Genomic DNA, 224588 nt, shown 5'->3' with positions numbered 1-224588 from the left:
CTTTCCAAGCTCCCTCATGAGGGCCTTGATGTTCTTGCCGCCCTTGCCTATGGTTATCGGAACGTCTCCCTCGCCAACCACGATGACTATTATGTCGCCGGCCTCAACGGCCCTCTTAAACTCCATGTCAGCGTCCCCGATGAGCCTGTAAAGGAGTCTCGCAACCTTAACATCAAGCTCCGAGATGACCCCGTCCTGGAGCTTTTTCTCGTCAGCCGGGCACAGAATGTCGTCGGTCTTCAAACACACCTCACAGATTGGCGCCTTCATATCCTCACCTCCTCACCTAAGAATGACCTTAAACGGGCTAACCCTTAATTCTGGAAGTCCTTTAAAAACCTTATTATGGAAGAAAAAGCCGAAAGGAGGTTCAGATTTCGCCCTCTATCTCGCGCCTTATGCGCTCGATGAATTCCTCGGTGAAGCGATGCCTCTCCTCGGCCATTCTCCTCGCGGTTTCGGTGTACATCAAATCCTTCAGCTTCAGTATCTTTTCCTCGAAGTGCTCCAGGGAATCCTCTATGCTCCTTCCGTGCTCGCCGGAGTACATGAAGACCCTTGCAATCCCTATGGCACCGATGGCGTCGAGCTTGTCGGCGTCGCTGAGTATCTTGGCTTCAAGAGTTTCTGGCTCCGGACCGCGGGAGAAGCGGTGGGCCTCAATGGCGTGGGCAACCGCCTCCACCCTATCCTCGGGGTACCCGAGGCTTCTGAGGTAGTGCCTTGCTATCCTGGATCCCTCTACGGCGTGGTCTTCAACCCTTCCCTCGCTCTCAAGTGGCCTTGCCACGTCGTGGAGGAGGGCCGCAAGGGCCAGGATCTCCAGGTCCGCACCCTCCTCCCTCCCGATGTGGAGGCAGAGGTTGAGCACCCGCTCCACGTGGCTGAAGCCGTGGGTTCCCTCCCGTTCAAAGAAGTGCCTGGCGTAATCGCGGGTCCGTTCTATGAGTCTGATTGAATCCCCATCGCCGATGAACTCCTCAAGCCTCATCACATCACCTTAGGGCCTCCTTTACAACGGCGTTTAAAAGCTCAACGATTTTCTCGTGGACGTCGAGGCTTATCCCATCAACCGTCGGCGTCCGGGTTTTGGAGACCCCGTCTATCAGGCCGAGCTTTGAGATTACCCTAACTATCGTCTTCTCATCCCATCCCGGGAGGAGCTCCCGCCCAAACTCTATTGACGCCTGGGCCACGAGCCCGTAGGCCCCCCAGTTTGAGACGGCAGATAGGATCAGCTCATCAGTTTCAACAGTGCTCGCTATCCTCTCCCCGTGTGGCATGTATTTAGAGACGAGATCCCGTATGTTCCCCATGCCCGCCTCGTTGCCTCCATCGCCTATACCAATCGTCGGAACTCCGATGTCTCTTGCCCTGAGAACCGCCCAGTCAAAAGCTTCTCTCGTGATCTCCATGGCGCTCATTGAGTAGTACCTTCCATCCGCGGCCCCGCCGGGTGTCTCGACCGCTATCACGAGGGAGTAGTCTTCTATCTCCGGTTCGTCTGTGAACCTGATGCCGAAGGGTTCCAGGGCGGTCTTTACCCCAGGATAAGTAAGCACCTCTGCGGTGCCTCCCAGGGTCTCAACTGCCTTCGCCAGGGCCAGTGTTCCCGGCGGCCCGTCGGTCTCGGCGCGCATGGTGGGGGGTATGGGAAAGCCCGTGACGATGAGAACGCGTTCATAATTATCCAAAAACAGTTTTGCAGAATTATGTAAAAAATTGGGGTTCTCCCTGCGGTAGTCGAGGTATACCCCCAGAACCCCCCGGTTCCCAACGTCCGTGTTTATTAGATGTGCGATCATGCCTCATTCCTCGAGTTCGTAGACAACTATCCTAACCTTTCTGCCCTTTATCGCTTCTTTAAGCTTCCACCAGAGTTCCGTCGGCTCCTCACTCCTGTGGGTCAGTTCGTGGCCGTTCTCCAGCTTCACCATGCTCTCCCTGTACCTGACAAAAACTCCCTCGGCGTTGAATACCTCCCTCATTCCAATCCCCCCAGCACTTTTCTCAGCTCGTGAAGCGTTCTAATCTCGTAGTCCGCCATGTTGTAATCCTCGTCGCCATCCCGGTTTATCCAGACCGCCACCATACCCACGTTCTTGGCCCCGTAAACGTCCTGGCTCAGGGAATCACCCACCATAACGGCTTCCCCGGGCTCGACGCCCAGCTTCTCCAGGGCATAGAGGAATATTTTGGGCTCGGGCTTTATTGCCTTGACGTCCTCCCGAGTAACGACAGCGTCGAAGTAGTCCAGCAGACCGGTGAGCCTCAGCTTGAGCCGCTGGTACTCGGGTCCGCTGGTAACGGCCCCAAGCTTATAACCGCTCTCCCGCAGCCACTCAAGCACGGGGATCGTATCAGGATAGACGTGGAGCTTGTGAGGGTACCTTTCCATGAGTTCCTCGTAGTGGAGGTCGAGGTCAAAGAGCCTGAAGAAGAAGTTCCAGTCGTGCCAGTCATAGGTGTCTCTCCTCTCGAATATCTCACTCAGGAACCGCTCCCTGGCTTCATCCTTGCTGATTCCAAACCGTCTCGAGAGCGTGTCATAAACCTGCGGGAGGAACAGTTGAATCAGCGGCATTTCGGTCAGCAGAGTTCCGTCGATGTCGAAAAGAACCGCCCTCATTTTACCACCTACCACTTTTTGACGAGCAGGGAGAGTATCTCGACCCTGCCGGTGAGGTTCTCGTCCGTTATCACGCCCCAGATCACATCCTTCTCGGAGAGTATCTCCTGGAAACTGTGCAGTATGCTGTGGGCCCCCTTGAGGGGGAAGTCGTTCCCAACAAGGATGCCTATCAGCCCGCGCTCCCAGATGCCCCAGTGCCAGGTGAAGTCCACCTCACGGAGGAGGCGCAGGATTCCTACGTTGCCGCCGCGGATCATGTTGAACAGGTCGGCGTAGTCGATGTTCACCAGCATCTGGCTCTCCAGATAGTAGTAGAGCCGCGAGAACATCTCCGCTATGCCCGCGGAGGCCCCCTGGAACGCATCCTGGAGGGAGACACTCTCGTCGGTAAAGAAATCCCAGAGGGAATCGTAAAAAACTGTCTCAAAATCGCGTGCCCAAGGGGGTTTTTTCTCATCCACAAGCTCTTTTCTGGGGGTGAGAACGTAAGCGAGCCTTATTGTGTCCCGGGGTGCGCTCTCTACTATAATCTCCCTCAGTTCGTGATTTACGTCCTTATCCTCAAACACCAGCCAAAGGAACGTGTCCTTTGGAAGCCGGGAAAAGAAGTTCCGGAGCCTCTCCTCGTACATCTCGGAGTTCGAGAGAAGATAGTAAGCGGGGTTAACGGTCACCTTAACTATCCCATCCGCGGTTATGCTGTTGACTATCCGCGCGCCCGTGCCGCCTATTCCAACGAAAAGATGGGTAAAGGACTGCATGACGACCCCTAAAAAGGGAATAGGAAAGGCCGTTCATATCCTTTTCGGTCAGCCCTCACTCAAGGGTCGCGTGCTTCTTCTTCATGTCCTTCTCAGTCTTCTGGAAGGTGGCCATGAGGAGAGCTATGACTCCGTCGAGGAATATCATAGTTGAATCCTCGAAGAGCGTTCCCATCGGGGCTATCCACTTGTATTTGGTGAGCATCTGGCGCGCTATGTAGTCCGTCGGGATGTCGGTCTTGGCCCTTCCGGGTATCTCAACGACCACATCGGCGAGCTTTCCGAGGGTCGAGTTGGCGTAGGAGGTTATCGCGACCACTTTGCCCCCCTGCTTCTTGGCTATCTCAGCCGCATCGACGATGCTGTTGGTCTCACCGGAACCGCTGATGGCTATGAGCAGGTCCCCCTGGCCGAAGGCTGGGGTTATGGTCTCGCCGACGACGTAAACGTTGAAATCGAGGTGCATGAGCCTCATCGCGAAGGCCTTACCGACGAGGCCGCTCCTTCCAGCGCCGTAGATGAATATCTTGTTCGCCCCGATCATGGCATCGACGAAGCCGCGAACCTGCTCCAGCTTGAGGCTCTCCGAGACGTTGTGGATGTGGTCGATTATATCATCCATAGCTTTCTGTATGGTCATCATGTACTCGCCCCAGAAGAGGTCGATTATCTTTCTCGTAACTTCATCCGGCTTCTCGGCCTTGGTTATCGCGCCTCCAACGATTATTATCGTAGCTCCCAGTTCAATGACCTTCGGTATGGTCTGGAGGTTCAGTCCGCCGGCGACGGCAACGGGAACGCTGACGGCCTTGACAACCTTCTCAAGGTCCTCCAGCGGGCTCTTGCCCTGGACCTGCTCGTCTATGCCCGTGTGGACGAGTATGTAGTGAACGCCCATCTTTTCGAGTTCCTTGGCGCGCTTGACCTTGTCCTTAACGCCTATGAGGTCAACCATGACCCTGATTCCATAGCGCCTTGCAACATCAACCGCGTCCTTTATTGTCTTGTCATCGGCGACGCCGAGGATAGAAACGACATCGGCACCGTGTCGAGCAGCCATTTCGACCTCCAGGGCGCCGGTGTCCATGGTCTTGAGGTCGGCGACGATCTTCCTGTCCGGAAAGCGCCTCTTGAGAAGCTCCACAGCGCGCATGCCTTCCTTCTTGATGAGAGGAGTTCCAACCTCGAGCCAGTGGGCACCGCCGCGGGCGGCCTTCTCTGCGATAGAAATAGCCTGCTCAATGTCAGTCAGATCAAGGGCAACCTGAAGTATCATCTCCTCGCCTCCGAAGAGTTTTCGATTTAACCTCAGAATGCTACTTTTTAAACTTTGGCGTCGCGAATTAACATTTAAATGTCCAAACACATCGCCAAGGTTTAAAAGCCCGAGCGCCAACACGGGTCGGTGGAATCAAATGGTGACGTTTATCCCCTTCGGCGAAAAGCCCAACCGCGACGGTGTTCTCTACGTTCTTCAGCTCCTCAAAAGGAACAAACTCATCGAGGATTACATGATAGTCGAATCGAGCAGGGTCGAGCTTTTGGCCGAGAGGATTCCCCAGGACAGCGCGTACATAATAGGGGAGCACCTTGCCACGTACGGAATAGTTGAAAAGCTCAGGCCCCAGTCACTCATCAGCGTCGATGCCCACACCGACCTTATGCACGACTACCTCGACCACGGCTCGTGGCTGGCCTATACCCTTGAGGAGCGCCTCGTAAACCGGGCCGTCGTCCTCGCCCCAGTTCTGATGATACCAACCACCGAGCGGACGCAGCTCTGGACGCGGCGCGTCAAGATATTTCCCGCCCTCCTGAGGAGCAGAAAAGTCCGCGGTAAGTGGAGAGCTTATAAGAACCTCCAGACAAACGACCTGCTCGAGATACTCGACGAGGCGAAGAAGTACCTCGGTGACGAGGTTTACCTCACCGTGGACATGGATGTCCTCAGACCGGAATACAAAATCGCCCGCTTCCAGCACGGCGAGCTGACCCTCGATGAGCTCACAGAGGTGCTTGAAGAGGTGAAAAGGAATTTCAGGATAGCGGCTTTTGACATAGCAGAGGTGTCGGATAGAATAAGGCGTTCGAGACTCGGGAAGAAGGCCTTCGTCGAGGTGTTCCAGCTCCTGACGGGGTGATTGAATGAGCGCCAGGGGGCCCACGGAGGAGGAGATACGGAATATAATAATGCCCCTCATGCTCTCAGGGGCCAAGATGCTCGACAGGCACTGTCCCCAGTGCGGTTCACCGCTCTTTGAGAAGGATGGCAAGGTATTCTGCCCGGTCTGCGAGCACAGGAAGAAGCAGCAGAAGGCCGAAATGAAGGGCGTTGAAGAAAGGCTGATAGAAAAGCTGAACGAGCTCGCCAACTCCCTCCCAGAGGACATAGACGAACTGGAGAAACATTTAAGGGCAATGGAGAAGATAATAGAACTGTTGGGAAGATACCGGAAACTGGAGGGAGGAGAATGAAAAATGTAAAGGTTCTGGAGGCCCTCGGCGACGGCCCCAAGACCATCGAGGAGATAGCAGGAAAAACCGGCATCTCCTCAATGGAGGTGCGCCGCTACCTGCTCCGCTTCGTTGAACAGGGCAAGGTCGAGAGCTACCAGAAGGATGGAAAGATCTACTGGAAGCTGAAGGAGAAGGACGAGCTTGAGGATGAGTTCAAGTACGTTTGAGCCCCTGATTTTTGCTCTTTAGATTGGAGCCCGAGTAATCGTTTTTTACTCCCTATTTTTTGACTCATAATGTTGCAATTTTGACAGGTAAAAATTCAAATAGTCTTTTATGCATCCAAGCAGTATCATGATGCGAGAGAAAGAACCCAAACAAGGTGAGAACCATATGTCCCGACTGGTAACCCCTCTCTTTATTGCCCTCCTTTTCCTCACCCTTCAGGTTTCTGCAACGTACTACGTAAAAGAGCCCAGTTCCCTTTACGAGGTAAAATACTCGGTTCTCTCGAACGGAACCAATGCCTTAATTCATCTGGAAGTCCTTTAGTGGGGGATCAGCTGTGGCATGACCGACTGCTGGCCTGAGGTCTTTTACGGCCACGAGTACCTCCTGTTCTTCGATGGCGGCAGGCTTTACCTGCTGAACTTTACTCCCGCAGTAGGAGTTCCCACGGAGGGGATAATCTACAGGAGAGCAACGTTCATCAACGGGAGCTGGTACGTGGAGATGGAGTACTACCTCCCAGATTATTCTCAGGTCGATATGGCTTACAGGTTTGACACTCGGAACTTCTGCGTTGAGCCGGTAAACGTCAGCAGTTGGTTCTGGCTCCATCGAGGAAAAATTAGCAACGAGATTAACGGCTGGAAGATTGAACTGCAATCCTGGGGTCCTGGCGAGTGGGGCCATGCTAATGTGAGCGACCTCTGGATAGCTTCCAGCAAAAGCGCGAGTAGCTGGTCTCCAGGTCCGGCCATCGTTGTGAATTCGAGCGTTTTCCCGGTTTATTTCATTATCAAAAAAGACGAATTGGTCAGAAACGTCACCCTCATTTACCTGAACACAACTGGAAACAACAGTCTGATACAGGGTTTCTGGTTTCCAGGCAATGTTAAAATCGCCAACGTAACAGTCTGCAAGAAAACAAGCGCAGACACCTCAACCGGCACGCCCGCTGAAGTCAACCTCACATCCCCCACAGCAGAGACGCAGTCAAACAAAGCGGGAACAGCAGCCAACACGGAGAACACCGAAACGAGCATCTGCGGACCTGGATTTATCCTCTTGGCCGCTGCAATACCTGTCCTGCTGAGAAGAGCAAAGCGGTGAAAATGGATAAGAGAAAGAAAAATCAGGCCTTCTTGGCCTGCTCCCAGTACTCGTTGAACTTGCCCTCGAAGAGGGCCTTGACGCGGAAGTCCTTGATCCATATCTGGGTCTCGTAGTTGAAGTAGCGGGCGGCCATGTCCTCAAGGGCGAAGAAGACCTCGTCGTCGCAGATGAGCATCGGAAGCTCGAGCTTGTCGATGACCTTGAGCTCGAGCTTGCCGGCCTTGTAGTAGTCCATTATCTTCGAAGTGCCGAGCCTGTGGAGGACGTTCTCGGTGACGATTATCTTGGCCTTGGCTCCGTTGTCGATAGCCTTTATGATGTCGCTCTCGAGGTTGATGGCGATGTAGCCGTCGTCAGCCAGGAGGATCTGCTCCTTGACCTCCTCGAACATCTCCTTGGTCTTGAGGGTGGCATTCCTGATTCCCCTGACGACCCAGACCTTCTCAACGCCGTACTTCGGAATCTCGGTCTCGATGAGCGGGCTCATGAGCTCGAGGAGCTCCTCCTTCGCCTTCTTCTTGAGTTCAAGCTCTTCAGCAACCCTCTCCTGCCACTCCTCGATGAACTTCTCGAGGATGTTCTGCGGGTGGACGGGCCTGTACTTGTTCACCTTGCCGGGCTGGCTGATGGCGAAGCCCTTCTTCTCAAGGCTCCTGAGGACGTCGTAGGTCCTCGGCGCCGGAACCTCGGAGACGCTGGCCAGCTCCGCCGGGGTGAGGACGCCAAAACCGACTAATGCCACGTACGCCCTGGCCTCGTAGAGGTTCAACTCAAAGTGCTCCTGAAGGAGCTCAACCATCCTGTCCTTAACCATTCTTACCACCACATTTTCTATTCTGTCTTTCGATTTCATCACATATAAGTTTTTTCCAAATGTTGTTAGTGTCTTCGGTTATGTCCCGAAGATTACCCCGGGATGACTTCCCGGGATATTACTGCCGTTGCGTATGCATGCAAACTCATTACTACATCGGGATTTTAAAATTTTTGGTTTTACTTGGGAGCAAAATCACCCTGAAACCGTTTGTCGCCATGGGGCGCCCAAAATTTCGGAAAACCTGACCCCCTGTACCGGTGCGGTCCAAAATTGATATCACCAAAAGTGTTAGGACACAGAGTATCAAAAAGTAGTAAACAACCAACTGAAAGAAACATTATTGGGGCTTCCCATTCCCCAGATATCCCTGCAGCTCCCTGTAAAGTGTGTTTAGAACCTCCTGATAATCGATGCTGCCCTCCTCGATGCGGTCCATCAGTTCCTCGAGCCCCCGCGTCTTGTCCTCATTGACGAGATCCCTATACTTACTAATGAGATAGTGATAAACCTTGATGCCCTGATCCGTCGGCACCAGCTTCTTCCTGCCGCGGGTCTCGATGGCGTAGTAGCGCTGGAGGAGCGTCTGAACGATCTTCGCGTAGGTTGAGGGTCTTCCTATCTTGCGCTCCTTCATCAGGGCTATTATGTCTCCCTGGGTGTAGAGCGACACCTTCGGTGCCTTCCACTTCTTGGCCTCCACGACCTTCAGCCTGGCCCCCTCCTCCAGCCTCGGGAGCTGCCGCATCGGCGGGCTCCTCAGCCGCGTCCAGCCCTCCTCAACGACCTCGACATAGCCCTCTACCTCGGTCTTTCCGATGCCCGCGTCGATGACGGCCCTTTCATGGATTATCCTTGCAGCCTTCATCTGGCTCGTCATGAACTTCTTGAATATCATGTCGTAGAGCCTGTAGTGGTTGCGGGTGAGGTTCTTCGGAAGCTGAAGGATTCCATCGCGGATCAACTGCATCAGCCTGCCCGTGTCTATCGGCCTCGTCGGCCTTATGGCCTCGTGGGTCCCCTCCTCACCCCAGGGCCTGGGCTTGAAGTACTCCTCACCGAGTTCCTGGGTGATGTACTCTTTAGCGATCTCTATTCCCGTGTTGCTGACATGAGTGCTGTCGGAACGGTGATAGGTGATCAGTCCGAGCTCGAAAAGATCCTGGGCTAAGCGCATCGTTTCAGGTGCCGACAGCTTGAGGAAAGTTGAAGCGTCCTTGAGCATGGCATCGGTCGTGTACGGCGGCGAGGGCTTCAGCTCCCTTTCCTCAAGCTCGACCTTCTCAACCGTTACGAACTCCGGAGGCTCAACGCTTTTGCCGTCCTTTCCGAGTTCTATCGTGACCCGGAGGTCGTTCTCGAGGGTCAGCCCCATGAAGTATGTCTCGCTCTCGGTGAACTCCTTGTAGCGCTCAATTACCCAGCCGAGAACCGGCGTCTGGACCCTTCCTGCTGAGAGGTTGCGGTTCTCAAAGACGCGCTGGAGTTCCTGGCTGAGTTCAAAACCAATCCACCTGTCCTCTATGCGCCTCACTATCTGGGCATTGACGCGGCCCTCGTTCACATCCCTCGCCTCTTCGATGGCCCTCATTATAGCCGGCCTCGTCACCTCGTGGAACTCTATGCGCTTGATGTTCGGGGTGTACGGACTCAGGACGTTCATGATGTCCCAGGCTATCTTCTCACCCTCCGTATCGGGGTCGGTTGCTATGAGTATCTCATCGACCTCCTGGGCTAGCTCGCGCATCGCCTTGACGTTCTGAAGGGCGTCGCGGACGTTGGTCGAGCCGCAGCGCGGACAAATTCCTTTCTCCTCCCAGTCAACGAACTGATGACCGCAGTCGCGGCAGCGCTTTATGGTGTCGTAGACGGGGATGAACTTCAGCATGCCGTCCTTCTCCTCAACCAGAACGCCGTGGTAGCCCTCGTTCGTCACTAGGTCGAACATGTGCCCGCCGCTGGCAAGGATGGTCAGCATCATGTTCCCTATGCTCACCTCGTAGGCAACGAGGTCACCTATCCTCGTCTTGCTCGGCTGGCCGAAGAAGTTGGCTATCGTGCGCGCCTTGTTGGGGCTCTCCACTATCATAAGGGCGGATTTGACGAGGTCCTTGACCTTGGCGCTTATCTTGCCCTCCATCACGAGGCGGACCTTCTCCCTGTCCTCGTCTATCTGCCTCAGAACATCATCGAGGTCCAGCTCTTCGAAGGGCACCATCTTGAACTCGGTGAAGCGCCAGCGCATCTGTCTTAACAAGCCGTTGAAGACCTTCTCGTTGTCAACTATAAGCACGCTCAGTCCCTTGGTGATTCCACCGGCGAAGAGTCTGCTCGTTCTTCCAGTGGCCTGGATGTACGTTCTAACGTCGGGAATCTCGATGTACCACTTGCCACCTTCCTCCTTCAGGCTGATGAATGGATCCTCCGCGAGCCTCCTGAGAACCTCCTCATCCCTGAGAACCCGCCTCAGGAACTCCACCAGCTCTCGGAAAACACCAAGGACGTGGTTGTGGAAGCCGTTCTCTATTGGAAGTCCCTCAGCGAGGGCTTCTTCGATCTTGAGCAGTTCAAACTGAGGGATGTTCCTGATGAGCCTCCTCAGCCTTGCGTGCATTCTTTCGGCCTGCTTTCTGTCCTCATCGCTCAGGAACTCCATTATCTCACTGAGCAGGCCGAGGGCACGGTAGATGGTCGGCCTCTCAAGGTCTATTGAAAACCGGAACTTGGGAACGCCGGTAAAGACCGCGTAGCGGATGAGGTGGGGCATGTCGAGGCCCCTAACCAAGGAACCGTAGTAGGTTGCCGAACCTATGAGGTAGTCGGCCTCGCCGTTCTCAAAGCGTTCGAGGGCCTTCCTGTTCTTAGAGCTGACGAGCTCTATCCTGAAGCCCCTTTCACGGAGATAGTTGGCGAGCTCCTCGGCGTAGCCCAGACCCTGATCGATAGGGGTGAATATTATACCGCCCTTTCCGAGCATCGTTAAAAGGTCCTCGACGTGCTCCCTGATGTCCTTGCTCGGCTTTAGGTAGGTATCAGCGACGTTCCTGAGGGCGCTTCTCCCGCTTCCAACCTCGAAACCCAAGAGCTCGCGGTAAAGTTTTATCCTGTCTCCCCTTGCCGAGCCCGTGGCCGAGGCGATTATCATGATTCCGATCGGGTTTTCGCGCTTGAACTTCTCTATATCGCGCTGGAGCTCCGCTATCTGAGCGTTCAGCTCCTTAAGCCTCTCCTCCCTGTCCCTGGCGCGTCCGTTCAGGTATTTGGACATCTGCTTTTTCAGGCGGATTATCTCCCAGGCCTTTCCGATTACCTCGTCGTTGAAACCGAGGAGGTAAAGGGAGCGGTCTATGTTCTTGCTGGCCTTGAGAAACGCATCAACGTCATCGACGAATATGAAATCGAAGTGCCTGCCCTTCAGAACCTCATCGAACTTCCTGGCCATCCACTGGGCACTGGTAACGAGTATCCCGTAGTCCTCGTTCTCAATCTTGGCCAGCATCTCCTCCTTCTCCTTCTTCCGGAGGTTGCCGTGGTAGTAGGCGAGGTTGACCTCAACGCCCGCATTCTCCGCTATCTTCCGAATCTTTCTGACGGTCTGAACCACCAGCGGGGTTGTCGGGACGACTATGTAGCTCTTCTTCCCCCTCGTGGCATGCCACACGGCCATGAACGCACCGAAGGTGCTCTTACCCATTCCGGTCGGGGCTATGATCGAGAAGCTCCTGCCCTTCAGGAGTCTCTTTACCCAGGTTCTTTGCGCGCTCCAGAAGGTAAAGCCGGTGGCCTTTTCAAAGAACTCCTCAACTTCACGCAGCCCGTTCTCAAGGGAGTATATTCTTTCCCATTCCTTCAACGTGCCTCTGAGCTTCAGGGCACTTCTAACCGCGGTGATGAGGTCAAAATAAGAATCGGCGGTGACGTTTTTATCGAGACACTCGCTGCACGGGTTCTTATTGATCAGCCTCTCATCGGAGATTCTACCGAGGCAGTTCGGGCACATCTCCCGATAGATCGCCTTCATTTTCTCACCCTCTAAGTTTCTATTTGGTGCATGGGGGATTTATAAGGCTTTTTTAGAGGGCCGTCTCAAGCTCCCTCAGTTCGTTCTCGAGCCTCAGCGCCAGCTCATAGTCGCTGAAAACGTGCCGGTATTCCTCAATAACCTCTTCAAGGAAGTGCAGGGCTTCTCTTTTCCCGGTCATGCCCACAAGCTTAAGTGCCCGTCTGAAAAGTCTCGCGACTTCACTCCCGCTCTCGTCGGTGCTGAGGGCAAAGCGGAGTTCCTTAATGGTGACGTCGAGGGCCAGCTCCGGAACCTCAGCTAAGAACTCCATGGCGACCGCTTCAGGAAAGAGATCGGCGTGACGATCGAAGGCCTCAAAGTAGAACCCGTTCTCGTGGGCCTTCATAACGGCCGCAACGTGCTTGCAGTCACCGCCCAGAGGGCAGGTGCAGGTGTTTTCTCCCGTCGAAAGGTTCAGCTCCACGTAGTACGGGTAAGTGCCCAGGACCTTGGAAAAGAGCATGTCACCATACTTGACGACCCATAGGACCTTTCCCGCTCTGTAGTAGCGCTCGCCCTTCCGGAGGGTCTTCTCATCCATGGCTCTCACTCTCACCGCTTGGCCGGGATTGCTTTAAGCCTTTCGGACGAAAGCGTTTTATCCTCCGGGAGCATACTATAACCGGTGGTGACCATGGATGTTTTTGAGCTGGCCAGGCGCTATCACGACGAGCTGGGCGTAAAGGAGCCGAGCATGGCCACGATGGCGGCGGAGTTCTTCGGCGACCTGGGTCTAAAGATGGCGGAGTTCCTCAAGGAGGAGGGCTACGCAGTCGTGAACACCAAGTTCGTCGACTACGACAAGAGCCTCGTGCTGGACATAACAAAAGGAGAAAACATATTTGAGATAACCCTGCGGAAGAGCTAGTCTCAATACCGGTTCTCGTAGTCGAAGACTATCTCCTTCTTTTCTCCGGGCTTCAGGGTCACCCTGAAGTCGATGTAGTTGGCGGTCTCTTCGATCGGCTGGATGCTCGAGGTTAGGAGTTTCCCCCACTTGTGGTGCCTGACCACGACGGTCTTGGTCTCGTTTCCGAAGTTCTCGAGGGTTATCTTTATCTTGTAGTATGTGTAGCCCTCGCCGTTCCTCTGATCGAGCACGGTAGTTGTGCCTTTGAGGTCGTAGTCCCTGCCGATGCCTATCCTCAGCATCTCCCCCTTGGGGGTATGCTCGATGGCCCTCTCGCCCACGAGAAGGTTACCGTCACCGGTCTCCCTGTATATTTCAACGATTCCCGCCGGGAGAACCTTCTCCGTCCTGAATGATATCGACTCGTAGACTGGACCTTCCTTGGAATACGGCCAACTCTCGTAGAGATACTCCCTCTCGAAGGGGGCTTCGAAGTTGATGTACGGATACATCATCTTGCTCGCAGGGTTCAGGTCAACGACGCCGAGCTTGTAGAGGTAGAACGCCTCTATCTTCTCCGGCTGGCCGACCTCGATCTGGTCGGTTCCCTTCTCAGCCAGGGTGTAGAGAACCCTCGGCTGAGTAGCCTGATACAGCTGGACGTCACCCGCGACCAGGAGGACCTTCGCGTCCTTGAACTCCTGGGCAGTCGGGTTGTTGAGGACCATGTAGCCGTAGAGTCTGGCTTTATCGCCGATGTAGAGCTTGTACCTGCTCTCCCAGCTCATGTTGGAGACGCGGTAGACGATGCTTACGTTGTACTTTCCGGCTTCCTCCGCCTGAAGAACCGCGTAGACGCTCGCCTTCCCCTCAAGGTTTTTGGCCTTGAAGTACACGACCTCACTAGGGTTTATGAGGTAGTAGCCGTCGCCCTCGATGGCTATCTTCCCGTTCTTGAATCCAAGGAATTTACCAGTAACGGTGTCGCCGCTCCTCAGCTTGACCTCAACCTCGCTTCCGACGTTGGCGCTGTAAACGTCCCCGGTTGAGCCTTTGCTGAAGACCCCGAGAACCTTAACGCCCTCGTCGAGCGGCCTTATCGTGACTTCGGCTATGTCGAGGCCGGCCAGCTCCTCCAGAGGCACGTCGTTCATTCCCCCATCCAGCTCGACCTCCATGACCTTCTCCACAACCCCGATCTTCGCGGAGTTGTAGAGAACGACAGTGGTGTCACTCATGGAAGCCTTCTCCCCCTGGAACGAGAAAACCGCCAGGATTATAAGTGCAATTCCACCCACTGCAGCTATCGCCTTCTTTCTCATAAAAATCACCTGTGCTATATTCGGCGGCGGAGTATTTATACTCTCTCATCGCTTCAAACCGAGCCGAAACGAAAGAAACGATTGGTTGACGAATGGAAACCCTTTTAACCCCCCGGCCGGATTGAGAACTGTCAGGCTTATGAGGTGATTGGTATGGACAGGATCGAGAAGGCTAGGGCAATCATCGAGAAGGCCAAGGCCGAAAACAGGCCGCTCGTCGAGCCTGAGGCAAAGGAGATACTCAAGCTCTACGGCGTCCCCGTTCCGGACTTCAAAGTTGCAACCAACGAAGAGGAAGCCGTTCAGTTCGCCAGGGAGATCGGCTACCCGGTCGTTATGAAGATCGTTTCTCCGCAGATCATCCACAAGAGCGACGCCGGTGGTGTTAAGGTCAACATCAAGAGCGATGATGAGGCCAGGCAGGCCTTCAGGACCATCATGGAGAACGCCAGGAACTACAAGCCGGACGCCGACCTCTGGGGCGTTATCATCTACCGCATGCTCCCGCTCGGCAAAGAGGTCATAGTCGGTATGATCCGCGACCCGCAGTTCGGTCCGGCTATAATGTTCGGTCTCGGTGGAATCTTCGTCGAGATACTCAAGGACGTCTCCTTCCGCGTCGCCCCGATAACCAAGGACGAGGCCCTCGACATGATCAAGGAGATCAAGGCCTACCCGATTTTGGCGGGAGCCCGCGGTGAGAAGCCCGTTAACATCGAGGCCCTCGCCGAGATAATCACCAAGGTCGGCGAGCTCGCTCTTGAGCTTCCTGAGATCAAGGAGCTCGACATCAACCCGATCTTCGCCTACGAGGACAGCGCCGTTGCCGTCGACGCGAGGATGCTTCTCTGAGGGCTTTTGGCCCTTTTTCTCTCTTCTGCACTTAGGGCAGATTTCAAGTATAATTGTGGTTATTATAATGGCAGTTATACATCTTGATGCGCTGTAGACGCATGGGGAGCTGGGTTGTGTAGTTCTCGTAGGAATAAGTTACTACTGCATTACCATTGGATAGAACATAATGCTCATTTCATTCCATACTTTGGAGCATGGAAAGCCTTATAAAGTCCAAAGACGTACCATTTCCACCATATGTGCACAATGGGGTGGTACCTTGAGGTTTGCAATAAGACTCCGGCCGGAGAATGAGCCGTTCAAGGTTCCCTTCAACCACCAGCACAAACTCCAGGGGCTGATTTACCGAAGGATTCAGAGGGTTAACCCGGAGCTGAGCCTTCGCCTCCACAGCCCAAAGGTGCCGAAGCTCTTCACTTTCTCGCTATTCATGGCAGAAAGGCGGGACTTCGAAAAGGGACGGCCGTATTTCCTGGGATACGGAAGGGGCTTCTTCTACTTCTCAACGGCCGTTCCAGAGGTGGCGGAGGCCTTCATCACCGGCCTGCTCCAGAAACCGGAGGTCGAGCTCTGGGGGGAGATGTTTACCGTTGAGGGGGTAAAAGCTTTGGCAGAACCCGAGAGGCTGAGCGGGAGGAAGTTCGTGACGCTCTCGCCGATAGCGGTGACGACCAGGAGGCTTCAGTTTGGAAAGCCGAGGAGCTACGACCTAAGCCCATCGGAGCCGGAGTTCTACGGGCTTATCCGGGAGAACCTGAGGGAGAAGTACCTCCACATCTACGGAACCAATCCGCCGGAGGACTTCGAGATGAAAGTCCTCAACGCCAAGCCCAAGCGCTTCGAGGTGAAGCCGGGTATATTCCAGGTGGCGTGGCACCTTGTCTTCCGCGCCAAGGGCGCTGAGGGACTCCTAAGGGCGGGCTACTTGGCGGGCTTCGGGGAGAAGAACTCGATAGGCTTCGGGATGGTGAAGGTTGATGGGAGGAAAATGATATGGAAAAAGAAACCCGAAGGGAGGTGTGGATAATCGGAAGGATAAAACCACTTGACACGTTTCTGAGGGAACAACCCCAAAAGGATCCGTCACTCCACAAATCTTCAAATGAAAGCAACGGGAAAGTTTCCCTCTTTAACTGGACTGGGCACCCCTTCGTCGATGCCGGTCTCGCCGCGCTACTGCTACTGAGAAAGAAGCGTTTGCCCGAGGAGCTCACCGAGGAAGACGTCAAGGATGCGATAGACTTCGTCTCGAAGCTCTACGCGCGTAAGGAGTGGAGTTTAGGTTACATTCACGCTATGATAATGCCTAATAACGGTATAGTCCTTGCCAATCCTGGAACAACGGCACCTATAAGCAACACTCTCAAAAAGGCCATCAAGAAAGAGAAGGAGATTCCCTCCACGGCCAAAACCCTAGAAGAAGTAAAAACAAAGCTTGCAGAGAAATTCGACGAACAATTAGGAGAAGACATCGTGTGGTTTATACGTTCTACCCACTTTGAAGCCGATACTCTTGAAGAGCTAACTAAAAAAGTGATTTCCTCGGTTCTGAGCCAGGAATTCGTTGTGCAAGCATTAGAGAGAAGAATACAGAGAAATCTCTGGGAACTTTTCGAAGAAGCACAACAGGACAGCAACTCTACAAGTTTCTCCGAACCAATTTGTGTAATATGTGGCAAACATAGAGCATATTCCAAGAAAGAAAGGTATCGTTCAGTCTTTCCTCTGTTGGGTACAGGTGACGTTCCTAATTACTTCCCAGCAGGAAACCCGATGGGAGAATACATATGCTCCCACTGCCTCTTCCTCGTGCAGTTCCTCCCGCTGGTTGCTTACAAAGTCGGAGGAAGGGTTCTGGTGATGCACACCTATCCCTATGAGCTTATGCTCGAACTCCACGACGAGGCCATAAACGACGTCAGGAAGAGCTTCCTTGCCTCGAACGCGAGGGATTTCAAGAGGCCGGAGAACTTCCTCTTCCGCCTTCTCGGGGAGCTGACGAGAAAAACGGGGCGCGACGACCTCTGGGGTAAAGCATCTATAACGCTCTACCACTTCGTGAACAACAACCAGGGACAGGATCTCCAGATAATCCATGTTCCAACGCCCGTTCTTCGTTTCATCACCCACGCCAGCAGGGAGGATCCGAAGGGCTGGAAGAGAATCGTGGCGATGGGATGGAGAAAGAAGCCAAGCGAGGAGGAGTTTGAAAAGTACGAGCGGAGCTATGCCAACGAGGTTTACGCCAAGCTTTTGGCGGAGGAAAGCATCTTGCCCTACTTCATCGACATAAAAAACCGCCGTGCGAACGCGAAGTGGTCACTTTTATCTTTCTACTGCTCGGAGGTGTTGGGTTTGGATAAGAAGGCTTTGGAGTTTATTAAAGATGTGGGCGATAGGATTGTCGAAACGCTGGAGAAGCTCCCGGACAACCAGCTTTCAAGGCGCGTCAGGGAGCTTGAAAGAGCTGAAAAACTCTACCAGTTCGAGGCCTTCTTCGTGAACCTCGAAAAGCTCCGCCAGAGGCTCGGGATAGAGAAGCCTCTCATGACATTCGACGAGTTCGCGACGGTTCTCACCTCCTACGGGGAAGACCTGAACGTCTCGTGGAGGACGGTAAAGCACCTGCTTCTCTTCAGGGTCTATGAAAGGCTCCACGACCGCCTGATGAAGGCCTCTGAAGAGGAGGAAGAGGTTGAGGAGAATGAAGAAGTTGGAATCTTCGGAATGGGGGTGGAAGAATGAGGTTTGCGACCGGTATTGTGTTAATTGACGCACCGCACTCTGCCTTGAACATGCTGGGTATAGATGAGAGCTTAGCTGATAGGAACGTTACCCGTGTCAAGACCTTCAGGAGGGGTGGAAAGCGCTACCCATACGTCTCACCGCAGGCCTGGCGCTACTGGTGGCGCTTTACCCTGAAGGAGCACTTCAGCTGGGAGCTTTCCCCGCTCTACCGCGAGCAGAAGCAGGTCTTTACGGCAGCAAATCCCCTCAAATACCCTGACGACGACGTCTTTGGCTACATGAGGGCCTTCAAGAAGGGTGGCGTGAACGTCACCGTTACGAGGGTCTCTCCTCTTAAGAACACCCCGCTGATTTCTGTACTCCCCGATAGAAGCTCCATAACCGTTGATGAGGGCTACGCCTCAAGGCACGAAGGTGATCCAGTCCCCTACAGCCAGGAGTTCTACTCGACGGTTTTCAAAGGCGCTTTTTCCCTTGACCTCGACTCCGTTGGAAGGTTCACAATTATCAGCAAGGCAGGCTTCAAGAACCTCCTCACCTGGGACGACGTTCCAAGAGACAAAAAGGGCAACCCCAAGAAAGGCGCAGAGGACGTCGTTAATGAAATCAATGAAATGGAGCGCATAGCTGAGGAACTCGGCGTCCAGAGGACTGAAAAGGAGTGGCTCATGCCCCCAGAAATCAGAAAGAAGCGTGCCACTGAGACTATTAAGGCCCTCCGCTTCCTCACAGGAGGTGCCAAGCAGAGTCAGTACCACACCGACGTGACCCCGAAGTTCGTCCTGCTCCTCAATGTAGATGCCGGCATAAACCCCTTCATAAGCGACCTCGTCTTCGAGGAGAAGGGCGAAATTCGCTTCGACGCCGAGGCTCTTGCAAAGAGGCTCAAGGACCTCAAGGAGGTAATCCCCGAGGGCACAAAGCTCTACATTGGCTACGATGCTGGCTTCGTCCGCTCCCTTGGCTGGGACGTCGATGAAATAGCCGAGAGAGTGAAAGAAGCAGGCATCGCGGTCTTTACGGGTACCGTCGGAGAGGCGGTAGAAGAGTTCGCCAAGGAAATCGAGGCTTACTACGGGTGAGCCCATGATCAGGGTCAAACTGAGGGCGTGGACAGCTTCATTCCGCTATCCAACTTTCCAGTCGGGTTATCAGCCAACCTTACCAGTTCCACCGCCCTCAACGATTCAGGGAATCCTCTCGGCGGCGAAGGGCGAGCCTGTATATCTGACCGAGCTTCCATACGTCGGCTACGTCTTCAGGAGCGAAGGTAAAGGACTTGACCTCGAAAAAATCTACGCCCTCGGAAAGGTCGAGACCGACATAATGAGGCGAGAGTTCCTCTACAATGTTGAGCTTTACCTCTACCTCCCTGATGAGTGGGAAGAGCACTTCAGAAGACCCAGATACCAGCTCCTCCTTGGCCGTTCAAACGACGTGGCGACAGTTGAGGAGATAAAACGGGTTGAGCTAAAGAAGTCCGAAGCTCCCGTCGGTGGGACTGTAGTTCCCGTTAAGCTCGGGATTCCCGGCGTTGTTCACGCCTTGGTGGTTGAATACGACTATTCAGTAACTCCGAGGAAGGCAAGGCTCGTCAGGCCCTTTGTGGTTTTGCCGTTTCCAAAGGGCAAAGCACCGAAACTGAGGCTTCCTTACGACGATGAACTCGGTGTCGGAGTCTACCTCCACAGGTGGAGTCAATGAAGGTCTGCTACGCCAAGTTCATTCCGCACGATTTCCTTGAGTGCCACATCAACGACGCCATAAACGTGCTGAAGAGCATGAAAACCTCCTTCAAATGGCTTGAGGAGCTCTTCCCACGCGTCTGGGAACTTTCTTTTTATTCAGTTCTCCTTCACGACCTTGGCAAGTGCGCGAGTGGATTCCAGAGAGACCCTCGAAAGTGGGGCTATCGGCACGAGGTACTCTCGACACCGTTTACGGCTTTCCTCGACCTTCCCGAGGACGAGAGAAACCTCATTGCACTCTCAATCCTCACCCACCATCGAACCCTCGACGAGCTTGAAGAGATACTGCCCAGCGGGGAACACCGCGGGGAGTTCGAGGAGAAAGTTGAGGAACTCTTTCAGAACAGGGATTACATCGAGGAGATTTTCTTCGAGCGAGTTCCCTACTGGGAGCTGTATTTCTTCGGAAGGCGGAAGGATCTTTTTAATCCTCCCAACGATTGGGCCGAGCTAGTTGAAGGCTACGACTTCGACCCTCTGCTCAGCTGGTACGAGCGAAACGCTGGGAAGTACTGGAGCGAGCTTGTTTTCCTCCGAGGAATCCTCAACGCCTCTGATCATCTCGCTTCGGCGGGTGAGCTCGGAGTTCGCCTGCTGTCGGATATAAAGGCCGCCGTTGAGTCCCGGGTTCCGCCCGAGCGCTGGAGGCTCTTACAGAGACAGGCAGGCGAAATGGAGGGCAACCTAATCCTCCGCGCGCCGACCGGTTACGGCAAGACAGAGGCCTCCCTCCTCTGGGCCAACAGGAACGCGTCCCTAACCAAAAAGGGGGTGGCCAGCAGGATATTCTACGTTCTCCCCTACAAGGCCAGCATAAACGCCATGCACTCACGCCTTTTAGCTCTCTTCCGCGAGCCGGAGCTCGTGGGCGTTTTGCATAGCTCTTCCAGTTTTTACCTTTACTCTTCGGAGCTCGAATACAAACGTCTATCCTCCCTTTACAGGAAGATTTACACACCCCTCAAGGTCACGACACCTTTCCAGCTTATGAAGCCCTTCTTCGGCGTTGGCTTTCCAGAGATGGGACTCACCGAGCTAACTGGTTCGCTTCTCATCTTCGACGAAATCCACGCCTACGAGCCCAACGTTTTGGGCATAATCCTTGCCATGCTAGAACTGCTGATGAGAAAAAAGGCCAAAACCCTCGTAATGAGCGCGACTATGCCCGAATTCCTTGAGGAACTCCTGCGCGAGGTTCTTAAGCCCCACCTGCTGAGCACTCCGTCTGAAGAGGCTGACCGCTTTACGAGGCATAGGGTGAACGTCATAGACGGCTCGATGGATAGTATTGAGGAACTGCTCGCGGAAGTCAATGCCCACGGCCCCGTTCTGGTGGCCTGCAACACGGTATCAAGGGCGATGGAGGTCTACTCACACTTGCGCGATAGATACAACTCCATGCTCCTCCACAGTCGCTTTACCTACGGCGACAGGGAGGAAAAGGAGAAGAAGCTCCTTGCAAGTTTGGGGGACTACGACGTTGTCGTTGCTACCCAGGTGGTTGAGGTTTCGCTCGATATAAGCTTCTCGACGATAATAACGGAGCCAGCACCACTAGATGCTCTGATTCAGCGCTTCGGCAGGGTAAACAGACGGGGTTTCGGAAATCCAAGGGACGTTTACATCTTAACTACTGGTGGGGAGGGAGACAGAAGAATATACCCAATGGAAGTTATGAGGGAGAGCCTCAAGCTCCTGGAAGAACTCAACGGAAAGCCCCTCCTCGAATCGAGGGTTCCGGAACTCGTCACCCGTGCGTATGAACCCATAGCGGATAAGCTAACCGATGAAGTTCTGACCTACCGCGAGCAGGCCCTTGAGCTGTTCAATAGTTTAAAGCCGTTGAAAGGCAGTGAGAGCGAGAGAAGATTCCACGAGATGTTCCAAAGTCTTGAAGTGGTTCCAGGGGCCTATCAGGACAAGGTTCTGGAGCTGATTAACCGTGGAAGGGCAATCGAGATCCACCGCTATCTCGTTCCGGTTCCGCTGTGGCTCTTCAGGAGCGAAAGCGACGCCTTCCACAGGCTCTCAGACAGGGGGTCAGGAAAGTACGTACTGGTCGCAGAGCTTGAGTACAGCCCTGAGCTGGGCCTTCTGCGTGAGCCGGCAAGTGGAGGAGAGGTGCTGTGAGTTCTGAAGATTATCCCCTCGACCATATCCTCATCACCGGCACGGAAATCAACTACCTCTTCATCTGCTCCACCAAGCTCTGGTACTTTGCCAAGGGCATCACCATGGAGCAGGAAAGCGAGTGGGTTGACCTCGGCAGATTCCTCCACGAGCGGCGCTACGGCAGCGAGGAAAAGGAAGTGCAGGTCGGGAGAATAAAGATCGACTTCATCCGCAAGGGGGACATCATAGAGGTCCACGAGGTTAAAAAGAGCAAGTCCATGGAGAAGGCTCACGAGATGCAGGCTTTGTATTACCTTTACTACCTCAAAAAGCTCGGCATCAACGCCAAAGCGGTCCTCCATTATCCAAAGCTCAACGAGACGAAGGAGATAACGCTCGACGGCAGAGAGAATGAAATCAAGAAGGCTATAGCAGAAGTCAAGCGGATAAAATCCCTTCCAGTGCCGCCAGAGCCCGTTAAATCAAAGAAGTGCCTCAAATGCGCCTACTACGAACTCTGCTGGGTGTAAAAGATGAGGAAGCGCTCCATAACCCTGCTCTCGGACGGGACGCTTTTCCGGAGGGAGAACACACTCTACTTTGAAAACGAGCGGGGAAAGAAGCCGCTCGCGGTGGAGGGAATCTACGACATCTACATCTACGGCCACGTGAACATAAGCTCTCAAGCCCTCCACTTCCTCGCCCAGAAGGGTGTAGCGGTGCACTTCTTCAACCACTACGGCTACTACGACGGGAGCTTTTATCCAAGGGAAAGCCTCAACTCGGGGGATTTGGTCATCAGGCAGGCCGAGCACTACCTCGACTTGGAGAAAAGACTTGAACTGGCAAGGCTCTTCGTTAAAGGCTCAGCTCTCAACATGGAGAAGAACCTGAAACGCTGGAAAGTTAATGATGGCTTCTCAGGCCTGCTGGAGGAGCTGTTTGAAGAGCTTGAAGAGGCTCATAGAATAACCGAGGTCATGAACGTCGAGGCGAGGATAAGGCAGGAGTACTATTCGAGATGGGACGAGCACCTGCCAGAGGGCTTCAAGATAGTGAAGCGCTCAAGAAGACCCCCGGAGAACGAGATGAACGCCCTGATAAGCTTTCTCAACTCAAGGCTCTACGCGACGATAGTTTCCGAGCTCTACAACACCCAGCTCGTGCCAACTGTCAGCTACCTCCACGAGCCCGCTGAAAGGCGCTTTTCCCTGGCTTTAGATTTAAGCGAGATTTTCAAGCCGGTCATAGTGGACAGGCTCGCTACGAGGCTGGTCAAGAGAAGAGTTATAACGCGGGAAGACTTCAGGAGAGAACTCAACGGCGTTCTTTTGAGCAATGAAGGGATTAGGAAAGTCGTGAAGGAATACGAGAACGAGCTTACGAAGAGCGTCAGGCACCAGGAGCTTAAGAAGAACGTGACGAAGAAGAGGCTTATCCGCCTTGAGGCCTACAAGCTCATCAAGCACCTCTTTGGGGTGATGGAGTACGAGCCGCTGGTGGCGTGGTTCTGAGGTGGGGGAGGATGGAATATCCGGACGAGATTTCAGAATTTAACGAGCGTATAAAGAGCGCCGTCTCGGGGAAACCACTGCTGGAGAGAAGGATATGGGTGACATCTCTGAGCCACTGTCTGAGAAAGACGGCCCTCTCAATATACCTCAACACGTACAACCCCTCAAAGAGCTGGGAGGCCAGGATAGGTTCAGCGCTCCACGGATGGCTCGGCGAGGTCGTTAAGGGGGCGGAGTTTGAGGTTCCCGTGGAGTACAAACTCGGAAACGGCTGGACCCTCGTCGGAAAGGCGGACGCCGTTAAGGGCGACTATGTTCTGGAGTTCAAGTTCAAGGGCTTCGAGAAGAAGGGAGGCACCGAAAGCGAGTCAAGGAACAAGAAAAACCGAGACCTGGATCACGCAGAGCCCTCAAAGGAATGGGTGGAGCAGCTCAATGCGTATCTTGGAATGCTGGGGAAGGAGAGGGGATACATATACATCTTCGACAGGAACGGCCTTGAATTCAGAATATTCCCAGTGGATTTCGACGAGAGACTGTTCAGGAGGTTCATAAAACGGGCCGAGCGAGTCATCGAGTCCGTGGAGGAGCTTGAGGAGGGGAAGTTCCCGAAATGGATAGGAACCGTCGGGAACAGGAATTGGGTCTGCAACTCCTGCATTTTCAGGCCGATATGTGCCAGCATCGACCGGGAATGGCTGAAGCCTTAAATAACGTCCTCCAGCGGGTTCTTTTCCGTTCCTAAGATTTCCCTGAAGGGTCGGGAGCGGAGGCGGTAGATTACCACCGAATCCTCGTCCTCATCAATTATCTCCCTCAGCCCGGCCTTTATCCTCTCAAACTCTGCCCTCGTTACCTCCCCCTCGAAGACGCTGTTCTGCACCCAGTGAAGGTGCTGGCGCAGGAACTTTTTGACGTTATTGACGCGCCTCACGTTCACGTCGTAGACGATGACTATGTACACGCCACCACCAGCAATAAATTAGAGCACGGAAATTTAACGGTTTCGGCTCTATCACGTTCATACCCTTTTGATTGGACTTATAGTACCTATCCTCCCTTTCAATCCAAAAAACCGCCCCCCAATAGCCCGGGAAATCGATTTTTGGCCTTTTTATGTTGTTACGTCCTGTTTTATATTCTTTGTACTATTGTAACGAAATTTTTTCGAAGTTCTCAACGCTCCTGTCACCCAGCCTGGTTTACCCGGAATCCTGTTAAGAATACCCCCTCCAGGTTTTAGTCTGCTTTCAGACCTTTTTTCTGGTTTTAAAGGCTTTTTAAGTCCCGGGAAATCTTTTGTACTTTTTTGTTCATTGTGTTTTCGGGACTTTCTCGTGAGCTTTTTTGTTATGTTTTCCAATTAGAAGCCTAAAATTCGGGCTTTTCCGGAGCTTCTTTTTCAGCGGTTTCCAGAAAAGTTTAAATATTGAGGGGTTCTTAGGACTACACAGGCAAAACGGGGCAAAATCCCCGCCTGTTGCAATAAGACTCTAGGAGAATTGAAACATAATCGAAGTCAAACGCCTGGCTGTAGACGAGGTTGTTGCAATAAGACTCTAGGAGAATTGAAACAAGCTGTGGGGTCGACAGAATAGACGACGTTCAAGCGGTTGCAATAAGACTCTAGGAGAATTGAAACAGAGACGTTCTGGAAGAACTTGACAAGGCAAGAAAGTTGCAATAAGACTCTAGGAGAATTGAAACCAGTTATGGATGAGCTTGCGCTTAATAAGTCGAAATTCATGTTGCAATAAGACTCTAGGAGAATTGAAACAGTGATTATCGCGAGTTCTACCGCGTCGAAGTACCGGTTGCAATAAGACTCTAGGAGAATTGAAACTCACTCCAGTCGAAGCAACCACCCCGCCAGTCACCATAGGTTGCAATAAGACTCTAGGAGAATTGAAACACGTAAGAAAGCGCGGAAGTTCCCTCCAGTTCATTTTGAAGTTGCAATAAGACTCTAGGAGAATTGAAACCCACCTCACAGGGTCTTGGGAACGCGATATTCAATACTGTTGCAATAAGACTCTAGGAGAATTGAAACAAGACCTCCTCGACGTGCTCCATGCCTATCACTCCTGTTGCAATAAGACTCTAGGAGAATTGAAACTGGAAAATCCTCAAGCAAAATCGGCAAAACGCGTGGGAGTTGCAATAAGACTCTAGGAGAATTGAAACGAATACTCAACTCCGGGTCGCTGACGCTGAAGACCCAGTTGCAATAAGACTCTAGGAGAATTGAAACGAGCAAAAAGAAGGCACGAGAAGGCTTTTTTAGTGTACAAGTTGCAATAAGACTCTAGGAGAATTGAAACCACTCCTCGGACCCCAACTTTGGGAAATCAAGAGGGGGTTGCAATAAGACTCTAGGAGAATTGAAACTCGATATAAAAGTGTTTGACGCGGGCCGGCCTCTCGACATGTTGCAATAAGACTCCAGAGACTTCTAGAGGTTTCTCGTGCGTTTAAGTTCGAGGAGTATGGGGACAGAACGTCCCCCGGACAATAAGCTTCCGGAGAATTGAAAATAAAGGATCAGAAGCTACTCCCTCTGCGCAAGCTCCATCTCAAAGACCCTCTCGAAAACAGCCCTGTGGTTTCCGAAGGCCTCGAACATTCTGCCGGAGTAGTTCTCGGAGGCGGTTTCGAGGAACAGCCGCAGGTTTCTGCTTATCTCGTCGCTCATTGGGACGTGGAGGGGCGAAGGCTCGTAGTAGTCGAGGCCTTTCATGAGGGCCGTTGAGAAGTACCAGAGCGTTTTCCTGACCTTCCTGCCCTTTATCGTGGAGAAGCTTGCCTCCATGCAGTTGAAAGCCGCGTGAAGGAGGACTATCATGTCGATCTCGACGCCGCGCTCCAGGAGCCTCTTCCTGCCGGCGTCCTTTCTGAGGTCCGTTATCCTGTAACCGCTTCTCGTCTGCTCATCGTAGGGCACCTCAATGCCGTAGATGCCCTCCACTCGAGGGTCATAGACAAGGACCTCGGTTCCGCCGACGATGTAGAGCTTTCCGTCGCGAACCTCAACGACGGTGTTCTCCGTGCTGAGGACCGGCAGACCTTTGGCCATTGCAAGAACAGACATGGTGCTCTTCCCCGTGTGAGGATAGCCAACGAAGAGCACCGCCTTCCCGTTGGAGGCCATGACGCCCACGGAGTCAGTTATGAACATCCTGCCGGCCCTGGCCGCGGCCCTCGCGGATGCCTGGAGTATGAAGAAGATGGGCGCCTCGTTTCCGTAGGCGGACGGGACGCGTGATTCTATCTTGTATTCGTCGCGCCCCATGTGGTCATAGACCGCACTGAAGACCCTGAACTCGTCGCCCTTAAAGCGCTCCACCACGACGTGAGGCTCCCCTGAGCTCTCCCCGACATCTGGAAGATAACGCCGCGCAAAAACTACATTGAAAGCCCTCTCAAAACCATCGTCAAGTTCCCCGCTGAAATGAACGTTCACACCGCCGATTCTCATGCCCATTGGCTCCCCCGGTATGGGCTGGATGGGGGGATTTATAACTTTTCCGTGCGAAGCCGCACCCACTGAGCGACGCACATTAACACGGAGATGAAAAAACATCCCTGGAGGGATCTGGGAGGGCCAAAACGGAGAAAAGAACGGGACCCTCACTCGAGGGCCGCGAGGAGCTTCTCCATGAACATCTTCTCGGGATAGGCACCCTCGAACTGAACCTTGTCCTCACCATCAACGATTATGACGATCTTCGGCACGGCCATGACGCTGTACTTGTCGGCCCACTCGGGGTACTCGATGGCCTCGACCATGTCGCCGAGTATCTTGCCCTTGCCGGCGTTGGTGTTCTCGATGGCGAACTTGTGGGCCATCCTGACGGCGAGCGGGCAGTACGGGCAGGTCGGGGTGACGAAGACGAGTATCCTGACGTCCCTGTCAACCTTGGCCAGCTCCTCCTTACTGTCCGGCATCAGGTCGGTGGTCGCGTTGCTGACATCAACGATGCTCTCGAGGAAAGCGCCGAACTCGTGGCCGGCCGGAAGGCCGAAGAACCTGACGCCCATGTCCTTGCCGTCCTGAGTGAGTGTGATGGCCGGGGCGCGGTCGATCCTGTACTGCTCGGCTATCTTCCTGCCCTCCTCACTGTCGAAGTCGTGGAACTCGTAGGTGAGCTTGTCGCTGAGCTCGCTGAGCTCCTGAACCAGCTGCTTGAGCTGGTCGCAGTACTGGCAGTGCTCCTTGCCCGTGAATCCGATAATCTTAACGGGGTTCGTCATCTTGGAAAAGAACTCCTCCCTGATGACCTTCTTGTCAGCGTCGCTAATCAGTCCCATCTCCAAACACCTCCATAGCTAAAGGTTTATAACGTTTTGAGCACAATACCACGTGGAGTTTAATCTCCAGGTTTGCAACCTAAGGTTGAATGTTCACTATATAAGCTTTGCGTCACAGATCTGGGTGGTGTGGGTCATGACTGAACCGGACATCTTTTACATCCTGGGGAACAAGGTGAGGCGCGATCTGCTCAGCCACCTCACCTGCACTGAATGTTACTTCAGCTTCCTGAGCAGCAAGGTTAGCGTTTCTTCGACGGCCGTTGCAAAGCACCTTAAAATCATGGAGCGAGAGGGCATACTAAAGTCCTACGAGAGGGAGGGACCCTTCATCGGGCCTGCGAGGAAATACTACGACATAGCCATATCAAAGACGTACGTTGCCACCGTTACGCCGAACCTGTTCTGGTACCGGGGGCTCGATCTGGGGGGAGAATCCCCGGAGAAAACCACAATAGACCTGTCCCGCATTCCCCGGGAACACGATTCGCTCCTGGGCATGGTCTACTCCTTCCATGAACTGACTTCAGAGCTTGAAAAGGTTCTCAAGGCCCTTCAGGCAGTTGAGGGCAGACGCGAGGTGCTCATGAGGCAGATAAAGGAGCGCTACCTCAAGGAGATTGGCGATATGACCCAGCTCGCGATACTGCACTACATCCTCCTCGTCGGAGAGGCCACCGTTGACGAGCTCAGCGACAGACTCAACCTCAAGGAGAGAGAGGTCCTGGTCAAGGCCCAGGAGCTGGACAGGTTCGTACCGTTAATAATAAAAGACGGCACCATTAAAATTGACGAAGAAAGGCTCAAACAAAAACTTGGCGGTGAAAGCGATGCCAGAGAGGATTAAAGTCATCGTGAACGAGGACCGGTGCTACCTCTGCGGGGGCTGCGCCGGTGTCTGCCCCACCCTTGCAATTGAAGTGCACTCCAGCGGCTGGGAGTTCTTCCAGGACAAGTGCATAAGCTGCAGGATATGCATCAGCGCCTGCCCCGTTGGAGCGCTCAGCGCCGAACCCCTGGAGGTGAGCGAATGAGCTGGAAATACGACGTCGTCGTTGTCGGCGCCGGAATCGCCGGGCCGATAGTGGCGAGGAACGTTGCCAAATCAGGTTATTCGGTTCTGCTCATCGATAAGAAGTCCGCCATCGGCACGCCCAAGCAGTGCGCCGAGGGCATAAGCATAAAGGTCTTCGAAAAGTACGGCATCCCCTACGACAGGCGCTTCATAAACCGTGAGATTTATGGGGCAAAGCTCTACTCACCCAGCGGATACGAGCTTGAGCTCAGGTATAAAGAGGCCAGCGGCGTTATCCTTGAGAGGAAGGTCTTCGACAAGATGCTGGCCTACTACGCGGCAAAGGCCGGTGCCGACGTCTTAGCGAGAACCGAGGCTCTGGACGTCATCAGGAAGGACGGGAAGATAGCAGGCATCAAGGCCAAGCACGAGGATGAGACTGTTGAGATCCATGCAGATATCATAGTCGCGGCGGACGGCGTGGAGAGCACCATAGCCAGGAAGGCCGGCATAAACACCTATGCCCCCCCACATGAGTTCGATTCAAGCTACGAGTACGAGATGCTCATCGAGGGCTACGACCCGGACCTGATACACCTCTGGTTCGGCAACGAGATAGCGCCGAGGGGCTACGTCTGGGTCTTCCCGAAGGACGAGGACAGGGCCAACGTCGGCATAGGCATCAACTCAGACAACCCGCAGACGGCCAAGTACTACCTCGACAAGTGGTTGAGGGAGAACGAGATTCCGGCTAAGAAGATCCTCGAGGTGAACGTCGGCGTTGTCCCGGTCGGCGGCTTCGTCAAGGAGCTGGCTAAGGACAACGTGGTCGTCGTCGGTGATGCTGCCAGGCAGGTAAACCCGATGCACGGCGGTGGAATGGCCGAGGCCATGGAGGCAGGAACGATAGCGAGTAAGTGGATAGTCAAGGCCCTCGAAGAGGAGAACCTCGGACTGCTCAGGAACTACACGACCGAATGGTGGGAGACCGACGGAAAGAGGCTCGAAAAGGTTCTCAAGGTCAGGAAGGTCACGGAGAAGCTCAGCGACGAGGACCTGGACCTCTTCATCCAGGTACTCAGCGGCGCCGACGCAGAAAAGATAGCGGGAGGCGACTACGGAGAGGTTATCAGGGCACTCCTCAAGCACCCGAAGGTCATCCTCAGCCCGAGGAGAATAAAGCTCCTCAGGGAGCTTCTCTGATTACTTCTTTCCCTTCTTCCAATCCCGGCAGTTCATGTCAACGCATATCTCGTACTCACGGCCCTTCTCGCGTATCTTAACCACCGGCGCGCCGCCGCAGCAGGTCTTGTTGGTCGGGATTATCTCGCCGCGCTGGAGGAGTGGATATGTGACGTTGCATTTCGGCCAGTTGGAGCAGCCCACAAAGCGCTTACCGGTCTTTCTGTTGTAGCGCACCACGAGATCGCCGCCGCACTTGGGGCACTTGCCCAGCACGAGGTACTCCTTCCTCCTCTCTCCTTTGTCAACGGCCTTTTTAACCGCCTTCTCCTCTTCCTCGCTAAGCTCCTTCACGGCGCCAGCTTTTCTGGCGGCCGTTTTTGAGGTGGTCGCCCCAGTTCCGGTGGTCTCCATGAGCATCTTCCCTATGTCCATCTCTCTTTCCTTGAAGACCTTCAGGATTTTGATGAGCTGGCTCTTGCTCTCCTCGATGACGTTTTCTTTCTTTGCTTTCCCGGCCATTATCTCCTCCATCTTCTCCTCGAAGGCTTTCGTGAGTTCGACGCTCACTATGTCAGGCACGTTCTTCTCCAAGGCCTCAACGACGCGCATGCCGAGGGGAGTGACCTTTATCTTCCGCTTGCCCTCAATGTAACCGCGGCTGTAGAGGGTCTCCAGAATCTGGGCGCGGGTGGCCTTGGTTCCTATGCCGAGGTCCTCCATCCTCTTGATAACCGCCGCGGGCGAATAGCGGGCTGGAGGTTTCGTCTTCTTCTTCTCGCGCTTTATCTGGATGACTTTGACCGGCTCGTTCTCCTTAAACGCGGGAAGGATCACCTCGTCGAACTTGACGTACTTGCCGTAGACTTTCAACCAGCCCTCCTTAACCGTTCTTGCACCGCTCAGAATGAAGCGATGGGAGTTGGAGTTTATCACGACCTTCATAATCTCCCTCACCGCCGGCTCCATGAAGAGGGCCAGGAAGCGCCTGACAATGAGGTCGTAGAGGTTGGCCTCGTCCTTGGTAAGCTCGCCAGGCTTGGGTAGTTCACCCGTCGGGTAGATTGCCGGATGGGCGGGGTCGTCCTTCTTACCCTCAACGGGCTTGAGCTTATCCTTCCCCAAAAGCTCATGGGCGAATGGCTTGTACTCGGGTAACTTGGCGAGGTTCTGGAGAATGGAGCGGAAGTTGAGGTTCTTGGGTAGCTTCTGCGAGCTTGTCCTGGGATAGCTCGAGAGCCCGCGCTCATACAGCTTCTGTGCAAGCTCCAACGTCTTCTTCGGGCTGTATCCAAAGGCGGAGTAAGCTTCCCTCTGCAGGGTTCCAAGGTCGAAGGGAACCGGGGGATGCCTGTTCTGCTGCTTCACCTCGACATTCTCCACGAAGGCAGGGCCTTTTTTTGCCTCCTCAACGATGCGCTTCGCCTCGTTTTCATCGAGTATGCGCTCTTTCTCGTAAACGGCCGTGTACTGCCCCCCGTTCTTCTCGAGGAGCATCTTGATTACCCAGTACGGTGTGGGTTTGAAGTTCTGAATCTCCTTCTCCCTGTCAACCAGAAACTTAAGCGTCGGCCCCTGGACGCGGCCGGTGGAGAGAACCTGCCACTTGCCGCTGGCACGCTTTATGGCCGAGGTTAAAGCCCTGGAGAGGTTCACACCCCAGTACCAGTCGAGGACGTGGCGCGCTATTCCGGCATCGGCCATTCCGAAGTTTATAGTCGGTTCGAGATTGTACCAGGCTTTGAGGAGGTCCTTTTTGGTGAGGGCGGAGAACTTCATGCGCTTTGCCTTTGACGGGTCAACGCCGCAGGCGTACTTGAGGGCGGTGTAGCCAATAACTTCACCTTCGGTATCGTAGTCACATGCCACCACAAACTCGTCGGCGCGCTTGGCGAGCGTTGCCAATGCCTTGATGTAGTCCTTGGCGTAGCTTTTTCCCTTTTCGGCCACATAGACGGGAACCCACTCGATATCAAAGATTGGATAGCCGTAGATTTTAGTCTTCGGTGCGAGAGAGAAGAGGTGGCCAACTGCTGGAGCGACGATTATCCTCTTTCCGTCGCGCGTGAACTCGTAGTAGGGAACCTTGCCGATGGTCTTCCTCCCCGGCTTGCCCTCAGCTAAGGCGTAGGCTATCTTTCTGGCCACGTTAGGTTTCTCGGCTATGATGAGCGTTACCATGACGACACCTTGAGGCGATAGGCGGGTGGATTATAAAAATCCTGCGGAGCGAGCTTTTGGAAAAGCCTGACCAAAAGAGTGTAGCTCCTGTTGAAGATGCCAATTCAGGGTATGACCTCCATCCGCAACCTTGATGTGAAGTCCCTTAGGAAAAGCTTCCAGCGAAAAGCTTAATAAGGAACCTCCCCATGCACCTACCGCGGGCGGGGCCGTAGGGTAGCCTGGTCCATCCTGCGGGCTTTGGGAGCCCGTGACCCGGGTTCGAATCCCGGCGGCCCCACCATTCAAACTTCGCTTGCGCGAAGTTTGACCAAGGTTCGTAGCTCCTTTTTAAAGGTCAAATTCTGAGTGATTTTCTACCCGAACGGTGGTTTTAATGTGAAAACTTTTCAAGTTGCTCCTTGATAGGATTTAACTTTAAAATCGACGCCCGAAGGGCGTCAAAGAAGAGTAAACCCAGTGCCAAGGCCTGTTTAAGTGTGTTCTCCTGGGAAAACGAGTTTTCTGAGTGTAAAAATCTTTGTATTATGTTTCCTTTGGAGGGTGAGCTACGTGCTTTTGGTGGAGCTTTCCAAAAGCTCCAGCGCTGGCGGAAAATTAAGTGCTCTTTTAAAGTAGGCCCATTTAAGTAGGGGTTTCTTCTCAACGTGCTTTTTTTGGGAGTGTTTCACTCAAGAAGGCGTCCTTCGGACGCCAAGAGTAAAGTTGAAACTGGTTTGAAAGGCGTTATCTATGAGGTGAAACCCCTCTAAAGTTGTCGTTGGTTAGTGCACAGCTAATCACTGCTCATTTAATGAGAAGGGCACTGTTTTGGTCAAGCTTTTTCTAAAAGCTTGTTCGCCTGCGCAAAGTTTCATCAAAAAGTTCTGACTCCCCTAAGGAGAGTTTCTAAGTGCATGCACTGGTTAAGAGAGTGTTTTGCCAGGGTTTGTATTTTAATTGTCCTTTTGAGGAGGTTCCTTTCAAAAAGGCACCCTTTGGGTGCCGGAATGAATTTAGAACCCTCAAAAGAGATTATCATGGTACCAAACCCCCGTTAAGAGGCGTAGTAAGATGGCATGCAATATTTAGTGCCTGCTTAAGCCGCAATTCGAAAACTATTTGATCAAACTTTTCGCCAGAAAAGTTTGTTGTGGAGCCCCGGGCGGGGTTTGAACCCGCGGCCTGCCGCTTACCAAGCGGCCGCTCCACCAGGCTGAGCCACCGGGGCGTCGATGATACGATGCAGGTGAGGCTTTATAAATTTTTCCCTCCTCCCAGTTTGTCCACCAGACCCTCAAGGACCTCCCTGAAGTTGGCGGCGTCTATCCATTTAATACCCATCTTCTGCGCCCAGGTGAGTATGCCAACGTCGGCGGAAACTATAGTTGCGTCGAGCTCCTTTGCGAGAAGGATCAGCTCAAAGTCCTCCTTGCTGTCCACTATACCCTCGCGGAGGGCTTTGCGGTAGTTTCTGCGGAGTTTCTGGATTATCCTGTCCACGTTATCGGTCTCGATGACCCCCTCCCTTACCGCCCTCTCGGCGACGCGGAGGCCCTTGTCTATCCTCCGCCTTATGTCGTCTATCAGCTCGTAGACGACGAAGGCGGGGATTTTGATGTCGTGAACGTTCGGGGGCTTTTTGATTATGTACAGCTCGACCTCGGGAAGGAGCTCCTCCTCATCTACGAAATGCATAACCTCCCTGTAGATGCCAGGGGGCATGTAGAACTCTATTCTACCGAAGAGCTTCTCGGCATAGTCCAGAAAAGCGCGCATCGCCTCGGTCGGACTGTCGCCGAACTTTCCCCGTATCTCGGGGTTGACAAAGATGCTCGTGTCGAGGACGAACCGCATTGCCACGCTACCACCACAAGCTTATTTAAGCACGGAAGTTTAAAACGGTTAGGTGAAAGCATGAAGGTCGGAGTCGTTTTTGGAGTCAGCGAGCTTGCGAACCCGAAGGCCTTTGAGAAGAAAGCCTCGGAGTTCATAACGGGTCTCGCAAAGGAGTTTGAGGTTGTTGGAGGGTTCTTCATCTCAACACGGAAGGATTTCAGGGAAGCCAAAGAGGAGGTCAACTTCAACGAGGTTGATGCCATAGTCCTTTATCCCCTCACCGGCGGCACAGAAGGCCCGCTGAAGGAGTTTTTCGTTTACCGGCGGCCGATAGTCATCTACGGCGACCCGTTCAACAACTCCCTTGCCGCTGGAATCGAGCTCAGGGAGTACTTCAGGGACAGGCTCGTCCCTTCAACCCTGGTGAAGGACTTCAACGAGCTGAAGGCGGCGCTTCTGGGATACGAGGACATGAAGGAGACCCTCGATAAGTTCCTCCGCATGCGCATCGGCATAATCGGCAGGGTCTCGCCCTGGCTCATCAACGAGAAGTTCGAGCTCCCATACACAAAGATAAGCCTCAAGAAGTTCTACGAGTACTACGAGGCCACCACCGAGGCGGAAGGCTGGAAGGTGGTGGAGGAAATAGTCGGAAAGGCTATTGAGATAAAGGAGCCTGACAGGGAGGACCTGGTGAAGGCCGGAAGGATATACCTGGCGATAAAGAGAATACTGGAGGACTACAGGCTCGACGGCTTTACCATCGGCTGCTTCGACCTGATAGGCAAGCTCAAGGCGACGCCCTGCCTGGCTCTGGCAATGTTCAACGCGGAGGGAATTCCAGCGGCGTGCGAGGGCGAGCTGAACGCACTCATGGGCATGATGATAGCGAGGCGCTTCTTCGACAGGCCAGCGTTTATGGGCAACATCGCCGACTACGGGGAAAGCCACATAATCCTCGCCCACTGCACCGCACCGCTCATCGGAAAGTACATCATCAGGTCGCACTTTGAGAGCGGCATGGGCGTCGGCGTCGACGTCCAGCTGCCCAAAGGGAAGGCCAGCCTCCTGAAGATACGCGGAAGGAAGGCCGTCGTTGCCTCTGTGGAGGTCGTCGGCCAGGAGCACAGCAACTTTAGATGCAGAACCCAGCTGAAGCTCCGCATAGAGGACGCAATGGACTTCATAGACGGCACCCTCGGAAACCATCACCTGCTGGTCTACGTGGATAGCGAGGAGCTGGCGGACCTGCTCAGCGAGCTGGGCTTCGAGGTCATGCTCTACTGAGCTTTTTTCAATTTCCAGACTTTTTCAGAACAAGCGGCAAATGGAAAAGTAAAAACGAGAGGCTAGGAGGCGCTCTTCTCGAACCGTGCCCCGTAGAACTTCAGGCCGAGCCACGCCACGACCCCTGCCCCTATGACGATGGGGTTCAGGGTCACCCCTACCAGACCGAGGGCGCCGATTACTCCGCGCATCCAGGACTTAAGGCGGGTGCTGTAGAAGCCGGTCAGCGCTATCGCCAGGAGGTACATGACGAAGAGCGTTGCCACCAGGTAGTAGAGCACCCTCAGTATCATCGCTGGAGTCCACTCAGAGACCGTTATGAGGAACATCTCCGGGTGGGTGAAGTATATGTACGGACCTATGTAACCGGCGAGCGCGTACTTCACAGCATTCATAGCGGTCTTCCAGAAGTCGCCGCCTGCTATTGCCGAGCCGGCGTAGCTGGCAAGGGCCACCGGTGGGGTAACGTCTGCGAGGATTCCGAAGTAGAAGACGAAGAAGTGGGCCGCGAGCATGGCTATGAGGACGGTGTAGCCCGGAACCGGCTGGTTGTAGGGTTCGATGTTCCTGACCAGCATGTAAATTGCTGGAGCGGCGACGAGTGAGGTGATGATATAGTTGGCGGTCGTGGGGACACCCATTCCGAGGATGAGGCTGAAGACCATCGTGAGCAGGAGGAGAAGCCAGAGGTTTCCGTGGGTGAGGCTGATGAGGCGGTAGCCGATGTTTGTAAGCTCGCCGGTCATTGTGAGGACGCCCTGTATGAGGCCCGCGCTGGCGGCCGCGAGCATGACGCTGACGCTGGTTTTGCCGGCGTCTATCATCGCCTCGTAGGTCGCGCGGTACATCATCCTGCCGCTGTCGAGTGCCGAAGGGTAGCCGACGAGGATTGAGAAGACTATTCCAAATACGCCGGTCATGAGAACTATCTGCTCCTTGCCCATTCCAAGGTACTTGGTCAGGGCTATGAACAGCAGGAAGAGGGAGGTTATGTAGAACTTCTCGTTGAAGGTGACGCCCCTCTTCATTACCCCTAGCACGGCCAGCAGGAGGAACATGACCAGAAGAACCATGGAGGTCTGCTTTCCGACGTCCTTACCCAGGAACATCAGGAGCGTTGCCAGCAGTGCGACCGCGACGTAGAGCTTCTCATTTCCATATATCTCGTCCCTTGATATCCACGCAACCCATATGGCAACTCCGAGTGACGATATAGCAGCTATCTGCGGCGCTATTCCCCACACGAGAGCAACGGTGATGACGACTATCGGCAGGAGGATGTAGAGCTTGCGCAGGAAGTAGGCCATGGTCTTGAAGGCCTCGGCCGCCATGCCCTTAAGGCCCAGCCTCTTGGTCTCGAGGTCTATGAAGAGGTAGACCCCGCCGTAGTAGACCAGAGCAGGAAGGACGGCCGCGATGATAATCTTGTTATACGGTAAATTGAGGAACTCGGCCATGATGAAGGCCGCCGCGCCCATTATCGGTGGCATCAGCTGGCCGCCGGTTGAAGCGACCGGCTCAACGGCTCCGGCTATTTCCGGCGGATAGCCGGCCTTCTTCATGAGGGGAATCGTGAAGGTTCCCGTGGTGAGGACGTTTGCAACGCTCGAACCGCTGACCGTTCCCATGAGGGCGCTCGAGATGACCGCGGACTTCGCCGGGCCGCCGGGCCTCTTTCCGAAGAGGCTTATCATGAACTCGGTGATGTAATCGCTGACGCCTATCCTCAGCAGGAAAGCACCGAAGAATATGAAGGCGAAGACGTAGATGGTCATGACGAAGAACGGGATTCCGAAGATTCCCTCATCGAAGTAGAGCTGCTGGACGAAGCGCACCCAGTCGTAGTTGATAGCGTAGGCGCCGTAGAGAAGGAAAAGAACGACTATCATGGGCAGGACCCAACCGAGGACGCGCCGCGTCGCCTCGATGACCATTATTATGGCCAGCAGGCCGAAGATTACGTCGGTCTGGTTCAGGGAAGAGGTCAGTATGTAGCGCTGGTAGACCGCAAACAGGTAGAGCATCGAGACCACTCCGGCGGCTCCCATGACGTAGTCGTAGGAGAAAACCTTCCGGAGGTACTTCTCCCCCTTGCGTACAGGGTAGAGGAGGAAGGTTATCACCATGAGCATGGCCATGACGAAGGCCTCGCCCTGCTTGGGCTGGAAGGTTATCCTCAGGAATTCCAGCTCCACGCCGAGGCGCTGGAAGAGGTCGTAGAGCGTGTAGTTGAAGTTGAAGATGAACAGAATCTCGTACAGGCCGATGAGCACCGCCGCCACCTTGACCACGAGCTCCAGCCTCGGGGACAGGGTCCTCGTCCTCTCTATCACGACCTCCTCTATCTCAACAACGTCTATACTGGGTTCCTCTGCCACTTTACCACCTCCCAATGAGTTTCATTATGAGCGGAACACGCTTGATGCAGAAATCCACAATGATCCGCCTCCCGCCGTCGGAGTTCACGATGACGGGGGAACCGTCCACGGTGATGTTCGCGTGGTTTATCGGGATGAACCAGTATCGGAATTCCCTCCCAAGGTAATCGCGGGTCTTCTTGACGTAAAAGCCGTCCGTCAGGTTCTGAATGTCCTCGGGAAGGCCTGCCCCGAAGTCCTTCCATCTCATTTCAACGGCGTAGAAACCGGTGTCGTTGGCGACGAGCACCTCCACCACGGGGCTCCGCTCAACGCTGTGGACGTAGGATATCTCGATCGTGGAACCAAGAGGATAAATGTGGGATTCACCATCAACGGTTATCTCAACCGCTTTAACAGGAAGAAAGAGCAGGAAAAACGTGAGAACAACTGCAAAAAAAGAAAGAGTTTTCCGGCTCAAAGAGACCCTCCTCACGGCTTTAATTCGCTGGGGACTGTCTTGCCCTTCTCCTCGTAGTACTTGACTGCCCCGGGATGGAGCGGAATGCTCATACCGTCAAGGGCCGTGTCAAAGCTTATGTACTGGGCCTTGGCGTGAACCTGCCTTAGCTCGTCAACGTGGAGGAAGAGGAGCCTGGTCATGGCGTAAACAACGTCATCTGGAACGTCGGCGCTGACGACGAGGATGGCTTTAACGGCAAGGGTGGGTGTATCCTCGGTCATGCCCTTGTAGGTGTCCTTCGGGAGGGTCTGGCTGACGTAGAATATGTACCCCTTGTCCTTAAGCTTCTTGAGGATATCCTCCCCTATTGGGAGAACCCTGACAGGGGTCTGAACGGCTATCTGGTCGATGGCCGGAGTTGGGGCACCCGAGACTATAACCGCTGCGTCGATCTGACCGAGCTTGAGCTGCTGAGCAGCCTCGCTGAACTTGAGGTAGACCTTATCAACGTCGTTCCAGACCCCCGCCGCTTCCAGTATCTGCTGGGCAGCTACCGCAGTACCGCTTCCGGCGGCACCAACGGCAACCTTCTTGCCCTTGAGGTCAGCAAGGGTCTTTATGTTACTGTCCGCCTTAACAACGAACTGAATGGTCTCGGGGTAGAGCGCCGCAACACCGCGGATCTTGGTGACGGGCTTGCCTTTAAAGGCATCGAGAATAACTCCCTTGTAGGCATAAAAAGCAACGTCGTTCTGCAGTATAGCGGCCTGGGCCCTTCCTTCACCAATGGCCTGAGCGTTGGCAACGCTGGCGCCGCTGGTGACGGCCCTGGCATCAATCTTTATCCCGGTTTCCTCCCTGCTGTACTGGTTGAGGATGTTAGCGTAGGCAGAGCCGAGCGGGTAATAGACGCCGCTGGTTCCTCCGGTGTATATCTCCACCGAGTAGCTCTCGGTTGGGCCTGTGGAGGAGGTGGTTTCCCCTCCGGGGCTTATACAACCGGCAATAAAGACCGCAAAAAGCAAAACCACAACCAATCCTATTGAGACAAACTTTCTCATAGTCCTGCACACCTCCAAACTATAATGTTCGTTTATGGCCTAACGACCACATTAGGATATTGAAGCACATTGTATGTTATATAGTTTGCGTTACATTTTCGTAAATCTTTCATTGGATGCCAACGTGAAACGTAAGAATCTCGATATGAACTATACAAAGGTAGAATTTCGAACCCGGGCAAAGCCTTTTAATCAGAAGGGGGATCTCCCGTGGGGGTTGTAAAATGAAAGTTATAATGACAACCAGGATCGACCTGGCTTCCATGAACATAATGAAAAAGCTCATCGAGAACTTCGGATTCAAGGAGACGGAAGGGGAGTTCGACGGCAATCCCATCTATTCAAAGGATGACACCCTCATCCTCACGACGAACGATGAGATGATATACTACGACGGCCTCGATGGGGCCATAAAAGGGCAGCTTGGAATCACCCCGGATATCATAGTATTCGCCTCGCGTCACTCCAGCAGGCAGAAGCTTCCCTCCCTTACCACCCACGTCACCGGCAACTGGGGGAACGCGATGTACGGGGGGAAAGACGAGAGCCTCGCCATAGCCCAGCCGGCGGCCATGAAGCTTGCCCTCATGAAAATGGACGAGCTCAACGACCTCGGCTGGACCGTCTGCTACGAGGCAACGCACCACGGCCCCAGCGAGCTCGACGTGCCGAGCCTGTTTATTGAGATAGGCTCGAGTGAGGAGGAGTGGGTCAACGATAGGGCGGGGGAAATAATAGCCGAGACGATAATCCACGTGCTTGAAAACTATAAGACCACCAGGTTCCCTGTGGCCATAGGCATAGGCGGCGGACACTACGCCCCAAAGCAGACCAAGAGGGCACTTGAGACCGACATAGCTTTCAGCCACATAGCCCCGAAGTATGCACACCCAGTTAAAGAGGCGCTTCTCCTCAGCGCCATTGAGAGAACACAGGGGAGAGTCGATGCCATTTACGTTGACTGGAAGGGCAGCAGGGGTGAAACCAGGCAGCTGGCGAAGAGACTGGCCGAGGAACTGGGCTTGGAGTTCATAAGGGACTGAAGGGGCGAAATCTTTAAAGATGTTGAGCGGGATTTTAAAATCAACACTCGTCCTTAGCTAAATTTATATACTACCTGCGTACAAAGTGGAACAGATGTTAAATTGCCCGGAGGGTGAAAAGATGCTGAAGCTGATTGAAGATGCCATTGAAAGAACCTCCGCCGGCCTTAACAAGGTGCCGGAGGCCCAGGCCCCCCAGACTGACATCGATGAGGAGCTCAGGAGGATCCTTGAGCAGATTCAGGCTAAGATTAATGTCGTTGGTGTCGGCGGTGCCGGCTGTAACACCATTAACAGGATGATGCAGGTTGGTATTCAGGGCGCTAAGGTTGTCGCAATAAACACGGACGCCCAGGACCTCCTCAAGGTTCGCGCTCACAAGAAGATACTCATCGGTAAGGAACTCACCCGCGGCCTCGGAGCAGGGAACAACCCCAAGATGGGTGAGGAGGCCGCCAAGGAGAGCGAGCGCGAGATAAGGGAGGCTCTTGAAGGAGCGGACATGGTCTTCATCACCTGCGGTCTCGGTGGAGGTACCGGCACCGGTGCTGCTCCGGTCGTTGCCGAGATCGCCAAGAAGATGGGGGCCCTCACAGTCTCCGTCGTCACCCTCCCATTCACGGTTGAGGGCATCAGGAGGATAAAGAACGCCGAGTACGGCCTGGAAAGGCTCAGGAGGAACAGCGACACCGTCATAGTCATTCCGAACGACAAGCTCATGGAGGTTGCCCCGAACCTGCCGATCCACATGGCCTTCAAGGTCGCCGACGAGATACTCGTCCAGGCCGTTAAGGGCATCACCGAGCTCATCACCAAGCCCGGTCTCGTCAACCTCGATTTCAACGACGTTCGCGCCGTCATGAAGGACGGCGGCGTCGCCATGATCGGTATCGGCGAGAGCGACAGCGAGAAGAGGGCCCTCGAAGCTGCCCAGCAAGCTTTGAACAGCCCGCTCCTCGATGTTGACATAAGCGGTGCCAAGGGAGCTTTGATAAGCATCAGCGGAAGCGACGTCAAGCTCGAGGAGGCCCAGCAGATCATCGAACTCGTCACGAGCAAGCTCGACCCGGAGGCGCAGGTCATCTGGGGTATCCAGCTCGACGAGGAGCTGGAGAAGATGATCCGCATCCTCATCGTGGTCACCGGCGTCAGCTCACCCTACGCGGTGGCCGAGGAGGAACCGGGCTACTACGGTGAGGAGCAGGAGAGAAAAGTTATTAAGCTCGATCTTGAGGAGCTCTGAGTAACTTTCATTTTCAAAATTTAGCGAGGTGACGGGAGTGGCAACGACCACGGAAAAGCTTAAAAGCTTCTTCGCGGAGTCGCGGAGGGTTTTGATGGTCACTAAAAAGCCGGGAATGAAGGAATTTAAGATGGCAGCGAAGATAACCGGCATCGGAATGCTCCTGATAGGTACCATTGGCCTTATACTCCGCCTGATAGGCTACCTGATTACAGGGGCCTGAACTGTTCACGGGTGAGAGCGATGAGCGACGGCAAGATATTCACAGTGCGTGTCACGGTGGGACAGGAAGAGACCACCGCCAAGCTGATATACAGCAAGATTAAGACGTACAACCTTCCAGTTTACGCCATACTGGCGCCGTCGAAGGTTAAAGGCTACATCTTCATAGAGGCGCCGAGTAAAAGCGCCGTGGATGAGGCCATAAAGGGCATACGCCACGCCAAGGGGACCCTCCCCGGCGAGGTCAAGTTCGAGGAGATAGAGCACTTCCTCGAGGAGAAGCCCGCTGTGAGCGGCTTCGAGCCCGGCGACATCGTTGAGCTCATCTCCGGCCCGTTCAAGGGCGAGAAGGCCAAGGTCGTCAGGGTCGACGAAGCCAAGGACGAGATAGTAGTCGAACTCATAGGCTCGATCGTCCCGATTCCGGTCACGGTGAGGGGCGAATACGTTAGACTTATAAGCAAACGCCAGAAGGAGTGAACGGTCAACAGACAGAGGTGAGAAAAATGGCACAGGTTGTTGAGGTGCTCGTTGAGGGAGGAAAGGCTTCACCCGGACCCCCGCTCGGTCCTGCCATCGGTCCGCTCGGACTCAACGTCAAGCAGGTCGTTGACGAGATAAACAAGGCCACCAAGGACTTCGAGGGAATGCAGGTTCCCGTCAAGATCATCGTCACCGACCCGAAGAAGAAGACCTTCGAGATCGAGGTCGGTGTCCCACCGGTCAGCCAGCTCATCAAGAAAGAGATAGGCGCCCCGAAGGGCTCCAGTGAGGCTGGCCACAGCCCGGTCGGGAACCTGACAATGGAGCAGGTCATCAGAATAGCGAAGGCCAAGGTTGACCAGATGCTCGCGGCCGACATTAAGGCTGCGGCGAAGGAGGTCATCGGTACCGCCCTCAGCATGGGCGTTACCATCGAAGGCAAGGATCCCAGGGAAGTTCAGAGGGAGATTGACGAAGGCGTTTACGACGAGATTTTCGCCAACGCCGAGGAGTGAGGGAAAAGTTTAAAAATCCCTCTTTTTAGGCATCTTTGACTTTTTCCGGCTTAAATCAAAAACGAAAGGAGGGCTGTAAATGGCCTTTGACAGGCAGAAATTCGTGGAAGCGGTGAAGGAGGCGAAGGCCCGGGCTAAGCCGCGCAACTTCACACAGACCGTCGAAGTGGCAGTCAACCTCAAGGATATAGACCTCCGCAAGCCGGAGAACAGGTTTAAGCTTGAGGTTGTGCTGCCCCACGGTCGTGGGAAGGAGCCCAAGATCGCGGTCATCGCTGATGGTGCCGTTGCCGAGGCGGCTAAAAAGCTCGGGCTTGATGTGATTAGTGGAGAGCAGCTTGAGGAACTTGCCAAGAGCCCAAGGGAAGCCAGGAAGCTCGCGAAGAACTACGACTTCTTCCTAGCGGCGGCCCCGCTGATGCCGAAGATCGGTAGGTACCTCGGTAGGTACCTCGGTCCGAGGAACAAGATGCCGCAGGTAGTTCCGCCGACCATGACCAACCTCGAACCGATAGTTGCCAGGCTCAAGAGGACCGTCAGGCTGCAGCTCAAGAACAACCCCGTTGTGCACGCCAGGATAGGAACCGAGGACATGGACGACGAGAAGCTGGCAGAGAACGCAGAGGCCGTTCTCAACGCTATCATCAACAAGCTGGAGCGCGGCGAGAACCAAGTGAAGTCAGTGTACGTCAAGACCACCATGGGACCGGCAGTTAAGGTGGAGAGGTGAGGAAGATGGCCCACGTTGCCGAGTGGAAGAAGAAGGAAGTTGAAGAGCTCGCCAACATAATCAAGAGCTACCCAGTGATAGCGCTCGTTGACGTCGCCAACGTTCCAGCCTACCCGCTCAGCAAGATGCGTGAGAAGCTCAGGGGCAAGGCGCTCCTCAGGGTCAGCAGGAACACCCTCATAGAGCTCGCCATAAAGAGGGCCGCCCAGGAGCTCAACAACCCGGACCTCGAGAAGCTCATTGACCACATCCAGGGCGGAGCCGGAATCCTCGCCACCGAGATGAACCCGTTCAAGCTCTACAAGCTCCTTGAGGAGAGCAAGACCCCTGCCCCGGCCAAGCCGGGAGCGGTGGTTCCCAGGGACGTCGTGATCCCAGCCGGTCCGACCTCAATCTCGCCGGGCCCGCTCGTCGGTGAGATGCAGACCCTCGGAATCCCGGCGAGGATCGAGAAGGGTAAGGTCAGCATCCAGAAGGACTACACCGTCCTCAAGGCCGGTGAGGTCATAACCGACCAGCTCGCGAGAATCCTCAACGCGCTCGGAATCGAGCCGCTCGAGGTCGGTCTCAACCTGCTCGCGGCCTACGAGGACGGAATCGTCTACACTCCAGAAGTCCTGGCGATCGACGAGAGCGAGTACATCAACCTGCTCCAGCAGGCCTACATGCACGCGTTCAACCTGTCGGTCAACACCGCCTATCCGACGGGCCAGACCATCGAGGCCATCATCCAGAAGGCCTTCCTCGGAGCGAAGAACGTCGCTGTGGAGGCTGGCTACGTCACCCCAGAGACCGTCGAGGACATCTTTGGCAGGGCTCTGCGTGCAGTCCTGCTCATAGCCCAGGAACTGCCTGAAGAGTTACTCGACGAGAAGACCAAAGAGCTTTTAAACCAACAGGCACAAATAGCCGTTGCCGCTCAGCCTCAAGAGGAGAAGGTCGAGGAGGCTGAGGAAGAAGAGGAGGAAGAAGAGGAAGCCTCAGAGGAGGACGCGCTCGCAGGACTGGGCGCGCTCTTCGGCTGAACTTTCCATTTCCCTCGTATCCCTGAACAAATCCGTGTGAAATGAATGAAAAAATGAAGATGATTGGAGGTGCGAAAAATGGAGTACGTGTATGCCGCTCTGCTGCTCCACGCCGCTGGTAAGGAGATAACCGAGGAGAACCTCAAGGCCATCCTTGAGGCCGCTGGTGTCAGCCCGGACGAGGCCAGGATAAAGGCCCTCGTTGCCGCCCTTGAGGGCGTCAACATCGACGAGGTCATCGAGAAGGCCGCCATGCCGGTTGCCGCCCCGGTTGCCGTTGCCGCTGCTCCGGCTGCCGAGGCCCCGGCTGAGGCCGCTGCTGAGGAAGAGGAGGAAGAGGAAGAGGAGGCCAGCGAGGAGGAGGCCCTCGCCGGTCTCGGTGCCCTCTTCGGCTGAACTCCTTTTCCCTTTGTCCGCCCCTGGCGGACACCAACCACTTTTCTTTGAAGTTCTCAATCAAAGGGGTGATTCTTTGACTTTTTTCTTTTGCAATCAGCACCGCAAACTTTATTTTTGGGCCCCGTTACTTACCACGGGGGCCCGTGGCCTAGGGGATATGGCGCCGGCCTTCGGAGCCGGTAGTCGCGGGTTCGAATCCCGCCGGGCCCGCCATAAGAAACTTTTGCCAAGCAAAAGTTTCATCAAAGTTTGTGATTCTCGCCACAATGCGAAGTTAGGGTGCATTTCTCCTAAAAGGCCCCTCTGCATCGAACCAGTGGAAAGAGAACTATCAAAAAGATTCGCTCAAAACGGCACCCGAGGGGTGCCTGAAAAGACGAATCCCCACTAATGAACAATTTTAAAAGGGTTCACGCTCTAACGGGGCAAGCTCGCACGAAATGCCTCCGTTATAGGCTCTCCGAGAGGAATCACGACCTTTTGGTGAAGCTTCCTTTTTGCTGGCGGAATGTTGAGGACTATTCTACAGGGCTTATGTCCAGTCTGCCCTCATATCTCGCCAGTTCAAAGTGCGTTCTTCGCGATTGGGCGTCTGCTGGATACTGGCCGGATTCTTTTTATAGTTCTCACTCCAACGTTTGGCGGTGGTTGGTAATGATGCTCCCAGACTGGAAAATCAGGAAGGAAATTCTAATCGAGCCCTTCAACGAGAAGTCCCTTCAGTCAGCAGGCTACGACCTGCGCGTTGGGAGAGAGGCGTACATAAACGGAGAACTGATAGACGTTGAAGAGGCTGGTAAAGTGGTAATTCCCCCAAAGACATACGCCCTCATCCTTACCCTCGAGAGGATAGGACTCCCTGACGACGTCATGGGTGACATGAAGCTCAGGAGCAGCCTCGCCAGGGAGGGTTTACTCGGCTCCTTCGCATGGGTTGATCCCGGCTGGGACGGCAATCTTACCCTCGGAATCTACAACGCCTCCGATGAACCGGTCGAGCTCTCCTACGGAGAGCGCTTCGTGCAGATAGCCTTCATAAGGCTGGAGGGACCGGCCAAAGACCCCTACAGGGGCAACTACCAGGGAAGCCAGCACTTAGCGCTCTCAAAGAGAAAGAAGTGATTTCCCCTAGATGAGGGTTTTCCCCTTTCTTCTCCCTCTCGCCGCCCACGTTTGAATAATTTTCCGGTGCCGTTAGCAGTATCGACCAGTACCTTTTTCCAATCGTGCCCACGGCCGTTAAAAGGCTCCACCTGGGTGGACCCTCCAATGGGCCGTAGTGTCATGACGGCAGAACCGGAAGGAAAGCAGGTGTCAATGAACACCTAACTGGCCAAGTTAAATTTATTTAAGGGTGTATCCGGCGTTAAACCGGCGGAAAAGCCCCCTTTTACCGAAAGGTTTATATATCTCCAATTCCCTAAAGAATACCGAAGAACCCGTTAAGGAGGTGTTGCGAATGGCCGAGCTTCCGATTGCCCCGATTGACAGGCTTATAAGGAAGGCCGGCGCTGAGAGGGTCAGCGAGGACGCTGCCAAGGTTCTTGCCGAGTACCTCGAGGAGTACGCCATCGAGCTTGCCAGAAAGTCCGCCGACTTTGCTAGGCACGCCGGCAGGAAGACCGTCAAGGCCGAGGACATCAAGCTTGCCATCAAGGCCTGAAGGCCTTTCTGGCTTCTTTTACTTCTCCTTCCACAACCGTTAGCGTTTTAAGTTAATTCTCCAGGCTTCAAACATGCCAGAGATAGCGGTGAGGATGACAAAGCGCAATCACAACGCCTTTGTTCATCTGCTCGGAGCCCTGGAGAGCCAGGGATTTGACCTCAGTGAGCTGATAATAACCAAGGATTTCAGGGAGATACTGAAAGCCAGACCGAAGGTTGTTCTCTACTCCTTCTTCACCGAGGAGATATGGGGGCCCCTGACCGAGGAGGTACGCCTTCTGAAGGAGAAAGGGGCCCTCCTCGTTGCCGGAGGCTACCACGCGATAGCCATGCCGAAGCACACCCTGAACCAGCTCGGTTTTGACATCGCCGTTATAGGCGAAGGGGAGGAGGTTCTCTACAGGCTCCTCACCGTGCTGAAAAAGACTGGGTACCGGATCACAAAGGAGCTCCTCGACATAAGGGGGCTGGCATTCTACCTCAATGGTGAGTTCACCTTCACCGGTTTTGCAAAGGTGGAGGATTTCTGGCGCTTTCCGCCGTATCCCGAGAGCGTTCGCTTGATATCCCCCATCGAGATAACGAGGGGCTGCCCCTTCGGCTGCTACTACTGCCAGACGCCGTACATCAAGGGGCTCCGGATGAGACACAGGCCGATAGACCAGATCGTAAAGTACTCCCGCAGGATGAGGGACATGCGCTACATAACCCCCAACGCCTTCGCCTACGGCTCACCGGGGGCAATACTCAGGCTCAACAAGCTCGAGGCCCTTCTCAGGGCACTTCAGCCCCTCCGGAAAGAGAGTAGGAGACTCTACTACGGGACATTTCCGAGCGAGGTCAGGCCCGAGTTCGTCCTCCCGGAGACACTGGAGCTCCTCATTGACTATGCAGACAACAGGAGGTTGGCCATAGGCGCCCAGAGCGGGGACGATGCCATGCTCAGAGCCATGCACAGGATTCACAGGGTCGAGCACGTCCAGCGGGCGGTGGAATACATGCTTGAGTACGGCTTCGAGCCGGTCGTTGACTTCATCGTCGGCCTGCCGAACGAGAGTGAAGAAAGCCAGCGCAGAAGCATCGAGCTGATGAAATGGATAATGCGTAAGGGTGGCAAGGTCAGGGCCCACTACTTCATGCCGCTCCCCGGAACGCCGTGGGCAAAATGTAAACCTTCCCCGCTGAGCGATGAGATGAAAAAGTTCCTGGGGAGGATGGCAGCGAAGGGTAAGGTAGAGGGCTCGTGGGGCAACCAGATTGAGCTCTCCAGAAAACTCCAGAGGCTTATGGAGGAGTTCTATGAGGAGCCCATGAGCCACACGGTGCCCGTGCGTAACGTCTGCTGATTACCATTCACATGGACATGTCAAAGAGCCACCCAATAAGCTTATAACCTCATTCTTTCGTTATCCAACCGACGGCGAAATGTACGCCGAAAACTATAAAAGATTCCTGGAGCTTATAGATAAACTGCGAGAGTTTGAGGGTGCCCTCATAGTGGAGGGCATGCGAGACGAGGTGGCTCTGAGGAATCTGGGGGTCAGGGCGGAGATAATAAGGCTCTCCCGCCTGCCTTTAACGGAAGTTGCGCTCATCGCCTCATTGCATAAAGAGGTCATGATACTTACGGACTTCGACAGGAAGGGCGAGGAACTCGCAAGGAAGCTCCTCCGTTATCTGGAGGGCTATCCCTGCAGGGTCGATGCAGAGACGCGCAGGGAGCTCAGGAGAATCGCAAAGAAGGACATTAAAGGTATCGAGGATCTCTACGGCCTTTACCTTAAGGTCGTCTCCGTTTCTGACCCCCTGGCGGAGGGGATTCGATGAAGAGGAAGAAGACAGTGCTTCACCACATTTTGGCTGAAAAGCAGAAGTTTGAAAAACGGAAAGAGGGTGATGGTATGTCAGCCAAGGACGAATTCGGAACGACCAAGTATGTAATATACGCGGAGTTTGAAGCAAGCGGAATTGTTGAAAGGCCGGACGTTGTTGGTGCTATTTTTGGACAGACTGAGGGTCTTCTCGGTGACGATCTTGACCTCAGGGAGCTTCAGAAAACCGGAAGGATTGGAAGGATAAGGGTTGAAGTTCACACCAAGGCCGGAAAGACTTACGGAACGATAACCGTCCCTTCAAGCCTCGACAGGGTTGAGACCGCGATTCTGGCGGCAGCCCTCGAGACCATCGACCGCGTTGGCCCGGCGGAGGCCAACATAAAGGTCCTCCGCATCGAGGACGTCCGTGCAACCAAGAGGAAGTACATCATAGAGAGGGCCAAGGAGATACTCGAGGGGCTCATGGAGCAAGAGATACCGGAAACCCAGGAACTCACCGAGGAGGTTAAGAAAGCTGTCCGTGCCAAGGAGCTCATAGAGTACGGCCCCGAGAAGCTCCCAGCCGGACCCCACGTTCCGTTCTCTGACTCGATTATCGTCGTCGAGGGAAGGGCCGACGTCCTCAACCTGCTCAAGCACGGGATAAAGAACGCCATAGCAGTAGAGGGTACTTCGGTTCCCGAGACGATAATAAAACTCAGCAGGGAGCGCATCGTTACCGCCTTCACCGACGGCGACCGCGGCGGCGAGCTCATCCTGAAGGAGCTCCTTCAGGTTGCCGATGTGGACTACGTGGCAAGGGCACCGGAGGGCAAAGAAGTTGAAGAGCTTACCAAGAAGGAGATAGTCAAGTCCCTCAGGAGCAAGGTCCCGGCGGAGCAGGTTATAACCGAGATATTCTACAAGGGCAGGAACTTCTACGACGTCATCAAGGAAAAGGAGAAGGCAAAGGCAAGGGAAGAGAGGACGGAGGAGCGGAAACCCCCTGCCCACGCCCCCGGCCAGGTGCAGAAGAAGCCGGAAAAGCCCGAAAGGGCCGAGCCCAAGAGGGAGGAGAGGATAATAAAACCCATCCAGCAGCCGAAGCCAAGCGAGCTCGATGAGTTCGGCGAGCTCATAGAGAAGGTCAAGGCCTCCAAGGAGTCGATGGCGCTCCTCCTTGACAAGGACAAAAACGTCCTCGCGGAGATACCCGTCAGGGAGATGACCGGGCGGCTCAAGGAGCGCAAGGACGTCTACGCCGTCGTCTTTAACGGCGTCATCACCCAGAGGCTCATCGACACGGTGAGCGAGAGCGGCGTCAAATACCTCGTCGGCGCGAGGAAGTACAACGTCGTCAGGCGCCCGATAAACCTCAAGATAGTCACCTTCGCGGAGTGAGCTCCGCACCCCTTTTCTCCCAATTTCTGAGGACTAACTTTATAACCGCTCCCTCCATTCTCCCACCGGTGAGGAGAATGAACGTGGAGGAACTCATACTGAAGTACGCGCTCATCAATGCCTACACCCACAAGGGAAAGGCAAACCCGAAGGCGGTTATAGGAAAGGTTCTCGGCGAGAACCCTGAGCTCAGGCCAAAAGCAAAGGAGATAATCCCGCTCGTGAACGAGATAGTTGAAAAGGTGAACACACTCCAGCTCGAGGAGCAGGAGGCAAAGCTGAGGGAGCTTTACCCCGAGTTCTTTGAGGCAAAGAAGGAGAAAAAGGAGGAGAAAAAAGGCCTCCCGCCCCTGCCAAAGGCCGAGAGGGGGAAGGTAGTTACCCGCTTCGCCCCCAATCCGGACGGCGCGTTCCACCTCGGAAACGCGAGGGCCGCTATTCTGAGCCACGAGTACGCGAGGCTCTACGGCGGCAGGTTCATACTCCGCTTCGACGACACAGACCCCAAGGTCAAGAGGCCCGAACCGAAGTTCTATGAGTGGATCAAGGAGGACCTCGAGTGGCTTGGCTTCAAGGTCGATGAGGTTCACATCGCCAGCGACAGGCTGGAGATATACTACAGGTACGCGGAGGAGCTCATAAAGGGCGGAAAGGCCTACGTCTGCACCTGCCCGCCTGAGAAGTTCCGCGAGCTTCGTGACAAGGGCATCGCCTGTCCGCACAGAGAGGAGCCGCCGGAGGTCCAGCTCGAGCGCTGGAAGAAGATGCTGAACGGAGAGTACAGGGAAGGCGAAGCCGTCGTCAGGATAAAGACTGACCTTAAGCACCCCAACCCCGCCGTCCGAGACTGGCCGGCGCTGAGAATAATCGATAACGCGGACCACCCGCGCGTCGGCGACAGGTACCGCGTCTGGCCGCTCTACAACTTTGCCTCGGCCATAGACGACCACGAACTTGGCGTCACCCACATCTTCCGCGGACAGGAGCACGCGGAGAACGAGACAAGACAGCGCTACCTCTACGACTACTTCGGCTGGGAATACCCGCAGACGGTTCACCACGGAAGGCTCAGCATCGAGGGGGTCATCCTCAGCAAGTCCAAAACCAGAAAAGGAATAGAGGAGGGCAAGTACCTCGGCTGGGACGACCCCAGGCTCGGCACCATAAGGGCCCTCAGGAGGCGCGGCATAAGGCCGGAGGCAATAAGAGAGCTCATCATCGAGGTCGGCCTCAAGAGGAGCGACACCACGATAAGCTGGGACAATTTAGCCGCGATAAACAGGAGGATAATCGAGCCGATAGCAAACCGCTACTTCTTCGTCGCTGACCCGATTCCGATGTACATCGAGGGCTATGACGAGGAATTCATTGCCGAGATTCCGCTCCACCCGGATCACCCGGAGAGGGGCGTTAGAAGGCTCAAGTTCGTGCCCGGAAAACCCATCTACGTCTCGAAGGATGACATGGAGCTGTTCAAGCCAGGCAACTTCGTCCGCCTGAAGGACCTCTTCAACGTCGAGATAGCCGAGGTCTCAGAGGGGAGCATAAAAGCGAGGTTCCACAGCGTCGACTACGAAGTCGCCAGGGAGAACCGCTGGAGGATGGTGCACTGGGTCACAGAGGGGAAGCCCTGTGAGGTCCTTGTCCCGGAGGGGGACGAACTCGTGGTAAGGAAGGGCCTCCTGGAGAGCGATGCCAGGGTCAGCGTGGACGACGTTGTTCAGTTCGAGCGCTTTGGGTTCGTCAGAATAGACGAGGTTGGGGAGAAGGTCGTTGCGATATTCGCCCACAGATGATCCCGTTCTTACTACATTTTTCTTCTGAAAGCCTTATCCTACCGGCAGGGAATAGGACAGATCCAGGATAAAAGAGAGAAAGAATCAGGCGCTCCTCTGTGGGACCAGGCTGTCCCCAAAGAAGCCGAAGAGCACGACTATCGCCGCCAGGATTCCGGAAGCAATGTACACCCCACCCATCCTGAAGACTCCAAAGAAGGCGTAAAGGCCACCAACTGCCAGTATAATAGCGCTTATTGCAACCACTGCCATTGCCGGGGTCGAGAGCTTCTCCTTTGAGGACACCACTGGATACAGCTCGTATATGGCCGTGAAGAACGTCGCAGCGACGACGGCCTTAAGTACCATGTCCGCTATCGTCGGGGGGGAGTCAAAGATTCCTATGAGCAGCGATGTTCCGATCAGGTAGGTGGCGGCCCTGCTTCTGCCGACTCCGAATAGGGACTCGACTATCTGGAGGCCAACCTCCGCCGTCGGGAGCAGGCTGGTTACTCCCGCGAAGAACGCCGATACTCCTATCAGAATCAACAGAGTCTGGTAATCCACCAGTATGTCCGGGAGGTCCCCGAGCATCTGGATGGCTCCCTCTTCACCACCGTAGACGTACTGGAGAAGCCTGTCGGGGGTCGTGGGTGCGATGGCGTAGACGACTATCACCGTGGAGAAAATTCCGATTAGCAGCTGAATCAGGATTCCAGTTCCGATGATGACCTTGGCGTTGAAGCGCTCGTTGATGAAGCTGCCGAGCATCAGGTAGAAGGCAAACCCAAGGCCGACTCCATAGATGGCCCTCTCCGCGGCAGCCTTTATCATAGCGAGGCTTATTCCGTGCCTGGCAAACACCATGTGCTTGGCCATGCCAAGGAACGCGGCGTTCTCAGGTATCTGGGTCTTGAAAGCAATAGCGGTGATGAAAACCGCGACGACGAAGATTATCGAACCGAAGGCCATTATCGCAAAGGTCTTCTCCTTGGCCCTGGTGAGTATCAGAAAGATTATGGCGAACATTATTATCTTCGCTATGAGCCTTGCAACGGTTCCGGTGCCGAGAACCGGCGACAGTATGGAGAGCATAGTATTGGCGGTGTAGTATGACAGGAACATTGCCACAACCACGAAGATCGACAGCACCATCGCGGGTCTGCTGGAAACCTTGTTGTACAGCTCAACGAAGTAGTAGCCGGACTTCATTACAGTTTCCGCTTCAAGTATGGCGACATAGGTCAGTATCGTTAGGAACACTATGTACACTGCCATTCCGGTTATACCATACTGGAGCCAGAACTGCGGAAACAGTCCTATGCTGCCGATGCCTGTGGCAAATCCTGCAACCAGGAATATCAGATACAGGGTCCACTTCTTCACCTCATCCATTGATTTCACCCCCATGGGTTGTTCAGCTTTTACAATGAACGCTTCAGGTTAAAAAGATGTCCCTCCACTAAGAAAGTCTAAAAGTTCCAACTTGTATTCTAAGGCACAGTACCGCACAGGTATGAAACAAAAAGGAAAGTTCAGGCGTCGAGGTTCTTCCACTTCACCAGACCGAGGAGGAAGCGGTGGGGCAGCTTCTCGTGGTGCGGATAAACGCGGAGTGCGTAGTGCCAGCAGGGGTCGCCCAGATGCCTGAGAGCGTTGCCCTCGTAGGTGTAGAGCCACCTGCCGCCTTCGAGTTTCCTCGGATGTCTGAGCTCTATTATGTGGGCCCTCTCGACGCTGTAGCCCTCCGCCTTAACCCCATAGTAGAGCTCCACGCGGACGTCTTCCGGCTCAAGCCCGTCTAGGACGACCTCCACCTCCAGACCGGTTCCGTCTTCGCGAACCTTCGGATCGCAGAGCCGCACTTTGTCCCACGAGGCGGTGACGCGGTCCTTCCACGCGGCAATGTCCTTCGCACCGCGGTATCCGTCGCGGGTGAGCCAGATGTGGTTGCTCATGGCCTTGGAGTAAAAGCGGTCCATGTACTCCTTGACCATTCTGTGTGTGCTGAAGCGGGGGGCTATGCCCTTGATGCTCTCCTTCATCATGTAAATCCAGCGCTCGCGGTTGTCGTAGTAGGTCGGGATTATCTCCCTCTCAAGGAGTTCGTAGAGAGCCTGTGCATCCTTGAGGTCGTCAGCCTCAGTTTCAGGCTCCGTGCTCTCCTCGCCGATCACCCAGCCGTTCTTGCCATTGTAGCCTTCAACCCACCAACCGTCGAAGATGCTCGCGTTTAAGACACCGTTCAGGCCAGCCTTCATGCCGCTCGTTCCGCTCGCCTCCAGCGGTCTGCGCGGGTTGTTGAGCCAGACGTCAACGCCGGCAACCATTAGTCTGGCGCTTCCCATGTCGTAGTTCTCCATCACGAATATCTTGCCCCTGAACCCGGGCATCTGGCTGACCTCGTAAACGCGCTTAAGGAATTCCTTGCCCGCCTCGTCCATCGGGTGGGCCTTTCCACCGAAGACCAGGTACACCGGCCGCTCGGGGTCGTTGAGGATCCTCTTCAGCCGCTCGAGGTCAGTGAACAGGAGCGTCGCCCGCTTGTAGGTTGCAAAGCGTCTGGCGAAGCCGATTATGAGTGCGTTCTCGTCGATGTTCGGGAGGGGGTCGTCCGTACCGAGGCGCCCGTTCCTCTGCATTACCTTCCGCCTGAGCAGTTCAATGAACTGCCTCTTGGCTTCGAGGTGCGCCTCCCAGAGCTCCTCGTCGGGGATCCTTTCAACGGCGTACCAGATTCCCTCCAGGTTCGTGTGTTCACGCCAGACTTTTCCAATATAGCGGTCGAAGAGCTTCCTCATCTCGTTGTGGACCCACGTCATGGTGTGGATTCCGTTCGTGATGCCCTCTATCGGTATCTCGTCTATGGGGACGTCGGGCCACAGGTCCTTCCACATGCGCTTGCTGACCTCCGCGTGGAGCTGGCTCACGCCGTTGACGTAGCTCGACGTCCTTATGGCAAGAAGGGTCATGTTAAGCTGGTCACCTTCCCTGCCGAGCTCCAGAAGCTCTTCCCTGCCATCGAGGAACTTTGCCAGTCTCTTCCTGACCTCCTCTATCGGGAACCTGTCGTGGCCGGCCGGAACCGGGGTGTGCGTGGTGAAAACCGTCGTGCCTCTAACTATGCTGAGCGCCTCCGTGAAGGTAAGGCCCTCCTCCATGTACCAGGCCATCCTCTGGAGGTTCGCAAAGGCAGGATGCCCCTCGTTGAGGTGAACGACACCGGGTTCTATTCCGAGCCTTTTCAGGAGCCTCATCCCGCCGATTCCAAGGAGTATCTCCTGCTTTATGCGCTTGTCCATCTCAGCGTTGTAGAGGTAGTCGCATATCTTCCTATCGTCTTCGCTATTCTCGGGCACATCCGTGTCGAGGAGGTATATCCTGACCCTGCCGACCCTCACCTCGAAGGCCCTAGCGTGGACGATGCCATCCCCAATAGGAACCTCGACCAGGAGCGGTTTTCCATCGCTACCGAGAACCGGTGTGATCGGCATCTCTTCCGGCCGATACTCTGGGAATATTTCCCTCTGCCTGCCATCCCTGTCAATCTCCTGCCTGAAGTAGCCGTGCTTGTAGAGAAGGCCAACCGCTATGAACGGAAGCCCGAGGTCGCTCGCGGTCTTCACGTGGTCGCCGGCGAGAATTCCCAGACCACCGGAATAGATGGGCAGGCTTCTGCTTATGCCGTACTCCATGCACAGGTACACTATCGGCTTGTCCCACTTGGGATAGTTGGTCGAGAACCAGGTGCTCTCAGGATTCATATAAGCCTCAAACTGATCCATCACCAGCTCGTAGAGGTTCATGAAATCATCGTCACGGAGGAGCTCCCTGAAGCGGTCTTCCGGTGTGTCCAGCAGGAGCTTAACGGGGTTCTTGTGCTCGCGCCAGAGTTCCGGGTCTATCCGTTCCCAGAGCTTGGTAGCGCGTCTGTTCCAGCTCCACCAGTAGTTGTAGGCCAGGTCGGCCAGGCCCTTAAGCGGATGGGGAAGCTTCTCCCTGATTGTATCACACGTGCACGTATCTAACTCCGCCATGGCAACCACCCGTATATCATCCTGGGTGATACTTAGTCATTGATGTCCTTAAAAAGCCTTGCCGCTCGACGTTTGACGAAGGCTCACAAAAGGAGAAAACGGGAAGAAGTTCACTCTCCCTCAAAGGCAGAGGGACTGATGTAGTCCCCGTACTTCTCTCTGGCCTCAAGGAGGCGCTTCCTTTCCTCCTCAAGAACCTGGAAGAGCTCCTCCGGGACTTCCCCAACCTTCTCGCGGTAGATTGTCTCGATGCGCTCTATCTTGGCGAGAAGCTCCGGAACGCGGATGGTGAACTGCTTCTCGTAGTCCTCCCTGGTATAATCCTTGTCGAGAACTTCCCTGAAAAGCCTCGCCAGGTCCTCGTACTTCGGGATGTAGCCTATTGGCGTCTCAATGGCATCGACGTCGCCGTGAACCCTCAGCTCCATCCACTTGAGCCATACCGCTTTGTCGAGCTTGTGGTTGAGCCAGTTGCCGTTCTCGTCGCGGAGGAAGTAGTTCACTGCGAATATCTTTGGAGCCTTTCTGAGCTTCTTCTCGAAGTCCAGGTAGTTCCTGATGTACTCCCCGAGCGGGACGCTCATGAAGTCGAGTATGGCCATCGGGTTGAAGGCCCTGACACCCTCCTTGCCGAGGGTTGCCGCGGTGGTCTCGCTCTCAAGTGAGGCACCCATCGTTATGACACCGTGCTTCCAGTCGAAGGCCTCCCTGACCGGCGGCCAGGTGTCCTTGTCGCGGCCGCCGAATATCATTCCGCCGACCTCAACGCCGCATGGGTTCTCGAGAGCTTCAAGGTCAACGTTCGGGAAGTGCTCGAGCGAAACGGTGAAGCGCGCGTTCTTGTGGCTCGGGGGTATCTCGTTTCCTTCCTTGTCCTTCTTCCCGCGCCACCACCTTCCGCTGTGGTTCTCACCTTCCTCTGGAATCTCTATGCCCATCTCGTTCCAGTAGGGCTTTCCGTCCTTGACGAGGACGTTGGAGAAGATTATCTCGACCGGCGAGTGCAGGACCTTCCAGATAATCGGGTCGTCCTCGGGATTGACGCCCTGGATGATGCCGAAGACACCCTTCTCGACGTTCGCTCCCCTGGCGACGCCATTGACGGGCACTATGAAGCTGAGGTCATCTCCAACTATGTTCTCCCAGGGTATCATGGCCGTTGAGGTCTTTCCGCACATGCTCGGGTAGGCGCCGGTGAAGTAGGTCTTCCTTCCGTTCGGGCCGTTAACGCGCATAAGGAACATGTGCTCGCTGAGCCAGCCTTCCTTAACAGCCTTCTGGATGGTAAGGCGGAAGGCGAGTTTTTTCAGACCGATTGTGTTCCCTCCGTACTGGGTATTCACGGAGTAGACGGTATCGTCGAGAAGGTCTATATAGATACGCCTCTTATCGAGGTTCTTGCTCGTCTTCCTCTCGTCGAGCTCCCCAGCCGAGTGAACGAAGCGGAAGAATTTAGCATTCCTCCCGAGTCTCTTAAACTCCTCGTAGCCCTTCCTGTAGAGGATGAACTCCGAGTGGGCAACGTAGGCTGAATCTGTGAGCTGGACGGCGGGAATCGTGAAGACCGAGTTCCTGGGTCCGAGAGCAAAGAAGCACACAAAGAGCTCCTTGCCTTTCATAACGCCCTTCATGAGCTCGCGTATCTCCTTCAGCCCCTCATCCCTGTCCTTGGTATTCAGGAAGGGAATCTCCTTCCCGCCGGGAACGAGGAGCTTCGTGTTGGCCTTGTCGCGGGCCTGGTCGTAGTAATTATCGTAGTGAACCGTGTGATTCGGGGTCTCGAGCATCCTTTCTTCGCCGTAGTAGAGGGCCTTCCATTTGACATAGGCCTCGTCCTCGGGGCTGTCCGTGCAGACGAAGACCTTATCTGGCTCAAGCCACTCAATCCACTCCGCCAGAAACTCGTGGAGTTCGGGGTTGTTCAGAGCCTTGATTTTCTCAAACTGCTCTCTATCAAGGAGCTTTTCAAGCTTCTCAAGGGCGTTCATAATATCGCCTCCGTTGGGAGTTGGATTCAGGCTTAAAAATTCTTCGTCGTTGTGACCAGCAGATGGGGCAATTCCAGGGCGTGTTTTGGTTATTATCCAGAAAAGGGAGGACAGCTTGTCACAACGACAGGTACCCGATGTCCATATCCATCGACCGGTGTTCATCTGTCGGCATCAGGCGCAAAGTATATTAACTCGCGGTGATATAGACTATCGGTGCTTGTAATGAAAGCCGTGATTCTGGCCGGCGGTAGAGGCACGAGGTTGCTTCCACTAACGGTGTACCGGCCAAAGCCGATGATCCCGTTCTTCAACAGACCGCTTATGGAGTACGCCGTTCAAAACCTGGTGAAGGCTGGCGTGAACGAGATATACGTCCTGGTCGGATACCTCAAAGAGCGCATAATCGACTACTTTGGGGACGGAAGCAGCTGGGGCGTCAGGATGAGGTATTCCAACGGCGATAACATCAAGCTCGGAACGGCGGGGGCGACGAAGAAGGTGGTAAAGAACATGGCCGAAACGTTTTTCGTCGTCTCCAGCGACGTGCTGACGAACCTTGACCTGAAGGCGCTCTACGAGTACCACCGCAGGAAAAAAGCCCTCGCCACGATAGCCCTGTCAAGGGTCGAGGACCCCACCCAGTACGGCATAGCCGTGATCAACGACGATGGCAGGATACTCCGCTTCAAGGAGAAGCCGAAGCCAGAGGAAGCGTTCAGCAACCTCGTCAACGCCGGCATTTACGTCTTCGAGCCGGAGGCGTTCGACCTGGTTCCCAAGGGGAAGAACTTCGACTTTTCCAAGGATCTCTTTCCCAGGATGCTCGAAAACGATCTGGCCCTCTACGGTTTCCCGTTCAATGAGTACTGGAACGACGTGGGCAGACCCTCCAGCTACCTTCAGGCTACGGAGGACGTGTTTCACGGGCGGCTCCTGCTGCCCGAGCTGCGGACGGAGGGCCTCAAGGGAAACCTCGAACACGGGGGGGCGCTCGTCACGGGAAGGCGGTGCGTGCTGAGGCGGCCCGGGATAAGGGGGTTCGCGGTGCTTGGAGACGACGTTGAAATTGGCAGAAACGTTAAAATAGAGCGTTCGGTGATATTTTCAGGTGCCGTAATAGAGGACGGTGCCGAGATTCGGGAGGCCATAATAGGCGAAAACGTCCGCATCGGGAAGGGCGTTGTGATACAGCCCGGAAGCGTAATCGGCGACAACACGCTCATCGAAGACTTCAGCAAGATCGGCTCCAACGTTAAGATCTGGGTGGAGTCCCGGATTGGAAAGGAGAGTATAATACTGCCCGATTGAGGTGATGAAAGTGGAGGTGTATTATTCCCCCAGGTTCAACCCTGAGGAGCTCGCCCTCCTCGGAAGGGCAATAGGAACGATATCCCACGGCACGATAATAGTCGGAAGGGACGGAAGGGCCATCTCAAGGTACGGGAAGCGCGCCATGGTAGTCGGAATCGTCAGTACCGGCTCGACCATCATGGACGTCAGACTCATCCCCCTCATAGCCCTCAAGGACTTCGCAATGAGGAAGGGCCTGCCCCTGGCCTACGTGTACTACTACGGCGGCGTCCGCGTTTACGTCAGCGGCATCGATGGCGACGAAATAGGGGCCATACTGGAGAGCAGGAGCTTCATAGAGGCCCACCCCAACGACATCGGGGCGACGGTGTATTATCCCAACGCCCTCGACGACTTCCTTCATGAGGTCTTCAAGCACTACAACTTCCACATCGATGGAAAAGCCCTCGTCGATGCCATGAACACCCCCGCGGTGCTCTTCTTCCCGCGCATGAGCGACCACTTCGGCTTCGAGATCGAGCTGATCAACGATATGATGACCAGTTACCTCCCCCCGAAGCCCAAGGAGGTCTTCCTCCACAAGCTCGGGAAGGGTGACTACGACTTCGGACTGCGCTTCAGGCCCGAGGGGGTCGTCGAGTTCTACAGGGACGGGGAGGAGCTGGAGTTCGGCAGCATCTGGAAGCTGCTCGACCACATGAAAAAGAACCTTTGAATTTTTGGACTCTTTTTAAACCCCTCTCAAAAATTTTCACGGAAAAGCGTTAAAAAGGCCCGCGCCGTTATAATCCTCCGTTCATTTTGGGGGTGACCTCTGTGGGAATGTTCATTGTTATCGAAGGCATCGATGGTGCGGGAAAATCAACTCAGACAAAACTTCTGGCTGAGTGGTTTGAGGAGAAGGGCCACGAGGTCGTTCTCACAAAGGAGCCAACAGACACCGCTTTCGGGAAGCTCATCAGGAAGCTCGTGCTCACAGGCGGAAAGGAGGGCATCATAGACGGGGCGAGGATAAGCCACGAAGCGGAAGCGCTCCTGTTTGCCGCCGACAGGGCAGAACACGTCAGCAAGCTGATAAAACCTTCGATAGAGGCGGGTAAAATCGTCATATCCGACCGCTACTTCTACTCGTCACTCGCCTATCAGTGGGCGAGAGGGCTTGACCTTGAGTGGCTCATTGACCTCAACAGATTCGCCGTGAGGCCCGACCTCGTGATACTCCTTGACCTGCCCGTTAAGGAGAGCATGAAGCGTATAAACGGACGGAGCATAAAGACCGAGTTTGACAAGATAGTCGAGCTCCAGAAGAAGGTGCGCGAGAACTACCTCAAGTTAGCCGAGCGCTTCCCCGAGATAAGGATAGTCAATGCCCTGGCGAGCGTTGAGGACATCCACAACGACATAGTCGCGCTCGTGGAGCACGAGCTCTTCAAGAAGTGATGGGGTCTGCCAGTGCCAGTCTCATCATTCGGTAGCGAATCAGACCGGTAAACGCTCTTCATCCCCCTTCCCTTCTCGGCGGTTGCTTTTTAAAAGGTTCCCCCAAAATTCTCCCGGCCGATGACGAGCGTTAGCCACGCTGAGCGGTGAGGAGAAGAGGGTTAGCCGAGGCCGTTTCATGGATTCCGTTTTTCATGGGCCTTCAGAAAACCCAGGAACTCCCTGAGGAACTCCATCCCGGCATCGTTGTTCACCGCCCCGGGGTGGATGGACAGGAAAAAAGTTCCCCGGGTGTGGGCGTACGAGGCCCTGGCGCTCACCAGCTGGTAGTCGAGGAAGGGGCTGGGAAGATACCACGTGTACTCCCGGTTGCAGACGGGTTCAACGGTTCCATTGGGGAAGTACACGAAATCCTCCCCGATGACGGTTATGTTGCGGGACAGGAGAACCGCCAGTGCATCCTCCGAGAGAGAGTAGCGCGGGGCTATGAAGTATTCCGGCGTGACGTTGAGGAGTTTCAAGGCCCTCAGGCCGAGCTCAAGCTTTTCCTCGGCAGCCGTTGAGTTGCAGTCGAACTCGTCCCCGATGTGGGTGTAGCCGTGAAGCTCCACGTGATAGCCCTCTGCCTTCAGCCTCCCGAGGAAAGCCACGAAAGCGGGGTAATCCTCAAGCGGCATTCCTCCGCCGTGGTTCGGAATCACGAAGAGGTAAGTCACGTTCTGGAGGGAGTAGGCATCTATAAGGGCTGTTATCTCCTTCAGCTGCTCAAAGTATCCGGGGCCGACATCGTGTATGAGAATGGCGAAGTCCCCGAACCGGGGGATGTAGGCGGGCGCGGATATGGAGGACGACGCCGCGAAGACGAGGACGATGATGATAATGGCCGAGACTTCCGCTTTCATGCTCTCACAGGAAAAAATGGAAACCCGAGGCTAAAAGCCTAACCCATGCACCTTCTCAGGAACTCCCCGACCCGGGCTTTCCATTCCCCGGGATGGAACTTGAGCGTCCTCACGTGGGGGGCGTCGGTAACCCAGAGCTCAATGTCATCGTTCACGGCCCTGTTCCTCTCATAGAACTCCCTGATTTCCTCGACCGTGACCAGGGGGTCTTTTTCACCGGCTATAATTAGGAGCGGTTTTCTGACGTCATCGGCGTACTCTATGGGGTGAACCTCCTTCCCGCCACTGAAGAGCCTCGTGAAGGGTTTGACGAAGATGTGCAGCCACTCTGGTAGTTTGGCGAAATATTTCAGCCCCCTCGCGCCTGTCTTATCGAGGTCCATCGGCGGTGAATCTGCGACGCCGCAGCAGACTTCAGGAATCTCGGCGAGCGAGCGTATGGTCAGCATGGCACCCATCGAGAAACCTATCAACCCGATTCTACTGCTGCTCTCGGGGTGCTTCTCCCTCAGCCACCTTACGGCGGCCCTCACGTCGGCTATCTCCCTATCGCCGACTGTCGTGTACTTCCCTTCGCTCTTCCCGTGGGCCCTGAAGTCAAAGACAAGGACGTTGTAGCCCTCCCTGAGAAGGAACTCGATCGTGGGCTTTATGTAGAGGTCGTTCCACCTGCTCGCCGTGTAGCCGTGCAGCGGAACGACAGTTCTGTCGCTCCCGTTCGGAATCCACCAGCCGCTCAGCTTGATCCCGTCCTCCGTTTCGATGGTGACATCCTCGTAGTCGTAGCCGAGATCCCTGGGCGTCCAGTCCCCAATGAGGCGCGGCGGCTTCACCATTTTGTAACCCACGAAGGCCGAAAAGGCCAGAAAAGCCACTGCAATGAGGAGAATCAAAACGCCTATCATTTTCCATCACCCATCTCGTCTAAAATCAACTTCAGCTTTTCTTTTAGTGGTGGCAAGTCCCTAACGACGGTAATCCACACGATTTCGGGGTTAACTCCGAAGTAGCCATGTATTAGCCTGTCCCTCATTCCGGCCATTGCTCTCCAGGGAACCTCCGGATACTTCTCGCGAATTTCCGTTGGAATAGCCTTTGCAGCCTCGCCGATTACCTCTATGCACCTTATCACAGCATAGACGGTTTTTTCGTCCTCCAGAAAGTTTTCAAAGCTCATTCCCTCCACAAATCGTTGGGCCTTTTCAATATGCTCAATGATATCCTTCAGGTACATGTCATACCGTCTCATACTTTAACTGCCTCCCTGCTGACGTCGTCCCAGAGCTCCTTCCGGAGGGAATTCTTTGGGATAACGTCGACTTCGATTCCGAGAAGTTCTGATAGATAAATTTGGAGCATGGAGATGGTTAGAAGTCCTACCGGTTTTTCAAACTCTACAAGGATGTCAAGGTCACTGTTTTCACTCTGTTCTCCCCTCGCGTAGGAACCGAAAATTTCAACTTCCCGAACACAGTAGTTCCGCTGTAGTTCTCCCATGTGTGCTCTGAGGATTTCTCTAATTTCCTCCAAAGACTTCACGCTCTCACCTGCAAAAAATTGTAGGGTGGGAATATTTAACTTTTCTCAACATCAAGCTCCTTCATGCTCCATATAAGGGGCATCGCAAGGAATACGAGGATGGCCCCTATCGGGAAGAGAATGCGGTAGTTGCCGCCCGCTAGGTCAACGATGGCCCCGCCCACGGTGCCCGCGAGCAGTACAGGGATCGACTTGGTGGCCTCGTAGACACCGTAGTAGCGCCCCGTGAAGGCCTCCTTCTCGAACTTGGTGAGAAGGTCTCCGACCACGGGGTAGGATGCCGCTATGAGCGCCCCCCACCCGATTCCTGCCAGGAACAGTGCCATGTAAATCTGGGTCTCCGTGTGGATGAACCACCCCCACAGGAGCGGCAGGGCGAAGATAAAGCCCCCCATGATTATACTGAGCCTTCTGCCAACCCTGTCGTAGATGTAGCCACCCGGGAGAGAGCCAACGAGCACGGCAACGTTGAAGAGCGCCATCAGGTAGAGGCCCATCGAGGTCACCGCATCGATGTTCTCGGGTGTCGCACTGCCCTTGAGTATGAACGCTATGATGCCGTACAGGAATATGGCTATGAACTCGAAGCTCATCCACCAGAGAATCTGGGCCGTGTAGAACTTCAGAAAGTCCCTCGTGGCAAATATGCTCTTCACATATCCCGAAAGACTCTCGTTTTCCTCTATCTCCGGAGCCTCCGGCTCCCTGACCTTGTGGTAGACAAAAGCCGCCGCGATGAAGAGGAAAAGTGCAGTGAGCCCGAACGGACCGATGTAGCCCTTCCCGTACTTTGCAACCAGGAAGCCCCCAAGGCCGAATAGGAAGAGGTTGCCGGCCCACTCGAGGAGCGTTATAACTCCGCTCGCCTTTCCTCGCTGGCCGCTCTCAACCGTGTCCGGCATCAAAGCCCTGAACTGGGCGGTGTAGAGGTGAAGTGAGAAGTACAGGAAGCCCAGCGTGAGGGCAAAGGCCCAGAGGGGCGCGCCCATCCTGTAGGCAGTCCATATCATGAGTGTCGCCAGCGCCGCGAGGATGCCTCCTATGAATATGAAGGGTCTCCTCCTCCCATGCCTTGACCTAAGGGTGTCGCTGTAATAGCCGAGGAGCGGCGGGATTATTAAGCCTATAAACCCCTCGAGCGCCAGAATGCTTCCCTTCACAAAGGCGGAACTGGTGTAATCGGAGAGCAGGGGAAAAGAGAACCCCTTGTTGAGGGCCCATCCCATGCTCCTGCTGAATCCCAGGAGAGCCAGACCGAGAACAACACCCCAGTTGAACTTCCGTTCCATGGTACCACCCCCTTATCTCTGCCAGTCCATAACAATCCAAGCGGGATTTAAAGATTAAAATTGGGAAAACTGAACTCAATCCATATCCGGGACGTAGTCGAGGGCGTCGCCCTTCCTCCGAACGATGTCGCCCCTCCGGACGAACTGCATCGCCACGGCCGCGAGTATGAAGAAGAGCGTCGCGAAGGGGAGCAAGGTTCTGTAGCCGATAACGTCGAGGAAGGCTCCAGCAAATGGCGGGGCAACGAGGTTTGCCGCCTGGCTGAAGAAGTAGTAGAGCCCGGTGTAGCCTCCGAGCTTCTCCTCGGTCGTCATGTCCACGACCATCGGCAGGGAATTGACGTTGACCATTGCCCATCCCATACCGCCCACGAAGAACAGGCCCATGAACGTCATGACGACGGGGTCGCTCAGGGAGCTGGATTCGGGTTTCGAGCCCTCGCCGACGAGATACGCAGCGAGCATTATCCCAATCACTATTATGAGACCCAGGGTTATCGTCCTCCGCCTTCCGAAGCGACCGCCGATGAACCCGGCAGGGATTGCGAAGAGCATGAAGCTCAGGCTGAAGACGCCGAGCATGAAGGCTCCCGTGCTCTCATCTATCCCAAGGTAGTACTTGGCGTAGCTGGTGAAGAAAGTCTCCAGCGAGTTGAAGGCTACGAACCAGAGGAATATCGCGAGGAGGACCGCCAGGAGGCTCCTCTCGTGACTCGTGAACACGTCCCTGAGGTTGTCCTTCAGCTCACCGAAGCTCCTGTGGGATGTCTCAGAGAGCAGCTTTCTTACGCTTATCTTCTTCCCGGGAACGCGGTACTCTTCGGGCTCCGGAACAACGAGAACGACGAGTATGTTGGCGAGGAGCATTATCGCGGCACCAAAGTAGAAGGGATACGCATAGTTCATGTCGTAGAGCGCCTTGCCCCCGAAGTACGCCAGCAGGGCGCCAAGGCCACCCATGAAGTTAATTATTCCGTTGGCCTGGCTCCTCTTTTCGCTTGGCGTTATATCCGGCATGAACGCAACGACCGGGGAGCGGAACAGCGCCATAAAGAAGTTCATCAGGATAATCGTTCCCATGAAGAGGGCCAGATTTTCGTGGGTCCTCGCCACCGGGATGAGCGCGAACATCAGGGCCGCCGACGGTGCACCCAGAAGGATGTACGGCTTACGCCGCCCGATCCGCGTTCTCGTCATGTCACTGAGTGCGCCCAGGAACGGGAGCAGGAGAACCGCGAAGAGATTGTCGATGGTCATGATGAAGCCCGTCACTGTCTTGCTGAGGTGGAACGTATCCTGGAGAAAAATCGGAATGTATGCGTTGTAGAGGGCCCAGATGATACTTATTCCGAAAAATCCAAAACCGAGTATGAATATCCTGCTGTACTTAAACTCCAATCCGTACACCCCCTAGATTATATGGTTTTAATTAACGGGGAAAATACATGGATGAAACTTTTAAGACTTGTGAGCCCATTTTTGAGCGGTTGGAGAGGTGACAACTATGGACAGTGAGAGACCCCTCATCCTTGGACACAGAGGGGTCAGGGGGAGGCTCGAGAACACACTCCCATCCTTCGAGAGGGTGCTTAAATACGCGGATGGAGTGGAGTTCGATGTGAGGCTGACCCGCGACGGAAAGCTCCTGACCTCCTCCCCCGCCCTGAAGGGCGAGCTTTCAGAAGAAAAATGTAACCCACCACGACGCGGGCTTTTATTCCAACGGGGCTTTCTACTCCCTCAAAAATCTAACCTTCGTCGAGCTGAGAAGGCTGCACCCAATGGGGAGGATAATACCACGGGTGGGGGATGTTTTCACACGGCTTAACGGTGCGGTATTCAACGCCGACGTTAAAGAAGCCAGGGCCGTTGAACCCCTGCTAAGGGAGGCGGAGCTGGAGGCCCTCGAGAGAACCGTCTTTTCCTCGGAGAGACCGGAGATAGTGGAGGCCGTTCTGAAGGCATGCCCGAACTGCAGGGTGGGTTTTTCCATAGTGGGCTACTCCTCCCTCATGTGGGTTCCGCGGTTGAAGGGCATCTACTCCCTCCACGTGCCAATAGATGCCGTTTCGTACGTTGGATACGGGGCGTTCAGGAGCCTTCTCCAATCCTTCAGAAAGCGTGGACTTAAAATCTACCTCTGGAACCACGGTATGGACGAACTCCACTGGATTCCAAGGCTGCTCTCCCTCGCGGACGCGGTCATCTCCGACGACCCTGCCAGGTTGAGGAAAGGTTTTTACGGGGAGGGGGTATTTTCATGGGGCGATTCCAATGTGGGAAAGGGATAAGGTTATAGTGCTCGGCCACAGGGGTTACTCCGCCAGGTACCCAGAGAACACGCTTCTTGCTTTCAAAAAGGCGGTTGAAGCAGGTGCCAATGGAATTGAGCTGGACGTGTGGCTGACAAAGGACGGGGAGGTCGTGGTGATCCACGACGATACGGTTGACAGGACGAGCAACGGGAGCGGTAAGGTCAAGGACATGACGCTGAACGAGCTGAAGTCCCTGGACTTCGGGAACGGAGAGATGATTCCAACACTCGAAGAGACCTTTGAAGCCCTCCCGGAGGATATTTTAATCAACGTGGAGATAAAGGATGTAGAAGCGGTTAAAAAGACGGCCGCAATAATCGGGGCAAACAACCCGTCGAGGGTTATGGTGTCCTCGTTCCTAATCGATGCCCTCAGGGAGTACAGGAAATACGACAGGGAGACAAGGATGGGGCTCCTCGTGGATAGGGAAGAGACGCTCGCACGGCTCCCCGCCCTCATCGGCGAGCTATCCTTGTGGTCAATAAATCCCCCGGTGGAGGCGCTTGAATTCATCGGTGTGGAAAAAACAGTGGGTGCCCTCCAGATGGCCAGGGGAACGGGTCTTAAGGTCGTTCTGTGGTCCCTCAAAGACGAGACATACTACACCAACGATAACCTCGTCCGCCTCGGCGGACTCTTCGATGGAGTCATAGTCAACGATGTTGAGAAAATGGTTGAGTACCTGTCCCGGTTAGGGTTGAAGTAAAGACCGAATCCCTAATATACCTCCTTGCTCTTTCTTCCTCTTTGGTGGGCATCAATGGAAAGGTTCATCCTCTCCCTCGACGAGGGAACTACCTCGGCTAGAGCAATAATCTTTGACAGAGAGAGCAACGTTCTAAGCGTCGGCCAGTACGAGTTTCCCCAGCACTATCCCAAACCGGGCTGGGTCGAGCACAACCCGGAAGAAATCTGGGACGCCCAGTTCAGGGCGATAAAGACCGCCCTGGAGAGGGCCAGGGTCGAGCCAAGCCAAATAGCAGCGATAGGTGTTACCAACCAGCGCGAAACGACGATAGTCTGGGACAGGAGCGGAAGACCGCTCTACAACGCGATAGTCTGGCAGTGCCGGAGAACGGCTGAGATGGTGGAGGAGATAAAGAGGGAATACGGCAATGTAATCAAGGAGAAGACGGGCCTCGTGCCGGATGCCTACTTCTCGGCCAGCAAGCTGAAGTGGCTCCTCGACAACGTTCCCGGTTTGAGGGAGAAGGCCGAGAGGGGGGAGGTTCTCTTCGGAACGGTCGATACGTTCCTAATCTACCGCCTGACCGGGGAGCACGTCACAGACTACTCCAACGCCTCAAGAACGATGCTTTTCAACATCAGGAGGCTCGAATGGGATGATGAGCTGCTCGAAATCTTCAACATCCCCGAGGAGGTTCTGCCCGAGGTCAGGGAATCGAGCGGGGTCTACGGCCACACTAAGAGGGAACTCCTCGGTGCAGAGATACCCGTCAGCGGCGACGCGGGTGACCAGCAAGCTGCTTTGTTCGGCCAGGCGGGATTCGAGGCAGGAATGGTGAAGGCCACCTACGGAACGGGAAGCTTTATACTGGCCAACACGGGCAAGACCGTCCGCTACTCCAACAACCTGCTCACGACGATAGCCTGGGGGCTCAACGGAAGGGTCACCTATGCCTTAGAAGGGAGCGTCTTCATAACCGGGGCCGCTGTGCAGTGGCTCCGCGACGGAATCAGGATAATACAGAGCGCGCCCGAGACCGAGGAACTCGCAAGGAAGCTTGAGAGCAACGAGGGCCTTTACTTCGTCCCGGCCTTCGTTGGACTCGGTTCCCCTTACTGGGACCAGTTCGCAAGGGGACTGATAATTGGTATAACGCGCGGAACCGGCAGGGAGCACCTCGCGAGGGCGACTTTAGAGGCCATAGCATATCTGACGCGCGACGTGGTCGAGGAGATGGAGAGGCTCGTCGGAATAAAGGAGCTCCGCGTCGATGGGGGAGCAACGGCGAACGACTTCCTGATGCAGTTCCAGGCGGACATACTCAACAGGAGGGTCGTCAGGCCCGTCGTGAAGGAGACCACAGCTTTGGGAGCGGCCTATCTGGCGGGACTGGCCGTCGATTACTGGGAGAGCCTCGAGGAGATAAAGAACCTGTGGAGGGCAGAGAGGGTCTTCGAGCCAAAGATGGACGAAGAAACGAGGGAGAGGCTCTACCGCGGCTGGAAGGAAGCTGTAAAGAGGGCGATGGGCTGGGCGAAGATCGTTGGGGTCTGACAAACTCACGACTCCGGCCCATCTCTTTCTTTAACGTACATGCAAAACCTGAAGTTGCCTGCAGGGCGAACGCCATATCTGTTCATTCTATGAGTGTCCACCCATGTCCTTCCCCTTCATGCCCAGAACTGTTCTCTCCTCCCTTTTCAGGCAAACTTAAGGTTAAGGAAAGCTTTAAAACGATGAAAGTCCTTTCTCAAGTTAAATCGGAGGGAGAAAAGATGAAGACCAAGGTCGCCATAATAGGCGCGGGGATTAGTGGGGCCAGCATAGCGAGGATTTTAAGCAAATACGAGAACCTTGAAGTTCACCTAATCGAGAAAGCTCCAGACGTCGGCTGGGGGGTGAGCAAGGCCAACACGGCTTTGATTCACGGCGGTTACGATGACGACCCTGACTGGTATCCGACGAGGGCCAGGCTGTGCATAAGGGGAAACAGGCTCTGGCACCAGTGGGTGAAAGAGCTCCAGATTCCCCACATCTGGAACGGGGCCCTGATAGTCGCAACCAGGGAGGAAGACTTTGACGAGCTTGAAAAACTGTTGGAGCGCGGAAGGAGGAACAACGTGCCAGAGATGAGGCTCGTTGATAGGGAAGAGCTCTTCCACCTCGAACCGAACCTGACTCAGGAAGCGATAGGTGCCCTGTGGGTTCCGATAGTGGGGCAGATTGGGCCGATTCCAGCCGTCATAGCAATAACAGAGAACGCGGTGGCGAACGGCGTCAAAACTCACCTCGAGACGGAAGTTAGGGGCATAAAGGTTGAGAACGGCGAGGTAAAAGGAGTTGAGACAAACAACGGCTTCATCGAGGCGGATATAATAATCAACGCCGCCGGTCTCTACGCCGACAGGATAGCGAGAATGGCCGGGATAGACTACTTCGAGATACACCCGAGGAAAGGCGAGTACTGGATTTTTGACGACGACGTTCCAGGGCCGAGGAGAGTCCTCTTCCCGACTCCAACTCCGATAAGCAAGGGAATAGTCGTGACCACAGAGATTTCCGGGCACTTGATGATAGGGCCAAACGCCCAGGATCTGCCGCAGGAGGAGAAGGATAACCTCGCCACAACCAGAGAGGGGCTTGAAGAAGTCTGGGAAGGGGCAAAGAAGCTCTGGCCGCAGCTACCGCCGAGGAGCAAAGTCATCAGAACCTTCGCCGGCTTAAGGCCCGAACCAACGGGAGGGGACTTCATAATTAAGGCCGAAGAAGAAGTCTGGGGCTTCATCAACGTCGCTGGCATTCGCTCGCCCGGGCTGACAAGCGCTCCGGCCATTGCGGAGGAAGTGGCGGAGTTAATCCAGCGCGACCTCGGGATAAAACTGGTCGAGAAGTCCAAGTGGAACCCATACCGGAAAGAGATAAGCCACTTCTTCATGATGAGTCCAGAGCAGATTAACGAGGCGGTCAAGAGGAACCCCTCCTACGGAAAGATCGTCTGCAGGTGCAACAACGTCAGCGAGGGGGACGTGCTTGAAGCCATCGAGAGAATGAAGTTCATAGGCGTTAAAACGCCGAGCGTTGACTCTGTCAAGTTCAGGACGAAGGCCACAACCGGAACATGCCAGGGGAGCTTCTGCAGGCCGAGGATAGTCCAGCTTTTGGCGAGGGAGTACGGCGTTGAGCCGTGGAAGGTTACCCTGAAAGGTAGGGGAAGCGAGATTGGAGTGGGCGACGTCAAGGCCCTTCTCAGGGGTGATGCCTGATGTTCCCAAGGATTCCGATGCTGAACTACGACGTCGTCGTCATCGGCGGTGGGCCTGCTGGAATGGCCGCCGCCATAAGGGCGAAGGAGCTCGGACTAAAGGTTTTGCTCCTCGACGAGAACGACTACCTCGGTGGAATCCTTCCACAGTGCATTCACCCGGGCTTCGGGCTTCACTACTTCAGGGAAGAGCTGACCGGCCCGGAGTTCGCGTCGAGGCTCGCGAAGAGGCTGGTTGAGCTTGGGGTGGAATACAGAACCGCCGCGAGGGTTATGGAAATCAGAAACTACTCCGACCTGGAGAAGGTCGTAATCTTCACCTCCCCGAGCGGTGCCTACGGGGTCTGGACTAAGGCTATTATCTACGCCGCCGGCGCTCGCGAGAGGCACGCCTTCGAGATAGGAATAGTCGGCGACAGAGTCGCCGGAGTCTACACCGCCGGAGAGGCCCAGACGCTGATGGACATCTACGGAGTCCTGCCCGGGAAGGAAGTCGTCATCGTTGGTTCCGGTGACGTTGGCCTGATAATGGCGCGCCGCTTCGCCCTTGAAGGAGCGAAGGTGAAGGCCGTCATCGAGCTGATGCCCTATCCGGGTGGCCTGGCAAGGAACGTCATGATTCTGAGGGACTTCGACATACCGCTCTACCTGGGCCACAAGGTCGTGGAAGTCCGTGGTAAGGGACGGGTCGAGAGGGTGAAGGTCGTAAAGGTGGACGAGAACCTCAACGAAATCCCTGGAAGTGAGTTCTGGATTGAGGCAGACACACTGATTGTTTCCGCTGGATTAGTGCCGAGCGTCAAGAAGCTGAAAGCCATAGGCGTTGAGATCGACCCGTCCACCGGCGGGCCGGTTGTCAACGACAGGCTTGAGACGAGCGTTCCGGGGATTTTCGTTGCCGGAAACGCGCTCCTCATCAACGACCTCGTTGACTACGTTGCCGAGCAGGGTGAGTTAGCGGCGGAGAGCGCAAAGGAGTTCATCGAGAAGGGCGGAATAGAGAGCAGGAAGTGGATTAAGGTTGAGAAGGGCCAAAACGTCCGCATCCTCGCTCCCCACTACCTCAGCGGTGACAGAGACGTTTACCTCTACCTCAGGGTCGCGAGACCGATGGAGGAAGTGGAGCTTAGAATTCCCGAAATCGGCAAGAGGATAAAGCTCCCGGTTGTTAAGCCAGCCGAGATGCTCAGGGTGAAGCTGAAGGCGGAGGAGATCAGGGATGCAGAGAAGCTCACCGTAGAGGTGGTGAGAGAATGACGAAGACGTACCGCTTCACGTGCATCGTCTGTCCCCTTGGGTGCTCCATCGAGGTAAGGATTGAGGACGGAAAGGTCCTAGGCGTCACCGGGCACACCTGCCCCAGGGGGCAGGAATGGGCGGTGGAGGAGGCCACCAGCCCAAAAAGGGTCGTCATGAGCGTCGTTCCCGTGGAAGGCGGCGCACTGCCAACGGTGAGCGTTAAAACCGCGGAACCGGTGCCGAAGGAGCTGATTCCGGAGCTGATGAAATTCCTGACGGAGCTGAAGCTCGAGGCACCCGTTGAGATTGAGGAAGTCGTTGCCGAGTGGAACGGAATAAAAATAGTGGCTACGAGGGGGGCTTAGGCCCCTCACCAGAATATTTCCTCGAAGTCTCCAGCGTTCTCTATCCCCTCAGGGGCCTTTATCTCAACGGGCTCGTTGATGTTGGAGAGGGCAACGGTTTCGTGGAGGGTCATGTGGATATCGGTCGTCTCCCCGCTGTAGTTCTTTATCGTAATTATGAGGTCCATGTGGGTTTCAATGAATGTTGGCATTCCGTCCTTCGTCAGGTGAACCTCCACCCAGCCCGTGTTGGTCGTGACGTTCACCCGCCTCTCGCCATCGACGCTCCAAAGCTCGTTGAGGTATCCGCTCTGGTTTGTGGCGTTCGCGAACTCCCAGAATGTCACGTTCACGCGGAAGGAGTAGCCGTCGGAGAGCTTCTTTATGGTAACGTTCTTGGTCCTGAGGAGGTTTCTGATGTAGTCCACGTTGAGCGAGCCCTTGGCCTGGGAATAAAAGTCATCGTCGGGGGAGACGTTGTACCACTTCCCATCGACCATGAAGTAGACGCTGGAGTTATTGACGAAGTAGGGCCAGTTCATGTTGACGTCCATTCCCATCATGTGCATCGTTATGCTCATGTTACCTCTCTCCAGTCCGGCCGTGTTGTTGAAGACGCCAAGGACGCGACCCGACATCGTGAAGTTTATCGTCTTGTTGCCCTCCGGATCGGTGAAGTGCATGCTCATTGAAAAGTTCTGGTCGTAGCTGGCCGTTTCTATGCTCTGAAGGGCCTCGAGAACCTTCTCCTCGGTGAGGCCAACGCTGTTCCCGATGCATCCGCTTGCCAGCACCACAACTGCCATCAGAAGGAGGGCTATCGCCCGCTTCATCGTACTACCCCCAGTTGTTCTCATCTGTAGAGAGCAGGGCAGGTTTAAATACTTTTTCTATTCAAATTTTGCACACTACTGACAAAAGTTCGCAAAAAGTGGAAACGATCACCAGGGTTCCCGCTCCCAGGGCTTTGGGTAGGGTATCTCCCCAAGCTGGTCGCGTAGGTACCTCTTGAGTAGGGGCTTCAACCAGCCTATGAGAACCTGCCAGCAGCGGGTCTCCTCAATTTCGTAGGTCTCGTAGGTATCCACGTAATCCACCAGAACGCTGCTGTTCCTCGGGTCGTAGTTGAGGGAGTGGGTGAGGTTGAAGGAGACCCACCTCAGAGCGTCTCCCTCATAAACCGCCTTAAGCCGGAGGTGGGTATTCAACGGCCACCCTTTCGCGTCCCTGGAGAGCACCAGGGTTGAGTACTCGTCTTTACTGACGAGCCGCCTCGACCGGGCCTTTTTCTCGAACTCGTCTATTATTGCGTGGGGGTCGTTGAACCTCTTGGTGTTTTCCTCCGATGGAAGATAGGAGCTAATGAACCTCACCCTCCATTCGTCGTCCACCTGGTAGTAGGCCCTGAAGACGCCCGGGCACGCTACCCCGTAGCCCATCTCCGAGAACGACATGAAACCCCGGCTTTCAAGCTCGTAGCGGTAGGTGTAGCCCTCCAGGGACATCGGGACGAGGAGCAGAATTGAGAGCAGAAGAAGGATAACAACGAGCACCTTTCTCCGCCTTGACATGCAGACCACCCGGGTCAGTTATTCCACGGCCCAAGCATCTCAAAGCTCCCGCGGATTTCCATGACCTCATCCCTGCTCCAATCAGTGTAGTGCATCTCACGCCTCCATGTGAAGTGTCCACCCTTAAGCTTGCCCTCTCCGTCCACCCTGAGAAAGGCGATTATCTCGTGCCTCTCCTCGACCCTGCTCCCGTTCTCGAGGGTCCCAACGGCGTAGCTATCGGTCCCCCTGAGAACGACGCGGATTTCGTATTCATCCCTCCCGACCTTCTCGATTCCTTCAGCCGTGCCTTCCTTTAGAACCCAGCTCGCGAAGTTCATGACGTTCCACTCAACACCTTTGCTATGGAGCGCAAGGTCCCAGTTGAGGTCGTAGAAATCCTCGCCGGGAAAAGCCCTGGTCAGAGAGGTTCCATTCCCTGAAGTCACCTTCCAGAAGGCACTCCCGTTGTTATAGTTCACGCAGGCAAAGATTTCTTCCTTCGTGAGATTGTCAGTAAGCTCCGCCCTCCAGCAGAAGGAGCTCTGGCCCCCAATGGCATCGAGAACGTCCTCCGCAGATGGTCCCCCCAGCGTTGCATTTACCACGGCCCAGACCGCCAGCACTACGAGAACAGCCACCGCGGCCGCAACAGCCGTTTTTCTCATCACGTCCACCGAAAAAAGTTTGAAATGGAAGGCTATAAAGGTTACCATCAAGGATGGAATCTCATAGCGCCTCAAACTTCTGCAGGAATATCCTGAGGTCCGTTCTGAAGGGTTCCTCGGCCCGCTCCAGCTCCTCGTTCAGCAGCTGGAGGAAGTTCTCCCTGTCGGTAGCCTCCTCCCAGAGGCGCTTTACCAGATTCTCCAGCCGATCATAATACTCCACGTAAGGCCTGGCCTCAAATAGGGCCTTCTCTAGCTCATTCACAGTCCGTCCCTCCTCTTGAACCAGTAGTACCACAGCCTGCTCCTGTCCTCCGCCTGTCCCAGGAGGAGGAAGTAGCGGAGCAGGGCAAGGCTCAGGATTATGAAGAATATCAGCAGGATGTTGTACGCCGGAACCGCGGCACTCATGAACGCGTAGTAGTCCCAGATGAAGTGCAGAAACATCGCCAGCAGGAAGTACGGGGCAGGGGAGGTCATTTTGCCCTCCGCCTTCATGCCGTAGGCCACTCCTATCACAGCACTCCACGTGGCATGGGCGAGGGGGGTGAGGAACGCGCGCATCACCGTTACCCCAAGACCCCAGCCGAGGCCGTAGAGGAAGTTCTCCGTCGCGGCGAAACCGAGGCCAGCAGCCACGCCGTAGACGAGGCCGTCCATTATTCCGTCCATCTGACCGGCATTGAATGGCCAGCGTATGGCCAGCGCCTTGGCGGGTTCTTCCACTATTCCGGCCACGAGGGCGACGTAGAATGCAGACGCGGGCAGGAGGGGCTGAATGGCTCCGCCGAGAGTCAGAAAGCTCTCCAGAATGAAAGCTATGCCAACCGAGAGCGTCCCTCCCAGGATGAACGTGCCCAGGACGTACCTCCTCGGCTCGGGCTCGTACCTGTCGGCGTGATAGAAGTACCAGAGTATCGCCAGTGCTGGCCCGTACGCAAAGAATACCAGACCGCTGAACGCATCCACCGCAGATCCACCAAAAGAAAATGGGGGAAGTGGGATTTAAAGGTTTAGCATCCACTCAGGAAGTCCTCCAGGTCGATACCCTGTGCCTTGAGGTACCCGACGAGCTCCTTGGGCGGCTTCACCACGGCGGCGTTGGGGTTCCTGACGTCTATTGTGATCACGTCAACCCACTTGGAACCACCCTTCTCGTAATAGACGGTTTTCTTTATCTCCACCGGAATCAGATCCCTGGTGAGCCTGACTTCGATCCTGGTCTTGTATGCGTTCGTCACGTTGGGCCCAATAGCGGTGCCGCCGGTCTCGTTGGCGTAGATAACGTAGTAATCTCCATCCTCGACGACCCTGACGTTATCGATGTTAAGGACCTCCCAGAGCCCGCTGAGGATCGTGGAGTTGAAATCCGGCCCTTCGCCCGGTCCGTAGCACGAGGCCTCCCATGTCACGGTGCCGTTCCGGTCGAAATAGCTTGCGTAGCCGCTGGAGGTGGTGTAGTAGTAGCTCTTATAATACGAGCCACCCCCTACGGTGCTGTTCGAGAATGTGGAGACGGATTTGAGCTTCCTTTCAAAGTCTATCGCACCCTCGTTCGAGAGCTGGGCCACGAGTTTTGTTCCGTTGTAGCTGTCCACGTGCATGGTGTACTCGTAGCTCTTGAGGGATTTTATGGCGTTCTCCATATCATCGGGGGTAAAAGGAAGGTTCGCGGTGGTTGTCGTGGTTGGAGCCGGGGTCGTCCCGCCACCGGAGATGCAGCCCGCGGCAAAGACCACCAGAACAATGAACAGGCCAATGTAAAGCTTCCTCATTCCATCACCCGAGATAACTCTCCCACGGGGTATTAAAAGGTTAGCATCGCCTCCCGGGGTGTTCCGGTGCCAGTGAAGTTTCTTCTTCGCAGCTCAAATTTTGTTAGGGAAACCGAAAAGGTTTTAAATCCGTCCACCAATGGAACATCGGTGAGTAGAAATGCCCTACATTGGTTTCGCCAAGAGCCCCCACGGCCCCGGAAGAACCTACGAAATGGTGCTCGAAGAGCTGGGGAAGATGGGCTTCAGAGTAGAGTTCGCAAAGCACCACTGGGCGGGAGACCTTCCCTTCGGCCTCATCGTCGCCGAGACCGATCGGGGGCCCGTTGCCGTGAGATGGTCACTCGGAAGGGAATTCTCGCTCCGGCTGGAAGAAGTCGATAGGGAAAACTACGACGAGTTTGTGGAGGACACGATAGAGTACACCAACGCGGACTCAGGCTGATTAAATCATGCCCCTCTCCTGCTTTACTCGCTCAATGACGTCGAATATGCTCCACAGGTCCCTTATGACGTGGAGGTGAGGTATCAGGGCCAGTTTTTCGGGGTTCTTCTCCACGAACTTTGCTGTGAACGGGAAGTAGTACCAGACGTACTCGGTGTTCTCGTCGCCGTGACCGATGAAGCGCCAGGGCTTGTCGTCCACCCAGATGAAAGTCTCGTTCCCGTACTTCTCGCGAACCAGCTTAAAGGCCTCGTCTATGGTCATGTCGTGGCCAAAGACGATGACGTCGTCGAAGAGGTCGTAGATGCCCATTCTCCTCAACCTCTTCACCTTCATGCCATCGATGAAATCCTCCGCCGAGAAGGAGAGGACCACGTGGCCGTCCTCCCTGAGCTTCTTCAGCAGTTCAATGGAGTCGTCGATGGGCTTCGTGAGCTCTGCCCGCTCCTCGAACCATGCCTCAAAGAACTTTGTGCGGAGGAAGAAAGGTGGCCTGCTCTTCTTCCTGTGCTTTCCAAAGGTAGGCCTCTCAAACTGGAGCTCGATTTTAGTCAGGAGCTTCGCCCAGATGGCCTTTCCGGGAAGCCATCGGTAGCGCCTCTCGAGCGCACGCTGAAACGCCTCCTCGATGCACGAGTAGGTGTCCGCTAGAGTTCCATCGAAGTCGAAAGCGATTATCATGACGACCCCCTAACTGGGGAGGAAGATGGGCATTTAAGCGTTGTCCCGGGTGACTTTTTCCATGTCGGATGATACGGCATGACCTGGAGGGCTCCAAAAGCCATAACCCCAGTAACTCGAAAAAGTTTTAACCCCGCGTCACCTCACAAGCCACGCATACACCTGGGGTGATAAAATGAAGAGGGCTGGAGCCATAGTTCTCGTCCTTATAGTCCTCGGCGGCCTGGGCTTCGTGAGCGCCTGGCCGACCGACGGGCCGACCCTCAGCAATCCCATGAACGTCCACCAGAAGCTGACCTACAAGGCCATACAGGCGGTGTACAAGGACAACCCGACCCTTGGCTCGATACTCATGCAGTACCAGGACAAGCTCCTCTATGGAGCCTACGACGAGGACTGGCGCGGCGGGAGCATCGAGTTCAACGGGAAGACCTACACCCTCCAGAGCCAGTACCACTTCCTCGACCCGATGGACCACTCCGAGCTTATAACCGTCGATCTCTTCGGAGACCGTGACAGCTCCGGCGCAGACATGGCCCAGAAGCTCTACGAGCAGGCGGTTCAGCTCTGGAAGCAGGGCAACAGGGAGGAGGCCATGCTCTACCTCGGCAGGGCCGTTCACATACTCGAGGACATGAGCATGCTGATCGCTCACACCACCCCGGCGCTCTTCGAGGATCTTGAGCAGTTCAGCTACATCGAAGATGCCCACGACTTCGTTGAGAACGATATCTCCCCCACCGTCGCCGACGACATACTCAACGACCGCGTCCCCCTCGACCTCACTCCGATAAAGTGGTGGCAGATTCCGCAGGAGAAGCAGAGGTTCATCTACGGCTACGACATCTACATAGCCGACAACGAGAACGGCCACATGAGCCTTGCCAACGGCGTCGCCTGGGCCTACGCCGACCTAATCGCCCACAACTCCTGGCGCTACATGCTCTACTCGACCGGCAAGGACATCAACCTCTGGAGCGAGCGCGGCCACCTTGGAAGCTACTTCTGGACGAGAACCCTCAAGAAGGGAGACTGGAGCGTACTCAAGCTCGAGTTCAAGGGGGCAAGCTCAATAACCCTCGTCTTTAAGGACATCGACATGCAGAACGCATACTTCAGGACCCTCGGATACGTTGAGGTCTATGATAAGAACTGGAACCTTATAGCTCGCTATGACCAGGACCCGAACCCGCTCGTCGATACCAGCGTCACCGTTCCGGGCGACACGGTCTACATCTACACCCACGTCGATAAGGATGACTGGCTCGACGATGATGTGGACGGCTGGGCGGTAAGGAACATCGAGCTCCACGCCAACTTCGACGTGAACGCCCCTAGCGGCTTCAAGACCCTCGACGGCAGGACCTACAGCAAGGTTCAGTGGGCGGTCTACGAGACCATGCAGTACGACATAAGGGCCGTTGCTGGCCTGATGGAGAAGTTCTTCGAGGACGTCGGCGTTACCGGCTGAGGCCTTTTATCCCCCTATTTTTTCCTCCGGCATTTTCACCCGCGGCACAAAACATATATTCTCAGCCCCCAACTTTCAACGAGCATCTTAAAGCTCAGAAGGTGATAGGCATGGGAAGGCACTACCTCCCGAACCTGGCGCACAGGGATGAAATGCTGAAAGAGATCGGGTTCAATTCGATTGACGACCTCTTCTCCGATGTCCCGAAGGGCATGGTCCAGAAGTTCAACCTGGCTGAGGGGAAGAGCGAGTATGAGGTCTTCATGGAGCTTAACGAAGTCCTGGGTCAGAACAGGACCGCCCTTGAGATGCCCAGCTTCCTCGGCGCTGGAACCTACTTCCACTACGTTCCCGCGCACGTGAAGTACCTCATCGAAAGGAGCGAATTTTTGACGGCTTACACGCCATACCAGCCGGAGGTAAGCCAGGGGATGCTCCAGGCCCTCTTCGAGTACCAGAGCATGATAGCCGAGCTCGTGGGTCTCCCAATAGTCAATTCATCGATGTACGACTGGGGCACGGCGATGGCAGAGGCGGCGCTGATGAGCGCCCGCGTTACCAGAAGGAAGAAGTTCGTCATCCCCAGGGCCCTGAGCCCCGAGAAGAAGGCAGTCCTCAGAACCTATACCGCGGGCCCGGGTATGGAGATAACCGAGGTGCCCTGGGACGAGAGGGGACAGGTCGATATGGAGAAGCTCAAGGAAGCCGCCGACGGTGCGGCAGGTGTTTACGTTGAGGTACCCAACTTCCTCGGGCTGATCGAGGAGAACCTCAGGGAAATCGGCGAAATAGCTCACGAGGCAGGGGCGCTCTTCGTGGTGGGTGTGGACCCAACGATCCTCGGCATAGTGGAGGCGCCGGGAGAGCTCGGGGCCGACATAGCAGTTGGTGAGGCCGCTTACTTTGGAAACCCGATGAACTTCGGAGGCCCGAGGGCGGGAATCTTTGCGGTCAGGAACGACAAAAAGCTCATCCGCCAGATGCCCGGAAGGATAATCGGAATGAGCAGAGACTCGGACGGAAAGAGGGCCTTCGTGATGACGCTCCAGACCAGGGAGCAGCACATAAGGCGCGCAAAGGCAACCTCAAACATATGCTCAAACGAGGCCCTGGTGGCTGTTGCCTCGGCAATACACCTCGCAACCCTCGGGCCGAAGGGTTTAACGGAGCTCGGAGAGGTCATCCTCAAGAACACCGCCTACCTCAAGAAAAGGCTCTCGGAGGTGGCGGAGGTTCCGTTCGATGGCGTGAACTTCAAGGACGTACTCGTCCGCTTTGAGAAACCCTACAGCGAGGTACACGAGATGCTCCTGGCAAGAAACATCCACGGCGGCTACTACATAGGGCAGCACTTCCCGGAGCTGGGAGAGAGCTCTCTCTTCGCCGCAACTGAGACCACGCGAAAAGAATGGGTCGATGCACTAATAGAGGCCCTCAAGGAGGTGGCCTGAATGTTCCGTCAGGCTAAATGGAGCGAACCTCTCATCTTTGAGCTCTCAAGGCCGGGAAGGGTTGGCTACACGATGCCGGCCCCCATAGAGGACGTGGCAGTTGAAATTCCAGAGAAGATCAAAAGAAAAAGCCCATTGAACCTTCCGGAGCTGAGCGAGCCGGAGGTTGTGAAGCACTACACCCGCCTCAGCGAGATGAACTACGGCGTCGATTCCGGCATCTATCCGCTCGGCTCGTGCACCATGAAGTACAACCCCAAGATAAACGAGGAGATTGCCGCCCATCCGGGTGTCGCCTACATCCATCCGTACCAGGACGAGAGGACCGTTCAAGGCGCGCTGAGGATAATGTGGGAGCTTGAGCAGTGGCTCAAGGAGATAACCGGCATGGACCGCTTCACACTCCAGCCGGCGGCCGGAGCCAACGGCGAGTTCACAGGCGTTTCGATAATTCGCGCCTACCACCTCGATAACGGTGAACCGCAGAGGGACGAGATGCTGGTAGCTGATTCTGCCCACGGAACCAATCCCGCCTCTGCAGCAATGGCCGGCTTTAAGGTCATTGAAATCCCCTCGACCGAGGAGGGAACGATGGACCTTGAGGCCCTTGAGAACGCCGTCGGTGAAAGGACCGCCGGTTTAATGCTCACCAACCCCAACACCCTCGGCATCTTCGAGGACGAGATACTCGAGATAGCGAAAATAGTCCACAAAGCCGGTGGCCTGCTCTACTACGACGGCGCCAACCTCAACGCCGTTCTCGGAAAGATAAGGCCCGGCGATATGGGCTTCGACGTCGTCCACCTCAACCTGCACAAGACTTTCTCAACCCCGCACGGCGGCGGCGGACCGGGAAGCGGGCCGGTCGGCGTTAAGGACTTCCTCAGGGACTACCTGCCGGTTCCGCTCGTGGGCTACGACGAGGAGAACGATCGCTATTACCTCGACTACAACGTGCCCAAGAGCATCGGCAAAGTCAAGGAGCTCTACGGCAACTTCGCGGTGATGGTCAGGGCCCTGACCTATCTCAAGATAATGGGCAGGGAAGGCCTCAGGGAGGTCAGCGAAATAGCGGTTCTCAACGCCAACTACCTCACCCAGAAGCTGAAGGGAACGAGGGGCTACGAGCTGCCCCACAAGGAGCTCAGGAAGCATGAGGTGGTGTTCAGCGCCGAGCCCATGAAGAAGGAAACGGGAGTTAAGGCCCTTGACGTGGCGAAGAGGCTCCTCGACTTCGGACTGCACGCTCCGACCATATACTTCCCGCTGATAGTCCATGAGGCTCTAATGATAGAGCCCACCGAGACCGTCAGCAAAGAGGAACTCGACGCGTACGTCGAGGCTCTGAAGAAGATAAGTGAGGAAGCCTACAGCAACCCGGAGGTCGTCAAGAACGCACCCCACAACACAGCGGTGAAGAGGGTGGACGACGTTCTGGCGGCGAAGAGGCCGATCATCACCTGGAGAATGTACAGGGAGCTGAAGGAGAAGGGAGAGGTCGATATTTAGGCCCGCTCCCTTTAATTTTCAAAAAGGAAGTGCCGTTTGGGGACGTTTCTCAACTCCGGCCCATGTTCAAGGCTAAGAACGTTTCTGTTGGGGCTTCAAAAAACGTCCCGTTGTGCAGGTATTTTATGGCTGCCCGTGTTAAACGCCCCGATAATGAGAAACCACTTGAAGAATCATAAACTTTTGATCAAACTTTTGCCAGAAAAGTTTGTAGTGGAGCCCCGGGCGGGATTTGAACCCGCGACCGGCGGATTACAAGTCCGCCGCCCCGCCAGGCTAGGCTACCGGGGCACGGTTTAAAGACTCCCAGGGGAAAATATAAAGTTTTCGCAGCCGGTTCTCGTACCATGTTTCGCAAAAATGACTGACATTCCCCCATCGGGAGGCACCGTAAGATTTATAAATCCACTCCATATTCCCTACATTGGGTCGTGCCGCCGTAGCTTAGTCGGTAGAGCGCCGGACTGTTAATCCGGCGGTCCCCGGTTCGAGTCCGGGCGGCGGCGCCATCCCGTGGGCCCGTAGCTCAGCCTGGTCAGAGCGCGCGGCTCATAACCGCGTGGTCGGGGGTTCAAAGCCCCCCGGGCCCACCACAAGAAACTTTGCCTGCGCAAAGTTTCATCAAAGTTGGTAGCTCCTTCTTAGAGTGCAAGTTCTTGAGGGAGTTTTCTTATATGTGCGCTGGGGATGAGGAATCTTTGTAAGTTAGTCTTTTGTGAGGGTTTAACTTTAGAATCGACGCCCGAAGGGCGTCACCAGAGAATAAACCCCTCTCAAAGGACTTGCCATAACGCATTCCACGTTTGAAGGGGGATATCTGAGTACGAAACCCAACTTGTGAGCATTCTTTTGGAGGAGAGCTACTAACTCTTTGATGAAACTTTTCCAAAAGCTTCTTAAGAGCGCAAACATTCCCCAAGTTGCATTTTGAAAGGAATCACGAACTTTGATGAAACTTTTCGCCAGAAAAGTTTCTTGGTGAGGCTTTTCCAAAAGCTTCCCTCACAAACAAAACACCTGTTTCTCAAGCGGTTCGCATGGTTGAGCGGTAAAAACATTCTGATCCAAACTACTGAGCCTTTCAAGGTCGTATTGGACATTTAAAAGCGTCAGTGGGCATTGTTTCGCACAAAAAACTGACCAAATTTTACCCGTATTTTGGCCAGATATGACAGATGAACCCGTTAATCAGCCACGTTATGCCATTATTCTGGCATAAATCATGTCAAAATTACAGCAGATTTCGAGCACATGGCCGCTTTTTAGAAAGTTCGAACATCGAACCGACGGCAGACATTTATAAGTCTTTCCCCATACTGATGGACATAGAAGTGCATCATAGTAGCTTTTCGGCATGGAAAACGGTTCTTAAACTTTGCGCAACCGATATAAACCCCTACGAGCCAGATACCACTCGAAAAGCTTATATACCGAAACCCGCAGGTGTGAGGTAGTGATAATCGTTCTTAAAAAATGTTAAAGGGGGCAATTCTCGGTGGCGACGAAAAAAGAGTTTGATATATTCACGCATGAGCTGGTTCCCGAGCACAGAATACTGAGCGAAGAGGAGAAGGAGGAGCTCCTCAGGAAGTACAGGATCAGAATCTCCCAGCTTCCGCAGATCAAGGCTTCAGACCCCGCTGTTGTGGCCCTTGGGGCAAAGCCTGGCGATATCCTTGAGATCAAAAGAAAAAGCCCGACGGCGGGTTACTACAACTACTACCGCCTTGTGGTGGAGGACTGATTCTGCGAGGTGAGATTATGGCATCGAGAGGACCAACCGTTGTGGATGTTACCCCTGACGACCTCTGGCTTGTTATGGACGCCTACTGGAAGGAGAGGGGACTCGTAAGGCAGCACCTTGATTCTTACAACGCTTTCATTGAGGGCGGCATGCAGCAGGTCATATACGAGTTCGGCGGACTGAAGCCGGATATCCCGGACTTCGAGGTTAAGTTCGGTAAAATACGCCTGGGTGAACCCGAATTCCAGGAGGCCCAGGGACAGAGGAAGCCGCTCTACCCGATGGACGCCAGGATAAGGAACCTGACCTACTCTGCCCCGCTCTACCTCGAGCTCATCCCCATCATCAAGGGCATCGAGCAGGAACCAGTCGAGGTCCGCATCGGCGAGCTCCCGATAATGCTCAAGTCCAAGGCCTGCAGACTTTACGGCCTCAGCGACGAGGAGCTCATCAAGCTCGGCGAGGATCCAAAGGACCCGGGAGGATACTTCATCATAAACGGTTCCGAGAGGGTTATAGTCTCTATCGAGGATCTCGCCCCGAACAAGACTCTCGTTGAGCGTGACGAGAGACAGAACAGGATAATCGCCAAGGTCTTCTCCTACAGACACGGTTACAGGGCGCTGATAACCGTCGAGAGGAGGAAGGACGGCATCCTCTACGTGAACATACCAAACGTCCCCAGGCCGGTTAAGTTCGTCTACGTCATGCGCGCCCTTGGTCTTCTGAGTGATAAAGAGATCGTCGAGGCCGTGAGCGACGATCCGAGGATACAGCAGGTTCTCTTCGACAACCTCGAAGATGCGAGCGACATAATGAACCAGGAGGACGCACTCGACTACATAGGAAAGCTCTCCCTGCCCGGCCAGCCGAAGGAGTACAGGCTCAGGAGGGCCGAGCACATAATAGACAACAACCTCCTTCCGCACATGGGTGTCGAGCCCGAGAGGAGAAAGGCCAAGGCCTACTACCTCGGCATGATGGCCCTTAAGGTTCTCGAGCTTTCCCTCGGCCTCCGCGGTGAGGACGACAAGGACCACTACGCCAACAAGAGACTCAAGTTAGCGGGAGACCTCCTCAGGGACCTCTTCCGCGTCGCCTTCGGCCAGCTAGTCAAGGACATGCAGTACCAGATGACCAAGACCTACCAGAGGAAGGGCGAGCGCTACACCTTCGAGAACATCCAGAGGTTTGTGAGAAACTCCATAAGACCCGATGTCCTCAGCGAGAGGATCGAGCATGCTTTAGCGACCGGTGCCTGGCCCGGCGGAAGGACCGGTGTGAGCCAGCTTCTCGATAGAACGAACTACATGAGCACTCTTTCACACCTCAGGCGCGTCACTTCTCCGCTCAGCAGGGATCAGCCCCATTTCGAGGCGCGTGATCTTCACGGAACCCACTGGGGAAGAATCTGCCCGACGGAGACTCCGGAAGGTCCGAACTGTGGTCTCGTTAAGAACCTGTCCCTGATGTCCCAGATAACCACCGGCATTCCCGAGGAGGAGGTCAGGGAGTACCTGAACAAGCTCGGCGTCGTTTCCATCGAGGAGCGCCGCCCGAGCCCCGAACTCTGGCGCCTCTACCTCAACGGAGTTCTCATCGGGACCATAGAGGATGGAGAGTCCCTCGTCCGCAGGATAAGGAGCGACAGGAGAAGCGGAAAGATAAGCGACGTCATCAACGTGGCTATATACCAGGACGAGGAGGTTCGGGAGGTATACGTCAACAGCGACGACGGCAGGGTTAGAAGACCGCTCATCATCGTCGAGAACGGCAAGCCGAAGCTCACCAAGGAGCACGTCGATGCGATAAAGAACGGAACCCTCACCTGGAACGATCTGGTGAAGATGGGCATCATAGAGTACCTCGACGCGGAAGAGGAGGAGAACGCCTACGTTGCCACCTGGCCGTGGGAGGTCACGGAGGAGCACACCCACCTCGAGCTCATGCCGGCCGCGATACTCGGTATTCCTGCTTCGCTCGTTCCGTATCCGGAGCACAACGCCGCCCCGCGTAACACCTACGGAGCGGGTATGGCCAAGCAGAGCCTCGGCTTTGGTGCCGCCAACTTCAGGATAAGGGTGGACACGCGCGGGCATCTCATGCACTACCCGCAGGTTCCGCTCGTCAACTCACGCATCATGAAGGCCGTCGGTTTCGAGGAGAGGCCAGCAGGCCAGAACTTCGTGGTCGCGGTTCTCAGCTACTCGGGATACAACATGGAGGACGCAATCATCATGAACAAGGCCTCCATCGAGCGCGGTCTCGGAAGGAGCACGTTCTTCAGGACCTATGAGGCCGAGGAGAAGCGCTACCTCGGCGGTCAGACCGACCGCTTTGAGGTCCCCGACCCGACTATACAGGGCTATCTCGGCGAGAAGTACTACAGGCACCTCGATGAGGACGGCATAATCTTCCCGGAGTCAAAGGTCACGGGTAAGGACGTTCTCGTCGGCAGGACCTCACCGCCGAGGTTCCTTGAGGAGCAGAGCGGCCTCGGAGGAATAATACTCCAGGAGAGAAGGGAGACGAGCGTCACCGTCAGGCCGAGCGAGAGGGGCATAGTTGACAAGGTCATCATTACCGAGACCGGCGACGGAACCAAGCTCGTCAAGGTGACCACCAGGGACCTCCGCATCCCGGAGTTCGGAGACAAGTTCGCATCGAGGCATGGTCAGAAGGGTGTCGTGGGCCTCATCGTTCCGCAGGAGGACATGCCCTGGACCGAGAGTGGAATCGTTCCCGACCTCATCGTCAACCCACACGGTATCCCGAGCCGTATGACCGTCGGACAGCTCATTGAGGCCATAGGCGGAAAGGTCGCCGCCCTCACCGGAAGGAGGGTCGATGGAACCGCGTTCATTGGTGAGCCAGAGGAGAAGCTCAGGAAGGAGCTCGAGGAGCTTGGATTCAAGCACAGCGGCAGGGAAGTCATGTACGACGGCATAACCGGAAGAAGACTGGAGGCCGACATATTCGTGGGCGTCATCTACTACCAGAGGCTCCACCACATGGTCGCCGACAAGATGCACGCGAGGAGCAGGGGTCCGGTGCAGGTACTCACCAAGCAGCCAACCGAGGGTAGGGCCAGGGAAGGCGGTCTCAGGTTCGGTGAGATGGAGCGTGACGTTCTCATCGGACACGGCGCCGCGATGCTGCTCATTGAGCGTCTCCTCGAGGAGAGCGACAAGACAGAGGTATGGGTCTGCGAGAGCTGTGGGCATCTGGCACTCGAGGACAAGCGCAGAGGAAAGGTCTACTGCCCGGTCTGTGGAGAGGAAGAGAAGATCAGCAAAGTGGAGATGAGCTACGCCTTCAAGCTGCTGCTCGACGAGCTGAAGGCTATGGGAATAAGGCCGTCCCTCAAGATAACGGATAGGGTGTGATAGCATGCAGTCGATGAAGAAGATCATCGGGAGTATTGAATTCGGTATCCTCTCACCCCAGGAAATCAGAAAGATGAGCGCGGCCGAGATAACCGTCCCCGACACCTACGACGACGACGGCTACCCAATCGAAGGCGGTCTCATGGACAAAAGACTGGGTGTTGTTGACCCTGGACTTCGCTGTGAGACCTGCGGAGCGAGAGCTGGAGACTGTCCGGGTCACTTCGGCCACGTTGAGCTCGCCAGACCTATAGTCCACGTCGGCTTCGCCAAGACCATTCACAGGGTCCTCGAGAGCACCTGCCGCGAGTGCGGAAGGATAAAGCTCACCGACGAGGAGATAGAGGAGTACACCCACAAGTTCACCGTTATGGGCGACAGGAAGAAGGCCAAGGACAGGCTCATCAAGGAGATCCACAAGAAGGCCAAGGAGAGAATGGTCTGCCCTCACTGTGGAGCGCCGCAGTTCCCGATCAAGTTCGAGAGGCCGACCATCTACTGGGAGCTCAGGAAGGATGAGGAGGGCAACGAGTACAGGCACAGAATGATGCCGAGTGAAGTTCGCGACAGGCTCGAGAAGATACCCGACAAGGACTTACCGCTCCTCGGACTTCACCCTGAGAAGGCCAGGCCGGAGTGGATGATACTGACGGTCCTCCCGGTTCCGCCGGTTACCATGAGGCCCTCCATCACCCTCGAGAGCGGCATCAGAGCGGAGGACGACCTCACCCACAAGCTGGTCGATATTATCCGTATCAACAACAGGCTCAAGTCCAACATCGAGGCCGGTGCACCGCAGCTCATCATAGAGGACCTCTGGGACCTCCTCCAGTACCACGTCACCACCTACATCAACAATGAGACCTCGGGCATTCCGCCGGCCAAGCACAAGAGCGGAAGGCCCCTCAAGACCCTCTCCCAGAGGCTCAAGGGTAAAGAAGGCCGCTTCCGTGGAAACCTCAGCGGTAAGCGTGTCAACTTCTCGGCAAGAACCGTCATCAGCCCCGACCCGATGATAAGCATCAACGAGGTCGGCGTTCCGATGGCTGTGGCAATGGAACTCACCGTTCCGGAGAAGGTCACTGAGTTCAACTTCGAGAAGCTCAAGAGGATGGTCCTCAACGGGCCGGAGAAGTATCCAGGAGCCAACTACGTCATCGACCCCGAGGGAAGGAGAATCCGCCTCATGGAGAACAACCTCGAGATAATAGCCGAGAAGCTCGACCTTGGCTGGACGGTCGAGAGGCACCTCATGGACGGAGACATAGTGCTCTTCAACAGGCAGCCCTCACTCCACAGGATGTCCATCATGGCCCACCGCGTTCGTGTTATGCCGTACAGAACATTCCGTCTCAACCTCTCGGTCTGCCCGCCGTACAACGCCGACTTCGACGGTGACGAGATGAACCTCCACGTGCCGCAGACCGAGGAGGCGCAGGCTGAAGCGAGGATACTCATGGAGGTCCAGAACCACATCATCTCGCCGAGGTATGGAGGCCCGCTCATCGCCGGAATCCAGGACCACATCTCCGGCGGCTACCTGCTCACCCGTGAGGGTGCCTACTTCACCCGCTCAGAGGTCGAGCAGATGCTCATGTTCGCGGGAATCGACATCCGCGAGCTTCCTGAGCCGGACAAGGTGGAGAACGGCGTCGAACTCTGGAGCGGAAAGACCATCTTCTCGCTCGTCCTGCCGGAGGACCTCACAATCTGGTACCGCAACAAGCTCTGCGACGAGCCGGAGCGCTGTGAGGCCCTGGAGAAGCTCATCGAGGAGAAGCTCGTCCCCGACCCGGAGGAAGTCAAAAAGCTCGCCTACGACGGCTTCGTCTACATTCAGAACGGGAAGCTCCTCAGCGGCGCCATAGACAAGAAGGCCTACGGAAGGGAGGATGGAAAGCTCCTCGACCTCATAGTGAGGGAGTACGGGGTCGAGAGGGCGAGGCAGTTCCTCGACCAGGTCACCAAGCTCGCCATCTGGACCATCACCCACAAGGGCTTCACCACCGCCATAGACGATGAGGACCTTCCGAGCGAGGCCCTCGACAGGATTCACGAGATAATCCGCGAGGCGGAGGAGAGGGTCAACAGGCTCATAGAGGCATATAAGAACGGTGAGCTTGAGCCGCTGCCGGGTAAGACCCTTGAGGAGACCCTCGAGAGCAACATCATGGCGGTCTTAGCTGAGGCGCGTGACAACGCCGGTAAGGTCGCTGAAAAGTACCTCGGTATGGGCAACCACGCGGTCATCATGGCCAAGACCGGAGCAAGGGGTAAGATGCTCAACATCACCCAGATGGCCGCTATGCTCGGCCAGCAGTCCATCCGTGGAAAGCGCCTCTACCGCGGCTACCGCGGAAGAGTCCTGACCCACTTCAAGCCGGAAGACCTCGGCGCGAGGGCAAAGGGATTCGTCACCAACTCCTACAAGAGCGGGCTTACGCCGCAGGAGTACTTCTTCCACGCAATGGGTGGACGTGAGGGACTGGTTGATACGGCCGTTAGAACAGCTCAGAGCGGTTACATGCAGAGAAGGCTCATCAACGCCCTCCAGGACCTCAAGGTGGACTACGACGGAACCGTGAGAGACCCGACCGGAATTATCGTCCAGTTCAAGTACGGTGAGGACGGCATCGACCCGATGAAGAGCTGGCAGGGCAAGACCGTTGATGTTGACAGGGTCATCCTTAGAACCCTCGTCAAGATGAGGGGAGGTGAGTGAAATGGTCGCAGCGAAGACCATCAAGAGCCTGGTGGACAAGGCCGACCTCCCGGAGAACCTCAGGGAGGAGCTCTACAACAAGCTGGTCGAGTACAACAAGAAGTACAAGCTCAAGAAGGCCGAGATAGAGGCCATCATCGAGGAGACTGTCCGCGAGTATCAGAGAGCCTTAGTCGAGCCAGGAGAGGCCATAGGAACCGTTGCCGCACAGTCCATAGGTGAGCCCTCAACGCAGATGACCCTCAACACCTTCCACTACGCAGGAGTTGCTGAAATCAACGTCACCCTCGGTCTGCCGAGAATCATCGAGATCGTCGATGCGAGGAAGAACCCGTCAACGCCAATCATGACCGTTTACCTCGACGAGAAGCACCGCCACGACAGGGAGAAGGCCCTTGAGGTCGCGAGGAGGATCGAAGGTACCACCCTGGAAAACCTAGCCCGCGAGATGAGCATCGACATACTCAACTACGAGTTCGTCGTTGACATAGACCTGGAGAGGCTTGAGAAGGCAGGTCTGGACATGGAGAAGGTCCAGAGGAAGCTCGAGGGCTCTTTCAAGAGCGCTGAGTTCGAGGTTGATGGATACACGCTCATAATGAGGCCCAAGAAGGTCGGCAAACTCTCAGACCTCAGGAGACTTGCCGAAAAGGTTAAAAAGCACCGCCTTAAAGGCCTCTCGGGCGTCGGGAAGACCATCATAAGGAAGGAAGGCGACGAGTACGTCATCTATACCGAGGGCTCGAACTTCAAGCAGGTGCTCAAGGTCCCGGGCGTTGACCCCACGAGAACCAGAACGAACAACATCTGGGAGATCGCTGATGTGCTCGGCATTGAAGCGGCAAGGAACGCCATCATAGAGGAAATCGTCAACACGATGCGCGAGCAGGGTCTCGAGGTTGACGTCAGGCACATCATGCTCGTCGCCGACATGATGACGCTCGACGGTGTGATACTGCCCATAGGCCGGCACGGTATAGTTGGGGAGAAGGCCAGCGTGCTTGCCAGGGCCGCCTTCGAGATAACCACCCAGCACCTCTTCGAGGCCGCTGAGAGGGGCGATGAGGACCCCCTCAACGGTGTCGTGGAGAACGTGCTGATAGGACAGCCGGTTCCAGTCGGAACCGGAATGGTCAAACTGGCAATGAATCTCCCCCTGAGACCGAAAAGGGAGTAGGGAGGTGTGATGTATGGTTGATTTCGCATTCGAACTTAGGAAGGCAGAGGACACCGGAAAGATAATCATGGGAGCGAAGAAGGCCATCCAGTACGCCAAGATGGGCGGCGCCAAGATGATTATCGTTGCCAGGAACGCGAGGCCGGACATAAAGGAGGACATACTCTACTACGCCAAGCTCAGCGGCATACCGATTTACGAGTTCGAGGGAACCAGCGTCGAGCTCGGAACCCTCCTCGGAAGGCCGCACACCGTTTCGGCCCTCGCGATAATCGACCCCGGTGAGAGCAGGATACTGGCCTTGGCTGGGGGTAAGGAGTAATGCCGCTCAAGCTCAACACCGACCAGATCAAGTTCATAGCGCTCTTCGAGAGCATGACCGGAGCGACAGTGATGGACTGCCTCATTGACACCAACAGGAACAGGCTCATATACGTCATTAAGAAGGGCGAGATGGGACTGGCCCTCGGAAAGAAGGGAGCCAACGTCAAGCGCGTCCAGAACATGCTCGGGAAAGAGATAGAGCTCATCGAGCACTCGGAGAACCCTGAGGAGTTCCTGAGGAACATTTATAAGAGCCTCGGGGTTAAGGTTAAAAAGGTCCACATCACTGAGAAGCGTGATGGTAAGAAGGTCGCCCTCCTCGACATCGGGCCCCGCGACAAGGCCAGGGCTATCGGAAAGGGCGGCCAGAACATCAACCTCGTGAAAGAGTTGATGGAGAGACACCACGGCATTCACGATGTGGTCATAATTTGAGGTGATGATCATGGCTGGAAAGAAGGCCCCGTATGGAGAGTTTGCCGGAAGGAAGCTCAAGCTCAAGAGGAAGAAGTTCCGCTGGAGCGACATCAGGTACAAGAGGAGAGTCCTCAGGCTCAAGGAGAAGAGCGACCCGCTTGGAGGTGCCCCGCAGGCCAAGGGCATCGTCCTCGAGAAGATAGCCGTCGAGGCAAAGCAGCCGAACTCGGCTATGCGTAAGGCCGTCAGGGTTCAGCTCATCAAGAACGGTAAGGTCGTTACCGCCTTCACCCCCGGTGACGGAGCTATAAACCACATCGACGAGCACGACGAGGTCATCATCGAGGGAATTGGTGGTCCAAAGGGTGGTTCCGTCGGTGATATCCCGGGAATCAGGTACAAGGTCGTCAAGGTCAACAGGGTCTCCCTCAAGGAGCTCGTCAAGGGAAGGAAGGAGAAGCCGAGGAGGTGAAGTGAATGGCCAAGGCAATCACTGAGCGCTTTTACCAGCCTAAGGAGCTCAAGGTCATGGGCAGGTGGAGCGTTGAGGACGTCGTCGTGAACGACCCGTCCCTCAGGCCCTACATCAACCTGGAGCCGAGAATCCTCCCGCACAGCCACGGAAGGCACGCCAAGAAGTCCTTCGGCAAGGCCAACGTTCACATCGTTGAGCGCTTGATTAACAAGGTCATGCGCAGCGGTGCCAGCGGCCACAAGGTCGGTGGCCACTTCATGAGGAGAGAGCACCGCTCCCTCATGAGCAAGAAGATGAAAGCTTATGAGGTCGTTAAGGAGGCCTTCATGATCATCGAGCGCAGAACCAAGCAGAACCCGATACAGGTTCTCGTCAGGGCCCTTGAGAACTCCTCCCCGAGGGAAGACACCACCACCATCGCCTTCGGTGGAATCCGCTACCACATGGCCGTTGACGTTGCCCCGCTCAGGAGGCTCGACATAGCCCTCAAGAACCTCGCCCTCGGTGCGAGCGCCAAGTGCTACCGCAACAAGACCAGCTATGCCCAGGCCCTCGCCGAGGAGATAATCGCTGCCGCCAACAGGGACCCGAAGAGCTTCGCCTACAGCAAGAAGGAAGAGATCGAGAGGATCGCCCAGTCCTCACGCTGAGGGCTGGCTGGTTTCTCCTTTCCTATTCTCCTGGCTTTTGTCCAAAAATTAAAGGTCAGTGGGCTAGCGCTTTTCCGAGCCACTTGGCGAGGGCCACTATCGTCAGTATCGGCGGCATTCCCGGAGAATGCGGCAGAACGCTGGCGTCACAGACGTGAAGGTTTCTGACCCTTGTCTCAAGGTAGCCATCAACCACGGTTCCGATGGTCGCGGTTCCACCCACGTGGGCTCCCTCTGGCTTGGAAACGACGAAGGAACTTGGATCAGCCCCTATGCCCTCGAGTATCTCCTTGGCCACAGCGACACCATCGTCGATCCTTTTCCTGTCGTCCCTTGTAATCGCCTTCGAGACCTTGCCGCTTGGGTAAACCCTCCCAGAAGGATCGTCTGAGGTCTTCACCATGATGCCGACCAGTTTGTCCGTGGGCATCATAAAGCCCCTCCTGCCGGCCTCCATGAACCTAACCGTCCTGCTCGCGTTTATGTAGGGGGAGAGTATGAAGCCTCCATCGTCGTGGAACTCGTGGTCAACGAGCGCCATGGCCGGTTCCATCACTTGGTGCATGCCCTCAGCCCTTCCGTAAACGTTCACAAAGGCATCGATGAAGAGACCCTTTCCCGCGCACTCCAGACCGGAGTTCTGGAGTATTACCGGCGTTGCCAGCGCCCCGGCTGCGAGAATGACGTGGTCTGCCCCCACCTCAACGTAGCCGTTTTTACCGCGCCCCCTGACTCCAGCAACCTTTCCATCTTCTATCACTACTTCCTCAACGGTGGTTTCGTAGATTACCTCGGTACCGTGAGAAAGGGCATCGTTCAGGTACTCAAGGGCAGTCCATTTTGCCCCCTGGGCACACCCAAATACGCAGCAGCCGCAGCGGATGCACCTCGAAAAGTCAACGAACTTCGGCATGGGCTCCATCGTATAGCCGAGGTCTGTGGAGGCCTCGAGCATGTTCAGTGATGCCTCCGAGAGAACCTCCCTGGGCGTGGGGGTGATCTTCATCTCCTCCTCCGCCTCCCGGAACTCGGTCTCCAGGTCTATTCCAAGGTCCTTGAAATCCTCCTGGAGACAGCGGGTTCCGTTTCCGCACGATACCACTGTGGAGCCCCCAGCCATTATAGTCCTCCAGAGAATGACACCCTCCCTGGACGTGCTCGGAGTCTTATAGGGGGTCATGTCAAAGTAACCAAGAGAGTCTCTGAGGGTCCCCAGGTGCTCCTCGCGTCTGCCGGCCTCAACGATCAGAACCTCCTTCCCGGCATTACTCAGCTCCCTCGCAAGGGTAGCCCCACCGGCCCCAGAACCAACAATCAAGTACTCAGAGTGCTTTTTCATAAAACCAGCTCCCGGCTTCAATTGATTGAAGAAGAGTTATTCTCACTTAACCCTACACGCCCAAAGTATATATGGCTTTGGATTCATATTTAAGCCGGTTCGATTTCAGTTTACGAGTTACGAAAGAGGGTTTGTCTACATAAAGCCGACAAGGGCAAATATCGCATCCATACCTTTTTAAAAGGCATTGGTAAGATAGATATAGGTGAGAGTAAGATGACTACTGTAAAAGTTTCCTCAAAGGGCCAGATAGTCTTACCTAAATCCATTCGAGAGAAGTTCGGCATCAAAGAGGGGGACGAGCTGGAGGTTCTCGACTTCGGGGACGAGATAGTGATAGTTCCAATAAAGAAAGGAATGAAACTTAGAGGCCTTGTGAAGTTCGAAAAACCAGCTAAGGAGATTCTAAGGGAGATTAGAGCGGAAGAGGAGCCGGAGGACTAACTATGAAAGCTGTTTTGGACAGCCACGCAATTCTTGTTTATATAAACGACGAGCCTGCGGCCGAGAAGGTTCAAGAATACCTTGACCTCGGAAAGGAAGGAAAGGTTGAGCTGTACATGAACGTTGTTAATATAGGAGAAGTTTACTACGTCCTTTCAAGGCAAAAAGGTGTTGATGTGGCCAATATTGCGATGGCCCTTTTAAAGAAGGAGCCAATAACGTTCATCATCGCAGATGAAAGGCTCGCTTTAATGGCTGGCCGGATAAAGGCCTTTCACAAGTTGAGCTATGCAGATGCCTTCGCGGTAGCTACCGCAATAGATCTTGATGCGGTTCTTTTGACTGGCGACGATGAGTTCAGGAGCGTCGAGGACAGGGTTAAGATTGAGTGGCTCTGACCTCCTCCTGGCTAAGGGCAAGTCTCTCAAAAGAAAAAGGTAATCATTCCAATTTACCTTTGCTGAACCTCACCGTGAATGAGTCCCTGTATTCGTCGATTCCCGGCAAAAAGCTGGCATAATAACTGTCGTAGGCAAAGTCACCGAAGACCATGTGGCCACCGCCTCCTACCTCCAAGATTTTTCCTTTCCCCGTAACCTCAACTCTTAGTATCCCACCATTCCCGGGCAATGGTCTGAATCCCCTGATAATGCCTTTAAAGGGCCTCACGGTGATGGCGCTCTCCCAGAAGTCCAGAAACACAGGGGAGAGCCGACCGGTTATTTCTATGTACTCACCTCGTTTAAAAGTCATTTCTTCGGTAAGCTTCTCATCAATGGGGACGTAGGCGAACGATTCCCGGCCCACTCTACAAAGCCGGCAGAGGACTGGAAAATTTATGACCACCCTGGAGAGAAGGCCGAAGTCCACCGCTAAATGCACAGTTCCCCAATAGGTCTCCTCATTCCAATCGTTGCACTGAATTTCTTGTCCTGCTTTTGGCATTATGGTTCGAGCGTAGCCGCCAAGAATCTTAGCGACTATTCTGTACGTCCCTTTGTCGTCCAAGGGTTCGATTGATGAAGTTGCGTCCTTCAGTACTTCCACCTTGTCTATAAAAGTCTCGATAACGGGTTCTACCTCAATCTCCTGCCCCACCCTGAAGATTTCGAAAGGGTCATTTCTACCACCGGAGATGATGTCCGAAAGCGTTGTATCGTCAATGCGGAGGTTCAGCTCCATTCCTTCCCACCGGAGAGCTTGTTAAACTAGACTTTTTCCCACCATATTCCCCGGCTTTTCTAAGCCAAAAAACTTCAAAACCGTCGGTGCTATATCTATGAGGCTCGGTTCGTCAAGCTTCACCCTCTCAAAGCCCCAAAGGATGAGCGGAACCTTCATTACCGGCTCGTTCATCGAACCGTGCATTCCCTTAACCCAGTGGCTTACCCCCTTTATTCCCCTGCACATCCTGTGGGAACAGAACCAGTAGCCCGGCTTGGCAGAAACTATCAGCTCGCCGCTGTTCTGAGTGTTGAGGTGCTCCAAATCCTCGCGGAAGAAAACCGCACCAACGCCGGGTGCTCTCCTCAGAACCTGAAAGGCTTCCTCGGCCTGGTTCGGATCTCTGAGATAAACGTGAACCCCACCGCCAGAGGAAACGCGGAGCGTCTCGATTCCGTGCTTTCTCAGGTAAACCCTGAGGTTCACCCACGTGTGAACCTCTTCCTGCCCGTGGTCGGCGAAAATGATGAAGGCGTACTCTTCCTTCAGCCTTTCCCAGAGGGCTCTTACTTCAGTATCGACTGTCTCGAGGGCCTTTAGAGAACCCTCACTCAGGGGGCCATGGTCATGGCTCATGCCGTCAATCGAGGCGAAATGGACGAGGAGCAGATCCGGTCTGCACTCCTCGTAGAGGTAGAGGGCAGAGTTGAGAACCCAGAGGTCTTTTCGCCAGTCCCTTCCGTGCTGGCGGTACATCTTATCATTTGCGAAGAATGGGGGAAAGATCCTCACGTCGGTTCCGCTGAAGGGTGGCATGGTGTAACCGGAGACACTGGCGGTTCTAACACCCTTCTGCCGCAACAGGTCAACGATGGTCGGGGCCTTAATGACCCTGTGGGGGTTGAAGGCCACCTCGTAGTCGTAGAAGTTAACCTTCCTGTCCGTTAAGCGGTCGTAGTAGCCGTTCTCCACCACGCCGTGGTTTTTCGGCCAGACACCCGTCATCACGCTGGTGTGGACGAGGTCGGTCAGCGTTGGAAAGATGGAGTCAACCACACTAAAACTTCCACTCTCAGCTAACTCGCTCAGGAATGGCATGTGCTTTAGGTTGTAGACTCCATTCCCGTCGAGGCTTATCAGCGAGAGCTTCTTTCTCATGGCTCAGACCCCAGAAGAGAGCATATCTTCTGGTTTATCTCATCCTAAGGTCTTTCTCCGAGTACATGTCCGGCTCGTTCTCAGGGAACTCCTTTAGTGATTCCTCCGAGAGTTTCATCGGGGCGTAGCTCTCCTCCCTTTCGAGCAACTCCCTCAAGAGTTTCTCTATGTTCTCAAGCTTTTTCTCAATCCTCATGAGCTCCCCAATAACATCAACTCCCTCCACGTTATCACCCCCAACCGGTGTCAGCCTGACGTGCACTCGTCACCGCTCAGTGGGATGGAGTGGTCATCATCCACCGTTCCTATTTCTCAACCCGGTATAAATTCTTTCCGAGCCACTCGTCTAAAGTCTTCTGCCTCGCGAGGCTTCCGAGGATGTAGCTCTTCCGCAGGTACTCCTCGAACGGGTGCTCAAGGCGACGCTTTATGGCATCGAGGGCCTCGTTGAGCGTCTCGAAGCGTCCGATTAAATTGCTCATCGCCTTCTTGACGCCAAGGCGAATCTGCCACACGCCGACTGGGGCGTAGTATTCCGGGGTGACCTCGCGGAAGACTACCGCTCTAGCCTGTCTCCGCCTTGCTCTCAGGGCCTCCAGAACGCTCAAGCGGGCGGCGTGGTAGGCTCCGGCCGTTTCCTTGACGTACTCCCTCCTCCCGCGGAAGTCCTCGTAGTCGTGGATTACACTCGGCTCACTCGCACCGAAGAGAGAGCCCTTAAGCCAGACCTCCAAAAGCTCAAAGGCGTAGCTCTCGGGCATGAGCAGAACGGCGTAGCGGTTGCCAAGGAATCGGTAGAAGTAGACCTCGTAGTCGTTTATTTCAGGGTAATGAAGGATTTCACGCCTGAGGTTTTTTCCTATCGTGTCCTGAACGGCGGTGATGCTCCACCTCGTCGGGACGAGCCTCTTGTCCAGGCCCAGAAGACCAGCGGAGAGAAGCCTTATGATATAGTACTCGTCGAAGCCCCAATTGTACAGGCGCATTATAGCTTGCTCGGCCTTCAGCTCGTCACTAACGACGTAGTCTGTCCTCCTCGGAATGCGAGGATTCTCCGTGAGTTCAAAATCTAAAAGTTCCGCCTTCGGCCCTACCGGCGGGGCGAACTCGCTCGGTAGAATCTTTAGAACGGGCTTTTTCTTCAGCAAAATCTCGCTGTCAACTGGCTTTACTGACATGGCCAGCTCCTGGACTTCTCCCAAGATTCTGCCGCTCCTCCTCACGTGAATATCAGCTTTGGTCTCACCCATAACCAAAAGCGAGCGGTAGTATAGAATATCCCGAATCGTTTTGTCCTCCCACTTCAGGGGATTATCGAGGTAGCTCGTGTTTCCCTCGATCGGTGGCACGAGCGGACCTATGCGAACCTTGGGATAGCCGTACTCACCGACGAAGATACTCGGTGGGGAAGAGCCGAAGAGATGGCGTTTGTTCAGTTTTCTTTCGACGGTGCGGGCTACACTGAAGCGCTCAAGAATAGGGCAGGTTGGCCTGCCACAGAGGAGCTTCCTGCCTTTGCATACCGCACAGAGTTTTGAGTTGAAGAGCTCGACCATCGAAGGTAGGTAAGAGGGAGGGTATTTATGGTTTGTTCCCCCAAGAAACTTTTCTTGCAAAAAGTTTCATCAAATATTCAGGCTCTTCTTTAGGAGTCGTGAATAGCTGCATGCCTTCCAAGTAGGCAAGAATTTGGGGTTTTACGTTTAAATAAACTGTTGAAAGGTGTTTTACCTCAAACCAGCGCCCGAAGGGCGCTAAAAGCAGAAAAACACAACACAAGAACAAGCAAGAATAGCAAACCATGCAAAAATTAGCCCACTTAAAGGGCATGCCCGTTTTGATGAAACTTTGCACAAGCAAAGTTTCTTTGATCAAACTTTTGCCCTGCAAAAGTTTGTTGTGGAGCCGGGAGGGGGATTTGAACCCCCGTAAAGCGGATCTGCAGTCCACCGCCTCGCCTCTAGGCTATCCCGGCATTCGACCCGGAGAAAGATTTTGGCGCCGCGGAGGGGATTTGAACCCCTGTGGCCAACGGCCACCGGCTTAGCAGGCCGGCGCCCTACCAGGCTAGGCTACCGCGGCACTCCGTGCCCAGGTTATATGAGCCGGGGAGGGTTTTTAAGTTTTTTGGCTTCCGGCGGATTTATAAAAGACTCCCTCGGAGTTCATGGGGGTGGTGAGAGATGATCAGGGTCAAGGTCCTGGGAAGGGGAATCGAGAAAGAGATTGAATGGACGAAGGGCATGAAAATCGCGGACGTTCTCCGCGGGGTCGGCTTCAACACAGAAAGCGCGATAGCAAAGCTCAACGGAAGGGTCGCACTTGAAGACGAGAACGTGAAGGATGGCGACTACGTTGAGGTTATCCCGGTAGTTTCCGGCGGCTGATCTCTCTTTTTAATGACCAGCCAGAAGGGAAAGGAAAGATGTGCCAAGAATTCACTCCGCAAGCCTCTTCCTCATGAATGCCTCGAAGTTGTCCATGGCCTCTTCGAGTATCTCGACCGGCGGTAGGAAAACTATCCTGAAGTGCCACTCGCCGGCGTAGCCGAAGCCGGAGCCGTGGACAAAGAGCACGTGGGCCTCATGGAGGGCATCCAGAACGAAGTCCTTGTCGCTCTTCCACTTCGAGCGCTCTTCAATCTTCGGGAAGATGTAGAACGCCCCCTGGGGCTTGGTAGTGCTTATCCCCGGAATCTCACTTAGGCGCTTGTAGATGTAGTCCCTCCTCCCCTTAAGCTTGGCCATGTACTCCTCAAGGTAATCCATCGGGCCCGTTAGGCCTGCTATGGCAGCGAACTGGGCCGGGGTGTTGGGGCACAGCCTTATCCTGGCCATCTTGTCTATAGCCTCTCTGACCTCGGCGAGCCTGTTCTCGGGGTCGACGTAGTAGAAGTAGCCGAGACGCCACCCTGTGGCGAAGTAAACCTTGGAGAGACCGTTCATCACTATAACCGGGACGTCCTTGGTGAGGGAGCCCGGAGAGACGTGTTTTCCTTCGTAGGTCATGAGGTCGTATATCTCATCGCTTATCACAGGCAGGTCGTATTCACCGGCAAGGTCGAGTATCGCCCTAATCGTCTTCTTCTCGTAGAGCGCTCCTGTTGGGTTGTTCGGGTTGATAACCGCTATTGCCCTAGTTCTCTCGTTGATTTTCTTCCTCATGTCGTCTATGTCGGGCTGCCAGCCGTTCTCCTCCACGGTAAGGTACTCGTTGGCAATGCCGCCGTAGAACTTGACGAGGCCAGTGTAAGGCGGATAGCTTGGACTCGGAACAAGGATGTTGTCCCCGGGGTTGAGGAGGGCCCCGAATATGAACTGCAGCGCCTCTGTAACAGCTGCGGTAACGCGAACATCCTCGGGAGTTACCTCAACGCCGTTCTTCTTCCTCTCCCTCTCAACTATAGCCTCCCTAAGCTCTGGAAGTCCCTCGCTCGGTCCATAGTAGTTGTGGCCGTCCTGAATGGCCTTACAGTAAGCGTCCCTCATGTGCTTCGGCGGTTGGAAGTCGTATTTGCCCGGATCGCCTATGTTGAGGCGGATGACCTTTATTCCCTTCTTCTCAAGCTCCCTGGCAGGGAGAACAACATCTCTGATGGCGTACTCAATTCCCATAGCCCTTTCGGATGCACGAATCATGTGAATCACCATTTGAATGGTGAGAGGTTTGTGGTAAAAAGCTTTGCCCACATAGGTTTAAAAAGAAGCGAGGATAACGGATTACGGGCGATGACGATTAGCAAGCAAACTGAAAGCTCACGGATGATGAAGTGAACACCCTCCGAGCCCCTCGATACGTTTATTAACCTTCAGAGGAAGGTTTTTACATGAACATCTTCATCCCACTCATTGCGGGTGTTATCATCGGGTACGTTCTCCGCAGGAAAGAGCGCAGGGTGAACGTTGATCTTCCAATGAGCGCCGCACTGCTGCTCCTGATATTCTTCATGGGTGTCGAGGCAGGGAAAGTAAGGATAGACGCATTCTGGCTCCTCAGCTCGTCCGTTGTCTTCGCCGCTCTGACCATAGCCGGAAGCGTTGGTATTGCTCTTCTCATGGGGGGAAGGGAATGAGGTTTCTAGTCTACGTTCTGGTAGCTTTGATTTCAGGCATACTCACAGGCCACTTCTACGCCCCGGAATTCGGCAACCTCTACGAGGTCATGCTATATCTGCTTATACTGATAATCGGAATTGACTTGGGGCAGAGCTTTCGTCTAGGGGAGATCAGGAAACTCGGAAAGCTCGCCATAAAGCTGCCCCTCGGCACACTCCTGGGCTCAATCCTGGGCGGCCTCGTCGCTTCCCTGATTCTGGGGATAGAACTCAGGTGGGGGCTGGCCGTGGCGGCCGGCTGCGGCTGGTACAGCCTCGCCGGACCGCTGATCGCCCAGTACTCAGCAGTCTACGGCACCCTCGGCTTCCTTGCCAACCTCACCAGGGAGATATTCACTGTCCTGCTGTACCCCGTTGCTATCAAAAGGGTCCGAAGGGAGCTGGCGGTCTCCATGGGTGGCGCCACAACCATGGACACGACGCTGCCAATAATGACGAAGTTTGGAGGCGGCGAGGTCGCGCTTATAGCCTTCGTTCACGGCTTCGTCCTCACCGCACTGGTGCCCTTCGTTGTCCCATTTATCCTTCAATTCTAACCAATAACTTTTTAAGTTCAAACATTTTAGGTTCTATGAACAAACTCAGAGGGTGAGGAAGATGGCAGAGGTTGAACTCGTTTTCAAAGTCCTAAAGGAAGCTGGAAAGCCCCTCAAGAGCAAGGAGATAGCCGAGCTCGCTGGAATCGATAAAAAGGAAGTGGACAAGGCCATAAAAGTGCTCAAAAAGGAGGGCAAGATAATATCTCCAAAGCGCTGCTACTATGCACCCGCCGAGTGATGCGTTCCCCGTCTCCACTAATTTATACCCACCTTCCACCCACCAAGGCAAAAACTTTTTTAAAGCCTCACCCCTACCGATGCCTGCAGGCACTATCATGCCTCACGGCTCGGGGGTGTCCGAGGCTGGGGCGAGTAGGAACCCACCGGGCCTCTGCGTGGAGGTGAGAGAATGAAGTATCCGAAGCAGATAAGGACTTACTGCCCCTACTGTAAGAAGCACACGATCCACAAGGTCGAGAAGGTCAAGAAGAGACCGAGGAGCGAGCTCAGCCAGGGTCAGAGGCGCTTCCGCAGGATCATGAAGGGTTACCGCGGTTTCCCGAGGCCGAACCCGGCCGGAAGGGAGAAGCCGGTCAAGAAGCTCGACCTCCGCTTCCGCTGCACCGTCTGCGGCAAGGCCCACACCAGGGGACAGGGCTTCCGCGTTAAGAAGTTCGAGCTGGTGGAGGTGTGAAGCATGGCGCTCCCGAAGAACCTCATCCCGATGCCCAGGAGCAGGTTCCTCCGCGTCAAGTGCATAGACTGCGGCAACGAGCAGATAGTCTTCAGCAACCCGGCCACCACCGTCAGGTGCCTCGTCTGCGGTGCAACGCTCGTCGAGCCGACCGGAGGCAAGGGCGTCATCAAGGCCAAGATACTCGAGGTTCTCGAGTGAACCTTTCCCTTTCCTTTGCCTCCGTGCCCGGAGGCTTCTGCTAAACTTTAAATACCTCTTTTCGTAACTTACCCAGGCAGAGAAAATTAGAGGTGGTTGTAATGCCGAGGAAAGCCAAAGAGTACCCCGAAGAGGGAGAGTTCGTGGTTGCTACCGTCAAGAGCATTCACCCTTACGGTGCATTTCTCAAGCTCGACGAGTACCCCGGAAAGGAGGGATTCATGCACATAAGCGAGGTCGCATCAACATGGGTCAAGAACATCAGGGACCACGTTAAAGAGGGCCAGAAGATAGTCGCCAAGGTTATACGCGTTGACCCGAGCAAGGGGCACATTGACCTTAGCCTCAAGAGGGTGAACCAGCAGCAGAGGAAGGCCAAGCTCCAGGAGTACAAGCGCGCCCAGAAAGCGGAGAACCTCCTCAAGATGGCGGCGGAGAAGATAGGAAAGGACTTCGACACTGCATGGAAAGAGGTCTGGGTCCCCCTCGAGGAGGAGTACGGAGAAGTCTATGCCGCCTTTGAAGACGCCGCCCAGAACGGCATGGACGTCCTCAAGGGCATCATCAGCGACGAGTGGGTGGAGGCCCTGAAGCCGATAATCGAGGCCTACGTCGAGATTCCGACCGTCACGATCGACGCGGAGTTCGAGATAACGGTTCCGAAGCCCGACGGCATCGAGATAATCAGGGAAGCCCTCATAAGGGCCCGCGACAGGGCCAACGAGGAGAAGGAGATAGACGTCAAGTTTTCCTATCAGGGAGCGCCGAGATACAGGATAGACATCACCGCCCCGGACTACTACAAGGCCGAGGAGGTCCTTGAGAACATAGCCGAGGAGATACTTCGCGTCATAAAGGAAGCGGGCGGCGAAGCGACGCTCATCAGGAAGGAGAAGCGCATTAAGAAGGTCAAAAAGAGGGGTTCATGATGCACTTCCGCATAAGGAAGTGCCCAGAGTGCGGGCGCTACACCCTCAAGGAAACCTGCCCCCTCTGCGGGGCTAAAACAAAGGTAGCCCACCCGCCGCGCTTCTCACCGGAGGATCCGTACGGTGAGTACAGGAGAAGGCTGAAGCGCGAGCAGCTGGGCATTACCGGGAGGGATTGAGATGAAAGAATCCGTTATCCACGTGTATGAGAGGCCCCATCTCAGGGATCCCGTATTCATCGAAGGGCTCCCCGGTATAGGCCTCGTCGGGAAATTGGCTGCCGAACACCTGATCCAGGAGCTCAACGCGGTCAAGTTCGCGGAACTCTACTCGCCGCACTTTATGCACCAGGTTCTCATCAAGAAGAACTCCGTGGTTGAGCTTATGAAGAACGAGTTCTACTGCTGGAAGAACCCAGACGAAAACGGCAGGGACATCATAATCATCACCGGCGACCAGCAGGTTCCGCCCACGGACAGTCCCGGCCACTTCGAGGTCGTCGGAAAGATGCTGGACTTCGTCAACGAGTTCGGTGTCCGCGAAATAATCACGATGGGCGGCTACCAGGTGCCCGAGCTCCAGGGGGAGCCGAGGGTTTTAGCGGCGGTAACCCACGAGGAGCTGGTAGAGTATTACCAGAGAAAGCTGGAAGGCTGTGGCATCGAGGTTATCTGGCGCGAGGACGAAGGGGGGGCAATAGTCGGCGCCGCTGGACTGCTCCTCGGCATGGGTAAGCTCCGCTCGATGTACGGGATAAGCCTTCTCGGCGAGAGCCTTGGTTACATCGTTGATGCCAAAGCCGCAAAGTCTGTCCTTCTGGCGGTAACCAAAATCCTCGGTCTTGAGCTGGACATGACTGCCCTCGAAGAGCGCGCCAAGGAGACGGAGGAAATACTCAGGAAGGTCCAGGAGATGCAGAGGGCCATGCTGGAGCAGCAGATGCCTCCCGCCCCGGAGGAGGAAGACAGGGGCTACCTCTGAGCCCATCCCATTTCTTTTCTGTAACGAGGCCGCACAATCACTGTTCTCAACCTTTGGTTGGTAATACGCGGTTTAAAAAACGCTTTTATTTCGTGTTACTCTTTATTCAATTGATAGCACAACAAAACCACCGGAGGTGTTTAGGTTGCATATCCCGGATGGACTGTTGAGTACACCCGTTATAGTCATAACCTACGCAATAACGATAGCCGGGATAGCCTACGCGGTGAGGAAGCTCAGGAACTTCCCGGAGGAGAAGATACCGCTCCTGGGCCTCTTCGCGGCCGGAATCTTCGCGGCTCAGATGGTCAACTTCCCGATAATAGGAGGAGTAAGCGGACATCTGCTAGGAGCAACGCTGGTTGCCATAATGCTCGGACCCTACGCGGCGGTAATAGTCATGACGGCAGTTCTGCTCATACAAACGCTCCTCTTCGGGGACGGAGGAATAACGGCAATCGGCGCAAACATCCTCAACATGGGGCTTATTGGAGCGTTCATAGGCTACGGGGTTTACACGAAGCTCAAGGACATCAGCGAGACCTTTGCAATGAGCTTTGCCGCATGGCTCTCCGTTGTTTTGGGGGCGAGTCTCGCCTCGCTCGAGATAGGCCTCAGCCACAGCCTTCCGTTCTTCAAAGTCCTCACCCTGATGATTGCCTATCACTCGATAATCGGAATTGGCGAGGCGATACTCACCGTCCTGATAGTCCACGCCGTAAGGGCAAAGCTTCCATCGATTGAGGGGGTGCCTGCATGAGGACGATTTTTAAAGGCCTGATAATCATAGCAGTCGTGCTGGCGGTAGTGCTGCCCCTCGCATCGAGCAACCCGGACGGGTTGGAAGCAACGATGGAAAAGGTCGGCCTTGAGGAGAAACCCGTTTATCAAGCGCCCCTTGACTACGGTGAAACCTGGGGCCAGAGCCTCATTATGGGGCTGGTCGGCATTGGACTGACCTTTGCGGTTGGCTACGGTCTGGCAAAGCTCGCCAAGGGTGCCTGAGGTGTACCTGCCCTTCATTTTCCTTTATGCAACAGGGGTTGTGACGAGAAAGAGCCTAACGGAGCTGACCTATTTCGGACTCCTTTTCCTAGTCGTTATGCTCGCCATGAGGCCAGAGAGGAGTGTTTTCAAAAAGCTCGGCTTCCTCCTCGGCTTTGAGGGGCTTCTTTTCATCATGGCGCTATTTAATCCCGGAAGACCTCTCCTGGAGACACCGATTGGCCCCATAACCCACGAGGGATTCCACTCTTTTTTCATGCTCCTCGGAAAGGCCTTCCTCTCCGCCGGAACGGCCGTCGTCGTGACAAGCTCGGTGGGCTTCTCCAGAATTCTCGCTGAGATGGAAGCCCTGAGGTTCCCCAGGATACTAACATTAACCCTGGCCTTCACCTACCGCTACCTCGACCTATTTACTGACGAGGCAACGAGAATGAAGCGCGCCCTGGACTCAAGGGCGTTTGGTGTTGGAAAGGGAGAGTACTACAGAAAGCTCGGCTCCCTCATAGGGGAGGTGTTTGTACGGGCATACCTCAGAAACGGAAGGATATACAGGGCCATGCTAGCCAGGGGTTTTGGGGAGTTTCCCAGTCTTGAAGAGCCCAGACCCAACGCGAAGACCACGATGCTGGCCCTGCTCGCGTTAGGGGGTCTGCTGGTATGATAGAACTGAAGGATATTCACTTCTCTTACTCCGGCCGAGAAGTGCTCAGGAGGATAAACCTCACGGTTGAGAGGGGGGAGCTGTTTGGCCTCCTCGGGCCGAACGGAGCGGGAAAAAGCACACTGCTCCTCCACCTCAACGGAATTCTCAGGCCAAAGAGAGGCAAAGTTCTTGTGGACGGCCTTGATCCGGCAAAACAGCCGAAGGAAGTACGGAGAAAGGTCGGGATAGTTTTTCAGGACCCCAACGACCAGCTCTTTTCTCCGACTGTGTTCGAGGATGTGGCCTTCGGCCCTTACAATTTGGGCTTGAGGGGGAAGGAGCTGAGGGAGCGCGTCCTGTGGGCGTTGGAGATGGTTGGAATGGAGGACTACGCCGAGAGGGAAACCCGGGAGCTGAGCTTCGGTGAGAAGAAGAGGACAGCGATAGCAACAGTCTTAGCTATGGAGCCGGAAGTTATAGCCTTCGACGAGCCATTCGCCAACCTCGACTTTAAAGGCAAAAAGATTATGAGGAGACTGATAACGGAGCTGAGGGCGGAGGGGAAGACAATAATACTGGCATCTCACGAGGCGGACTACTTGGCCCTGTGCGACAGAATAGCCCTGATGGACGGGGGAAGAATAGTTACCGTGGGAACGCCCGAGGAGATACTCGGGAATCCGGAGCTTCTGAGGGAGCACAACCTTGACGTACCTCCCATGGCAGAACTCTTCCTGGGCCTTGGCCTGCCGGTTCCGAGGAGTGTGGAGGAAGGGAGAAAACTGCTGGAAGAGTGGAAGGCCGGAGAGTTTAACCAGAGCTATTGACTTTTTTATGTTAAAATTAAATCTTCCAGCTGATTAGGTTGCCGCAAATTTTAAAAATACCATTGGCATAAGTTATTATGGTGACATTCAATGATAAAGCAAATAAGAACTCTTCTAGTGTTGGCAGTAATAACACTCTTGATAGCAACGTCGGTATCGGCGGAATGGATACCGCCCAAAGACGGAATGGCAATAGTTCTGACAGATGAGAAGGGAAGAACCCTCAAGGGCTTCTCTGGAGATTATGAAATTCAGGTTCAGGTTGACGTTGCCACTCCTTCCGGCATCAAAACCCTCGGCCACTACAGGATCAAACGCTCCGGATTCTGGAAGCTTGACACTACAAGGAGCATCGTGAAGGTGGCAAACCTGCGGAAACTCCTCCCAAGCATAAGCGAGGAGAAACGCTACGGAGTCAGGGTCTCCGTCTGGATTATAGACAGGGAGAACGGCGTTCTTTACAGGGGCATGGGTTCAACCCTCCTATCGGAGAAGGATTTGCAGGGAACCTCCAAGCGGGTAAAGATAGAACTCCTTGAGAAGGAATCCCTACCAAAGCCCAACCACGCGGGCTGGTACCACTATGAATGGCGCCCGGCAGAAGACTCCTGGGAAGCAGAAGACTACGTTGAGGTTCCCCTGCTGATCATCGATAACAAAGATGGAAAAGGAAAGCTACAGGGCTCAATTTCTTTAAGAGCAGATTACAGGACGGAGTTCTCGGCGACTTTAGCGTATGGAACTGACCTGGAGGCAAAGTTCAGGAGTGGCGATCCGGTTAAGGTTCTGTCATCGTCAGTGACGATATACGGAAAGAAGTGGGTTCCAGTTGAAGGCCACTATTACTTTGGAGACATCGTGGACGTTCCCAAGGGCAAGATGGGTTACATATACATCAAAGCCAAGCCGTACTACAGACACGAAAAAGAATACATCTGTGCCTGGGGGATGGGTGCTTATGGCTGCAGTGAGACTGGCAGGGAGAGAATAGACGTCGGGATATATGATGTAAAGGCAAGTAAAGGTGTCAACGGATACATAATTGACGGTGGAATCTCCCTCGGCAGTCCGGATTTTGACCGAACGTTCTTTAGATTCACTAAAGAGAGCCTACAGCATCCACTTGCAACGAACAAAGGTATAACTCTGGCGTATATGTTCCAGGCGATTGGTGGAAAGTGCGGCGTCAAGTTTGGCATTGGAATTCCTGTGGGAGCAATTGCAGTTGCCTTTGGTGCACCAGCGCCCGTCGCAGGATTAGCGGCATCGGTTCAGTATGAGAAAGCCGGAAGTGTGACAGTAGATGGAACCATAAAAGAGAACGGTCCTTCAGTGATTATTCACGCCTTCAAGAGTTCCCAGAAGTACAAGTTCAAGACGGGCTGGTTCAGCTCGTGCTCGGTGGAGATTCCAATGGGATTCTACGTGAAGAGCAGTTAGGCCGCTTTTCCCCCACCTTTCTATTCCCTCTCTTCCCCCAAATGACGAGACTTTCAGAAAAAAGTAAGGATAACCAGGAATCAGTCTCCAATCGCCCTCTCCAGAAGCCCAAGTCCCAGCTCAAGGTAATCTTTAGCTTTCTCCTCGCCCTTCGCCTCGCTGAAGACCCTGATTATCGGTTCGGTCCCGCTGGCCCTGACCAGAACCCAGCCGTCAGGGAAGAGAATCTTCGTCCCGTCCGTTGTGTCCACATCGTAGTCCTTCTCCCTGGCAAGCCCCGCAACCTTCTCGACTATCGCCTTCCTGTCGCCCTCCACCTTTCTTTTCGTTTTGAACTGGTAGTACTTTGGAAGCTCATCGATCAGCTCGCTGAACTTCTTGCCCGATTTCGCGAAGATTTCGACTATCTTTGCTGTGGTCATCGCCCCGTCCCTGCCGAGGACAAAGTCCGGGAAGATAACGCCGCCGTTCTCCTCGCCACCGATTGTTCCGTTGTGCTCAAGGAGCGCGCGAGCAACGATGAGGTCGCCGACTCTGGTTCTCATAACCTCCGCGTTGTTCCTCTTTGCTATATCGTCGAGCAGGTTGGAGGTGGCTATGGTTGTAACCAAAAGTCCACCGCCGTTCTCCCTCAGAACGGCATCGGCAACGAGCGCGAAGGTCTTGTCACCCTGAATAAAGCGTCCGTTCTCGTCTATGAACACCGCCCTGTCGGCGTCGCCGTCCTGGGCAACCCCAAAGTCTGCACCGAGGGCTTTTACAATCTTCATAAAGCCCTTAAGATTTTCCTCGTTCGGCTCGGGGTTTCTGGCCGGGAAGTGGCCGTCAGGATGGGCGTTGACGCTAACCACTTTGCACCCAAGCTCGCGCAGGAGGTATGGGAGCGTAAGTGAACCAGCGCCGTTGGATGTGTCAACGACGACGAATGGCTTCCTTTTCCTGATCGCCTCGACGTCAATCCTGGCTTTTATCGCCTCGATGTAGGGCCCGATGATGTCCTCCTCCCTGACTTCACCTATCCCGTCCCATCTTGCCCTGTCAAAGTCCTCGCTGAAGAAAACCTCCTCAACTATTGCCTCCCTCTCTTTCTTCAGCCCCATGCCGTTGGGTTCAAGCAGCTTTATGCCGTTGTACTCAGGTGGATTGTGGGAAGCTGTTATAACTGCCCCGCCATCGGCATTGAAGTGAGCAGTCGCGAACTGTATCGCGGGGGTTGGGGCTATTCCGACGTCTATGACGTCACAGCCAGTACTTAAAAGCCCGCTTATAAGGGCGTTCTTTAGCATCTCCCCGCTGATGCGGGTGTCCATGCCGACCACTACGAGGGGCTTCTCCCTTCCCTCGCGTTTGAGCATCGTTCCGAAGGCCATACCCATCCTGAGGGCAAACTCTGGGGTTATCATCTCGTTCGCTATTCCCCTGACGCCGAAGGTACCGAACAGCCTTCCCATTGCAATCACCTCACATTAGAGCACTGGCGAAGTTGATTATCATCATCACGAAGATGTAGAGCCCGTAGACGAACGCTCCGGCCTGAATCAGGGAGACGAGTATCTTCAGCGGCTTCCACTTGCCGGAAAGCAGGGGAACGGGCATGCCTATCAGTATCGCGGCAAACAGGTAAACCACCGCGTTCTTTATGGCCGAATAGTCCACGGGTATGTTTATTTGCGGATAGGTTATGGTGACCTCCTGTCCCTGGACCGTGAAGGTTATATCGGCGTTCTGCAGACCAACGACGATTATGTAGGACATTATGAGCACGAAGAGCAGCGTGGGCAGAAGGCTGAGCGAAAGGGAGGATAGGGAGCTGCTGAACCGCTCCCACCCGTCTCCGCAGTTCTTGACCTTCTCATCCTCAGCCATTATCACTCCCTCCCGAAATCGTCCTCAAAACGAACTATATCGTCCTCACCCAGGTATTCCCCTATTTGGGTCTCGATGACCTCAAGAACCACCTTTCCAGGATTCTCAAGCCTGTGAACGACGCCGGCTGGAATAAAAGTGCTCTCGCCCGGCCGGAGGAGGATTTCCTTCTCCCCGACGCGAACCTTTGCCGTGCCTCTAACCACCACCCAGTGCTCGCTCCTGTGGTAGTGCATCTGGAGGGAGAGCTTCTTGCCCGGCAGAACGGTGAGGCGCTTTATCTTGTAGCGTTCGTTCTCCTCAAGGACTGTGTAGCTTCCCCAGGGACGATATGCAGTCCTGTGGACAAAGACCCTCTCGTCGCCGCGCTCCTTGAGCAGTTTGTAAACCTCCTTAACGCGCTGGCTCTCCCCACGGTGCGCGATGAGAAGGGCGTCGTCCGTGTCTATTATTATGAGGTCCTCAACACCGACCGTCGCAGTCAGGCGCTCCGTCATCACGAGGTTGTTCCGGGAGTTCAGGGGAATGTACTCCGACTTCCTGCTGCCAATCTTTACGGCATTTCCGCTCTCGTCCTTTCCCATTACCTCGTAAATGGCGTCGAAGCTGCCCAGGTCGTTCCAGTAGACGTTGAGGGGAACAACAGCCGCTCTGTCCGTTTTCTCCATGACTCCGTAGTCTATGCTGATGTCAGGGGCGACGCGGTAGGCTTCATCCACACTCTCCGCGTTCTCAAAGGCCTCATACACGTCGGGAGCGTGTTGGCGGATCTCCTCAATGAAGACCTCAGTATCAAACATGAACATGCCGCTGTTCCAGTAGTAGCCGTTCTCAACGTAGCGCTTGGCAGTTTCGAAGTCCGGCTTCTCCTTGAACTCATCGACGCGGTAGCCGAGGAGCTCGTCACCCTCCTGCAGGGCCTCGCCCGGCTTTATGTAGCCGTAGCCGGTGTGAGGCTTGGTCGGCTTTACCCCGAAGGTAACCAGATAGTTTTTGGCGAGCCTCTCCGCGTTCCTGAAAGCCCTTTCATAGGCTTCGTTGGCCTCTATCAGGTGGTCGCTTGGAAGAACGGCGACGATTGAATCCCCAAAGGTTTCCTCAACCTGCTTTATGCCCCAGTAGATGGCCGGCAGGGTGTTCCTTCCCTCCGGTTCGAGCAGGATATTCTCCTTCGGAAGCTCCAGGCCGAGCTCCCTGATGTCGTCGAGAACCCTGAACTTGTATGCCTTATTGGTCACGACGAATATTTCATCCGGCTTTGAGAACCCGAGATTGAGCACCCTTTCCACGGTTCTCTGGAAGAGAGAACGATCGTCCAGGAACCGAACGAACTGCTTCGGCATCAGCTCCCTGCTCAGCGGCCAGAGGCGCGTTCCCTTGCCCCCCGCAAGAATAAGCGTCTTCATGGTAACCACCCCTGATTTCTGCACAATACTTGGGCCCATTTGTTTTTTAACCTTGGCGAAGGAAAAAATCAGCGGAGGGCAAACTCACCGACGAAGGCGGAGCTGGATATGGTGTCACCGATTCCGACGGTGCTCCTTGGCCTCGCCACTATCTTCGTGGGGACGAAGGAGAGCTGGTAGCCGTCGATCTCAGCGATGCCGTTCTTCATGCCGTATTCCCTGGCAAGCCTCTCCTCCACCGCTCCAGCCTTCTCGTTCACCGGGACGTCCATGGCCTTGACCACGTCATCTATCGAACGGACGTCGCCGAGCTTCGCCTTGGCTGCAGCAGCTAAAGCCGCAAAGAGCAGAGCATCTCTAACGAACTCGCCCTTGTAGTCGGTCAGTGCCAGATAGTAGCCGTAGGTGTGGAAGTGAATCCTCCTCACGCCGGTCCTCTCGGCAAGCCTTAGCATGGCCTCGGTGACCGCGATTGGGTCCACAGGGTCATCTGCGAGGAGCTTCTCGGCGAGGCCCTTCTCTTCCATGACCTCCATTATCGATGCCAGCTCGACCTCGTTGAGACCGACGCTATGGAAGGAGCCGAGAATCTCAACGAGGGCCTTTCTGACTTTCTCATCGGCCGTAAAGGCGAACTCAAGGTGAACAGGGACGTTCCTCTCGCCCAGGATTTCAAGGTGCCTCTTCATTTCCCCAAAAGGCTCACGGTAGTTTTCTCTCGTCAGGGTCTGAAGGCCGCTGATTATTGCCAGCCTCGCCCTTCCGGCTATCTCCCCGAAGTGCTCCCTGAACTCGGGCCTTATGTAGACGTTCGGGTTGTAGTCATCGGCCGCGCCGATGAAGCGGTTCTCCCTTGGAGATTCGAAGTCAAGGACCCTGAACCCGCGAGGGAACTCGTAGATGTAGTGGATGCAGTTCTCCTCGTCGGCCTGGAACTCCTTCGGGTGGACGAGCCTGAGCTTTCCGTCTTCAACTTTGGGGACGTAGATCGGCCCGTCCTTGAAGAGGTCCGCCTGAAGCCTCGAAACCTGGGGAACGTGGGCTATTACCGGAACGTTGTAAACGCCGCCGAGGAGATTGGCCATTATCCCAACCTGTCCTCCCATCCTGAGTTCGTCCCAGCCCCAGCGCCTCATGTAGAACCTAACGGTGCAGCTCTCGACGAAGAGCTCCGCCGCCTTGCCCCGCTTAACGCTCCAGAGGATTCCGCCGAGAAGCTGTTCAACGGAGGTTATCTTCTCCGGAAGCTCCTCGGAGTACCTCATGATCTCATCTTTTCTCACACTGTTTATCCGCCGCTCCAGATCTGCGGAGTCCAGGTACTTTATGGCGTCGATGTTCGTGTTGTACGCGAGGAGAACCCCACCGATTTTCCCGATGTTTCTTCGAACTTTATCGAAGGCCGATGAGTAGAGAGCGTCCCAGAGCATTATATCACCGGGAGTGATGTAACTGCTGAAAGTTAATAAGGGTTGCGGTGAGAAGAAGAAAAATCAAGGGTTCACTCCTTCCACTTCGGGTTGTCCACAACCCTGACTTCTCCGTTCTCCTCGATGACCAGTTTGGAGAAGCCCTTTTCTTTTATACTCCCGTAGTCGTGGCCGGCATCGGCCGGATATATCGCCAGGAAGATGAACGGCTCGTCGCCCGTGTTAACCGTCCTGTGGGCCCAGTATGGCGGGACGTAGACGACCGTCCCGGGCCTCATCTCTATCCATTCGGCCTTTCCTTCGGGGGTCTGGAGGAGCATTCCGCCCTTCCCCTTGATGCCGTAGTATATCTCCGCCCTGTCAGCTTTGGAGTGGTAGTGGCCCTTGGTGAAGAAGAACTCCTTTCCAACCTTGCCCGGGTAGAGAACCGTCGTGGCGAAGTTCAGGTCTCCATCCTTCTCTTCCTGCTCAATTGCGTAAACCTCGTAAACGACCGGGTTCTCCTTGAGAAGCTCTTCGTAGGCTTTTTCATCGACGAAGTATCCCTTCAGATCGCCGAGCCTTCTGACGAGCTTTTTGGCCCCGGGAATGACACCGGTTTCGAGGTCAATATCAACACCCAGCGGGTTCTTGTACTCCATTGGAATCACCGTGATAGAAGTGAGGGTGGGCCTATTTAACCTTTCCCTTCTGTATCACCGAAAGTGTTACAGCAGTCTGAAGAGGAGGTAGGCGACGCCGATGGAAACCGCCCATGCCCCGGCGTTCCAGCGAACGACCTTGGAGCCGTCCAGCGGCGGGAACGGGAGCAGGTTGAAGAAGGCCAGCCACAGATTGACCGTTGCCGTCGTCCTGAAAATCCACCAGAGGGTGGTGAATGGGTGAGTGGTTCTTAAAACAACCAGAGCTACTATGCCAACGGCTATGTTGGTAAGCGGACCCGCGAGGGCTATCTTTCCAAAGGCCTCCCTGGAATCAACGGCGTAGGGAGCGTAGACCTGAACGGCACCGAGGGCGGCGAATATCCAGGTGCTCCCCGTGAGAAGGCGCGTCGCTACACCCATGAGAAGCGCCAGAAGTATGCCGGTGTCCCATCTGCGGTAGTACGCCCTGTAGCCGTAGTGCCGCGCAATCTGCCTGTGGGCGAGCTCGTGGAAGAGGAACGCCGTCAGAACTGCCACGGCCGCGTAGGGGAGGGCGTAGGGGTCAAAGTTGGAAAACAGCAGAGCGAGGACTAGAAAAGAAATCAGCAAATCCTCGATCTCCTTTCTTCCCATGCCGCCCCTGTGAACTCCTTTCCACGGTTCGTAGCCCATCGGAACGCCCCGAGAATTTACCTGCCCTTTACTTCAATCTTCTTGCCGATTACGAGCTCGGCGGCTTTAACGGCGGCGCCACCGCTCCCAACGGCTATCCTCACCTGATCCTCCGGGACGTAAACGACTATCTTGTCCTCAAGCTCCTCGATTTCAAGGATCTTAACGTTGAGCATCTTTTCGAGTCTGTCCTTCATGGCGAATCCCCAAGAATGCTGTGGCGGTTCTAAATATAAAAGTAACGAATCAGTCAAAGTCCCAGATGGTTCTGCCCTTGTAGAACATCATGACGTAGCCGCAGTTCCTGCAGATGACTATCTTCACCTTGTGGGCGGTGAACCCCCATTTGCTGTCTATCTTCCCTCATCAACGCTGAAATCCGTCCCCCCGCAGAGCGGGCAGACCAGATGCCTCCTTTCCATCATACCGCCCCCGTAGTCCAGTAGGGCGAGAGAAACCTTCTCTCCTTCGCCCTATCGAGGAGGTGCTCTATCCCGGGCTTGTGGCCGAGGCCGACAACGGCTACAACCCTGGGCCTCTTAACCCCCCAGAGCTTGAGGTTCTCCACGATTGAGATCAAATTCCTCGCCATGACCTCGTTGCGCTCCTCGACCAAGACGCGGTAGAGGTAGGGGTATCTCCTCCGAAACTGAATCATCATGACCCTGTACTCCGCCATCGGGTCGGCTATTTCACCGGACTTAACCGGCAGGAATATTCCAAGCGCCTCCAGGGCCATGAGGAGCTTCTCCCTTCCCGGTGCGGCGAGAATCTTTGAGAGTATGAGGTTTATGTCCTCGTCTATGAGGTAGAGGGGAACGCCAAGGGTTTGAGCGGCGTTTATGGCAGCTTTCATCTCCTCTCCGGGCTTCATGCCAAACTCCTCACCGAGCTTCTCCTCGACCTTGGCTAAAACGTAGTTTATCAGCCCCTTCCTGCCGAAGCGCAGTGATTCCTCCAGAGTGAGTTTTTTCTCCTCGTTCATGGCCAGGAAGCGCGCCCTGTCGAGCTCTATAGCAACAGCATGGGGTCTCTCACTAAGTATCGTCCTGAGGACCTCCTCCCTGCTCCTCGGCGAAACATGCATCGTGCCTATGAGCCTGACGTAACGAAGGTAGCTCATCCTCTCTCCTCCAGAAGGTTTCTCACACTGAATTCGCCGGATTTAAACTCCAGGACATCAAAATCCCTCGGAACTACGAAATCCACTCCAAAATCACGGCATATTCGCGAGGCCCCGCTCGTGTATTCGTCGTAGGTGTAGCGGAAGGCCCTGTGGAATAACGCCAGAAGCTTCACCTTGGCCCTCTTAGCGACCTCACAGGCTTCCTCCACCGTTGAGTGGTAGCTGTCGCCCCTATGGGCCGGATCCAGATAGGTGGCCTCATGGATTAGAAGATCCGCCCTCTCGGCGAAGAGCCTGACCCTTTCAGCGGGCTCGGTGTCGCCGGTGTAGGCTATCTTGAGTCCCTTTCTCCTCGGCCCGGTGACGTCCTCAAGGTAAATCGTTTTTCCGTTCCACTCGATTTTACCTTCACGCTCAAGCTTCCCAAGTATCGGGCCCTCGCTCAGGCCGTATTTCCTCAGCTTCTCCGGCAGGAACTTCCCGCGCCGGTCTTTTTCCCTAAAAACGTAGCCCAAAGCCGGAATCCCATGCTCGACCTTGAATGACCAGATTTCATATCCATTGAACTTCAAGCGGGTTTCCCCAATCTCGTGGACGTGTATCTCAAAGCCCGGCCTGAAGAAGCCGCTCTGGAGGAAGTGCTGGACGAACTCGAAGGTGTATTTGGGGCCGTAGATATGGAGCGGTTTTTCCCTGTCCCACAGGTTCATCGTCTGGATCAGCGCGGCTAAACCGAGGTAGTGGTCGCCGTGGAAGTGGGTGATGAAAATCTTTTCCACCTTCATTGGGCTGAGTTTAGCGGTGTTCATCTGCCTCATAGTGCCCTCCCCGACGTCGAAGAGTATAATCTCACCATTGTAGCGGAGCGCTATGGCCGGGACGTTTCTCTCCCTGGTGGGCATTATGCCGCCCGTGCCGAGGAAAATCACTTCGAGCATGTTACATCATAGGAAGGGGGACTTAAAAAGCTCTCCCAAGAGTTATAACCGATAATCGTAACACGATGGGTGAAAAACCTTTTATATTTCAAAGTCCAATGGTATCATGAGTTTACTTAGGTCTGCTCTTTTGCAGGTCTTTGTAAACTCCTATCGAAAGGGGGCGAATTTATGAAAAAAGGAACTGCCCTTCTGGTTTGGTTATTTCTTATCATCTCCCTACTTGCCGTGCCCTCCCATTCAGTGAAGGCTGGAGAGGCCGACCTTCTCTATGGTTCCGGGGGAATGGTGATAGCGAACGAAGAGATCATCATAGGCGACAGGGGAGACTACATCTGGGGCTATGAAAACGAGACCGGTGGCTACGTCGTCCAGTTCCACACCGGCTATGAAAAGTGGGACGAGCTCGTCTCGTGCGATGTCAACGGCGACGGAAAGGCGGAGATAATCCAGGGAGACAGGAGCACCGATAAGATATACATCTACACCATGACCGGCGATGAGCTTGGGAAGCACGACGTGAACTTTGAGGAAGGGGACGATCTGGCATGCGGCGACGTTGACGGGGACGGAAAGGAGGAGATAATCTTCGCCGACAGGAACAACTGGATAAAGGTCTTTGACGGGAACTTCAACGTCCTGGGCAAGTTCAAGGTGGATGATTTTGAGATAGGCGATTCGATAGGGGCCGGCGATTTTGACGGCGACGGGAAAGCGGAGATAGTCCATGCCGACTACGACGAGGATACCGTGAGGATATACGACACAAGCGGCAACGTCATGGGGAGCTTCTCAACCGAGGACTACTTCAACCTCAAGGACAGGGACGAACTCGCAACCGGCGATGTGAACCTCGACGGACTGGACGAGATAGTCATAGCGAGCCGGGACACCCCGACGGTAGGGATACACGTTTTCTCCCTGGGCAAGAACGGCGGTCAGTACAAAGCTTCGGAGATAGCCAAGTTCACGGTCCCCTTCAAGAAGGGAGACAGGATAGCGGTTGGCGACGTCAACACCGACGGCGTTGATGAGATACTCTGGGCATCGCAAGATGGATACGTCAAGGCCTACAACATGGGGGGAGAACTGCTCAACGGACCGAAGGGCCTGAAGACGGAGTTCACCTACGGGGCCGGACTGGCGGTTGGAGATGTGAACGGCGATTCCATAATCGTCGGACCGCCAAACAAAGCAACTATGAGCGTCGTTGACGAGGTGATAGCGGTCATCAACGCACCGCCGGTGGACTTTGATGTGATAAACGATACCGGGGTTTTCTACGCGGAGTACAAGAACAAGAAGGGAGAGAAGCAGGTGGCATCGGTCAAGGCCACCCACGACGTCAAGATGACGATAGGACTCACCGTGAAGACTGGCAGCATGAAGCTCGGGGGCGGGAGTGAGTTTTCCCTAAAAACCTCCCTTGGCTTCAAGATGCAGAGGGAAACCGGGAAGTCCTATGAGACTGCGATAACCTACAAGATGCTCTCGGACATGGCCGATGGAGCGCTCTACGTGAGCACTGACTACGACATCTACGAATTCCCGATAATAAGCCCTCCCGAGCTTGCCATCATCAACGGCGAGCAGCAGTACATCCTCGTCAGCATCCCCAAGGGGCCGCCCAACGTCCACTTCGTGAACTACGACTCCCAGCTGCACGAAATAGGGGACATCAACACATACCCCACGAAGATAACCGAGCTGAAGAACTATGAGGTCGGGAACGTCCTCGGAGTTTTCACAATCGAAGCTGGAAAGGTTGGAAGCTCCTACGAGCAGTACACGAAGCAGCTGAACTGGAAGAAGAGCAAGAACACCTTCACCGTCGGTGTCTCCCTGAGCGCCAAGGGAGGCGGAGGCGTCTCGGGGATCACGACCGTCGAGGGCAGTATGGAGGGGAACTACGGATATGAGAGGGTCAGCACCCACGAAGTGACCTTCTCCGACGAAACGAGCATCCTGGTCGCGTATGAAGGCAGGATAGATGAGGGGGACAAGTGGTACAACGCCACCGGCGTTATCTACACGGACAGCGAGGACGGGCATTTAGTTCTCGACTTCTACGTGCCGAGCAAGGGAGACTACTACAAGAACCGTGAAAACAGCCCGATAGTGTTTAACTTTGGGTTCCTCCACTTCAACTACAACGTCCTCCTGGCAATGGACAATCCCCCCGAGTGCACCATGGAGGTAACTCCCACAGCCGGGAAGAGACCACTAAAGGCGAACTTCCAGCTCCACCTGAACGATCCCGACAACGACACCATGCGCTGGGAGCTCGATTTCGGGGACGGCTTCAGCGTTGAGGGCAACGGGAGTGAACTGGACCACGTCTACGACAGAGAAGGAGTTTACAACGCACTCCTCACGGTCTACGACTCATGGGGCAAGAACTCGACGTGCAGCGCAACCATCAACGTCCAGCAGAACAAAGAACCCACGGCACTCTTCAGCTACTCCCCCGCGGAGCTGAAGGTCGGTGAAGAGGTAAGATTCATAGACAGCTCTACCGACCCCGATGGAAAAGTTGCAGGCTGGAACTGGAACTTCGGAGACGGAAGCACCTCGACCGAGAGGAACCCCAGGCATACCTATTCTCAGCCGGGCAAATACACCGTCCTGCTGACGGTCGAGGATGAGAGCGGCCTTAAGAATGCCTACTTCAAGGAGATAACCGTTGAACCAAGGAACTACCTGCCCACCGCGGACTTCACATTCCTACCGAAGGAGCCGAAGGCCGGGGAGGAGGTAAGCTTTGCAGACAAGTCCCACGACAGGGATGGGGAAGTGGTGAGCTGGAGCTGGGACTTTGGAGACGGAAGCACCTCAAGCAAGGCCGAGCCTGTTCACGCCTTCGAGAAGGCCGGCAACTACACTGTAACGCTGACGGTAACGGACGACGCAGGAGGGGAGGACGTCAAGAAGATCACCATAACCGTAAAGCCTCCAGAAATCTCAACAACGACGGAAACGACTTCAACCGAGTCCCCAACTCCAACCCCGTCAGAAACGACTTCAAAAACCACCTCAAGCACTCCTGGCGGAACTGCCGGTTCCCCAGAACCCAGTTCCTCCAGTGCGAGTCCATCTCCAACCAGCCCAGGTGGTACCTGCGGCCCGGGACTGATGGCGGTTCTGGCGATCCTGGTTGCCCTCTGGAGGAGGCGCTGACTCCTCCATTTAATTTTGACCAAAGCGTTAAATACCTCCTGACGGCTAATTATTCTGAGGTGTTCTGAGATGGAGGAGATTCTGAAGGCAATCGAGGAAAAGGACTGCAAAAAGGTTGCAACCCTTCTGTACCACAGGGTTGACGAGCTGGGCGACGAGGAGCTTAAGGAAGTCCTCGAAAAGGCCGAAAAGCTCGCCCTGGAGTGTGGAGATTTCGAACTGTACAAGCTCACCGTTTACTACTTCCACGAGCTTCTGGGCATAGACAAGCTGAGCGAGTTTGAAAAGATGGCCGAGGAGAAGGACACCTTTGAGGTAAAGTTCGAGCTTGCCGACCTCTATTACCTGATAGGGGAGCTTGAAAAGGGCCTCGACCTTTACAGGGCACTGCTTGAAGAGGAGACCGAGAAGGGGAACAGGGAGAACATAGCGAAAATCTACTACGCCATGGCACTCATCCACGAGGAACTCCAGGAGTACGAGAAGGCCATAGGGCTCATGGAAAAGGCGGAGGAGATATACCGCGAGCTCGAAAACGAGGACGAGGTTCTGAGGATAGCCATCCACAAGGCGTACGTTCTCTTCGAATCCGGGGAAACCTACGAGGCAAAGGCAATGCTCGCCGGTCTTCTACCAAGGGTCTTAGACAAGAGCGACCTCCTCGTTGAGATACACCTCAGCTTCGAGGAGATATTTGAGGAGGACGAGAACTACGATGCCGCTTTGCAGGAGTGCCTCTACGCACTGATTCATGCCAGAGGAAGCGACTACGAGGATATCGCCTTCGGTTCGCTGATGGACGTCCTCTGGCAGCTGTTCCTTGAGGACGACTTCGAGACGGTTTACCTGCACATGGATATGTTCGCCAAAGCAATGCCGGAGCTGGCGGACTTCTTCGAGGCCGTGAAGGCGATAGCCCTCTACAAGGACGGCAAAATAGAGGGAGAGGAAGCAAGCAAAGCCCTGGAAAAGGTCAAGGACCAGCGCCTGCTTGACCTCCTGGAGTTCCTCGGTGAGGCGGAGCTCTGATTCCCCTTTTATCTTCTCTCAGGACAGGTGTGTGCATATGCACAAACTTTATATTTGAAGATTTTTTCATAGTATTGGTGGTTCCATGAGAATCGCGGTCCCCCTTAAGGATGATAGAGGGCTGGAGAGCGAGGTCTGTGAGCACTTTGGCAGGGCAAAATATTTCGCGTTCGTTGAGGTCGATGATGCCACCATCAAAGGTTTCGAGGTCGTCGAGGTTCCCTTCGAAGAGCACGGCCCAGGTGACATCCCAAACTTCGTGAAGGAGCACGGTGGGGAAGTTGTGCTTGCCTACGGGATGGGGGGAAAGGCCATGGCATACTTCGAGGGCCTTGGAATAACCGTCGTCACCGGGGCCTACGGGAGGGTTAAAGACGTCGTTGAGGCCTTCATACACCAGGTTCTTGAGGTCGACCCCCACTGGAGGGAGAGGATAGAGGCGACGAAGCACCAGTGAAAAAGTTTTTAAATGAAATTTTTTTCATTTAATTTGGTGGTCGTATGGGAATCAAAGACTTCGCACCGAGCTGGTTCGCGAGCGTTATGGGAACCGGTGCTCTAGCGCTCGTGAGCGAGGCATACTCGGGGAAACTCCCACCCCTCGGAAAATTCGCAGAGCTTCTGACTTACATCAACACCGTTCTGTTCTTCGTCCTGCTGGTGCCCTGGGTTCTGAGGTGGCTAAGATATAGAGAAGACGCCCTCGGTGACTTGAGGCATCCCGTCATATGCCACTTCTACGGCACAATAGCGGTGGCAATGCTCGTCCTCTCAGCGGACTACCTTTTCATCCTCCGGAGGGAATTCGTTGCAGTGGTATTCTGGGCCACAGGAACAGTTCTCACGGTGTTCTTTGCCCTGCTGATTCCATACCTGATGTTTATCGAGGGGGAAATAGACATCAGAACCGTGACCCCCGCGTGGTTTATTCCCCCGGTCGGATTGATAGTGATTCCACTCAGCGGCTCGGTGATAGCCTCAACACTCGCTGGAGCCGCCAGGGAGGCCACATATGCGATAAACTACTTTGCCTGGGGCTCCGGCTTCTTTCTCTACCTGGCGCTCTTTGCGATAGTCATGCACAGGTTCATAGCCCACGAACCCCTGCCATGCGGTATGGCGCCCGCAGTATGGATAAACCTCGGACCCATCGGAGCCGGAACTTCAACCCTCTACGCGCTAATAAAGGCGAGCGACTTCGTAACGGTAAAGGAGCCTTTCTTAGTCTTTGGACTGCTCCTCTGGGGTTTTGGAATATGGTGGCTTCTCATGGCGATTCTGATGACGCTCCACTACCTCAGGAAGCTCAACCTCCCCTACAGCCTCGCCTGGTGGGCCTTCATATTCCCGCTTGGAGCCTACGTCAGCGCGACCTTCAACGTAGGGACAACCTTCGGGATAAACGCCATCACAGACTTTGGATTCGTCCTCTACTGGCTCCTCCTGGCGATATGGCTGGTCACTGGAGGTCTTACGCTCAGAAACTTCGCCTTCAGAGGTTCAGAGCAACGAGAAGCGTCTTAAGGGCTATGAGGTACATTATGACCCCTATCATCTTTTTCACCTGGTCGGAGCTCATCTTAAAGTGCATCAGGTGCGTTCCAAGCCAGCCCCCGACTATTGCAGGAACGGAGACCCAGAGGAGCAGTTTTAAGTCCAAAGTTCCCATACCCCAGTATGTTAAGAAACCGCTGAGGGAGGAAAAGAAGACGATTAAAGCCGTTGTCGAGGCAACTTTCTTTGGCTCGTAGCCGAGAAGTATCAATGCGGGACTGATTATTCCGCCTCCCCCAACACCGAGGAGTCCACCCAGAAAGCCTGCTATTCCACCGATGAGCGAGCCTTCAATGACGTGGTTTCCCCCTCCCCTCCGCTTTCTGGGCCGGAAAAAGAGCATCATCGTGCCCGAGTAAAGCAGGAAGAGCACGAAAACGACAAGGACAATGCGATGAGGTATGAACTTCCCGGAGTATGCACCAATCGGAGACATAGCCGTGGCCATGATGAGGATTGGCAGGCCGAATCGAACGTCGAGCTTGCCATGTCTGATGTTCTTCAGCGTTGCGGAGAGCATTGAGAGTGTGTTGATGAACAGACCGGTTGGTTTCGCGGTCATGAGAGGAACCCCAAGCCAGCCCATGACCGGGACTATGGCTATTGCAGAACCAACACCCCCTATCGAGAAGACGATACTGAGGATAAAGGCAATCAGTGCGAGTTCAGGGTAGTTCGTTTTAGGTCACCCAAACAAAATGAGAAGAACCTCATTTAAAAATTTTCTCATCCAAAAAGGTGTTAAACAGGAGAGTCGAGTTCAATACATGAACCCCAAAACCAGGGTCGCTTTAGTCCTCTCGCTAATCTCGCCCTTCTTCGCAGAGGTGCTGAGCGGTTCTACCCCACCCCTAGAAGTCCTCACGAATCCCCTCTCGTTTCCGTTTCTGTGGGCCTACTACGGTGCTGGCGTTCTCCTCGTCCGCGAGGCCTGGATCAGGTGGGGGAGGAACTACGTTAGGCTCATGCTCCTCGGCTTTGTCTATGGAATCGTGGAGGAGGGGCTCGTCATAAAGTCGTGGTTCAATCCGAAATGGCCAGACCTGGACGTTTTCAGCGTTTATGGGAGGGTATGGGGAGTTAACGCAGTCTGGGCGGTGTGGCTGACGATGTTTCACTCCCTGATGAGCATAGCGATGCCGATAATGGTTGTCGATGCCCTCTATCCAGAGTTCTCCAATGAAACACTCCTTGGAACGCGGGGGATAACCGTGGCGGCACTCTCTTTCGGAGCCTCCGCTGCGGTGTTCTCAGCGTTCCTGGCCCAGTACCGCCCGCCGGCAGTTCAGTATTCCCTCACCATTCTCCTCACGGTGCTCCTGCTGATCCTTGCAAGGAAGGTAAAAAGGGAGACTCTCTTCAAGCGCGGCATTCCAAGGAGACATCCCTTCGTCTATGGCTTCACTGTCTCCTTCGCGTTGTTCTTTATCTTCACAGCCTTCCCCCATTCCTCAGTACACCCCGTTGTGCCCTCTGTCCTCGGACTTCTGGTAACCCTCCACTTCTACTCCACACCCTCCCATCTGGACGAGAGGAGAAAGTATGCCCTGGCCCTGGGCTTCCTGGCCTTCTGGCTCGTGCCCTACGATGTAATCCTAGAGCTCAACGGCGTGAGGGGTGAGGCCCTCCTAGGCGTGGTCACCTTTGCGGTTCTCGCGTGGAAGCTTAGGGGAGTGTCTGTCATCGGGCATTTTCGGTGAACGTGAACTTCAACGCTCAGAAGAACTTCCCGAACATGTACTGGGGGATAGGGCACTGAACGATCCTTCTGGCCCAAAGACAGTCGGCACAGCTCGGCTCGTTGCCCCAGCAGTCGATGTCGCTCGTTTTCACGAAGTCACAGGAGTCCTGAAGGGGACAGTCAGTACACGAGGGGTACATGTAGTTCTTCATTGTAAAGCGGAACCATGTGTATCTTTCGCTGGTCCATATCTCGGCGAGGCTCTTCTCGCGGACGTTTCCAAAAGAGTACGCGTTCACCTTCTTCTTTCTGCCAAAGATGTACTCGTAGTAGGTGTGAAGGAAGCGGTAGCAGGGGGCAACCTCCCCATCCCACCTGATAACGGCCACGTTGTTCTCGTCGAAATCACACTGCCGCTCGGTCTTCAGCTCGAAGTATGGTATCTTCACATAGAGGCCCTCGTGGGCGACCTTGTAGAGTTCGTCCACTATGGGTTCAATCTCAACGCTCCCGTCATATATGATGTCATCGACCTGCTCCTCGGTCATTGGAAGAAGGTTCGAAACAAGCAGGGCATCGACGCCAAGGTCTTTAAGGTACCTCGCAAGATCCGGCAGTTCCCTGTAGTTCTCCTTCGTCAGGACGACCTCGACGCCTATGCTAGGCCTGTGGGTTCCAGCCTCCGCCCGGTATTTCACGAGCTTTTTTATCTTATCCGCGGTAACAGCAGCCGCGATATGCCCCAGGGTTATTGCGTTCTGAACCGTTGGGACGGTGTCCATGGAGAAGTATATCAGCTCAACGCCGAGTTCGGCGAATTCCCGAAGCATGCTGTCCGTAAGGAGTGTTCCGTTGCTGCTCATGCCGAGGGCAAAGCCGCGCCTCTTGACCTCACGCACCATGTCCATGAAACGCGGATGAACCGAGGGTTCACCGATTCCACCGAAGTATATCATTCTAAGCTCAGGAAACTCCTCGGCATCGTCGAGTATCTTGATAAAAAGCTCCCAGTCCATGTCACCCTCGCTGTCCTCCCAGTACTGCTTGAAGCACATCTCGCACTTCAGATTGCATCGGCTTGTAGTCTCTATGTAGAGATACTTCATATCGAGCTTCGGCCTGACTATGACCTTTCCGTCCCACAGGGTGAAAGTGTACTCCTTATCGAGTTTTATTCCCATCTCAACCGCCTCCGGCGAGACTGCCGGACATCATGTTACCACCTTAAAGCATCATCTCAGTAGAAGGCGCTAAAAACCTTACTGGATAAAAGTGTGTAAAAGATAAAAGAATTCACAGGAATTCCTCAATGCCAAGCTCCTTCGCTTTCTCCGGTGGAACCTTTCCGTCCGGGGTCCAGCCGCGGAGAGCGTAGTAGCGCGGCAGCATCTCCTTGAGCCTGACGACGTGGCCCTTGTTCGGACCCTCTGGCATGGGCTCCTCAAGGAAGCGCTTCGGCAGGCTGTCGTCCCTCTCCGGGTCGAGACCAGCCTTGAGGTTGAATATTCTCTCGGCGTTCCAGATGCGCTCGCCTATCTTGAGGTACTCCTCCGTCGAGAAGTCCCAGCCAAGGGCCGCGTTGAGGAGGTCTCTGAAGTCATCCGCGCCGAGGCCAAAGGTCGTGAAGAGACACAGGCCGGCGGCATCGATGACCGCGCTGAGGTTCTGGAAGACTATCAGCATGTTGACCTTATCGTCACTTATGTCGTGCGGATCCATCTTGTATGGGTAGCCGAGTATCTCAGGGCTTATCATGTAGTTCTTTATGTGACAGCCGCCGCGGTTGTTGGTGGCGTAGCCAAGACCGTGTCCCTCTGCTCCCCTTGGGTCATAAGCAGGGAGCTCGAGCTTCTTAACGCCCATAAAGTACGCGGTTCCGTTGAACATCTCAGCCAGGCGGTAGCCGCCCTCGGCGAGCTTGTCGCCGAAGTCCTTCCTGTAAGCGATCTTCTCGATGTAGTAGTGAAGAACCTCCGTGTTGCCCCATCTGAAGGGCGGCGCGTCCTCCCCAACGTCCTCGGGCTTGAGAAGGCCCTTATCCCATAGCTCCATGGCCGTGGCCAGCGTTCCACCCGTCGAGATCGTGTCGAGACCGTATTCATCACAGAAGTGGTTGGCCTCGATTATGCTGGCCAGGTCGTTTATGCCCAGGTTGGCTCCCAGGGCCCAGATGCTCTCGTACTCCGGCCCCTCGGTAACACCAACGCTCGGTAGCTTGTTGACCCTGCCACATCCAATGGGGCAGGCATAGCACGGCTGGTTTCTGATCAGATACTTGGCGGTCATGCCCTCGCCGCTCTGCTCTTCCGCGTACTCAAAGACACCGGTCTGGAAGTTGCGGACGGGATAAAGGCCGTTGGAGTTTATGATGTTAACGAGAACCGCGGTTCCGTACTTTGGAAGGCCTCCGCCGGCAACGGGGTCGTTCCTCAGCTTGTTAACCTTCTCCTTAACGACCAGCATGAACTTCTGCTTGTCCGCAATGGGAACCCTCTTGCTTCCTTCCACCGCTATAGCCTTGAGGTTCTTGCTTCCCATAACGGCTCCAACACCTGCCCTTCCCGCGGCACGGTGGCCGTCATTGACGATGGCCGCGAACTTGACAAGATTCTCTCCCGCAGGCCCTATGCTGGTGATGCGGAGCCTCTTACTTCCGATTTCCTTTCTAAGCGCTTCCTCCGTCTCGCTGACAATCTTGCCCCATAGATGGCTCGCATCACGTATCTCAACGTTCTCATCTTTGATATATATGTAGACAGGCTTCTCCGCCTTGCCCTCAATGACTATGGCATCCCAGCCGGCGAACTTCAGCTCGGCGCCGAAGTAACCGCCAGAGTTTGACATCGTTATGAACCCAGTCTGAGGACTCTTGGTAACAACGTTGTACCTTCCACCCGTTGGGGCACTGGTTCCGCTCAGCGGTCCGGGTGTAATTATCAGCTTGTTCTCGGGGCTCAGGGGGTCCACCTTCGGATCCATCTCTTTCAGAAGAAGGTATATTGCCAGTCCCCTGCTGCCAAGCCACTTCTTGGCCAGTTCCTCGTCGTACTCCTCAACCTTAACCTCTCCCGTGGAGAGGTTTACACGCAGAAACTTACCCCAGTTGCCATACATGGACATCGCCAAAGAATAAATGGACATTAATGCCTATAAATATTGGCGAAAATAAAGGAGGTTGCGAAAACAAATGTGTTAAACAGGTATGTTGACATCGACGGGGAATAATGAGCAAATAACCGTTGTAAACCCTCAGATCTTCCCCGTGTTTAAACCTCCGCAGGATTCACAGAATGCGGAGAAGACATCGAGACCACGGGACAGGATCAACCTCGATGTTCACCTATGGTTTATAACGCAGCCACTTATAAATGACGAAGAGAACATTCTAGCGGTGGTGTCATGCACGAGTGGGCACTGGCAGATGGTATAGTTAGAACTGCCTTAGATTACGCTGAAAGGGAAGGCGCGTCAAAGCTCCTCGCGATCCAGGTCGTTCTCGGCGAACTCCAGGACGTCAACGCCGAGATAGTCGAGTTCGCAATGAAGGAGCTCCTCAAGGGGACGATAGGAGAGGGGGCAGAGATAGAGTTCATCGAGGAAGAGGCGGTTTTTAAGTGCCGCAACTGCGGTCACGAGTGGAAGCTGAAGGAGGTCAAAGGAAACTTCGACGAGCGCATAAAGGAGGACATACACTTCATCCCCGAAGTTGTTCACGCCTTCCTCGCCTGTCCGAAGTGCGGTAGCAGGGACTTCGAGGTCGTCCAGGGTAGGGGAGTTTACATAAGCGGCATAAAGATCGAGAAGGAGGGAGAGGCATGATAAGCATAGACCCCCGCGTCAAGGGCATAGAGGGCAGGCTTGAAAAGGTGAAGCGCATAATCCCCGTCGTCAGCGGGAAGGGCGGCGTTGGAAAGTCGCTCGTCTCAACAACCCTCGCCCTTGTTCTGGCGGAGAAGGGTTACAAGGTTGGACTGCTTGACCTCGACTTCCACGGCGCGAGCGACCACGTGATTCTCGGCTTCGAGCCCAAGGAGTTCCCCGAGGAGGAGTACGGTGTAATCCCGCCGACGGTTCACGGAATAAAGTTCATGAGCATCGTCTACTACTCCGAGGACAAACCCACACCCATGAGGGGCATGGAGATAAGCGATGCCCTCATCGAGCTCCTCGCCATAACGCGCTGGGACGAGCTGGACTACCTCATCATAGACATGCCCCCCGGCCTCGGCGACCAGTTCCTCGACGTGCTGAGGTTCCTCAAGAGGGGCGAGTTCCTCGTCGTTGCAACGCCGTCAAAGCTCTCCATGAACGTTGTTGAGAAGCTTTTGACCCTGCTCAGGGAGAGGGAGCACAGAATCATAGGAGTCGTCGAGAACATGGTTCTCCGTCCGGGGCAACTCGACGAAAAGGATGTTAAAAAGCTCGCGGAGCGCTACAACGTCCCATACCTTGCCGGAATACCCTTTTATCCGGACCTCGAATCCAAGATTGGGAACGTTGAAGAGCTCCTGAAGACCGAGTTCGCGGAGAAGATAAGGAAAGTCGCGGAGAAGATTTAGCGAAGGGTTTTTCTTTTCTTCATTGCAAAGGCTTAATGGGTGAAAGCATGGAAGTGCGAAAGCTGATTCATGACACAGTAATCAACGTCTGCAGGGAACAGGGAGTTAATGTAGTTGAGATAATACTCTTTGGGTCGAGGGCCAAGGGCACCTCCAGAGAAGGCAGCGACTGGGACATTCTGCTCGTCACGGAGAACCAAGTGAAATGGAGAAAAAGAGTGCATCTTACCGGGGAAATAAGGAAAAGACTTGCGAAGAAGGGCCTAGCCATGGACATCCTCGTTGTATCCAAGGAGGAGCTTGAAAGGCTTAGGGACTCTAAGGAGTACATATACTACTATGCCATTAGGGAGGGTATCCCAGTATGAGTTATCTCGATTGGATACGAAAGGGAGAAGACGACCTCAGGTTAGCCGAACTCGCATTGGAGAATGATATTCCTGACTATGCTGCATTTCATGCCCAACAGGCCGTTGAAAAGTTTCTAAAGGCATTCCTTCTCAAAAACAACAAACCGCTGGTAAGAACTCATGAGATAGCTTACCTTATTGAGAAATGTAAAGAGATAGACCCCTCTTTTGAAGAACTCTACAACTTAGGAGCTCATTACCTCTCGGACTTTGCCGTTGAGGTTAGATATCCTGGTTACTACCCTGTGCCAAAAGAACTAGCAGAGGAAGCAATAAAAACTGCAAAACAGGTTCTGGATTTTATCATTCGACGGCTGGGGGAATAAATTTATGAAACTCTCCGAACTCCTCAGAAAGGCGAAACGTGTCGTCGTCTGCGGAATAGGGAACGAGGTTAGGGGTGACGATGCATTCGGCGTCCTCGTTGCCGAGAGGCTGAAGGAGCTGGTGAAAAGCCCAAACGTTCTCATCCTCAACTGCGGGGAGGTTCCGGAGAGCTACACCGGGAAGATAACAAAATTCGAGCCGGATCTGGTGGTCTTCGTTGATGCAGTTGACTTCGGCGGGGAGCACGGTGAAGTCATACTCGCCGACCCAGAAGGAACGCTCGGAGAGGCGGTCTCGACCCACAGCCTGCCGCTCAAGGTTCTGGTGGGCTACCTGAAGACGCGCCTCAACGCGGAGTTCGTCCTCATCGGTTGCCAGCCGGCCGTTCTGGGCCTCTTCCAGGAGCCGAGCGAGGTAATAATCGAACGGGCGAAAACACTCGCAGAATCGCTAGCCAGGCCCCTTGGAGGTGGTTGAGTGGATTGGAGGACTCTGTATCTCATCGCGGGAGCGCTGTTTATCCTCGCCTTCCTCCTGGACATCAGGGCCGAAGAAAATCGAAGCGAGACCCTGAAGGACCTGTTTCTCGGGCTGGCGTTTCTAGCGTGGTACGCTGAGATGTCCCTTCCGGCGCTCGTATTCGTCGCTGCCTCCGTCATAGTGTACTATCCGGAGATGCGGAAGCAGTGGATCAGACGGAGGTATGGCTAACCTTCAGTCAGCGGCGTCCCACTGAGAAGCTTCCCCTTGAAAACTTTTCTCGGTGCAGCATGCTTTAGATCCGCGGTTGAAAACCAGAGGTTTAAAAAATCCCTAAAAAGGCCTGTGAGAACTAATCACAGGTGAGAGAAAATGTGCCTAGCGATTCCAGGAAGGATAATCGAAATCACAGGAAAAACCGCGGTTGTAGACTTTGGGGGCGTGAGGAGGGAGGTTCGCCTCGATCTGCTCCCTGAGGTAGGGGTCGGGGACTACGTCATAGTTCACACGGGTTTCGCAATAGAGAGGCTCGACGAGGAAAGGGCACTGGAGATACTCGAAGCATGGGCCGAAGTGGAGAGAGCCCTGGAGGGATGAACGTGGCCGACGTCCTGAACGCCTTCAAGGACAAGGAGCTGGCCCAGAAGGTCGTGAGGAAGATACGTGAGGAGGCGAAGGGCCTCGATGAGCTCCGGTTCATGCACGTCTGCGGAACGCACGAAGACACTGTAACCCGCTCCGGGATACGCTCCCTCCTTCCGGAGAACGTCAAGATAGTCAGCGGGCCGGGCTGTCCCGTCTGCATAACTCCGGTCGAGGACATCGCCAAGATGCGCGAGATTATGAAGGAGGCCTACGCGGAGGGAGACAGGATAATCCTGACCACCTTTGGGGACATGTACAAAATACCAACTCCCCTCGGGAGCTTCGCGGATTTGAGGGGCGAGGGTTACGACGTGCGCGTTGTTTACTCAATATTCGACACCTACAAGATAGCCAAAGAGAACCCGGAGAGAACCGTCGTCCACTTCAGTCCCGGTTTTGAGACGACAACGGCTCCCGCCGCTGGAATGCTGAACGCCGTCGTTGAAGAAGGCCTAGAGAACTTCAAGATATACTCCGTCCACCGCCTAACTCCCCCGGCCGTTGAGGCCCTCGTGAAGGCCGGAACGCGCTTCCACGGGCTAATAGATCCGGGTCACGTCTCAACGATAATAGGCGTCAAAGGCTGGGAGTACATAACGACCGACTACGGCATACCTCAGGTCATAGCGGGCTTTGAACCTGTGGACATGCTGATGGCCATTCTGCTCCTCATACGGATGGTTAAGAACGGCGAAGTCAGGATACTCAATGAGTACACGAGGGTTGTAAAGTACGAGGGCAACGTAACGGCTCAGAGGCTCATCGAGAAGTTCTTCGAAGTCAAGGACGCCAGGTGGCGCGCCCTTGGGATAATGCCGAAGAGCGGCCTCGAACTGAGAAAGGGGTGGAAGGAGTTCGAGATAAGGACGTACTACGATCCAGAGGTTCCGGAGCTTCCAGACCTCGAAAAGGGCTGCATCTGCGGCGCCATCCTTCGCGGTCTGGCGCTGCCCCCACAGTGCCCGCACTTCGGCAAGACCTGCACGCCGAGGAGTCCAATAGGGCCGTGCATGGTCTCCTACGAGGGAACATGCAGCATCTTCTACAAGTACGGAGCTTTGTTCTGACACCAAAGGTTGAAAACTCCTCTCCGGTTTTTAACTTTTGGTTTTAGAAACCTATAAAGGCCCGAATTACGAAGAAGAAACCGGTGAGAGGAATGAAAGCTTACAGGCTTCACGTTCAGGGCATCGTTCAGGCCGTCGGCTTCCGGCCCTTCGTCTACAGGATAGCCCACGAGCACAGCCTGAGGGGCTACGTCAAGAACCTCGGCGATGCCGGCGTTGAGATCGTCGTTGAGGGCAGGGAGGAGGACATAGAGTCTTTTCTGCGAGACCTCAGGGAGAAGCTTCCCCCACTCGCGCGGATAGAGACGATAAAGAAGAAGGAGCTCCCTCCACAGGGCTTCGACCGCTTTTACATCGAGAAGAGCTCCCTGGGCGGGGAGGGTGGGGATTCAATAATCCCGCCGGACATAGCGATATGTGACGACTGTCTGAGAGAGCTATTTGACCCAACCGACAAGCGCTACATGTACCCATTCATAGTCTGCACCAACTGCGGACCCAGGTTTACAATCATCGAAGACCTCCCCTACGATAGAATCAACACGACGATGAGAGAGTTCCCGATGTGCGACTACTGCGAGAGCGAGTACCGAGACCCGCTCAACAGGCGCTACCATGCGGAACCAGTCTGCTGTCCGGTCTGCGGGCCATCTTACAGGCTCTACACGAACGACGGAGAGGAAATCATTGGAGACCCGCTGAAGAGGGCGGCGGAGCTGATAGATAGGGGATACATCGTCGCCATCAAGGGGATAGGCGGAATCCACCTTGCCTGTGACGCCGCCAACGAGGAGGCAGTCGCGGAGCTGAGGCGGAGAACCTTTAGGAAAGCCAAGCCCTTCGCGATAATGGCGAAGGACGTCGAAACGGTTGAGGAGTTCGCCTTCTTAAGCAGGGAAGAACTTGAGGAGCTGACCTCCTACAGGAGACCGATAATAACCCTCCGCAAGAAGGAGCCGTTTCCCCTGCCTGAAAACCTCGCACCGGGACTGCACACCATAGGCGTCATGCTCCCCTACGCGGGAACTCATTACATACTCTTCCACTGGAGCAGGAGCAGGGTTTACGTCATGACTTCAGCCAACTACCCGGGCATGCCCATGGTGAAGGACAACGACCGGGCCTTCGAGGAGTTAAAGGACGTTGCCGACTACTTCCTCCTCCACAACAGGGAGATACTCAACCGCGCGGATGACAGCGTCGTCAGGTTCGTCAACGGGAGAAGGGCGGTGATAAGGCGCTCCCGCGGCTTCGTGCCGCTACCCATAGAGATACCCTTCAACTACCGCGGTTTAGCAGTGGGAGCCGAGCTTCTCAACGCCTTTGGCGTCGCCAAGAACGGGAAGGTCTACCCCAGCCAGTACATCGGGAATACCTCGAAGATCGAAGTCCTTGAGTTCATGGAGAAGGCCATAGAACACTTCAAGAGAATTCTCCGCGTGAACGAGTTCGACCTCATCGTTTCAGACCTGCACCCGAGCTACAACACCACTAAACTCGCCATGGAGATGGCAAACGAGCTAAACGTGGAGTTCCTCCAGGTGCAGCACCACTACGCACACATAGCGAGCGTTTTGGCCGAGAGGAAGCTGGACGAGATGATAGGTATAGCCGTTGACGGCGTCGGCTACGGGACGGACGGCCACACCTGGGGAGGAGAGGTTCTCTACCTGAGCTACGAGGACGTTGAAAGATTGGCCCACATAGACTACTACCCGCTCCCGGGCGGAGATCTGGCCAGCTACTACCCACTAAGGGCCCTGATGGGAATTCTGAGCAAGGTCTATAGCATAGATGAGCTCGAGGGGATAATAGAGGGATGCTGCCCAAAGGCCATCGAGAGCCTCCGCTATGGAAAGGTGGAGTTCAACGTCGTGCTGACCCAGCTGGCGAAGGAGGTCAACACGAGCTACGCGTCCTCAACCGGCAGGGTCCTCGACGCCCTCTCGGTTCTCCTCAACGTTGCCTACAGGCGCCACTACGAGGGCGAGCCGGCAATGAAGCTGGAAAGCTTCGCGATGCGCGGCAAGAACGACCTGAAGTTTGAGGTTCCGGTGGAGGGAGAGCTGATAAAGGTTGAGGAGCTATTCTCGCAGGCACTCGACGTCATTGACACCGCCAGTCCCGCGGACATAGCCTACTCGGCACATCTCGCCCTTGGAAGGGCCTTCGCTGAAACAGCTGTGAAGAGAGCAAGAGAGTTCGGTGTCAAGAACGTCGGAATAAGCGGCGGCGTTGCCTACAACGAGCTCATAGTCAAGACCGTCAGGAAAATAGTAGAGGCCGCTGGCCTGAAGTTCCACACAACACACGAGGTCCCGCGCGGCGACAACGGAATAAACGTCGGTCAAGCCTTTCTCGGGGGGCTTTACCTTGAGGGCTACCTGACGAGGGAGGATTTGATGCTGTGAGATAAGGATTTAACTAAAAAACACAACTATTTAAATGGGTGTGGTTGATGCCGGTAATCCAGAGAGACGAACTGGGAAAGATCCTCCGCGAGGTTAAGGAAAAGCTGGAGGAAATCCTCGGAGATGACCTGGTGGAGGTCATACTCTTCGGCTCATACGCGAGGGGAGAGGCAAGGGAAGACAGCGACGTTGACGTTCTGATCGTGGTGAAGAAATGGCCGGATCGGGAAAAAGAATGGAAAATCGGCGAGCTCATGACGGACTTGGTGCTAAGGTATGGAGTAGTCTTCTCACTGATCACGTATCCTGAGAAACCCGAAATGGTCTATGATCCACTGATCATAAACGCAAGGAGGGAAGGTGTGGAGATATGAGCCACAGGGAGTACAAGAGGATGCTTGAAAAGGCAGAAAAAAGCCTGCTTGCAGCGAAAAAGTTACTCGAAGAGAACATGCCTGAGTTCGCGGTGTCTCGGGCTTACTACACCATGTTCTACTGCGTGGAGGCGTTTCTCAGAACAAAGGGCATAGAGGTTTCAAAGCATTCATCGGCGATAGCACTCTTCGGCAGGGATTTCGTCAAGGGTGGAGAGGTTCCCAGAAAGTACCTCACGTACATTAACCTCGCGTTTAGAACAAGACAGGTTGCGGATTATTCCTTTGAGGTGAATGTCTCAAAGGAGGAAGCCGCCGAAGAAATAAGGCGCGCCGAGGAGTTCCTTGACTTCACAAGGGAATACCTCTTATCCAAGGGTTTTCTGGGGGAATGAGTATGGTGGAGAAGATAAAGCTCGAACACGGAGCGGGCGGGGAAATAATGGAGGAGCTCCTGAGGGACGTCATACTCAAAAATCTGAGCCTGAAATCCGCCGGTGGAATCGGACTTGACCAGCTCGACGATGGTGCAACTATACCCTTCGGCGATAAGCACCTCGTCTTTACAATAGACGGCCACACGGTCAGGCCTCTATTCTTCCCCGGCGGAGACATCGGAAGGTTAGCCGTCAGCGGAACCGTGAACGACTTGGCGGTAATGGGGGCCAGACCGCTCGCTCTGGCCAATTCCATGATAATCGGCGAAGGCTTCGACGGCGAAGACCTGAAGAAAATCCTCCGCTCAATGGACGAGACGGCTAAAGAGGTTCCGGTGCCGATAGTTACGGGCGACACCAAAGTTGTTGAGGACGGGATAGGAATCTTCGTCATAACAGCGGGGATTGGAATAGCCGAGAGGCCGATAAGCGACGCCGGGGCAAAAGTCGGCGACTTGGTTTTAATCAGTGGAACGGTAGGCGACCATGGCATCGCCTTGATGAGCCACAGGGAGGGGATAGCCTTCGAGACACAGCTGGAAAGCGACGTGGCTCCAATCTGGGAGGTGGTTGAGGCAGTTGCCAAAGCCATTGGGTGGGAGAACATCCATGCGATGAAGGATCCCACGAGGGGAGGTTTAAGCAACGCCCTCAACGAGATGGCTAAGAAGGCCAACGTGGGAATACTCATAAGGGAAGCCGATGTGCCGGTCAGGCCAGAAGTCAGGGCAGCGAGCGACATGCTGGGCATAAGCCCCTTCGACGTCGCCAACGAGGGCAAGGTCGTGATTATTGTTGCCAGAGAGCACGCGGAAGAGGCGCTGGAGGCGATGAGGAGCACAGAGAGGGGGAAGAACGCGGCGATAATCGGTGAGGTCATAGGAGACTACAGGGGCAAGGTTCTGGTCAAGACTGGCATAGGCGGAAAACGCTTTTTGGAGCCTCCTGCTGGGGATCCTGTTCCAAGGGTCTGCTGAGCCCTTTTCCCGATTCCCACTTTTGTCCTTAACCTTCGGTTTGGGAAAGTTGTATAAGGCCCTTTTTCCAATTTCGAACCGGTGAGAACATGATAATCGCAAAACCCTGCGTAACGATGAAGGGCATCGTCATAAGCGGTTACTCCTGGGAGCGCCAGGTAAAGGTCGATCTGACCAGAACAGCCCAGTGCTTGAAGGAGAAGGGTTACACCGTGAAGAAGCTCCTGCCGGGGATGATGCTGATCCTCGAGATGGAGGGCTACGAAACGAGCGTCTATCCGAGCGGCAAGATAATAATCAAGCTCCTCGAGGATCCAAAAAAAGGTGAGGAGCTCGCTCGAATCATATACGACTGCGCTGGAGTTCTGGAGGTGGTTTCATGAGGATTCCGGAGGATGTTAGGAAGGACATCCCGCTGACAGGGGAAGTCATATACTTCGACAACACGGCCACTTCGCTCACGCCGAGGCCGGTTGTAGAGGCGATGGACGAGTACTATCTTAGATACCGCGCCAACGTCCACAGGGGAATACACAGGCTCTCCCAGATGGCGACCCACAGGTACGAGGAGAGCAGGAAAATCGTTGCGGATTTTCTCAACGCGCGCTTTGAAGAGATCGTCTTCACCAAGAACACGAGCGAGAGTTTAAACCTCGTCGCCCTCGGCCTTGAGCACCTCTTCAAGCCCGGAGACAAGATAGTGACGACTCCCTACGAGCACCACTCGGATTTACTCCCCTGGCAGAGGTTGGCTAAAAAGCTCGGCCTTAAGCTGGAGTTCATTGAGGGGGACAACGAGGGCAACCTGGATTTGAGCGATGCTGAGAGGAAGATCAGGGGGGCAAAGCTCGTCGCCGTTCAGCACGTCTCCAACGCCCTGGGCGTTATCCATGAGGTCGAGGAGCTCGGGAAGATGGCAAAGGAAGAGGGGGCCATCTTCGTAGTTGATGCCGCCCAGAGTGCTGGACATATGGAGGTGGATGTCAGAAAGATGAACGCTGACTTCCTCGGGCTTTCAGGCCACAAGGGGCCGATGGGACCGACCGGAATAGGCGTCCTCTACATCAGCGAGGAGTTCTTCGATACCTTCGAGCCCCCGCTGATAGGCGGTGGAACTATAGAGGACGTTGAGCTTGACTCTTACAAGCTGACAGAGCCACCTGAGAGGTTCGAGGCGGGGACCCCAAACATAGGCGGTGCGATAGGCCTCGCCGCCGGAATAAGGTACATCGAGAGAATAGGGCTGGACAGAATCGAGAGGCAGGAGCACAAGCTGGTCAAGAGGATAACGGAAGGTCTAGATGAGCTTGGCGTCCCCTGGTACGGGCCAAGAAACCTGAAGAAGCACGCCGGTGTGGTGAGCTTCAACGTTCCTGGTCTTCACCCGCACGACGTTGCGGCAATACTCGACGAGAACAATATAATGGTCCGTTCCGGCCATCACTGCGCGTTACCGGTGATGAAGAAGCTCGGAATAAACGGCACGGTGAGGGCCTCGTTCCACGTCTACAACAGCATTGAGGAGGTCGAGACTTTCCTCGGCGTCATGGAGGAGCTGGTGAGAAGCCTGAAGTGATTTCCCTCTTTTCCCTTTGAAAGACTGCCGTTCAAGAAAAAGGTAAATCAGCGGGGCAGCTCCCCCCATTCCACGTTTATCGTCTCCGGAGTGCGGTAGATAAAGGCCGCCTCTCCCTTGTGGACGTGCTTCCTCATCGGGCCGGGTGGAACTCCGTTCGTCTCGTAGATAACGCTCTGAGTGTCGGGGTCATGGTAGAGAACAAGAGTAGGGCCGGCCAGGTTCATTATCGAGTCTATCGCGTACTGAGTTGCGAGAACCGTCACCCTTGCCCTTATGGGCCTCGTTATTAACGGTATTGCCGCACCGCCGGCTGTTGTGTAGGCCAAAACGGCCGCATCGTTGACACCTATCATGGTGTTCCTCCTGTGTCTAATCACCGCGCTCACAACCAGAAACGCTATTCCAGCAAGGGTTATGCTGTAGGTCTCCCCCAGCTCCACCAGGATGTTCTTTCCGAACTCAGGGAGCTTTCCAGAGTAGAATGCCTCGTCCAGGGGCGTGTAGCTTTCCCTTATAACCTCGGCGTATTTTCCGTCCGACTTCATGGCCTCTGGAACGCTCCTCACCTTCCCGGCAAGGAAGTCAGCGTAGAGCCTTTCCGTCAGGGTTCTGTCCAACCCATAGACGGTCTGGACTATCGTTGCAGCTGTGTAGCCGTCCAAAAGGCCCTCCCTGGCAAGGGCTATCGGGTCAAGGCCCGTTCCCTCGCCGTCCTTCACCCGGATGATAGTGTCAAACCCATCCTCCGGAAAGTCCCCCTCAGTGTCGAAGATAACTGTCCCGTAATCAATCTCCCGGTATCTATCCACCAGGTACTTAAGGGCCTTTCCCGGCCATTCGTCCATTCCGAAAACCTTGAGAGTCCTGCCGTGGTAAACGGGGTCGTAGAACGTGTCCTCCCCCTCCCTCTCAAAGAGCCTAACCGCTATACGGCTGTACTTCATACGGTTCACCGACTGAAAATAGGGAAAGGTCCTATAAACGGCTTCTGGTTTGGCTTAGATTACCCTCACCATACGCTCCATCCAGGGGCCCACGCGGACTCGGATATAGCCACGTAACTTGTCATCAACCTCCTTATTTCCTGTGTAAACCCTGACAAAGCCATTCCTGAGCTTGGAAGGCGTCGCCACGACGATTATGTTCTCCTTCGGAATCCTCCTAAGGACTTCCGCCGAGAACTGCTGGTTTCCTCTACCGAAGAGAAATCCAAGGCCCCCGATTACGGTTACAACTATCCTTGTATTCTCCCCCGCGAACCTCAGCAGGTCTTTCTCCGCGGCGTCTTTAACGAGGAGCCTGGCCTCACCGTTCTTAATCTCGACGATGTCAACGCCCAGGAGAGTTCCGTTTATCCCAAGCAGATCTTTGAGCTTCTTGAGGGTCGAGCCAGCGCCGAGGAAATATATCCCATCCTCAAGCTCCTCGGCCAGGGCCTCTATTATGGCATCCACATCCTCGGCCTCGTCCGTCTTCGTGGGCTCCTTCGCACCCTGAAGGAGGAGCTCGGCGTAGGGGGTTAGGGCCTTTCCGTAGTGCTTCGGCCTCACCTCGTCGTGCCTGAAGGCGTTCTCGTCCAAGTCCATGACGTCCCGCTCCACCAGCTCGGCGTTCCCTTTGAGGAACTCAGCAACGAGCCTTGCCGCGTCCTCGGGGGATGCCGCAAAGACCCCCGAAAACATCTTAACGCCCGTCGGAACGCCGAGTATTGGAACCTTCCTCCTGGCGACGCTGAAAACGTCCCTCGCGGTTCCGTCGCCGCCGGCAAAGACTATCAGCTCAACCTGGTCGAGCATTCTCTTCACAAGTTCCTTCGTGTCCTCGCTATCCGTATCCGGAATCCTAACGCCGAGGACTTCGCGGTAACGTACATCCCTGTGTCTGATGACCTCGTAGGGGAAATCGAACTCCGCCAGAACCTCTTCCCCCAAACCATCGGGGCCGGTTAAAAACTCGACCCCCCTTCCCTCCGCGTAGTTGTTCAGCTCGTGGAGGAAAAGCCTCGCAACGTCAGCCGCGATGGGCTTTGCACCCCTCTGTATCGCCTCCTCAACAACACCGTCAGTACCTTTGAGCGCCACTCTGCCCCCCATTCCCGCTATGGGGTTGATTATGAGCCCTATCCTCATGGTATCACCTCATGTACTTCCTCGCGAACACCGTCAGGAACACCGCCCACATGAACATGCCAAAGAGGGCCTCGACCGACGCTATAACCCTGCCGACGCCTATCGGATGGTAGTCGCCGTAGCCAAGGGTTGTGGCGGTAACAACGCTGAAGTACTCGTAGTCAAGGAAGCCCATACTTCCAGAGAGGCCTTCAACGCTTTTCGTCAGGAAAAAGAGAACCGGGAAGAAGACGTTCACCGCCCCAAGCCATATCAGTATCGGCCTCTTCCAGTCGGTACCGTACTTGCAGGTCAAATCCGCGAAGAGCCACTCAAAGGCAGACTCCATTCTCATGAAGAGCCTTTTGACTCCCTTTCTCCTGCCGCTCAGCCGGGAGTTCCTCTTGGCCACCATCTCCAGGTAGTAGTAGCGGTCGGCCCTCTCGAAGTCCCCGTTCCGCTCCCAGCTTATTCTTGCCAGGCGGTAGAGAACCTCCGCCGCGCGGTGGCTGTTGAACTTACAGTCCTCGACTTCAACGAAGCCTTCAACGCTTAGTTCCACCGGGATGTTGGGCAGAACCGTGGAGTTCCAAGCGAAGTCGCCGTGGAAAGACACCTTCCGGAATATCAGGTTGCCCATGACCCTCGTGTGCACGAACTCGGGATTCCTGAGCCAGCTTCCCAGGACCTCGGCGTGGCCGAAGACGTTGAGGTTCTCAAGGACGAGGTTGCCGTGGAACCGCCTTATGCTGAGCCTGACCTGTCTCTTGAAGCGCGCCGACTGGTCGAAGTCTATGTCCCGGAGAACAAGGGCCGTGGCCTTAACGGCCCTCTCACGCGATTCAGATGGTTTTACCCCATGCTCCTCAAGGATTTTCCGCAGAAGGGGATAACGGACGTTTATTCCAATCCTGCGGACTTCATTCAGGCCGCTCAGCTCTATCCTCCCCGTGGCGGTTCTTTTTTCTCCGTACTCCCTCTCCCCCTCCTCCCCTTTGCCGGTGTACTCGGTCGAGTTTATCATGACGTAGCGAACGCTCGAATTCCTGATGTAGACCGAGTTAGAGAAGCTAACGCGAAGCAGGTTCAGGCCGAAAACGCGGGAGCCGTGAACCGTGAATGTCCCCATCCTGCTCTCAAAGACGACCAGCCTGCCCACGGTGGAGTTGTAGACGGTCACACCCGGCACGTTAAGGCCGTCGAAGAGCACCGTCCTGATCTGCGAGTTTTTAAAGACTATCGGCTTCTCGGCTTTGAAATCGCTTATTTTGACATCGTAAAGGTAGACTCCCTCAAAATAGGTCTGGCCGGCCTTGAGCCTTTTGAGAAAGGTCTCTTCCTTCACCCTCTTTATTTCATTCCCCAAAAGCTTCTCGCCCTCGTCGTAGGGGATATGGAGGGGACAGTAGGCGGAGCCCTCGATGGGCTTCAGTCTGCACCTCTGCCCGTTCTCGTAGGTGTACTCGCACATGGCTCTCCCCGCTAAACTAGTTTCCCAAATAATTAAGGTTTTCTCCTGCTCGGTAGGGCGCGCATGTAGAAGCGCCTTCCCCTGTATTCGAGTTCGATCAGCTTTCCGTCCCGGAGGAGTCTCTCCACCACGTCCCAGTCGGCCCCGGCTTTTCTCAGAAGCTCCCTAACCGCTTCTTCCCTCATCGGGTGAACTGCAGTAATGCTCAGCAGATCCTCCTCAACGTTCCCGGTTGAGGCGAAGGCGTTTCCCTCGTAACCTATGAGGTACTCGACCCTCCCACCGAGCCTCTCCGAGAACAGCTGGTAGGCGAGGTGTATCGTCTCCTCCGAAGGGGGTTCCACCCACGGCTCGGCAGGAGGCCTGGTGGGAACGGCTATGTAGGCTTTCTCCGGTTTGAGCTCACCCAGGAAGTCGGCGATCTTTTCAAGCTCCCCGCCGTAATCAACGTTTACCAGCATGGTCTCTGTGATGAGCCTTCCCCCGAAACCTTCCGCGAAGGCCAGCATGCCGTCGAGGATTTTCTCAAGCGAGAGGCTCTTGTGGGGTCTGTCAATTCTTCTCCAGAGGGGCTCGCTGACCGCGTCGAGCTTCAGGGAGACAAAGTCGAACTCAAACAGGTCTACCCTGACGTCCTCCCTCCAGATCAGGGAGGAGTTCGTGAGTATCGCCAAGGGTATTCCGAGGGTTTTCAGCATCTCAACCTCTCTGGACAGGTTCACGTCGAGCGTCGGCTCCCCGTCGGGAACGAATGTGATGTAGTCTATCCTCTCCCCGGCAGCTTCAGCCTCCTCGACCTTCTTCGAAACCTCCTCAAAGATCAGTTCTGGCTCGTAAAAAGCCCTCCTCTCAACCTCCATCTTTAACGTTCTGCCTATCTGACAGTAAAGACAGGCGTAGGAGCAGACCTTGTCGGGTATGTTGTTTATCCCAAGACTCCTACCGAGTCTCCTCGACGGAACCGGACCGAAGGCTATCATATCACCACCGGAATTAGGTTAACCTAAAAGCGTATAAGGTTTGCCCAACCCAAACGGAAGGTTAAAATTGAAATGGGATCAGATTAATCAAGACGGGAGAGGGGTGTTTCCATGCTGCTGGCTAAGCTCAAGAAAAAGACCCTGGGGCTCATCGATGAAGATTTCAAGCTCCTAGACTTCTCCTTCGGCCTGCCCTACACCTACGTGCTGATTGAAGGGAAGATGGGAAAAGCCCTCGGCGTTGCCATGACCCTCCCCGAGGAGATAGGGAGGTTCGACAACTCCATCGAGGAGCCCACGCTGGAGGCGTTCATTGAACGGGCCGACAGCCTCAACATCATCGAGCGAACCATTGGTTTAGCCGCGATAAACGCGGTTTCACAGTACTACATCGACCTCGACAGTGCAAAGTGGATCGACGCCGTGGAACTTCTTGAGAAGGACATCGAGAAGGTAGCGGTCATCGGAAACATGCCGCCGATAGTCGGAAATCTTAGGGAGCGGGGCTTTAAGCTCTACGTCTTCGAGAGAAACCCGAAGCTCTGGGACAGGGAAACGCTGAGCGATTCCCTGGAGTACTGGCTCCTGCCGGAGGTTGAGGCTGTTATAGCGAGTGCCTCATGCATGCTCAATGGGACCCTTGACATGCTTCTCGAGAGGTCAAAGAACGCCAAGATTTTTCTCCTGACCGGCCCCACTGGACAGATCCTCCCGGAGTTGCTCAAAGGCACCAGGGTAACACATGTGGCCTCAATGAAGGTCATGAAGGTTGAAAGGGCGATACTCCACCTGAAGCTCGGCCGCTTCAGGGGCTTCTCCGACGAGAGCAGAAAGTACGTTCTCGAAGTTTGAGGTTCCATTTCTTTCATCCCTACTACATGGCCATTTTTGGACTTTGAAGTATCACTAACGTCACGAATCTTTTTAAACCAAACTGGCCTCCTGAAGGCCTCAAGGTGAGAAAAATGAGTCAGAGAGTTGCCATCGCGGTGAGGAACGCATCGGTAGCAAACCGCTACCGCTACATCCCCAAGATGCCGGGGTGGTTCTACTCCTTCGTGCCCTTCAAAGTAGCCACGGGCGGAAGCTCCGCCCTGGTGAGCCTCTACCTCCTGGAACTCGGGGGAAACGCCTCAACCGTTGGAATTGCCTTTGCCCTTGCGAGTTTGGCTTCAATGCTCGGCGCACTGTTCTGGGGAAGGCTGAGCGACAAAACGCTGAGAAGAAAGCCGTTCATACTCCTTGGCTTTGCCAGCGTTCCGCTCTTCCTCACGGCGATGGCCTTTGTGAAGACCCCCGTCCAGCTCATCGCGGTAAACACGGTATACGCATTTTTCCTCGCCTCTACTCTATCGGTTCCCATAGCGCTTGTTTTAAGGAGCGTCAGGAAGCACAGCTGGGACCACGCCATTGGAAAGTTCAACGAGATAAGCGGCTGGGGGTGGGTCCTCGGACTGGTTCTCGGTTTCGGCCTGTCGAGGTTCCTGAGCATACCACAGCTCTTCATGGCATTCGCAATCCTGGGCTTGCCCTCGGTCTTCATGGGGAAGCGGATGATACGGGAGGCTCCGATATACATCAACAGGAAAGCTATCAGGGCGTTCGGGAACTACGTCGTTGAAAAGGCCAGATACATGCCGTCCTTCATCTTGCACACCAACTTCAGCTTTCCCGATGGCTTAGGGAGGTTCTACGTAGCCTTCCTGCTCTTCTGGATAGCGGCTGGACTCTACTTCCCCCAGATGCCGGTGCTCCTTACGAGTGAGGGATACACGAGGGAAGTCGTGTACCTGGCGCTCATAGCAAACTCCGCGGTCTCGGCGATGAACTACACCCGCGTCGGGGCCGCAATGGGGAGAAGAAAGGAAGGGATCCTGAGAAAGGGACTGCTCCTCCGTGCCGGAGCCTTCGCTACGATGATTCTCGGAACCCTAATCGCTCCAGCGCTGCTTCCACTGGCCTTTGCCTCCTACATCCTGGCAGGCTACTCATGGGCTTTCATCGGGGTCTCTTCCACCGCAATAGTGAGTGAAAAGGCTGGAGAAAAGAAGAAGGGCAGCGCAATGGGGACCTACAACGTCGTGGGCTCAGCCGGATACATCACGGGCAGCGCCATAAGCGGGGCACTCATATCATCGGCGGGATTTGGTGCGGCGTTTGGCCTCGGGCTTGTCCTGATCGGGGGGAGCATCGCCCTGCTGAAAAAGTGAGGGAAGTCAGAACTTGAGAACCCTGACAAGAACTATGAGCGGGTCCCAGACCGGGGCAAAGGGTGGCGCGTAAGCTAAGTCCGTGAAGAAGGCATCCTTCGTGGTGAAACCCGCAGTGAGCATTGCAGCAGCGGTGTCTATTCTGGGCAGTATCTCTGCACCTACAGCCTGGACGCCGAGGAGTTTATTGGTCTCGTTATCAACGACGCCCTTCAGCCATATCGGTCTTGAGCCTGGGTAGTAGTGCGGCCTGGTGCCTGCTTTTATGAAGGCCGTTCTGACATCGTAGCCCTCCCTTATCACCTCGGTCTCCGTCAGACCAGTCTTGCCTATTTCCACGTCGAAGAACTTCGTTACGCTCGTTCCAAGAACCCCTGGGAAGTGAAGCTCTTTGCCCGCTATGTTGCTTCCGGCGACGTAGCCCATCTTGTTGCCGGCCGGGGCGAGGGGAACCCAGACGCGCCTGCCGGTTATCAGGTGCCTCGTCTCAGCGACGTCACCGGCGGCGTAGACGTTCTCGACACTGGTTTCCATCTTCTCGTTTGTCCATATCGCGCCGGTCTCACCCATCCTAACGCCGAGCTCCCTGGCCAGCTCGACGTTGGGCCTTATGCCAGTCGCGAGGATAACGAGGTCGGCTTTGTACTCGCCGGCGTCGGTGATAACCCTTTCGACCCGTTCCTTACCCTCTATCCTCAGGACTATCTCCTGAGGGTGGAGGTTGATCCTCCGCCTCATCTCCTCCTCAAGGACATCGGTGACTTCCTTATCGAAGGCCTTGGCCATGACCCTCTCGTTCCTCTCAATGAGGGTGACCTTCTTTCCCTGGGCGGAGAATGCTTCCGCCATCTCAACGCCGATGTAGCCCCCACCTATTATGACGACGTTTTCAACGCTGTTTTTCTCCATGTAATCTCTTATCGCCACTGCATCCGGGGGCAGATCGGCAGTAAAGACGCCGGGCAAATCAACGCCCTCCACCGCGGGAACCCTCGGCGATGCACCGTTGGCGAAGACGAGGTAGTCCCACTCATAGGTGTGTTCCCCGTTTTCCTCGCGAACCCGCACGGTGCCCTGACTGACCTCAACCACCTCCGCCTTCATGTGGAGGTCTATGCCGCGCTTCTTGATAAAGACCTCAGGGGGATAATGCATCAGCTTTTCCTTCGGGGAGATACCCTCAACAACGTAGGGAACTCCACAGGGAGCGTGGCTGACCCACTCGGTAGCCTCGAAGACCTTGACGTCCCATTCAGGTTTGAGCCTCTTAACGCGCGAAGCCGCGCTCATTCCTGCAGCTCCACCGCCTATGATAACCACCGTCTTCCTCATGAGCATCACCAGGAAAGGTTCAAAACCTAAGGTTAAAAAGATTGGTGGGACAGAAACGGGTTATTCCTTTCTGCCGAGAAAGTACTTCCTGCCCTTGACCTCCACCATGCGGTAGACCTCGCCTTCTCTGAGCTCCATGGGAGGTCTTTCGAGTTCGTAGGTCTCGTAGGTCTCCATGTCCATGAGCTGGACCTCGGTCGGAGTTATACTGGTTACCATGGCTTCCTTTCTTTCGCCCTCCACCGCATCTATGCCCTCCCGCTTCACGGTCTTCCAGTCGCGGCGCTCCGTCTCACGGGTGACTAGGTTGGTGAGCGTCATACCCTTCCCGTCCACGTTCTCCACGGTGTAAACGGTGCCGCGCCTGTCCGCTACGATATCCCCTCTCTGGAACTTTGGAATCCTGATGCTCACGCTCGCGCGGTGAACCTCTCTGCTGGTTTGTCTGTCAACGCCGACCAGCTCGTAGGCCTCACTTATCGTTCCGCCAAAACGCTCCTTTATCGCCTGGGCGAGCTTTCTGGCACTTGCAGTCGAGCCCATATAGAAGTCCAAGCCCTCCTCCTTCTCTATGGTATCCTGGATGAAGCCCATCCTGTCCCTGCGCATTATCTCGTCCACTTTCTCCTCGACGAGCTTTCCTATGGCCTTCCGTTCCTCCTCAGTCAGCGGCCTGCCCTCGGCACGGACCTGGAGTATGGCCTCGAAGTAGCCGCCGAGGAACTTGGAACAGCGCGGACAGACGGTCTGGCGGACATAGACTGTGACGTATCTGGTCTCGTCGTGGAGCTCGCGCTGGAGCTCGTGAATCCTGGCCTTTACACGGACCGCATAGGCCACTATTGCCGGAAAGTGTTCAAGATGAAAATCAGCGGGTTCAAAGGCCACGGCGGCCCGTCCAACCGGAAGCTCGTCAAGCTCGTCAAGCTCCCCCGGGGAGACCACCACATACTCCACGATTTTCTCGCTGAAGGAATCCTCGAGGGCCTCAAGGAGGGCGTTTTCGGCCACCTCGAATATCAGCCCCTCGAGGTCGTAGCTGTGGGGATCTACCCAAACACTCCTGCGCTTGTAGCTCCCGCAGTTCTGGCAGAGCTCGGTATTTATCTCTCCCTCTATGAGCAGGACGGGGTTTTCTTTTCGGTAACATACCTGACAGAGACCATCTATCAGCGGTCCTCCCTCGCTCTCGCTTATCCCGCAGCGGTAACAGAATCTCTCGCTCATCTCTCTCACCGGAAGGTAGTGAGGAAGGAAGTTTAAAAACCTAATCTCAGAGAAAGAGCTTCGCCATCTGAGCGTGGGGGACCCCTTGAATCCTGAGTACCCTCGCCTCATCAACGTAGCCGAGCTCTATTGCCTTGGAGACGCAGCGTTCGCCGGTGAGGTTGGCTATCGTGGCTTCGTGAAGCAGGGAGTCAAGGGCATCTTCCTCAACAAGTTCTCCCCTGTAAAACCGCTCCTTGACCTCGAGCTTCAGCTCGCCTTCCCTGAAGGTCTTTCCGAGGAGTTCCTCATCGCAGGCCGCGAGGAGAACTTCACCCTGGACTCGGTATACTTTAACGTATATCATGAGCGCCACCGGAGTGAGAAACGCGGACAGGTTTAAAAGAGTTGGTGCAACTGACAAAAATCGAGAAAGGAAGAAGATTGAGGGCATCAGCCCTCGGAGTTTCCAATATCCTCCACGGCCTGTTCAAGGATCTTATATGCCTCGAGTATGTTGATGTACGCCTTGCGCATGTACGGCAGCGCCGCTATCGCCAGGCTGTCTCTGCCCGGAGTGATGTACTTCTCTGCCTCCTCATAGTACTGGTCCGCGAGCTCCTTGTAGTGCATGGCCTCCTGAAGGGTCTCATTGTCAACACCGAGCTCTACGGCTTTCTGGTAGAGCGGGTCGAACTTCTGGTCGTACCTCCAGTAGAGCATGTACCAGACGTAGTTCATGGTGGAGAGCCTGGTATAGTCAGAGTGTGTTCTGTAGTCAACCCTGATCGTTCCAGGGGAGTTGAGGCGCATCGTCACGTAGAGCAGCAGACCATCGGAGACTTTTCTCGCGCTCACATTCAGGATGTCGGCGTCCTCGCTGTTAACGTGATAGTAGGTCGTATCTGCAGGCAGTTTGAGGAGCACCGTAACCTTGGTGCCGTGTTCTCCGTTCACGGTGATGTAGTATATCCTGCCGGCGTCGATGACCTTGGCAATGGAGGCTTCTCCGATGCTCTCGCCTATTGAGTAGACCCAAGGCACATTGTTCTCATCAACGGCCCTGGCGTACACGGTCATTTCGTTGTTGTCCGGATTGACGTCCTGCGGAGCGGAGAGCACGATGTTGTAGGAGTGCATGGTGATGTCCGCCACGGGGATGCTAAACGTCACCGCGTAAACGTCTCCCGGCTGCACAAGCGGGATCGTTACCTGGACATCGGTCGGCAGACCGTCTCTGAAGAGCGTTACCTGAACGTTTGTGGCGTTGTAGGGTCCATCGTTGGTAACGTAGGTTGTGATCTCGTAGTTGCCGTTGATGTCCGGAACGCTGCTGGTCTCGATGCTAGTGAGCCTGACATCGTACGGCACCGGAGTTATGGTCACAGGAATCTGGAACAGTATCGGGTTCTTGCTGGTTCCCATCAGTATTATTCCGTTAAGGGGTGCGCTGGCGCTGAGATGCTCATCCGTGAGGTTGTACATCATGTCGACAGTGTATCCCGTGTCAGTCTTGGTGACGTTCTTGACGATGAGCTCGTTGCCCTCTATCGTGGTTATCATAAGGTCGTAAGTGGCGTTTCCTGGGGCGGGGTTGCTGTAGGAGTAGACCTCAATCACATACTGGCCGGGGTACGGGAAGTTCAGTGAGACGTGCTCGTCGGCAGTTGAAGTCAGTGAGCTTCCAACCTCGATCAGGGTGCCGCTGGCGTTGTAATAGACGTACAGGTCAAGGTCAACTCCCGCGAGGTCGTCCCAGATGCTAGTGAGCTGTACATCGAGGACCGGGGAAGTGGTGACGTTCACCGTGTAATAGTCGGAGTCTCCAGTCGGCGGGGCCACTATGTTCTGATAGACTGATGGTGCGCTGAAGCCGGTAGCCACCACCGAGAGGTTTCCGGCCCACTCCGGCAGGTCCACAGTAAAGGTCTTCTCGCCAACCTTTGAGCCGAGAACCTCAACCCAGCTCTCCGGGTAAAGCCTAGCCATGCCCACGCGGCCGTAGAACGTCCTGTAGCTAGCGTTGCCGTCGAAGAGGACGTTGTGGAGCCATAGTGCGTGGAGTCCCTCCGAGGCCTCACCAGCTATAAGCTCCTCGTTGGTGCCACTGGAGGTCTGGTAGACGAATAGTCCCGCTCCCACGTATCCGTCATCGCTCCTACCGACTTCCTTCAGGGAGTACGGTCCCATGACATCCGGGTATTTCATGCTCCACACATCAACGCTCGGACCGAGGAGGTGCAGGTTGATGTCGGTCATTGTGCCGTCCCATGCGACGTCGGCGAGCACATAGCTGCCCTCCTTGACCTCCGGCACGTTGAAGTAGAACAACCTCCAGTCACCGCTCTCGTACCTCCAGCCCCAGTCAAAGTATCCATAGACGTTGTCGTTATCGTAGAGGCCGTTTGATTCGTTGTTGCCTCCGAATTCAAACTCAGAGGTGGGTGACGCCACAACAACGCTGACCGGTATGGTCGTTTCCTTGCCATCGTGCTTGAGGTATATGGCACCCTCGTAGATGCCGTACGGTGTGTCCTGTGGGACTGTTATCATGGCAGTGAACGTACCGGTTCCATCCGGCTTTATAGTGATGCTGTCCCTGTCAATGGTGACCCAATCCCAGGGGACCCTCTTGTAGAACTCCAGCTTAACCTTGGCCGGGTACACGCTTGTCTTGCCATAGATGCGCATTATGTCCCTTATCTGGATGAACATCATGTCGTGGTACTTCTGGAGCGGGTTGCCGAGCATTGCAGAGGCCACGTCACCCTCCTTTGAAGCCTGCTGGAGCAGGTTGAGGGTGGCGTTGCCGTCCACAAAGGTCAGGTCCCAGATCCTGAACCACAGATAGGCATCTGCGACGTAGTCGCTGTTGTTGTCAAAGTTATCGTAGGAAGTGTACAGTGTTACCTTCATGAGATCGGTGTCGTTCGGAATGAACTGGTCTATTCTGTAGTAGCCCCATGAGTTTCCGACAACGTCAAACTCAACCTCACCTATCTTCTGGAAGACCTCTGCGGAAACGTTGACCTCCTTGGAGCTGTTGGGGTTCATGTTCTTAACGGTAAACGTCTGGGAGTCGCTCTGTCCCGGATACAGAACGTTGGCAAACCCCTCATAGTCCGTCTTTCCTGCGGCCCACTCGGTCGGTGAGACCACTATGCCGTCCATGTTCTTCGCGGCCTCAACAGCGCTGTAAGCGTCGAGGAATCCAGCACCCTGGGTGAAGACATCGTGGTTGACGTTCTTGGCGGTGCTCATGAGTATCTCCTTGACCTCCTTAGCAGTTGGCCAGGAGCCGTGAGTCTCGTAGTAGGCCTGGTACACGAGTGCAGCTATTCCCGATGCCATCGGGGTGGCGAGACTGGTTCCACTCCAGAGGTCACTGGCCCAGAATCCATCTCCAACCGAGTTAAGAGCCAGGCTACCCAGTGCGAACTCACCTACTGCAAGGACATCCGGGTCGGGCTGTCCCAGGGCGTTCGGTCCCTTGTTGGAGAAGTCCGCTGCGTCACCGTAGTTCGCGCCGAATTGCTGCCACGGGCCATCGTCATATCCAAAGAGGCCCCTGTATCCCCACTCAACAGACGCACCCACCGTTATCACGAACGGGGAAGCGCCCTCACTCGTGACGGTTCCATAGCCGGGTCCACCGTTACCTGCCGCGAAGAAGAAGGTTGTCGTTGGGGCGTAGATGTTCGTTATGTAATAAAGGAACCTGTCCTCCCAGGTGTATCCTTTGTTTATGGTCGCAGACGCGCCGTAGCTGTTGCTGACTATCTGAGCCTCGTCACCGGTTCCGGGTTTTCCATCGTAGCCCTCAACGGCGAAGTACACGTAGTCAATCCAGCTTCCACCCTGGTACATCGATCCCTCGGCGATTATCTTGGCGTCTATGGCGTTACCAAAGGTCAGCCCGTAGAATGTCCTACCCCTGGCCCCAACGGCAGCGGCACAGAGGGTTCCATGGTCTCCTCCTCCGGTGTATACGTTGCCAATCATGAACGCGACGAGCTCACCGTTGGCGGGTATGGTGAGGGGTATGCCCCACCTCTCAGCGACCACGTCAGAGTACGGTATCGGAGTCTTTCCATCGGCTATGTAGTAGATCATGCCTCCCGAAAGGTCGGCGTAGCCGTCCTGACCGAACTCTCCATTCATGGAATCCCAGAAGTCGAGCTGTATCACGGGGTTATCCTTGGTGTGGCCAACGTCTTTGTTGAAGTCAATGACGGTGGCCGGAGCTATGTCCGCATAAACCGTGTCGTAGGTCTGGTTAGCATTAGGGTCGGTGACAAGTATGTATCCTCCAAACCAGTCGGCCCAGAGCGCTATGTCCGGGTGAAGGCCGAGCTTCATTATTCCGCTGGTGGTGGGAACGCTGAGGTCATCGTTTAGAGGTAGCTTAATGTCAGCATAAAATCTTCCGAGGAGAGTATCGTATGCATAAGCGGTGTATCCGACAAGGAGCGGTGTGGCACTATCGTCGGGGAAGATGTAGTCGGCGAACATGTCGGTTGGGCTCTGGTAGAGTCCCCAGTAGACCTCACCGCCGTGATACGGGCCGCCGGCGTAGTCGTAGAGAATCGTGGGGACTGGGAAGTCCTGAATGGCGTCGGCAACGTGCAGATAGTTCATGGTGAAGTTGTACTTGATGGTTGTGTTGTCGAAACCGCCGTCATAGAGGTAGTCCTCGCTTATGAGCCAGAGCTTTCCACCGCCATTGAGGTAAGCGGTGAGGTTTCCAACGTCAGAGTCAGTAAGGGTGCTGTCCCAAGCGGCACCCGTGAACCATATAACAAGGCTGTAGTTGCTGAGGACTGTCAAGTTGGGACCGTTGGAGGTCTCGTTCGGAACCTCGTAGTAGGTGTAGTTGACTCCGATTGCATTCAGCGCGGTCTCGTAGAAGACTTCAAAGGAGTCCCCACCGTCATCGTCAACGAGGAGGACGTTGCTAACATTTCCAATCCACTGGAGGGTGTTGTACACAACCTGGGTCCTCTCACTGTCGTCCGGTATGTTTGCGAGACTCATCGAGGTAAACACCGTGGTGAAGTTGCCATTATAGCCTATGCCAAAGTATCCCGGAATGATGTAAGGTGTAACATTGACTATGGTCGGGGAGTACCAGGAGTATAGGTACCCCTCGTAGGTGTACATATCGGGGAAGGTCGCTCCAAGGATCAGGTAGTACAGCAGCGAGTTGTCATCAAAGGCTATCGGCCAGCCGTAGTACGGGGAGGAGGGGTTCGTGTCCACAGCATAGGCATCCTGGAGGTCCGGGTTACCAAAGTCAACGCCACTGTCGATGACAGCAACCTTTACGCCCTCTCCGGTGACGTTGAGGTTGAACCATGTGTTGTATGAGCCGTGGTGGTAGACGGCAAAGATGTCCTCCGGCTCGGGCTCAGCGGCCGCCGGGTTAACGTCCGGAACCGCGATGGTTGCCATGCCGTTAACCGCGGGGCTGTTCATCTGGAGTTCCTTCAGCTTTCCTTCAACGAGTCCGTGGAAAGTCGCGACTTTCTTCCCATCCAGCATCTCGCTTCCTGGCTTCCAGTTCCTGACCCTGCCCGCGAACTTTGAGTGTGGGATGGGCACTGACTTGATGGATGACTCGTCATTTTTCTCTATGTCAATCGGATCGAAGGGTGAGCTCCTGGTTATCCCGTCAACCTCGGGAATCGAGGCTATTTTCATGAGCGCGTTAATGCTGTCCTCCTTGACAGGGATTAGAGCGAGATAGATGAAGTTGCCCATGAACTCGGTCTTGCCAACAACATTAATGCCCCTGAGAGAAGCTTCAATGTCCTTGGTGGCAGAGATGTGGATCATGATCCACTTCTGTCCGTGTATCTCAACGATACCCTGAGAGTCTTTTCCCTTTAGAATATTGAGCAATTTTGGTTCAATCTTTTCAAGAGGGGACACCGAGGACTCACTGCTAACTTTCGCCGTTGTCCCAACCTTCTGGACGGTTGCTGTTATGCCAGCAATAGAAGTATTCCCTGCTGCTACCCCGTGGAAAGCCACTGGCACTACTGAAAGCAGCATCACTACCGCGATCAAAAGGCTCAAGGCCCTTTTATTCATCCTGACACCTCCTAATCGTAATGTTCATCTATACTGTAAAGGTCGCATGGATATAAAGATTTCGTTCTTCAGAGTGACCTCACAGCCCTAGTCACCCATGTAACACCGCTGGTGGCTATTTGTGAACATCAAAGACCGTGTCATACCGCACCAATTGCCCCGAGAGAACACTATACCCGGTGATTTGAAGAATACCGCACCAATGAAGGATGTGAAATCCACCAAAACATATAAAACCGGGCAGAACAGCACATGAATTTAGCGGGTAGCGTGGTGAGAACGTATGAACAGAGAGAAGGTTTTGGCCGCTGTTGTGATCGTGGCGATCCTCGGATTGGCCCTCAACTACTACACACAGCACTATCAGGGCGGCGAAATATACGAGGCCGCCAACCATGCCTTCGGACTCCTGACAAAGGGGTTCAACGTAACGATAACCGTGGAGACCGTTGAAGGGGAGACTGTTGCCGGAACACTTCTGAGCGTTAGGGGATCGACTATAAACATCGTATCCAATGGGAATGTGTTGAGCGTGGGAGGTCCAAGTGCCACGAAGGAGGACCTCAGGGCCAGGCTCATAAAGGTTGACTACCACGGAAAGGTCTACGTCTACGAGCTTCCCCCCCGGCTGGGAGAGCTGAACGGCATAATCGATAACATAACCGTTGACGCCTACTCCGAGAGGTTCAGCGGCATAATCTACATAGAGGGAGAGATAAGTCCAATACAGCTCGGGATGCTCAAGTACCGGGCTGACTACCTCTCATACGGCTCCGTCACGATAAACCAGGTGAGCGGCAACGGGGCGGTTATAAGCACCAACATGGTGCCGATAGAGTTTCTCAGGGAGTACCTTGGCGACTACAGGGTGTACCTCTACGGAACGCTCTACGTGAACTCGGAGGAGAGAAACCTGCCCCTGAAGATCATTGAGGTGAGGACTGGATGAAGGGACTGCCCCTTCTCATCCCCCTGCTGTTCATCGGATTCATATCCCTCGGCCTGGCAGAGCCGAAGACGATGGCGATGGGTGTGGCGTTTGCAGTTTCAATAATTCTAGGGATTTACAGGGGAGCAGAGATAGGATGGGACGACCGGGGGCTGGATATCGATGAGAGGTACATAGTATGGGCGTTCTGGATCTCGATAGCGATAATAGGGCTGCAGATTCTGATGCTCCGCAGCGTCCCGCTGCTCCACCCTGCCGTGAGGACCAGCCTCAACCCCAGGCTCACCGCACTGACTTATTTCCTAGGCGTGCCCTCCAGCGTATACCTGTTCCTGAGGGGGAGGAGATACGCTCTGGTGTATCCCGTTGCGGTTGCGCTCTACGCCTACAGAACCCCCGTCCTCGTCAGCGTTATAGCCCTCGGCGCCGCGTACTACGATGGGATGAGGAAAGAGGGAAAGATCAAACCCTACCACATTGCCGCGGCAGTAGCGGCCCTCGTCATCCTTGGACTCGGGATAACTTTCCTCAGGGGCGAGACACTGGAGAGCCTGTGGATCAGGGTTCAGAGTTCCACCTCAGTACTGGATATAATAGTGTGGAGGGCAGGGTGGAACGGCCTCTACCACGGCTACCTCCAGTGGTCGGGAATAAAATCATACCTTGCGGGTGGATATTCGCCCAGGGGACTTGTGGCTAAGTTCCTCTACATACACACGGGCGTCACCATAACTCCCACCCTTCTCGGCGGAATGTACCTGGACTTTGGAGTGTTCGCGGTCATCGAGGGATTCCTGCTCGGCGTTTACTACGGGATGATCGGGAGGGCGGTTCATCCTGTTACAATGACCCTCTACTACTCAACCCTGGCCTACGGTATCATCGGTGTCGAGACCGGGATACTCGACCTCCCGGTGTACCTTCTCTTCGGCCTCGGGGCGTACATAATCATCACAGGGTGGAGAGGCGCCAAGGGGAAGCCCGGTGGGATTGGGTCATGAGGCTCAGTACTGTCTTCTGGGCGTCGGCAATCCTTTACCTCATCACTGCCCTGATTTCAAAAACCGTGTACTCAGACCTCCTGCCTGGGCCTGGGACGGCGCCCCTGGCATACGCGCTGGCGTTTCTCGGGGTCATCGCGGTTTCGTATCGCCTAAGCGGAAAGCTGGATGATAGTTACAAGACCAAGCTCTACCTGGCGGTGCTGGTTGTCGTCCTGTTCCCCCTCGGATGGTGGGGCCTCATCCTGGCACTGGCCATAATCGGAGCCACGGAGGTGATTATACACTACGAAGCGCGCGGCATTGAGAGTAACCCCGAGAACGCCCGCAGGGAGCTCCGGATCATCTTAACCATCACCGTGCTCGTGCTTTTCGCAATACCCATAGCCGTGGGGGCCGTGCCCGTTCTCAGACCGGAGGCAAGGTACTCCGTTTTCAGGCTGTTCTACCTGGCAGCGGGTTATTTCACGGTTGTGGTGCTGTCCCTGAAGCCGGACTTCAGGATGTTCCTCCTGGGGGAGGCGATAGCGATAGTCTCGACCTTCCGAACGGTGGGACTGGCGGTGGCATTGGCCTACTTCCTGCGGATGGTGCAGCTGGGAAATCCAACGACGGGCATCCAGAAGAGGAGGCGCTACTTCATAATCGGGGCCGTGCTCATAACCCTCCTTGCGGTGTTTGTGATAAGATACTACACCACCGTTCAGACGTATCCTGGATGGAGCCTGGGATTCTTTGAGACCCTTCTATACAGACCCGGGGTGACGTACACGGTTTACGAAAGGCTCCTTCACCTAGGAATGCCCTGGGGGAAGAGGGGGATACTGTTCTCAACCGATCCCAAGGGCTATGTCGGCTCCCTTTTTGGACGGAACGTCGGGTACACATACACGATTTTCGGCCAGCCCGCCTACGATTTCGGGATCCTTGGACTGGTTGAGGGGGCCTTCCTTGGGATGGCACTCGCGGACGCGGAGAGGAGAAGACCCACCGCGGTCCTGTCGGTGACCCTCATGACCCTGATGGTTCCCATAGGGGTGGACGCATTCTTCCTCTCAGCCATGGCTTTCCTGGCGTACCTGTCAGTGGAGGTGGACGTATGGAAAAGAAGTCACTGATATTCCTGATTCCATTCCTCCTGGCCCTGTGCGTCAGCCTGCCGACGATGCCCCCGTCAAACACCATAACATACGACGGCGCGCTCTACATAGACATCGCAAGGAACCTCGCGGAGGACATCACGGACTTCACCTACCAGGGGATCTACATGATGTACCGGCCGCCGCTTTACCCGTACACCCTCTCGCTTCCATACCACTTCATCCATGAGCCATACGCACAGCTCACCGTTGCCCGGACAGTCTCGATGCTGTTTTTTGCATTAACCGCAGTGCTGACCTACCTGCTCACTGTGGAGATGTTCGGGAACCCCCTCAAAGGCATCGTCGCGAGTCTGTTCTACATCTTCAACCCCCTGGCGTTCACCATGGCAACTCGGGAGCTCGTGCACAGCGAGTTTACATTCTTCTACACCCTGGCGGTCTATCTGCTCTACACGGGCAGAAAGAGAGGCATTCCATACAGGATATACCTGTCCTTCGTATCCGCGGGCCTCGCCATCCTAACACGCTACACCGGGCTCTCCATACTCGGGGTATTTATAGCGTATCTGTGGCTCACAGACCACTGGGGATGGGTCAAAAAGGGGGAGTACTGGCTCGGCTTCATCCTCCTCGGCCTCACCCTCGCCCCCTGGTTTTACATGGGCCACCTTCACTACGGCGGTCCCTTCAGGCCGTTTAGCGTGGCATCGAGGGTGGTGACGCTTGACAGGCCCGTTTCGGTGTCGGACTACCTGCACCTGCTCCGCGAGGACGTTGGCCTTCTGCTCCCGGTACTCGCCGTTCTGGGCTTCATCAGGCTCAAAAAGGATGATGAGGGCTGGCTGCTCATAAGCTGGCTTTTCGTAGGACTCATAGGAATACTGACGGTCACCCACAAGGAGACGCGCTTCATAACATTCCTCTCACCGGCGATTGGGATACTTGCAGCGGAGGGAGTGTGGCTGGCCGGGGATATCATCACGGCAGTCTCCGAGAGAACAGGAAGAAGAATCGGGGCAGGTCACACGGCCCTTATCGTTCTCATCCTGGCGCTGATACTAACGGTGTCAATAGCGGCCAGGGCGGGGGGACTGAAGGAGACGTGGAACGAATTCGGGAGACACGAATCCGAGGTCGTAGGTCACGCCGTGACAGCCTATGGAGGCGAAAGAATCCTCGTCTCACCCAGTATGTACACGGTGGCGGGCTTCTACTACCCCCACGCCGCCGTGGAGATGCTGCTCGACAGGAAGAGCGTCCGAGACAAAATCTCGCAGGGGTACTACGACACCATCATACTGAAGGAGCCAACGGACCATCTAAACATCGAGGAGAGCGGAAATTACAACCTGGCAGTAGAGTTCTACGACGGAAAGTTCAAGATATACGTCAAAAAGGAGAATTAGGGTACCTTAAAGCGCCAATGGACACATTAGCTTTCCCTTTCATTCCTGTACGCTGGAGAACACCTCTGGATAGTTAATTTTAAATATGGGCCTTCGATATATCACCCGCAGTAAACGATTGTGGAGGGATTCGCATGAGCGAATACAAGTTTATAAGATGGTTTGAGGACCTCAGGAAGACCGACGTTCCCCTCGTCGGTGGAAAGGGTGCCAACCTCGGAGAAATGACCAACGCGGGAATACCCGTCCCGCCCGGATTCTGTGTTACCGCCGAGGCCTACAAGTACTTCGTCGAGAACGTTAAGCTTGAGGACGGTACCGTTCTCCAGGACTGGATTATGGGCGTCATCGCCGAGACCAACGTCGATGACAGCAAGCAGCTCCAGGAGAACACCGCCAAGATCAGGCAGAAGATAATCGAACTCCCGATGCTCCCGGAGATAGCCAAGGAGATTGAGGACGCTTACAAGAAGCTCAGCGCAAGGTACAACAAGGACGCCGTTTACGTTGCCGTTAGGAGCTCCGCTACCGCCGAGGACCTCCCAGAGGCTTCCTTCGCCGGCCAGCAGGAGACCTACCTCGACGTCTACGGCGTTGATGACGTCATAGACAAGGTCAAGAAGTGCTGGGCCAGCCTCTGGACTGCCAGGGCTACCTTCTACCGGGCCAAGCAGGGCTTCGACCACAGCAAGGTCTACCTCAGCGCCGTCGTCCAGAAGATGGTCAACAGCGAGACCAGCGGTGTCATGTTCACCGCCAACCCGGTCACCAACGACAGGAGCGAGATTATGATCAACGCCGCCTGGGGCCTCGGTGAGGCCGTCGTCAGCGGCAGCGTTTCCCCGGACGAGTACATCGTCGAGAAGGGCACCTGGAAGATAAAGGAGAAGTACATCGCTAAGAAGGAAGTCATGGTCGTCCGCAACCCGGAGACCGGCAAGGGCACCGTTTACGTCAAGGTCGCCGACCACCTCGGCCCCGAGTGGGTTGAGAAGCAGGTTCTCACCGAGGAGCAGATCATCGAGGTCGCCAAGATCGGTGCCAAGATCGAGGAGCACTACGGCTGGCCGCAGGACATCGAGTGGGCCTACGACAAGGACGACGGCAAGCTCTACATCGTCCAGTCCAGGCCGATCACCACCCTTAAGGATGAGGTTAAGACGGAGGAGGCTGAGATGACCGAGGAGATGAACGTCCTTCTCAAGGGTCTTGGAGCTTCACCCGGCGTTGGTGCCGGTAAGGTTGTCGTCATATTCGAGGCGAGCGAGATCGACAAGGTCAAGGAGGGCGACGTCCTCGTCACCACCATGACCAACCCGGACATGGTTCCGGCCATGAAGAGGGCTGCCGCTATCGTTACCGACGAGGGCGGAAGGACCTGCCACGCTGCCATCGTTAGTAGGGAGCTCGGCATCCCGGCCGTCGTCGGTACCAAGGAGGCCACCAAGCTCCTCAAGGACGGTATGCTCGTCACCGTCGACGGTACCAGGGGTGTCGTCTACGAGGGCATAGTCAAGAGCCTCGTCAAGAAGGAGGAGGAAGAGAAGGCCGAGGGCAAGGTCGTAGTTGCCGGTGCCCCGCTCGTCACCGCCACCGAGGTCAAGGTCAACGTCTCCATGCCCGAGGTTGCCGAGCGCGCTGCAGCCACCGGCGCCGACGGTGTCGGTCTCCTCAGGGCTGAGCACATGATCCTCGGCATAGGCGCCCACCCGATCAAGTTCATCAGGGAGGGCAAGGAGGAGGAGCTCGTCGAGAAGCTCGTCGAGGGAATCAGGACCGTCGTCGAGGCCTTCTACCCGAGGCGCGTCTGGTACAGGACCCTCGACGCCCCGACCAACGAGTTCCGCGAGCTTCCGGGCGGAGAGGAGGAGCCCGACGAGAGGAACCCGATGCTCGGCTGGAGAGGAATCAGGCGCGGTCTCGACCAGCCGGAGCTCCTCAGGGCCGAGTTCAAGGCCATCAAGAGGCTCGTTGACGAGGGCTACGACAACATCGGCGTCATGCTCCCGCTCGTCAGCCACCCCGAGCAGGTCAGGAAGGCCAAGGAGATCGCCCTTGAGGTCGGCCTCGTTCCGCACAAGGACGTCGAGTGGGGTGTCATGATCGAGACTCCAGCGAGTGCCCTCATCATCGAGGACCTCATTAAGGAGGGCCTTGACTTCGTCAGCTTCGGTACCAACGACCTCACCCAGTACACCCTCGCCATCGACAGGGACAATGAGAGGGTCTTCAAGCTCTACGACGAGAAGCACCCGGCAGTGCTCAAGCTCATCGAGAACGTCATCAAGACCTGCAAGAAGTACGGCGTCGAGACCAGCATCTGCGGCCAGGCCGGCAGCGACCCGAGGATGGTCAAGCTCCTAGTCAGGCTCGGCATCGACAGCGTCAGCGCCAACCCGGACGCCGTCGAGCTCGTCAGGAAGACCGTCGCCAGGGAAGAGGCCAGGCTCAGGCTCGAGGCCGCCAGGAAGGCCCTCCGCGAGTGAGCTTTCTTCTCTTTTCTATTCCGTTTTCCTCATGGTGTACTGTACCTAAAAGCTTATTAATTCCAGTTAGGACTCTTTAATGGTGGTTCAATGGCTGTTGTGGAAGTTAAAAGAATTGATCCCCAGGGAAGACTCGTCATACCAAAATCCTGGCGTGAGAGGTGGGGAAATGAAGTAATAGTTATCGAGCTTGAGGACAAGATCGAGATAATCCCCCGAAAGAGACCAAGACTCTCTAGATTCTTCGATATAATAGACGCGGAAATAAAAGGAACCGACCTGGAAAAGGAACTACTGGAAAGCCTTTACTGAGGTGTCATTATGAGGTTCATAGATGCCAACGTTTTCTTGTATGCCCTGATTAGACCAAGGCCCGGTATTCCAGATGAAGTCATAGAAAGAAAAAAGAAGGCACAGGAGATTTTGAGGAGAATAGAAAAAGGTGAAAAAGTCGTCACTACCGTTGTTCATTTAAGCGAGGTCGCTAACATCATCAAGGCGAAGGTAAATTTAACCACCGCAATTGAGTTCGTAGAAGAACTGCTAACCGCCCAAAACGTCAAGGTTTTAGCAGTTACTCCTGAGGAATATTTAAAAGCCAATATAATAGCGTCCGAAAAAAGGATAAGCGTAAATGACGCCCTTGCATACCTGAAGATGAAAGAGCTAGGATTGGAGGAGATATATACCTTCGACAGACACTTTGTACACCTCGATGTCAAAGTCTTGCCGTGAAATGGCTCTTTTATCCACAATAAACTTTTTATACCAACGTTTCGACAGTCATCTCAATGAGGCGTGAAGTAGAGGCGATGCGGGAGCAGATCATCAGCGGGCCCATAGCCAAGACCCTCATCGTGCTAGCCTATCCTCTAATCGTAAACCAGCTCGTTCAGGTTCTTTACAACCTCACCGACACGTTCTGGCTTGGAAAGCTCGGAAGGGAGGAGCTGGCGGCACCGGGGACGGCGTGGCCCCTGGTGTGGTTCTTCATGGCCATAGGGATGGGCTTTGCAACGGCAGGCTTCGCCTTCGTCAGCCAGTACGTCGGTGCAAGGGAGTATGAAAAAGCGAACAGGGCCGCGGGGGCGCTCTACTCTCTTATGATGTTCTTTGCCCTCGGGGTTGGAATATTCGGTGTCCTCTCCGCCCCGTACCTCCTCGGGTTCATGAACGTTAGTGACACCGTCTATCCCTACGCACTCAACTACACCCGCGTCATCTTCGCCGGGATACCGTTTTCCTTCACTCTCTTCGCCTTCAACTTCCTCTTGAGGGCTATAGGCGACACCAAAACACCGGTTAAGATAAACATAGCCACCGTGCTTCTCAATCTGATCCTGGACCCCTTCCTGATATTCGGCTGGGGGCCGTTTCCGGAACTTGGAGTCGTCGGTGCCGCGGTAGCCACGATGTTCTCCAACAGCCTCGGCTCGCTCGTCGGCGGATACCTCCTCTTCAGGGGGAAGGTCGGGATACACCTCACGGTGGAAGGCCTGAGGCCAGACTGGCCATTCTACAAGCGCATCTTCCGCGTTGGTATACCCTCAAGCGTTGGTTCGTCAACCACAGCCCTCGGCTTCGTCATACTCACGAGGATAATCTTCACCCTGGGCGGTCAGTTCGGCGAGGCCGATGTGGCCTTCGCGACCTACTCCATAACCAACAGGCTGACCAACTTCATGTTCGCCTTCTCGGACGGCATGAGCATGGCGATGGGAACGATGGTCGGTCAGACCGTTGGGGCAAAGCTCTACGAGAGGGCCAAGACCATAGCCGAGAAGACGATGGCAATAAACTTTGCCATCCTGAGCGTCGGGACGCTGCTCTTCGCCTTCTTCCGTGTGGAGATATTCAGCTTTTTCATCAACGACCCGGCGATAATAGCCGAGAGCGCTAAGGTCGTTAAGTATTTCTCCGCATCGCTGCCTTTCTTCGGAATTTTCTCCGCGGTAAACAACGTCTTCCAGAGCTCCGGCCACACCAAGAAGAGCATGCTCCTCAGCATGCTCCGCCTCTGGGGGCTGAGGCTTCCCCTCAGCTACGGCCTCGGAATCCTTGTGAAGGACACCGCCGGAATGTGGCTCGGGATGGGTCTGAGCAACGTTCTCGGCGCGGTTGTTGCTCTCGCCTGGTTCATGACCGGGAGCTGGATGAGCCGCATCATAGAGGAGGACCACTCCCAGGAACAGTAAACTTTTTATCATTCGGATGCAGAGTATCACCCGGTGAACCCCTTGGGGACCAGGCACCTCGCACTCATGCTCATCACACTGACCATCCTGGCGGTTGTAGCCGGGAGCGTCACCCGTGACGCTCCGTATACCCCACCCCGAGACGGAGGGTTTTTCCACCGCACAGACCAAAACGAGAGCGCCCCGGGAATCACGGCCGGAAGAGAGGAACGGAAAACCCCAAATGAGAGGCCATTAATCCTCGTCCACGACGTCACCCCGTACTACTTCGACGACATCAGACAGATTATAGCGGTTCTCGATGAGTACAACTGCTCCAACAGAACCGTTCTTTTCGTGATTCCGGTCTTTGACACCACCCACTACGGGGACGAGTGGAGCCTCCGGAACCACCCAGATTTTGTGAACTATCTCCATGAACTTCAGCGGAGGGGCTACCGGGTGGAGCTCCACGGCTACGGGCACACCTACCACGAGTTTAACTGCTCCTACGAGACCGCGAACGAGAAGCTCGACAACGCCACCGCCCTGATGAGCTCCCTCGGGTTCAGCAACCTCACCCTTTTCCTCCCGCCCGCGTGGGCGCTCAACAACGAATCCCTCCGGGCCGTTCTGGAGCACAACCTCACCGTCGTCATGCCCAACTGGCTTATACTCCCGAACGGGATCAAGAAGAGGATATGGAACCGTGAGTACACGTGGTACATAGGCGAAGACCAGGTGGCCGGCAGACTGTCCGTCGCCCTCCATGACTACAGGAAGGCCTCTGAGGATGGGATTCCTTTCTACCTGTCGGTTCATCCCGGAGTGGTCAACTATGGGGGCGGACTTGACTTCCTGAGGGCGTTTTTAAGGATAATCTGTGGCCAGAAATCATAAACCTTTTATAGCAGCGTTTCGATTGCGGTCTGAGTGAAGATGAAGGGCGAGAAAATCCAGAGAATGAGGGAGCAAATACTGAACGGCCCTATAGAGAGAACCCTCCTAATACTCGCGGGCCCGCTCATAGTAAACAACCTGGTCCAGGTGGTGTACAACATAACGGACACCTTCTGGCTGGGCAGGCTTGGGAGGGAAGCCCTGTCAGCGCCTGGAACGGTCTGGCCGATAATAGGAACGTTGATGGCCCTCGGGATGGGCTTCACGACGGCGGGCTTTGCCTTCGTGGGGCAGTACATAGGCGCAGAGGAGTACGAGAAGGCAAACCGCTCCGCGGGCGCACTCTACTCACTCATGACGTTCTTCTCGGTCGCGACGGCCGTGACGGCTCTACTGATCCTCCCCTACGCCCTCCACTTTATGCGCGTGAGCGAGAACGTCTATCCATACTCCCTGACCTACGCCACCATAGTCTTCCTTGGACTGCCGTTCTCCTTTGCGTTCATGGCCTTTGGTGCCCTCATGAGGGCCGCAGGTGACACAAAGACACCCGTCAAGATAACGCTCCTCACAGTGATGATAAACATAATCCTAGACCCCCTCTTCATCTTCGGCTGGCTGGGCTTTCCGGAGCTTGGAGTGGCCGGGGCGGCGCTGGCGACGGTTATAGCCAACGTCGTGGGAGCGGCCATTGGACTCTACCTCCTCTTCACGGATCGCGTCGGGATAAGCCTGAGCCTTGAGAGCCTCAAGCCAGACTTCGAATTTTACGGAAAGCTCTTCCGCGTGGGCCTGCCCTCGAGCGTAGGCCAGTCTGCCAACAGCTTCGGCTTCGTTATACTCACTAGGATAATCTTCGGCTTCGGCGACGTCACCTACGCGGCCTACACCATAACCACCCGCCTCGTGAACTTCCTGACCGGCATATCGAGGGGTATAAGTATGGCGATGGGAACCATGATAGCCCAGAACGTCGGGGCGGAGAACTACGGGAGGGCAAAGAAGATAGCGGAGAGAACGATGGTCATAAACTTCGCGATAGCCAGCCTTGCCATAGCCGTCATCGGACTCTTCCGCGTCGAGATATTCCGCTTCTTCCTGAACGATCCGGCGGTCATAAGGGAAAGCGAGGTGGTTCTCAAGTACTTCCTGATTTCCGTGCCCTTCTTCAACGGTATCTTCATAGTCGTGAACAGAACCTTCAGCTCCGCAGGCCATACCAAGAAGAGCATGGCCCTTGGAATATTCCGCCTCTGGGGACTGAGGATTCCCCTCAGCTATGCCTTCGGCTACATAGGGGCTATCACAGTCCTGGGAATCACGATACCTCTCGCGGAGCTCTTCGACTTCACGAGCAGGGGTGTGTTCTTCGGCATGGGAATGAGCAACCTCATAGCGGCAATAGTGGCTCTCGCCTGGTTCCTGCGCGGCACCTGGATGAGGCGCATTATCGGGGAGGAGTCAAAAAAGTGATACACCATTGGCAAAAATTGGCAGGCGGAAGTCTAATAAACCCAGCGCCGAAGGCTCTCTGGTGGGAACATGAAGAGGGACGAACGCTGGGAAGGTGTTTACTCCTTTGAGGACAGCCCCTTCATCATGGAAATACTGACAGAGCTGAGGGACGAGAGAACCGGGCCGATAGCCTTCAGGAAGGGCCTCGTTAAGCTCGGCCGCTACATGGCCTACGAGCTGACGAAGACCATGGAAGTCGAGAAGGTCCCCATAAAGACTCCCCTCGAAGAAACCGATGGGACGCTGATAAAGGACAGGCGCAACGTCATCATAATCACGGTTCTCCGTGCAGCAATACCGCTCATGGAAGGCCTCATCAAGGTTCTCGACCACTCCAGGGTCGGCATCGTATCCGCCTCCCGCGGCAAGGCTCCCAAGTTCGAGATAGAGATGAAGTACGTTAAGGTGCCCCAGGTAAAGCCGGACGACACGGTTATCATAGCCGACCCCATGATAGCGACTGGCTCAACCCTCATCAAGGTTCTCGACGAGGTCAAGAAGTACGGGGATGCCAAGCGCTACGTCATAGTTGGTGTTCTGGCAGCGCCGGAAGGAATAAGCAGAATAAAGGAAGCCCACCCGGATGTTGAGATATTCGTGGCCGCGATAGACCGGGAGCTGAACGAGATGGGTTACATACTCCCAGGCCTCGGCGATGCCGGCGATAGGGCCTTTGGTGCGCCGATAAAACTCTAACGCCCTTTACATATTCTTTTTCACCCAAAGCCCTAACGGGGCAGAGTTTAGTTAAGTTTATAAATCAGAGGTTGGTTATTTTCCTTGGCCCTCGTGAGCGGGGGTTGCCGAGCCTGGTCAAAGGCGGTGGACTCAAGATCCACTCCCGTAGGGGTTCCGGGGTTCAAATCCCCGCCCCCGCACCACACAAACTTCGCCTTCGCGACGTTGAAGCGAAGCTTCAACGCACGGGACGACAGTCCCGTTGAGTTTGATCAAGGTCGGTGATTCCTGTTTGAGTTGTCTTCTCGGGAGTGTTTGCCTTTCAAGCCAAACTCTTTGGGTTGGAATTCCTTTTAATTGGGTAATCGTGTTGAGGTTTACACTCTTCCGCACTCCTTCGGAGCGCTTTTAGAGTTAACCTCTTGTTTTGATGCCTTGGAGAGGGAATTTCCGATTAGGGGGCCGTTTGAGAGTGCAAACGTTCTCCAAGTTACATTTTTGAAAGGAATCACGAACTTTGACGAAACTTTTCTCCAGAAAAGTTTCCTTGATGAAGCTTTTCCCAAAAGCTTCAGCGCCGCTTTCACTATCGTTCAAGCGTCCTTAACGGATGACGGAAGGTTAGTGCACTTTTGGAATGTGCTCCTTTTATGAGTGGGTTTTTCATTCACTTGCTTTTGGAGACCGACTCTTTGCCCTTGTGGGAAGAACGGATTCATTATAGGGAAAACCACCAAGCAAGAGTTGGAAAAGAAAAACCTCAGCGCTCGAGCCTCTTGACGCCGCCCTTGGTGCCAACGAGGACTATATCGGCTATGTCCGCGAAGATGCCGTTCTCGACCACACCGGGGATGTTGTTGAGCTCTATCTCAAGGTCGAGCGGGTCGTCTATGCGGTGGAACCTGGCGTCAAGGATGAAGTTGCCGTTGTCGGTAACGACCGGTCCGTCCTTCTTGCTCGCCATCCTCAGCTCCGCCGTTGCGTTGAAGACCTCTATCTCCTCGGCTATGGCGCGCCATGCGGCCGGAATCACCTCGATGGGAACGGGCATCTTCTGGCCGAGCCTCTCGACCAGCTTGCTCTCGTCAACGAGGACGAGGAAAGTTCCTGCCCGGTACTCGATTATCTTCTCCATGGCCAAAGCGGCACCGCGGCCCTTTATGAGGTTCAGGTGGGGGTCAACCTCGTCAGCGCCATCGATGGCTATATCAATTGCATCGACCTCATCCAGGCCGACTACCGGAACGCCGTTCTCGAGGGCCAGGAGCCTCGCCTGATACGAAGTCGGGACGCCGTAGACGTCCTCAAGCTCCTCCTCCATGATGAGCTTGCCGAGGTACTCGATGAAGTAGGCCGTGGTCGAGCCGGTGCCGAGGCCGACTATCATGTCGTCCTCGATGAACTTCAACGCCTCCCTCGCGACGGACCTTTTGAGTTCCTCCATACAATCACCCCACGGAAGTCAGGTTACAGGTCACGGTGGCGTTTCCGTTCACCACCATCTTGTACAGCAGGCTCTGATTGGAGTAGCACTGCGGGGTAAAGCTGATCATGAGTGAATAGCTGAGCATTGTGAAGTAGAGCCAGAAGAGAAACCAGCCCCAGAAGGCCTTCTTAAGCACTGCCCGCTCCGCGGGTATCTCGGGCGGCAGTCCCTTGATAACCGCGAGCACGAACCTGTCGATGACGAAGTACAGGGCTAGGCCTATGAGCCACCCGTACTGTATCTTAGCCGCGGCCACTCCACTGATTATCCCTGTTATGATCCCCCATAGATAAACCGTGAGTGAAAATTTATGCTCGATAGCCAGTTTCACATTCTTCACCTACGACTAGCTTTTAAAAGGGACTTTAAAACCTTTCTACCCCATGGTCTCAAGGAACCTCCTGCCCCTCTCCGTCAGCCCGTAATAGACCCGCCTCCCCCTTCTGTGGGTCTCCTCGATAAGCCCCATGCTCTCGAGCTCGCGCAGGTGCTGGTAAACAGCCTGGTACTTGAGCGGCTTCTCCAGTGCCTCCCATATCTCATAGCCGTACATGCTCCTCCCGCTCAGCAACCGCAATATTTCGAGCTTGGTTCCACCGACGGTGAATTTCTCCCTGCTCTCGGAGTAATGCCCCTTGAGGCCCGAACTTGTCACTATGAGGGCTATCCTGTCGTCACGCTCGAAATAATTCTCCTCCGCCAGTTTGAGGAGCGCCGGGACGATAACCGAAGAGGCGTACTCCGCGAATATCCCCTCTCCTGCAAGGAGCCGCTGTCCCAGGTCAAGCTCGTCCTCGCCGACGAGAACCGCCGTTCCCCCACTGGCGTGTATGGCCTCCAAAGCCAGCTCCTTCATGACGGGGCTCTTCACATACAGGGCCAGCGCCTTGGTCGGCTCGGCCTTCGGTTCTGTCCCGAGGACCTCGCTCGCTATGGGGGAGCACTTCTCGGCCTGAACGGCGATCAGTTTCGGCATCTCCTCAACCGCACCCACCTCGATGAGCTCCACGAAGCCTTTATAGATGCTGTAGAGGTTGCTGCCGCTCCCAGTGGGGATTATCACGTGCGTCGGCTTTAAATCCTCCCAGAGCTCGAAGGCCAGCGTTTTCTGCCCCTCCAGACCGACGAGGTTGCTCTCAGGGGTGACGTTGTACAGTCCCTTCCCCTCTGCCAGACCCTCGGCGTAGCTTATGCCCTCGTCCACGCTCTCCCCGTATCGTATAATCTTCGCCCCGAGGGCCACTATCTGATTGAGCTTGCCCTGCTCGATGAGCTTCGGCACGACGGTGTAGGCAGGTCTGCCAGCCCTTGCGGCATACGCGGCAAGAGAAGCTGCCGCGTTCCCATTGCTCGCCACCACAAAGCCGTTTTCTGCGTGGAGCATGCCGTGGGAGACTGCGACAGTCGCGAGACGGTCCCTGAAGGAGCCGGTGGGGTTCCTGGTCTCGTCCTTGATGAAGACGTTGAGCCCAAGCTCGCGGCCGAGTTTGGCCCTTATGAGGGGCGTGCCCCCCTCCCGAAGGCTCACGACCTCGGGGACGTCCGGCAGAAGCTCCCGGTATCTCCAGACGCCGGGTTCACGGTTCCGCCACCGGAACGGGTCAACTTTCTCATAATCGTAGGATATCTCCAGACGCTCCCCGCAGGAGCATCTGGGGGGAATAAGGAAAGAATAGAGGCGCCCGCAGCTGGGACAGCGGATCTTCATTTTCATCACTTCTCAATCCGGGCCCTCACTTGAGCCTTATGGCGTCGAGGTTGTTTGGAGCGCGCGTTGAGAGGCCGAACTTCTTGTGTATGCTCGTGCTGAGGTCGAGGCACTTGTGGGCCTCGCCGTGGACAGTTATGACGCGCTCCGGCCTGGGTCTCAGGCGGGCTATGTAGCTTATGAGTTCCCTCCTGTCGGCGTGACCGGAGAAGCCGTCTATGGTGTGAACCTCCATGTTAACGTTGACTACCTCCGTCTTTCCGCCCTCTCCGACGAGAGGTATCTCGCGGAGGCCGCGCTGCACCTGCCTTCCAAGGGTTCCCTCCGCCTGGTAGCTCACGAAGACTATGCTGTTCTTCGGGTCTGAGGCGAGCTGCTTGAAGTACTCGACGCTCGGTCCGCCAACGAGCATGCCCGAGGTGGCTATGATTATGGCCGGCTCGCCGGAGTCTATGATGTCCTGCCTCTCGCGTGAGTTGGCGACGCTCTTGAATATCGGATTGAGGAACGGGTTGTAGCCCTCGTGGAATATCTGCTCGCGCAGGTGCCTGCTGAGGTACTCCGGATAGGCGGTGTGTATGGCAGTCGCCTCCCATATCATGCCGTCCAGGTAAATCGGAACCTCGAGGCCGCCTATCCTGGCGTACTCCTCGAGTACCATCATTATCTCCTGCGCCCTACCGACGGCCATGGCCGGAATGAGCACCTTTCCGCCGCGCCTGATGGTCTGGTGGATGACCTCTATGAGCCTCTTCTCCGCCTCCTCCCTGGGCATCTGGTAGTCGTTGCTTCCACCGTAGGTGGACTCCATGACGAGGGTCTCAAGGCGCGGGAACCTGCTGACGGCCGGCTCAAAGAGCCTCGTCGGGATGAACTTGAAGTCGCCGGTTATGGCTATGTTGTGGAGCCCGTTGCCTATGTGGAGGTGCACTATGGACGATCCGAGGATGTGGCCGGCGTTGTGAAGGGTAAGCCTCATATCAGGTGCGATGTCGCGAACCTCACCGTAGTCAAGGGTTATCGTGTGCTTTATGACCTCTTTGATGTCCCTCGGCCTGTAGAGCGGCTCGACACCGTTCATCTTCTGAATCTCGATGAAGTCCTGCTGGAGAAGAACCATCAAATCCCTGGTCGGGGGAGTCGTGTATATCGGCCCGTCGAAGAGCTTGTAGCGGAAGAGGTAGGGCAGCATTCCGCTGTGGTCGAGGTGGGCGTGGGTTATTATGATGGCATCAAGCAGACCGGCATCGAGGACGTAGCGGAACTCCGGGGCCTCGAAGTGCGGGAAGGCCTTTTTGGGATCGCGCATAGCCGCTATGTTGACACCGAAGTCAACCAGAACGTAGCTCTCGTTGGTCTGGACAAGGAGGGCGCTTCTTCCGACCTCGCGGAAGCCTCCCAGACCGGTTATGCGTATCCAATCACTCTTGACCTCCGGCTTGCGGTATATGTTCCTGCCCGCCTGGCGGAGGAACTTCCTCCTGTCCTTCGCCTCCGCCTGGAGTATCTGCCTTATCGAGTAGATGGTCTGGCTCTGGAGCGGAGGGGTTCTGACGACCCTCGGCGCCCAGTGAACCTTCTGGGTTATTAAGCGAAGGGTTTCGCCGTTCTTCCCGATAACCAGACCTGGCTTCTTGGCTTCTATGATAACCTCACCGACGGATGGGTCAAAGCTTATGTTGGTTATCTCCGCCTCGGCGGGAACCAGGGCCTTTATCATGTCCTCCGCCTTCTCTGGCGGGAGGAGAACATCCGGGTCGGGGCGGACGCTTATGCGCTTTTTAAGAACCTTGGCGAGGTTCTTTATCAGCTCCCCGTCCCGCATTATGGCCTCCGGGTTCCTGACGTATATGACCAGCTCGGGACCCTCGAACTCAACGTCGGTTATCCTCGCCTCAGGTGGAACCATCTGGCTTATTACAGCTTTTATATCGCGTAGTATATCATCGACGAAGGTCTCTCTTCTTATCACCGGTATCACCTCATTCCAGAAGACCCTTTATTTCCTCCTCGCTCCACTCTTTGTATCCTTCATCCGTAACGGTAACGAGGGTAACACCGCCGCCCGTAAAAACGTCCCTTCTGGCGGCGGCTTTTATCGCCTTGAGCGCGAGCTTAACGCCCTCTTCCAGCGTCATCTCCTCCTTAAACTCCGCCTCAAGTATCGAGAAGGCGAACTCCATACCCGAACCGGCGGCGGTGAACCTGTCTTCGGTAACCCCGCCGGCCATGTCCACCGAATAAAGCCTGGGCTGTCCGGTGTGGCCCGCTACGAGAAACCACCCAAAGTACGGCATGAACCTGCTCCCGTGAAGCACGTTAGAAGTCAGGGTTGCGAGGGCCTTAACGCTCATCTCCTTACCCACCTTGGCCCGGTAGAGTTTGGCCTCGGCCCTCAGAAGCCTGACGAGGCTGAGAATGTCGCCGACGCTCCCCGCACCGGCAAGGGCAAGGTGGTTGTCTATCCAGAAGACCTTGGTAACCTTCTCTGAGAGCACCATGTTGCCCAGAGATGCCCTTCTGTCCGCTGCCAGGACTACGCCGTCCTTACATACAATGCCGACCGTAGTCGTTCCCTTTAGTTTTTCAGTCAATTACAACACCCCTGCTGGTATGTTTTTAGAACAGAAGAACCCCTACAACGCCACTTTAGGGGAATAGTATTTAAAGGTTTCGTCCAAAATGGCCTTTTAGATGCAGCGGGGTGGTGAAATGAAAGAGATAATACTCCTAACCGGGCCGCCCCTCAACGGGCGTGACGAGTACATAACCGAGGCGCTGAAGCTCGCCGACGGGGAGAGCTACGCCTACTACCACGTCTTCGACTACATCAGGGAGGTCGGAAAGGAGCTGGGTGTCAAGATAACGAGGAAGAACGTTCTCGACTTCGCCATAAGCCACCAGGATCTGATGAACGAGATACGGGACGAGGCTTTCAATAGAATAAGGAAGGAAATAGACGAAAGTGACAAAAACTTCCATCTCGTTTCAACTCCAAGCCTCTTCCGCTGGGGAAGCGGGAGCGTTATAGGGTTCACGACCAGCAATCTGAAGCTTCTGAGGCCGAACCGCGTGATAATAGTCCTTGACGACGTCTTATCGGTCAGAAGGCGCATCATCAACGACCCGGAGTGGTTCGAGCGCTTCGGCGAGAATCCCGAGAACATAAAGCTGACGACCCTCGTCATGTGGCGCGAGGATGCCATAAACCACGTCAAGACTCTGATACACGAGCTGAAGAAAGAAGGCATCGAGGTCCGCTACATCCTCCAGTTCGGCATAAGACACCCCTACGGGGTCTTCCTCGACCTGATATTCCGTGAGACCGAAAAGCCGCTAGTCTACCTCAGCTATCCGATGACCGGCCACGAGGAGGAGTACTACCACCGCGTCAGGGACTTTTACACCAAGCTGAGCGAGCACTTCACCGTCCTCGATCCCGGCGCCCTGGACGACTGGTGGGTCGTTGCTGAATACGACGCCCAGGTCAACAGAGACCCATCAATAACACGCATCAGAATCAAACACCTCCTGGATGGAGAGCAGGTGGAGGAACTTGACAGGGGGGACATAGAGCAGGCCACAGACATACTGAGGCGCCAGCTCGTCGAGAGGGACTTCAACCTCGTCGATGTCAGCAAGGCCATAGCGGTTTACCACTATGCGGAAGGCGTTTCCGCCGGCGTTATCAGCGAGATGGCCGAGGCATACAGAACGCTGGCGGCGATATACCTCTACTTCCCGTTTGAGCGCCGCCCAAGCCCATTCATGGAGTTCTACGGCATGCAGAACCCATCGCGGAGGACGATGTTCAAGGACGAGGACGAGATGGTAAAAGCCATGGTCGAGGAGAAGGAGTACTGGGCCAAGGTGTGAGCCATGGGAGAAAGCGAGTTCGAACTCGTGGGCTTCCGCACCTTTTTTCACGAATTTTTGAGGGTTCTCTACTACGTAAGGAGCATTCTTCTCGGGCTGTTCCTCATAATAACCGCCCTCGGAGTCCTTATAGCCAGAAAGGAAAACCTGAGCATATGGGACGGGGTCTACTTCGCCTTTATTTCAGCTTACACCGTTGGATACGGGGATATAGTCCCAACGAAGGCCCTAACAAAGTTCCTCACGGCATTTATCCTGCCCCTACTGGGGATGATATTCACGGGCATAATGGTGGCCGCGGCGATGCAGGCCATAGCAAGGCTCTACCGGATGCAGGGCGGAAGAAACGAATAGAAAAGGGAGAAGAAATCACTTCTTCACCCATCCGCGGTGCTTCATGGCGTCGTAGACCCTCTGGACTGAGACGACGTAGGCGGCATCCCTCATCGGGATGTTCTTCTCCTTGTGGGTGTTGTAGACGTCCCAGAAGGCCTTGGTCATCTTGTCGTCGAGCCTCTTCCTGGTCTCCTCGACGGTCCAGTAGAAGCCGTTGATGTTCTGGACCCACTCAAAGTAGCTGACGGTAACACCGCCGGCGTTACAGAGGAAGTCCGGTATGATGAGGACGCCCTTCTCGTGGAGGATCTCGTCGGCCTCCGGGGTGGTCGGACCGTTGGCGAGCTCGGCGACGATCTTGGCCTTGATCTTGTCGGCGTTGTCCTTGGTGATGACACCCTCGATGGCGCTCGGGGCGAGGACGTCGACCTCGAGCTCGAGGAGCTCCTCGTTGGTGATGTTGGTCGCGCCTGGGAAGTCCTTGACGCTGCCGTTCTTCTTCTTCCACTCGAGGATCTCGTCGGCGTTGAGACCGTCCGGGTTGTAGATGCCGCCCTTGCTGTCGCTGACGGCGACGACCTTCATGCCGTACTCCTCGCTCATGATCTTGGCCATGAAGTAGCCGGCGTTACCGTAACCCTGGATGGCGATGGTCTTGCCCTTGAGGTCCATGCCGAGAGCCTTGGCGGCCTCACGGACGGTGTAGCTGGCACCGCGGGCGGTGGCGTCCATCCTGGCGACGATACCGCCAACTCCGGGCGGCTTGCCGGTGATGACACCGAAGCTCGGGCCCTTCCTCCTGCTGATGACCTCGTACTCATCCATCATCCAGGCCATGATCTGCGGGTTGGTGTAAACGTCCGGGGCCGGAATGTCGGTGTACGGGCTGATGACGTCGTAGATGGCCCTTATGTAGTTCCTCGCGAGCCTCTCCTTCTCCCTCTCGCTGAGCTCCTTCGGGTTGACGATGATACCACCCTTACCTCCACCGTAGGGGAGGTCAACGACGGCGACCTTCCAGGTCATCCAGGTGGCGAGGGCCTTAACGGTGCTGAGGGTCTCGGCCGGGTGCCACCTTATACCACCCTTGGTCGGACCGCGGGCCCAGTTGTGCTGAACACGGAAACCGGTGAAAACCTTAACAGAACCGTCGTCCATCTCAAGCGGAACTGAGACCTCAACAATCCTCATGGGCTTCTTGAGCCACTCAAGGGCCTCTTCGCTTATGTCCATGAACTGGGCAGCCCTCTCGAGCTGCTGAACGGCCATCTCAAACGGGTCAATCTCGACCATCTTTACCACCTCAGGTTTCGGTAATTTGCGAGGTACTCTTAGGCATTTGCATATATAAACCTTTCGATAAAGAAGGCAGGAGAACGGTTGATTTCAAACAAAAAGTTATGTACGGAAATTTTCGGCAAAAAGAAAAACCCTCCCGAAATCTTCGGGCAAAAAGAGGGATGTACATCCAAGATTTTCTATACATCGGAGAACACAAAACTGCATCAATGAACCCAAAACAGAACCCTCCAGATCTCGGAACGATCCGGGATGCGGCGCCCTCAGCGAGAAGTCGGTCATCACCCATCAGCTCACTCTTGTTCCAATCATCGGGCACCATCCCAGGGGTAGCATCACAAGGTTAAATACTTGATGGAAATGCACCGAAAATGATTTGTCATTCTGTGGTATCCGGACACCATAATTGTCATAATGCCAGAGCCGAAATTAAGGTTTTTTCAACACATTAAAGAAATGACGAGAAAGGAACTGCCACAGTTTAACGCTTGAGTAAATCGTCTTTTGTCGAAAAAAACTATCAGAAAGCTTTTTATAGAATGCCTCACCTTATACATAATGCCCCAAAGCCATACACAGGGGTTTCATGATCCGGACATTTAAGAACGGGGGTGAATATTGTGGAACAACAGAGGGATCAATGGGCAACTAAGATTGGTTTGATTTTAGCAATGGCTGGAAACGCCGTCGGTCTGGGCAACTTCGTGAGGTTTCCAACGCAGGTTGCCCAGAACGGTGGCGGAGCCTTTATGGTGCCGTACTTTATAGCTCTGTTCTTCCTAGGAATACCAGTGATGTGGATTGAATGGGTCGCCGGTCGCTACGGTGGAAAGTATGGTCACGGCACCCTCGGTCCCACGTACTACCTCATGGCCAGGGAGCGCGTCAAGCCAAGAGGCGCACTGTGGTGGGGAGTTATCAGCGGAATGCTGGCCTTTTCACTGACCGTTCTCCTGAACAGCTACTACCTCCACCTCATCGGCTGGTCCGCGGCTTACTCCTACTTCAGCGCCACTGGAGCCTACTTCGGCCAGAGCACCGGAGAGTTCTTCAGCAACTACCTCGGCAACCACGCCCAGGTCATGCTCTTCTGGGGCATAACCGTGATCCTCCTTGCCATAGCCGTCGGACAGGGCGTCAGCAAGGGAATAGAAAGATGGGTCAAGGTCATGATGCCGCTCCTCTACGTCTTCGCCATCATAATGGTCGGCTACGTGTTCGTCCTCGGCTCACCAATAGACCCCAACTGGAGCACCATTGATGGATTCAGGTTCATCTGGAGCCCCAACTGGGCGTACCTCAAGGACCACTTCGCGACGGTCATGCTCGCCGCAACTGGGCAGATATTCTTCACCCTCTCGCTCGGTATGGGTATCATCCAGAACTACGCCAGCTACCTCGGCCCTGATGACGACGTTGCCCTCAGCGGTCTCGCGACGGTCTCCCTGAACGAGTTCGCGGAGGTAGTTCTCGGTGGTTCACTCGCCGTCCCGCTGGCGACCGCCTACGCCCCCAAGATAGTACCGCCCGAGGTTCTTGCCCAGGGTAAGAACGAGGCCCTCGCGTGGATAGGCCAGAAGTTCGGCCTTGGATTCTCCTACACCAGCCTGCCCAACGTCTTTGTCAGCATGGGTGACATAGGAAAGCTCTTTGGAGCAATGTGGTTCCTCCTCCTCTGGTTCGCGGGCTTCACCTCAGCCATAGCCATGTACAACTACCTCACCGCCCTCCTCGAGGAGGACCTCAACATCAAGAGGAAGGTCGGAACCTGGGTAGTGCTCGTGCTCTACTTCATCGCGGGCCTTCCGGTGGTGTACATCAGCGGCTACCTCGACCAGGTTGACGCATGGGTCAGCTTCCAGCTCACGCTGCTGGCGCTCTTCGACATCATAGTGGCGGTGTACCTCTTCAAGCCGGACAACTTCTGGAAGGAGCTGCACCAGGGAGCCTACATGAAAGTCCCCGGATGGTACAAGCCGATACTGCTCTACATAGCCCCAATACTCCTGCTGATACCGCTGATAGGATCCGCCCAGAGCCTCGTCGGAGCGACCCTCGAGTGGCCGGCCAGACTGGCAATAATCTTCATGTGGATCGTCGGTGCAGTGGAAAGCTACTACTCCATCAAGCGCAAGTACGGCGAGGAGCTCGAGAAGAACGAGGTCATCATAAGGGTCTGAGGTGATCGCAATGGAAAGCTGGGTAATCTACATGCTGATAGCGTGGCTGGCAATATTCGCCATGATGGGCTGGAGCATCAACAAGCTGCTCAAGGCGGAAAGAGGGGAAGTGTCTTAAACCCTTTTTCTTTCCCATTTTGGGGGGGTATAGGTGAAAAGCGAAAAAATACTTCTTGAAACTGCCGACGTTCTCGAATCAACCCTTGAAAAGATCGAGAGGCTCGGCAGCCTAAGTGAAAAGGAGAAGACAAAAGTCAAGAAATCCCTGGGGGAGGCCGCGGGGAACTTCCGGGAGGTCGCATCCAGGGTCGAGAAGGACAACGAGGAGCTGGCCGAGTTCTTCTTCAAAAAAGCCAAGGAGCTCAAATTGATGAGCACGGACAAGGCCATAGAGAAGGAGGGCAAAAAGAACTACCTGAAAGCGGTGAACAAGGTCCTCCTGTATTCCAGGTCGGCCGAGTACGACTTCAGCCCCAAAAAGCTCGTCGAGCTGAAGAGGGCATACCGGAAATACATCTTCGGAATGACGTCTTTCTTCGTCCTGACGGGGGCATATCTCAATCAGTTCTTCGCTATAACGGCGCTTATCCTGGCCATCCCGATAATCCTGTCGATGCTGTCCCTTCAGAGGAGGGGCTACACCGGACTCCTGCTGGCCTACGCCTCGGCCCCAATTCCCCTGGTCGTGGGCTTCAACGCGATAGTCTATTCACTGAGTGCCCTGCGCGACCCCCACCAGGTGAGCACCATAGCGGAGCACCTGGGGAAGAGCGTATCCTTTGCGCAGGGATACCTGATATTCCTCGTCCTCCTCTCGGCGGTGGAGATATACCTGATAGCCAGCTCCCTCGTCGAACTCTACAGGAACAGGCATGCGTTCCTGTGAAAAAGAAGCCCTCAGTAGAGGGCTTCGTTGCCCTTCTCCCCTGTTCTTATCCTGATCGCGTCTTCCACTGGAATTACGAATATCTTCCCATCCCCGGGCGTTCCACTTCTCGCGTTCCGTATGATAACCCCGATAACCTTCTCAACGTCCTCGTCCTTCACGACGATCTCGATCTTCATCTTCGGAAGGAGGTCGTAGGGCGGAACGCCCCCCTGAACGCCCCTCCCCTGCACGGGGTAAGCGGTCAGGGGCACTACCCCGATCTGTTTTAGGGCGTTCTTCACGCGGTCGAAATCGTTTCCCCTAATAATCGCCTCAACCTTCTTCATAGCAACCACATAGGAGATTTGTCAAAACTCCAGAAAAGGCTTTCGAAATGTGAAAAATTCATAAGAAACCGGGACTAAGAAACCTGGGCCAGGAACCTCCTCAGCCTTTTAGGTGAGATACGCGTTTTTCTGGCCAGCCCCTCAAGGTTGGCGTTTTTAAGGTCTTCCACCGTGTAAATTCCTGCACTCTGGAGCTTTGCCAGCGTTTTTGGTCCGATGCCCTTTATAGAAAGGAGGTCGCTCTCGGCCTTGCCGGATTTTCTCTTCTTCCGCGTCCAGGGCTTTCTGGATTCTTCCGAACCAGGCCCCTTTACCTTTCCAGGCGGCTTAACTGACATCTCCTTAACGACCTCCGTGGCATAGGCTCTCTCGGGAACGCTCCTATGCCGTTCAGCGGGCCTTTCGCTCTCCTCCGGTGGAACCTCAGGGGGCTCCACGTACTCCTCAAGCTCAGGGGGATTTCCGCTCACGTAGATGCCAACAATCACCGGTCTGAATGGGTTGTCCCTCTCCTCAAGCTTCCCTAGGAGCTCAGCATCAAACTCCCCGGTTCTGATATATCTCACCAGCTCGTTCGCCAGCCTCTGAAAGTCCCCGCTGTGGATTAAAACCCTCCGCTTTGCATATTCCTTTGCCTGACCGGTCGTTATCAAAAACTGCCAGTCGCTAGCTTCGAGTATCAGCAACTCCCTCGCGAGCTGCTCAAGGATTCTATCGGCGGTTCTGTCCCTTCCGTAGTACCTGCTCGCCAGAGCCACCATTCTCTCTTCGGCGCGGTAGATGTGCTTCCACGTCCACTCCGTCTCCTCGTTCCACCAGGTCGAGTGGTCTGCGTTGGCCCCCCACGAACCCTCCGGAAGCTCAATCTCGTGCCTCTCACCGCGGTAGTTGTCGAGGAAGGCGGAGAGCGTCGTTGTGACTATTCCCCTCTCAGCCATCAGTTCAAGAACCCTGCCGAGCCACTTAACGCCCTCAAACCACCAGTGGCCAAAGAGCTCGGTGTCGTAGGGTGAAACGACTATTCCCTTCTCCCCGAACCTCTCCTCGAACTCACTCAAAAGCCTCTCCACCAGCGAGACGAAGTGCCTCGCGTGCTCTTCAACGCGCTCCATCGCTTTATCGGGGTCGTAGAACTCTTTCTCGCCGAGATCAACGTTTTTGCCCGTCACACGCCAGTACTGCCCCCCGCTTTTAGGTGCCTTCCTGTGGAACTCCCTGTACCAGAAGTCGCCGGGGTAGCCGTAGTGCGCGCTCCAGACCTGGTGGCCGGTTTCCCTGTTGCGGGCAAAGACCGCTATGTGGGAGCCCTTGATCCAGTACGGCCTGAGGGTGCTCTTATCACCCCCGTAGAGCGGAATCTCGCCGTAGCCCTTTGTCACCGGGCCCTCATCGATAAGGTTGCTCTCAACGAAGAAGTACTCGATGCCGAACTCCTCCAGGAACTTCTCTATACCAGGTCTTTTGATCTTTCTCCCGCCTGGGAGTTCCCATTCTCCAGCAGGTCTGTATGCGCACTCAGGCAGCCACATCCCCCTCGGCCTTTTGCCGAAGTGCTTCTCGTAGGTTGCTACACCGTTTGCAAGCTGCGCCATTATCGTCTCGTCCCTGCCGAGGAGTGGCAGATAGCCGTGCGTTGCCGCCGAGGTTATTATTTCGAGATAGCCAGAATCCTGAAACTCGCGGAACTTACCGATGATGTCCCCGTTTATCGCCCTCCAGTGGTCGTAAACCTTCCTGAAGTGGTCGAGGGAGGCTTTGACGGCTCTTTCATCATACTTGCCGGATTTCAGGTCTTCCTCCGTGGTTTTAATCTTCCTGAGGATGTATTTTTCAAACTCGGCTTTGATGTAGTCATCGCTGAGCTGCTCAACAAGCACGGGAGTTATGTTGATCACGAGCCCGAACCTGACGCCCGAAGAACGGAGGCGCTCAAACTCCATAAGGAGGGGGATGTAGGTCTCGCTCATCGCCTCGTAGAGCCATTCCTCGCCGAAGGGCCATTTGCCGTGCTTCCGGACGTAGGGAAGGTGGGTGTGTAGGACGAACGTGAAGTAGCCTTTCATTCTGTATCACCAGGAGTGTTATCACACTTGAAGTATTTAACCTTATCCGGAACAGGGTTGAGCCCGTGGACAATTGCGGACACCGGTTAGGTTTAAAGGGGAAAGGGACAACCCGGAAGGGGTGGGAGAATGAAGGAGGAGATGAGCAGCGTTGACATACGCTACATCGTGAGGGAACTTCAGTCGCTCGTTGGCTCTCGCGTTGACAAGATTTACCACGACGGCGACGAGATTAGAATAAAGCTCAGGACAAAGGAGGGAAGGCGGGATTTAATCCTCCAGGCCGGGAAACGCTTCCACGTGACGACGTACGTGAAGGAAGCTCCCAAAAGCCCGTCGAGCTTCACCATGCTCCTCAGGAAGCACCTCAGCGGTGGGTTCATCGATGAAATAGAGCAGCACGGCTTCGACAGAATAGTTAAGATCCGCGTTGGGGACTACACCCTCATCGGTGAGCTATTCAGGAGGGGAAACGTCATACTCGTTGACGGGGAGAACAAAATCGTTGCGGCGTTACGCTACGAGGAGTACAAGGACAGAAGAATAATGCCGAAGGCTGAATACAGGTTCCCGCCGGCGAGGGAGAACCCGCTGGAGGTAACGAGAGAGAGGTTCATCGAGCTGATGCGTGAAAACGGGGAGCTTGAGCTCGTGCGCGCTTTGGCGAGAAAGCTCAACATGGGCGGCATGTACGCGGAGGAAATCTCCATACGGGCCGGCTTCGACAAGACGACGCAGGTTAAAGAGCTGAGCGACGACGACCTGCTGAAAGTATACGAGGCGATGATAGACACCTTCAACGATGAAGCAAAGCCGAACATAGTCCTCAAGGACGGGAACCTGCATGATGTCGTTCCAATCGAGCTGAGGATCTACGAGGGGTTCGAGAAGCGCTATTTTACCACCTTCAGCGAGGCCCTCGACGAGTACTTTGGGAAGATAACCCTTGAGAAGGCGAGGGTCGAGCAGACGAAGAGGCTCGAAGCCAAGAAGAGGCAGCTCCTCATGACGCTTAAAAAGCAGGAGGAGATGCTGAAGGGCTTCGAGGAGGGGGCAAAGGCAAACCAGGAGATAGGGGACCTGATCTACGCGAACTACTCCCTCATAGAGAAGATTTTGGAGGAATTCAGGAAGGCAACCGAAAAGCTTGGCTGGGACGAGTTCAGGAAGAGAATCGAGGAAGGCAAGAAAGCCGGCAACAAAATAGCGCTCATGGTGAAAGGAACCGACCCAAAGGAAAAAGCGGTGACAATAGAGCTTGAGGGGAAGAAGGTAAAGCTCTACCTCAATAGAAGCATAGGCGAGAACGCGGAGCTCTACTACGAGAAGGCCAAGAAGTTCCGCCACAAGTACGAGGGTGCCCTAAAGGCCTACGAGGACACGAAGAGGAAGCTGGACGAGATAGAGGGGCTCATCGAGGAGGAGCTCAAGAAGGAGCTGAACGTCAAGCGCATAGAGCGGAGAAAGAAGAAGTGGTTCGAGAAGTTCCGCTGGTTCGTTTCGAGCGAGGGATTTCTCGTATTAGGGGGCAAAGATGCGAGCACCAACGAGATTCTCATAAAGAGGCATATGGGCGAGAGCGACCTCTACTGCCACGCCGACGTTTACGGTGCTCCACACGTCGTCATCAAGGACGGTCAGAAGGCGGGAGAAAAGACCATCTTTGAGGCCTGTCAGTTTGCGGTTTCGATGAGCAAGGCGTGGAGCAGAGGTGTTTACAGCGAAGATGCTTATTGGACCTATCCGAACCAGGTCACAAAGCAGACTCCCAGCGGCGAGTACCTGGGCAAGGGGGCCTTCATGGTCTATGGAAAAAGGAACTGGCTCCATGGTCTGCCTCTCAAGCTCGCCGTCGGTGTAATCAACTATGAGGGCGAAGACTTCGTCGTCTGTGCACCGGTTGATGCCATAAAGGCCCACACGGAGAGGCACATCGTAATCCGCCCCGGTTCACTCAAGAAGAGCGAGCTGGTGAAGAGGATAAGGCGCATCCTCGAAAAGTGGGGCTACAAGGTGAGGGAAGAGGACATCATGGCCGTCCTTCCCCCTGGGAACGGCGATGTGGTCGAAGTTGTGGGCTAGAGGTACTTGCCTCCACCAAGAACAAACCCTGCCACGAAGCCGCCGAGTCCCAGAAGGTAGCCCTCCCCGATTATATCCACGAATCCCTCGCCGTATATGTACCACGCCACGGTGGTGAAGAGGAACATCCCAACAAGTCCAACGCCCGGACCGAGCCTCCCACCAAGTATTCCAAAAAAGACGCCCAGGAGCACAAGGAACATCCCCGCGAAGAAGGTAACGAAGGTAAGTATCGAGCCCGTGCTGGCGGGGTTGAGCCACCAGAAGACGCCCTCAAAGCCGTGGGGGGTGGTCAGAACTTGATCGAGGATACCGATGAACGTCATTTCCCCAGAGGGAGGCCTGAGCCAGGGGAGAGCAAAGGAAAGCAGGACGATCAGAGACGTCAGAAAGCTCACCAGCCTCATTAAAACGCCCCCCTAAACCAGCTCCTTTCCGGTCCCGGTCATGACGAGCTTGCCGTGCTTTACACCCTTGAGGCTCAGCAACCTGTCCGCTATCTCCTTTATCCTGCTCGCCTTCCCCTTCACTATGATGACCTCCAGGCAGTTGTGCTCGTCCATGTGGACATGGATGCTGGAGATTATCTCGCTCAGGTAGTCGTGCTGGAGGTCAAGGAGTCCTTTGACCACTTCCGCCTCGTCGTGGTTGTAGAGCATGGTTATCGTACCTGCGACCTCACCCTCACCCTGCTCCCACTCGTGCCGGACTATGAAGTCCCTCATCATATCCCTTATTGCCTCGCTCCTGTTGACATACCCTTTTTCCTCGATTATACGGTCGAACTTTTCGAGCAATTCATCCGGAACCGATACACCGAAGCGAGTGATCTTCATAACACCACCGTAATTCCTTTGGGTGTCCTCGTTAAAAACGTGACGCGAAAGCCTTTTATTCGGGCCCGAGAAGGTAGCCCCATGACGATGGAGGAACTCTACGCAATAGCCCAGAGGGAACTGGCCAAGGACCTGGTGTTCGAGATCGAGGAGGAGCCCGTGACGGTTTCAATCAGGGGCGTCCTTCTCGCGAGGATCGACTCGAGGGGCTACAACTTCTCCTTCTTCGAGCTGAGCGAGAACGAATTCGTCCTCGCCGTCCAGATGAAGGGCTTCGTGGTGTACCTCGGCATGGAGGCGGACGAGGAAATAGACGAAGAGGCCTACCCCGAGCTCGTTAAAATCCTCCTCGGGCAGCTGACACCGGCCATAGCCCTCCTGATAACGAGGGCGGAGAAAGAGTATCTGGGCAGGGCGGACCTGCTCCTCGACGACGAGATGGGACCCGACCTCAAGGAGTTCCTCTATGGGCTCCTTGTTAAGCACAGGAAAGGGATGCCTATCTACGAGCAGACTGAGGTCGCCTAGCCGAGAAGCTCCACAAAGACGAGAGCGGCGAGCATGACCGCCAGTACCAGCACAGTCCTCTTCGTGTATAGCTTCGCGGCCCTCTTTTCATAGTAGCTCCGTGGAGAGACGTTGAGGATGTAGAGGCCGAGAAGGGAACCGCTGAGAAGACCGAGAACGTTCTCAACGGTGAGGACAAGAGAGCCCCTAAAAATTCCCCACCAGCCCATCGCGAGGGATATCCCTACGACAGTTGTCGGCGGAACGAGGGCAGCGGCGATCGAGACGCCGGCCAGAATCTCCGGGATTCTGCTAACTATGGCAACTATTCCCGCGTAGCCGAGGATTACCGCGAGGAGGATGTACACCAGCCCCGACTGGCCCCTCAACAGTATCTCGTGGGTCGGCTCCGCCGGCATCGATCCAGTAAGATTGAGGATCAAGGACACCACAAGGGCCGAGAGGAATATGACGCCGAGAAGCTTTAAGATTGAGGAAACGGCATCGAGGGCATCCCTCCCCTTGCCCATGACGACGTTGAGGGAGAAGCCGTAGAGCGGGCCGAGAATAGGTGAGAGGAGCATGGCCGAGATTATCATCACTATGCTGTCGTTTATCAAACCGAAGAGCGCTATGATCGAGGCAACGGCACCAAGGGTGAGCTGAATCGGGTCGACCCGTGCCTGGTTGTTGGCGTTCTCGATGAGGCCTTCTATGGCAGCGAGACTCCAGCGGCGCTTGAACTTTCTAAGGGACTTTACCGAGTTTGCGTACTTCACGGACTTCCCGCTGACGGGCGCCCAAGTTATCGAGGAGTGCCCCTTCCGCAGGTCAACGGCCTTCATCAGTTCATCGACGACGTCGTTAATCACAAAATCCGGCACGAGGACGGTGAATTTGAGCGCCCGGTGCCCGTTGCTCTGCACTTCCTCGGCGTAGAACTGGAGGTTCCATTCGGTCAGAACCCCACTAACTTTTTCACCCTCGCCCTCGTCGCAGTAGATCTCCAACCGGAGCATGGGACATCAAAGACCCTACGGCACCTACTCTAATAACCCTTCCGGAAACGCTTCAATATAATTTGAAACAATTGCAAACCTTATAACCCTCCACGACGTAGAGGTTATGGAGGAACATGGCGGGCAAACTGGCTGTCTCCATCGCCATCTCGGTGTTGCTCTCTTTCCTCGCGTGGATACTTCTCCAGCTCAACCACTTCCTCGGGGCATTCCTCTTCATCTCGGCGGTTATCATACCACAGGTTGTTTTCAGGGACTACTACAGGGAAAAGCCCCTCCGGCTGGCACCGTTTCTGGCGGCATCGCTCATCCTGATGCTCCTCTTCCGACCCCCTCCGGTCTCCGGCCCCAACATCTATTTCGGCCTCTACTTTGCCACGGGCTGCTGGGAAAAGGAAGGGGATATATGGCCTCTAAGCGAGGGAGAGCTCACCTATTCCTGCAACGAGATAGCTGCGTACTCGACGGTTCGCGTCAGCGGTGTCGCATGGAAATCAGTCAGTGTTGAACTGCCCCTCCTCGGCGGTTTCGTAACCCTCTATGAACCACGAGGGAAGGCGGATAAAGCCTACCGCCAGGCCACAGAACGCCTCGAATCCAAAGACTACATCAAGCTCGCGGAGAACTACGGAACGTACTCCCACACCATAAAAGATGCCCTGTTCGTTAAAGGAAGAGAGTGTATCTACCTGATGGAAACTAGGGTTCTCGGTGGGGGTCTCGCAGTTATTTCAGCACGTGGTCCGTGCAGGGGCGTTAAGGGGTTCGCACTTCGCCGGCACGGCGACTACCTCTGGAACGCGAGCGAGCCCCCAATTTTCAAAGAATACCGCTTCAACTGGAACTCAAAGGATGGCGTTAAAATCGGGAGATTCACCCCAGTGGAATGGCCGAAGGAATGGGTGAAGAACACCTACGATGCCATCTGCATCGAGCTCAAAGGAACTGGATACGTCAAGCGGATGGAGGGAAAAACCGGGGACTGCAGGTGGTCCCTCTGGACGAGGGGGGAGAAATCACACTATCTAGCTATTAAAGGCAAAGAAATCCTCGTGTTGAGCGGGAAAACGGAAGACGTTGAAAGAACCGCGGAGAAGGTTTCGCCCTGTGGGCTGAAGAACAGCCGGAAAGCCGAAGGGAAGACGCCGGGAGAAGTGCTCAACCTCGTGGTGTCTGCGCTCAACAGGAGCTCTGCCCTGAAACCCGCCGGAGAACCTGCGCTCTGGGCCTTCGCGGGGGAGAAGTTGGTGGACGAAAACCTGAGCGTGACGGTTCTCGTTTACGGTACTCAATGGCAGTGCAACTACGCCCGCTACCTGCTCGACACCGGAGAAAATACGACGTCAATCTGCATCGGGCGGGAAGGATACTTTGTCACCGTGGCGATTGAGGGAGATGCTAAAAGCGTGAGCGTTGTTTTATCGTCAATAAAATGACCAAAAAGAACTTAAGGGGGTTTGATCCCCATAGGTCGATGCGCCATGATTACCAGGAGTGATTGTTTTTGGCGTCTCTAAGATTCTTCTAGATGTTCAGGTTAACCTAACAGCTCAAGGACGGGATTGTTTTTGGCCTGACTGATAGGGGGGCTCGTTTTTGGAGGTTTTAGAGGAGTAAGCCCACACCTCACGACCGAGATTTTCCGCTCTGTGTTAGCCATTGCGCTCATTATTCCCTCGACTTTGGGACTTGTTCTTTCCGAGGTATCTAAACCAGCGGAGGTGTTAGAATGAAAGCCGTTCTGGGGGATTCAAAGATACCAAAGAGGTGGTACAACATACTGCCAGACCTCCCGGAGCCTTTAGCGCCGCCCCTCGACCCGGAGACAGATGAGCCGATGAAACCAGAGAAACTGTTGAGGATTTTCGCAGAAGAACTCGTAAAGCAGGAGATGAGCACTGAAAGGTACGTTGAGATTCCCAGGAAAGTCCGCGAGCTGTACGCCAAGATTGGAAGGCCCACACCTCTCTTCCGCGCGACCAACCTGGAAAAGACCCTCGGAACGCCGGCGAGGATATACTTCAAATACGAAGGCGCAACCGTAACGGGCAGCCACAAGATAAACACAGCATTGGCTCAAGCCTACTACGCGAAGGAACAGGGAATAGAGAAGCTTATAACTGAAACTGGAGCAGGCCAGTGGGGGACGGCCCTGAGTTTGGCCGGAGCGCTTCTCGGGCTGAAAGTTCGCGTTTACATGGCGAGGGCAAGCTATTTCCAGAAGCCCTACAGAAAGACGATAATGCGCCTCTATGGTGCCGAAATCTATCCGAGTCCAAGCGACAGAACCGAAATAGGCAGGAAGTTTTTAGCTGAAGACCCAAACCACCCCGGAGGCCTCGGAATAGCGATAAGCGAGGCGATAGAAGACGTCCTCCGCGATGAGAAGGCACGCTATGCCCTCGGGAGTGTTCTCAATCACGTGCTCATGCACCAGACGGTCATCGGTTTGGAGGCAATGGAACAGATGAAGGAGTTTGAAGAGCCAGACGTGATAGTCGGCTGTGTCGGCGGTGGGAGCAACTTCGCGGGTCTGGCGTACCCCTTCGTGAGGGACCTCCTGAGCGGAAAGGCCGACTACGAGTTCATAGCTGTTGAACCGAAGGCCGCGCCGAGCATGACAAGGGGAGTTTACAAGTACGACTTCGGCGATTCAGGAGGATACACACCGAAGATGAAGATGTACACCCTCGGCCACACCTATTACGTCCCGCAGATTCACGCCGGTGGACTTCGCTACCACGGCCTCGCCCCGACGCTCAGCGTGCTCATAAACCACGGCATCGTTAAACCGGTAGCCTACCACCAGAACGAGGTCTTCCAGGCCGCCGAACTCTTTGCAAAGACAGAAGGCATAATTCCAGCACCGGAGAGCGCCCACGCCGTCAAGGGCGTCATTGACAGGGCGCTGAAGGCAAAGGAAGAGGGCAGGGAAGAGGTCATTCTCTTCACCCTGAGCGGACACGGCCTGCTTGACCTCAAGGGCTACGAGGACTACCTCGATGGAAAGCTTGAGGACTACGAGCCTGAGCAGTTCCCTGCCATGGAAGAATGAGCCTTCCCCACCTTTAACTTTTACTTTAACCTTGACAGGATTCTTCTCGGATAGAAGTTCAGGCTCGCCCTCGCCCTTGGGGCGTCCATGCCTATGTTTCTCCCGAGGCCCATCAAATCCCCTGGCCCGCGAACCTCCCACTTCGTCTCCGCGGAGCTCGTGATGAACCTCGGCACACCGTATTTGTCCACCAGCTGCCAGGTCTTCCTCATGAATCGTAGTATCTGAACCCTCTCGTAGGGGCCCGCAGAGAGCAGGGGCGCCAGGGAGAACCCTATGGCGACTCCCCTCCTGGCAGCCATTCCCGCGAGGGTGTGGTCAAATCCCGGATCCTTTCTCCCGAACCAGGGGCTTATGAGGGCATCAACACCGTTCTCAATGGCAAGACGGTTCACCCTCATGTCCCCGCCCTGAACGTAGAGGAGGGCACGGAGGTTCCTCTTCTTTACCTCCTTTATCAGACCCGGCCTGCTTGTAACGAGCAGGAGGGCAACCTTTTCGTACCTCTCACGGAGGAGCCTGAGCTCATCTTTGAGCTCGCCCCAGTCGGGGGGACCATCAAGAACGAGCTTCTTCGTGAAGACGACCTCATCAAACCACTCACTGGCCAGCTCGTAGGCTTCCTCGCTCCTCACGTCCATCTCAACGAAGTGGTCGCGGGAGAAAGATACCTCCCCCTCCCCATCCTCAAGTGGCGTCCCGACGCTCATTCCTCCAGCCACTCCCGAACGGCTTTAACTACCGCTTCCTTCTTCATGGGAAAGGCCTTGACCTTTATCCTGACCTGCACCACGTCCGACCCCTCGCCTATCTCCGGCTCGCCGAGGTAGGCCCTCTGCTTGTTGAAGCGGACGTAGAAGGTCCCCTCCTCGTCCACCTTCTCATCGAGGTTCTCAAGGATGTATCTCCTTGCGTCTTCATCTAAAAGCTCCCTGAAGTAGTCAATGAACTTTCTAACCGCCCTGCTCCGCTTTATCTCCACGTTGACGACCTTGATGGGGTTGCCGAAGAACCCCGTGGTCTCGTCTATGTCAAAGATTATGTCCTCGTCGTCTATCTCCTCGGGGATGAAGGTCCCGATAGCCTCAAGAACCTTGTCCTCGTCTTCCGTTGCCTGGATGAAAGTGGTAATCCTGACATGGTGCGCCCTTATCTTCCCCATTGCCCTCACCGGGGAAAATTGGGGCCGGTGCTTTAAAAGGTAACCGCAACTACCGTTTGGGAAAAATTTAAATAAAATCCCATTAAACTAACTATGGTGGGAATATGCTGGCAAAAGTGGACCCAAAGGGAAGACTGTACCTCCCCAAGGAGCTGAGGAAGAATCTCCCAAAAGAGGTTTACCTCGTCAGGGTGGATGCTGGCATACTCATAGTTCCCAAGCCAGAAGACCCCTTAAAGGAGCTTGAAGAGCTTGGAAAAAACCTTCCGGACATCCCGATTGAGGAAATCAGGGTGGAAATCCTAAAAGAGGCCGAAAAGCTAGCAGGTGAGTGAAATGGTCTATGCTGACACCGACTTTTTTCTAGCCCTTTTAAAGCCCTCCGACTGGCTTAATGAAAACGCCAGAAAAATCTACGAAAGATACATGGACGAGATAACAACTTCAGAAGCAACGTTTCTTGAGCTACTGATACTCTCAAAGAAGTTCAGCCTTGACCCTGTTAGACTTTTGGCAGCGGTCATGGCGATAATAGGGGAAGAAAACGAGGACTACCTCCGTGCAGCATACTACATGAAGGAGCATAGTCTCAATCCTTTCGATGCTGTTCACGCGGCAAAATGCGGGGGAAGGATAATAAGCTCGGACAAAGCCTTTGACAGGGCGGGAATCAAAAGGATAAAGCTCGAAAGTCCAGAAAAATAGAGAGAATTATCCCCCGGAGGCGCACGCTTCCCCAACCTGGACGTAAAAATACTCTGGACCTGGAATGGAAATGGTCCTGTTGCCAACCTTAAACGTGAACTTGGGCTTCAGGTAAAACCCATCAACGTCCCCGCTGACGCCCATATAAACAGCTACCACTGCTGAGGAGCCCGGCGAGATGATGCCAGTTCTGACATGACCCCAGGGAACCTCATCGGGCACGTCAGTAATGCTGTCGGTATAGAAAACCCAAAAACCAATAGGGGACACTCCAGGAATTTTGTAAGATACGTTGAGAAGCTCAATTGGCACGTCCAGACCATTTCTAACCATAACAGTATATACCACCGTGCTCGGCTCGCCCTCGTGGAAGTAAACCGTGCCCCTGCTCCTGTCGCCGAAGGTTATTTCCGTGATGTTCACTGCAGGAGCGGTTTCAACGGTGAATTTGCTCAGTTTTAGTTTACCAGTAAATGTCTCCCCCCGACGCGTAAATAGCGTGAGCCTTATTTCTCCCCCCTCCCTGGAGGGGCCGCCGACCTTCAGAGGGATTCTCAATGGAAAACGTCCCCTAACTGCATCGACAAGGGAATCAGGAGAGCTGGTATCATACTCCACCCGCCACCTTTCAAGAGAGAGGTGCTCAAGATATGAAGCCTCAACGGTCACGTTCCCCGAAGCGTTTTCGCAGATGTACACCGGCAACTCAAAAGTGGAGCCTGAAACGGTGTAAACGTAGCCCCGGTATTCTCCCGGCCTGAGGTTCAGCGGCTTGGAAGAGGAACCTGTATTGAGCGACGCTTTTCCCACACCCACCAAGAGGACAAGGAAAAGGAGAATGATAAAAGGCACATACGGTTTCTTCAAGGTCAATCACCCCTCAAGAGGTGTTGTTGTAGGTCTGCATTCCAGGGATAGCTTGCATTCAATATTATGAAACTTTACCTTATAAATTTTTCCATTTACTACAAGTAAAATATTTTCTTTTTTTCCAGTATACATTTGTTCCAACCAATATTTTCCTTTTAGAACCGTTTAAAAGAAACCCGAGTAAAGGAGTCGTGTCGCAGTGCACTGCATTCAACCAAAAGCTAAGAGGGTGTTATGCCGATTTCGAGTCCTTGCTGGTGTTGCTCCCCGTTACCGCTATTGCCCAGCCGATTATGAGTAGCATGGAGGCACCGGCCGTAAGCGCTATGGGCAACAGGTATTCCTCGGGAAGGTACGGCGCCCTGCGGCATACTCCTTCCGGGGAGACCTCCCAGGGAGTTAGGATTGCGTCGAGGGGCGTGGAGAGGGGGAGCGTGAGGAGGAACGAGAGTATCCATACCGGAATCCCAATGCTCGAAAAGCTGTCCTTACCGAGGAGTCTTCCGAGGAGGTATCCAAGGCAGAAGAAGAGCGCCGCGGGAATCAGAAAACCCAGGTGCAGGCTTCGATAGATGGAGGCAAAATCTGATGTTCCGGATTTTCTCATTTCGTTCATGGATATCGAGACCACCGCCCAGCCGATCACTGAGGAGGAAATAATCAAAGAAAGGGTTATGATAAGCAGAACTTTCTGGCCTTTCATACAATCACCCTTACGACTCACGTTTGGTCAACATTAGAGTGACCACAAGTATTACAGCGATTAAGAGCGCAATACCAAAGTACCCTCCATTGTTCCACTGTTTCTTAGATTGAGGTCTAAATCCAGAATGTTCTTCACCAGAACCGTCCGTTCTCTGCACTACCAGCACGTTCACAGGGACTTCTGGTGCACTGAACCCTGCAGGGCGAATTTCCACTTGAACTGGCATCTCGCTGAAGGATACCCTCCCGATATAGCAATTTTCCGCTCCCGCACTTTGTTCGGGATTAATTTTAGGCAGCGTCCCGTTTGAGAGCACAAGTAAGGAGCCATCAACGATTTCTGCAACCTTCCCAGTAGTATTGAGATACGCTAAGGGAGTTCCATTTTCATCGATGACAAAAGCCCCCGTCGTGGTTCCGAGAGCACACATCTTTTCATTGCAGGATAAGCCCAACACTTTTATACTCCAGAAGTCGTCCCAATCTTCCTCACGGTCGCAGAGGTAGGAGTTAAACCACTTAATTTCACCGTCCAAAGAAACCTTCAAGACAAAGTAGTCGGATATCCACGGTGCATCGCTTCCACCACCGTAAACGCCTGCAACGACGGCATAACCCCCCAATGGTGATGATTCCTCAGGCCTATCATAATAACCCGTACTGAGGACTTCGGCCCAGTTGAGAGTCCCGTTTAACGAAATCGCCGCGAGGAAAATGTGAGACCTGGGGTCTTCGGAAAAACTGGCGGTTCCCGCTACGATGATTATCTTCTCAATGTATGTTATGGTGGTCAGTTGTACACTTCCACTGGACAATGATTCGTTGATTTGCCCCAGCGTAAGCCGGCCGGTCCAGAGAACGTTCCCGTTTGAGTCCAGAACCCCAACGATCTTTCCACTGGTAAACGCAACGTTTCCATCTGGCAGAACCGCTGCATCATTCACACTCAGGTTTTTCGCCCAGATAATGTCCCCATCCTTACTGAACTTGGCTAAAACTTCATCACCCACAAGAAGAACGCCATCACTGGCCGGGACAAGATTAAGAACATGAATTCTGTCTGGAATTTTGATGGTCCATTCGGAAATCCATGTAAGGGTCATCTTTACTATGGTACCATTTTCTGTTAGAGCGTATATCTCCCCCCCTGAAATCACGGCATCTCCGAGCGTCCAGTTTTGAGCGAGAGCATTGTCTGAATATGTGGTGGTTAAAATCATAACAACAAAAAGAACAAAGACAGAAGCTCTTCCTCTCACGTTATTCCCTCCTAGGACTTTGCGAAATACTGGCTGGCAGATTTATCAGGTGCAAAACAACCCCCACAGTGGGCATTTGCCCACTTCGCATACTGGCAACCGTATCCATTACAGTTTCCTCCTGATCTACACGCCAACCAGTAAGGGTTTGTGACTATTTTAGTGGTGTATCTGTATGGAGGACTTTTAGGATTTACAAACAAAGATTTTCCATAAGATGGCGAAGGCAAGCATCTCACACTGTCCCCACTTAAATAGCAATTATACTCAAATATTAGATTCGTTTCCTCGTATTTTCTTGTTTCTTGGCGGTATACTCTAGCTGAGTAGAAGAACTTTATTTGGATAGACTTCACGTTAAGTCCCCACTTTCTGCTTATCTCTTGGGCGGTATTCCAGTATAGCGTTCTTATAGTTGATTCTTTGTTGTCCTGAGGAAATGTGTAAGTACACCAATCTCCACGATGAGAACCAATACTCGGAAAATCTGAATCGTACATTCCAACCCAAACCGCCACGGGTCTGAGGCTAACAAAGGTATATGTTTGATAACTCTCAAGTGGGGACAGCATCCTATAAAAGCTTAAACAACATTCAAAATCTTCATTGTACCCTTTTTGAATTTCTCTACAGTTTACTTTTTTTACATTCCTATTCTTTAATTGGCAATTGTGACTTACATCATTAGTGGGAGTATAACTATTGCTTTTTAACAGTAAAAATTTGGCCTGTAATTCATCTCTTAGTGATGTATATTCTCTAAGTTTATTCCATAGTACCGATTCGTTATTTATCAACAAAAAAACTCTAGTAATGACGTTATCGGCTACATTTTTTGAATTGGTCGCGTTTTCAAGTATCTTATTTATCTCACTATCAATTAATATTATCCTGTCAAATGTCATCTCTCCTGCAACTGAAAGTCTTGTTATAGCATCTTCGGGAGTTTTGATGTTCTGTAATGGGGCCATTTTATCTTTGTATTCTTCCAAATCTTTAGTTGTTAATTCTATGTACTCCCCATTTAGATACTGCTTGTATAGCCAGATACTCTGCCATTTCCTTTGATAGAATGCCCTTTTACTTTTTAATAATTCAACTTCCCTATATAGCTCAACTACTCTCTTTAATAGCTGGGAATCTTTTGTAATATTTACTTCTTTAGAAAGCCTGTACAGTTGACTTTCCTTCTGGCTAATCTCTAATGTAAGCCCCCAAAGCGTAATGTTTATCTCTTTGAGGGCCATCTCAGGGTCAAACTCTGCACATGTTTTTTCATTATAGTTGTCATTCTGTGGTACATGTAGGATAAACATTGTTTTAACTGAAGGCTCACTATAGACGATATTAGTTGCATTCGGATTGGACCCCATCAACAGAACGAGTAGTCCTAAGATAGCCGCCACCATCAGGCGCCACTTCAAGTGGTTCACCCCAGTATAGCTTTTACATTACTGTCTGGATATTATATCCTTTATAAACTTTTCCAATATTTATAGTAAATATCATTCCATTTCCTCCTCGAATACGAATTCATTCTAATACATGTTTTACTCCCAAAACAATCCAAAAGAAACCCGAGTAAAAGAGTTGCATGGAAATGCAACAGGTTAAAATAAGAACCAGACGAAGCCCCAACTGGACTCTAAGCTCTAAACAGTAAACGATCAAAAGATTAGAAGAGGAATCACTTGCCCTTGCCCTTGTTGGCCCTTATGCTGGGCCTGACCTTCTCGGCGCCCTTGCCCTTGTTCCTAAGTCCCCTGCTCTTCCTGCCTGCTGAAGTGAGTCCGCGGAAGACCCTACCCTTGTGGGCCTTGCCGGTTATCCAGTTGATCTTGGGGTCAGCCTTGATGACCGGGTGGTGCGGGTCCACCATTATGACCTCAAACCACCTGTACATTCCGTCCTCGCCGACCCAGTAGGAGTTGAGAACCTCGAGGTTCGGGAACTTTCTGGCTGCCTTCTCCTCGGCTATCCACTGGAGGCTCTTCTTCGGGCTGTACTTGACCTGACCCATCTTGCTCGGCTTCCTTCCGCCCTTCCACCTGGGCCTCTTCCTTCCGCCCTTCCTGACGCGGACGCGGACGATAACGTAGCCCTGCTTGGCCTGGTAGCCGAGGCTCCTGGCGCGGTCGAGCCTGGTCGGCCTCTCGGCGCGGACGACGACCGGCTCCCTCCTCCATTTGATCATTCTGACCTTGAGAAGGTCCCCAACGTAGCTCTTCTTCGGGCTCTTCCAGGCTTCCCTAATGTACTTGTACATGCTCATCTCGTTCACCTCTTCTCTGTTTGTGGTTCTCCCTTACGGGAACATCCCGCGGGTTTGCCCCGCCTAGTCGCTCGAGGTTCGAGGTTGAGTTTTTAAGGGTTGCGGAATAATGGGTAGCGGTGATGAAATGCGGCTCAGCAACCTGGTTTCCCTCATGAAGGAAAGGAACTTCGACGGTGCCCTGATCAGTCCCGGGACCAATCTCTACTATCTCACGGGCCTCCACATCCACGAGGCTGGTGAGAGGCTCACCGTTCTGGTTGTGAGCGCCGACGGTGACTACCGGCTCCTGGCCCCGAGCCTCTATGAAAACGTTGTCAGAAACTTCCCGGTGACATTCTGGCGCGACGGGGAGAACCCCTACGACAAGCTCGCCTGGATCCTGGCGGAGTTCCACCTGTCGGGCGGGAGGCTCCTCATAGAGGACACGATGCGCGCCGACTGGCTCATGAAAGTCATCCGCCTCGGCAGCTTCGAATTCCACCCCCTAAGCTCGCTCATGAGGGAGCTCCGCATGAGAAAGGACAAGCACGAGATAGAGATGATGGGACACGCCGCCAAGGCAGCGGACAGGGTCTTCGATGAGATTCTGAGCTGGGATTTACTTGGCATGCGCGAGAGGGAGCTGGCTTTGAAGATAGAGCTGGCAATAAGGGAGCTCAGTGATGGGATTTCCTTCGAGCCAATAGTGGCCAGCGGTGAGAACGCCGCCAACCCCCATCACGCGCCTGGGGACAGGAGGCTCAGGAAGGGCGACCTGGTGATACTCGACTACGGGGCGAAGTGGAAGGGCTACTGCTCGGACATCACGAGAACCATCGCCCTTGGACGACCTGACGAGAGGCTGGTGGAAATCTACGAGGTCGTCAAAGAGGCACAGGAGAGGGCATACCGGGCCGTCCGTGAAGGTACTCTCGCGAGGGAAGTGGACGGGGCCGCGAGGGAGACGATAGCAAAAGCAGGCTACGGCGAGTACTTCACTCACAGAACCGGACACGGACTCGGGCTGGACGTCCACGAAGAGCCCTACATTGGTCCGGACGGAAACGTGGTCCTGGAGAACGGCATGACCTTCACCATAGAACCCGGAATCTACGTTCCGGGCCTGGGTGGTGTTCGCATAGAGGACGACGTCGTCGTTCACGATGGAAGGGGAAAGAGGCTGACGAGGGCAGAGAGGGAGCTCATCCGGCTCTGAAGACATGCCACGTGAGCCCCGAACACATTTATTTTTCCTTTCCATGGATGCCCCCATGCTGCGGTTGGCAAATCATCGTCCAGGGTGGATTCCAAAAGATTTAAATATCAGGAATCCTACTCGCTCCGATGCCAATGAGGGGGGAGTGTCTTCTCCATCGCTGGAATCGCAACCGTGCCTGATTTCCCAGATAACCCCCCTATTCTGGAGTATCGCTCACGCTTTTTTGAAAAAATTCTTAGGAGGTATGACCATGGCTGAGCTTAACTTCAAGGCCATTGAGGAGAAATGGCAGAAGCGCTGGCTGGAAGAGAAGGCCTTCGAGCCGAAAGCGAATGAAAAACCCAAGGAGAAAAAGTTCTACATCACTGTCGCCTTCCCCTATCTCTCGGGGCACCTCCACGTCGGCCACGCGAGGACCTACACGATTCCCGACGTCATAGCGCGATTCAAGCGCATGCAGGGCTACAACGTGCTGTTCCCCATGGCGTGGCACATCACAGGAGCGCCGATAGTCGGAATCGCCGAGAGGATAAAGCACCGCGACCCGAAGACGATACACATCTACCGCGACGTTTACAAGGTGCCTGAGGATATACTCTGGAAGTTTGAGGACCCCAGGGAGATAGTCAACTACTTCATGAGGGCCGCGAAGGAGACCTTTATCCGGGCTGGCTTCTCCGTTGACTGGACGCGCGAGTTCCACACGACGAGCCTCTTTCCCCCGTTCAGCAAGTTCATAGAGTGGCAGTTCTGGACGCTCAAGGATAAGGGACTGGTCGTCAAGGGCGCTCACCGCGTGAGATGGGATCCGGTCGTCGGAACTCCCCTCGGAGACCACGACATAATGGAGGGCGAAGACGTCCAGATACTGGACTACGTCATCATCAAGTTCATCCTGGAGGAGAACGGTGAGGAAGTCTACATGCCGGCCGCGACGCTGAGGCCGGAGACGGTCTACGGAGTAACCAACATGTGGCTGAATCCAGAGGCAACCTACGTGAAGGCCAGAGTTAAGCGCGGCGAGAAGGTGGAGACCTGGATAATCAGCAAGGAAGCAGCATATAAGCTTTCCTTCCAGGACAGGGAGATCGAGGTCATCGAGGAGTTCAAGGGTGAGAGGTTGATAGGCAAATACGTAAGGAACCCCGTCACCGGCGACGAGGTCATAATCCTGCCGGCGGAGTTCGTTGATCCGGACAACGCTACCGGCGTTGTCATGAGCGTTCCCGCTCATGCTCCCTTCGATCATGTAGCAATTGAAGACCTCAAGAAGGAGACCGAAATCCTGCTGAAGTACGAGGTCGACCCGCGCGTGGTCGAGGAGATAAGCTACATCTCTCTGATAAAGCTTGAGGGCTACGGCGACTTTCCAGCTGTGGAAGAGGCAGAGAGGCTCGGCGTAAAGAGTCAGAAGGACGTTGAGAAGCTCGAAGAGGCCACCAAGAACATCTACAAGGCCGAATATCACAAGGGAGTCTTCAAGATAGAGCCCTACGCCGGCAAGTCCGTCCAGGAGGCCAAAGACCTCATAGCCAAAGAGCTCCAGGAGAAGGGCATCGCCGAGATAATGTACGAGTTCGCGGAAAAGCCGGTCATCTCGCGCTTCGGCAACCAGGCGGTCATCAAGATAATCCACGACCAGTGGTTCATAGACTACGGAAACCCCGAGTGGAAGGAAAAGGCCCGTGAGGCCCTCGCGAACATGACCATCTACCCGGAGAGCAGAAGGGCCCAGTTCGAGGCTATAGTTGACTGGCTCGACAAGAAGGCCTGCGCGAGGAAAGTTGGCCTTGGAACGCCGCTCCCGTGGGACCCCGACTGGGTCATCGAGAGCCTGAGCGACTCGACCATTTACATGGCCTACTACACCATAAGCAGGCACATGAACAGGCTGAGGGAGGAAGGCAGGCTCAACCCCGAGAAGTTAAGCAGGGAGTTCTTCGACTACCTGTTCCTGGAGGAGTTCAGCGAAGAGAAGGAGAGAGAACTTGACGAGAAGACCGGAATCCCGGCCGAGGTTATCCACGAGATGAAGGAGGAGTTCGAGTACTGGTACCCGCTCGACTGGCGCTGCTCCGCCAAAGACCTCATCCCAAATCACCTGACGTTCTTCATCTTCAACCACACGGCTATATTCAGAAAGGAGCACTGGCCGAGGGGCATAGCCGTCAACGGCTTCGGAACGCTCGAGGGCACCAAGATGAGCAAGAGCAAGGGCAACGTGCTGAACTTCATAGATGCCATCGAGGAGAACGGTGCCGATGTGGTGAGGCTCTACATAATGGGTTTGGCCGAGCATGACAGCGACTTCGACTGGCGCAGAAAGGAGGTCGGAAAGCTCCGCAGGCAGGTCGAGAGGTTCTACGAGCTGATAAGTGAGTTCGCCACCTATGAGGCTAAAGAGACCACGCTCAAGGACATCGACAGGTGGATGCTGCACCGCCTGAACAGGGCCATCGAAGGAGCCACCAAGGCCCTGGAGGAGTTCAGGACGAGAACGGCCGTGCAGTGGGCTTTCTACTCAGTCCTCAACGACCTGCGCTGGTACATGAGGAGGACCGAGGGCAGGGACGACGAGGCAAAGCGCTTCGTCCTGAGAACGCTGGCGGATGTATGGGTCAGGCTGATGGCGCCGTTCACCCCGCACATCAGCGAGGAGCTCTGGGAGAAGCTGGGCGGAGAGGGCTTTGTTAGCCTCGCTCCCTGGCCGGAGCCCGTTCCAGAGTGGTGGAACGAGACAATCGAGGCCGAGGAGGAGTTCGTAAAAAGCTTAATCGAGGACATCAAGGAGATAATCCGCGTGGCAAAGATAGAGGACGCCAAGAGGGCCTACGTCTACACCGCCCCGGAGTGGAAGTGGCGCGTTGTGGAAGTCGTCGCGGAGAAGAAGGACTTCAAATCGGCTATGGCAGAGCTGATGAAAGACCAAGAGATGAGAAAGCATGGCAAGGAGATAAGCAAGCTGATACAAAGGCTCATCAAGGAGAGGGCCTTTGACGTAAAGCGCATCGACGAGGAGAAGGCACTAAGGGAAGCCAAGGACTTCATCGAGAAAGAACTTGGCATCGAGATAATCATCAACCCGGAGGAAGACAAAGGAGGAAAGAAGAAGGCCGCGATGCCGCTGAAGCCGGCGGTGTTTGTTGAGTAGAGGCCGTTATTTCTTTCCCATCTATTTTCAACTCGAATAAGTGACGGTCGTCAAAAAGTAAAGAAAAGGAGGCCTCCCGTGTTCTAATCTCGAAGTTGAATCATTCCTTCCCAGGGGAACATCTCCACGGTGAACTCCACGGGCGGAGCGTTCACGTCTTTTTTCACCACGTAAGTTCCGCTAAACGGCGAATCGACGGGCACCTCATAAACAAACGTAGCGTCCGCCCTCACCCGTATTTTGCCCTCGTAAAACGGTGTTCCCTGTTTGACGTGCACCAAAACGACCGGACGGGAAACAAAAATCTGACCCCACGCAGGGGAGCTCGTTAACAGCCCCTTCTTCTTGAGGTCGTAGAACTCGAACTGAACGTCATAATTCGGGTCAATGATGCGGGTGTACCATTTGAAACCCAGTCCCGTCGTGTGGCTTTCACTAAACCCCGCCTGAGCCGTGGGAAGTGGCCTCCCGGTTGCATCAATACCGAAATCAAGATTCAGCCCCCAGGTCACCACGGATTGAGATGTTGAACCACTATCATCGGGTCTGAAGCTACCGTACCCGATAAACGCATCGTCGGAATTCAACACCGTAACCCTGTCTTTAACCTCCTTGACTGCAATCTTGAAGTCCGACGGAAGATCCCTATCAGACGGAACCTCTGCCGAATGGGTTATGGCTACGTAGTAGACGTACTGACCCCACTCCCCGTAAGTGCCCCAAAACTCGGCTCCAACGCCGTTGTAAACCGTTGCCTTTCGGACGATCCAGGGGGCAGGGGCGACCTTTATCTCCCGGGAGGTCCTCAACGAGAGTATCGCCCCCAAGTATTTCCAAGCCCGGGGGGGCTCGTCTGAAAGGGCGCCTTTCACTTCAAGGGGCGTGTTTTCAAACTTACTAACCTCAGAATAGAAGTCCTTTGTAAGGGTCTTAACATCTAAGTCATCACTATCATACCCGAAGTAATACAGCGGTACATACGCGCCCGAAGGAAGGGGCCTCAGAGCGATTCCAACGAAGGTGGCGTCACCGAATTCCTCGAACTTTATTCTGAGTGTCAGCATATCCCAATACTTCTGTAGGAACTGCTCGGCCAGATGTAGGCTTAGCTTGCCCGTGAACGTTTTCATGATGATACCTTTCTCATGGCCGGGAAGAGGTGATATCGAGATTCCATCAGAGGGTATTGAGGAAATTTTGGTAGGCTTCACAGTGTCTGACGCACTTACAAGAACCATTCCAACCATCAGCAGTCCCAGAAGGACTGAGAACAACTGCTTCCCCTTCACATGGTTCACCTCCTCATGGTTTTTGTATTACTATTTGGATTGTTTATCCGTTATAAGTTTTTCCTTGTATTATTAGTAATTTCCTTTTCTTGTCTTTTCTAAGTACGAATTTATTCTAATACATGTTTTCCCCTTAGAACTGTCCAAAAGAAAGCTGAGTAAAAGAGTTGCATGACGATGCAATCGTGCAATATGTAACTAAGATGATGACTCACCAGCGTCAGAGACCACACTAAGAAGAATTTTAACCCTGCCATTAATTCTCCCCCAGCTTATAAAACCTTTTCTCCAAAAAAGCCTTAAAGAGAACGCCTTTAGCTTTTTCTGGTGTCTTCCATGCGTTTTAATGAAAAAACGTTTAAGAAAGAAGTCCTCCCAAAAATTCCTTCCCGGAACGAGCCTCCTCTACCTCCAAACTGGTTGCATATGGAAATGCTCGAACGCTTCCGCGTCCTTCAATTTGCACCGCTTGAGAAGGGCATGAACGTCCTTGAGGTTGGGTGTGGCGCACATGCATTAACTACCGTTCCATTGGCTTACCTCGTCGGAGAAAGCGGCCGTGTTGTGGCGGTGGAGGTCTCAAGGTGGCGCTTCTTCGATGAGATAACAACCGCGACTGGCCTAAAGCACCGGATAATCCCGCTCAAGGTTGATGCAAGGGAGCTCCCGTTCCCGTTTAAGGCCTTTGATTTAGCCGTTCTCGTCCACGGAATCCGGAGCCTGAAGAGCGAGGAAACTATGGTAAAGGTCATCTCGGAGATGCTCCGGGTTTCCGAGAAGGTCTTCATCGCGGAGAGTCTGCCCATAGCAAACAACGAGAGGCAGAGGGCGCACCTTGAGCTGTACAACCTGCGCGAGGAGATTTTTGAGGCGCTGTTCGGTGAGAAAGACGACCTGCACTACCCGACGCTTGAGAAACTAACCGAGCTGATTGAAAAAGCCGGCGGAGAGGTTATCGAGAGTGGAACCCTTGAACCGGACCTGCCGCACTATCTCGCCTACATCCCGCGCGAGTACGTGGAAAAGATAAAGGACGAGAAAAAGCGCGCTGAACTCCTGAGGAGGTGGGACAAAGCCTACGAAAAGTGGAAGAGAGGCGCGGAGCATCCGCCGGTTGGCTGGCTGATCGTGGAAGGTTAGCCCCCTCCCTCGCCAGCGGGCAGGAAGAAGGACAGGGCCACGCTGATGACTAACAATCCCATCATAACGGCCATCGCCAGCCTCATCGCATCGACGAACGAAATCCTCAGGATTTTGATAACCAAATCGTGATACTCCGGCGGCACGCTGAGCTCTCCGGCCTGCATTTTTAGTATCCACTGAATCACTGCCTCTCTTATCTCCTCTCTGCTCCCCTCGAAGAGCCCAGACTCATATATCTGCCGGGTTATGCTCTGGATAACCCCCAGAACCAGAACCGCCCCTATGAATGCAGTGCCGAGAGATAATCCAAACTGCTTCTGGGCGTTGAATATTCCCGATGCGTCGGCCTGCTGTTCCGGCTTGACCCCCATCATGGCCAGGTTGGTTATCTGGGAGAATATCAGACCGTATCCCGTTCCATAGAGGGCAAAGCCAGGGGCAAACTCTTTTCCGGTAACCCCCGGCCCCAGAACATCGAGAATAAAGTAAAGACCAAAGAACGTCAGTCCTATTCCAAGCTGGATTATCCTCTTGGGCGTGAGGTGTTTTGCAAACTTCTGACCGGCCAATGAAGAGAGGAACATCATCACCGAAAGGGGAATCACGACAAAACCAGTTTGGATGGCGTTGTACCCGAGGTACTGCTGAACGAAGACGGGAACAGTGAACATCAGGCCGGCAAGGCTTACCTGGAAAAAGAGGCTCACGAGGTTAGCCACAGTGAAGGCCCTTGACCTGAAGACTTCCACGTCGATTAAGACATCCTCCTTACCCCTCAGATTCTTCTCGTGACGCCAAAAGAGAAACAGGGTTACAAGGCCGAGAACCATGAGGAGCAGAACCGGCGGATTAGATAGAGGGTCCATGATGAGCACCGAGAGAGTCAGGAGAAACAGACCCACCCCAACCAGGATGGCACCAACAACGTCGAGATTTACTTTCCGCCTGGGTCTGTAGTCCGAGAGTATCCTCAAGCGGGCAAAGATTCCAGCCGCTATTATTGCCTCCATAAAGAAGCCGAGGCGCCAGGTGAAGTAAGTCGTAAAGAACCCCCCGATTATCGGACCGAAGGCAGCGGCAGCGCCGCCGACGCCACCCCAGACACCAAAGGCAAAGGCCCTGTCCCGGCCAGTGTAAGCCTTTGTTATGTAGGTAACCGTTGCGGGCATCATCATCGCAGCGCCTATGCCCTCAAGGATAGACCATCCAAGGAACAGAAAAGCCAGGTTGGGGGCGAAAGCTGCCATCAGCGTTCCAACGGTATATATAACCAGCCCTCTGAAAAAGACCTTCCTCGTCCCCCAAATATCGGCAAGTTTTGCACCCGGTATCATGAACGCGGCCATTACAAGGGCGTAAAGGGCTATCGCGCCCTGGACACCAGTCACGGTGGTGTCCAAATCCTTAACAAGGGCGCTTATGGAAACGTTCATCATCGTTGTGTCGATGAACATTATGAAGAGCGCCGCACTCATTACGTAGAGAACTCCCCACTTAGACTGTCCCACTTAATCCACCAGAGAACCATTTCGGGGAGCGATGTTATAAGGTTTGCTCAGCCGTTCTCGACGACGACTTCCACCCGGCCCAGGATGAGAATCACGAGAAAGAGCAGAAGAATCGCGACCTTCAGGGCAGGTGAAACCCATCCTGGATAGGAGGTGGAAATCTCTGCATCGGAGACGAGGGCCGTCCCGTCGTCGAAGACTTCCGAATCGGGAGGCAACCTGAGGAGCCAAAGGGCCGTGAGGAAATCACCCGCCATGCCGGCCGTGTTGAAGACATAGGCAAGAGCCCAGAAGTTGGAACGGAGGAACCAGGCCAGGGACAGGAAGACAGCTGAGGGGAGGAGCGGGGCAAGTGAGACGAGGGCGTATCTCCTCGCGCGGAGAGGCGTTTCGATGGCAACGTATGGAGCGACGATGAGCTTTCCGAAAGAGGTCACCCCGAACCTAACCCTCGCGCCGAAGAGCCTGGCAACAAGCGCGTGCAGGCCCTCGTGGAGCGGAATCAGTACGAGCCACGGCAGAACGAGAAGGTAAAGGAACTCCCCAAGAGAGCTTACGGACACTTGGGCCCACGGCACCGCCAGCCCTGAAACAACGAGCAGGATAAGGGACAGGATAAAAATATCCGAGGAATAATCGGAGAGCCTCAGCTCCCCCATCAGAACTCCCTCTCCACGAGGAACTCGGCAAGGAGTTCAAGGTCCTTCCTCGCCTCGCTCTCCGGGAGGACTTTCAAAGCTTCGTTGGCCTCCTCAACCAGGTTCTTGGCGTATTGTGCGGCGTAATCGATGCTGCCGTACTTTTTGAGAAGCTCGATGGCTTTAGCAACTTCCCCCTTAACCTGCTCGTCGTGTATCAGCGCATCGCCCTTGGCATCGCCGGCGTATTTGCCAAAGACCTTAAGGAACTCGGCCTTATCTTCCTCGCTCGCGTTCTGGAAGAAGTGCCCCACTATCAGCGTCTTCTTACCCTTGCGTATGTCACTCCCCACGGGTTTTCCAAGCTTCTCCTCATCGGCAATCAAATCCAGCACGTCGTCCCATATCTGGAAGGCTATTCCGACGTTCATTCCCCACTTGGCGAGGGCTTTGATGTACTCTCCGTTATCGGTCCCAACTATCGCGCCTATCTCGGCCGAACCCTGGAAAAGGGCACCGGTTTTTCCGCTGATCATCTTGAGGTACTCCTCGACGGTAACCTCCTTTCTGGTCTCGAACTCGATGTCGAGGGCCTGTCCCTCGCAGAGCATGTTGGATGTCCTGACCAGAACGTCAAGGATTTTAGCCTTCTTCTCCGGACTAACATCGGCCCTGGCTATCGCCTCAAAGGCCTTGCTGAAGAGCAGGTCTCCAGCCAGAATCGCCATGTTGACGCCCCAGAGCTTGTGGACGGTCGGTCTTCCGCGCCTCAGCTCATCCATGTCCATTATGTCGTCGTGGACGAGGGAGTAGTTGTGGATGAACTCGACGGCTGCTGCTGGATATAGGGCCTTTCTTGGGTCGCCGCCGACGGCTTCAGCGGCACGGAGAACCACGAAGGGGCGAACCCTCTTTCCACCGGCGAGCGGATAGTGTCTGGACGCCTCATAGAGGGCCCTCGGCTCCTTTTCCGGGATGAGATCGAATATTGTTTTATCAACGTCCTTAGCTTTGGCTTTAACCCTTGCGAACAGCTCATCGTACTTCCCCATTGTATCACCCCGTGAGTGATGAAAGCAATCTAAAGGAAAAATAGGGCAACTCTTTATCAGTTTTACCCTACCTTATCTCGACCAGGTAGCCGTTCCTCGACACGAAGACGTCCCTGCCTATCAGGTAGCCTTCCTCCTCGGCCAGCTCCGCGTAGTGGGTGAGCATTCTGAACTCACCGTGCGCTGGAACTATGTTCTCCGGGTTCAGCATTCTGATGAGGTACCTGTGATCTTCCCTGCTGGCGTGGCCGCTGACGTGGAGGTCTTTTATCATTCTGACTCCCTTCATCTTGAGTTTCGTCTCAAGGACGTATCGCTGGGCCTTGTTGAGCGGATTCGGTATCGTCCCGGCGGAGAAGACAACGGTGTCGCGCTTGCCGATGTCGTATAGCTCCCCGTTGGCCATCCTCGTGAGGACCGCACCTGGCTCTCCCTGGTGTCCGGTGACCACGAGAAGGTAGTTCTCCCTCGCGCCCGAGACCTCCGCGAGAACCTTCCTTATGGCGTTGGGACTCCTGACAGCTCGGGCGCCCTTCATTCTTATCAGCCCGAGCTGCTTGGCGATGCCGGTGTATTTGGCCAGGGAGCGGCCCACGAAGACCGCCTGCCTGCCCATCTTGTTGGCTATCCATATGAGCTCCTGGAGCCTGGGGATGTGGCTGGCGAAGGTCGTCGCTATCAGCCCATCGGCCTCCATGCCCTCGTAGAGGAAGAAGTCCTCCAGAAGCATCTGAGCCACTGCCTCGCTCGGGGTTTTGGTCGGCTCGGCTACGCGCGTGGATTCTGGAATGAGAACCTTGACGCCCTCCTTGCCGAGCTCCTTCAGGCGTTTGTAGTCGGGCCTCTCGCCGAGGGGATTGTTGTTGTCGAACTTGAAGTCGCCTGTGTGGACGACCGCGCCCTCGGGCGTGTGGACGACGACCATAGCCGCCTGGGGAATGGAGTGGGTTATCTGGACGAACTCTATCGCCAGGTTCTCACTCACCTGGACTATTTCACCAAACCCGGTCTCGTACATGGGGTTCTTGACCTCAAAATACTGCTCGCTCTTTACCTCGCTCTTGGCGAGCTTTATTGTATACGGCGTTCCGTATATGGGCACGTCAGGATAGTGGGGCGCGAGTTTACCGATGGCGCCTATGTGGTCCAGGTGCCCGTGGGTGAAGGTTATGGCGACGACCTTCTTGTTCCTGAGAATGGAATCATCTGGAATGGCGCCGAGCTTCTGGAGCTCCTTGGCCGGAAACTGCTGGATATTGACGTCCTCGTGGATGAGAACGCGGTCGAGCCTTATCCCCATGTCAATTATAACGACCTCTTCCCGGCCGCCGTTAGAGTAGCCGACGGCGGTCATGTTCTTGCCGACTTCCTCGTAACCGCTAATGGTGTAGATTTTTATCATGTCTATTCCTCCTTACGCCCCCAGGCCTCTCCTGAGGCGTGGGGCTGCGTTGGTCTTAGTTGTGGGCAGGGGTTTAAAAAGGTGTGCATTCATCTCAGGTTTCTTTTTGCTCAAAGTACCAAGTTACCGGGATCCCGAGGGCAGAGGCAATAACCAGGCCAGCTGGTATCCACCAGATTCCGTCCTACTCCATGAACCAGGTACCAGCAGAATAATAGGAGGAAAGAGTTCCCACCAACGCACCCAGGAGGTAGAAGGCGTTTCTCCGGAGGGTTGTTTCAAACTTCGTGATAATCGTCTCAAGAAAAGATGCGGCAACTGAAAGGGCCATCGTAAAGGGATTCCATGTGAGCGCAAAACCTTCTACCAAGTCCGCGGCGAGCCTAACCTTAGATTCCTTTTCCTTCTCCATGATGGCCCCCAGAGATTACTATAATCGAGAGTTTAAAAAGATAACCCAAAAGGAGAATTACCTGCTCCGCAAATACAGTCCCAAATCCACCCTCTGCTCCAGCCACTCCCGTGTGAAGCCAGTGATAACGAGCGGGACCCTTCTAAGCTCCTCGACGTTTCTGGCTCCAACGAGGAACATTGCATTGCGAATCTCCTCTATGTAGCGCCTGAGGATTTTGATGACTCCCTCAACGTCGCCTTTGACAGCAGGTTTGAGGAGCGGTAGAGCCACTCCTGCGAAGGTCGCACCCATCGCCAATGCCTTAGCCATCGTTATCCCGTCGCGCATTCCGCCGGTGGCTATTATCGGCAGGTCGGTGGCGTAGCGAACCTCGGCGACGCTTATGGCCGTCTTAATTCCCCAGTCCCAGAATTTCAGGGCGAGGTTCCTGCCCATCTCGTCCTTGGCGCGGTAGTATTCAACACCGCTCCAGCTCGTCCCACCGAGGCCACCAACATCGATGGCGTCTATGCCGATGCCCTCAAGCCTTATCGCGACCTCCATCGAAACGCCGGCACCGGTTTCCTTCGCTATTATGGGATATGGAAACTCGGCCTTGAGTTCTGCCAGGGCATTCAAAACACCCCTGTACTGCGTGTCCCCCTCCGGCTGGACGCTCTCCTGGAGCGGGTTCATGTGGATCGCCAGAGCGTCCGCCTGAATCGTCCCGACCGCTTTCAGCGCCTCATCAATTCCGTAGCGCTCTTTAATGGTCTCGGAAAACTGCGGTGCCCCGAGGTTGCCGACGAGGAAAACATCAGGGGCAACGTCTCTAACGTAGTAACTCTCCCACGTCTCGGGCTTCCTTATCATCGCTCTCTGACTTCCAACGCCCATCGGTATATTGAGTTCCTGGGCGGCCTTCGCTAAAGTCTTGTTTATCTTCCCGGCGAGCTGAGAGCCTTTCGTTCCGCCGGTCATTCCGGCTATGAAAATCGGGTAATCGAACTTCCTCCCAAGGAACTCAACGCTGAGGTCTATCTCCTCCTTGTCTATCTCAGGCAGGCTCATGTGGACGAAGTGAACATCCTCAAAACCGTTGGAAACGTGGGCCTGAACGTTTCTCTTCAGGCAGTGCTCTATGTGCTCGAACTTCCTGATGATCGTGAGCTCCTCCTTATCGAACGCCTGCATTCACACCACCGATGGAAAAAGGATGGGGGAAGTTAAGAGGTTTTTGGAACTTCAGTTGCAGGGCAGCGTCACGTTGAAGACCCCAACCTCCACCCAGCCGCCGCGCTTCCCCACATACCGTTCGACCCAGTGGGTCGTGTTGAAGTCAAAGAGCACCTCAAGCGTGCCGTTGCCGAAGAGGGGGTAGTTCGGACCGAGGTGAAGCTCAGGCCTGAGGGCAATGTAATCCGGATTAACATGCTTTCCGCCGGTGTCATGGAAGTAAGCGAAGATTACTGGGACAGAGGAACAGAGAGACCAACCGGTTGCCACAAGGGGAATTTCTATCCTACCCCCGCTCACGTTTGGGGGAACGGGATAGACCGCCCTCACCATCTCAACCTTCGGAACGGCCCAGCCTGGGGTGTCGTAGTACCATATGGTATAATCAATCTCGCTCCGGTTTACCAGCCTCCCAGAGGGGTAAACGGTGAGGTTCACCCATGGAAGGCGGCCCATTACCGGGTAAACGCCTCCCGATATATGAATCCCTGATGGGTAGAACAGGAACACCGAGTCACGGTCGTTCAGGAGCCGCTCCAGGGGCTTCCTCTGAAGATGCCACTCGATGACAAGTACAGACCCGTTCGATGTCTCCACAACGGAGCTGGTGACCCTGAGGTCCTCCGGGCCGGCCATGAAGTCGTTCAGAGCGCCCATTCTGGCGGCCGTTTCAATGCCGAGGAACGCCCATCCGAAGACCACAAGGATAAGCACAACGGCGAGAGCCTTTCTACCCATCACGAATCCCCGTGGCGAATACCTGGATGAAAATAAAAAGTTTACGATTTGTGGACGTTACCCTCTAATCTTCGTTCCGAAGCCGTCGCCCCTTATCGCTCCACTCAGCCTTCTCGGAACCTTCCCGTTGACGAACCAGACCTCCGAGTGCTCCGCTATCTTCTTCGCCTCCCTCAGCTTGTTGCAGATTCCGCCGGTGACGTCGGTTCCAGCTGCTGTGCAGTGGAGCCTTTCGAGGAGGGGGTCTATATCTCCCTTCGAGAGGTTCTGAATCAGTCTCCCTTCGCCGGGCCTGCCGTCGTAGATGCCGTCAACGTCCATGAGGAATATCACCTTCTTCGGCCCGAGCATCTTGGCGAGGTAAGTGATGATCTGGTCGCCGGAGAGTATGTCGATGCCCTTCGCGAGGTCTATCGAGACGTCTCCGAAGAGAACGGGAATGAACCTGAGTTCAAGGAGCCTTTCGATTATCTCAAGGTCACCGTAAACAACTTCGCCGTTCTCGGTTATGAAGACGGACGATGTCGAGACCGAGAAGGCCGGCAGACCCTCGCGGATGAAGGCTTTGATAAAGTTCGCATTTGCCCGGAGCATGGCCTGATGTGTCTCGGTGAAGCCTATCCTCCTGAAGTTGGCGGTATCCCAGTCCTCCGGAAGGCCTTCTCTTATTCCATATTTCTTGGCGTAATGGTGGCCGAAGCTCCCGCCGCCGTGGACGATGATGAAGTCCTCACGGGGGTAAAAGCCCGCTATCTCCCTCGCTATGTTCCCCACGGTTTCATGGTCAAAGTTCTCCGGTTCACCTTTCTTGTCGCTGAAAACGCTGCCGCCAACCTTGACGATTATCATGGCAGAACCTCCTCTATGCGAAGCCCTTCACGGCTTATCCTCGTTATCATCGGCGTCCCGCCGGCTATCGTTATGGCCGTTGCCACTTCGCTCTGGTTCTCGGGAGCCAAGGCGTACATGCAGCCGCCACCACCGGCACCGGTTATCTTTGCCCCTATAGCCCCCGCAACCCTCGCGGCATAGACCAGCTCGCTGAGCTTTTTCGTCGAGACCCCGAGGGCATCGAGGAGACCATGGTTGATGTTCATGAGCCTGCCCAGCTGGACGAAGCGGATTTCGTCATCGAGGTCCGAGGTTATTACCTCCCGGGCTTTCTCGACTATCTTGCCCATCGCTATGAGCACCGGTTCTATAACCTCCGGCATCTCCTCGTAGGTTCTCCTTACCATAGCCACGAGTTCCTTGGTTGACCCGCTCGAACCCGTGTAGCCGACGACTATGGGCAGCTCCATGAAGGGCAGGTGCTCGAAGTTCCCCTTCTCGTAGTGGATGAAGCCACCTATGGCCGAAACCGTTGGGTCTATACCGCTCGATGCCCCCTGGACGAGGAGTTCGACCCTATGACCCAGCTTTCCTATCTCCTCGTTGGTCAGCTCAAGGCCGAGCAGTTTTGAGACCGCCCCGATGGTCGCAACCGCAACGGCAGCAGATGAGCCGAGACCAGCCCCAACTGGAATCTGGGACGTTATCGAGACTGTAATCCCTTTCCCATTAGCATCGGCCTCCTCTCTAACAAGCTCTATCGCCTGACGGACATAGCTGAGAACCTCGGCAGCTTTACCATAGTCGCTCTCAAAGTAAATCTCGTCCTCGGAGAATGAAACGGTCAAACCAGGGACGCGTATGTCCTTGGCCTCTATCTTAATTGCACCTCTATCGTTGAACTCAGCCCAGACATAGGTTCTGAGGTCTATTGCTGCGGCAATGGCAGGCTTGCCGTAAACGACGCTGTGTTCGCCGAAGAGGATAATTTTAGCCGGAGCGGATGCCAGAACCCTCATCTTTGACCCTCCAAAAGCTTTCTCATAACGTTTTCCAAATCGTCAAGCTCGTTCTGAACAGTGTACCAGATAAGCGAGAGGTCAACACCGAAATAAGCGTGAATTAACTTGTCTCTCATACGTACTTCACCTCTTTAAGAATCCGTTCTCTAATGCGTCTCTTCAGGGCGCCCTTGGTTACAAGGTCAACTTTGACCCCAAGGAGTTCCTCTAGGTATTCCTGGAGACAGACGAAGGTCATTAACCCAACGGGCTGCTCGAACTCCACGAGAATGTCAACGTCGCTGTCTATCCTCTGCTCGTTTCGGGAATAAGAGCCGAAGATACCAATACGCTTAACACCGTATTTCTCCCTCAGTTCCTTCCTGTGGGCACGCAGGATTCTTTGAACATCCTCAAGCGTTCCAATGCGTGTGGTCTGCATGGTAGGAAATAAGAAAAGCCCCTTATGGCCTTTTCGTTCACCGCTTGAAGACGATACTCGCGTAGCCCACGATGGCATCCGTGGAGCGGCTCACCTCATAGCTCGTCGTGTAGTGAAGCAGCTCCGCCTCAAGCGCTCCGGCAAGGCGGGAGTAAACCACCGCAGTTCCAACTCCACCCGGCCCACACATTGTGTGGCCCATCTCGCGGAGCTCCCTGAACATGCCCCCAACATCGAAGTCGAGAATCCTCCTTATTATGCGAAAATCCCACTCCTTTATCCTGTGCGGGAGCTCATCAGCCCTCGCTCTGAAGGGCACGTAGCCGTACATTGCTCCGTAGTGCATGAAGTCCGTGCTGGCAATAACGAGGACGTCCCTGCCGAGCTCCTTAGAGGCTTCAAGGATAGCTTTTCCGAGGTCTTCAGAAACCTCCTCATCCTGAATGCCGAGGGCTATTGGAACTATCTTGACTTCCCTTCCCGCTTTCTCGGCCAGATACTGGATGAAGGGAAGCTGAACCTCTATCGAGTGCTCGTATTTGTGGGCAATCTCGTCCAAATCCGCTATACCGGAGAGCTTCGCTATAGCTCTGGCCATCTCGGAATCAACATCGACGTCACCGAGCGGTGTGCGCCACTTTCCAGAGGGATAGACCGCTATCGGAGAGCCGAGGCCGGTGTGGTTCGGCCCGAGGAGTACGAAGGTCTCGGGAAGGCCGTCTTCAAAGATTGTCTTGTATGTCCTCGATGCGGTGTAGCCCGAGAATATATAACCCGCGTGGGGTGCAACTCCAGCGGTTATCCTCCTGTCACTCCCCTCCTCTCCCAGGTCGCCCAAGAACTCCTCAAGCATCTCGATGAGAGCATCCCCAGATGGATAGAAGCTGCCTGCAACTGCGGGATACCTTACTTCCATAGTCTCACCCCCAAGGATTCTTGGGATTCAATCCTTAAATACCTTCAACCATCTTTAGCCCGGAGCCTGTAAGCGGTAGGAGAACCCTTGACCCTCCCCCAATCCATCCCGATTCCATTAGCTTCCAGAGGGCCGCGAGAACTACCGCGGAGGTCGGCTCGACGAGGAAGCCATGCCTCTTGAGCCAGTTGAGCGCTTCCATTGTTTCAAGCTCATCCACGCTTACGCACAGGCCGTTGGTTTCCTTAAGCGCCCTCTTCATATCATGAAGCCGGGGAGGTTCAGGAATCGTTATACCATCCGCAGTATCGTTCTTCATTGATGAGCGCTCGCAGAGGCTTTCGTAGCCGGAAGCTTGAACGGCAACGAGCCTCGGAAGTTCATCAACCACGCCCATCTTCATAAGTTCCGAAAATCCTTTCCAGAGGCCAAGGAAGAGCGTCCCGCTGCCCGCCGGCGATAGGACGTAGTCGGGAATGCCGAGTTGCTCAAAAACCTCAAAGGCAACCGTCTTTGTTCCCTCGATGAAGTAGGAGTTGAGCCAGTGGGAGACGTAGATAATCCCGCTCTGCTCCGCGAACTCTTTAGCTTTTTTGTGAACGGTCATCCTGTCGCCGTCAACGAAGTGCATCACCGCCCCAAAGCGCTGGAGGAGTGAGAGCTTTCCGGGACTTGTATCGTAGGAAACGAACGTGTGAACCCTTATTCCCGCGGAGAGTCCGTAGAGGGCAAAGCTTAGAGCCGCGTTTCCGGAGCTGTCGAGGACAACCTCGGTGATGCCTTCTTCCCTCAGCTTCGCCACCGTCACGTAGGTGCCCCTGTCCTTGAAGGAACCACTTGGCTGGAGGTATTCGAGCTTGAAGAATCCACTGACCTGGCCGATGCGAAGGGCACTCACGGGGGTTATCGCCGGCGTTGCTGGAGGGAGGTAACCTTCTCCCACCGGAAGGAAATTTAGGTAGCGCCGCATATCGATATGGGGCCTGAGGCCACCAAAGAAATCGACGTAGTCCCTCTCCACAAACAGAGTGCCGCCGCAGTCACAGGTCAGGCGAAACGTCTCAGGGTGCACTTTTCCACAGTGTGAACAGACGAGCATGGTACCACCCAAGGCTTTTTAGGGCGTGCGTTGATATCTATGGCACAGGTGAATAAAAAGGTGGTTGCCATGGTGGAAAAGTTTGTTTCAGCGGACAGGCCCCAAACGAAGGAAGGGTACCAGTACCACATCGCCTGCAAGCCGGGGGACGTTTCGAGGTACGTCCTTCTGCCAGGGGATCCGGAGAGGGTGCCGAAGATAAGCTCCCTCTGGGATGAGGCGAAGGAGATAGCCTTCCACAGGGAGTACAGAACTCACACCGGGAAATACAAAGGAGTTCCAATAAGCGTTACCTCGACCGGAATAGGCGGGCCCTCGACGGCGATAGCCATAGAGGAGCTCGCGGCGATAGGTGCCGACACCTTCATCCGCGTCGGCTCCACCGGCGCGATACAGCCCGGAATGGAGATAGGCGACCTGATTATAGCGAAAGCGGCGGTTAGGCTCGAAGGAACTTCGAAGCAGTATGTGAGGGTTGAGTATCCCGCGGTTGCAGACCTTGAAGTCACCCTCGCACTGATTGAAGCCGCTGAGACCCTCGGAGTGCGCTACCACATCGGCATAACCGCTTCAACCGACAGCTTCTACCTCGGCCAGGGAAGGCCCGGTTTAAACGGCTACTTCCCGAGCTTCGCAAAGAACATACTCGACGACCTGAGGCAGGCTAGGGTTACCAACTTCGAGATGGAGGCGGCGACGCTCTACACCCTCGCGAACATATACGGACTGCGTGCAGGATGCGTCTGTGCGGTCTTCGCCAACAGGATAACCAACGAGTTCGGCAAGGCCGGTGAAAAGGAGGCAGCGCTGGTTGCCAGCGAGGCGGTCAAGATACTCGCCGAGTGGGACGAGGAAAAGGAGAAGGCCGGAAAGAAGGTCTGGTTCCCGGGGCTGAGGAGGGTTTGACACCAAGTTTTTGTTTTCTTAAAACGCCTGCAAAGATTTCTTTATCTCTTATTAACGCCATTCGGGTGTGGATTTAAAGTTAAACCTGCGCCAATGGAGTAGTTGGATGAATTAAAATTTCTAGCTATTCAGCTTCCAGAAGGAGCTACCAACTTTGATAAGCCCCTACCGAGCAACTTTGTGAAGACGAAGTTTTTGTGGCGCCCCGGCGGGGATTCGAACCCCGGACCTCAAGGTCCGCAGCCTTGCGCCCTATCCAGACTAGGCCACCGGGGCACTTGCCAGCTAAACCTTCCCGGAAACGCTTTATAAATTTAACCGTCCCACAGGACCGAAAGATTTATAAATCAACCGCAGGTGAGTATGTAACGGGCCGCGGAATGCGGTGGTAGTCTAGCCTGGTCTAGGACAGCGGCCTGCCACGCCGCTGGCCCGGGTTCAAATCCCGGCCACCGCACCACACAAACTTTTCTGGAGAAAAGTTTGATCAAATGTCTCTGTACTGCACAACTTACTTTTTACCTTTCGGAGAGAAGAATATTTTCGACCAACTTTTTCCAAAAGGCCAAAACAAAAAAAGAAGCTGGAAATCGCACAAAGCTCCTCAGGCTCTCAGCTTTGCCAACGCATCCTCAGCCGCCTGGAGTATCTGATAGCCGACCGGAGAAGCCGTTAGGAGGGGGTGGGTCGCTATCTGGAGTGTGTAAAGCTCGCTCGCGGTGAGTCTCTTCTGTATCGCGAGGGCGAGAATGTTTATCATCTCGCCAACACTCTTTCCACCGGCTATCTGGGCACCGAGTATCGCTCCCCTGTCACGGGAGAATATCAGCTTAACCGTCACCATCGAGGTGTCCGGGAACTTAGCCGGGTGCCTGTCGGGACCTTTTCCATAGCCAACTATGACCTCGAAGCCCTCCCTTCTGGCGGCCTCCTCGGTGAGGCCCGCGGCCGCAAGGGTGAGACCGGCAACATTGGTGGAATAGACGCCTATCGTCCTTCTGTTCTCCCTGACGATCTGGAGCTTGAAGAGGTTCGCACCGGCTATTCTTGCCTCGAAGGTTGCCGTTGAAGCAAGCATCAGACCGTAGGGCTTGCCCGTGAAGAAGTCCCTGTGCTCCACGCAGTCGCCAACGGCGAAGATGTCCGGGTGAGAGGTTCTCATGTACTCGTCGGTCCAGATGCCGTAGCGCGTAACCCTGAGGCCAGCCTTAACGGCCAGCTCAACGTTCGGGCGGTATCCGATGGAGAATATAACGAGGTCCGCAGGGAGCTCGCTTCCGTCGATGAGCCTCACCCGCTCGACCCTTTCCCCACCAAGGATCCGCTCAACCTGTCCATGGATAACCTTTATGCTCCTCTCCTCAAGTCGTTCCGCGACCATCTCGCTGAACTCCCTATCGAAGGAGCTTCTCAGGAGCCTGCTCCTCACGAGAATCGTCACGTCCTTTCCGAGCTTTCTTATCTCATCACCGACCTCGAGTGCTATGAAGCCGCCTCCAACGATGACTATTCTCTCCGCAGTTTTAACCCTCTCGCGGAACTCCTTCAGGTAGCGGTAGTCTTTCGGGACGGTGTAAACTCCCTCCAGCTCCGAGCCAGGGAACTCCGGCTTCACGGGTTTTGAACCGGTCGCAAGGACGAGCTTCTCCCAGGCGATCTCCTTCCCGGAGGCGGTCCTCACGAGCTTTGCCCTCGGGTCGATCTCAGTAACCTCATCCGTCAAGACATCCACGCCGAGCGGCTCCAGGAATTTCTCGACAGGGAGAATATCATCATCAACACTATTCAGCGTGCCAAAGATGTACGGGATGCCGCAGGGAATCATGGAGATATCTTCCCTCTTGATGACCAGAACGCTTTTGTCGGGGTAGAACTTCCGGGCCGAGATCGCCGTGGTCAGGCCCCCGGCGCTTGCTCCGATAATAACAACGTCGTACTTCACTTTCCATCACCATGAAGAATTAGGGCGGCCTACTATTAAACGATTTCTTTAACCTCGAGTTCAAAACGTAAGCACTTTTAAGAGGATAAAAGAACAGGAAAGGACATCAGTCTCCGGTCGCGCCCTTCAGGGCGTCCTTGCAGGCGCAGTGGCGCTCCTTCGGAATGTACCTGATGGACTTCATGAGGAGGTACTTTATCTCCTCGCTCTTCTTGGCCATCAGCTCAACGACCTCGGTGTGGGTGAGCTTATCCCTGCTTATTCCGGCGGCGAAGTTGGTAACTATGGCCACGCTGGCGTAGCATATCTCCAGCTCCCTCGCCAAGGCTGCCTCGGGACACTGAGTCATTCCAACGACATCGGCACCGAGTATCTTGAGCGCCCGTATCTCCGCCCTCGTCTCGAACCTCGGACCCTCCATGCAGGCGTAGGTGCCCGTTGGGTGATAGTCGAAGCCAAGCTCCTTGGCGGCGGTTATCAGGGCCTTCCTGAGCTCGGGACAGTACGGGTCCGTGAAGTCCACGTGGGCAACGAACTTCCTGTCATGCGGGCTCTCGTCGCCGTCGTAGAATGTGTAGTGCCTCGTCTTGGTGAAGTCCAGAAGCTGGTCGAGAACGACGAAGTCGCCCGGCTTCATGGCCTCGTTGAGGGAGCCAACCGCTGAAGTGGAAAGAATCCTCTCCACACCGAGCTCATAGAGCGCCCAGATGTTGGCACGGTAGTTTATCTTGTGCGGAGGAACGCTGTGCCCCTCACCGTGCCTCGCGAGGAAGGCTATCTCCTCCCCGTCGTACTCCCCGATCTTCACCCGGACCTTTCCATAGGGAGTGTTCACGAACTCCTCCCTGATGTTCTGAAGCAGCTTCGGATCGTAGACTCCGGAACCTCCAATAATTGCTATCCTCGGCATGGCATCACCTGGAAGATGAAAGGGCGGCGGTCTTAAAACGTTAGCCCTTTTCCCAGAGCCCCCTCTGGTACTCCGCCCGCTCCTCGATGTCCTCTCTAACCTCACCCTCAGTCTGGAGTTCCAGTATCTTCGTCAGTATCTCGCTGAGGAGCCAAGAGCCCCACTTGGCGTCCTTCACCTCAAGGGCCGCATCTATCGCCCCGTCTATATCCCCGGCATTGAGCTTCGCCACAGCTATGCTGCCAAAGGCCAACGAGCGGAGGTAGTGGCCACGAACGCGGGAGGCGAATTCCCATGCACCGTCAAAGTCTCCAAGCTTGGAGAGGTACGTGGCAACTTTGACGAGAACCGCATCCTCCCGGGTTCTCTCACCTATTGACTTAACGAGACTGGAGTACCTCTCGCTGATGGGCCTGGAGAGCAGCTGGTCCACCACAAAACCCGCTATGTGTTCAAACTCCTCCCCCTTCAGAAGCTCCAGCAGTCTGGAGAGTATCTCCTCCCTGTCGGCGGATACCTTGACGATTCCCTCGAGTACGGCGGTTCTCTGCTCGGGGGGCAACCGTTTCAATATCCCCATGACGAACTCGAGCTCACCCTGGTTCCCAAGGCCGATTAGAAGGGAGTTGAGAACATCCGAACCCGTCTCACCGGAGAGGGACAGCGCTATATCCACAAACTTCTCGTAGGTTGCCTTGGGGACGTCGGATGTTTTCAGATATACTGCGACCTCCCTCATGGCCTCGCCAAGCCAATAGTCACTCCTGAGTTCAGACAGGGCGCGTATTGCACTGCCGAACTCCTCCCGTTTAAGGTGCTCCTTCACCGCTTCGATGGCCGCTATTGAGTGCCAGGGCTCCTCGTCAATCTGTTCGATGATCCTCGCGGCCCTGCGCATATTACCGCGATTCAGGTACGCACGGAGTATCTTCAGAAGGAGGTCGTTGCGCTTTACGGTATCCTCGATGTCGGCAACGTAGAAAAGGGCATCATCGACCAGGTCAAGCTCCAGAAGCCTCACTACAAGCTCACTGAGGAGGTCGTCGCGGAGAGGTTGGGGGAAGTCGAGCACTGCATCGTGGGCCTGTCCAAAGACTTTTCTGGACGTCTTCTTTTCTGCCAGATGAAGGTAGGTGCCTATCTCCATAAGAGCCCTGACTGCCAGAACTGGGTTCTCGATGGAGGCGACCGCGTTGAAGGCGTACTTAAACGCAGTACCGTACTCGGGGTTCTTAGCCCGGTGCATGTAATAGCCAATTTTAGCGTAGGTGACTGCTCGCAGGTACTTGTCCCGTATATCAGAGGCCAGCCGAAGGGCCTCGCGGTAAACATCGGCGGCCATTATTTCCACCGGAAAATTTACGATATGGAAGTATTTAATGGTTTCCAACGGCCAAAACAGAATAGGGGCAATTAGTCAAAAAGCGAAAGTTCAGCCAAGGTCGTCATAAACGACGCCGACGACTTCACCATCGTCAAGGGAAACGAAGCTTACTTTTGTCTTTTTGCCGCTCTTGGGGTCGACCACAACAAAATCTGGCTTGGACAGGTAGTTACTGCGTGGCATCCTCCAGGCATCGCCGTAATGGGCCTTTAACTCCCTCAAAAACCTTTCCGCATCTTTCCGGATTACCGTTGTCACAGATATCACCATGAGTATATACCACTTGAAAATATAAAAAGGTTTCTAATAGACATTCGTCAAAGATAATATCGTCAATCGTCTATTTTTCCGCCCCTCACACAGAGCAGTGAGCCCCTCTCGACACCAAGCTCGCGGGCGATTGGAGGACACTTGGCCTTGAGGAGGAAGAACATCCTGCTGTCCCCCAGGTCGCTCAGAGTCTCAAAGTTGGCCTGCCCCTTGGCGATTACGACGTCGACGGCGTTGAAGATTCTCCGGAATTCCTCGGAGGCGTATTCCAGTGGAGTGCCCGGAAGCCTGGAGCCCGTGGATATAACTTCAGCAAACTCGTTGAACCCCGCCTCCAGCAGGTCCCTGACCGTGGCGTCATTGATTATCGGACCGTCCTTCGCGGCCACGTATATCCTCAGGTCGGGAAATCTCCCACGTATGAACTCAAGCAGCAGCCTGTCAAAGTACACCTCCCCGCAGTTATCGGTGAGGTACAGCAGTATTTCGGCGTTCTCGAGCGCCCTGAGAAGCTCATCGCTGTGGTCTATGCCAAGCTCCTCCCGGGTCACTCCAATGATGTCCTCCTCTATTTTTGAGGGGTCGTAGCCAACGGCGAAGTCTATGATGTTGCCCGCTATCGCCAGCTTGAGAGCTGTTTTGAAGTCCACTGGAACCCCGAGATCCCCGGCAACCCTTTGAGCCAGCTTCCTGGAGGTCTCCTTGTAACCGCTGAACGGGTCATCATCCCCAAGGAAGCGGTACAGTTCAAGGAATAGCATACCCCCGCTCACCGCGGGAATTGAATCCTCGCTAAACAGCTCGCCAAGTTTCCCGGCCACAAAAAGCATGGCCTTCCTGCGCTTTCCAGAGTCCTCGGCACTCATCTCGGTTATCTTCTGAGCCTGGTTAACGGCACAAGCGATGCACTCATAGTGGATCCTCATAACACCACCGGGTAAAAATAGAACCGCGCCTTATTAAAGTGAGGGATGATTCAACCATCAAGCTCTAAGGGTTTCAACGTACGCAAGCTCCTCGGGGATGGACTTGCGCTTCCTCCTCTCCATCTCCCTCTCGAGCATGTATCCGTACAGGTGGGCCATCCACATCATCCGTGTCACCTCCGTTTCCCCGTTTTCAATAATATCTGGCCCCTCAGAGGTTTAAAAGCTTTGTCAGCCCCCAAATTTCCATAAGTGACTCTTGGAGTTCTTTATTCCTTCAAAAAAGCAATGTCGTCCGCCTTTGTAGTTGGATGTACAGATATGTTCGACTAAATCTGCTCTAACATTTCCGATTAAGAAGAAAGCGCACATTAGAACATCGACTTTTTCCGGAAGCCGACCCAACTGTTTATAAACTTTGGAGACGCCATCACTACGGTGAGAGAAAATGGCCCTAGAGAAGCTCGGGAAGGCACTGAACAGCGCCCTGAAAAAGCTCGCCCGCTCGAAAACCGTGGACGAGGCGACGATAAAGGAGGTAGTGCGAGATATCCAGAGGGCACTCATCCAGGCGGACGTTAACGTGAGGCTCGTTCTTCAGCTGACCAAAACAATAGAGAAGAGGGCACTTGAGGAGGAGCCCCCGGCAGGGGCTTCAAAGAAGGAGCACATAATCCAGATAGTCTACGAAGAGCTGACCAAATTTCTCGGAAAGGAGGCCAAACCCCTCGAGATAAAAGAGAAACCCACCGTACTGCTCACCGTCGGTATTCAGGGTTCGGGTAAAACAACCAGCGTGGCGAAACTTGCAAGGCACCTCCAGAAGAGGGGCTACAAGGTGGGCGTCGTCTGCTCGGACACCTGGAGGCCAGGAGCCTACTACCAGCTCAAACAGCTCCTCGAACCGTACGGAATAGAGGTCTCCGGCGATCCCGAGGAGAAGGACGCAGTCAAGCTCGCCTACGAGGGTGTCGAGTACTTCCGGGGGAAGGACGTGGATGTCATAATCGTGGACTCCGCAGGAAGGCACAAGGAGGAGTCCGGCCTTATAGAGGAGATGAGGCAGATAAGCCAGGCCATAAAGCCCCACGAGGTCATACTCGTCATAGACGGAACCATAGGCCAGCAGGCGTATAACCAGGCCCTGGCGTTCAAGGAGGCAACGCCAATAGGCTCGATAATAGTCACCAAGCTCGACGGTTCGGCCAAGGGTGGTGGCGCACTCTCGGCCGTCGCCGCAACTGGCGCCCCGATAAAGTTCATTGGTGTTGGCGAGAGGATAGACGACCTCGAGGCCTTCGATCCGAAGCGCTTTGTTTCGCGGCTCCTCGGAATGGGGGACATCGAGGGACTCCTGGAGAAGCTCGAGGAGCTCCAGAAACAGCAGGCCGTCAGCGAGGAAGACCTCGAAAAGTTCCTCAAGGGCAAGTTCAACCTGAAGGACATGTACGCCCAGCTCGAGGCGATGCAGAAGATGGGACCGCTGAAGCAGGTTCTTCAGATGATTCCCGGACTGGGCTACTCCCTGCCGGATGACGCCGTCAGGGTGGGCGAGGAGAAGCTCCGGAGGTACAGGGTAATCATGGACTCCATGACCGAGGAGGAGCTCGAGCACCCGGAGATAATCAACTACTCGAGGATCAAACGCATAGCCCGCGGCTCGGGAACCAGCACCGCAGAGGTAAGGGAGCTCCTCAACCAGTACAATCAGATGAAGAAGATGTTCAAGAGCATGGACAAGAGGAAGCTGGCCAAGATGGCCAAGAGGTTTAACTTCGGGGGGTTCGGCCTATGATGGAAGCGTTTGTCCTGGTTGTTGTTAAACCCGGAACCGAGGAGAAGGTCTACGAGACCCTCCGGGGCAACGAGAAGATAAACGAGATATACAGGGTCTATGGGGAGTACGACCTGATCCTCCGCGTGGAGGTCGGCAGCATAGAGGAGCTGGACAGGTTCCACGACGAGGTTCTGAGGAGGATAAAAAACATCGAAATGACGGAGACGCTGATAGCCAGCTCCTACAGGGGGTGAGGGGTTGGAGAGGCGGTGGGTGGCCACCATCGACCTCGAGACCCTGGAGGTCGAGCACGACCCCACCTTTAAATTTAAGTGCCTCGAAAACTGCGGGAAATGCTGCTACGAGCTGGAGATACCGGTTAGGGATGAAGATATAGCCAGAATAGAGGAACTGGGCTACAGTGCCTGGGAATTCGTGGACTACGATAAGATGTTCTACCGCGGAGACAAGTTCCTCAGCTACGCCCTCAAAAAGCGCCCCTTCGACGGGGGCTGCGTTTTCCTTGATCCCGAGACCATGCGCTGCAAAATCTACGACCACCGGCCCCTCGCGTGCAGGCTCTATCCGTTCGTCTTTGTGAAGCACGGAAAAAAGATGGAAATCTACGTCAAAAAGGACTCCTTCTGCCCCGGCATCGACCATCCAGAGGGGGAGGCCGTGACGAGGGAGTTCCTCCTCAGGGAGTACGGCGACGTCATAGAGGAGTACCGCAGAAAAGTTGTGAAGAGCCGGGAGTGACCGAAACCTATTTATACATTTTCTTGTTAATTCAGGGGCACCGGAGGTGAGAGCGTGAGTCAGCTGAAGTCCGTACAGGAAAAGCTGAGACTGGTCAGGGTGCTCAGACTGCTCAAGAAGACCTACACCTACGAGGAGCTCTCCAAGATAACGGGCCTCCCCATCACAGTGCTGAACAGGTACGTGAGGGGAAAGGTCCTGCCGAGCGCCGAGAGAACGAAGGAGCTCCTCAGCCTGCTCCTCCCGTACATCAACATAGAGGAGGAGGTCAGAAAGAGAATAAAATTTGACGAGTACGGGTTCTTTGACAACATGCCGGTGCTCAGCGATACATCCCTTATGAGCCTCATCGCCGAGGAGGTGGCTGGCAGATACATGGACAAGAACGTGGACAAAGTCCTCACCGCCGCAACGGACGGAATAGCCCTCGGCGTCCACGTGGCGAGGGAGCTGAACGTCGATGTTGTCTACGCCAAGAAGAAGAAGGAAGTCGGCGTTGAGAAGTTCTACGAGGTCAGCTATGTTCCGAGCGCCTCGGGAAGCGTCACAACGCTGTACCTCCCGCAGTGGGCCCTCAAGAAGGGCGAAAACGTCCTCATAGTTGACGACGTCATAAGGAGCGGCGAGACCCAGAGGGCGCTCCTGGAGATGTGCCGGCAGGCTGGTGCGAAGCCCGTCGGAATGTTCTTCCTCATAAGCGTCGGGGACGTTATAGAGCGGCTGCGCGAGGAGTACAGCATCCCGGTGGAGAGCCTCATAAGGCTGGAGTGATTCCCATGAAGGTGTTCATATACAACGCCGACGGCCTGACGATTCCGGTGGAGGTCGAACCCGGCCTCCCTTTTAAATTCATATGCACCGAGGAGGAGTGCGGAAAAAAGGTGGTCATAGAGGGCGTGGTGCGGCACGCGGAGGAGGCAGAGTTCACGAGGGTTCTCAGGGACACCATCGCGGAAAACCCCGACTTCAAAAAGATACTGGAGATAACGGCAAGAAACCTGATTTTTGAGGGTAAAGTCAACGGAAAGGAAGTTATCCTTCCGGTTGAGAGCTTCGACGACTTTGCGAAGAGGTTCCTGGATGAAGTTCTAGTCCTCCGTTAGCTTTAACCTTGTGTCCTCTTTAACCACCTGCATCGCAACACTCGTGTTCGTTTTTTCCACTCCCTCAAGGGAGAGCAACCACTTAACGAAGCGGTTCATGTCTGCCCTATCCCTGAACTTCGCCACCAGGACTATATCGAACTCACCGGTTATGTCATAGACCAGAATTACCCTCTCGTTTTTGGCTATCTCGCGCTCTATATCCAAGATACGTCTTCCCCTGGCCTTGACACCTATGACCGCGGTCAGTCCAAAGCCGAGCTTCTCGTAGTCAAGGATCGGGGCAAACCCCTTGATTACACCTTCCTCCTCCATCCTTTTAATGCGGTTGTACACGGTTCCAACGGCCACTTTGAGCTCCCGCGCTATCTCACGGTACGAGAGCCGGGCGTTTTCCTGGAGCAGCGAGAGTATCCTCAGGTCGAGTTCATCCACCGTATCCCACCCCCTCCCGAGTAGACCGTAAACTTTAAATACCCTTCCCTTGGAGGGAATAGCGGGCAGTGGACCGGTAGCCTAGCTAGGATAGGGCGGCGGCCTCCTAAGCCGCAGGTCCGGGGTTCGAATCCCCGCCGGTCCGCCATCACACAATCTTCTAACGGACGTCGATTCTCGAGATTCGGATCCTTAAGAGGTTTTGTCCCGAACATATCGCGCGGGGATTCATTCAAATTCCCGAAGAAACAGGACGATCGCCCAAAAGAGGATTTTAAGAGAAACCCGAAGAAAAAACGCAGAATCAACCCTTACGGAAACCCAGGTAAAATCCTCCCATGAACGCCGCCGTTCCCGGCAGGATGCCCATAACCTTCTCCCCGAGGGTCAGGATTTCGTGGCTCCAGTCCCCGGCGAGGTTGAAGAGCCTGTCCTTGTCGATTATTATGACGCCCTTCTGCTCAAGCCAGAAGAGGCTCAGCATGTACGCCCCGATTATAGCCAGCGCCAGCTTCATGAGCTTTTTGAGGGCAAAGCCCGTTACGAAGCCAACGATAGCCCCAACTCCCATGTCGCCCATCATGGCGTTCAGGTCGAACTCCATTCTACCACCCCAGAATCCTTGCACTTCATCGGATAAAAACTTGTTGCCAAAACGTTTAAATTAAACGAAGCCAAAATATTTACAGACCATAAAAGTCGGGTGAGAGCATGACAACCCCAATGGAGAGGCTCAAGAACAAGATAACGAAAGAGGTTCTCTGGCTGTACATACTCCGGCTACTGCGGGAGAGGCCCATGTACGCCTACGAACTGAAGGAGAGGATAAGGGAGGCGTTCAACTTCGAGCCCGCGACCGTCAGCTCGTACGTCGTCCTCTACAAGCTCGAGAAAGAGGGGTACGTTACCGCGGAGTGGCAGGAGAGCCAGACGGGAAAGCCCTCCAGAAAGTACTACAAGCTCACCCCTGAAGGGGAGAGTCTCCTTGAGGATGGGATAGCTTTTCTTGAGGACATGGTTGCGAAGCTGAAAGGCGCATGAAGGGGGCGATTGCCCGCAAATAATTTTTGCGTTTCTGAAGTTGCTCAGAAAAGCATAGAATTGAGAAGCGTAGAAAGAGGGAAGTAAAAGGTTGGGACTTCAGCGTCCCATTCCACCGCGCGGCTCTCTCGCCTTCGGGCGGAGACCCTTGTAGCCGCACTTCCTGCACTTCTTGGCCTTCCACGGGTTAGTGGCACCGCAGCGCATGCACACGTACTTCCTAAAGATTCTGGCCTCAGCCTCGGGAAATCTCGCCATCGTGATCACCTCATGATCTTAAACCGTCTTCACCTATACATCCGGGCTTTTAAAGCTTTGGTGCGGGGGACGGGATTCGAACCCGCGTAGCCCTTCGGCAGCGGATCTTAAGTCCGCCCCCTTTGGCCAGGCTCGGGCACCCCCGCGCGAGGGAGTGTAAAGCGAGGGGAATTAAAAGCTTTCCCCTCAGGTCCTGATGATCCTCATCTCAAAGTCCTCGACCGGAACCTTGAAGTCCTCCCTGCTCTCGATCTCCTTTCTGTTGTAGAGGATTTCCCTCGCGAGGATCCAGTAGATGAGAGCCAAAGCTTTCCTGCCCTTGTTGTTGGTCGGAATTGCAACATCAACGTAGCTGAGGAAGTTCTCGGTGTCAACGAGGGCTACTATCGGTATGCCAATCTCGATGGCCTCCTTCATGGCCTGGTGGTCGGCCCTCGGGTCGGTGACGATGAGGACGTCCGGCTCCATGAAGTTCTTGACCTGCGGGTTGGTCATGGTTCCCGGGAGGAAACGGCCGGGTATCGAGCGAACGCCGGTGACGTCGCCGAACTTCTTGACAGGCTTCTGACCGTAGAGCCTGACGCTGACGGCGAGAATGTTCTCCGGGTCGAACTTGGCGAGGAACTTACCAGCAACGCGGAGCCTCTCGTCGGTCTTCCTGACATCAAGCACGTAGAGACCGTCCTGCCTGACGCGGTAAATAAACCTCTTCATGTCCTGGGTCTTCTGCTGGGTTCCGATGTGGACACCGGCAGCAAGGTACTGGTCGAGTGGAACGAGGTATTCCTCCATTCTTCACACCTCCTCATCCTTCAAAGGTTATTATCCTACCCCTTTCACCCAAATCTTCGGCTATGCGAATCAGCTCGTTCAGCTTGGCGATGGAATCCTTACGGAGCACCATCGCCGGACAGCGAAGGCCCACCGCAACGTGGGCCAGTGCCTCATCGGAGGACTCGTAGCGAGCCTCCGCGAGGATAGGAACTATCCTCTCCGACTTCGCGTCGTTCACGAGGTTGTATAAGTCGGTGAGCGTGCCGAGGTTTATCGGCTTTATTGACAGGGCGTTGTAGTAGCGCCTGTCCAGTATGTCCTTCTCGCGGAAGAGGTGCTCGCCGTCAACGAACACCTCGTGGGTGCCAGCGATTAGCTCGAGGAACAGCTCCTCGTCACCGAGGGGCTTTATGTAGGCCACGTTGTTGTCCTCGACTATGGAGAGCACTTCCTCCATATCCATTGGAACCCTCTGCACGAGGCCGAGGGCAACCTCGAGGCCGAGTTCGTCGGTTGCTTTTTCGGTGGCCTTCGAGAAGGCCTCCACAGTACCGGCCCCTGCATGCTCAAGCACCCTGTTTACTGCATCGACCACGTCGGTTATCTCCATGAGGTCCCTGACCATGACGTAGTAGTCGAAGGCCTCACCGCTCGCAATCTCAAGGATCGGAACTGGAAGCTCGGTGGTGAAGGTTCCGCCGATGTAGCTGTACAGGGGCATCCTCTTGACGCTTGCGGCAGCTTTGGCAACTGCTATCGAGACGGCCAAAGCCGTGTTGGCCCCGATGTGGCTGAAGTCCTCGGTGCCATCTATCTCCCAGAGATAGCTGTCTATGAGCTCCTGCTCGCTGGCATCGAAGCCTATCAGCTCGGGCCCGATTATCTCGTCAACCTCGCTCACAGCGCGGTGGGCCTCGGCTATATAGAGGCTCGGGTTCTCGTCCACGGGCGCGGCAAAGCGGCCAAAGCCAGAGCTCGTCACAACGTCTACTTCAACGGAGTATCTGCCCCCCTTGAGCACCGCAACCCTGCCGATTACGTTCTCTATTACGGTCATCTCTCATCAGCTCGGCCTTATTACGGTGAGCGGGATTATTCCTTTCTCAAACTCGAGCATCGCGGCGTCGAGCGGTGTGATTCCTTCCGGGACGTCGATGAGTATGGGCGCACCCATCGCTATCTGGAGGGCCCTTGCTCCGATGATACGGGCCTTCTCAAAGCGGGTATACTTAAACATGACTACCACCCCTGCCTTCCACATTCCGCATCAAACATCCACTGCAAACATTTGGTGGGGCCGCCGGGATTTGAACCCGGGTCTCCGGCACCCCAAGCCGGGAGGATAGACCAAGCTACCCCACGGCCCCCCAAGAAGTGCGGTTTTTAATACACCCTGTACTTCATGGCGCTATCTACGAGCTCGACGTGGCTGAGGAGGGTCCTCCTGCAGCAGTATCTTTCGACCCCGAGGTCGTCGAGCACCCTCTCGGGATCCTCGCCCTTCTCAACGCGGGCCTTAAACTCGTAGTATTTGTCTCCTATGAC

Annotated in this window: 228 protein-coding genes, 14 tRNA genes and 1 CRISPR repeat array (2 of these 243 only partly in view); of the genes, 129 read left to right on the top strand and 113 right to left on the bottom strand. The window is 54.8% G+C overall.

Annotated elements, in window-relative coordinates; genetic code table 11:
• The 7 genes from TIRI35C_RS03530 to hxlAB form a co-directional block, all read right to left on the bottom strand.
• Positions 1-270, bottom strand: partial view of a KH domain-containing protein gene (locus TIRI35C_RS03530; protein ID WP_188201750.1) — the 5' portion only. 243 nt of this gene lie to the left of the window's left edge; only the first 270 of its 513 coding nucleotides appear in the window; it begins with the start codon at positions 268-270; its stop codon lies beyond the left edge, outside the window.
• Between the two features lie 100 nt (positions 271-370).
• A complete protein-coding gene (locus TIRI35C_RS03525; RefSeq protein ID WP_188201749.1) occupies positions 371-991 on the bottom strand; it encodes an HD domain-containing protein in 621 nt (206 codons plus the stop codon).
• Between the two features lie 4 nt (positions 992-995).
• Complete coding sequence (locus tag TIRI35C_RS03520; RefSeq protein ID WP_188201748.1) at positions 996-1805, bottom strand: glutamate cyclase domain-containing protein; 810 nt, start codon at positions 1803-1805, stop codon at positions 996-998.
• Between the two features lie 3 nt (positions 1806-1808).
• Positions 1809-1988: a hypothetical protein gene (locus TIRI35C_RS03515; protein WP_188201747.1), complete on the bottom strand. Its 180-nt coding sequence runs from the start codon at positions 1986-1988 to the stop codon at positions 1809-1811.
• Positions 1985-2629, bottom strand: a complete 645-nt coding sequence (locus TIRI35C_RS03510; protein WP_188201746.1) for a TIGR02253 family HAD-type hydrolase — start codon at positions 2627-2629, stop codon at positions 1985-1987. The genes TIRI35C_RS03515 and TIRI35C_RS03510 overlap by 4 nt, the downstream gene beginning before the upstream one ends.
• 8 nt (positions 2630-2637) lie before the next feature.
• Positions 2638-3393, bottom strand: a complete 756-nt coding sequence (locus TIRI35C_RS03505) for an FtsZ/tubulin family protein (protein ID WP_188201745.1) — start codon at positions 3391-3393, stop codon at positions 2638-2640.
• A gap of 55 nt (positions 3394-3448) precedes the next feature.
• Positions 3449-4669 (bottom strand): bifunctional 3-hexulose-6-phosphate synthase/6-phospho-3-hexuloisomerase, encoded by a 1221-nt coding sequence (gene hxlAB / locus TIRI35C_RS03500; protein WP_188201744.1) that lies wholly within the window; start codon positions 4667-4669, stop codon positions 3449-3451.
• A 139-nt stretch (positions 4670-4808) separates the two neighbouring features.
• Here hxlAB and TIRI35C_RS03495 point away from each other — a divergent pair, with 139 nt between their 5' ends.
• The 4 genes from TIRI35C_RS03495 to TIRI35C_RS03480 all read left to right on the top strand — a co-directional run bounded on the left by TIRI35C_RS03495 (position 4809) and on the right by TIRI35C_RS03480 (position 7185).
• Positions 4809-5534 carry an arginase family protein gene (locus TIRI35C_RS03495; RefSeq protein WP_188201743.1) on the top strand — a complete coding sequence of 242 codons (726 nt, stop codon included), beginning with the start codon at positions 4809-4811 and terminating at the stop codon, positions 5532-5534.
• Positions 5535-5538: 4 nt separating this feature from the next.
• Positions 5539-5868 carry an Sjogren's syndrome/scleroderma autoantigen 1 family protein gene (locus tag TIRI35C_RS03490; RefSeq protein WP_188201742.1) on the top strand — a complete coding sequence of 110 codons (330 nt, stop codon included), beginning with the start codon at positions 5539-5541 and terminating at the stop codon, positions 5866-5868.
• The gene (locus tag TIRI35C_RS03485; RefSeq protein WP_188201741.1) at positions 5865-6077 is read left to right on the top strand and encodes a winged helix-turn-helix domain-containing protein; all 213 of its coding nucleotides are present in this window, start codon (positions 5865-5867) and stop codon (positions 6075-6077) included. The genes TIRI35C_RS03490 and TIRI35C_RS03485 overlap by 4 nt, the downstream gene beginning before the upstream one ends.
• Before the next feature lie 343 nt (positions 6078-6420).
• The gene (locus tag TIRI35C_RS03480; RefSeq protein WP_188201740.1) at positions 6421-7185 is read left to right on the top strand and encodes a CGP-CTERM sorting domain-containing protein; all 765 of its coding nucleotides are present in this window, start codon (positions 6421-6423) and stop codon (positions 7183-7185) included.
• Positions 7186-7207: 22 nt separating this feature from the next.
• On the opposite strand, the gene trmBL2 is transcribed toward TIRI35C_RS03480, so the two are convergent.
• The 3 genes from trmBL2 to TIRI35C_RS03465 all read right to left on the bottom strand — a co-directional run bounded on the left by trmBL2 (position 7208) and on the right by TIRI35C_RS03465 (position 12606).
• On the bottom strand, positions 7208-8002 hold the full coding sequence (gene trmBL2 / locus TIRI35C_RS03475) for an HTH-type transcriptional regulator TrmBL2 (RefSeq protein WP_188202993.1): 795 nt from the start codon (positions 8000-8002) through the stop codon (positions 7208-7210).
• A 340-nt stretch (positions 8003-8342) separates the two neighbouring features.
• Positions 8343-12023 (bottom strand): reverse gyrase, encoded by a 3681-nt coding sequence (gene rgy, locus TIRI35C_RS03470; RefSeq protein WP_188201739.1) that lies wholly within the window; start codon positions 12021-12023, stop codon positions 8343-8345.
• Between the two features lie 52 nt (positions 12024-12075).
• Positions 12076-12606 carry an SWIM zinc finger family protein gene (locus TIRI35C_RS03465; RefSeq protein WP_188202992.1) on the bottom strand — a complete coding sequence of 177 codons (531 nt, stop codon included), beginning with the start codon at positions 12604-12606 and terminating at the stop codon, positions 12076-12078.
• Between the two features lie 93 nt (positions 12607-12699).
• Here TIRI35C_RS03465 and TIRI35C_RS03460 point away from each other — a divergent pair, with 93 nt between their 5' ends.
• A complete protein-coding gene (locus TIRI35C_RS03460) occupies positions 12700-12933 on the top strand; it encodes a hypothetical protein (RefSeq protein WP_188202991.1) in 234 nt (77 codons plus the stop codon).
• A gap of 2 nt (positions 12934-12935) precedes the next feature.
• Here TIRI35C_RS03460 and TIRI35C_RS03455 read toward each other — a convergent pair whose 3' ends face one another.
• Positions 12936-14237 carry a DUF4139 domain-containing protein gene (locus tag TIRI35C_RS03455; protein WP_188201738.1) on the bottom strand — a complete coding sequence of 434 codons (1302 nt, stop codon included), beginning with the start codon at positions 14235-14237 and terminating at the stop codon, positions 12936-12938.
• A gap of 153 nt (positions 14238-14390) precedes the next feature.
• Between TIRI35C_RS03455 and TIRI35C_RS03450 the strand changes: the two genes are divergently transcribed.
• The 9 genes from TIRI35C_RS03450 (at position 14391) to TIRI35C_RS03405 (ending at position 23924) form a co-directional block, all read left to right on the top strand.
• Positions 14391-15089: an acetate--CoA ligase family protein gene (locus TIRI35C_RS03450; RefSeq protein ID WP_188201737.1), complete on the top strand. Its 699-nt coding sequence runs from the start codon at positions 14391-14393 to the stop codon at positions 15087-15089.
• A 262-nt stretch (positions 15090-15351) separates the two neighbouring features.
• Positions 15352-16119: a CRISPR-associated endoribonuclease Cas6 gene (gene cas6, locus TIRI35C_RS03445; protein WP_188201736.1), complete on the top strand. Its 768-nt coding sequence runs from the start codon at positions 15352-15354 to the stop codon at positions 16117-16119.
• The gene (cas8a1, locus tag TIRI35C_RS03435; RefSeq protein ID WP_246454677.1) at positions 16086-17837 is read left to right on the top strand and encodes a type I-B CRISPR-associated protein Cas8b1/Cst1; all 1752 of its coding nucleotides are present in this window, start codon (positions 16086-16088) and stop codon (positions 17835-17837) included. The genes cas6 and cas8a1 overlap by 34 nt, the downstream gene beginning before the upstream one ends.
• The gene (gene cas7i / locus TIRI35C_RS03430) at positions 17834-18922 is read left to right on the top strand and encodes a type I-B CRISPR-associated protein Cas7/Cst2/DevR (protein ID WP_188201735.1); all 1089 of its coding nucleotides are present in this window, start codon (positions 17834-17836) and stop codon (positions 18920-18922) included. Before cas8a1 ends, cas7i begins: the two co-directional genes overlap by 4 nt.
• 4 nt (positions 18923-18926) lie before the next feature.
• Complete coding sequence (gene cas5b / locus TIRI35C_RS03425) at positions 18927-19544, top strand: type I-B CRISPR-associated protein Cas5b (RefSeq protein ID WP_188201734.1); 618 nt, start codon at positions 18927-18929, stop codon at positions 19542-19544.
• Positions 19541-21718, top strand: a complete 2178-nt coding sequence (cas3, locus tag TIRI35C_RS03420) for a CRISPR-associated helicase Cas3' (RefSeq protein WP_188201733.1) — start codon at positions 19541-19543, stop codon at positions 21716-21718. The genes cas5b and cas3 overlap by 4 nt, the downstream gene beginning before the upstream one ends.
• Positions 21715-22230 carry a CRISPR-associated protein Cas4 gene (gene cas4, locus TIRI35C_RS03415; RefSeq protein ID WP_188201732.1) on the top strand — a complete coding sequence of 172 codons (516 nt, stop codon included), beginning with the start codon at positions 21715-21717 and terminating at the stop codon, positions 22228-22230. The genes cas3 and cas4 overlap by 4 nt, the downstream gene beginning before the upstream one ends.
• 3 nt (positions 22231-22233) lie before the next feature.
• Complete coding sequence (gene cas1b, locus TIRI35C_RS03410) at positions 22234-23214, top strand: type I-B CRISPR-associated endonuclease Cas1b (protein WP_188201731.1); 981 nt, start codon at positions 22234-22236, stop codon at positions 23212-23214.
• A gap of 11 nt (positions 23215-23225) precedes the next feature.
• Positions 23226-23924, top strand: coding sequence for a CRISPR-associated protein Cas4 (locus TIRI35C_RS03405; protein ID WP_188201730.1), 699 nt, complete (start codon positions 23226-23228; stop codon positions 23922-23924).
• Here the strand turns inward: TIRI35C_RS03405 and cas2 are convergent.
• The 3 genes from cas2 to pdo all read right to left on the bottom strand — a co-directional run bounded on the left by cas2 (position 23921) and on the right by pdo (position 27522).
• Positions 23921-24178, bottom strand: coding sequence for a CRISPR-associated endonuclease Cas2 (gene cas2, locus TIRI35C_RS03400; RefSeq protein WP_188201729.1), 258 nt, complete (start codon positions 24176-24178; stop codon positions 23921-23923). The two genes, TIRI35C_RS03405 and cas2, sit on opposite strands and share 4 nt — an antisense overlap.
• A 515-nt stretch (positions 24179-24693) precedes the next feature.
• Positions 24694-25602: direct repeats of the CRISPR family, unit length 30 nt; unit sequence GTTGCAATAAGACTCTAGGAGAATTGAAAC.
• A 160-nt stretch (positions 25603-25762) separates the two neighbouring features.
• Complete coding sequence (locus TIRI35C_RS03395; RefSeq protein ID WP_188201728.1) at positions 25763-26695, bottom strand: hypothetical protein; 933 nt, start codon at positions 26693-26695, stop codon at positions 25763-25765.
• Positions 26696-26841: 146 nt separating this feature from the next.
• Entirely contained in the window at positions 26842-27522 is a 681-nt protein-coding gene (gene pdo / locus TIRI35C_RS03390) for a protein disulfide oxidoreductase (RefSeq protein ID WP_188201727.1), read from the bottom strand.
• Positions 27523-27658: 136 nt separating this feature from the next.
• On the opposite strand from pdo, the gene surR reads away from it, so the two are divergent.
• The 3 genes from surR to TIRI35C_RS03375 are packed head-to-tail and all read left to right on the top strand — an operon-like array spanning position 27659 to position 29740.
• A complete protein-coding gene (surR, locus tag TIRI35C_RS03385) occupies positions 27659-28369 on the top strand; it encodes a sulfur metabolism transcriptional regulator SurR (protein WP_188201726.1) in 711 nt (236 codons plus the stop codon).
• On the top strand, positions 28353-28556 hold the full coding sequence (locus TIRI35C_RS03380) for a DUF362 domain-containing protein (RefSeq protein WP_188201725.1): 204 nt from the start codon (positions 28353-28355) through the stop codon (positions 28554-28556). The genes surR and TIRI35C_RS03380 overlap by 17 nt, the downstream gene beginning before the upstream one ends.
• Complete coding sequence (locus tag TIRI35C_RS03375) at positions 28553-29740, top strand: geranylgeranyl reductase family protein (protein WP_188201724.1); 1188 nt, start codon at positions 28553-28555, stop codon at positions 29738-29740. Before TIRI35C_RS03380 ends, TIRI35C_RS03375 begins: the two co-directional genes overlap by 4 nt.
• Here the strand turns inward: TIRI35C_RS03375 and topA are convergent, their stop codons facing one another.
• On the bottom strand, positions 29741-31900 hold the full coding sequence (topA, locus tag TIRI35C_RS03370; RefSeq protein WP_188201723.1) for a DNA topoisomerase I: 2160 nt from the start codon (positions 31898-31900) through the stop codon (positions 29741-29743).
• A gap of 205 nt (positions 31901-32105) precedes the next feature.
• Here topA and TIRI35C_RS03365 point away from each other — a divergent pair.
• A tRNA-Pro gene (locus tag TIRI35C_RS03365) sits at positions 32106-32183 on the top strand.
• 850 nt (positions 32184-33033) lie between these two features.
• On the opposite strand, the gene TIRI35C_RS03360 is transcribed toward TIRI35C_RS03365, so the two are convergent.
• Together TIRI35C_RS03360 and TIRI35C_RS03355 are read right to left on the bottom strand one after the other, a co-directional pair.
• Positions 33034-33110: transfer RNA gene (locus tag TIRI35C_RS03360), tRNA-Thr, on the bottom strand.
• Between the two features lie 26 nt (positions 33111-33136).
• A complete protein-coding gene (locus TIRI35C_RS03355; protein WP_188202989.1) occupies positions 33137-33736 on the bottom strand; it encodes an RNA ligase partner protein in 600 nt (199 codons plus the stop codon).
• A 60-nt stretch (positions 33737-33796) separates the two neighbouring features.
• Between TIRI35C_RS03355 and TIRI35C_RS03350 the strand changes: the two genes are divergently transcribed.
• A complete protein-coding gene (locus TIRI35C_RS03350) occupies positions 33797-35005 on the top strand; it encodes a hypothetical protein (RefSeq protein WP_188201722.1) in 1209 nt (402 codons plus the stop codon).
• A gap of 62 nt (positions 35006-35067) precedes the next feature.
• Here TIRI35C_RS03350 and TIRI35C_RS03345 read toward each other — a convergent pair whose 3' ends face one another.
• Genes TIRI35C_RS03345 through TIRI35C_RS03335 form a run of 3 tightly spaced genes read right to left on the bottom strand, consistent with a single transcriptional unit; the run spans position 35068 to position 38886 of the window.
• Positions 35068-37383, bottom strand: coding sequence for a TRAP transporter permease (locus TIRI35C_RS03345; protein ID WP_188201721.1), 2316 nt, complete (start codon positions 37381-37383; stop codon positions 35068-35070).
• 1 nt (position 37384) lies between these two features.
• Positions 37385-37843: a DUF1850 domain-containing protein gene (locus TIRI35C_RS03340; RefSeq protein WP_188201720.1), complete on the bottom strand. Its 459-nt coding sequence runs from the start codon at positions 37841-37843 to the stop codon at positions 37385-37387.
• 11 nt (positions 37844-37854) lie between these two features.
• Positions 37855-38886: a TAXI family TRAP transporter solute-binding subunit gene (locus tag TIRI35C_RS03335; RefSeq protein ID WP_188201719.1), complete on the bottom strand. Its 1032-nt coding sequence runs from the start codon at positions 38884-38886 to the stop codon at positions 37855-37857.
• Positions 38887-39110: 224 nt separating this feature from the next.
• Here TIRI35C_RS03335 and TIRI35C_RS03330 point away from each other — a divergent pair, with 224 nt between their 5' ends.
• The 15 genes from TIRI35C_RS03330 (at position 39111) to TIRI35C_RS03260 (ending at position 51222) form a co-directional block, all read left to right on the top strand.
• The gene (locus tag TIRI35C_RS03330; protein ID WP_188201718.1) at positions 39111-39929 is read left to right on the top strand and encodes a D-aminoacyl-tRNA deacylase; all 819 of its coding nucleotides are present in this window, start codon (positions 39111-39113) and stop codon (positions 39927-39929) included.
• Positions 39930-40050: 121 nt separating this feature from the next.
• The gene (gene ftsZ, locus TIRI35C_RS03325) at positions 40051-41172 is read left to right on the top strand and encodes a cell division protein FtsZ (RefSeq protein ID WP_188201717.1); all 1122 of its coding nucleotides are present in this window, start codon (positions 40051-40053) and stop codon (positions 41170-41172) included.
• A 37-nt stretch (positions 41173-41209) separates the two neighbouring features.
• Positions 41210-41395, top strand: a complete 186-nt coding sequence (locus TIRI35C_RS03320) for a protein translocase SEC61 complex subunit gamma (protein WP_014012332.1) — start codon at positions 41210-41212, stop codon at positions 41393-41395.
• Between the two features lie 20 nt (positions 41396-41415).
• Positions 41416-41874, top strand: coding sequence for a transcription elongation factor Spt5 (locus TIRI35C_RS03315; RefSeq protein ID WP_014012333.1), 459 nt, complete (start codon positions 41416-41418; stop codon positions 41872-41874).
• Positions 41875-41900: 26 nt separating this feature from the next.
• Positions 41901-42392 carry a 50S ribosomal protein L11 gene (locus TIRI35C_RS03310; protein WP_188201716.1) on the top strand — a complete coding sequence of 164 codons (492 nt, stop codon included), beginning with the start codon at positions 41901-41903 and terminating at the stop codon, positions 42390-42392.
• A 79-nt stretch (positions 42393-42471) separates the two neighbouring features.
• On the top strand, positions 42472-43122 hold the full coding sequence (locus TIRI35C_RS03305; RefSeq protein ID WP_188201715.1) for a 50S ribosomal protein L1: 651 nt from the start codon (positions 42472-42474) through the stop codon (positions 43120-43122).
• 5 nt (positions 43123-43127) lie between these two features.
• Positions 43128-44147 (top strand): 50S ribosomal protein L10, encoded by a 1020-nt coding sequence (locus TIRI35C_RS03300; RefSeq protein ID WP_188202988.1) that lies wholly within the window; start codon positions 43128-43130, stop codon positions 44145-44147.
• Positions 44148-44225: 78 nt separating this feature from the next.
• Entirely contained in the window at positions 44226-44543 is a 318-nt protein-coding gene (gene rpl12p, locus TIRI35C_RS03295; RefSeq protein ID WP_014012337.1) for a 50S ribosomal protein P1, read from the top strand.
• A 140-nt stretch (positions 44544-44683) separates the two neighbouring features.
• Positions 44684-44759 (top strand) — tRNA-Arg (locus TIRI35C_RS03290).
• A gap of 441 nt (positions 44760-45200) precedes the next feature.
• Complete coding sequence (dcd, locus tag TIRI35C_RS03285; RefSeq protein WP_188201714.1) at positions 45201-45668, top strand: dCTP deaminase; 468 nt, start codon at positions 45201-45203, stop codon at positions 45666-45668.
• A gap of 337 nt (positions 45669-46005) precedes the next feature.
• A complete protein-coding gene (gene hpkA / locus TIRI35C_RS03280; RefSeq protein WP_014012340.1) occupies positions 46006-46209 on the top strand; it encodes an archaeal histone HpkA in 204 nt (67 codons plus the stop codon).
• Positions 46210-46282: 73 nt separating this feature from the next.
• Positions 46283-47557, top strand: a complete 1275-nt coding sequence (locus TIRI35C_RS03275; RefSeq protein ID WP_188201713.1) for a TIGR04013 family B12-binding domain/radical SAM domain-containing protein — start codon at positions 46283-46285, stop codon at positions 47555-47557.
• Between the two features lie 79 nt (positions 47558-47636).
• Complete coding sequence (locus tag TIRI35C_RS03270) at positions 47637-48038, top strand: toprim domain-containing protein (RefSeq protein WP_188201712.1); 402 nt, start codon at positions 47637-47639, stop codon at positions 48036-48038.
• Complete coding sequence (gene dnaG, locus TIRI35C_RS03265) at positions 48035-49426, top strand: DNA primase DnaG (RefSeq protein ID WP_188201711.1); 1392 nt, start codon at positions 48035-48037, stop codon at positions 49424-49426. The genes TIRI35C_RS03270 and dnaG overlap by 4 nt, the downstream gene beginning before the upstream one ends.
• A 77-nt stretch (positions 49427-49503) precedes the next feature.
• A complete protein-coding gene (locus TIRI35C_RS03260) occupies positions 49504-51222 on the top strand; it encodes a glutamate--tRNA ligase (RefSeq protein ID WP_188202987.1) in 1719 nt (572 codons plus the stop codon).
• An 84-nt stretch (positions 51223-51306) separates the two neighbouring features.
• Here the strand turns inward: TIRI35C_RS03260 and TIRI35C_RS03255 are convergent, their stop codons facing one another.
• From TIRI35C_RS03255 to TIRI35C_RS03245, 3 genes are all read right to left on the bottom strand, one after another.
• On the bottom strand, positions 51307-52596 hold the full coding sequence (locus TIRI35C_RS03255) for a sodium-dependent transporter (protein ID WP_188201710.1): 1290 nt from the start codon (positions 52594-52596) through the stop codon (positions 51307-51309).
• 140 nt (positions 52597-52736) lie between these two features.
• Positions 52737-55238, bottom strand: a complete 2502-nt coding sequence (malP, locus tag TIRI35C_RS03250) for a maltodextrin phosphorylase (protein ID WP_188201709.1) — start codon at positions 55236-55238, stop codon at positions 52737-52739.
• A 110-nt stretch (positions 55239-55348) separates the two neighbouring features.
• On the bottom strand, positions 55349-57226 hold the full coding sequence (locus TIRI35C_RS03245; RefSeq protein ID WP_188201708.1) for a phosphoenolpyruvate carboxykinase (GTP): 1878 nt from the start codon (positions 57224-57226) through the stop codon (positions 55349-55351).
• Positions 57227-57451: 225 nt separating this feature from the next.
• Here TIRI35C_RS03245 and TIRI35C_RS03240 point away from each other — a divergent pair, with 225 nt between their 5' ends.
• The 3 genes from TIRI35C_RS03240 (at position 57452) to tmk (ending at position 59980) form a co-directional block, all read left to right on the top strand.
• Positions 57452-58537: a sugar phosphate nucleotidyltransferase gene (locus TIRI35C_RS03240; protein WP_188202986.1), complete on the top strand. Its 1086-nt coding sequence runs from the start codon at positions 57452-57454 to the stop codon at positions 58535-58537.
• 10 nt (positions 58538-58547) lie between these two features.
• A complete protein-coding gene (locus TIRI35C_RS03235; RefSeq protein WP_058939845.1) occupies positions 58548-59255 on the top strand; it encodes a phosphohexomutase domain-containing protein in 708 nt (235 codons plus the stop codon).
• Between the two features lie 107 nt (positions 59256-59362).
• The gene (gene tmk, locus TIRI35C_RS03230; protein ID WP_058939878.1) at positions 59363-59980 is read left to right on the top strand and encodes a dTMP kinase; all 618 of its coding nucleotides are present in this window, start codon (positions 59363-59365) and stop codon (positions 59978-59980) included.
• 176 nt (positions 59981-60156) lie between these two features.
• Here the strand turns inward: tmk and TIRI35C_RS03225 are convergent, their stop codons facing one another.
• The 6 genes from TIRI35C_RS03225 to TIRI35C_RS03200 form a co-directional block, all read right to left on the bottom strand.
• Positions 60157-60882 (bottom strand): DUF2334 domain-containing protein, encoded by a 726-nt coding sequence (locus tag TIRI35C_RS03225; RefSeq protein ID WP_188201707.1) that lies wholly within the window; start codon positions 60880-60882, stop codon positions 60157-60159.
• 38 nt (positions 60883-60920) lie between these two features.
• Positions 60921-61787 (bottom strand): alpha/beta hydrolase, encoded by an 867-nt coding sequence (locus tag TIRI35C_RS03220; protein WP_188201706.1) that lies wholly within the window; start codon positions 61785-61787, stop codon positions 60921-60923.
• Positions 61784-62116: a HepT-like ribonuclease domain-containing protein gene (locus TIRI35C_RS03215; protein ID WP_246454674.1), complete on the bottom strand. Its 333-nt coding sequence runs from the start codon at positions 62114-62116 to the stop codon at positions 61784-61786. The genes TIRI35C_RS03220 and TIRI35C_RS03215 overlap by 4 nt, the downstream gene beginning before the upstream one ends.
• Before the next feature lie 11 nt (positions 62117-62127).
• A complete protein-coding gene (locus TIRI35C_RS03210; protein WP_188201704.1) occupies positions 62128-62421 on the bottom strand; it encodes a nucleotidyltransferase family protein in 294 nt (97 codons plus the stop codon).
• Positions 62422-62456: 35 nt separating this feature from the next.
• On the bottom strand, positions 62457-63710 hold the full coding sequence (locus TIRI35C_RS03205; protein WP_188201703.1) for an MFS transporter: 1254 nt from the start codon (positions 63708-63710) through the stop codon (positions 62457-62459).
• A gap of 75 nt (positions 63711-63785) precedes the next feature.
• Entirely contained in the window at positions 63786-65108 is a 1323-nt protein-coding gene (locus TIRI35C_RS03200; RefSeq protein WP_188201702.1) for an SLC45 family MFS transporter, read from the bottom strand.
• A 106-nt stretch (positions 65109-65214) separates the two neighbouring features.
• Between TIRI35C_RS03200 and TIRI35C_RS11135 the strand changes: the two genes are divergently transcribed.
• From TIRI35C_RS11135 to TIRI35C_RS03170, 7 genes are all read left to right on the top strand, one after another.
• Positions 65215-65538: a glycerophosphodiester phosphodiesterase family protein gene (locus TIRI35C_RS11135; protein WP_246454672.1), complete on the top strand. Its 324-nt coding sequence runs from the start codon at positions 65215-65217 to the stop codon at positions 65536-65538.
• Positions 65513-66001, top strand: a complete 489-nt coding sequence (locus TIRI35C_RS11130; RefSeq protein ID WP_246454669.1) for a PI-PLC domain-containing protein — start codon at positions 65513-65515, stop codon at positions 65999-66001. Before TIRI35C_RS11135 ends, TIRI35C_RS11130 begins: the two co-directional genes overlap by 26 nt.
• Positions 65985-66731, top strand: a complete 747-nt coding sequence (locus TIRI35C_RS03190; RefSeq protein ID WP_188201701.1) for a glycerophosphodiester phosphodiesterase family protein — start codon at positions 65985-65987, stop codon at positions 66729-66731. Before TIRI35C_RS11130 ends, TIRI35C_RS03190 begins: the two co-directional genes overlap by 17 nt.
• Before the next feature lie 54 nt (positions 66732-66785).
• A complete protein-coding gene (gene glpK, locus TIRI35C_RS03185) occupies positions 66786-68267 on the top strand; it encodes a glycerol kinase GlpK (protein WP_188201700.1) in 1482 nt (493 codons plus the stop codon).
• A 221-nt stretch (positions 68268-68488) separates the two neighbouring features.
• The gene (locus TIRI35C_RS03180; RefSeq protein WP_188201699.1) at positions 68489-69976 is read left to right on the top strand and encodes an NAD(P)/FAD-dependent oxidoreductase; all 1488 of its coding nucleotides are present in this window, start codon (positions 68489-68491) and stop codon (positions 69974-69976) included.
• Positions 69976-71232, top strand: a complete 1257-nt coding sequence (locus TIRI35C_RS03175; protein ID WP_188201698.1) for an NAD(P)/FAD-dependent oxidoreductase — start codon at positions 69976-69978, stop codon at positions 71230-71232. Before TIRI35C_RS03180 ends, TIRI35C_RS03175 begins: the two co-directional genes overlap by 1 nt.
• Complete coding sequence (locus TIRI35C_RS03170) at positions 71229-71579, top strand: DUF1667 domain-containing protein (protein ID WP_188201697.1); 351 nt, start codon at positions 71229-71231, stop codon at positions 71577-71579. Before TIRI35C_RS03175 ends, TIRI35C_RS03170 begins: the two co-directional genes overlap by 4 nt.
• 5 nt (positions 71580-71584) lie before the next feature.
• Here TIRI35C_RS03170 and TIRI35C_RS03165 read toward each other — a convergent pair whose 3' ends face one another.
• From TIRI35C_RS03165 to TIRI35C_RS03140, 6 genes are all read right to left on the bottom strand, one after another.
• On the bottom strand, positions 71585-72391 hold the full coding sequence (locus TIRI35C_RS03165; RefSeq protein ID WP_188201696.1) for a hypothetical protein: 807 nt from the start codon (positions 72389-72391) through the stop codon (positions 71585-71587).
• A 108-nt stretch (positions 72392-72499) separates the two neighbouring features.
• Complete coding sequence (locus tag TIRI35C_RS03160) at positions 72500-73129, bottom strand: hypothetical protein (protein WP_188201695.1); 630 nt, start codon at positions 73127-73129, stop codon at positions 72500-72502.
• 14 nt (positions 73130-73143) lie between these two features.
• Positions 73144-73785: a hypothetical protein gene (locus TIRI35C_RS03155; RefSeq protein WP_188201694.1), complete on the bottom strand. Its 642-nt coding sequence runs from the start codon at positions 73783-73785 to the stop codon at positions 73144-73146.
• 52 nt (positions 73786-73837) lie between these two features.
• On the bottom strand, positions 73838-74041 hold the full coding sequence (locus TIRI35C_RS03150; RefSeq protein ID WP_188201693.1) for a hypothetical protein: 204 nt from the start codon (positions 74039-74041) through the stop codon (positions 73838-73840).
• Positions 74038-74745, bottom strand: a complete 708-nt coding sequence (locus tag TIRI35C_RS03145) for a PrsW family intramembrane metalloprotease (RefSeq protein WP_188201692.1) — start codon at positions 74743-74745, stop codon at positions 74038-74040. Before TIRI35C_RS03145 ends, TIRI35C_RS03150 begins: the two co-directional genes overlap by 4 nt.
• 44 nt (positions 74746-74789) lie before the next feature.
• On the bottom strand, positions 74790-75551 hold the full coding sequence (locus TIRI35C_RS03140; protein WP_188201691.1) for a hypothetical protein: 762 nt from the start codon (positions 75549-75551) through the stop codon (positions 74790-74792).
• Between the two features lie 160 nt (positions 75552-75711).
• On the opposite strand from TIRI35C_RS03140, the gene TIRI35C_RS03135 reads away from it, so the two are divergent.
• A complete protein-coding gene (locus tag TIRI35C_RS03135) occupies positions 75712-75996 on the top strand; it encodes a hypothetical protein (protein ID WP_188201690.1) in 285 nt (94 codons plus the stop codon).
• Here the strand turns inward: TIRI35C_RS03135 and TIRI35C_RS03130 are convergent, their stop codons facing one another.
• On the bottom strand, positions 75997-76677 hold the full coding sequence (locus TIRI35C_RS03130) for an HAD family hydrolase (protein WP_188201689.1): 681 nt from the start codon (positions 76675-76677) through the stop codon (positions 75997-75999).
• A 175-nt stretch (positions 76678-76852) separates the two neighbouring features.
• Here TIRI35C_RS03130 and TIRI35C_RS03125 point away from each other — a divergent pair, with 175 nt between their 5' ends.
• The 3 genes from TIRI35C_RS03125 (at position 76853) to gcvPB (ending at position 81108) form a co-directional block, all read left to right on the top strand.
• Complete coding sequence (locus tag TIRI35C_RS03125) at positions 76853-78148, top strand: phospholipase C (RefSeq protein ID WP_188201688.1); 1296 nt, start codon at positions 76853-76855, stop codon at positions 78146-78148.
• Between the two features lie 110 nt (positions 78149-78258).
• Complete coding sequence (gene gcvPA, locus TIRI35C_RS03120) at positions 78259-79599, top strand: aminomethyl-transferring glycine dehydrogenase subunit GcvPA (RefSeq protein ID WP_188201687.1); 1341 nt, start codon at positions 78259-78261, stop codon at positions 79597-79599.
• Positions 79600-81108: an aminomethyl-transferring glycine dehydrogenase subunit GcvPB gene (gene gcvPB, locus TIRI35C_RS03115; protein WP_188201686.1), complete on the top strand. Its 1509-nt coding sequence runs from the start codon at positions 79600-79602 to the stop codon at positions 81106-81108.
• A 214-nt stretch (positions 81109-81322) separates the two neighbouring features.
• Here the strand turns inward: gcvPB and TIRI35C_RS03110 are convergent.
• Positions 81323-81399, bottom strand: a tRNA-Thr gene (locus TIRI35C_RS03110).
• Positions 81400-81541: 142 nt separating this feature from the next.
• Here TIRI35C_RS03110 and TIRI35C_RS03105 point away from each other — a divergent pair.
• The 10 genes from TIRI35C_RS03105 (at position 81542) to TIRI35C_RS03060 (ending at position 92003) form a co-directional block, all read left to right on the top strand.
• Positions 81542-81617 (top strand) — tRNA-Asn (locus TIRI35C_RS03105).
• A gap of 6 nt (positions 81618-81623) precedes the next feature.
• Positions 81624-81701, top strand: a tRNA-Ile gene (locus TIRI35C_RS03100).
• Between the two features lie 902 nt (positions 81702-82603).
• Complete coding sequence (locus TIRI35C_RS03095; RefSeq protein ID WP_014012374.1) at positions 82604-82852, top strand: DNA-directed RNA polymerase subunit H; 249 nt, start codon at positions 82604-82606, stop codon at positions 82850-82852.
• A 17-nt stretch (positions 82853-82869) separates the two neighbouring features.
• Complete coding sequence (locus TIRI35C_RS03090; RefSeq protein ID WP_188201685.1) at positions 82870-86238, top strand: DNA-directed RNA polymerase subunit B; 3369 nt, start codon at positions 82870-82872, stop codon at positions 86236-86238.
• Positions 86239-86242: 4 nt separating this feature from the next.
• Complete coding sequence (locus tag TIRI35C_RS03085; protein WP_188201684.1) at positions 86243-88960, top strand: DNA-directed RNA polymerase subunit A'; 2718 nt, start codon at positions 86243-86245, stop codon at positions 88958-88960.
• A 1-nt stretch (position 88961) separates the two neighbouring features.
• Positions 88962-90137, top strand: coding sequence for a DNA-directed RNA polymerase subunit A'' (rpoA2, locus tag TIRI35C_RS03080; RefSeq protein ID WP_188201683.1), 1176 nt, complete (start codon positions 88962-88964; stop codon positions 90135-90137).
• Between the two features lie 13 nt (positions 90138-90150).
• On the top strand, positions 90151-90459 hold the full coding sequence (locus TIRI35C_RS03075; RefSeq protein WP_014012378.1) for a 50S ribosomal protein L30e: 309 nt from the start codon (positions 90151-90153) through the stop codon (positions 90457-90459).
• Entirely contained in the window at positions 90459-90896 is a 438-nt protein-coding gene (locus TIRI35C_RS03070; protein WP_014012379.1) for a NusA-like transcription termination signal-binding factor, read from the top strand. The genes TIRI35C_RS03075 and TIRI35C_RS03070 overlap by 1 nt, the downstream gene beginning before the upstream one ends.
• Before the next feature lie 10 nt (positions 90897-90906).
• Positions 90907-91350 carry a 30S ribosomal protein S12 gene (locus TIRI35C_RS03065; RefSeq protein ID WP_014012380.1) on the top strand — a complete coding sequence of 148 codons (444 nt, stop codon included), beginning with the start codon at positions 90907-90909 and terminating at the stop codon, positions 91348-91350.
• A gap of 5 nt (positions 91351-91355) precedes the next feature.
• The gene (locus tag TIRI35C_RS03060; protein ID WP_188201682.1) at positions 91356-92003 is read left to right on the top strand and encodes a 30S ribosomal protein S7; all 648 of its coding nucleotides are present in this window, start codon (positions 91356-91358) and stop codon (positions 92001-92003) included.
• Positions 92004-92058: 55 nt separating this feature from the next.
• Here TIRI35C_RS03060 and TIRI35C_RS03055 read toward each other — a convergent pair whose 3' ends face one another.
• The gene (locus TIRI35C_RS03055) at positions 92059-93342 is read right to left on the bottom strand and encodes an FAD-dependent oxidoreductase (RefSeq protein WP_188201681.1); all 1284 of its coding nucleotides are present in this window, start codon (positions 93340-93342) and stop codon (positions 92059-92061) included.
• Between the two features lie 216 nt (positions 93343-93558).
• On the opposite strand from TIRI35C_RS03055, the gene TIRI35C_RS03050 reads away from it, so the two are divergent.
• Both TIRI35C_RS03050 and TIRI35C_RS03045 read left to right on the top strand, forming a co-directional pair.
• Positions 93559-93786 (top strand): AbrB/MazE/SpoVT family DNA-binding domain-containing protein, encoded by a 228-nt coding sequence (locus tag TIRI35C_RS03050; protein WP_188201680.1) that lies wholly within the window; start codon positions 93559-93561, stop codon positions 93784-93786.
• 2 nt (positions 93787-93788) lie between these two features.
• Positions 93789-94184, top strand: coding sequence for a type II toxin-antitoxin system VapC family toxin (locus TIRI35C_RS03045; RefSeq protein ID WP_188201679.1), 396 nt, complete (start codon positions 93789-93791; stop codon positions 94182-94184).
• Positions 94185-94227: 43 nt separating this feature from the next.
• Here the strand turns inward: TIRI35C_RS03045 and TIRI35C_RS03040 are convergent, their stop codons facing one another.
• From TIRI35C_RS03040 to TIRI35C_RS03015, 6 genes are all read right to left on the bottom strand, one after another.
• Positions 94228-94968, bottom strand: coding sequence for a hypothetical protein (locus TIRI35C_RS03040; RefSeq protein ID WP_188201678.1), 741 nt, complete (start codon positions 94966-94968; stop codon positions 94228-94230).
• A 21-nt stretch (positions 94969-94989) separates the two neighbouring features.
• Complete coding sequence (locus TIRI35C_RS03035; RefSeq protein ID WP_188201677.1) at positions 94990-96108, bottom strand: alkaline phosphatase family protein; 1119 nt, start codon at positions 96106-96108, stop codon at positions 94990-94992.
• A gap of 34 nt (positions 96109-96142) precedes the next feature.
• Positions 96143-96334 carry a hypothetical protein gene (locus TIRI35C_RS03030; protein ID WP_188201676.1) on the bottom strand — a complete coding sequence of 64 codons (192 nt, stop codon included), beginning with the start codon at positions 96332-96334 and terminating at the stop codon, positions 96143-96145.
• A 79-nt stretch (positions 96335-96413) separates the two neighbouring features.
• A complete protein-coding gene (locus tag TIRI35C_RS03025; protein ID WP_188201675.1) occupies positions 96414-97664 on the bottom strand; it encodes an Nre family DNA repair protein in 1251 nt (416 codons plus the stop codon).
• 344 nt (positions 97665-98008) lie between these two features.
• Positions 98009-98083, bottom strand: a tRNA-Cys gene (locus TIRI35C_RS03020).
• A 21-nt stretch (positions 98084-98104) separates the two neighbouring features.
• A tRNA-Ser gene (locus TIRI35C_RS03015) sits at positions 98105-98190 on the bottom strand.
• Between the two features lie 101 nt (positions 98191-98291).
• On the opposite strand from TIRI35C_RS03015, the gene TIRI35C_RS03010 reads away from it, so the two are divergent.
• Complete coding sequence (locus tag TIRI35C_RS03010) at positions 98292-98495, top strand: MoaD/ThiS family protein (protein ID WP_188201674.1); 204 nt, start codon at positions 98292-98294, stop codon at positions 98493-98495.
• A 51-nt stretch (positions 98496-98546) separates the two neighbouring features.
• On the opposite strand, the gene TIRI35C_RS03005 is transcribed toward TIRI35C_RS03010, so the two are convergent.
• The gene (locus TIRI35C_RS03005; RefSeq protein ID WP_188202985.1) at positions 98547-99746 is read right to left on the bottom strand and encodes a pyridoxal phosphate-dependent aminotransferase; all 1200 of its coding nucleotides are present in this window, start codon (positions 99744-99746) and stop codon (positions 98547-98549) included.
• 188 nt (positions 99747-99934) lie between these two features.
• Between TIRI35C_RS03005 and TIRI35C_RS03000 the strand changes: the two genes are divergently transcribed.
• The 13 genes from TIRI35C_RS03000 to TIRI35C_RS02940 all read left to right on the top strand — a co-directional run bounded on the left by TIRI35C_RS03000 (position 99935) and on the right by TIRI35C_RS02940 (position 107481).
• Positions 99935-100180 (top strand): hypothetical protein, encoded by a 246-nt coding sequence (locus tag TIRI35C_RS03000; protein ID WP_188201673.1) that lies wholly within the window; start codon positions 99935-99937, stop codon positions 100178-100180.
• The gene (locus tag TIRI35C_RS02995) at positions 100177-100758 is read left to right on the top strand and encodes a lysine exporter LysO family protein (protein ID WP_188201672.1); all 582 of its coding nucleotides are present in this window, start codon (positions 100177-100179) and stop codon (positions 100756-100758) included. The genes TIRI35C_RS03000 and TIRI35C_RS02995 overlap by 4 nt, the downstream gene beginning before the upstream one ends.
• Before the next feature lie 61 nt (positions 100759-100819).
• Positions 100820-100999 (top strand): HTH domain-containing protein, encoded by a 180-nt coding sequence (locus tag TIRI35C_RS02990; RefSeq protein ID WP_014788305.1) that lies wholly within the window; start codon positions 100820-100822, stop codon positions 100997-100999.
• 171 nt (positions 101000-101170) lie between these two features.
• Positions 101171-101455 carry a 50S ribosomal protein L44e gene (locus TIRI35C_RS02985; protein WP_014012391.1) on the top strand — a complete coding sequence of 95 codons (285 nt, stop codon included), beginning with the start codon at positions 101171-101173 and terminating at the stop codon, positions 101453-101455.
• Positions 101456-101458: 3 nt separating this feature from the next.
• Positions 101459-101656, top strand: coding sequence for a 30S ribosomal protein S27e (locus TIRI35C_RS02980; protein WP_012571194.1), 198 nt, complete (start codon positions 101459-101461; stop codon positions 101654-101656).
• A gap of 101 nt (positions 101657-101757) precedes the next feature.
• Positions 101758-102585 (top strand): translation initiation factor IF-2 subunit alpha, encoded by an 828-nt coding sequence (locus TIRI35C_RS02975; RefSeq protein ID WP_188201671.1) that lies wholly within the window; start codon positions 101758-101760, stop codon positions 102583-102585.
• Positions 102585-102764, top strand: a complete 180-nt coding sequence (locus TIRI35C_RS02970) for an RNA-protein complex protein Nop10 (RefSeq protein WP_188201670.1) — start codon at positions 102585-102587, stop codon at positions 102762-102764. The genes TIRI35C_RS02975 and TIRI35C_RS02970 overlap by 1 nt, the downstream gene beginning before the upstream one ends.
• 1 nt (position 102765) lies before the next feature.
• Positions 102766-103566 (top strand): proteasome assembly chaperone family protein, encoded by an 801-nt coding sequence (locus TIRI35C_RS02965; protein ID WP_188201669.1) that lies wholly within the window; start codon positions 102766-102768, stop codon positions 103564-103566.
• Between the two features lie 145 nt (positions 103567-103711).
• Positions 103712-104326 (top strand): energy-coupling factor ABC transporter permease, encoded by a 615-nt coding sequence (locus TIRI35C_RS02960; RefSeq protein ID WP_188201668.1) that lies wholly within the window; start codon positions 103712-103714, stop codon positions 104324-104326.
• Entirely contained in the window at positions 104323-104571 is a 249-nt protein-coding gene (locus tag TIRI35C_RS02955; protein ID WP_188201667.1) for a PDGLE domain-containing protein, read from the top strand. Before TIRI35C_RS02960 ends, TIRI35C_RS02955 begins: the two co-directional genes overlap by 4 nt.
• Position 104572: 1 nt before the next feature.
• Complete coding sequence (locus TIRI35C_RS02950; protein WP_188201666.1) at positions 104573-105232, top strand: energy-coupling factor transporter transmembrane component T family protein; 660 nt, start codon at positions 104573-104575, stop codon at positions 105230-105232.
• Positions 105229-106041 carry an energy-coupling factor ABC transporter ATP-binding protein gene (locus TIRI35C_RS02945; protein ID WP_188201665.1) on the top strand — a complete coding sequence of 271 codons (813 nt, stop codon included), beginning with the start codon at positions 105229-105231 and terminating at the stop codon, positions 106039-106041. Before TIRI35C_RS02950 ends, TIRI35C_RS02945 begins: the two co-directional genes overlap by 4 nt.
• Before the next feature lie 90 nt (positions 106042-106131).
• Complete coding sequence (locus TIRI35C_RS02940) at positions 106132-107481, top strand: hypothetical protein (protein WP_188201664.1); 1350 nt, start codon at positions 106132-106134, stop codon at positions 107479-107481.
• Positions 107482-107561: 80 nt separating this feature from the next.
• Here TIRI35C_RS02940 and glmM read toward each other — a convergent pair whose 3' ends face one another.
• The 9 genes from glmM to TIRI35C_RS02895 form a co-directional block, all read right to left on the bottom strand.
• Positions 107562-108932, bottom strand: a complete 1371-nt coding sequence (gene glmM, locus TIRI35C_RS02935; RefSeq protein ID WP_188201663.1) for a phosphoglucosamine mutase — start codon at positions 108930-108932, stop codon at positions 107562-107564.
• Positions 108933-108942: 10 nt separating this feature from the next.
• Positions 108943-109347, bottom strand: a complete 405-nt coding sequence (locus tag TIRI35C_RS02930; protein ID WP_188201662.1) for a hypothetical protein — start codon at positions 109345-109347, stop codon at positions 108943-108945.
• A 2-nt stretch (positions 109348-109349) separates the two neighbouring features.
• Complete coding sequence (locus TIRI35C_RS02925; RefSeq protein WP_188201661.1) at positions 109350-110753, bottom strand: mannose-1-phosphate guanylyltransferase/mannose-6-phosphate isomerase; 1404 nt, start codon at positions 110751-110753, stop codon at positions 109350-109352.
• 68 nt (positions 110754-110821) lie between these two features.
• Positions 110822-112183 (bottom strand): ADP-specific glucokinase, encoded by a 1362-nt coding sequence (locus TIRI35C_RS02920; protein WP_394354743.1) that lies wholly within the window; start codon positions 112181-112183, stop codon positions 110822-110824.
• A 71-nt stretch (positions 112184-112254) separates the two neighbouring features.
• Complete coding sequence (pgiA, locus tag TIRI35C_RS02915) at positions 112255-112824, bottom strand: glucose-6-phosphate isomerase (RefSeq protein ID WP_188202983.1); 570 nt, start codon at positions 112822-112824, stop codon at positions 112255-112257.
• 66 nt (positions 112825-112890) lie between these two features.
• The gene (locus TIRI35C_RS02910) at positions 112891-113499 is read right to left on the bottom strand and encodes a site-2 protease family protein (protein WP_246454668.1); all 609 of its coding nucleotides are present in this window, start codon (positions 113497-113499) and stop codon (positions 112891-112893) included.
• A 17-nt stretch (positions 113500-113516) separates the two neighbouring features.
• The gene (locus TIRI35C_RS02905; protein WP_139680288.1) at positions 113517-113696 is read right to left on the bottom strand and encodes a KH domain-containing protein; all 180 of its coding nucleotides are present in this window, start codon (positions 113694-113696) and stop codon (positions 113517-113519) included.
• A 224-nt stretch (positions 113697-113920) separates the two neighbouring features.
• A complete protein-coding gene (locus TIRI35C_RS02900; RefSeq protein ID WP_188201660.1) occupies positions 113921-114622 on the bottom strand; it encodes a TraB domain-containing protein in 702 nt (233 codons plus the stop codon).
• Positions 114619-115563 carry a ribonuclease Z gene (locus TIRI35C_RS02895; RefSeq protein WP_167891679.1) on the bottom strand — a complete coding sequence of 315 codons (945 nt, stop codon included), beginning with the start codon at positions 115561-115563 and terminating at the stop codon, positions 114619-114621. Before TIRI35C_RS02895 ends, TIRI35C_RS02900 begins: the two co-directional genes overlap by 4 nt.
• 285 nt (positions 115564-115848) lie before the next feature.
• On the opposite strand from TIRI35C_RS02895, the gene TIRI35C_RS02890 reads away from it, so the two are divergent.
• From TIRI35C_RS02890 to tdt, 4 genes are all read left to right on the top strand, one after another.
• Positions 115849-118740, top strand: a complete 2892-nt coding sequence (locus TIRI35C_RS02890) for a PKD domain-containing protein (protein WP_246454667.1) — start codon at positions 115849-115851, stop codon at positions 118738-118740.
• Positions 118741-118809: 69 nt separating this feature from the next.
• Positions 118810-119769 carry a tetratricopeptide repeat protein gene (locus TIRI35C_RS02885; RefSeq protein ID WP_188201659.1) on the top strand — a complete coding sequence of 320 codons (960 nt, stop codon included), beginning with the start codon at positions 118810-118812 and terminating at the stop codon, positions 119767-119769.
• Between the two features lie 85 nt (positions 119770-119854).
• On the top strand, positions 119855-120226 hold the full coding sequence (locus TIRI35C_RS02880) for a NifB/NifX family molybdenum-iron cluster-binding protein (RefSeq protein WP_188201658.1): 372 nt from the start codon (positions 119855-119857) through the stop codon (positions 120224-120226).
• Between the two features lie 44 nt (positions 120227-120270).
• Positions 120271-121293, top strand: a complete 1023-nt coding sequence (gene tdt / locus TIRI35C_RS02875) for a TDT family transporter (RefSeq protein ID WP_188201657.1) — start codon at positions 120271-120273, stop codon at positions 121291-121293.
• Here the strand turns inward: tdt and TIRI35C_RS02870 are convergent.
• The gene (locus TIRI35C_RS02870) at positions 121262-121981 is read right to left on the bottom strand and encodes a sulfite exporter TauE/SafE family protein (RefSeq protein WP_188202980.1); all 720 of its coding nucleotides are present in this window, start codon (positions 121979-121981) and stop codon (positions 121262-121264) included. The two genes, tdt and TIRI35C_RS02870, sit on opposite strands and share 32 nt — an antisense overlap.
• Positions 121982-122090: 109 nt before the next feature.
• On the opposite strand from TIRI35C_RS02870, the gene TIRI35C_RS02865 reads away from it, so the two are divergent.
• Complete coding sequence (locus TIRI35C_RS02865; protein WP_188201656.1) at positions 122091-123023, top strand: hypothetical protein; 933 nt, start codon at positions 122091-122093, stop codon at positions 123021-123023.
• Positions 123024-123039: 16 nt separating this feature from the next.
• On the opposite strand, the gene TIRI35C_RS02860 is transcribed toward TIRI35C_RS02865, so the two are convergent.
• Both TIRI35C_RS02860 and aor read right to left on the bottom strand, forming a co-directional pair.
• Positions 123040-124185 (bottom strand): tungsten cofactor oxidoreductase radical SAM maturase, encoded by a 1146-nt coding sequence (locus TIRI35C_RS02860; protein ID WP_188201655.1) that lies wholly within the window; start codon positions 124183-124185, stop codon positions 123040-123042.
• A 112-nt stretch (positions 124186-124297) separates the two neighbouring features.
• Positions 124298-126118: an aldehyde ferredoxin oxidoreductase gene (gene aor / locus TIRI35C_RS02855; RefSeq protein ID WP_188202979.1), complete on the bottom strand. Its 1821-nt coding sequence runs from the start codon at positions 126116-126118 to the stop codon at positions 124298-124300.
• A 285-nt stretch (positions 126119-126403) separates the two neighbouring features.
• On the opposite strand from aor, the gene hypA reads away from it, so the two are divergent.
• The 14 genes from hypA (at position 126404) to TIRI35C_RS02785 (ending at position 136267) form a co-directional block, all read left to right on the top strand.
• A complete protein-coding gene (gene hypA / locus TIRI35C_RS02850; RefSeq protein WP_188201654.1) occupies positions 126404-126823 on the top strand; it encodes a hydrogenase nickel incorporation protein HypA in 420 nt (139 codons plus the stop codon).
• On the top strand, positions 126820-127563 hold the full coding sequence (locus TIRI35C_RS02845) for an Mrp/NBP35 family ATP-binding protein (protein WP_188201653.1): 744 nt from the start codon (positions 126820-126822) through the stop codon (positions 127561-127563). Before hypA ends, TIRI35C_RS02845 begins: the two co-directional genes overlap by 4 nt.
• A gap of 47 nt (positions 127564-127610) precedes the next feature.
• The gene (locus TIRI35C_RS02840; RefSeq protein WP_188201652.1) at positions 127611-127931 is read left to right on the top strand and encodes a nucleotidyltransferase domain-containing protein; all 321 of its coding nucleotides are present in this window, start codon (positions 127611-127613) and stop codon (positions 127929-127931) included.
• Positions 127928-128299: a HEPN domain-containing protein gene (locus tag TIRI35C_RS02835; protein WP_167891668.1), complete on the top strand. Its 372-nt coding sequence runs from the start codon at positions 127928-127930 to the stop codon at positions 128297-128299. Before TIRI35C_RS02840 ends, TIRI35C_RS02835 begins: the two co-directional genes overlap by 4 nt.
• A 4-nt stretch (positions 128300-128303) precedes the next feature.
• Complete coding sequence (locus TIRI35C_RS02830; RefSeq protein ID WP_188201651.1) at positions 128304-128777, top strand: hydrogenase 3 maturation endopeptidase HyCI; 474 nt, start codon at positions 128304-128306, stop codon at positions 128775-128777.
• Positions 128778-129011, top strand: a complete 234-nt coding sequence (locus TIRI35C_RS02825) for a hypothetical protein (protein WP_188201650.1) — start codon at positions 128778-128780, stop codon at positions 129009-129011.
• A 141-nt stretch (positions 129012-129152) separates the two neighbouring features.
• Positions 129153-129377, top strand: coding sequence for a HypC/HybG/HupF family hydrogenase formation chaperone (locus tag TIRI35C_RS02820; RefSeq protein WP_014012431.1), 225 nt, complete (start codon positions 129153-129155; stop codon positions 129375-129377).
• Positions 129374-130492: a hydrogenase formation protein HypD gene (gene hypD, locus TIRI35C_RS02815; protein ID WP_188201649.1), complete on the top strand. Its 1119-nt coding sequence runs from the start codon at positions 129374-129376 to the stop codon at positions 130490-130492. Before TIRI35C_RS02820 ends, hypD begins: the two co-directional genes overlap by 4 nt.
• A 92-nt stretch (positions 130493-130584) precedes the next feature.
• The gene (hypF, locus tag TIRI35C_RS02810) at positions 130585-132903 is read left to right on the top strand and encodes a carbamoyltransferase HypF (RefSeq protein WP_188202978.1); all 2319 of its coding nucleotides are present in this window, start codon (positions 130585-130587) and stop codon (positions 132901-132903) included.
• 47 nt (positions 132904-132950) lie between these two features.
• Positions 132951-133277 (top strand): nucleotidyltransferase domain-containing protein, encoded by a 327-nt coding sequence (locus tag TIRI35C_RS02805; RefSeq protein WP_188201648.1) that lies wholly within the window; start codon positions 132951-132953, stop codon positions 133275-133277.
• Complete coding sequence (locus TIRI35C_RS02800) at positions 133274-133672, top strand: HEPN domain-containing protein (protein WP_188201647.1); 399 nt, start codon at positions 133274-133276, stop codon at positions 133670-133672. The genes TIRI35C_RS02805 and TIRI35C_RS02800 overlap by 4 nt, the downstream gene beginning before the upstream one ends.
• Positions 133673-133674: 2 nt before the next feature.
• A complete protein-coding gene (gene hypE / locus TIRI35C_RS02795; protein ID WP_188202977.1) occupies positions 133675-134691 on the top strand; it encodes a hydrogenase expression/formation protein HypE in 1017 nt (338 codons plus the stop codon).
• 89 nt (positions 134692-134780) lie between these two features.
• Positions 134781-135074: a hypothetical protein gene (locus tag TIRI35C_RS02790; RefSeq protein ID WP_188201646.1), complete on the top strand. Its 294-nt coding sequence runs from the start codon at positions 134781-134783 to the stop codon at positions 135072-135074.
• The gene (locus TIRI35C_RS02785) at positions 135071-136267 is read left to right on the top strand and encodes an aminotransferase class V-fold PLP-dependent enzyme (RefSeq protein WP_188201645.1); all 1197 of its coding nucleotides are present in this window, start codon (positions 135071-135073) and stop codon (positions 136265-136267) included. Before TIRI35C_RS02790 ends, TIRI35C_RS02785 begins: the two co-directional genes overlap by 4 nt.
• A gap of 47 nt (positions 136268-136314) precedes the next feature.
• Here the strand turns inward: TIRI35C_RS02785 and TIRI35C_RS02780 are convergent, their stop codons facing one another.
• From TIRI35C_RS02780 to TIRI35C_RS02765, 4 genes are read right to left on the bottom strand one after another with little or no spacing between them, the layout of a single operon-like run.
• Positions 136315-137214 carry a hypothetical protein gene (locus tag TIRI35C_RS02780; protein ID WP_188202976.1) on the bottom strand — a complete coding sequence of 300 codons (900 nt, stop codon included), beginning with the start codon at positions 137212-137214 and terminating at the stop codon, positions 136315-136317.
• Positions 137215-137268: 54 nt separating this feature from the next.
• Complete coding sequence (locus TIRI35C_RS02775; protein WP_188201644.1) at positions 137269-138399, bottom strand: ATP-NAD kinase family protein; 1131 nt, start codon at positions 138397-138399, stop codon at positions 137269-137271.
• A 4-nt stretch (positions 138400-138403) separates the two neighbouring features.
• On the bottom strand, positions 138404-139849 hold the full coding sequence (locus TIRI35C_RS02770; protein WP_188201643.1) for a potassium channel family protein: 1446 nt from the start codon (positions 139847-139849) through the stop codon (positions 138404-138406).
• Between the two features lie 32 nt (positions 139850-139881).
• The gene (locus TIRI35C_RS02765; RefSeq protein WP_188201642.1) at positions 139882-140829 is read right to left on the bottom strand and encodes a radical SAM protein; all 948 of its coding nucleotides are present in this window, start codon (positions 140827-140829) and stop codon (positions 139882-139884) included.
• A 111-nt stretch (positions 140830-140940) separates the two neighbouring features.
• Between TIRI35C_RS02765 and TIRI35C_RS02760 the strand changes: the two genes are divergently transcribed.
• Both TIRI35C_RS02760 and TIRI35C_RS02755 read left to right on the top strand, forming a co-directional pair.
• Positions 140941-141681: a Rossmann-like domain-containing protein gene (locus TIRI35C_RS02760; protein ID WP_188201641.1), complete on the top strand. Its 741-nt coding sequence runs from the start codon at positions 140941-140943 to the stop codon at positions 141679-141681.
• A 113-nt stretch (positions 141682-141794) separates the two neighbouring features.
• Entirely contained in the window at positions 141795-143039 is a 1245-nt protein-coding gene (locus TIRI35C_RS02755; RefSeq protein WP_188202975.1) for an MFS transporter, read from the top strand.
• A gap of 6 nt (positions 143040-143045) precedes the next feature.
• On the opposite strand, the gene cdr is transcribed toward TIRI35C_RS02755, so the two are convergent.
• The 4 genes from cdr to TIRI35C_RS02735 form a co-directional block, all read right to left on the bottom strand.
• Positions 143046-144371, bottom strand: coding sequence for a CoA-disulfide reductase (gene cdr, locus TIRI35C_RS02750; RefSeq protein WP_188202974.1), 1326 nt, complete (start codon positions 144369-144371; stop codon positions 143046-143048).
• 60 nt (positions 144372-144431) lie between these two features.
• Entirely contained in the window at positions 144432-145598 is a 1167-nt protein-coding gene (locus TIRI35C_RS02745; protein WP_188202973.1) for a 60S ribosomal export protein NMD3, read from the bottom strand.
• A 46-nt stretch (positions 145599-145644) separates the two neighbouring features.
• Positions 145645-145944 carry a DUF424 domain-containing protein gene (locus TIRI35C_RS02740; protein ID WP_188202972.1) on the bottom strand — a complete coding sequence of 100 codons (300 nt, stop codon included), beginning with the start codon at positions 145942-145944 and terminating at the stop codon, positions 145645-145647.
• Positions 145945-146030: 86 nt separating this feature from the next.
• Positions 146031-151670 (bottom strand): S8 family serine peptidase, encoded by a 5640-nt coding sequence (locus TIRI35C_RS02735; protein WP_246454666.1) that lies wholly within the window; start codon positions 151668-151670, stop codon positions 146031-146033.
• A 283-nt stretch (positions 151671-151953) separates the two neighbouring features.
• Here TIRI35C_RS02735 and TIRI35C_RS02730 point away from each other — a divergent pair, with 283 nt between their 5' ends.
• The 12 genes from TIRI35C_RS02730 (at position 151954) to TIRI35C_RS02675 (ending at position 164085) form a co-directional block, all read left to right on the top strand.
• The gene (locus TIRI35C_RS02730; RefSeq protein WP_188201640.1) at positions 151954-152619 is read left to right on the top strand and encodes a phospholipase D-like domain-containing protein; all 666 of its coding nucleotides are present in this window, start codon (positions 151954-151956) and stop codon (positions 152617-152619) included.
• Positions 152616-153620 (top strand): hypothetical protein, encoded by a 1005-nt coding sequence (locus TIRI35C_RS02725; protein WP_188201639.1) that lies wholly within the window; start codon positions 152616-152618, stop codon positions 153618-153620. The genes TIRI35C_RS02730 and TIRI35C_RS02725 overlap by 4 nt, the downstream gene beginning before the upstream one ends.
• Positions 153617-154738: a hypothetical protein gene (locus tag TIRI35C_RS02720; protein WP_188201638.1), complete on the top strand. Its 1122-nt coding sequence runs from the start codon at positions 153617-153619 to the stop codon at positions 154736-154738. Before TIRI35C_RS02725 ends, TIRI35C_RS02720 begins: the two co-directional genes overlap by 4 nt.
• Positions 154720-156129: an ArnT family glycosyltransferase gene (locus tag TIRI35C_RS02715; RefSeq protein ID WP_188201637.1), complete on the top strand. Its 1410-nt coding sequence runs from the start codon at positions 154720-154722 to the stop codon at positions 156127-156129. Before TIRI35C_RS02720 ends, TIRI35C_RS02715 begins: the two co-directional genes overlap by 19 nt.
• A 134-nt stretch (positions 156130-156263) precedes the next feature.
• On the top strand, positions 156264-158615 hold the full coding sequence (ppsA, locus tag TIRI35C_RS02710) for a phosphoenolpyruvate synthase (protein WP_188201636.1): 2352 nt from the start codon (positions 156264-156266) through the stop codon (positions 158613-158615).
• A 90-nt stretch (positions 158616-158705) separates the two neighbouring features.
• Positions 158706-158927: an AbrB/MazE/SpoVT family DNA-binding domain-containing protein gene (locus TIRI35C_RS02705; protein WP_167891646.1), complete on the top strand. Its 222-nt coding sequence runs from the start codon at positions 158706-158708 to the stop codon at positions 158925-158927.
• Positions 158928-158936: 9 nt separating this feature from the next.
• Positions 158937-159350, top strand: coding sequence for a type II toxin-antitoxin system VapC family toxin (locus TIRI35C_RS02700; RefSeq protein WP_188201635.1), 414 nt, complete (start codon positions 158937-158939; stop codon positions 159348-159350).
• Between the two features lie 56 nt (positions 159351-159406).
• Positions 159407-160810: an MATE family efflux transporter gene (locus TIRI35C_RS02695; RefSeq protein WP_188201634.1), complete on the top strand. Its 1404-nt coding sequence runs from the start codon at positions 159407-159409 to the stop codon at positions 160808-160810.
• A gap of 33 nt (positions 160811-160843) precedes the next feature.
• Positions 160844-161689, top strand: a complete 846-nt coding sequence (locus tag TIRI35C_RS02690; RefSeq protein ID WP_246454665.1) for a DUF2334 domain-containing protein — start codon at positions 160844-160846, stop codon at positions 161687-161689.
• Between the two features lie 39 nt (positions 161690-161728).
• The gene (locus tag TIRI35C_RS02685; RefSeq protein WP_188202969.1) at positions 161729-163162 is read left to right on the top strand and encodes an MATE family efflux transporter; all 1434 of its coding nucleotides are present in this window, start codon (positions 161729-161731) and stop codon (positions 163160-163162) included.
• 69 nt (positions 163163-163231) lie between these two features.
• A complete protein-coding gene (gene upp, locus TIRI35C_RS02680; protein ID WP_188201633.1) occupies positions 163232-163900 on the top strand; it encodes a uracil phosphoribosyltransferase in 669 nt (222 codons plus the stop codon).
• 97 nt (positions 163901-163997) lie between these two features.
• Positions 163998-164085, top strand: a tRNA-Leu gene (locus TIRI35C_RS02675).
• Positions 164086-164642: 557 nt separating this feature from the next.
• On the opposite strand, the gene rpiA is transcribed toward TIRI35C_RS02675, so the two are convergent.
• Genes rpiA through psmB form a run of 5 tightly spaced genes read right to left on the bottom strand, consistent with a single transcriptional unit; the run spans position 164643 to position 169670 of the window.
• Positions 164643-165326 (bottom strand): ribose-5-phosphate isomerase RpiA, encoded by a 684-nt coding sequence (rpiA, locus tag TIRI35C_RS02670; RefSeq protein WP_188201632.1) that lies wholly within the window; start codon positions 165324-165326, stop codon positions 164643-164645.
• A 4-nt stretch (positions 165327-165330) separates the two neighbouring features.
• On the bottom strand, positions 165331-165708 hold the full coding sequence (locus TIRI35C_RS02665; protein WP_343044033.1) for a hypothetical protein: 378 nt from the start codon (positions 165706-165708) through the stop codon (positions 165331-165333).
• A 36-nt stretch (positions 165709-165744) separates the two neighbouring features.
• Positions 165745-167076 (bottom strand): pyridoxal-phosphate dependent enzyme, encoded by a 1332-nt coding sequence (locus TIRI35C_RS02660; RefSeq protein WP_188202967.1) that lies wholly within the window; start codon positions 167074-167076, stop codon positions 165745-165747.
• Positions 167077-167101: 25 nt separating this feature from the next.
• Positions 167102-169048, bottom strand: a complete 1947-nt coding sequence (locus tag TIRI35C_RS02655; RefSeq protein WP_188201631.1) for a beta-CASP ribonuclease aCPSF1 — start codon at positions 169046-169048, stop codon at positions 167102-167104.
• A 10-nt stretch (positions 169049-169058) separates the two neighbouring features.
• Entirely contained in the window at positions 169059-169670 is a 612-nt protein-coding gene (gene psmB / locus TIRI35C_RS02650) for an archaeal proteasome endopeptidase complex subunit beta (RefSeq protein ID WP_188201630.1), read from the bottom strand.
• A gap of 118 nt (positions 169671-169788) precedes the next feature.
• On the opposite strand from psmB, the gene TIRI35C_RS02645 reads away from it, so the two are divergent.
• Both TIRI35C_RS02645 and TIRI35C_RS02640 read left to right on the top strand, forming a co-directional pair.
• Complete coding sequence (locus TIRI35C_RS02645) at positions 169789-170952, top strand: hypothetical protein (protein WP_188201629.1); 1164 nt, start codon at positions 169789-169791, stop codon at positions 170950-170952.
• A gap of 3 nt (positions 170953-170955) precedes the next feature.
• Positions 170956-171306, top strand: coding sequence for a potassium channel family protein (locus TIRI35C_RS02640; RefSeq protein WP_188201628.1), 351 nt, complete (start codon positions 170956-170958; stop codon positions 171304-171306).
• A 15-nt stretch (positions 171307-171321) separates the two neighbouring features.
• Here the strand turns inward: TIRI35C_RS02640 and gdhA are convergent, their stop codons facing one another.
• Positions 171322-172581 carry a glutamate dehydrogenase gene (gene gdhA, locus TIRI35C_RS02635; RefSeq protein ID WP_188201627.1) on the bottom strand — a complete coding sequence of 420 codons (1260 nt, stop codon included), beginning with the start codon at positions 172579-172581 and terminating at the stop codon, positions 171322-171324.
• A gap of 626 nt (positions 172582-173207) precedes the next feature.
• On the opposite strand from gdhA, the gene TIRI35C_RS02630 reads away from it, so the two are divergent.
• The gene (locus TIRI35C_RS02630; RefSeq protein ID WP_188201626.1) at positions 173208-174767 is read left to right on the top strand and encodes a sodium-dependent transporter; all 1560 of its coding nucleotides are present in this window, start codon (positions 173208-173210) and stop codon (positions 174765-174767) included.
• A gap of 151 nt (positions 174768-174918) precedes the next feature.
• Positions 174919-175653: an alpha-glucosidase gene (locus TIRI35C_RS02625; RefSeq protein ID WP_188201625.1), complete on the top strand. Its 735-nt coding sequence runs from the start codon at positions 174919-174921 to the stop codon at positions 175651-175653.
• An 11-nt stretch (positions 175654-175664) separates the two neighbouring features.
• On the opposite strand, the gene TIRI35C_RS02620 is transcribed toward TIRI35C_RS02625, so the two are convergent.
• Together TIRI35C_RS02620 and TIRI35C_RS02615 are read right to left on the bottom strand one after the other, a co-directional pair.
• Entirely contained in the window at positions 175665-175982 is a 318-nt protein-coding gene (locus TIRI35C_RS02620; RefSeq protein WP_188202966.1) for a P-II family nitrogen regulator, read from the bottom strand.
• 74 nt (positions 175983-176056) lie between these two features.
• A complete protein-coding gene (locus TIRI35C_RS02615; RefSeq protein ID WP_188201624.1) occupies positions 176057-178045 on the bottom strand; it encodes a 1,4-alpha-glucan branching protein in 1989 nt (662 codons plus the stop codon).
• A gap of 129 nt (positions 178046-178174) precedes the next feature.
• Between TIRI35C_RS02615 and rqcH the strand changes: the two genes are divergently transcribed.
• Entirely contained in the window at positions 178175-180127 is a 1953-nt protein-coding gene (rqcH, locus tag TIRI35C_RS02610; protein WP_188201623.1) for a ribosome rescue protein RqcH, read from the top strand.
• Here the strand turns inward: rqcH and TIRI35C_RS02605 are convergent.
• Positions 180124-180534 carry an amino acid permease gene (locus tag TIRI35C_RS02605; protein WP_188201622.1) on the bottom strand — a complete coding sequence of 137 codons (411 nt, stop codon included), beginning with the start codon at positions 180532-180534 and terminating at the stop codon, positions 180124-180126. The two genes, rqcH and TIRI35C_RS02605, sit on opposite strands and share 4 nt — an antisense overlap.
• 12 nt (positions 180535-180546) lie before the next feature.
• Positions 180547-180963, bottom strand: a complete 417-nt coding sequence (gene nikR, locus TIRI35C_RS02600; protein ID WP_188201621.1) for a nickel-responsive transcriptional regulator NikR — start codon at positions 180961-180963, stop codon at positions 180547-180549.
• Positions 180964-181044: 81 nt separating this feature from the next.
• Here nikR and TIRI35C_RS02595 point away from each other — a divergent pair, with 81 nt between their 5' ends.
• Positions 181045-181491, top strand: a complete 447-nt coding sequence (locus TIRI35C_RS02595) for a hypothetical protein (protein ID WP_188201620.1) — start codon at positions 181045-181047, stop codon at positions 181489-181491.
• Here the strand turns inward: TIRI35C_RS02595 and TIRI35C_RS02590 are convergent.
• Positions 181488-182489 carry a TIGR00341 family protein gene (locus TIRI35C_RS02590; RefSeq protein WP_188201619.1) on the bottom strand — a complete coding sequence of 334 codons (1002 nt, stop codon included), beginning with the start codon at positions 182487-182489 and terminating at the stop codon, positions 181488-181490. The genes TIRI35C_RS02595 and TIRI35C_RS02590 overlap by 4 nt on opposite strands.
• A gap of 116 nt (positions 182490-182605) precedes the next feature.
• On the opposite strand from TIRI35C_RS02590, the gene TIRI35C_RS02585 reads away from it, so the two are divergent.
• Together TIRI35C_RS02585 and TIRI35C_RS02580 are read left to right on the top strand one after the other, a co-directional pair.
• Complete coding sequence (locus TIRI35C_RS02585) at positions 182606-183925, top strand: hypothetical protein (protein ID WP_188201618.1); 1320 nt, start codon at positions 182606-182608, stop codon at positions 183923-183925.
• A 293-nt stretch (positions 183926-184218) separates the two neighbouring features.
• Complete coding sequence (locus TIRI35C_RS02580; protein ID WP_188201617.1) at positions 184219-185544, top strand: TrpB-like pyridoxal phosphate-dependent enzyme; 1326 nt, start codon at positions 184219-184221, stop codon at positions 185542-185544.
• Between the two features lie 20 nt (positions 185545-185564).
• On the opposite strand, the gene TIRI35C_RS02575 is transcribed toward TIRI35C_RS02580, so the two are convergent.
• On the bottom strand, positions 185565-186254 hold the full coding sequence (locus TIRI35C_RS02575; RefSeq protein WP_188201616.1) for a Ribonuclease P protein component 3: 690 nt from the start codon (positions 186252-186254) through the stop codon (positions 185565-185567).
• A complete protein-coding gene (locus TIRI35C_RS02570) occupies positions 186251-186706 on the bottom strand; it encodes an RNA-binding protein (protein ID WP_188202965.1) in 456 nt (151 codons plus the stop codon). Before TIRI35C_RS02570 ends, TIRI35C_RS02575 begins: the two co-directional genes overlap by 4 nt.
• A gap of 104 nt (positions 186707-186810) precedes the next feature.
• Here TIRI35C_RS02570 and TIRI35C_RS02565 point away from each other — a divergent pair, with 104 nt between their 5' ends.
• Both TIRI35C_RS02565 and TIRI35C_RS02560 read left to right on the top strand, forming a co-directional pair.
• Entirely contained in the window at positions 186811-187041 is a 231-nt protein-coding gene (locus tag TIRI35C_RS02565) for an AbrB family transcriptional regulator (protein ID WP_188201615.1), read from the top strand.
• A 1-nt stretch (position 187042) separates the two neighbouring features.
• Positions 187043-187411: a type II toxin-antitoxin system VapC family toxin gene (locus TIRI35C_RS02560; protein WP_188201614.1), complete on the top strand. Its 369-nt coding sequence runs from the start codon at positions 187043-187045 to the stop codon at positions 187409-187411.
• Positions 187412-187417: 6 nt separating this feature from the next.
• Here TIRI35C_RS02560 and TIRI35C_RS02555 read toward each other — a convergent pair whose 3' ends face one another.
• From TIRI35C_RS02555 to TIRI35C_RS02535, 6 genes are all read right to left on the bottom strand, one after another.
• Positions 187418-188278 carry a hypothetical protein gene (locus TIRI35C_RS02555; protein WP_188201613.1) on the bottom strand — a complete coding sequence of 287 codons (861 nt, stop codon included), beginning with the start codon at positions 188276-188278 and terminating at the stop codon, positions 187418-187420.
• 6 nt (positions 188279-188284) lie between these two features.
• Complete coding sequence (locus TIRI35C_RS11200; RefSeq protein WP_281400330.1) at positions 188285-188413, bottom strand: hypothetical protein; 129 nt, start codon at positions 188411-188413, stop codon at positions 188285-188287.
• 100 nt (positions 188414-188513) lie between these two features.
• Entirely contained in the window at positions 188514-188897 is a 384-nt protein-coding gene (locus TIRI35C_RS02550; protein ID WP_188201612.1) for a hypothetical protein, read from the bottom strand.
• Between the two features lie 97 nt (positions 188898-188994).
• The gene (locus TIRI35C_RS02545; RefSeq protein WP_188201611.1) at positions 188995-190245 is read right to left on the bottom strand and encodes a PQQ-like beta-propeller repeat protein; all 1251 of its coding nucleotides are present in this window, start codon (positions 190243-190245) and stop codon (positions 188995-188997) included.
• Between the two features lie 11 nt (positions 190246-190256).
• Positions 190257-191678 (bottom strand): hypothetical protein, encoded by a 1422-nt coding sequence (locus TIRI35C_RS02540; RefSeq protein ID WP_246454664.1) that lies wholly within the window; start codon positions 191676-191678, stop codon positions 190257-190259.
• 254 nt (positions 191679-191932) lie between these two features.
• Positions 191933-192517 (bottom strand): 50S ribosomal protein L15e, encoded by a 585-nt coding sequence (locus TIRI35C_RS02535; protein WP_139680201.1) that lies wholly within the window; start codon positions 192515-192517, stop codon positions 191933-191935.
• Between the two features lie 127 nt (positions 192518-192644).
• On the opposite strand from TIRI35C_RS02535, the gene TIRI35C_RS02530 reads away from it, so the two are divergent.
• Positions 192645-193715, top strand: a complete 1071-nt coding sequence (locus TIRI35C_RS02530) for a M24 family metallopeptidase (RefSeq protein WP_188201609.1) — start codon at positions 192645-192647, stop codon at positions 193713-193715.
• A 253-nt stretch (positions 193716-193968) separates the two neighbouring features.
• The gene (leuS, locus tag TIRI35C_RS02525; protein ID WP_188201608.1) at positions 193969-196869 is read left to right on the top strand and encodes a leucine--tRNA ligase; all 2901 of its coding nucleotides are present in this window, start codon (positions 193969-193971) and stop codon (positions 196867-196869) included.
• Positions 196870-196952: 83 nt separating this feature from the next.
• Here the strand turns inward: leuS and TIRI35C_RS02520 are convergent, their stop codons facing one another.
• Positions 196953-198158 (bottom strand): hypothetical protein, encoded by a 1206-nt coding sequence (locus TIRI35C_RS02520; protein WP_188201607.1) that lies wholly within the window; start codon positions 198156-198158, stop codon positions 196953-196955.
• A 426-nt stretch (positions 198159-198584) separates the two neighbouring features.
• Between TIRI35C_RS02520 and TIRI35C_RS02515 the strand changes: the two genes are divergently transcribed.
• Positions 198585-199298, top strand: a complete 714-nt coding sequence (locus TIRI35C_RS02515; RefSeq protein WP_246454663.1) for a class I SAM-dependent methyltransferase — start codon at positions 198585-198587, stop codon at positions 199296-199298.
• On the opposite strand, the gene TIRI35C_RS02510 is transcribed toward TIRI35C_RS02515, so the two are convergent.
• The 13 genes from TIRI35C_RS02510 to TIRI35C_RS02450 form a co-directional block, all read right to left on the bottom strand.
• The gene (locus TIRI35C_RS02510) at positions 199295-200809 is read right to left on the bottom strand and encodes an MFS transporter (protein ID WP_197971662.1); all 1515 of its coding nucleotides are present in this window, start codon (positions 200807-200809) and stop codon (positions 199295-199297) included. The two genes, TIRI35C_RS02515 and TIRI35C_RS02510, sit on opposite strands and share 4 nt — an antisense overlap.
• 47 nt (positions 200810-200856) lie before the next feature.
• A complete protein-coding gene (locus TIRI35C_RS02505) occupies positions 200857-201468 on the bottom strand; it encodes a DUF3267 domain-containing protein (RefSeq protein ID WP_188201606.1) in 612 nt (203 codons plus the stop codon).
• Positions 201468-202499 (bottom strand): polyprenyl synthetase family protein, encoded by a 1032-nt coding sequence (locus TIRI35C_RS02500; protein ID WP_188201605.1) that lies wholly within the window; start codon positions 202497-202499, stop codon positions 201468-201470. Before TIRI35C_RS02500 ends, TIRI35C_RS02505 begins: the two co-directional genes overlap by 1 nt.
• A gap of 67 nt (positions 202500-202566) precedes the next feature.
• On the bottom strand, positions 202567-203901 hold the full coding sequence (locus TIRI35C_RS02495) for an RNase J family beta-CASP ribonuclease (protein ID WP_188201604.1): 1335 nt from the start codon (positions 203899-203901) through the stop codon (positions 202567-202569).
• Between the two features lie 184 nt (positions 203902-204085).
• Positions 204086-204313, bottom strand: a complete 228-nt coding sequence (locus tag TIRI35C_RS02490; RefSeq protein ID WP_188201603.1) for a hypothetical protein — start codon at positions 204311-204313, stop codon at positions 204086-204088.
• Between the two features lie 57 nt (positions 204314-204370).
• Positions 204371-205489: a type 2 isopentenyl-diphosphate Delta-isomerase gene (gene fni / locus TIRI35C_RS02485; RefSeq protein WP_188201602.1), complete on the bottom strand. Its 1119-nt coding sequence runs from the start codon at positions 205487-205489 to the stop codon at positions 204371-204373.
• A 51-nt stretch (positions 205490-205540) separates the two neighbouring features.
• Positions 205541-206269, bottom strand: coding sequence for a hypothetical protein (locus TIRI35C_RS02480; RefSeq protein ID WP_188202962.1), 729 nt, complete (start codon positions 206267-206269; stop codon positions 205541-205543).
• 57 nt (positions 206270-206326) lie between these two features.
• Entirely contained in the window at positions 206327-207118 is a 792-nt protein-coding gene (locus TIRI35C_RS02475; protein WP_188201601.1) for an isopentenyl phosphate kinase, read from the bottom strand.
• On the bottom strand, positions 207115-208119 hold the full coding sequence (locus tag TIRI35C_RS02470; protein WP_188201600.1) for a mevalonate kinase: 1005 nt from the start codon (positions 208117-208119) through the stop codon (positions 207115-207117). Before TIRI35C_RS02470 ends, TIRI35C_RS02475 begins: the two co-directional genes overlap by 4 nt.
• Positions 208116-208238, bottom strand: a complete 123-nt coding sequence (locus TIRI35C_RS02465; RefSeq protein WP_188201599.1) for a HepT-like ribonuclease domain-containing protein — start codon at positions 208236-208238, stop codon at positions 208116-208118. The genes TIRI35C_RS02470 and TIRI35C_RS02465 overlap by 4 nt, the downstream gene beginning before the upstream one ends.
• A complete protein-coding gene (locus tag TIRI35C_RS02460; RefSeq protein ID WP_188201598.1) occupies positions 208235-208543 on the bottom strand; it encodes a nucleotidyltransferase family protein in 309 nt (102 codons plus the stop codon). Before TIRI35C_RS02460 ends, TIRI35C_RS02465 begins: the two co-directional genes overlap by 4 nt.
• A 37-nt stretch (positions 208544-208580) precedes the next feature.
• Positions 208581-209459 (bottom strand): MEMO1 family protein, encoded by an 879-nt coding sequence (locus tag TIRI35C_RS02455; protein WP_188201597.1) that lies wholly within the window; start codon positions 209457-209459, stop codon positions 208581-208583.
• A gap of 34 nt (positions 209460-209493) precedes the next feature.
• On the bottom strand, positions 209494-210558 hold the full coding sequence (locus TIRI35C_RS02450) for a pyridoxal-phosphate dependent enzyme (protein WP_188201596.1): 1065 nt from the start codon (positions 210556-210558) through the stop codon (positions 209494-209496).
• A gap of 69 nt (positions 210559-210627) precedes the next feature.
• Here TIRI35C_RS02450 and udp point away from each other — a divergent pair, with 69 nt between their 5' ends.
• Positions 210628-211464, top strand: coding sequence for a uridine phosphorylase (gene udp, locus TIRI35C_RS02445; protein ID WP_188201595.1), 837 nt, complete (start codon positions 210628-210630; stop codon positions 211462-211464).
• A 198-nt stretch (positions 211465-211662) separates the two neighbouring features.
• Here udp and TIRI35C_RS02440 read toward each other — a convergent pair.
• A tRNA-Arg gene (locus TIRI35C_RS02440) sits at positions 211663-211740 on the bottom strand.
• A 106-nt stretch (positions 211741-211846) separates the two neighbouring features.
• Between TIRI35C_RS02440 and TIRI35C_RS02435 the strand changes: the two genes are divergently transcribed.
• Positions 211847-211924 (top strand) — tRNA-Gly (locus tag TIRI35C_RS02435).
• Between the two features lie 144 nt (positions 211925-212068).
• Here TIRI35C_RS02435 and TIRI35C_RS02430 read toward each other — a convergent pair.
• From TIRI35C_RS02430 to TIRI35C_RS02410, 5 genes are all read right to left on the bottom strand, one after another.
• Positions 212069-213406, bottom strand: coding sequence for an NAD(P)/FAD-dependent oxidoreductase (locus TIRI35C_RS02430; RefSeq protein ID WP_188201594.1), 1338 nt, complete (start codon positions 213404-213406; stop codon positions 212069-212071).
• Positions 213407-213512: 106 nt separating this feature from the next.
• Positions 213513-214316, bottom strand: coding sequence for an S-methyl-5'-thioadenosine phosphorylase (gene mtnP, locus TIRI35C_RS02425; protein WP_188201593.1), 804 nt, complete (start codon positions 214314-214316; stop codon positions 213513-213515).
• Between the two features lie 40 nt (positions 214317-214356).
• Positions 214357-215658 (bottom strand): hypothetical protein, encoded by a 1302-nt coding sequence (locus TIRI35C_RS02420; RefSeq protein ID WP_188202961.1) that lies wholly within the window; start codon positions 215656-215658, stop codon positions 214357-214359.
• Positions 215659-215748: 90 nt separating this feature from the next.
• Positions 215749-215958, bottom strand: a complete 210-nt coding sequence (locus tag TIRI35C_RS02415) for a hypothetical protein (RefSeq protein WP_058938200.1) — start codon at positions 215956-215958, stop codon at positions 215749-215751.
• Positions 215959-216032: 74 nt separating this feature from the next.
• Positions 216033-216896 carry a damage-control phosphatase gene (locus TIRI35C_RS02410; RefSeq protein ID WP_188201592.1) on the bottom strand — a complete coding sequence of 288 codons (864 nt, stop codon included), beginning with the start codon at positions 216894-216896 and terminating at the stop codon, positions 216033-216035.
• Positions 216897-217344: 448 nt separating this feature from the next.
• On the opposite strand from TIRI35C_RS02410, the gene TIRI35C_RS02405 reads away from it, so the two are divergent.
• Genes TIRI35C_RS02405 through TIRI35C_RS02385 form a run of 5 tightly spaced genes read left to right on the top strand, consistent with a single transcriptional unit; the run spans position 217345 to position 220535 of the window.
• Positions 217345-218691 (top strand): signal recognition particle protein Srp54, encoded by a 1347-nt coding sequence (locus TIRI35C_RS02405; protein WP_188201591.1) that lies wholly within the window; start codon positions 217345-217347, stop codon positions 218689-218691.
• The gene (locus TIRI35C_RS02400) at positions 218688-218927 is read left to right on the top strand and encodes an Lrp/AsnC family transcriptional regulator (protein ID WP_188201590.1); all 240 of its coding nucleotides are present in this window, start codon (positions 218688-218690) and stop codon (positions 218925-218927) included. Before TIRI35C_RS02405 ends, TIRI35C_RS02400 begins: the two co-directional genes overlap by 4 nt.
• A gap of 4 nt (positions 218928-218931) precedes the next feature.
• Positions 218932-219432, top strand: a complete 501-nt coding sequence (locus tag TIRI35C_RS02395) for a YkgJ family cysteine cluster protein (protein ID WP_188201589.1) — start codon at positions 218932-218934, stop codon at positions 219430-219432.
• Between the two features lie 54 nt (positions 219433-219486).
• Positions 219487-220203, top strand: a complete 717-nt coding sequence (locus tag TIRI35C_RS02390; RefSeq protein WP_188201588.1) for a phosphoribosyltransferase family protein — start codon at positions 219487-219489, stop codon at positions 220201-220203.
• Between the two features lie 5 nt (positions 220204-220208).
• Positions 220209-220535, top strand: a complete 327-nt coding sequence (locus tag TIRI35C_RS02385; RefSeq protein ID WP_167890275.1) for a hypothetical protein — start codon at positions 220209-220211, stop codon at positions 220533-220535.
• Here the strand turns inward: TIRI35C_RS02385 and TIRI35C_RS02380 are convergent.
• On the bottom strand, positions 220521-220970 hold the full coding sequence (locus TIRI35C_RS02380; protein WP_188201587.1) for an Lrp/AsnC family transcriptional regulator: 450 nt from the start codon (positions 220968-220970) through the stop codon (positions 220521-220523). The two genes, TIRI35C_RS02385 and TIRI35C_RS02380, sit on opposite strands and share 15 nt — an antisense overlap.
• A gap of 70 nt (positions 220971-221040) precedes the next feature.
• On the opposite strand from TIRI35C_RS02380, the gene TIRI35C_RS02375 reads away from it, so the two are divergent.
• Positions 221041-221118: transfer RNA gene (locus TIRI35C_RS02375), tRNA-Arg, on the top strand.
• Positions 221119-221274: 156 nt separating this feature from the next.
• Here TIRI35C_RS02375 and TIRI35C_RS02370 read toward each other — a convergent pair.
• Entirely contained in the window at positions 221275-221574 is a 300-nt protein-coding gene (locus TIRI35C_RS02370; protein ID WP_188201586.1) for an FUN14 domain-containing protein, read from the bottom strand.
• A 107-nt stretch (positions 221575-221681) separates the two neighbouring features.
• On the opposite strand from TIRI35C_RS02370, the gene TIRI35C_RS02365 reads away from it, so the two are divergent.
• Positions 221682-222011 carry a PadR family transcriptional regulator gene (locus TIRI35C_RS02365; RefSeq protein WP_188201585.1) on the top strand — a complete coding sequence of 110 codons (330 nt, stop codon included), beginning with the start codon at positions 221682-221684 and terminating at the stop codon, positions 222009-222011.
• Positions 222012-222110: 99 nt separating this feature from the next.
• Here the strand turns inward: TIRI35C_RS02365 and TIRI35C_RS02360 are convergent, their stop codons facing one another.
• The 7 genes from TIRI35C_RS02360 to TIRI35C_RS02330 all read right to left on the bottom strand — a co-directional run.
• Positions 222111-222269: a 50S ribosomal protein L40e gene (locus TIRI35C_RS02360; protein ID WP_014012517.1), complete on the bottom strand. Its 159-nt coding sequence runs from the start codon at positions 222267-222269 to the stop codon at positions 222111-222113.
• A 58-nt stretch (positions 222270-222327) separates the two neighbouring features.
• Positions 222328-222415, bottom strand: a tRNA-Leu gene (locus TIRI35C_RS02355).
• 40 nt (positions 222416-222455) lie between these two features.
• Positions 222456-223061: a 30S ribosomal protein S2 gene (gene rpsB / locus TIRI35C_RS02350; protein ID WP_058938239.1), complete on the bottom strand. Its 606-nt coding sequence runs from the start codon at positions 223059-223061 to the stop codon at positions 222456-222458.
• A 13-nt stretch (positions 223062-223074) separates the two neighbouring features.
• Positions 223075-224100 carry a hypothetical protein gene (locus TIRI35C_RS02345; RefSeq protein WP_188201584.1) on the bottom strand — a complete coding sequence of 342 codons (1026 nt, stop codon included), beginning with the start codon at positions 224098-224100 and terminating at the stop codon, positions 223075-223077.
• A gap of 6 nt (positions 224101-224106) precedes the next feature.
• Positions 224107-224280 (bottom strand): DNA-directed RNA polymerase subunit K, encoded by a 174-nt coding sequence (locus TIRI35C_RS02340; protein WP_014012520.1) that lies wholly within the window; start codon positions 224278-224280, stop codon positions 224107-224109.
• A 52-nt stretch (positions 224281-224332) separates the two neighbouring features.
• Positions 224333-224410: transfer RNA gene (locus tag TIRI35C_RS02335), tRNA-Pro, on the bottom strand.
• Positions 224411-224426: 16 nt separating this feature from the next.
• Positions 224427-224588, bottom strand: partial view of a DNA-directed RNA polymerase subunit N gene (locus TIRI35C_RS02330; protein WP_188201583.1) — the 3' portion only. The gene runs 36 nt beyond the window's last position; 162 of the gene's 198 nt are visible here — the last part of the coding sequence; the start codon falls outside the window, past its right edge; its stop codon occupies positions 224427-224429.

This window comes from Thermococcus camini (assembly GCF_904067545.1).
Classification (GTDB): domain Archaea; phylum Methanobacteriota_B; class Thermococci; order Thermococcales; family Thermococcaceae; genus Thermococcus; species Thermococcus camini.
Note: the sequence above shows the minus strand (reverse complement) of the source record. Positions and strands in the feature narration are given on the sequence as shown.

Bases quoted from the DNA above. Each gene is read 5' to 3' on its own strand.
- TIRI35C_RS03525 (WP_188201749.1), bottom strand. From the start codon at position 991: ATGAGGCTTGAGGAGTTCATCGGCGATGGGGATTCAATCAGACTCATA.
- TIRI35C_RS03520 (WP_188201748.1), bottom strand. From the start codon at position 1,805: ATGATCGCACATCTAATAAACACGGACGTTGGGAACCGGGGGGTTCTG.
- TIRI35C_RS03515 (WP_188201747.1), bottom strand. From the start codon at position 1,988: ATGAGGGAGGTATTCAACGCCGAGGGAGTTTTTGTCAGGTACAGGGAG.
- TIRI35C_RS03510 (WP_188201746.1), bottom strand. From the start codon at position 2,629: ATGAGGGCGGTTCTTTTCGACATCGACGGAACTCTGCTGACCGAAATG.
- TIRI35C_RS03505 (WP_188201745.1), bottom strand. From the start codon at position 3,393: ATGCAGTCCTTTACCCATCTTTTCGTTGGAATAGGCGGCACGGGCGCG.
- hxlAB (WP_188201744.1), bottom strand. From the start codon at position 4,669: ATGATACTTCAGGTTGCCCTTGATCTGACTGACATTGAGCAGGCTATT.
- TIRI35C_RS03495 (WP_188201743.1), top strand. From the start codon at position 4,809: ATGGTGACGTTTATCCCCTTCGGCGAAAAGCCCAACCGCGACGGTGTT.
- TIRI35C_RS03490 (WP_188201742.1), top strand. From the start codon at position 5,539: ATGAGCGCCAGGGGGCCCACGGAGGAGGAGATACGGAATATAATAATG.
- TIRI35C_RS03485 (WP_188201741.1), top strand. From the start codon at position 5,865: ATGAAAAATGTAAAGGTTCTGGAGGCCCTCGGCGACGGCCCCAAGACC.
- TIRI35C_RS03480 (WP_188201740.1), top strand. From the start codon at position 6,421: ATGACCGACTGCTGGCCTGAGGTCTTTTACGGCCACGAGTACCTCCTG.
- trmBL2 (WP_188202993.1), bottom strand. From the start codon at position 8,002: ATGGTTAAGGACAGGATGGTTGAGCTCCTTCAGGAGCACTTTGAGTTG.
- rgy (WP_188201739.1), bottom strand. From the start codon at position 12,023: ATGAAGGCGATCTATCGGGAGATGTGCCCGAACTGCCTCGGTAGAATC.
- TIRI35C_RS03465 (WP_188202992.1), bottom strand. From the start codon at position 12,606: ATGGATGAGAAGACCCTCCGGAAGGGCGAGCGCTACTACAGAGCGGGA.
- TIRI35C_RS03460 (WP_188202991.1), top strand. From the start codon at position 12,700: ATGGATGTTTTTGAGCTGGCCAGGCGCTATCACGACGAGCTGGGCGTA.
- TIRI35C_RS03455 (WP_188201738.1), bottom strand. From the start codon at position 14,237: ATGAGAAAGAAGGCGATAGCTGCAGTGGGTGGAATTGCACTTATAATC.
- TIRI35C_RS03450 (WP_188201737.1), top strand. From the start codon at position 14,391: ATGGACAGGATCGAGAAGGCTAGGGCAATCATCGAGAAGGCCAAGGCC.
- cas8a1 (WP_246454677.1), top strand. From the start codon at position 16,086: ATGGAAAAAGAAACCCGAAGGGAGGTGTGGATAATCGGAAGGATAAAA.
- cas7i (WP_188201735.1), top strand. From the start codon at position 17,834: ATGAGGTTTGCGACCGGTATTGTGTTAATTGACGCACCGCACTCTGCC.
- cas5b (WP_188201734.1), top strand. From the start codon at position 18,927: ATGATCAGGGTCAAACTGAGGGCGTGGACAGCTTCATTCCGCTATCCA.
- cas3 (WP_188201733.1), top strand. From the start codon at position 19,541: ATGAAGGTCTGCTACGCCAAGTTCATTCCGCACGATTTCCTTGAGTGC.
- cas1b (WP_188201731.1), top strand. From the start codon at position 22,234: ATGAGGAAGCGCTCCATAACCCTGCTCTCGGACGGGACGCTTTTCCGG.
- TIRI35C_RS03405 (WP_188201730.1), top strand. From the start codon at position 23,226: ATGGAATATCCGGACGAGATTTCAGAATTTAACGAGCGTATAAAGAGC.
- TIRI35C_RS03395 (WP_188201728.1), bottom strand. From the start codon at position 26,695: ATGGGCATGAGAATCGGCGGTGTGAACGTTCATTTCAGCGGGGAACTT.
- pdo (WP_188201727.1), bottom strand. From the start codon at position 27,522: ATGGGACTGATTAGCGACGCTGACAAGAAGGTCATCAGGGAGGAGTTC.
- surR (WP_188201726.1), top strand. From the start codon at position 27,659: ATGACTGAACCGGACATCTTTTACATCCTGGGGAACAAGGTGAGGCGC.
- TIRI35C_RS03380 (WP_188201725.1), top strand. From the start codon at position 28,353: ATGCCAGAGAGGATTAAAGTCATCGTGAACGAGGACCGGTGCTACCTC.
- TIRI35C_RS03375 (WP_188201724.1), top strand. From the start codon at position 28,553: ATGAGCTGGAAATACGACGTCGTCGTTGTCGGCGCCGGAATCGCCGGG.
- topA (WP_188201723.1), bottom strand. From the start codon at position 31,900: ATGGTAACGCTCATCATAGCCGAGAAACCTAACGTGGCCAGAAAGATA.
- TIRI35C_RS03355 (WP_188202989.1), bottom strand. From the start codon at position 33,736: ATGCGGTTCGTCCTCGACACGAGCATCTTTGTCAACCCCGAGATACGG.
- TIRI35C_RS03350 (WP_188201722.1), top strand. From the start codon at position 33,797: ATGAAGGTCGGAGTCGTTTTTGGAGTCAGCGAGCTTGCGAACCCGAAG.
- TIRI35C_RS03335 (WP_188201719.1), bottom strand. From the start codon at position 38,886: ATGAGAAAGTTTGTCTCAATAGGATTGGTTGTGGTTTTGCTTTTTGCG.
- TIRI35C_RS03330 (WP_188201718.1), top strand. From the start codon at position 39,111: ATGAAAGTTATAATGACAACCAGGATCGACCTGGCTTCCATGAACATA.
- ftsZ (WP_188201717.1), top strand. From the start codon at position 40,051: ATGCTGAAGCTGATTGAAGATGCCATTGAAAGAACCTCCGCCGGCCTT.
- TIRI35C_RS03315 (WP_014012333.1), top strand. From the start codon at position 41,416: ATGAGCGACGGCAAGATATTCACAGTGCGTGTCACGGTGGGACAGGAA.
- TIRI35C_RS03310 (WP_188201716.1), top strand. From the start codon at position 41,901: ATGGCACAGGTTGTTGAGGTGCTCGTTGAGGGAGGAAAGGCTTCACCC.
- TIRI35C_RS03305 (WP_188201715.1), top strand. From the start codon at position 42,472: ATGGCCTTTGACAGGCAGAAATTCGTGGAAGCGGTGAAGGAGGCGAAG.
- TIRI35C_RS03300 (WP_188202988.1), top strand. From the start codon at position 43,128: ATGGCCCACGTTGCCGAGTGGAAGAAGAAGGAAGTTGAAGAGCTCGCC.
- rpl12p (WP_014012337.1), top strand. From the start codon at position 44,226: ATGGAGTACGTGTATGCCGCTCTGCTGCTCCACGCCGCTGGTAAGGAG.
- dcd (WP_188201714.1), top strand. From the start codon at position 45,201: ATGATGCTCCCAGACTGGAAAATCAGGAAGGAAATTCTAATCGAGCCC.
- hpkA (WP_014012340.1), top strand. From the start codon at position 46,006: ATGGCCGAGCTTCCGATTGCCCCGATTGACAGGCTTATAAGGAAGGCC.
- TIRI35C_RS03275 (WP_188201713.1), top strand. From the start codon at position 46,283: ATGCCAGAGATAGCGGTGAGGATGACAAAGCGCAATCACAACGCCTTT.
- TIRI35C_RS03270 (WP_188201712.1), top strand. From the start codon at position 47,637: ATGTACGCCGAAAACTATAAAAGATTCCTGGAGCTTATAGATAAACTG.
- dnaG (WP_188201711.1), top strand. From the start codon at position 48,035: ATGAAGAGGAAGAAGACAGTGCTTCACCACATTTTGGCTGAAAAGCAG.
- TIRI35C_RS03260 (WP_188202987.1), top strand. From the start codon at position 49,504: ATGAACGTGGAGGAACTCATACTGAAGTACGCGCTCATCAATGCCTAC.
- TIRI35C_RS03255 (WP_188201710.1), bottom strand. From the start codon at position 52,596: ATGGATGAGGTGAAGAAGTGGACCCTGTATCTGATATTCCTGGTTGCA.
- malP (WP_188201709.1), bottom strand. From the start codon at position 55,238: ATGGCGGAGTTAGATACGTGCACGTGTGATACAATCAGGGAGAAGCTT.
- TIRI35C_RS03245 (WP_188201708.1), bottom strand. From the start codon at position 57,226: ATGAACGCCCTTGAGAAGCTTGAAAAGCTCCTTGATAGAGAGCAGTTT.
- TIRI35C_RS03240 (WP_188202986.1), top strand. From the start codon at position 57,452: ATGAAAGCCGTGATTCTGGCCGGCGGTAGAGGCACGAGGTTGCTTCCA.
- tmk (WP_058939878.1), top strand. From the start codon at position 59,363: ATGTTCATTGTTATCGAAGGCATCGATGGTGCGGGAAAATCAACTCAG.
- TIRI35C_RS03225 (WP_188201707.1), bottom strand. From the start codon at position 60,882: ATGAAAGCGGAAGTCTCGGCCATTATCATCATCGTCCTCGTCTTCGCG.
- TIRI35C_RS03220 (WP_188201706.1), bottom strand. From the start codon at position 61,787: ATGATAGGCGTTTTGATTCTCCTCATTGCAGTGGCTTTTCTGGCCTTT.
- TIRI35C_RS03215 (WP_246454674.1), bottom strand. From the start codon at position 62,116: ATGTACCTGAAGGATATCATTGAGCATATTGAAAAGGCCCAACGATTT.
- TIRI35C_RS03205 (WP_188201703.1), bottom strand. From the start codon at position 63,710: ATGGAACGGAAGTTCAACTGGGGTGTTGTTCTCGGTCTGGCTCTCCTG.
- TIRI35C_RS11135 (WP_246454672.1), top strand. From the start codon at position 65,215: ATGGACAGTGAGAGACCCCTCATCCTTGGACACAGAGGGGTCAGGGGG.
- TIRI35C_RS03190 (WP_188201701.1), top strand. From the start codon at position 65,985: ATGTGGGAAAGGGATAAGGTTATAGTGCTCGGCCACAGGGGTTACTCC.
- glpK (WP_188201700.1), top strand. From the start codon at position 66,786: ATGGAAAGGTTCATCCTCTCCCTCGACGAGGGAACTACCTCGGCTAGA.
- TIRI35C_RS03180 (WP_188201699.1), top strand. From the start codon at position 68,489: ATGAAGACCAAGGTCGCCATAATAGGCGCGGGGATTAGTGGGGCCAGC.
- TIRI35C_RS03175 (WP_188201698.1), top strand. From the start codon at position 69,976: ATGTTCCCAAGGATTCCGATGCTGAACTACGACGTCGTCGTCATCGGC.
- TIRI35C_RS03170 (WP_188201697.1), top strand. From the start codon at position 71,229: ATGACGAAGACGTACCGCTTCACGTGCATCGTCTGTCCCCTTGGGTGC.
- TIRI35C_RS03165 (WP_188201696.1), bottom strand. From the start codon at position 72,391: ATGAAGCGGGCGATAGCCCTCCTTCTGATGGCAGTTGTGGTGCTGGCA.
- TIRI35C_RS03160 (WP_188201695.1), bottom strand. From the start codon at position 73,129: ATGTCAAGGCGGAGAAAGGTGCTCGTTGTTATCCTTCTTCTGCTCTCA.
- TIRI35C_RS03140 (WP_188201691.1), bottom strand. From the start codon at position 75,551: ATGAGGAAGCTTTACATTGGCCTGTTCATTGTTCTGGTGGTCTTTGCC.
- TIRI35C_RS03135 (WP_188201690.1), top strand. From the start codon at position 75,712: ATGCCCTACATTGGTTTCGCCAAGAGCCCCCACGGCCCCGGAAGAACC.
- TIRI35C_RS03130 (WP_188201689.1), bottom strand. From the start codon at position 76,677: ATGATAATCGCTTTCGACTTCGATGGAACTCTAGCGGACACCTACTCG.
- TIRI35C_RS03125 (WP_188201688.1), top strand. From the start codon at position 76,853: ATGAAGAGGGCTGGAGCCATAGTTCTCGTCCTTATAGTCCTCGGCGGC.
- gcvPA (WP_188201687.1), top strand. From the start codon at position 78,259: ATGGGAAGGCACTACCTCCCGAACCTGGCGCACAGGGATGAAATGCTG.
- gcvPB (WP_188201686.1), top strand. From the start codon at position 79,600: ATGTTCCGTCAGGCTAAATGGAGCGAACCTCTCATCTTTGAGCTCTCA.
- TIRI35C_RS03090 (WP_188201685.1), top strand. From the start codon at position 82,870: ATGGCATCGAGAGGACCAACCGTTGTGGATGTTACCCCTGACGACCTC.
- TIRI35C_RS03085 (WP_188201684.1), top strand. From the start codon at position 86,243: ATGCAGTCGATGAAGAAGATCATCGGGAGTATTGAATTCGGTATCCTC.
- rpoA2 (WP_188201683.1), top strand. From the start codon at position 88,962: ATGGTCGCAGCGAAGACCATCAAGAGCCTGGTGGACAAGGCCGACCTC.
- TIRI35C_RS03075 (WP_014012378.1), top strand. From the start codon at position 90,151: ATGGTTGATTTCGCATTCGAACTTAGGAAGGCAGAGGACACCGGAAAG.
- TIRI35C_RS03070 (WP_014012379.1), top strand. From the start codon at position 90,459: ATGCCGCTCAAGCTCAACACCGACCAGATCAAGTTCATAGCGCTCTTC.
- TIRI35C_RS03065 (WP_014012380.1), top strand. From the start codon at position 90,907: ATGGCTGGAAAGAAGGCCCCGTATGGAGAGTTTGCCGGAAGGAAGCTC.
- TIRI35C_RS03060 (WP_188201682.1), top strand. From the start codon at position 91,356: ATGGCCAAGGCAATCACTGAGCGCTTTTACCAGCCTAAGGAGCTCAAG.
- TIRI35C_RS03055 (WP_188201681.1), bottom strand. From the start codon at position 93,342: ATGAAAAAGCACTCTGAGTACTTGATTGTTGGTTCTGGGGCCGGTGGG.
- TIRI35C_RS03050 (WP_188201680.1), top strand. From the start codon at position 93,559: ATGACTACTGTAAAAGTTTCCTCAAAGGGCCAGATAGTCTTACCTAAA.
- TIRI35C_RS03045 (WP_188201679.1), top strand. From the start codon at position 93,789: ATGAAAGCTGTTTTGGACAGCCACGCAATTCTTGTTTATATAAACGAC.
- TIRI35C_RS03040 (WP_188201678.1), bottom strand. From the start codon at position 94,968: ATGGAGCTGAACCTCCGCATTGACGATACAACGCTTTCGGACATCATC.
- TIRI35C_RS03035 (WP_188201677.1), bottom strand. From the start codon at position 96,108: ATGAGAAAGAAGCTCTCGCTGATAAGCCTCGACGGGAATGGAGTCTAC.
- TIRI35C_RS03025 (WP_188201675.1), bottom strand. From the start codon at position 97,664: ATGGTCGAGCTCTTCAACTCAAAACTCTGTGCGGTATGCAAAGGCAGG.
- TIRI35C_RS03010 (WP_188201674.1), top strand. From the start codon at position 98,292: ATGATCAGGGTCAAGGTCCTGGGAAGGGGAATCGAGAAAGAGATTGAA.
- TIRI35C_RS03005 (WP_188202985.1), bottom strand. From the start codon at position 99,746: ATGATTCGTGCATCCGAAAGGGCTATGGGAATTGAGTACGCCATCAGA.
- TIRI35C_RS03000 (WP_188201673.1), top strand. From the start codon at position 99,935: ATGAACATCTTCATCCCACTCATTGCGGGTGTTATCATCGGGTACGTT.
- TIRI35C_RS02995 (WP_188201672.1), top strand. From the start codon at position 100,177: ATGAGGTTTCTAGTCTACGTTCTGGTAGCTTTGATTTCAGGCATACTC.
- TIRI35C_RS02990 (WP_014788305.1), top strand. From the start codon at position 100,820: ATGGCAGAGGTTGAACTCGTTTTCAAAGTCCTAAAGGAAGCTGGAAAG.
- TIRI35C_RS02985 (WP_014012391.1), top strand. From the start codon at position 101,171: ATGAAGTATCCGAAGCAGATAAGGACTTACTGCCCCTACTGTAAGAAG.
- TIRI35C_RS02980 (WP_012571194.1), top strand. From the start codon at position 101,459: ATGGCGCTCCCGAAGAACCTCATCCCGATGCCCAGGAGCAGGTTCCTC.
- TIRI35C_RS02975 (WP_188201671.1), top strand. From the start codon at position 101,758: ATGCCGAGGAAAGCCAAAGAGTACCCCGAAGAGGGAGAGTTCGTGGTT.
- TIRI35C_RS02970 (WP_188201670.1), top strand. From the start codon at position 102,585: ATGCACTTCCGCATAAGGAAGTGCCCAGAGTGCGGGCGCTACACCCTC.
- TIRI35C_RS02965 (WP_188201669.1), top strand. From the start codon at position 102,766: ATGAAAGAATCCGTTATCCACGTGTATGAGAGGCCCCATCTCAGGGAT.
- TIRI35C_RS02955 (WP_188201667.1), top strand. From the start codon at position 104,323: ATGAGGACGATTTTTAAAGGCCTGATAATCATAGCAGTCGTGCTGGCG.
- TIRI35C_RS02945 (WP_188201665.1), top strand. From the start codon at position 105,229: ATGATAGAACTGAAGGATATTCACTTCTCTTACTCCGGCCGAGAAGTG.
- TIRI35C_RS02940 (WP_188201664.1), top strand. From the start codon at position 106,132: ATGATAAAGCAAATAAGAACTCTTCTAGTGTTGGCAGTAATAACACTC.
- glmM (WP_188201663.1), bottom strand. From the start codon at position 108,932: ATGGGAAGGCTGTTCGGTACCTTCGGCGTCAGGGGAATAGCGAACGAG.
- TIRI35C_RS02930 (WP_188201662.1), bottom strand. From the start codon at position 109,347: ATGGCTGAGGATGAGAAGGTCAAGAACTGCGGAGACGGGTGGGAGCGG.
- TIRI35C_RS02925 (WP_188201661.1), bottom strand. From the start codon at position 110,753: ATGAAGACGCTTATTCTTGCGGGGGGCAAGGGAACGCGCCTCTGGCCG.
- TIRI35C_RS02920 (WP_394354743.1), bottom strand. From the start codon at position 112,183: ATGCTCTGGGACGCTCTCTACTCATCGGCCTTCGATAAAGTTCGAAGA.
- pgiA (WP_188202983.1), bottom strand. From the start codon at position 112,824: ATGGAGTACAAGAACCCGCTGGGTGTTGATATTGACCTCGAAACCGGT.
- TIRI35C_RS02910 (WP_246454668.1), bottom strand. From the start codon at position 113,499: ATGGGCTACGAACCGTGGAAAGGAGTTCACAGGGGCGGCATGGGAAGA.
- TIRI35C_RS02905 (WP_139680288.1), bottom strand. From the start codon at position 113,696: ATGAAGGACAGACTCGAAAAGATGCTCAACGTTAAGATCCTTGAAATC.
- TIRI35C_RS02900 (WP_188201660.1), bottom strand. From the start codon at position 114,622: ATGAGCTACCTTCGTTACGTCAGGCTCATAGGCACGATGCATGTTTCG.
- TIRI35C_RS02895 (WP_167891679.1), bottom strand. From the start codon at position 115,563: ATGCTCGAAGTGATTTTCCTCGGCACGGGCGGCATAATGCCCACCAGG.
- TIRI35C_RS02890 (WP_246454667.1), top strand. From the start codon at position 115,849: ATGGTGATAGCGAACGAAGAGATCATCATAGGCGACAGGGGAGACTAC.
- TIRI35C_RS02885 (WP_188201659.1), top strand. From the start codon at position 118,810: ATGGAGGAGATTCTGAAGGCAATCGAGGAAAAGGACTGCAAAAAGGTT.
- TIRI35C_RS02880 (WP_188201658.1), top strand. From the start codon at position 119,855: ATGAGAATCGCGGTCCCCCTTAAGGATGATAGAGGGCTGGAGAGCGAG.
- tdt (WP_188201657.1), top strand. From the start codon at position 120,271: ATGGGAATCAAAGACTTCGCACCGAGCTGGTTCGCGAGCGTTATGGGA.
- TIRI35C_RS02865 (WP_188201656.1), top strand. From the start codon at position 122,091: ATGAACCCCAAAACCAGGGTCGCTTTAGTCCTCTCGCTAATCTCGCCC.
- TIRI35C_RS02860 (WP_188201655.1), bottom strand. From the start codon at position 124,185: ATGGGAATAAAACTCGATAAGGAGTACACTTTCACCCTGTGGGACGGA.
- aor (WP_188202979.1), bottom strand. From the start codon at position 126,118: ATGTATGGCAACTGGGGTAAGTTTCTGCGTGTAAACCTCTCCACGGGA.
- hypA (WP_188201654.1), top strand. From the start codon at position 126,404: ATGCACGAGTGGGCACTGGCAGATGGTATAGTTAGAACTGCCTTAGAT.
- TIRI35C_RS02845 (WP_188201653.1), top strand. From the start codon at position 126,820: ATGATAAGCATAGACCCCCGCGTCAAGGGCATAGAGGGCAGGCTTGAA.
- TIRI35C_RS02840 (WP_188201652.1), top strand. From the start codon at position 127,611: ATGGAAGTGCGAAAGCTGATTCATGACACAGTAATCAACGTCTGCAGG.
- TIRI35C_RS02835 (WP_167891668.1), top strand. From the start codon at position 127,928: ATGAGTTATCTCGATTGGATACGAAAGGGAGAAGACGACCTCAGGTTA.
- TIRI35C_RS02830 (WP_188201651.1), top strand. From the start codon at position 128,304: ATGAAACTCTCCGAACTCCTCAGAAAGGCGAAACGTGTCGTCGTCTGC.
- TIRI35C_RS02820 (WP_014012431.1), top strand. From the start codon at position 129,153: ATGTGCCTAGCGATTCCAGGAAGGATAATCGAAATCACAGGAAAAACC.
- hypD (WP_188201649.1), top strand. From the start codon at position 129,374: ATGAACGTGGCCGACGTCCTGAACGCCTTCAAGGACAAGGAGCTGGCC.
- hypF (WP_188202978.1), top strand. From the start codon at position 130,585: ATGAAAGCTTACAGGCTTCACGTTCAGGGCATCGTTCAGGCCGTCGGC.
- TIRI35C_RS02805 (WP_188201648.1), top strand. From the start codon at position 132,951: ATGCCGGTAATCCAGAGAGACGAACTGGGAAAGATCCTCCGCGAGGTT.
- TIRI35C_RS02800 (WP_188201647.1), top strand. From the start codon at position 133,274: ATGAGCCACAGGGAGTACAAGAGGATGCTTGAAAAGGCAGAAAAAAGC.
- hypE (WP_188202977.1), top strand. From the start codon at position 133,675: ATGGTGGAGAAGATAAAGCTCGAACACGGAGCGGGCGGGGAAATAATG.
- TIRI35C_RS02790 (WP_188201646.1), top strand. From the start codon at position 134,781: ATGATAATCGCAAAACCCTGCGTAACGATGAAGGGCATCGTCATAAGC.
- TIRI35C_RS02785 (WP_188201645.1), top strand. From the start codon at position 135,071: ATGAGGATTCCGGAGGATGTTAGGAAGGACATCCCGCTGACAGGGGAA.
- TIRI35C_RS02780 (WP_188202976.1), bottom strand. From the start codon at position 137,214: ATGAAGTACAGCCGTATAGCGGTTAGGCTCTTTGAGAGGGAGGGGGAG.
- TIRI35C_RS02775 (WP_188201644.1), bottom strand. From the start codon at position 138,399: ATGAGGATAGGGCTCATAATCAACCCCATAGCGGGAATGGGGGGCAGA.
- TIRI35C_RS02770 (WP_188201643.1), bottom strand. From the start codon at position 139,849: ATGTGCGAGTACACCTACGAGAACGGGCAGAGGTGCAGACTGAAGCCC.
- TIRI35C_RS02765 (WP_188201642.1), bottom strand. From the start codon at position 140,829: ATGATAGCCTTCGGTCCGGTTCCGTCGAGGAGACTCGGTAGGAGTCTT.
- TIRI35C_RS02760 (WP_188201641.1), top strand. From the start codon at position 140,941: ATGCTGCTGGCTAAGCTCAAGAAAAAGACCCTGGGGCTCATCGATGAA.
- TIRI35C_RS02755 (WP_188202975.1), top strand. From the start codon at position 141,795: ATGAGTCAGAGAGTTGCCATCGCGGTGAGGAACGCATCGGTAGCAAAC.
- cdr (WP_188202974.1), bottom strand. From the start codon at position 144,371: ATGAGGAAGACGGTGGTTATCATAGGCGGTGGAGCTGCAGGAATGAGC.
- TIRI35C_RS02745 (WP_188202973.1), bottom strand. From the start codon at position 145,598: ATGAGCGAGAGATTCTGTTACCGCTGCGGGATAAGCGAGAGCGAGGGA.
- TIRI35C_RS02740 (WP_188202972.1), bottom strand. From the start codon at position 145,944: ATGATATACGTTAAAGTATACCGAGTCCAGGGTGAAGTTCTCCTCGCG.
- TIRI35C_RS02735 (WP_246454666.1), bottom strand. From the start codon at position 151,670: ATGAATAAAAGGGCCTTGAGCCTTTTGATCGCGGTAGTGATGCTGCTT.
- TIRI35C_RS02730 (WP_188201640.1), top strand. From the start codon at position 151,954: ATGAACAGAGAGAAGGTTTTGGCCGCTGTTGTGATCGTGGCGATCCTC.
- TIRI35C_RS02725 (WP_188201639.1), top strand. From the start codon at position 152,616: ATGAAGGGACTGCCCCTTCTCATCCCCCTGCTGTTCATCGGATTCATA.
- TIRI35C_RS02720 (WP_188201638.1), top strand. From the start codon at position 153,617: ATGAGGCTCAGTACTGTCTTCTGGGCGTCGGCAATCCTTTACCTCATC.
- TIRI35C_RS02715 (WP_188201637.1), top strand. From the start codon at position 154,720: ATGGAAAAGAAGTCACTGATATTCCTGATTCCATTCCTCCTGGCCCTG.
- ppsA (WP_188201636.1), top strand. From the start codon at position 156,264: ATGAGCGAATACAAGTTTATAAGATGGTTTGAGGACCTCAGGAAGACC.
- TIRI35C_RS02705 (WP_167891646.1), top strand. From the start codon at position 158,706: ATGGCTGTTGTGGAAGTTAAAAGAATTGATCCCCAGGGAAGACTCGTC.
- TIRI35C_RS02700 (WP_188201635.1), top strand. From the start codon at position 158,937: ATGAGGTTCATAGATGCCAACGTTTTCTTGTATGCCCTGATTAGACCA.
- TIRI35C_RS02695 (WP_188201634.1), top strand. From the start codon at position 159,407: ATGAGGCGTGAAGTAGAGGCGATGCGGGAGCAGATCATCAGCGGGCCC.
- TIRI35C_RS02685 (WP_188202969.1), top strand. From the start codon at position 161,729: ATGAAGGGCGAGAAAATCCAGAGAATGAGGGAGCAAATACTGAACGGC.
- upp (WP_188201633.1), top strand. From the start codon at position 163,232: ATGAAGAGGGACGAACGCTGGGAAGGTGTTTACTCCTTTGAGGACAGC.
- rpiA (WP_188201632.1), bottom strand. From the start codon at position 165,326: ATGGAGGAACTCAAAAGGTCCGTCGCGAGGGAGGCGTTGAAGTTCATC.
- TIRI35C_RS02660 (WP_188202967.1), bottom strand. From the start codon at position 167,076: ATGAAGATCCGCTGTCCCAGCTGCGGGCGCCTCTATTCTTTCCTTATT.
- TIRI35C_RS02645 (WP_188201629.1), top strand. From the start codon at position 169,789: ATGAAAGAGATAATACTCCTAACCGGGCCGCCCCTCAACGGGCGTGAC.
- TIRI35C_RS02640 (WP_188201628.1), top strand. From the start codon at position 170,956: ATGGGAGAAAGCGAGTTCGAACTCGTGGGCTTCCGCACCTTTTTTCAC.
- gdhA (WP_188201627.1), bottom strand. From the start codon at position 172,581: ATGGTCGAGATTGACCCGTTTGAGATGGCCGTTCAGCAGCTCGAGAGG.
- TIRI35C_RS02620 (WP_188202966.1), bottom strand. From the start codon at position 175,982: ATGAAGAAGGTTGAGGCGATTATTAGGGGAAACGATTTCGACCGCGTG.
- TIRI35C_RS02615 (WP_188201624.1), bottom strand. From the start codon at position 178,045: ATGAAAGGCTACTTCACGTTCGTCCTACACACCCACCTTCCCTACGTC.
- rqcH (WP_188201623.1), top strand. From the start codon at position 178,175: ATGAAGGAGGAGATGAGCAGCGTTGACATACGCTACATCGTGAGGGAA.
- TIRI35C_RS02605 (WP_188201622.1), bottom strand. From the start codon at position 180,534: ATGAGGCTGGTGAGCTTTCTGACGTCTCTGATCGTCCTGCTTTCCTTT.
- nikR (WP_188201621.1), bottom strand. From the start codon at position 180,963: ATGAAGATCACTCGCTTCGGTGTATCGGTTCCGGATGAATTGCTCGAA.
- TIRI35C_RS02595 (WP_188201620.1), top strand. From the start codon at position 181,045: ATGACGATGGAGGAACTCTACGCAATAGCCCAGAGGGAACTGGCCAAG.
- TIRI35C_RS02590 (WP_188201619.1), bottom strand. From the start codon at position 182,489: ATGCTCCGGTTGGAGATCTACTGCGACGAGGGCGAGGGTGAAAAAGTT.
- TIRI35C_RS02585 (WP_188201618.1), top strand. From the start codon at position 182,606: ATGGCGGGCAAACTGGCTGTCTCCATCGCCATCTCGGTGTTGCTCTCT.
- TIRI35C_RS02580 (WP_188201617.1), top strand. From the start codon at position 184,219: ATGAAAGCCGTTCTGGGGGATTCAAAGATACCAAAGAGGTGGTACAAC.
- TIRI35C_RS02575 (WP_188201616.1), bottom strand. From the start codon at position 186,254: ATGAGCGTCGGGACGCCACTTGAGGATGGGGAGGGGGAGGTATCTTTC.
- TIRI35C_RS02570 (WP_188202965.1), bottom strand. From the start codon at position 186,706: ATGGGGAAGATAAGGGCGCACCATGTCAGGATTACCACTTTCATCCAG.
- TIRI35C_RS02565 (WP_188201615.1), top strand. From the start codon at position 186,811: ATGCTGGCAAAAGTGGACCCAAAGGGAAGACTGTACCTCCCCAAGGAG.
- TIRI35C_RS02560 (WP_188201614.1), top strand. From the start codon at position 187,043: ATGGTCTATGCTGACACCGACTTTTTTCTAGCCCTTTTAAAGCCCTCC.
- TIRI35C_RS11200 (WP_281400330.1), bottom strand. From the start codon at position 188,413: ATGTATACTGGAAAAAAAGAAAATATTTTACTTGTAGTAAATGGAAAA.
- TIRI35C_RS02550 (WP_188201612.1), bottom strand. From the start codon at position 188,897: ATGAACGAAATGAGAAAATCCGGAACATCAGATTTTGCCTCCATCTAT.
- TIRI35C_RS02535 (WP_139680201.1), bottom strand. From the start codon at position 192,517: ATGAGCATGTACAAGTACATTAGGGAAGCCTGGAAGAGCCCGAAGAAG.
- TIRI35C_RS02530 (WP_188201609.1), top strand. From the start codon at position 192,645: ATGCGGCTCAGCAACCTGGTTTCCCTCATGAAGGAAAGGAACTTCGAC.
- leuS (WP_188201608.1), top strand. From the start codon at position 193,969: ATGGCTGAGCTTAACTTCAAGGCCATTGAGGAGAAATGGCAGAAGCGC.
- TIRI35C_RS02515 (WP_246454663.1), top strand. From the start codon at position 198,585: ATGGAAATGCTCGAACGCTTCCGCGTCCTTCAATTTGCACCGCTTGAG.
- TIRI35C_RS02505 (WP_188201606.1), bottom strand. From the start codon at position 201,468: ATGGGGGAGCTGAGGCTCTCCGATTATTCCTCGGATATTTTTATCCTG.
- TIRI35C_RS02500 (WP_188201605.1), bottom strand. From the start codon at position 202,499: ATGGGGAAGTACGATGAGCTGTTCGCAAGGGTTAAAGCCAAAGCTAAG.
- TIRI35C_RS02495 (WP_188201604.1), bottom strand. From the start codon at position 203,901: ATGATAAAAATCTACACCATTAGCGGTTACGAGGAAGTCGGCAAGAAC.
- TIRI35C_RS02490 (WP_188201603.1), bottom strand. From the start codon at position 204,313: ATGGAGAAGGAAAAGGAATCTAAGGTTAGGCTCGCCGCGGACTTGGTA.
- fni (WP_188201602.1), bottom strand. From the start codon at position 205,489: ATGCAGGCGTTCGATAAGGAGGAGCTCACGATCATCAGGAAGTTCGAG.
- TIRI35C_RS02480 (WP_188202962.1), bottom strand. From the start codon at position 206,269: ATGGGTAGAAAGGCTCTCGCCGTTGTGCTTATCCTTGTGGTCTTCGGA.
- TIRI35C_RS02475 (WP_188201601.1), bottom strand. From the start codon at position 207,118: ATGATAATCGTCAAGGTTGGCGGCAGCGTTTTCAGCGACAAGAAAGGT.
- TIRI35C_RS02470 (WP_188201600.1), bottom strand. From the start codon at position 208,119: ATGAGGGTTCTGGCATCCGCTCCGGCTAAAATTATCCTCTTCGGCGAA.
- TIRI35C_RS02465 (WP_188201599.1), bottom strand. From the start codon at position 208,238: ATGAGAGACAAGTTAATTCACGCTTATTTCGGTGTTGACCTCTCGCTT.
- TIRI35C_RS02460 (WP_188201598.1), bottom strand. From the start codon at position 208,543: ATGCAGACCACACGCATTGGAACGCTTGAGGATGTTCAAAGAATCCTG.
- TIRI35C_RS02455 (WP_188201597.1), bottom strand. From the start codon at position 209,459: ATGGAAGTAAGGTATCCCGCAGTTGCAGGCAGCTTCTATCCATCTGGG.
- TIRI35C_RS02450 (WP_188201596.1), bottom strand. From the start codon at position 210,558: ATGCTCGTCTGTTCACACTGTGGAAAAGTGCACCCTGAGACGTTTCGC.
- udp (WP_188201595.1), top strand. From the start codon at position 210,628: ATGGTGGAAAAGTTTGTTTCAGCGGACAGGCCCCAAACGAAGGAAGGG.
- mtnP (WP_188201593.1), bottom strand. From the start codon at position 214,316: ATGCCGAGGATAGCAATTATTGGAGGTTCCGGAGTCTACGATCCGAAG.
- TIRI35C_RS02420 (WP_188202961.1), bottom strand. From the start codon at position 215,658: ATGGCCGCCGATGTTTACCGCGAGGCCCTTCGGCTGGCCTCTGATATA.
- TIRI35C_RS02410 (WP_188201592.1), bottom strand. From the start codon at position 216,896: ATGAGGATCCACTATGAGTGCATCGCTTGTGCCGTTAACCAGGCTCAG.
- TIRI35C_RS02405 (WP_188201591.1), top strand. From the start codon at position 217,345: ATGGCCCTAGAGAAGCTCGGGAAGGCACTGAACAGCGCCCTGAAAAAG.
- TIRI35C_RS02400 (WP_188201590.1), top strand. From the start codon at position 218,688: ATGATGGAAGCGTTTGTCCTGGTTGTTGTTAAACCCGGAACCGAGGAG.
- TIRI35C_RS02385 (WP_167890275.1), top strand. From the start codon at position 220,209: ATGAAGGTGTTCATATACAACGCCGACGGCCTGACGATTCCGGTGGAG.
- TIRI35C_RS02370 (WP_188201586.1), bottom strand. From the start codon at position 221,574: ATGGAGTTCGACCTGAACGCCATGATGGGCGACATGGGAGTTGGGGCT.
- TIRI35C_RS02365 (WP_188201585.1), top strand. From the start codon at position 221,682: ATGACAACCCCAATGGAGAGGCTCAAGAACAAGATAACGAAAGAGGTT.
- TIRI35C_RS02360 (WP_014012517.1), bottom strand. From the start codon at position 222,269: ATGGCGAGATTTCCCGAGGCTGAGGCCAGAATCTTTAGGAAGTACGTG.
- rpsB (WP_058938239.1), bottom strand. From the start codon at position 223,061: ATGGAGGAATACCTCGTTCCACTCGACCAGTACCTTGCTGCCGGTGTC.
- TIRI35C_RS02345 (WP_188201584.1), bottom strand. From the start codon at position 224,100: ATGACCGTAATAGAGAACGTAATCGGCAGGGTTGCGGTGCTCAAGGGG.
- TIRI35C_RS02340 (WP_014012520.1), bottom strand. From the start codon at position 224,280: ATGTTTAAGTATACCCGCTTTGAGAAGGCCCGTATCATCGGAGCAAGG.